General features: G+C 60.7%; 188 protein-coding genes, 17 tRNA genes and 3 pseudogenes (2 of these 208 only partly in view). 76 read left to right on the top strand and 132 right to left on the bottom strand.

What is annotated here, in order from left to right:
- The 5 genes from B2J77_RS06870 to B2J77_RS06850 form a co-directional block, all read left to right on the top strand.
- Positions 1-456, top strand: partial view of an HlyD family secretion protein gene (locus tag B2J77_RS06870; RefSeq protein WP_078478246.1) — the final stretch only. It extends 690 nt beyond the left edge of the window; only the last 456 of its 1,146 coding nucleotides appear in the window; its start codon lies beyond the left edge, outside the window; its stop codon occupies positions 454-456.
- Positions 446-1,960, top strand: coding sequence for an MDR family MFS transporter (locus B2J77_RS06865; protein WP_078478245.1), 1,515 nt, complete (start codon positions 446-448; stop codon positions 1,958-1,960). Before B2J77_RS06870 ends, B2J77_RS06865 begins: the two co-directional genes overlap by 11 nt.
- Positions 1,961-2,043: 83 nt before the next feature.
- Positions 2,044-2,808, top strand: coding sequence for a GntR family transcriptional regulator (locus B2J77_RS06860; protein ID WP_058637647.1), 765 nt, complete (start codon positions 2,044-2,046; stop codon positions 2,806-2,808).
- Between the two features lie 33 nt (positions 2,809-2,841).
- Positions 2,842-3,306: a redox-sensitive transcriptional activator SoxR gene (soxR, locus tag B2J77_RS06855; RefSeq protein WP_078478244.1), complete on the top strand. Its 465-nt coding sequence runs from the start codon at positions 2,842-2,844 to the stop codon at positions 3,304-3,306.
- A gap of 120 nt (positions 3,307-3,426) precedes the next feature.
- Positions 3,427-3,675 carry a CsbD family protein gene (locus B2J77_RS06850; RefSeq protein ID WP_023533700.1) on the top strand — a complete coding sequence of 83 codons (249 nt, stop codon included), beginning with the start codon at positions 3,427-3,429 and terminating at the stop codon, positions 3,673-3,675.
- 60 nt (positions 3,676-3,735) lie between these two features.
- Here B2J77_RS06850 and B2J77_RS06845 read toward each other — a convergent pair whose 3' ends face one another.
- From B2J77_RS06845 to B2J77_RS06835, 3 genes are all read right to left on the bottom strand, one after another.
- Entirely contained in the window at positions 3,736-4,008 is a 273-nt protein-coding gene (locus B2J77_RS06845; protein ID WP_023533665.1) for a PepSY domain-containing protein, read from the bottom strand.
- 106 nt (positions 4,009-4,114) lie between these two features.
- Positions 4,115-5,341 (bottom strand): MFS transporter, encoded by a 1,227-nt coding sequence (locus B2J77_RS06840; RefSeq protein ID WP_058604510.1) that lies wholly within the window; start codon positions 5,339-5,341, stop codon positions 4,115-4,117.
- 354 nt (positions 5,342-5,695) lie between these two features.
- Positions 5,696-6,985, bottom strand: a complete 1,290-nt coding sequence (locus tag B2J77_RS06835; protein ID WP_078478243.1) for a T6SS phospholipase effector Tle1-like catalytic domain-containing protein — start codon at positions 6,983-6,985, stop codon at positions 5,696-5,698.
- Positions 6,986-7,212: 227 nt separating this feature from the next.
- On the opposite strand from B2J77_RS06835, the gene B2J77_RS06830 reads away from it, so the two are divergent.
- The 9 genes from B2J77_RS06830 to B2J77_RS06790 all read left to right on the top strand — a co-directional run bounded on the left by B2J77_RS06830 (position 7,213) and on the right by B2J77_RS06790 (position 19,622).
- Positions 7,213-8,172: an AAA family ATPase gene (locus tag B2J77_RS06830; RefSeq protein WP_023533720.1), complete on the top strand. Its 960-nt coding sequence runs from the start codon at positions 7,213-7,215 to the stop codon at positions 8,170-8,172.
- Between the two features lie 4 nt (positions 8,173-8,176).
- A complete protein-coding gene (locus B2J77_RS06825) occupies positions 8,177-9,121 on the top strand; it encodes a DUF58 domain-containing protein (RefSeq protein ID WP_078479398.1) in 945 nt (314 codons plus the stop codon).
- Positions 9,118-9,612 (top strand): DUF4381 domain-containing protein, encoded by a 495-nt coding sequence (locus B2J77_RS06820; protein WP_058637649.1) that lies wholly within the window; start codon positions 9,118-9,120, stop codon positions 9,610-9,612. The genes B2J77_RS06825 and B2J77_RS06820 overlap by 4 nt, the downstream gene beginning before the upstream one ends.
- Positions 9,605-10,681, top strand: a complete 1,077-nt coding sequence (locus tag B2J77_RS06815) for a vWA domain-containing protein (protein WP_078478242.1) — start codon at positions 9,605-9,607, stop codon at positions 10,679-10,681. The genes B2J77_RS06820 and B2J77_RS06815 overlap by 8 nt, the downstream gene beginning before the upstream one ends.
- A complete protein-coding gene (locus tag B2J77_RS06810; protein ID WP_078478241.1) occupies positions 10,678-12,396 on the top strand; it encodes a tetratricopeptide repeat protein in 1,719 nt (572 codons plus the stop codon). The genes B2J77_RS06815 and B2J77_RS06810 overlap by 4 nt, the downstream gene beginning before the upstream one ends.
- Positions 12,393-14,021, top strand: a complete 1,629-nt coding sequence (locus B2J77_RS06805) for a BatD family protein (protein WP_078478240.1) — start codon at positions 12,393-12,395, stop codon at positions 14,019-14,021. Before B2J77_RS06810 ends, B2J77_RS06805 begins: the two co-directional genes overlap by 4 nt.
- A gap of 134 nt (positions 14,022-14,155) precedes the next feature.
- Entirely contained in the window at positions 14,156-15,391 is a 1,236-nt protein-coding gene (locus B2J77_RS06800; protein ID WP_078478239.1) for an exonuclease SbcCD subunit D C-terminal domain-containing protein, read from the top strand.
- Positions 15,388-19,032: an AAA family ATPase gene (locus B2J77_RS06795; RefSeq protein WP_078478238.1), complete on the top strand. Its 3,645-nt coding sequence runs from the start codon at positions 15,388-15,390 to the stop codon at positions 19,030-19,032. The genes B2J77_RS06800 and B2J77_RS06795 overlap by 4 nt, the downstream gene beginning before the upstream one ends.
- Positions 19,029-19,622: a glutathione S-transferase gene (locus tag B2J77_RS06790; protein ID WP_078478237.1), complete on the top strand. Its 594-nt coding sequence runs from the start codon at positions 19,029-19,031 to the stop codon at positions 19,620-19,622. Before B2J77_RS06795 ends, B2J77_RS06790 begins: the two co-directional genes overlap by 4 nt.
- A 25-nt stretch (positions 19,623-19,647) precedes the next feature.
- Here B2J77_RS06790 and B2J77_RS06785 read toward each other — a convergent pair whose 3' ends face one another.
- From B2J77_RS06785 to B2J77_RS06740, 10 genes are all read right to left on the bottom strand, one after another.
- Positions 19,648-20,778 carry a lactonase family protein gene (locus tag B2J77_RS06785; RefSeq protein ID WP_058637656.1) on the bottom strand — a complete coding sequence of 377 codons (1,131 nt, stop codon included), beginning with the start codon at positions 20,776-20,778 and terminating at the stop codon, positions 19,648-19,650.
- On the bottom strand, positions 20,744-21,031 hold the full coding sequence (locus tag B2J77_RS06780) for a DUF5629 family protein (RefSeq protein WP_058637657.1): 288 nt from the start codon (positions 21,029-21,031) through the stop codon (positions 20,744-20,746). Before B2J77_RS06780 ends, B2J77_RS06785 begins: the two co-directional genes overlap by 35 nt.
- Before the next feature lie 76 nt (positions 21,032-21,107).
- Positions 21,108-23,483, bottom strand: coding sequence for an efflux RND transporter permease subunit (locus B2J77_RS06775; protein WP_058605517.1), 2,376 nt, complete (start codon positions 23,481-23,483; stop codon positions 21,108-21,110).
- Positions 23,484-23,503: 20 nt separating this feature from the next.
- A complete protein-coding gene (locus tag B2J77_RS06770) occupies positions 23,504-24,529 on the bottom strand; it encodes a WD40/YVTN/BNR-like repeat-containing protein (protein ID WP_058637658.1) in 1,026 nt (341 codons plus the stop codon).
- Between the two features lie 276 nt (positions 24,530-24,805).
- Positions 24,806-27,463: an aminopeptidase N gene (pepN, locus tag B2J77_RS06765; protein ID WP_078478236.1), complete on the bottom strand. Its 2,658-nt coding sequence runs from the start codon at positions 27,461-27,463 to the stop codon at positions 24,806-24,808.
- Positions 27,464-27,476: 13 nt separating this feature from the next.
- On the bottom strand, positions 27,477-28,307 hold the full coding sequence (locus B2J77_RS06760) for a DUF2797 domain-containing protein (protein WP_058637660.1): 831 nt from the start codon (positions 28,305-28,307) through the stop codon (positions 27,477-27,479).
- Positions 28,304-28,564, bottom strand: coding sequence for a YeaC family protein (locus tag B2J77_RS06755; RefSeq protein WP_023533690.1), 261 nt, complete (start codon positions 28,562-28,564; stop codon positions 28,304-28,306). The genes B2J77_RS06760 and B2J77_RS06755 overlap by 4 nt, the downstream gene beginning before the upstream one ends.
- 13 nt (positions 28,565-28,577) lie before the next feature.
- Entirely contained in the window at positions 28,578-29,465 is an 888-nt protein-coding gene (locus B2J77_RS06750) for a rhomboid family intramembrane serine protease (protein WP_078478235.1), read from the bottom strand.
- Positions 29,462-30,433, bottom strand: coding sequence for a metallophosphoesterase (locus B2J77_RS06745; protein ID WP_058605522.1), 972 nt, complete (start codon positions 30,431-30,433; stop codon positions 29,462-29,464). Before B2J77_RS06745 ends, B2J77_RS06750 begins: the two co-directional genes overlap by 4 nt.
- Positions 30,433-31,323: an NAD(+) kinase gene (locus B2J77_RS06740; protein WP_023533692.1), complete on the bottom strand. Its 891-nt coding sequence runs from the start codon at positions 31,321-31,323 to the stop codon at positions 30,433-30,435. Before B2J77_RS06740 ends, B2J77_RS06745 begins: the two co-directional genes overlap by 1 nt.
- A 90-nt stretch (positions 31,324-31,413) precedes the next feature.
- On the opposite strand from B2J77_RS06740, the gene B2J77_RS06735 reads away from it, so the two are divergent.
- The gene (locus B2J77_RS06735) at positions 31,414-32,343 is read left to right on the top strand and encodes a DUF1853 family protein (RefSeq protein WP_153008544.1); all 930 of its coding nucleotides are present in this window, start codon (positions 31,414-31,416) and stop codon (positions 32,341-32,343) included.
- 129 nt (positions 32,344-32,472) lie between these two features.
- Positions 32,473-33,018 (top strand): cytochrome b, encoded by a 546-nt coding sequence (locus tag B2J77_RS06730; RefSeq protein WP_058605524.1) that lies wholly within the window; start codon positions 32,473-32,475, stop codon positions 33,016-33,018.
- On the opposite strand, the gene B2J77_RS06725 is transcribed toward B2J77_RS06730, so the two are convergent.
- The gene (locus B2J77_RS06725) at positions 33,009-33,899 is read right to left on the bottom strand and encodes a 1-aminocyclopropane-1-carboxylate deaminase/D-cysteine desulfhydrase (protein ID WP_078478234.1); all 891 of its coding nucleotides are present in this window, start codon (positions 33,897-33,899) and stop codon (positions 33,009-33,011) included. The two genes, B2J77_RS06730 and B2J77_RS06725, sit on opposite strands and share 10 nt — an antisense overlap.
- Positions 33,900-33,941: 42 nt before the next feature.
- A complete protein-coding gene (locus B2J77_RS06720) occupies positions 33,942-35,978 on the bottom strand; it encodes an NADPH-dependent 2,4-dienoyl-CoA reductase (protein WP_078478233.1) in 2,037 nt (678 codons plus the stop codon).
- 185 nt (positions 35,979-36,163) lie between these two features.
- On the opposite strand from B2J77_RS06720, the gene B2J77_RS06715 reads away from it, so the two are divergent.
- The 4 genes from B2J77_RS06715 to B2J77_RS06700 all read left to right on the top strand — a co-directional run bounded on the left by B2J77_RS06715 (position 36,164) and on the right by B2J77_RS06700 (position 40,120).
- Positions 36,164-37,282, top strand: a complete 1,119-nt coding sequence (locus B2J77_RS06715; RefSeq protein ID WP_058637666.1) for a nitrilase-related carbon-nitrogen hydrolase — start codon at positions 36,164-36,166, stop codon at positions 37,280-37,282.
- A gap of 4 nt (positions 37,283-37,286) precedes the next feature.
- Positions 37,287-38,327: an AraC family transcriptional regulator gene (locus B2J77_RS06710; protein WP_078478232.1), complete on the top strand. Its 1,041-nt coding sequence runs from the start codon at positions 37,287-37,289 to the stop codon at positions 38,325-38,327.
- A 435-nt stretch (positions 38,328-38,762) separates the two neighbouring features.
- Complete coding sequence (locus B2J77_RS06705; protein WP_058637668.1) at positions 38,763-39,464, top strand: 3-oxoacid CoA-transferase subunit A; 702 nt, start codon at positions 38,763-38,765, stop codon at positions 39,462-39,464.
- Entirely contained in the window at positions 39,461-40,120 is a 660-nt protein-coding gene (locus B2J77_RS06700) for a 3-oxoacid CoA-transferase subunit B (protein WP_078478231.1), read from the top strand. The genes B2J77_RS06705 and B2J77_RS06700 overlap by 4 nt, the downstream gene beginning before the upstream one ends.
- Before the next feature lie 49 nt (positions 40,121-40,169).
- On the opposite strand, the gene B2J77_RS06695 is transcribed toward B2J77_RS06700, so the two are convergent.
- The 21 genes from B2J77_RS06695 to leuC all read right to left on the bottom strand — a co-directional run bounded on the left by B2J77_RS06695 (position 40,170) and on the right by leuC (position 60,199).
- Entirely contained in the window at positions 40,170-41,048 is an 879-nt protein-coding gene (locus tag B2J77_RS06695) for a DUF2242 domain-containing protein (protein WP_078478230.1), read from the bottom strand.
- A 196-nt stretch (positions 41,049-41,244) separates the two neighbouring features.
- A tRNA-Asp gene (locus tag B2J77_RS06690) sits at positions 41,245-41,321 on the bottom strand.
- Positions 41,322-41,454: 133 nt separating this feature from the next.
- Positions 41,455-41,531: transfer RNA gene (locus tag B2J77_RS06685), tRNA-Asp, on the bottom strand.
- A 98-nt stretch (positions 41,532-41,629) separates the two neighbouring features.
- Positions 41,630-41,706 (bottom strand) — tRNA-Asp (locus tag B2J77_RS06680).
- A 66-nt stretch (positions 41,707-41,772) separates the two neighbouring features.
- Positions 41,773-41,848 (bottom strand) — tRNA-Val (locus tag B2J77_RS06675).
- Between the two features lie 220 nt (positions 41,849-42,068).
- Positions 42,069-42,842: an SDR family oxidoreductase gene (locus B2J77_RS06670; RefSeq protein ID WP_058605532.1), complete on the bottom strand. Its 774-nt coding sequence runs from the start codon at positions 42,840-42,842 to the stop codon at positions 42,069-42,071.
- Positions 42,839-44,050, bottom strand: coding sequence for an O-succinylhomoserine sulfhydrylase (locus B2J77_RS06665; RefSeq protein WP_027916499.1), 1,212 nt, complete (start codon positions 44,048-44,050; stop codon positions 42,839-42,841). Before B2J77_RS06665 ends, B2J77_RS06670 begins: the two co-directional genes overlap by 4 nt.
- Before the next feature lie 17 nt (positions 44,051-44,067).
- A complete protein-coding gene (gene purF / locus B2J77_RS06660) occupies positions 44,068-45,573 on the bottom strand; it encodes an amidophosphoribosyltransferase (protein ID WP_058605533.1) in 1,506 nt (501 codons plus the stop codon).
- 42 nt (positions 45,574-45,615) lie between these two features.
- Positions 45,616-46,173 (bottom strand): CvpA family protein, encoded by a 558-nt coding sequence (locus tag B2J77_RS06655; RefSeq protein WP_058605534.1) that lies wholly within the window; start codon positions 46,171-46,173, stop codon positions 45,616-45,618.
- Positions 46,174-46,332: 159 nt separating this feature from the next.
- Positions 46,333-46,989, bottom strand: coding sequence for an SPOR domain-containing protein (locus tag B2J77_RS06650; protein ID WP_058605535.1), 657 nt, complete (start codon positions 46,987-46,989; stop codon positions 46,333-46,335).
- Positions 46,973-48,280 (bottom strand): bifunctional tetrahydrofolate synthase/dihydrofolate synthase, encoded by a 1,308-nt coding sequence (folC, locus tag B2J77_RS06645; protein WP_078478229.1) that lies wholly within the window; start codon positions 48,278-48,280, stop codon positions 46,973-46,975. Before folC ends, B2J77_RS06650 begins: the two co-directional genes overlap by 17 nt.
- Positions 48,280-49,173, bottom strand: a complete 894-nt coding sequence (gene accD / locus B2J77_RS06640) for an acetyl-CoA carboxylase, carboxyltransferase subunit beta (protein WP_058605537.1) — start codon at positions 49,171-49,173, stop codon at positions 48,280-48,282. The genes folC and accD overlap by 1 nt, the downstream gene beginning before the upstream one ends.
- 218 nt (positions 49,174-49,391) lie before the next feature.
- Positions 49,392-50,012 carry a phosphoribosylanthranilate isomerase gene (locus B2J77_RS06635; RefSeq protein WP_058637674.1) on the bottom strand — a complete coding sequence of 207 codons (621 nt, stop codon included), beginning with the start codon at positions 50,010-50,012 and terminating at the stop codon, positions 49,392-49,394.
- Positions 50,013-50,070: 58 nt separating this feature from the next.
- A complete protein-coding gene (gene truA, locus B2J77_RS06630) occupies positions 50,071-50,925 on the bottom strand; it encodes a tRNA pseudouridine(38-40) synthase TruA (RefSeq protein ID WP_058605539.1) in 855 nt (284 codons plus the stop codon).
- A 111-nt stretch (positions 50,926-51,036) separates the two neighbouring features.
- Positions 51,037-53,652 carry a FimV/HubP family polar landmark protein gene (locus B2J77_RS06625; RefSeq protein WP_078478228.1) on the bottom strand — a complete coding sequence of 872 codons (2,616 nt, stop codon included), beginning with the start codon at positions 53,650-53,652 and terminating at the stop codon, positions 51,037-51,039.
- A gap of 71 nt (positions 53,653-53,723) precedes the next feature.
- Positions 53,724-54,728 (bottom strand): aspartate-semialdehyde dehydrogenase, encoded by a 1,005-nt coding sequence (locus B2J77_RS06620; RefSeq protein ID WP_078478227.1) that lies wholly within the window; start codon positions 54,726-54,728, stop codon positions 53,724-53,726.
- A gap of 180 nt (positions 54,729-54,908) precedes the next feature.
- Positions 54,909-56,021, bottom strand: a complete 1,113-nt coding sequence (asd, locus tag B2J77_RS06615) for an aspartate-semialdehyde dehydrogenase (RefSeq protein WP_058637677.1) — start codon at positions 56,019-56,021, stop codon at positions 54,909-54,911.
- Positions 56,022-56,083: 62 nt separating this feature from the next.
- Positions 56,084-57,166 (bottom strand): 3-isopropylmalate dehydrogenase, encoded by a 1,083-nt coding sequence (gene leuB / locus B2J77_RS06610; protein ID WP_023535973.1) that lies wholly within the window; start codon positions 57,164-57,166, stop codon positions 56,084-56,086.
- Between the two features lie 54 nt (positions 57,167-57,220).
- Positions 57,221-57,985, bottom strand: coding sequence for a class I SAM-dependent methyltransferase (locus B2J77_RS06605; protein WP_058637678.1), 765 nt, complete (start codon positions 57,983-57,985; stop codon positions 57,221-57,223).
- Between the two features lie 139 nt (positions 57,986-58,124).
- Entirely contained in the window at positions 58,125-58,769 is a 645-nt protein-coding gene (leuD, locus tag B2J77_RS06600; RefSeq protein WP_058605545.1) for a 3-isopropylmalate dehydratase small subunit, read from the bottom strand.
- On the bottom strand, positions 58,766-60,199 hold the full coding sequence (gene leuC, locus B2J77_RS06595; RefSeq protein ID WP_058637679.1) for a 3-isopropylmalate dehydratase large subunit: 1,434 nt from the start codon (positions 60,197-60,199) through the stop codon (positions 58,766-58,768). The genes leuD and leuC overlap by 4 nt, the downstream gene beginning before the upstream one ends.
- 130 nt (positions 60,200-60,329) lie before the next feature.
- Between leuC and B2J77_RS06590 the strand changes: the two genes are divergently transcribed.
- Complete coding sequence (locus B2J77_RS06590) at positions 60,330-61,208, top strand: LysR family transcriptional regulator (protein ID WP_078478226.1); 879 nt, start codon at positions 60,330-60,332, stop codon at positions 61,206-61,208.
- Between the two features lie 56 nt (positions 61,209-61,264).
- Positions 61,265-64,549, top strand: a complete 3,285-nt coding sequence (locus tag B2J77_RS06585) for a bifunctional diguanylate cyclase/phosphodiesterase (protein ID WP_078478225.1) — start codon at positions 61,265-61,267, stop codon at positions 64,547-64,549.
- A gap of 66 nt (positions 64,550-64,615) precedes the next feature.
- Here B2J77_RS06585 and B2J77_RS06580 read toward each other — a convergent pair whose 3' ends face one another.
- From B2J77_RS06580 to uvrB, 11 genes are all read right to left on the bottom strand, one after another.
- The gene (locus B2J77_RS06580; RefSeq protein WP_027916483.1) at positions 64,616-65,059 is read right to left on the bottom strand and encodes an Hsp20 family protein; all 444 of its coding nucleotides are present in this window, start codon (positions 65,057-65,059) and stop codon (positions 64,616-64,618) included.
- A 132-nt stretch (positions 65,060-65,191) separates the two neighbouring features.
- Positions 65,192-66,163, bottom strand: coding sequence for a tRNA dihydrouridine synthase (locus tag B2J77_RS06575; RefSeq protein WP_058637682.1), 972 nt, complete (start codon positions 66,161-66,163; stop codon positions 65,192-65,194).
- A gap of 50 nt (positions 66,164-66,213) precedes the next feature.
- Positions 66,214-66,648, bottom strand: a complete 435-nt coding sequence (locus tag B2J77_RS06570) for an acyl-CoA thioesterase (protein ID WP_078478224.1) — start codon at positions 66,646-66,648, stop codon at positions 66,214-66,216.
- Positions 66,649-66,807: 159 nt separating this feature from the next.
- Positions 66,808-66,883 (bottom strand) — tRNA-Glu (locus B2J77_RS06565).
- Between the two features lie 42 nt (positions 66,884-66,925).
- Positions 66,926-67,001, bottom strand: a tRNA-Ala gene (locus tag B2J77_RS06560).
- A gap of 51 nt (positions 67,002-67,052) precedes the next feature.
- A tRNA-Glu gene (locus tag B2J77_RS06555) sits at positions 67,053-67,128 on the bottom strand.
- Between the two features lie 42 nt (positions 67,129-67,170).
- Positions 67,171-67,246 (bottom strand) — tRNA-Ala (locus B2J77_RS06550).
- A gap of 51 nt (positions 67,247-67,297) precedes the next feature.
- Positions 67,298-67,373: transfer RNA gene (locus B2J77_RS06545), tRNA-Glu, on the bottom strand.
- 73 nt (positions 67,374-67,446) lie between these two features.
- A tRNA-Ala gene (locus B2J77_RS06540) sits at positions 67,447-67,522 on the bottom strand.
- 272 nt (positions 67,523-67,794) lie between these two features.
- Positions 67,795-69,276 (bottom strand): glutamate--tRNA ligase, encoded by a 1,482-nt coding sequence (gene gltX / locus B2J77_RS06535; RefSeq protein ID WP_058637684.1) that lies wholly within the window; start codon positions 69,274-69,276, stop codon positions 67,795-67,797.
- A gap of 175 nt (positions 69,277-69,451) precedes the next feature.
- On the bottom strand, positions 69,452-71,467 hold the full coding sequence (gene uvrB, locus B2J77_RS06530; RefSeq protein ID WP_078478223.1) for an excinuclease ABC subunit UvrB: 2,016 nt from the start codon (positions 71,465-71,467) through the stop codon (positions 69,452-69,454).
- A 282-nt stretch (positions 71,468-71,749) separates the two neighbouring features.
- On the opposite strand from uvrB, the gene B2J77_RS06525 reads away from it, so the two are divergent.
- The gene (locus B2J77_RS06525; RefSeq protein ID WP_078478222.1) at positions 71,750-72,946 is read left to right on the top strand and encodes an amino acid aminotransferase; all 1,197 of its coding nucleotides are present in this window, start codon (positions 71,750-71,752) and stop codon (positions 72,944-72,946) included.
- A 61-nt stretch (positions 72,947-73,007) separates the two neighbouring features.
- Positions 73,008-73,083, top strand: a tRNA-Asn gene (locus B2J77_RS06520).
- Positions 73,084-73,294: 211 nt separating this feature from the next.
- Here B2J77_RS06520 and B2J77_RS06515 read toward each other — a convergent pair.
- The 5 genes from B2J77_RS06515 to B2J77_RS21285 all read right to left on the bottom strand — a co-directional run bounded on the left by B2J77_RS06515 (position 73,295) and on the right by B2J77_RS21285 (position 78,913).
- Positions 73,295-76,228, bottom strand: coding sequence for a membrane-targeted effector domain-containing toxin (locus B2J77_RS06515; RefSeq protein WP_078478221.1), 2,934 nt, complete (start codon positions 76,226-76,228; stop codon positions 73,295-73,297).
- A gap of 122 nt (positions 76,229-76,350) precedes the next feature.
- Positions 76,351-76,917, bottom strand: coding sequence for a DUF1285 domain-containing protein (locus B2J77_RS06510; RefSeq protein WP_078478220.1), 567 nt, complete (start codon positions 76,915-76,917; stop codon positions 76,351-76,353).
- Positions 76,918-76,926: 9 nt separating this feature from the next.
- Positions 76,927-77,532, bottom strand: a complete 606-nt coding sequence (locus B2J77_RS06505) for a DUF4823 domain-containing protein (protein WP_058605556.1) — start codon at positions 77,530-77,532, stop codon at positions 76,927-76,929.
- A gap of 100 nt (positions 77,533-77,632) precedes the next feature.
- Positions 77,633-78,268, bottom strand: coding sequence for a TetR/AcrR family transcriptional regulator (locus B2J77_RS06500; RefSeq protein WP_058605557.1), 636 nt, complete (start codon positions 78,266-78,268; stop codon positions 77,633-77,635).
- Positions 78,269-78,412: 144 nt separating this feature from the next.
- A complete protein-coding gene (locus B2J77_RS21285; protein ID WP_153302492.1) occupies positions 78,413-78,913 on the bottom strand; it encodes a hypothetical protein in 501 nt (166 codons plus the stop codon).
- A gap of 213 nt (positions 78,914-79,126) precedes the next feature.
- Between B2J77_RS21285 and B2J77_RS06490 the strand changes: the two genes are divergently transcribed.
- Positions 79,127-80,490 (top strand): IS3 family transposase gene (locus tag B2J77_RS06490; RefSeq protein WP_153302491.1). Its coding sequence is split into 2 segments (ribosomal slippage): positions 79,127-79,592 and positions 79,592-80,490, totalling 1,365 coding nucleotides; the frame shifts between segments, so codons are not numbered across the junction.
- A 530-nt stretch (positions 80,491-81,020) separates the two neighbouring features.
- Here the strand turns inward: B2J77_RS06490 and B2J77_RS06480 are convergent.
- The 12 genes from B2J77_RS06480 to B2J77_RS06425 all read right to left on the bottom strand — a co-directional run bounded on the left by B2J77_RS06480 (position 81,021) and on the right by B2J77_RS06425 (position 90,916).
- Entirely contained in the window at positions 81,021-81,803 is a 783-nt protein-coding gene (locus B2J77_RS06480; protein WP_058637691.1) for a TatD family hydrolase, read from the bottom strand.
- A gap of 27 nt (positions 81,804-81,830) precedes the next feature.
- Complete coding sequence (locus tag B2J77_RS06475) at positions 81,831-82,817, bottom strand: DNA polymerase III subunit delta' (protein WP_078478219.1); 987 nt, start codon at positions 82,815-82,817, stop codon at positions 81,831-81,833.
- On the bottom strand, positions 82,810-83,442 hold the full coding sequence (gene tmk, locus B2J77_RS06470; RefSeq protein ID WP_078478218.1) for a dTMP kinase: 633 nt from the start codon (positions 83,440-83,442) through the stop codon (positions 82,810-82,812). Before tmk ends, B2J77_RS06475 begins: the two co-directional genes overlap by 8 nt.
- A gap of 9 nt (positions 83,443-83,451) precedes the next feature.
- A complete protein-coding gene (gene mltG / locus B2J77_RS06465; protein WP_078478217.1) occupies positions 83,452-84,645 on the bottom strand; it encodes an endolytic transglycosylase MltG in 1,194 nt (397 codons plus the stop codon).
- A gap of 4 nt (positions 84,646-84,649) precedes the next feature.
- Positions 84,650-85,465: an aminodeoxychorismate lyase gene (pabC, locus tag B2J77_RS06460; protein ID WP_078478216.1), complete on the bottom strand. Its 816-nt coding sequence runs from the start codon at positions 85,463-85,465 to the stop codon at positions 84,650-84,652.
- Positions 85,465-86,709 (bottom strand): beta-ketoacyl-ACP synthase II, encoded by a 1,245-nt coding sequence (fabF, locus tag B2J77_RS06455; protein ID WP_058637695.1) that lies wholly within the window; start codon positions 86,707-86,709, stop codon positions 85,465-85,467. Before fabF ends, pabC begins: the two co-directional genes overlap by 1 nt.
- Positions 86,710-86,896: 187 nt before the next feature.
- The gene (gene acpP, locus B2J77_RS06450) at positions 86,897-87,133 is read right to left on the bottom strand and encodes an acyl carrier protein (RefSeq protein WP_027914361.1); all 237 of its coding nucleotides are present in this window, start codon (positions 87,131-87,133) and stop codon (positions 86,897-86,899) included.
- 203 nt (positions 87,134-87,336) lie between these two features.
- A complete protein-coding gene (fabG, locus tag B2J77_RS06445; RefSeq protein WP_078478215.1) occupies positions 87,337-88,077 on the bottom strand; it encodes a 3-oxoacyl-ACP reductase FabG in 741 nt (246 codons plus the stop codon).
- A gap of 15 nt (positions 88,078-88,092) precedes the next feature.
- Complete coding sequence (gene fabD, locus B2J77_RS06440) at positions 88,093-89,031, bottom strand: ACP S-malonyltransferase (RefSeq protein WP_078478214.1); 939 nt, start codon at positions 89,029-89,031, stop codon at positions 88,093-88,095.
- Positions 89,032-89,178: 147 nt separating this feature from the next.
- Positions 89,179-90,189 (bottom strand): phosphate acyltransferase PlsX, encoded by a 1,011-nt coding sequence (gene plsX, locus B2J77_RS06435; RefSeq protein ID WP_078478213.1) that lies wholly within the window; start codon positions 90,187-90,189, stop codon positions 89,179-89,181.
- 3 nt (positions 90,190-90,192) lie between these two features.
- Positions 90,193-90,375, bottom strand: a complete 183-nt coding sequence (gene rpmF, locus B2J77_RS06430) for a 50S ribosomal protein L32 (protein ID WP_008096416.1) — start codon at positions 90,373-90,375, stop codon at positions 90,193-90,195.
- Positions 90,376-90,388: 13 nt separating this feature from the next.
- Positions 90,389-90,916 (bottom strand): YceD family protein, encoded by a 528-nt coding sequence (locus B2J77_RS06425; RefSeq protein WP_078478212.1) that lies wholly within the window; start codon positions 90,914-90,916, stop codon positions 90,389-90,391.
- A gap of 95 nt (positions 90,917-91,011) precedes the next feature.
- Here B2J77_RS06425 and B2J77_RS06420 point away from each other — a divergent pair, with 95 nt between their 5' ends.
- Positions 91,012-91,590 carry a Maf family protein gene (locus B2J77_RS06420; RefSeq protein WP_078478211.1) on the top strand — a complete coding sequence of 193 codons (579 nt, stop codon included), beginning with the start codon at positions 91,012-91,014 and terminating at the stop codon, positions 91,588-91,590.
- A 43-nt stretch (positions 91,591-91,633) separates the two neighbouring features.
- Here B2J77_RS06420 and B2J77_RS06415 read toward each other — a convergent pair whose 3' ends face one another.
- From B2J77_RS06415 to rluC, 3 genes are read right to left on the bottom strand one after another with little or no spacing between them, the layout of a single operon-like run.
- Complete coding sequence (locus tag B2J77_RS06415) at positions 91,634-92,623, bottom strand: S49 family peptidase (protein ID WP_058637701.1); 990 nt, start codon at positions 92,621-92,623, stop codon at positions 91,634-91,636.
- A 6-nt stretch (positions 92,624-92,629) separates the two neighbouring features.
- Complete coding sequence (locus tag B2J77_RS06410; protein ID WP_058637702.1) at positions 92,630-93,304, bottom strand: HAD family hydrolase; 675 nt, start codon at positions 93,302-93,304, stop codon at positions 92,630-92,632.
- Positions 93,294-94,250 (bottom strand): 23S rRNA pseudouridine(955/2504/2580) synthase RluC, encoded by a 957-nt coding sequence (gene rluC / locus B2J77_RS06405; RefSeq protein WP_058605749.1) that lies wholly within the window; start codon positions 94,248-94,250, stop codon positions 93,294-93,296. The genes B2J77_RS06410 and rluC overlap by 11 nt, the downstream gene beginning before the upstream one ends.
- A 794-nt stretch (positions 94,251-95,044) precedes the next feature.
- Here rluC and rne point away from each other — a divergent pair.
- On the top strand, positions 95,045-98,398 hold the full coding sequence (gene rne / locus B2J77_RS06395) for a ribonuclease E (RefSeq protein WP_058637703.1): 3,354 nt from the start codon (positions 95,045-95,047) through the stop codon (positions 98,396-98,398).
- 113 nt (positions 98,399-98,511) lie between these two features.
- Here rne and murB read toward each other — a convergent pair whose 3' ends face one another.
- The 8 genes from murB to B2J77_RS06355 all read right to left on the bottom strand — a co-directional run bounded on the left by murB (position 98,512) and on the right by B2J77_RS06355 (position 105,324).
- The gene (gene murB, locus B2J77_RS06390; RefSeq protein ID WP_078478210.1) at positions 98,512-99,531 is read right to left on the bottom strand and encodes a UDP-N-acetylmuramate dehydrogenase; all 1,020 of its coding nucleotides are present in this window, start codon (positions 99,529-99,531) and stop codon (positions 98,512-98,514) included.
- Positions 99,528-99,992, bottom strand: coding sequence for a low molecular weight protein-tyrosine-phosphatase (locus tag B2J77_RS06385; protein WP_078478209.1), 465 nt, complete (start codon positions 99,990-99,992; stop codon positions 99,528-99,530). Before B2J77_RS06385 ends, murB begins: the two co-directional genes overlap by 4 nt.
- Positions 99,992-100,753 carry a 3-deoxy-manno-octulosonate cytidylyltransferase gene (kdsB, locus tag B2J77_RS06380; protein WP_058637706.1) on the bottom strand — a complete coding sequence of 254 codons (762 nt, stop codon included), beginning with the start codon at positions 100,751-100,753 and terminating at the stop codon, positions 99,992-99,994. Before kdsB ends, B2J77_RS06385 begins: the two co-directional genes overlap by 1 nt.
- Positions 100,750-100,935: a Trm112 family protein gene (locus tag B2J77_RS06375; protein WP_003247142.1), complete on the bottom strand. Its 186-nt coding sequence runs from the start codon at positions 100,933-100,935 to the stop codon at positions 100,750-100,752. Before B2J77_RS06375 ends, kdsB begins: the two co-directional genes overlap by 4 nt.
- Before the next feature lie 43 nt (positions 100,936-100,978).
- Positions 100,979-101,980 carry a tetraacyldisaccharide 4'-kinase gene (lpxK, locus tag B2J77_RS06370; RefSeq protein WP_078478208.1) on the bottom strand — a complete coding sequence of 334 codons (1,002 nt, stop codon included), beginning with the start codon at positions 101,978-101,980 and terminating at the stop codon, positions 100,979-100,981.
- Entirely contained in the window at positions 101,980-102,414 is a 435-nt protein-coding gene (locus B2J77_RS06365) for an ExbD/TolR family protein (RefSeq protein WP_058605755.1), read from the bottom strand. Before B2J77_RS06365 ends, lpxK begins: the two co-directional genes overlap by 1 nt.
- Positions 102,411-103,046, bottom strand: a complete 636-nt coding sequence (locus B2J77_RS06360) for a MotA/TolQ/ExbB proton channel family protein (protein ID WP_058637708.1) — start codon at positions 103,044-103,046, stop codon at positions 102,411-102,413. Before B2J77_RS06360 ends, B2J77_RS06365 begins: the two co-directional genes overlap by 4 nt.
- Positions 103,047-103,107: 61 nt before the next feature.
- Complete coding sequence (locus B2J77_RS06355) at positions 103,108-105,324, bottom strand: DNA internalization-related competence protein ComEC/Rec2 (protein ID WP_078478207.1); 2,217 nt, start codon at positions 105,322-105,324, stop codon at positions 103,108-103,110.
- A gap of 142 nt (positions 105,325-105,466) precedes the next feature.
- Here B2J77_RS06355 and B2J77_RS06350 point away from each other — a divergent pair, with 142 nt between their 5' ends.
- Positions 105,467-106,099: a DUF2062 domain-containing protein gene (locus B2J77_RS06350; RefSeq protein ID WP_153302490.1), complete on the top strand. Its 633-nt coding sequence runs from the start codon at positions 105,467-105,469 to the stop codon at positions 106,097-106,099.
- Here the strand turns inward: B2J77_RS06350 and B2J77_RS06345 are convergent.
- The 3 genes from B2J77_RS06345 to B2J77_RS06335 all read right to left on the bottom strand — a co-directional run bounded on the left by B2J77_RS06345 (position 105,983) and on the right by B2J77_RS06335 (position 108,460).
- Complete coding sequence (locus tag B2J77_RS06345) at positions 105,983-106,762, bottom strand: ABC transporter permease (RefSeq protein ID WP_058637710.1); 780 nt, start codon at positions 106,760-106,762, stop codon at positions 105,983-105,985. The genes B2J77_RS06350 and B2J77_RS06345 overlap by 117 nt on opposite strands.
- On the bottom strand, positions 106,759-107,691 hold the full coding sequence (locus B2J77_RS06340; RefSeq protein ID WP_058605758.1) for an ABC transporter ATP-binding protein: 933 nt from the start codon (positions 107,689-107,691) through the stop codon (positions 106,759-106,761). Before B2J77_RS06340 ends, B2J77_RS06345 begins: the two co-directional genes overlap by 4 nt.
- A gap of 145 nt (positions 107,692-107,836) precedes the next feature.
- Entirely contained in the window at positions 107,837-108,460 is a 624-nt protein-coding gene (locus tag B2J77_RS06335) for a glutathione S-transferase (RefSeq protein ID WP_058637711.1), read from the bottom strand.
- Between the two features lie 282 nt (positions 108,461-108,742).
- Here B2J77_RS06335 and B2J77_RS06330 point away from each other — a divergent pair, with 282 nt between their 5' ends.
- Entirely contained in the window at positions 108,743-111,190 is a 2,448-nt protein-coding gene (locus B2J77_RS06330; RefSeq protein WP_058637712.1) for an acyl-CoA dehydrogenase, read from the top strand.
- A 78-nt stretch (positions 111,191-111,268) separates the two neighbouring features.
- Entirely contained in the window at positions 111,269-111,676 is a 408-nt protein-coding gene (locus B2J77_RS06325) for a PA2817 family protein (RefSeq protein ID WP_058637713.1), read from the top strand.
- A gap of 39 nt (positions 111,677-111,715) precedes the next feature.
- On the opposite strand, the gene B2J77_RS06320 is transcribed toward B2J77_RS06325, so the two are convergent.
- Positions 111,716-113,182 (bottom strand): hypothetical protein, encoded by a 1,467-nt coding sequence (locus B2J77_RS06320; protein ID WP_153302489.1) that lies wholly within the window; start codon positions 113,180-113,182, stop codon positions 111,716-111,718.
- Between the two features lie 469 nt (positions 113,183-113,651).
- Here B2J77_RS06320 and B2J77_RS06315 point away from each other — a divergent pair, with 469 nt between their 5' ends.
- From B2J77_RS06315 to B2J77_RS06305, 3 genes are all read left to right on the top strand, one after another.
- Positions 113,652-114,191: a fimbrial protein gene (locus B2J77_RS06315; protein ID WP_058637715.1), complete on the top strand. Its 540-nt coding sequence runs from the start codon at positions 113,652-113,654 to the stop codon at positions 114,189-114,191.
- 65 nt (positions 114,192-114,256) lie between these two features.
- Complete coding sequence (locus tag B2J77_RS06310; protein ID WP_058637716.1) at positions 114,257-114,982, top strand: molecular chaperone; 726 nt, start codon at positions 114,257-114,259, stop codon at positions 114,980-114,982.
- Positions 114,983-115,014: 32 nt separating this feature from the next.
- Positions 115,015-115,599, top strand: a complete 585-nt coding sequence (locus B2J77_RS06305; RefSeq protein WP_228385165.1) for a fimbrial protein — start codon at positions 115,015-115,017, stop codon at positions 115,597-115,599.
- A gap of 133 nt (positions 115,600-115,732) precedes the next feature.
- Here the strand turns inward: B2J77_RS06305 and B2J77_RS06300 are convergent, their stop codons facing one another.
- The 4 genes from B2J77_RS06300 to B2J77_RS06285 all read right to left on the bottom strand — a co-directional run bounded on the left by B2J77_RS06300 (position 115,733) and on the right by B2J77_RS06285 (position 126,939).
- Positions 115,733-119,581, bottom strand: coding sequence for an RHS repeat domain-containing protein (locus B2J77_RS06300; protein WP_194286097.1), 3,849 nt, complete (start codon positions 119,579-119,581; stop codon positions 115,733-115,735).
- Positions 119,582-119,650: 69 nt separating this feature from the next.
- The gene (locus B2J77_RS06295) at positions 119,651-122,539 is read right to left on the bottom strand and encodes a hypothetical protein (RefSeq protein WP_078478204.1); all 2,889 of its coding nucleotides are present in this window, start codon (positions 122,537-122,539) and stop codon (positions 119,651-119,653) included.
- 1 nt (position 122,540) lies between these two features.
- Positions 122,541-125,030, bottom strand: coding sequence for a hypothetical protein (locus tag B2J77_RS06290; protein WP_078478203.1), 2,490 nt, complete (start codon positions 125,028-125,030; stop codon positions 122,541-122,543).
- Between the two features lie 82 nt (positions 125,031-125,112).
- Entirely contained in the window at positions 125,113-126,939 is a 1,827-nt protein-coding gene (locus B2J77_RS06285) for a hypothetical protein (RefSeq protein WP_153302488.1), read from the bottom strand.
- Between the two features lie 314 nt (positions 126,940-127,253).
- On the opposite strand from B2J77_RS06285, the gene B2J77_RS06280 reads away from it, so the two are divergent.
- The 5 genes from B2J77_RS06280 to B2J77_RS21595 all read left to right on the top strand — a co-directional run bounded on the left by B2J77_RS06280 (position 127,254) and on the right by B2J77_RS21595 (position 137,910).
- On the top strand, positions 127,254-127,841 hold the full coding sequence (locus tag B2J77_RS06280; RefSeq protein WP_145255131.1) for a hypothetical protein: 588 nt from the start codon (positions 127,254-127,256) through the stop codon (positions 127,839-127,841).
- 2 nt (positions 127,842-127,843) lie between these two features.
- A complete protein-coding gene (locus tag B2J77_RS06275) occupies positions 127,844-132,943 on the top strand; it encodes an RHS repeat-associated core domain-containing protein (RefSeq protein WP_078478201.1) in 5,100 nt (1,699 codons plus the stop codon).
- 214 nt (positions 132,944-133,157) lie between these two features.
- The gene (locus B2J77_RS06270; RefSeq protein WP_078478200.1) at positions 133,158-135,674 is read left to right on the top strand and encodes a fimbria/pilus outer membrane usher protein; all 2,517 of its coding nucleotides are present in this window, start codon (positions 133,158-133,160) and stop codon (positions 135,672-135,674) included.
- Between the two features lie 45 nt (positions 135,675-135,719).
- On the top strand, positions 135,720-136,799 hold the full coding sequence (locus tag B2J77_RS06265) for a fimbrial protein (RefSeq protein ID WP_078478199.1): 1,080 nt from the start codon (positions 135,720-135,722) through the stop codon (positions 136,797-136,799).
- Positions 136,800-137,616: 817 nt separating this feature from the next.
- Positions 137,617-137,910, top strand: coding sequence for a type VI secretion system baseplate subunit TssG (locus B2J77_RS21595; RefSeq protein ID WP_058637725.1), 294 nt, complete (start codon positions 137,617-137,619; stop codon positions 137,908-137,910).
- On the opposite strand, the pseudogene B2J77_RS21590 reads toward B2J77_RS21595, so the two are convergent.
- From B2J77_RS21590 to B2J77_RS06235, 6 genes and pseudogenes are all read right to left on the bottom strand, one after another.
- Positions 137,837-138,265 (bottom strand): annotated as a pseudogene (locus tag B2J77_RS21590) (phage integrase central domain-containing protein); the annotation flags it as partial. The gene B2J77_RS21595 and the pseudogene B2J77_RS21590 sit on opposite strands and share 74 nt — an antisense overlap.
- 210 nt (positions 138,266-138,475) lie before the next feature.
- Positions 138,476-138,551, bottom strand: a tRNA-Gly gene (locus tag B2J77_RS06255).
- Positions 138,552-138,637: 86 nt separating this feature from the next.
- Positions 138,638-138,713: transfer RNA gene (locus tag B2J77_RS06250), tRNA-Gly, on the bottom strand.
- A 2-nt stretch (positions 138,714-138,715) separates the two neighbouring features.
- Positions 138,716-138,791, bottom strand: a tRNA-Glu gene (locus B2J77_RS06245).
- A 92-nt stretch (positions 138,792-138,883) separates the two neighbouring features.
- A tRNA-Gly gene (locus B2J77_RS06240) sits at positions 138,884-138,959 on the bottom strand.
- A gap of 4 nt (positions 138,960-138,963) precedes the next feature.
- Positions 138,964-139,039 (bottom strand) — tRNA-Glu (locus B2J77_RS06235).
- Between the two features lie 325 nt (positions 139,040-139,364).
- On the opposite strand from B2J77_RS06235, the gene B2J77_RS06230 reads away from it, so the two are divergent.
- Positions 139,365-140,132, top strand: a complete 768-nt coding sequence (locus B2J77_RS06230) for a hypothetical protein (RefSeq protein ID WP_023535381.1) — start codon at positions 139,365-139,367, stop codon at positions 140,130-140,132.
- Positions 140,133-140,187: 55 nt separating this feature from the next.
- On the opposite strand, the gene B2J77_RS06225 is transcribed toward B2J77_RS06230, so the two are convergent.
- Together B2J77_RS06225 and B2J77_RS06220 are read right to left on the bottom strand one after the other, a co-directional pair.
- Complete coding sequence (locus B2J77_RS06225) at positions 140,188-140,670, bottom strand: GAF domain-containing protein (protein ID WP_058605774.1); 483 nt, start codon at positions 140,668-140,670, stop codon at positions 140,188-140,190.
- Positions 140,667-141,557: an ATP-binding protein gene (locus B2J77_RS06220; RefSeq protein WP_078478198.1), complete on the bottom strand. Its 891-nt coding sequence runs from the start codon at positions 141,555-141,557 to the stop codon at positions 140,667-140,669. Before B2J77_RS06220 ends, B2J77_RS06225 begins: the two co-directional genes overlap by 4 nt.
- Before the next feature lie 195 nt (positions 141,558-141,752).
- Here B2J77_RS06220 and B2J77_RS06215 point away from each other — a divergent pair, with 195 nt between their 5' ends.
- Positions 141,753-144,107, top strand: coding sequence for a response regulator (locus B2J77_RS06215; RefSeq protein WP_078478197.1), 2,355 nt, complete (start codon positions 141,753-141,755; stop codon positions 144,105-144,107).
- On the opposite strand, the gene B2J77_RS06210 is transcribed toward B2J77_RS06215, so the two are convergent.
- Positions 144,097-144,585, bottom strand: coding sequence for a glutathione peroxidase (locus tag B2J77_RS06210; RefSeq protein WP_058605777.1), 489 nt, complete (start codon positions 144,583-144,585; stop codon positions 144,097-144,099). The genes B2J77_RS06215 and B2J77_RS06210 overlap by 11 nt on opposite strands.
- Before the next feature lie 13 nt (positions 144,586-144,598).
- Complete coding sequence (msrB, locus tag B2J77_RS06205; protein WP_078478196.1) at positions 144,599-144,994, bottom strand: peptide-methionine (R)-S-oxide reductase MsrB; 396 nt, start codon at positions 144,992-144,994, stop codon at positions 144,599-144,601.
- Positions 144,995-145,161: 167 nt separating this feature from the next.
- On the opposite strand from msrB, the gene B2J77_RS06200 reads away from it, so the two are divergent.
- Both B2J77_RS06200 and htpX read left to right on the top strand, forming a co-directional pair.
- Positions 145,162-146,373 (top strand): pyridoxal phosphate-dependent aminotransferase, encoded by a 1,212-nt coding sequence (locus B2J77_RS06200; RefSeq protein ID WP_078478195.1) that lies wholly within the window; start codon positions 145,162-145,164, stop codon positions 146,371-146,373.
- Between the two features lie 269 nt (positions 146,374-146,642).
- Positions 146,643-147,530, top strand: coding sequence for a protease HtpX (gene htpX, locus B2J77_RS06195; protein WP_023535364.1), 888 nt, complete (start codon positions 146,643-146,645; stop codon positions 147,528-147,530).
- A gap of 79 nt (positions 147,531-147,609) precedes the next feature.
- Here htpX and B2J77_RS06190 read toward each other — a convergent pair whose 3' ends face one another.
- Positions 147,610-148,260: a thiopurine S-methyltransferase gene (locus tag B2J77_RS06190; RefSeq protein ID WP_078478194.1), complete on the bottom strand. Its 651-nt coding sequence runs from the start codon at positions 148,258-148,260 to the stop codon at positions 147,610-147,612.
- 100 nt (positions 148,261-148,360) lie between these two features.
- Here B2J77_RS06190 and B2J77_RS06185 point away from each other — a divergent pair, with 100 nt between their 5' ends.
- Positions 148,361-149,128: a DODA-type extradiol aromatic ring-opening family dioxygenase gene (locus tag B2J77_RS06185; RefSeq protein ID WP_078478193.1), complete on the top strand. Its 768-nt coding sequence runs from the start codon at positions 148,361-148,363 to the stop codon at positions 149,126-149,128.
- 65 nt (positions 149,129-149,193) lie between these two features.
- Here B2J77_RS06185 and B2J77_RS06180 read toward each other — a convergent pair.
- Together B2J77_RS06180 and B2J77_RS06175 are read right to left on the bottom strand one after the other, a co-directional pair.
- Positions 149,194-150,899, bottom strand: a pseudogene (locus B2J77_RS06180) (DEAD/DEAH box helicase).
- A 396-nt stretch (positions 150,900-151,295) separates the two neighbouring features.
- Positions 151,296-152,051, bottom strand: coding sequence for a spermidine synthase (locus B2J77_RS06175; protein WP_078479397.1), 756 nt, complete (start codon positions 152,049-152,051; stop codon positions 151,296-151,298).
- Positions 152,052-152,163: 112 nt separating this feature from the next.
- Here B2J77_RS06175 and B2J77_RS06170 point away from each other — a divergent pair, with 112 nt between their 5' ends.
- Positions 152,164-153,510: a class II 3-deoxy-7-phosphoheptulonate synthase gene (locus B2J77_RS06170; RefSeq protein ID WP_058639832.1), complete on the top strand. Its 1,347-nt coding sequence runs from the start codon at positions 152,164-152,166 to the stop codon at positions 153,508-153,510.
- A gap of 39 nt (positions 153,511-153,549) precedes the next feature.
- Here B2J77_RS06170 and B2J77_RS06165 read toward each other — a convergent pair whose 3' ends face one another.
- On the bottom strand, positions 153,550-153,768 hold the full coding sequence (locus tag B2J77_RS06165; RefSeq protein ID WP_078478191.1) for a DUF1127 domain-containing protein: 219 nt from the start codon (positions 153,766-153,768) through the stop codon (positions 153,550-153,552).
- A gap of 97 nt (positions 153,769-153,865) precedes the next feature.
- On the opposite strand from B2J77_RS06165, the gene B2J77_RS06160 reads away from it, so the two are divergent.
- A complete protein-coding gene (locus B2J77_RS06160) occupies positions 153,866-154,717 on the top strand; it encodes a LysR substrate-binding domain-containing protein (protein ID WP_023535366.1) in 852 nt (283 codons plus the stop codon).
- 11 nt (positions 154,718-154,728) lie between these two features.
- On the opposite strand, the gene B2J77_RS06155 is transcribed toward B2J77_RS06160, so the two are convergent.
- Positions 154,729-155,478: a sulfite exporter TauE/SafE family protein gene (locus B2J77_RS06155; protein WP_058639826.1), complete on the bottom strand. Its 750-nt coding sequence runs from the start codon at positions 155,476-155,478 to the stop codon at positions 154,729-154,731.
- Between the two features lie 114 nt (positions 155,479-155,592).
- Between B2J77_RS06155 and B2J77_RS06150 the strand changes: the two genes are divergently transcribed.
- Positions 155,593-156,546: a LysR family transcriptional regulator gene (locus B2J77_RS06150; protein WP_058639827.1), complete on the top strand. Its 954-nt coding sequence runs from the start codon at positions 155,593-155,595 to the stop codon at positions 156,544-156,546.
- Between the two features lie 56 nt (positions 156,547-156,602).
- Positions 156,603-157,058: a MarR family winged helix-turn-helix transcriptional regulator gene (locus B2J77_RS06145; RefSeq protein WP_058639828.1), complete on the top strand. Its 456-nt coding sequence runs from the start codon at positions 156,603-156,605 to the stop codon at positions 157,056-157,058.
- 140 nt (positions 157,059-157,198) lie between these two features.
- Here the strand turns inward: B2J77_RS06145 and efp are convergent, their stop codons facing one another.
- Complete coding sequence (gene efp / locus B2J77_RS06140; RefSeq protein ID WP_058639829.1) at positions 157,199-157,768, bottom strand: elongation factor P; 570 nt, start codon at positions 157,766-157,768, stop codon at positions 157,199-157,201.
- 48 nt (positions 157,769-157,816) lie between these two features.
- On the bottom strand, positions 157,817-158,950 hold the full coding sequence (earP, locus tag B2J77_RS06135) for an elongation factor P maturation arginine rhamnosyltransferase EarP (RefSeq protein WP_078478190.1): 1,134 nt from the start codon (positions 158,948-158,950) through the stop codon (positions 157,817-157,819).
- A gap of 129 nt (positions 158,951-159,079) precedes the next feature.
- On the opposite strand from earP, the gene B2J77_RS06130 reads away from it, so the two are divergent.
- Together B2J77_RS06130 and B2J77_RS06125 are read left to right on the top strand one after the other, a co-directional pair.
- Positions 159,080-159,478: a hypothetical protein gene (locus tag B2J77_RS06130; RefSeq protein ID WP_078478189.1), complete on the top strand. Its 399-nt coding sequence runs from the start codon at positions 159,080-159,082 to the stop codon at positions 159,476-159,478.
- 2 nt (positions 159,479-159,480) lie between these two features.
- A complete protein-coding gene (locus B2J77_RS06125; protein WP_078478188.1) occupies positions 159,481-159,951 on the top strand; it encodes a GreA/GreB family elongation factor in 471 nt (156 codons plus the stop codon).
- Here B2J77_RS06125 and B2J77_RS06120 read toward each other — a convergent pair.
- A complete protein-coding gene (locus B2J77_RS06120; RefSeq protein WP_078478187.1) occupies positions 159,948-160,838 on the bottom strand; it encodes a LysR family transcriptional regulator in 891 nt (296 codons plus the stop codon). The two genes, B2J77_RS06125 and B2J77_RS06120, sit on opposite strands and share 4 nt — an antisense overlap.
- A 106-nt stretch (positions 160,839-160,944) precedes the next feature.
- Here B2J77_RS06120 and B2J77_RS06115 point away from each other — a divergent pair, with 106 nt between their 5' ends.
- Positions 160,945-162,135 (top strand): MFS transporter, encoded by a 1,191-nt coding sequence (locus B2J77_RS06115; protein WP_058605791.1) that lies wholly within the window; start codon positions 160,945-160,947, stop codon positions 162,133-162,135.
- A gap of 138 nt (positions 162,136-162,273) precedes the next feature.
- The gene (locus B2J77_RS06110) at positions 162,274-164,406 is read left to right on the top strand and encodes a TonB-dependent siderophore receptor (RefSeq protein WP_078478186.1); all 2,133 of its coding nucleotides are present in this window, start codon (positions 162,274-162,276) and stop codon (positions 164,404-164,406) included.
- A gap of 334 nt (positions 164,407-164,740) precedes the next feature.
- On the opposite strand, the gene B2J77_RS06105 is transcribed toward B2J77_RS06110, so the two are convergent.
- A tRNA-Ser gene (locus B2J77_RS06105) sits at positions 164,741-164,830 on the bottom strand.
- 198 nt (positions 164,831-165,028) lie between these two features.
- On the opposite strand from B2J77_RS06105, the gene B2J77_RS06100 reads away from it, so the two are divergent.
- The 3 genes from B2J77_RS06100 to B2J77_RS06090 all read left to right on the top strand — a co-directional run bounded on the left by B2J77_RS06100 (position 165,029) and on the right by B2J77_RS06090 (position 167,574).
- The gene (locus B2J77_RS06100; protein ID WP_058605793.1) at positions 165,029-165,718 is read left to right on the top strand and encodes a crotonase/enoyl-CoA hydratase family protein; all 690 of its coding nucleotides are present in this window, start codon (positions 165,029-165,031) and stop codon (positions 165,716-165,718) included.
- Between the two features lie 102 nt (positions 165,719-165,820).
- On the top strand, positions 165,821-166,534 hold the full coding sequence (locus B2J77_RS06095; protein ID WP_058605794.1) for a lysophospholipid acyltransferase family protein: 714 nt from the start codon (positions 165,821-165,823) through the stop codon (positions 166,532-166,534).
- Between the two features lie 68 nt (positions 166,535-166,602).
- Positions 166,603-167,574 (top strand): magnesium and cobalt transport protein CorA, encoded by a 972-nt coding sequence (locus B2J77_RS06090; protein WP_078478185.1) that lies wholly within the window; start codon positions 166,603-166,605, stop codon positions 167,572-167,574.
- Positions 167,575-167,608: 34 nt separating this feature from the next.
- On the opposite strand, the gene B2J77_RS06085 is transcribed toward B2J77_RS06090, so the two are convergent.
- Entirely contained in the window at positions 167,609-168,340 is a 732-nt protein-coding gene (locus tag B2J77_RS06085) for an amidotransferase (RefSeq protein ID WP_078478184.1), read from the bottom strand.
- Positions 168,341-168,864: 524 nt separating this feature from the next.
- On the opposite strand from B2J77_RS06085, the gene B2J77_RS06080 reads away from it, so the two are divergent.
- Positions 168,865-169,665 carry a cytochrome c gene (locus tag B2J77_RS06080; RefSeq protein WP_058639727.1) on the top strand — a complete coding sequence of 267 codons (801 nt, stop codon included), beginning with the start codon at positions 168,865-168,867 and terminating at the stop codon, positions 169,663-169,665.
- A 30-nt stretch (positions 169,666-169,695) separates the two neighbouring features.
- Here B2J77_RS06080 and B2J77_RS06075 read toward each other — a convergent pair whose 3' ends face one another.
- The 4 genes from B2J77_RS06075 to B2J77_RS06060 form a co-directional block, all read right to left on the bottom strand.
- Positions 169,696-170,028: a ribonuclease E inhibitor RraB gene (locus B2J77_RS06075; protein ID WP_023535326.1), complete on the bottom strand. Its 333-nt coding sequence runs from the start codon at positions 170,026-170,028 to the stop codon at positions 169,696-169,698.
- Between the two features lie 173 nt (positions 170,029-170,201).
- Positions 170,202-170,438, bottom strand: coding sequence for a hypothetical protein (locus B2J77_RS06070; protein ID WP_023535304.1), 237 nt, complete (start codon positions 170,436-170,438; stop codon positions 170,202-170,204).
- 138 nt (positions 170,439-170,576) lie between these two features.
- On the bottom strand, positions 170,577-172,634 hold the full coding sequence (locus tag B2J77_RS06065; RefSeq protein ID WP_078478183.1) for an LTA synthase family protein: 2,058 nt from the start codon (positions 172,632-172,634) through the stop codon (positions 170,577-170,579).
- Between the two features lie 153 nt (positions 172,635-172,787).
- Positions 172,788-172,979 (bottom strand): PLDc N-terminal domain-containing protein, encoded by a 192-nt coding sequence (locus B2J77_RS06060; protein ID WP_023535355.1) that lies wholly within the window; start codon positions 172,977-172,979, stop codon positions 172,788-172,790.
- Positions 172,980-173,109: 130 nt separating this feature from the next.
- Between B2J77_RS06060 and B2J77_RS06055 the strand changes: the two genes are divergently transcribed.
- Positions 173,110-174,048 carry a ZIP family metal transporter gene (locus B2J77_RS06055; protein WP_058639734.1) on the top strand — a complete coding sequence of 313 codons (939 nt, stop codon included), beginning with the start codon at positions 173,110-173,112 and terminating at the stop codon, positions 174,046-174,048.
- Between the two features lie 40 nt (positions 174,049-174,088).
- Here the strand turns inward: B2J77_RS06055 and B2J77_RS06050 are convergent, their stop codons facing one another.
- On the bottom strand, positions 174,089-174,619 hold the full coding sequence (locus tag B2J77_RS06050) for a hypothetical protein (protein ID WP_078478182.1): 531 nt from the start codon (positions 174,617-174,619) through the stop codon (positions 174,089-174,091).
- A 60-nt stretch (positions 174,620-174,679) separates the two neighbouring features.
- Entirely contained in the window at positions 174,680-175,213 is a 534-nt protein-coding gene (locus tag B2J77_RS06045) for an ankyrin repeat domain-containing protein (protein WP_058639725.1), read from the bottom strand.
- A gap of 271 nt (positions 175,214-175,484) precedes the next feature.
- Here B2J77_RS06045 and B2J77_RS06040 point away from each other — a divergent pair, with 271 nt between their 5' ends.
- Positions 175,485-175,757, top strand: a complete 273-nt coding sequence (locus B2J77_RS06040) for a DUF3509 domain-containing protein (RefSeq protein WP_058605801.1) — start codon at positions 175,485-175,487, stop codon at positions 175,755-175,757.
- Positions 175,758-175,933: 176 nt separating this feature from the next.
- On the opposite strand, the gene B2J77_RS06035 is transcribed toward B2J77_RS06040, so the two are convergent.
- From B2J77_RS06035 to aroC, 3 genes are all read right to left on the bottom strand, one after another.
- A complete protein-coding gene (locus tag B2J77_RS06035; protein WP_078478181.1) occupies positions 175,934-176,470 on the bottom strand; it encodes an oxidase in 537 nt (178 codons plus the stop codon).
- Complete coding sequence (locus tag B2J77_RS06030; RefSeq protein WP_078478180.1) at positions 176,467-177,621, bottom strand: MFS transporter; 1,155 nt, start codon at positions 177,619-177,621, stop codon at positions 176,467-176,469. Before B2J77_RS06030 ends, B2J77_RS06035 begins: the two co-directional genes overlap by 4 nt.
- A gap of 81 nt (positions 177,622-177,702) precedes the next feature.
- The gene (gene aroC, locus B2J77_RS06025; RefSeq protein ID WP_078478179.1) at positions 177,703-178,794 is read right to left on the bottom strand and encodes a chorismate synthase; all 1,092 of its coding nucleotides are present in this window, start codon (positions 178,792-178,794) and stop codon (positions 177,703-177,705) included.
- Positions 178,795-178,974: 180 nt separating this feature from the next.
- On the opposite strand from aroC, the gene B2J77_RS06020 reads away from it, so the two are divergent.
- On the top strand, positions 178,975-179,934 hold the full coding sequence (locus B2J77_RS06020) for an alpha/beta hydrolase (RefSeq protein ID WP_078478178.1): 960 nt from the start codon (positions 178,975-178,977) through the stop codon (positions 179,932-179,934).
- 63 nt (positions 179,935-179,997) lie between these two features.
- Positions 179,998-180,780, top strand: coding sequence for a hypothetical protein (locus B2J77_RS06015; protein ID WP_078478177.1), 783 nt, complete (start codon positions 179,998-180,000; stop codon positions 180,778-180,780).
- 90 nt (positions 180,781-180,870) lie between these two features.
- On the opposite strand, the gene prmB is transcribed toward B2J77_RS06015, so the two are convergent.
- Positions 180,871-181,779, bottom strand: coding sequence for a 50S ribosomal protein L3 N(5)-glutamine methyltransferase (prmB, locus tag B2J77_RS06010; RefSeq protein WP_058606109.1), 909 nt, complete (start codon positions 181,777-181,779; stop codon positions 180,871-180,873).
- Positions 181,780-181,960: 181 nt separating this feature from the next.
- On the opposite strand from prmB, the gene B2J77_RS06005 reads away from it, so the two are divergent.
- The 5 genes from B2J77_RS06005 to B2J77_RS05985 all read left to right on the top strand — a co-directional run bounded on the left by B2J77_RS06005 (position 181,961) and on the right by B2J77_RS05985 (position 184,789).
- Positions 181,961-182,551 carry a cysteine hydrolase family protein gene (locus B2J77_RS06005; RefSeq protein WP_058639718.1) on the top strand — a complete coding sequence of 197 codons (591 nt, stop codon included), beginning with the start codon at positions 181,961-181,963 and terminating at the stop codon, positions 182,549-182,551.
- 81 nt (positions 182,552-182,632) lie between these two features.
- On the top strand, positions 182,633-182,953 hold the full coding sequence (locus B2J77_RS06000) for a hypothetical protein (RefSeq protein WP_058606111.1): 321 nt from the start codon (positions 182,633-182,635) through the stop codon (positions 182,951-182,953).
- Positions 182,954-183,180: 227 nt separating this feature from the next.
- Complete coding sequence (locus B2J77_RS05995; RefSeq protein ID WP_058639717.1) at positions 183,181-183,741, top strand: Smr/MutS family protein; 561 nt, start codon at positions 183,181-183,183, stop codon at positions 183,739-183,741.
- A 69-nt stretch (positions 183,742-183,810) separates the two neighbouring features.
- A complete protein-coding gene (gene folE / locus B2J77_RS05990) occupies positions 183,811-184,356 on the top strand; it encodes a GTP cyclohydrolase I FolE (RefSeq protein ID WP_023535356.1) in 546 nt (181 codons plus the stop codon).
- 61 nt (positions 184,357-184,417) lie between these two features.
- Entirely contained in the window at positions 184,418-184,789 is a 372-nt protein-coding gene (locus tag B2J77_RS05985; RefSeq protein ID WP_058639716.1) for a glutaredoxin family protein, read from the top strand.
- 157 nt (positions 184,790-184,946) lie between these two features.
- Here B2J77_RS05985 and B2J77_RS05980 read toward each other — a convergent pair whose 3' ends face one another.
- Positions 184,947-185,549 (bottom strand): glutathione S-transferase family protein, encoded by a 603-nt coding sequence (locus B2J77_RS05980; protein ID WP_078478176.1) that lies wholly within the window; start codon positions 185,547-185,549, stop codon positions 184,947-184,949.
- A gap of 146 nt (positions 185,550-185,695) precedes the next feature.
- Here B2J77_RS05980 and B2J77_RS05975 point away from each other — a divergent pair, with 146 nt between their 5' ends.
- On the top strand, positions 185,696-186,886 hold the full coding sequence (locus B2J77_RS05975; protein ID WP_078478175.1) for a benzoate/H(+) symporter BenE family transporter: 1,191 nt from the start codon (positions 185,696-185,698) through the stop codon (positions 186,884-186,886).
- 54 nt (positions 186,887-186,940) lie between these two features.
- On the opposite strand, the gene B2J77_RS21835 is transcribed toward B2J77_RS05975, so the two are convergent.
- From B2J77_RS21835 to B2J77_RS05965, 3 genes and pseudogenes are all read right to left on the bottom strand, one after another.
- A complete protein-coding gene (locus B2J77_RS21835) occupies positions 186,941-187,804 on the bottom strand; it encodes a methyl-accepting chemotaxis protein (protein ID WP_372239216.1) in 864 nt (287 codons plus the stop codon).
- Positions 187,802-188,329: pseudogene (locus tag B2J77_RS21830) on the bottom strand (HAMP domain-containing protein); the annotation flags it as partial. The pseudogene B2J77_RS21830 and the gene B2J77_RS21835, both read right to left, overlap by 3 nt.
- A 1,104-nt stretch (positions 188,330-189,433) precedes the next feature.
- Positions 189,434-190,195 (bottom strand): SDR family oxidoreductase, encoded by a 762-nt coding sequence (locus tag B2J77_RS05965; RefSeq protein ID WP_058606116.1) that lies wholly within the window; start codon positions 190,193-190,195, stop codon positions 189,434-189,436.
- A gap of 176 nt (positions 190,196-190,371) precedes the next feature.
- Between B2J77_RS05965 and B2J77_RS05960 the strand changes: the two genes are divergently transcribed.
- The gene (locus tag B2J77_RS05960) at positions 190,372-191,373 is read left to right on the top strand and encodes an NADP-dependent oxidoreductase (protein ID WP_058606117.1); all 1,002 of its coding nucleotides are present in this window, start codon (positions 190,372-190,374) and stop codon (positions 191,371-191,373) included.
- Between the two features lie 69 nt (positions 191,374-191,442).
- Here B2J77_RS05960 and pyrF read toward each other — a convergent pair whose 3' ends face one another.
- A complete protein-coding gene (gene pyrF / locus B2J77_RS05955) occupies positions 191,443-192,144 on the bottom strand; it encodes an orotidine-5'-phosphate decarboxylase (protein WP_027914290.1) in 702 nt (233 codons plus the stop codon).
- 213 nt (positions 192,145-192,357) lie between these two features.
- Here pyrF and B2J77_RS05950 point away from each other — a divergent pair, with 213 nt between their 5' ends.
- Entirely contained in the window at positions 192,358-192,525 is a 168-nt protein-coding gene (locus tag B2J77_RS05950) for a DUF2897 family protein (protein WP_023535343.1), read from the top strand.
- 56 nt (positions 192,526-192,581) lie between these two features.
- Here B2J77_RS05950 and B2J77_RS05945 read toward each other — a convergent pair whose 3' ends face one another.
- The 12 genes from B2J77_RS05945 to B2J77_RS05885 form a co-directional block, all read right to left on the bottom strand.
- Complete coding sequence (locus B2J77_RS05945; RefSeq protein WP_078478173.1) at positions 192,582-192,917, bottom strand: ComEA family DNA-binding protein; 336 nt, start codon at positions 192,915-192,917, stop codon at positions 192,582-192,584.
- 1,224 nt (positions 192,918-194,141) lie between these two features.
- Positions 194,142-195,511, bottom strand: a protein-coding gene (locus tag B2J77_RS21280) for an IS3 family transposase (protein WP_416231881.1) whose coding sequence is annotated in 2 segments (ribosomal slippage) — positions 194,142-195,029 and positions 195,032-195,511 — 1,368 coding nt in all. Because the reading frame shifts where the segments join, the coding sequence is not laid out codon by codon here.
- Between the two features lie 247 nt (positions 195,512-195,758).
- Entirely contained in the window at positions 195,759-197,777 is a 2,019-nt protein-coding gene (locus B2J77_RS05930) for a polysaccharide biosynthesis protein (RefSeq protein ID WP_078478172.1), read from the bottom strand.
- A 102-nt stretch (positions 197,778-197,879) separates the two neighbouring features.
- Entirely contained in the window at positions 197,880-198,884 is a 1,005-nt protein-coding gene (locus B2J77_RS05925; RefSeq protein WP_078478171.1) for an MraY family glycosyltransferase, read from the bottom strand.
- Positions 198,881-199,852 carry a UDP-glucose 4-epimerase family protein gene (locus B2J77_RS05920; RefSeq protein ID WP_078478170.1) on the bottom strand — a complete coding sequence of 324 codons (972 nt, stop codon included), beginning with the start codon at positions 199,850-199,852 and terminating at the stop codon, positions 198,881-198,883. The genes B2J77_RS05925 and B2J77_RS05920 overlap by 4 nt, the downstream gene beginning before the upstream one ends.
- 75 nt (positions 199,853-199,927) lie before the next feature.
- A complete protein-coding gene (locus tag B2J77_RS05915) occupies positions 199,928-201,037 on the bottom strand; it encodes a glycosyltransferase family 4 protein (RefSeq protein WP_058638449.1) in 1,110 nt (369 codons plus the stop codon).
- Positions 201,034-202,176, bottom strand: a complete 1,143-nt coding sequence (locus B2J77_RS05910) for a glycosyltransferase family 4 protein (protein WP_058638450.1) — start codon at positions 202,174-202,176, stop codon at positions 201,034-201,036. Before B2J77_RS05910 ends, B2J77_RS05915 begins: the two co-directional genes overlap by 4 nt.
- Positions 202,173-203,069, bottom strand: a complete 897-nt coding sequence (locus tag B2J77_RS05905) for a GDP-mannose 4,6-dehydratase (RefSeq protein WP_078478169.1) — start codon at positions 203,067-203,069, stop codon at positions 202,173-202,175. Before B2J77_RS05905 ends, B2J77_RS05910 begins: the two co-directional genes overlap by 4 nt.
- Positions 203,069-204,100, bottom strand: coding sequence for a GDP-mannose 4,6-dehydratase (gene gmd, locus B2J77_RS05900; protein ID WP_058605499.1), 1,032 nt, complete (start codon positions 204,098-204,100; stop codon positions 203,069-203,071). The genes B2J77_RS05905 and gmd overlap by 1 nt, the downstream gene beginning before the upstream one ends.
- A gap of 391 nt (positions 204,101-204,491) precedes the next feature.
- Positions 204,492-205,907, bottom strand: a complete 1,416-nt coding sequence (locus B2J77_RS05895; RefSeq protein ID WP_078478168.1) for a TolC family outer membrane protein — start codon at positions 205,905-205,907, stop codon at positions 204,492-204,494.
- On the bottom strand, positions 205,904-207,229 hold the full coding sequence (locus B2J77_RS05890) for an HlyD family type I secretion periplasmic adaptor subunit (RefSeq protein WP_058638453.1): 1,326 nt from the start codon (positions 207,227-207,229) through the stop codon (positions 205,904-205,906). Before B2J77_RS05890 ends, B2J77_RS05895 begins: the two co-directional genes overlap by 4 nt.
- Before the next feature lie 12 nt (positions 207,230-207,241).
- On the bottom strand, positions 207,242-209,053 hold the full coding sequence (locus B2J77_RS05885; protein WP_078478167.1) for a type I secretion system permease/ATPase: 1,812 nt from the start codon (positions 209,051-209,053) through the stop codon (positions 207,242-207,244).
- Between the two features lie 521 nt (positions 209,054-209,574).
- Between B2J77_RS05885 and B2J77_RS05880 the strand changes: the two genes are divergently transcribed.
- The 8 genes from B2J77_RS05880 (at position 209,575) to B2J77_RS21275 (ending at position 226,621) form a co-directional block, all read left to right on the top strand.
- Positions 209,575-210,456, top strand: a complete 882-nt coding sequence (locus tag B2J77_RS05880; protein WP_058638455.1) for a hypothetical protein — start codon at positions 209,575-209,577, stop codon at positions 210,454-210,456.
- Positions 210,457-210,473: 17 nt separating this feature from the next.
- Entirely contained in the window at positions 210,474-211,919 is a 1,446-nt protein-coding gene (locus B2J77_RS05875) for a DUF4214 domain-containing protein (protein WP_078478166.1), read from the top strand.
- Positions 211,920-212,064: 145 nt separating this feature from the next.
- Positions 212,065-214,518: a glycosyltransferase family 2 protein gene (locus B2J77_RS05870; protein ID WP_078478165.1), complete on the top strand. Its 2,454-nt coding sequence runs from the start codon at positions 212,065-212,067 to the stop codon at positions 214,516-214,518.
- Complete coding sequence (locus B2J77_RS05865; protein WP_078478164.1) at positions 214,518-217,013, top strand: glycosyltransferase family 2 protein; 2,496 nt, start codon at positions 214,518-214,520, stop codon at positions 217,011-217,013. The genes B2J77_RS05870 and B2J77_RS05865 overlap by 1 nt, the downstream gene beginning before the upstream one ends.
- Entirely contained in the window at positions 217,003-219,558 is a 2,556-nt protein-coding gene (locus tag B2J77_RS05860) for a CDP-glycerol glycerophosphotransferase family protein (RefSeq protein WP_194286096.1), read from the top strand. Before B2J77_RS05865 ends, B2J77_RS05860 begins: the two co-directional genes overlap by 11 nt.
- Positions 219,559-219,569: 11 nt before the next feature.
- Positions 219,570-219,959 (top strand): glycerol-3-phosphate cytidylyltransferase, encoded by a 390-nt coding sequence (gene tagD, locus B2J77_RS05855; protein ID WP_078479396.1) that lies wholly within the window; start codon positions 219,570-219,572, stop codon positions 219,957-219,959.
- Positions 219,956-224,137: a CDP-glycerol glycerophosphotransferase family protein gene (locus B2J77_RS05850; protein WP_078478162.1), complete on the top strand. Its 4,182-nt coding sequence runs from the start codon at positions 219,956-219,958 to the stop codon at positions 224,135-224,137. The genes tagD and B2J77_RS05850 overlap by 4 nt, the downstream gene beginning before the upstream one ends.
- 1,446 nt (positions 224,138-225,583) lie before the next feature.
- Entirely contained in the window at positions 225,584-226,621 is a 1,038-nt protein-coding gene (locus tag B2J77_RS21275; RefSeq protein ID WP_153302487.1) for a hypothetical protein, read from the top strand.
- A gap of 148 nt (positions 226,622-226,769) precedes the next feature.
- On the opposite strand, the gene B2J77_RS21270 is transcribed toward B2J77_RS21275, so the two are convergent.
- A complete protein-coding gene (locus tag B2J77_RS21270; RefSeq protein ID WP_153302486.1) occupies positions 226,770-228,110 on the bottom strand; it encodes a hypothetical protein in 1,341 nt (446 codons plus the stop codon).
- A 293-nt stretch (positions 228,111-228,403) separates the two neighbouring features.
- Entirely contained in the window at positions 228,404-229,756 is a 1,353-nt protein-coding gene (locus B2J77_RS05840) for a glycosyltransferase family 2 protein (protein ID WP_194286095.1), read from the bottom strand.
- Positions 229,757-230,350: 594 nt separating this feature from the next.
- On the opposite strand from B2J77_RS05840, the gene rfbB reads away from it, so the two are divergent.
- Positions 230,351-230,686: the beginning of a dTDP-glucose 4,6-dehydratase gene (gene rfbB, locus B2J77_RS05835; protein ID WP_078478159.1), read on the top strand. The gene runs 765 nt beyond the window's last position; 336 of the gene's 1,101 nt are visible here — the first part of the coding sequence; its start codon is at positions 230,351-230,353; the stop codon falls past the right edge of the window.

Below are 230,686 nucleotides of genomic sequence, written 5' to 3'. Positions count from 1 at the left end.
GCCGAACGCCGGCTGGCCGAACAGGACGCTCAAGACACCGTACTGCGCGCCCCGGTGGCAGGCGTAGTGGGCCAACGCCGCGTGCGTGCAGGGCAATACGTGGCGCCAGGCCAGCCGTTGCTGGCGGTGGTGCCGGTGGCGCAAGCCTATGTCGTGGCCAACTACAAGGAAACCCAGTTGGCTCGGATGCGCCCAGGGCAGCCTGTGCAGGTTCAGGTGGACAGCTTCCCTGGCCATGCATTCAAAGGTCAGGTGGCGAGCTTCTCGCCGGCCTCGGGCAATGTCTTCGCGCTGCTGCCGTCGGACAATGCCACGGGCAACTTCACCAAGATCGTCCAGCGTTTTCCGGTGCGCATCCTGCTCGACTTGCCCGCAAACGGGCCGCAGATACTGCCCGGCATGTCGGTGGTAACCACCGTCGACACGCGTACGCCGGAGCCTGCCGATGCGCACTGAACAACCGGTATCCCTGCGCGTCTGGGTGGCCGTGCTGGGCGGGCTGTTCGGCTGTTTCATGGCCGGCATGAACGTGCACGTCACCAGCGCCGCACTGCCCGAGATACGCGGCTCGCTAGGCGCCAGCTTCGAGGAAGGCTCATGGATATCCACTGCCTACCTGGTGGCAGAGATCGTGATGATCCCCTTGACGGCCTGGCTGGTGGAGGTGTTCTCCCTGCGCCGGGTGATGTGGACGGGCTCGCTGGTCTTTCTGATCGCGTCGGTGGCCTGTTCGTGGGCGCCGAACCTTGAAACCATGATCGTGATCCGGGTAATTCAGGGCGCCGCCGGTGCCGTCCTGATTCCGCTGTCGTTCCAGCTGATCATCACCGAATTGCCGGCCAGCCGGATGGCCATGGGCATGGCCTTGTTCAGCCTGGCCAACAGCGTGGCGCAGGCCGCGGGCCCTTCGATCGGCGGCTGGTTGACCGATGCCTATTCCTGGCGCTGGATCTTCTACCTGCAGCTGTTTCCTGGTATCGCGTTGCTGTGCGCCATTGCCTGGTCCATCGAGGCCAGGCCGATGAAGTTGCAGCTGCTGCGCCACGGTGACTGGCTGGGCATCGCCGCCATGGTGATCGGCCTGGGCGGGCTGCAGATCGTGCTGGAAGAAGGCGGCCGGTTGGATTGGTTCGGGTCTTCGTTCATCACCGGCATGACCGTGGTGTCGGCATTGGCCCTGGTGCTGTTCGTGACAACCCAGCTGTTCGGCCCGCGCGCGTTCATCAACCTGCGGTTGCTGGGCCGTTACAACTTCGGCGTGGCCAGCCTGGCGATGTTCATATTCGGCGCCGCCACCTTCGGGCTGGTGTTTCTGGTGCCCAACTACCTGTCGCAACTGCAGGGCTTCAGTGCACGAGACGTGGGTGTGGCGTTGATCGCCTACGGGCTCATGCAGCTGCTGCTGGCGCCGTTGATGCCGCGCCTGATGAGGTGGACCAGCGCAAAGTTCATGGTGGCCAGCGGGTTCATGATCATGGCGCTGGGCTGCTGGATGGGCGCCAGCCTGACTGCTGACAGTGCCGACAATGTGATCATCCCTTCCACCGTGGTGCGGGGCATCGGCCAGCCTTTCATCATGGTCGCGTTGTCCGTGTTGGCAGTGGCCGGGCTGGACAAGCGCGAGGCCGGGTCCGCCTCGGCGGTGTTCTCGATGCTGCGTAACTTGGGTGGCGCCATCGGCACGGCCGGCCTGACCCAACTGGTGGCCACGCGCGAACGCCTGCACAGTGCGCGCATCCATGAGCACGTGACCGTGTTCGAGCCGCAGTTGCACGCGCGCCTGGACCCGACCGTGCAGACATGGCTCTGGCACTCACAGCAGTGGCTCGAAGGTTTGTCGGGCACCATCGGCCGCGAAGCCTACCTGATGGCCTACAGCGATGCGTTCTACCTGGCCTGCCTGGCGTTGCTCGGCTGTGCGGTGGCAGCGTTGCTACTGAGGTCGCACAAGGGGCAATGAGGCCATGGAGGGGAGCTTGGCTCGGGAGCGACCGACGGCTGGTACACTGGCGCCTTTGTACAACATCCAGACAGGTTCGACCCATGCACCAAGCCCGCTATGCCACCGTGGCCAAGGACTTGATCGAGGCAATCGCCAGCAGCCGCTACCCGGTCGGGGGCCTGTTGCCCACTGAAATGGAGCTGTGCGCGCTGTATGGTGTAAGCCGGCACACGGTTCGCGCGGCGGTCGAGCAGTTACAGAGCCTGGGCCTGGTGTCCCGGCGCAAGCGCGTTGGGACACGTGTCCAGGCGCGCCACCCCCAGATTGGCTACCGGCAATCGATCACGAACCTGGCAGAGCTCTCCCATCATCTTCAGGCACCCTTGCGTCAGATTCGCGATATCCGCCAATTCGTGGCCGCCCCTGAAGAGGCCGAGCGCCTGGGACTGGTGCCAGGGGAACAGTACTTCTGCATCGAGGCGCTGCACCGTACCTCTGCCGGGCACGCCTTGGCGCTGTGTGCAAGCGCCGTCTATGCCCAATCCGACTACGTGCAGGTGATCGAGCTGGCCCAGGCACATCCCGAGCAGTTGATTGCCCGCCTGATCGAGCAGCATTACGGGCGAGTCATCGCGGTGATCGACCAGCACATTCAGGCACAGTCGCTCACCCTGCAACAGGCACAGGTATTGAGTGCCGAGCCGGGTTCACCGGCGCTGTGCGTGGTGCGCCACTACCGCGAGGAAAACGGCGACCTGATGGCGGTCTGCGAAAACCTTTACCCCGCTGATCGCTACAGCCTGGTCAACCAGCTACGCCGCGACCGCATGCCCGCCAGCGCCGCTGCTTTCCCCCCAGCGTTCTGACGCACCACAGCCACTCATTGGAGATCGACCCGCATGGCAGCAGATTCGACACGGATGCTTACCGTAGGTGAGGTGGCTCGCCGCAGCGGTATCGCAGTATCGGCACTGCATTTCTATGAAAGCAAAGGTTTGATCGCCAGCACGCGCACAGCTGGCAACCAACGCCGCTATCCGTCGCTGGTGCTGCGCACCCTGGCGATCATCAAGGTGGCCCAGCGTACCGGTATTGCCCTGGATGACATCAAGCAGGCGCTGGGGCGCTACCCGCCCAACAGCAAGCTCACGGCGGCTCAGTGGGGCGAAATGTCCAGCGCGTGGCGAGAAGACCTGAACCAGCGCATCCGTCTGCTCCAGGCGTTGCGCGACAACCTGGACAACTGCATCGGCTGCGGCTGCCTGTCGCTGCAGCAATGCCCGCTACGTAACCCACAGGATGTATTGGGCGAGGAAGGCAGCGGGCCGAGGATCCTGGAACGGCATGTGCGTGAGGGCACGTAGCAGCGGCAGGTGCACGGGGCGGCAGTAGTTGGGACCGCTTTCGTTGGAACCAATGGGCGGCGCTAAAGCCCTAACCTTTTGCTATTTAACCAATCCCGTTAGCGAAAGGATGACCGAACCATGAAACGCGAACAGATCGAAGGTGTAGCAGAGAACATTGCCGGTAAAGCCCAGAGCGCTGTAGGTCGTCTGATCGACGATCCGGCCCTGGAAGCCGAAGGCGAAGGCCGTCAGGCTGCCGGCCAGGTGACCAAGACTTACGGTGATGCCGTGAACTGCGTCTCGTCGTTCGTCAAGGAAAAGCCGTTTGCAGCTGTAGCCATCGGTGCCGCGCTGGCCATGGTAGTCTCGCGCCTGCTGCGCCGCTGACCCAATGCATCAGGCCCACGCTGTTGCGTGGGCCTGATGGGCTTTGAATGCAGGCTGAACTCAGTTATCCAGTTCATCCTTGACGATACGGCCATCGTGCGGGTCGACCTTGAACTCGTACTGCTTGCCGTCAGCTTTCATCCCCTCGCCTTCCCAGTGACCGTCATCGGCTTCGATCTTGGTGATCTGGGTGTAACCGGCGCCTTTGAGGGCAGCTTCGGCCTGATCCTTGTTCACTTTCCAGTCGGCGCCGGGCTGATCGGCCCAGGCAACAGAAGCGCCCATCGCGCCAACCAGGGCCAGGCCAGTGAACAGTCGAGTCATCGCTTTCATTGCAGGTTTCCTTCTTGGAGGGTGTGAACATGCGACCCTTAGTCGGTGCGCCGCGTTCATTCCAATCCCCCCACACCGCCCAGACGCGGGTCGATCATTGCCAGGCTCAACCCGGCTGGCTGACCATCGCATTGCTGACACTGCGCCCGAGCACCAGCACCGTCACGAAACCGCAACCTACCAGTGCCGTGGCCGCACTCAGCAGCACGCCGGTGCCCAAGTGATCGACCACCTGACCACCGAAGAACGAGCCCACGGCGATGATGACCTGGAACATGGCCACGAACAGCGGCATGCCCCGTTCCACATCCTTGGGCGCGACCACGAACATCCAGATGTTCGCGCAGGCAGGAAACGCCCCGAAGGCAAAGCCCCATAACGCGATCAGCATGGCAGCGCCCGTCATGCCAGTGGCAAAGTGCGGGAACAGCGCCGTGCTGGTGGCTATCAGCAATGCCACCAGCAGCAGGGTATGCCGCACACTGCGGTTGGCCGCAAAGCCGGCGAAGATGTTGCCCATGAAGCCTGCCACACCGTAGAGCAGCAGCAATGAGCCAATGGTTGGGCCATCGAAGCCGGCGCTTTGCTTGAAGAAAGGGGCCACGTAGGTGTAGGCCGCGAAATGCGCCAGGCCGATCAGCAACACGGCAATCAGGCCCACGCGCGCTTGCGGGTTGATGAACAACGCCGGCAGGTCGCTGATGCGGATCGCCTTTTCCGGCATCAACCGGGGCAGCAGCATGACCTGCGCCAGCAGTACCGGCACCCCTACCACAGCGGTGACCAGGAACGTCATCCGCCAGCCCATCAACCCGCTGAGCCAGGTACCCACCGGCACGCCGATGACCGTGGCCAGGGTGACGCCGGCCATGATGATCGAATTGGCCTTGGCCACCCCGACGCCCTCGGGCGCCAGGCGGCTGCTCAAGGCGATGGCGGTCGCCCAGAAGCCACCGATACTCACCCCCAGCAGCACGCGCCCGAGCAGCAACAGGTGGAAGTTACCGGCAAAGGCGACGATGGCGTTGGCCAGGATCATGATCAGGGTCAGGCCAATCAGCAGGTAGCGCCGGTCCAGGTTGCCGACACCGACAGAAATGGTCGGCGCCGCCAGGGCCGCCATGATGCCGGGCAAGGTGACCATCAGCCCGGCAAGCCCTGCGCTGATGCCCAGATCGTTGGCGACGTCGTTCAGCACGCCTACTGGGAGAAACTCGCTGGTCACCAGGGCGAACGCGCCCACGGCCACGGAGAGAATGGCCAGCCATTGCTGGAGCAGGCTTTGCTGTTGGTGTTCGGGCAGACCACGAGGGGCCGGGCTGACGCTTGGCATTGTGCACACTTCCATGACAGGGCGCCTGAGACAGGCGCACGAGAGGCTAAATCAGGCCGCGAGTATAAGAGCAAGGGCTGCCAGGCGAGAGGCCGGCCGCTCGATAGTGGTTATCGCTGTGATCGATAGCGTGCAGGGCTCAGGATACCGAGGTGTGAGGGATTCTTTGTGGGAGCGGGCTTGCCGGGAGGCCGGACTGACCGCAATGGGCGCGAAGCGGCCCCAATATTTCAGCTTTGCAGCCGAGAATGTCGGGGAGCCACTTTGCGGCCCATCGCGGCTAAGCTGCACCCCCGGAAAACCCGATAGCCTACGGATTTGGTGCAAGGCAGCCCCACTCTGCACCCGAACACCCTAGACAGGATTAGGATGCACCACCCGCCCCGCTACGCCCGGCCGGTCGATGAACAGCACGTCCAGTGAACTGCTGCGCATGCCCTTGACGGCATTCCAGTGCGCCGAGGTATGGATGTAGCGCTCGCGCAATAGGGTTTGCTCCGGCTCGGTCAGTTCCAGCGATGGGCAGGCCCCCAACGCATAGGCATGCAACTTGTCGCTGATGCCACGCAGCTCCTCCGGTACAGCGTGCTGCCTGTGGCAGCCCAGCGGTGCAAAGGGCACGCCCGCGCGCGCTGCGTACTCGCGCATGATGCTCAAGTAGACCCGTGACAGCTGCCCGGCTACCTGTCGCCTTCGACCAATGGCGGCATAAACCTGTTTCTGCGGTTCACGGGGCTCCCCACCAGGCACAGGATGTTCCCAACTAACCACCCGCGCAGGCGGTTGGCCAAGGTCCTTGAACGCGGTGACCATCAATGCGGCGACGGCTGTGTAGACGCCGGTCTGTTGTGCAGGCACCCCAGCCGCTACCCGCTGGGACTGGGGCTTGCACAGCAGCACGTCTTCGTCGACCACATCCTGATAGCCACCACCGATATTCGAATGCACACCCGGTAGCACGATGTCGTGCCCACTGCCTATCAGGGGAAAGTTGTGGCGCTGCTCATCCCCGGCCACCAGTTGCACGACATGGTTGGCAATGCCTTCGGGCAACCCGAGCTGCAGCCCACCCTGACGGGTATCGGCGGGGTCGAAATCCCCTTGCAGGGGTGCAACGATGGCTGCCACCGTGTCGAACAAGCCGATGAAATGGATGACGATCGGGCAGTGTGGAAACAAACGCGCGGGCTCGTTGCGCAACACATTGGCCATATGCCTGGCCGCCGCTGCACCGCGGCTGAAACCGAACAGGTCCACACTTATCCGCTCGATGCGCGTTTGCCGATGGCCTTGCTGCCAGTCGCGCAACAGCGCGGCGATATCGGCCAGCGCTTGCTCCACACGCGCCTGGATGCCCGTACGCCCGCGACCGGTGGCCGATGCATAGATGTCATCGGCTTCCCCAGCCTGGGTGCCAATCCCCTGGACATAGTGCTTGAGCACGACGCGCTGCCCATCGTCTTCCGGTTGCTGCGCATAGAGGTCATGCAGCAGTGCGACGTTGCTCAAGGCATTGTCGTAGCTTGCCCCCTTGCCGTGCGACACCGTGGTGTTGTGCTGATTGTTGCCCGTGCCGTCGAAGAATAGGCCCAGACGTATTTCGATAGCGTCTGCCCTGTGGCTCCCGGTGATGTGCGTATTCATTGTAGTGCTACCTGCCTGGCTGAAAAGCACAAGCAAGCGCCACGGTACGATGCCGAACCATCAGGCAATGGCGATCATCGGGCAGGACATTTCCGGGTGCCAGGTAGCCGAGGATGGAGAAATTTCCAAGCCGCCATTGGTCGCCACCCCCTCGGATGGATTAAAGTATCAACCCTTGCCGGGCCGCTGCCATCAGCCGCCTGGTCCTCTATCAGGAACCGTCGCCGATGGAACACCGTGAGGCGCTGATCGCGCTGCGCACCTTTCTCTCTTCCCAGATCCTTGGCCAGGAAAAGCTGGTCGAGCGGCTGCTGATCGTGCTGTTGGCCGATGGCCACATGCTGGTGGAAGGTGCACCGGGCCTGGCCAAGACCAAGGCCATCAAGGAACTGGCCGAGGGCATCGAGGCGCAATTTCACCGTATCCAGTTCACCCCTGACCTGCTGCCCGCCGACATCACCGGCACCGAGATCTATCGGCCCGAGACGGGGAGCTTCGTGTTCCAGCAGGGGCCGATCTTTCACAACCTGGTGCTGGCGGACGAAATCAACCGGGCGCCGGCGAAGGTGCAATCGGCGCTGCTCGAAGCCATGGCCGAGCGTCAGGTCAGTGTGGGGCGCAGTACCTACGACCTGTCGCCGCTGTTCTTGGTCATGGCCACGCAGAACCCGATCGAGCAGGAAGGCACCTATCCCCTGCCCGAAGCGCAGCTCGACCGTTTCCTGATGCATGTCAAGATCGGCTTCCCCGACGCCGCCGTGGAGCGCCGCATCCTGGCCCAGGCCCGTGGCGAGGCGCTGGGGGGTGAGACCAAGCCCGAACGGCGGGTCAGCCAGCAGGCGATCTTCGCAGCACGCAAGGAAATCCTCGGTCTGTACATGGCGGACGCGGTGGAGGAGTACCTGGTGCAACTGGTCATGGCCACGCGTACGCCGGCCAAATTCGACAACGAACTGGCCGACTGGATTGCCTACGGCGCCAGCCCGCGCGGTTCGATTTCCCTGGACCGCTGCGCACGGGCCCACGCGTGGCTTGCTGGGCGCGATTTCGTCAGCCCCGAGGACATTCAGGCGGTACTGTTCGACGTGTTGCGCCACCGCATCATCCTGTCGTTCGAAGCCGAGGCGGCGGGGGTCGACCAGGACCGGGTCGTGCAGCGTATCCTCGACGTCGTGGCCGTTGCCTGACCCCATGTCCAGCGCCCCGCTGATCGAACCCGGCATTCGCATCACCCTTGCCGAACTCATCGACATGCGCCACCGCGTGCGCGAAATCCAACTGTTCTCCAACCCCGGCCAACGCAGCCCGCTGGTGGGCCTGCACCATTCCAAGTTGCGGGGCCGGGGTGTGGACTTCGATCAGGTGCGGGTGTACCAGGCCGGTGACGATGTGCGCAATATCGACTGGCGGGTCACTGCCCGTACCCAAGAGCCCCACACCAAGCTGTTCCACGAAGAACGCGAGCGGCCGATCTTCATTCTCGTTGAGCAGAGCCAGCGGCTGTTCTTCGGCTCCGGGCTGGTGTTCAAGTCGGTACTGGCGGCTCAGGCAGCTGCCCTGTTCGGCTGGGCCGCGCTGGGGCACAACGACCGGATCGGGGGGCTTGTGTTCGGTGACAACGATCCCCACGAGATCAAACCCAGGCGCAGCAAGCAAAGCCTGCTGCAACTGCTCAATCGCCTGGCCAAGGTCAACCAGTCGCTGCACACCGAAGGCGTGGCCCAGGCCGATAGCCTCGGCCTTGCGCTGCGCAGGGCGCGGGAAGTATTGAGGCCTGGCAGCCTGGCCATCGTGATTTGCGATGAGCGCTCGTTGACGCCCCAGTGCGAACAGCACCTGGCCATGCTCTCCCGTCACTGCGACCTGTTGCTGATGCCGGTATCGGACCCACTGGACCACGCCCTGCCGGCAGCCGGCTTGCTGAGGTTCGCGCAACGGGGTGCGCAGCTGGAACTGGACACGCTGGACGAAGGGCTGCGCCAGGCCTACCGGCAACAGGCCGAGGCGCGCATCGAGCGCTGGGAATTGATGGCGCAAAAGCTCAGGGTGCTGCTGATGCCCCTGACCACGCAAAGCGAGATGATCGAGCAATTGCGCGATTACCTGAGCGCACAACGCCTGGGCAACGCCTCATGAACCCGCTTGACCAGTTGCAGCCATTGATCGCGCCCCCGCCGATCAGCCCATGGCCGCCGGCGCCTGGCTGGTGGCTGTTGCTGGCGTTGGTGCCCGTGCTGGCCTGGGGCCTGTGGCGCGTGCGTCACTGGCGCCCCCGCAAACGGCCGGTGCCGCGCACCGAGCAGCCGCTGGACCCGGTGCGCGTGGCCGCCCTCGAGGAACTGGCGCGCCTGCCCCGCCCTTATGACAAAGCGCCTGCCGGCGCCTGGCTGCAGCAGATCAACGCCCTGCTCAAACGGCTGTGTCGCAGTCACTACCCCTTGGCCAACAGCCACACGCTCAATGGCCGGCAGTGGCTGGCCTTTCTTGACAACCGCTGCCCGGCGGCAGGCCTGACCCGCTGGATGGTGTTGGTCGAAGGGGCCTACAAGCCCGAATGCCGCCTGGACGACAAGGCCATCGCCGGGCTCAGCCAGGCGGTGGAAACCTGGATTCGCAAGCATGTTTGAACTGGCCTGGCCGTGGATATTCGCCTTGCTGCCCCTGCCTTGGCTGGCACGGCTCGTCCTGCCTGCCGCCGACAGTGGCGAGCCCGTGCTGAAAGTCGGCTTCCTGCACGAGCTCGAGAGCCTGGCGGGGCGCCGCGCCCGTCTGAACCTGCCAACCTGGCGCCAGCAGGCCCCGTTCGTCGTGATCTGGCTGCTGTTGCTGTGCGCCGCCGCTCGCCCCCAATGGCTGGGCGAGCCGATGCCGGTGGCAGCCAGTGGGCGCGATCTACTGGTGGCGGTGGACGTGTCTGGCTCGATGGACTTCCCGGACATGCAGTGGCAAGGCGAGGACATCAGCCGGCTCGACCTGGTGAAGGCCCTGCTGGGCGACTTTTTGCAGGACCGTGAAGGTGACCGAGTGGGGCTGATCCTGTTCGGCAGCCAGGCCTACCTGCAGGCTCCGCTGACCTTCGACCGGCGCACGGTGCGCACCTTCCTCGATGAAGCCCAGATCGGCATCGCCGGCAAGAACACCGCCATCGGCGACGCCATCGGCCTGGCCGTCAAGCGGCTGCGCCAGCGGCCCTCGCAGAGCCGGGTACTGGTGCTGATCACCGACGGGGCCAACAATGGCGGGTTGATCCACCCCCTCACCGCCGCCCGTCTGGCCGCTCAGGAGGGCGTGCGCATCTACACCATCGGCATTGGCGCCGACCCGCAAGCCACCGGCACCCCTGGCCTGCTGGGCCTGAACCCCAGCCTGGACTTGGATGAAGCGTCCTTGCGCGAAATCGCCGAGACCACCCAGGGCGCGTATTTCCGCGCCCATGATGGCGCCGAACTCGACGCCATCGGCGACACGCTGGACCGGCTGGAACCTGTGGCGCAGCAGCCGACCCAGGCGCGTACCGCCAAGGCCCTGTATGCCTGGCCGCTGGCCCTGGCGTTGCTGCTGAGCGTGCTGCTGGTGATCAGCGAACAGTGGCCGGACAACCCGCTGCAGCGCCAGCTGCGCAAGCCGCGCTTTCTGCAACCGCACCCACAATGGCGGCAGCGCCTCAAACGCCTGCGCCTGAGGAGGCCGCGATGATTGATCTGTGGCCCCAATGGCTGCGCCCGCTGTGGTTGTTGAGCGTGCCCGTGCTCGGCTGGTTGCTGTTCAAGCTATGGCACCGGCGCAGGCGCGCCGGGCGTTGGCAAGTGATCCTGCCCCCGGCCTTCCACAACGTGCTGCTCGGTGGCGGCAGCGGCGCCACCAGCAAGCTACCCTGGATAGCCCTGGGCCTGGCCTGGCTGCTGGTGGTGCTGGCCCTGCTGGGCCCGAGTTGGCAACGCGTGGAGGAAAACCACCAGCGGCCTGCCGACCCTCTGGTCATTCTGCTGGAACTGACCCCGCAGATGCTGGCCGAGGACAGTCCGCCCAATCGCCTTGAGCAGGCGCGCCGCAAGGTCCTCGACGTACTTGAGCACCGCCGTGACAGCCAGACCGCACTGGTGGTCTACGCGGGGTCGGCGCATACCCTGGTGCCGCTGTCCGATGACCTGGCCACCACCCGCAACCTGCTCGAAGCGCTCGACCCCTCGATCATGCCCAAGCCCGGCCAACGGGCAGACCTTGCCGTGCACAAGGGCTTGGCGCTGCTCGCCCAGAGCGGCCTTGGCCAGGGGCGATTGCTGCTGGTCGGGTCCTCGCTCAGCGCCGCCGAGCGCCAAGGCATCAGCCAGGCACTGGGTCGCCATGGTCCGAGCCTGCTGATGCTGGGCATCGGCAGCCGTGACGGAGCGCCAGTGCGCCAGGCCAACGGCGAATTTCTCAAGGATGACCAGGGCGCGATCCTGTTGCCAAGGCTGGACAGTGCAGCCCTTAGAGGCTTCATCAACGGCACCGGCGGGCGCTACCGGCATGCCCGCATCGATGACCTGGACCTGCGCGGCCTCGGGCTGTTCGACAACCCGCGCAGCACACGCAGCGAGGGCCAGACCTTGCAACTGGACAGCTGGGCCGACCAGGGGTACTGGCTGCTGATTCCATTGCTGTTGCTGGCAGCCTGTGCCGGTCGGCGGGGTTGGCTATTCTGCCTGCCCCTGTTGCTCGCCCTGCCCCAGCCCGGCCAGGCGTTCGAACTCGAGGATCTGTGGCTGCGCCTCGACCAGCAAGGCCAGCGCCTGCTCGAACAGGGTCGAGCCGCCGAAGCCGCCGGCCGCTTCCGTGACCCCCAATGGCGGGGCATGGCCTTGTACCAGGCGGGCGACTATGCCGGCGCCGCCGAGGCCTTTCTGCAGGTGGACACCGCCGCCGCCCACTACAATCGCGGCAATGCCCTGGCGTACAGTGGTGAACTGGAAGCAGCGCTGGACGCGTATGATCAAGCCCTGGAGCGTCAGCCGGACTTGCAGGCGGCGCTGGACAATCAGGCCCTGGTCGAGCAAATGCTGGCCCAGCGCCAGGGCAAAGCTGCCGAACAGCCCGCCAGCACCGAAGCCCAGGGTTCGCCAGGCCGTGAAACCGAGGGGAACAGCAGCGCACAAGGCAGCCCGGCAGAGCCTGCGCCCGGTTCCGACGAGCAGGCGGGGGACGGCGCCTCGGCGCAAGGCGACGGCAGTGACCAGGGTGCACCTGGCAACCCGCCAGGCGAGGATGACGATGTGGTCGAACCACCCCACACGCCTGTCACCACCGCGCTGGATGCCGAGCAACGCCAGGCGCTTGAACAATGGCTACGAGAAATCCCCGACAATCCCGCGCAGTTGCTCCGGCGCAAATTCTGGTACGAACAGCAATTGCAACAGGAAACCCCACGATGAGTCGCTGCGGCGTCTTTCTCCTCATGCTGCTCTGGAACCTGCTGGCTCATGCCGAGCCGTCGCTCAAGGCCAGTGTCGACCGTACCCGCCTGGAAGCCGGCGAGAGCCTGGAGCTGACCCTCGAAAGCCAGGATGTGACCGAGTTCGGCAAGCCTGACCTGCGAGCCCTGGAAGGCGACTTCGAGGTGCGCAGCACCCGGCAGCTGAATAGCTTGCACACCCTCGATGGCGAAACCCGCGCCAGCACCCGCTGGATCATCACGCTCCTGCCCCGGCGCAGCGGCAGCCTGCAGATTCCTGCTCTGCAACTGGGGCAGTCGTTCAGCCAGCCGGTGGACCTGCAAGTGCTGCAAGCCGATGCCAACCGCGAGGACAACGCCCAGGTATTCATCGAGGCAACCCTGGACAGCACCGATGTCTACGTGCAGGCCCAGGCTGTACTGACCCTGCGCATCTACCATTCGGTGGCGCTGTATGACGACAGCAGCCTCAGCCCGCTGCAACTGGACAACGCCAAGGTCGAGCCCTTGGGCGAATCGCGCACCTACGAAAAGGAAATCCAGGGTGTGCGCCATGGCGTGATCGAAACGCGCTATGCGGTCTATGCCCAGCAAAGCGGCACCCTGGACATTCCTTCACTGACCTTCACCGCCACGGCTGCGGCCAGCAGCCAGGCCGAGCAGAACGGCAACGGCGCTGGACGTGCCGGCCGCCAGATACAGGTCAGCTCACTGCCGCTGCGCCTGACGGTACGGCCCGTCCCGGCCCAGTGGCCAGCCGGACTGCCCTGGCTGCCCGCGCGCAGTCTGACCCTGGAGGAACGCTGGAGCCCCGATCCTGCAGCCCAGCAGACCCAGATCGGCGACTCGTTGACCCGCACCGTCACCCTGCGCGCCGAAGGCCTGTCCAGTGCTCAGTTGCCGCCAGTGCCGCCCACCGAGGCCAACGGCCTGCGCCGCTACCCCGACCAGCCGTTGTTGCGCAACGAGATCAGCGAACGGGGCATGACAGCCACCCGCGAGGAACGCGAGGCGCTCATCCCTACCCACAGCGGCCCGCTGGCCTTACCTGCGCTGGAAGTGACCTGGTGGAACACACGCGAAGATCACCTCGAGCACAGTGGCCTGCCTGCACGCTCGATCACCGTGCAGGACAACCCCGCCCTGGTGGCCGAGACTCCGGTGGTGGGCAATGGCAGCAGCATGCTGCTGTGGCCTTGGCAGGTGGCGACCCTTGTGCTTGCGTTGACCACGCTACTGGGCTTCACCCTGTGGTGGCGCGCCCGTTCGCAGCCAGCGGTGCTGCGTGCGGCACAGACAGGGCCCAGCCCTCGGACCCTGCTGGACGACCTCAAGCGTGCCTGCCTGGCCAACGACCCCCAGGCCACGCGCCAGGCCCTGGATGCCTGGGCGCGGCAACAACCGCAGACCCTGGCCGAAATGGCAGCGCGCTTCGTGCCCTTGTCCGACGCCCTGGATGGATTGAACGGTGCGCTGTACAGCGAAAGCGGCCAGCACTGGCAAGGCGAAGACCTGTGGCGGGCGATCGGCACCATTCCACCGGCCGAACAGGTGCTGCTGCCCACTGGCGAGAGCGGCAGCCTGCCACCGCTGTACCCCAAGTGAGCCGGTAGCGCCGCACATCGTCGACCGGCGTCGCGCCGCGTACTGACCGGCTTTACCAGCCCGCACAGCGCCGCGTCCATGGGGTACCATAACGCCCTTGCCCGCCCGTGCACCTTCATACCCACAGGTCATCCATGCGTCTGTTTCACACTTCCGATTGGCACCTGGGCCAAAGCCTCCATGGCCAGGAACGCGACTTCGAACACGCCTGCTTCCTCGACTGGCTGCTCGGCCAACTGCACCTGCGCCAGCCTGATGCGCTGTTGATCGCAGGCGACGTCTTCGACACCGTCAACCCGCCGGTCAAAGCCCAGGAGCGATTGTACGATTTCATCGTCAAGGCCCACGAACAGCAGCCGAAACTGGATATCGTGATGATCGCCGGTAACCACGACTCCGGCTCGCGCATCGAGCTGCCTGCGCCGTTGATGCGTCGCCTGCGCACCCACGCACTGGGCCGTGTGCACTGGCTGGACGATGGGCAACTGGATGTCGAGCGGCTGCTGATTCCGCTGACCAACGCGCGCGGCAAGGTGACCGCCTGGTGCCTGGCCTTGCCGTTCCTGCGGCCGGCGGAGGTGACCGGCCTGCAACTGGGCGACGACTACCTGCAAGGCATCACGCGGGTCCACCAGCAACTGATCGCCGCCGCCCAGGCCAGGCAGCGCAAGGACCAGGCGCTGATCGCCATCAGCCATGCGCACATGGCCGGCGGTGCGGTCTCCGAAGACTCCGAGCGCAGCCTGATCATCGGCAACGCCGAGGCATTGCCGGCCAAGCTCTTCGACAAGGCCATCAGCTACGTCGCCCTGGGCCACCTGCACAAGCCCCAGAAGGTCAACCGCGAAGACCGTATCCGCTACAGCGGGTCGCCCATTCCGTTGTCGTTCGCGGAGGTCAACTACCCCCACCAGGTGCTGGAAGTCACTTTCGACGGCGCGGCGCTGGCCAGTGTCGAGGCTCGCCCAGTTCCGCGTGCCGTGCCGCTGCAACGCATAGGGCCGGCCCCACTGAACGAGGTCTTGACGCAACTGGCCGACCTGCCCGCGGTGGACCTGCTCGATGACCCCAACCGCCAGCCTTGGCTGGAGGTACGTGTCGTGCTGAACGAGCCGCAGCCCGACCTGCGCCAGCAGATCGAAACCGCGCTGCACGCCAAAGCCGTGCGGTTGATTCGCATTGGTGCCGAGTACGCCGGCCGAACGGCCGACGACGAAGGCCCGGCGTTCGTCGAACTGGCCCAGATGACCCCGCAAGACCTGTTCAACCGTGCCTGGGCGCAAGCCTATGGCGACCCTGCCGATGAGCAGACGCTGGCCGATTTCGCCCTGCTGCTGCAGGACGTACAGCACGAAGAAGAGCAACCATGAAGATTCTTGCCATTCGCCTGAAGAACCTGGCATCGCTGGCGGGCCCGATCGATATCGACTTCACCCAGGAACCCCTGGCAGGCGCGGGTCTGTTCGCCATCACCGGCCCCACCGGGGCAGGTAAAAGCACCCTGCTCGACGCGCTGTGCCTGGCGCTGTTCGGTACGGTGCCACGTCTGAATGACATCGGCCGTGAGGCCAAGGTGCCGGACGGCGATGGCGAGATCCCCACTTCGGACCCGCGCAACCTGTTGCGTCGCGGTACCGGCAGTGGCTTTGCCGAGGTGGATTTCGTCGGCGTCGACGGGCGCCGCTACCGGGCGCGCTGGGAGGCGAACCGTGCTCGCGACAAGGCCAACGGCAAGCTCCAGCTCAGCCGCCAGAGCTTCTACGACCTGGACAGCGAGCAGGTGCTGGGCAGCGGCAAGAACGAATACAAGCAGCTGATCGAGACGCGCCTGGGCCTTAACTTCGAACAGTTCACCCGCGCCGTGATGCTGGCGCAAAGCGAGTTCGGGGCGTTCCTCAAGGCCGACGACCGCGAACGCAGCGAACTGCTGGAAAAACTGACCAATACCGCGATCTATTCGCGCCTGGGCCAACGGGCCTTTGTCCGAGCACGCGAGGCGGGCGAGGCGCATGCCGCCTTGAAAGAGCGAGCCAGCCACCTGCTGCCCATGGCCGCGGATGCCCGCGCCGACCTGGACCAACGTCTGGAACAGGCGCAACGCGAGCTCAAAACCGCCCAGGCTGGCGAGCGACAGCTGGAGCAGCAGCGCGGTGGGTTGATCGAACATGACCAGTTGCAAGCCCAGCAGGCGCAGGCCCGCACTGCCCTGGAGGCTGCCGAGCAGGACTGGCAAGCCTTGGCCGAGCCGCGCCTGGACCTGGCGCGCCTGGAGCGTCTTGCCCCGCAGCGCCATCAGTTTCACCGCCAGCAGGCACTGGCGGCGCAGCGCGCGCCGATCATCGCCAGGCTTGCCGAACACACCCGGCATCACGCCGAGCTGCAACAGCGGACAGCCGAGCAGCAGCAGGCGTTGGAAACAGCACATCTTGCATTGACCGCCGCCCAGGCCGCCCATAGCGAGGCAGGCCCGCTGCTGCGCCAAGCCTATACGGCCCAGGACAACCTGGCCCGCCTCGATCAGCAACTGGCCGTCCAGCGCAGCGACAGCCAGCAGGCCGAACATCAAGTGGCTGAGGGCCAACAGCAGTTGCAGCAACTGCAAGCCAGCCAAGAACGCAGTCAACAGCAACTGGCCCAGATCGACACGGCGTTGGCCGAGAGCCAGCACCTGGCCGGGCTGGCCGGTGCGTGGCATGCCTATCTGCCGCAGCTCAAGCAGGTGATGCTGATCGGCGGCCGGCTGGGCAAAGGCCGCGAGGAACTGCCCGGCCTGCAGGCTCAAGCCAGCCAGGCCACTGCCCACCTGCAGGCCGAGCGCGACGCCCATGACGCCCTATTCCGCGAAGCCAAGGCGCAGCCCGACGCCCTGGTAGAACAGATTGACCTGCTCGGCAGCATGCTGCAGGACAACCGCAAGCAGCATCGCGCCGTGGAGCAATTGACGCGTGTACACGCCCGCGTGCTCGAGTTGAGTCAGCAACAGGCCACCCTGCGTGATCGCCAGCAGCACGCCATGGTCGAGCGCCAGCGCCTGATTGGCGAAGGCACCGCCGCCAAGGCTGAACTGGAAAGCGCCGAGCAGGCGCTGAACCTGACGCGTCAACTGCTGGAGCGCCAGCGGCTGGCCCGCAACACCACGGTTCAAGCCCTGCGCGAGCAACTGCGCGACGGCGAGCCCTGCCCTGTGTGCGGCAGCGCCGAACACCCGTTCCATCAGCCCGAAGTGTTGCTGCAAAGCCTGGGCGAACATGACCAAGCCGAAGAAGAGGCTGCCCAGCGTCAGGTGGCAGCGCTCAACACGCGCCTGGTCGAGCTGCGCACCCAGCTAGGGGTGGTCAATGCTCAGCTCAAGGACTTTCAGCAACAACTGCCGGCGCTGGACGAGCAGTTGCAGCCTTTGGTTGCGCAGCTTCATGAACATGCCCTCTGGCCTGCTCTGGCGCCCCAGGACGACCATGCCCGTAGCAGTTGGCTCGACGGCCAATTACGGCGCCTGGATACAGAGATCGGCAACGACGAGAAGCGCCAGCGGGCCTTGCTCAGCCTGCAGAAAGAGGCCGCGCGTCTCAACCAGCAACTGCAAGCCGCCCAGGACGCGCACCAACAAGCGCAGCGGCACCTGGAGCAACAACACCTGGCCCTGGAAAACGACGAGCGCCTCCTGCAGCAAGGGCTCGCGGACTTGGCTGGGGTCCTGCCCGACGAAGCGCTCAAGGCGCTGCGAGACGATCCGGCCAACGCGTTTCTTGCCCTTGACCAACAGATCGCCCAGCGCCTGCAACAGCTCGACCAGCGCAAGGATGAGCTGGAAGAACAGCAAGCTCGCCAGGTCCAGCTGGACAAACTGCACGATCAACAGCAGGTGCGTGTGCAAAGCCTCGCCCAGCGTGACCAGCAGCTCAAAGCCCTGGAGGAGCAGCGCGAGCATGCCCAGGCCATGCTCGCGCAGTTACTGGGCGAGCACGGCAGTGCCGAGGCCTGGCAACAGCACATGGACGCCGCGCTGGAGCAAGCGCGCGCGGTCGAAGCGGACCTCGCCCAGCGCCTGCAAGGCCTGCACACCCAGGCTGTGCAGGTGGCCGGTGAACTGAAGGCCAGCACCGAGCAGTTGCAGGCGCTGGAGCAAGAAGCCGAGCAGCTGCAGGATCAGATCGCCCAGTGGCGCGCCACACACCCGGAGCTGGACGATGCAGGGCTTGATCGCCTGCTGGCCATGGACGACACCCAGGCCAGTGAACTGCGCCAGCGCCTGCAGGGCGCGGAAAAAGCCCTCGAGCAGAGCCGTGTGCTGCTTCAGGAGCGCGAGCAGCGCCTGCGCCAGCACGCGGCGCTGATGACGCTCGACACCTCGGTCCAGGATGTGGACCAGGCGCTGCTCGAACTGCGCGAGCGTCTGGTCGTTCACGAGCAGACCTGCGCCGAACTGCGGGCCCAACAGGCCGATGACCAGCGACGTCAGCACGCCTCGCAGGCCCTGGCCGAGCAGATCGAGCAGGCCCGTCAGCAGTGGCAGCGCTGGGCTCGGCTCAGCGGCCTGATCGGCTCGGCCTCGGGCGATGTGTTCCGCAAGATCGCCCAAGGCTACAACCTCGATCTGCTGTTGCACCATGCCAATGCCCAGCTGCGTCAACTGGCGCGGCGCTATCGGCTCAAGCGCGGCGGCAGTGCGCTGGGGTTACTGGTACTGGACACCGAAATGGGCGATGAACTGCGCTCGGTGCACTCGCTGTCAGGGGGTGAGACCTTCCTGGTTTCCCTGGCTTTGGCCTTGGGGCTCGCCTCGATGGCATCGAGCACGTTGCGCATCGAGTCGCTGTTCATCGACGAAGGTTTCGGCAGCCTCGACCCCGAGTCCTTGCAACTGGCCATGGACGCGTTGGACGGCTTGCAGGCCCAGGGTCGCAAGGTCGCGGTGATTTCCCACGTGCAGGAAATGCACGAGCGCATACCGGTGCAAATTCAGGTCCGGCGTCTGGGCAACGGCCTGAGTGACGTCGAGGTGTGCGGTTGATCCTCTATTCGTTTCGCCGCTGCCCCTGGGCCATGCGTGCCCGGCTCGCGTTGCGCTATGCCGGCTGTGAGGTGACCGTGCAGGAGGTGGCAATGAAACACAAGCCCGCCGCCCTGCTGGCGCTGTCACCCAAGGGCACCGTTCCGGTGCTGGACACCGGGAACCAGGTGCTCGATGAAAGCCTGGATATCATGCGCTGGGCACTGGCGCAGAACGACCCGCAAGACTGGCGCCTGTTGAGCTCGCCCGAAGCGGCGCAGCAAGCCGAAGCGCTGATTGCCGTCAACGACACCACCTTCAAGGCCCAAGTGAACCTGTACAAGTATGCCGAGCGCTATCCACAGCACTCACAGCACGACTACCGCGAAGCTGCGCAACACTGGTTGGAACGCCTGGAGCACCTGCTTCACGGCCGACCCTACCTGCTGGCCAATCACCCAAGTATCGCCGACGCCGCACTGTTGCCGCTGATCCGGCAGTTCGCCGCGGTCCAGCCCGACTGGTTTGCCACAGCCCCCTACCCGCGGGTGCGTGGCTGGCTGCAGGGCTGGTTGGACTCGGACTTATTCAGAGCCATTATGGCCAAGTGACAACAGCTGTCATCGCACGCGAAGGTCAGCGCATGAACTTCAGATCCGACGGCGCCGGCTGATCGAAAGTCTGTACCGTTTCCCCCAGCTTGCCCGTGAGCGGGTCGCGGCGCATGACTTTGATCTGGTTGCTCTTCTGATTGGCGACCAGCAGGAACCTGTCACTGGGGTCCAGCGCGAATTCACGGGGGTGGTCACCTTCGACCGACCGACGTTGCACCAACGCCAACCGTCCATCCTGCTTGCCGACGCTGAACACGACGATCTCGTTGGCCGTGCCGCGGTTGCTGACGTACAGAAAGCGACCGTCTGCCGACAGGTGCAAGCCCGCGCCCGCCTTGGCAGCCGCCTCCTGGCGCTCGGTCAGTGGCAGACGCTGGCGTTCGATCAGGTCGCCCTCCCGGACATCGAACATCACCACTTCGGCATGCATCTCCAAGGTCAGGTAGGCATGCTTACCGCTGGCGTCGAACAACAAGTGGCGTGGTCCACTGCCCGCAGGCAACGAAACCGAGGCAGGCTGTGACGGGGTCAGTGGCTTGTTCGTGCTCGCCCCGTCATAGCGGTAGACGAACACCTTGTCAGCACCCAGGTCGCTGGCATAGACATGCTGGCCGTCCGGGGACGGCACCACCGAATGGACATGGGCGCTGGCCTGCCGCTCGGGGTTGACCCCGCTGGCCTGGTGGCGCGCCTGCTGAATCACCGGCTGCAAGGCACCCTGCCTGTCAACCGGCAACACCGAAAGGCCGCCGCCTGGGTCGGGATCGACCGCGTAGTTGGCCACGAACAGGTAACGCTGGTCCTGGCTAAGGCTGGCGTGGGTAGGCTCGTCGCCCTGGCTAGACAGTTGATCGAGCAGGCGTACATTCCCATCACTGGCAATGTTGAATGCGCTGACGTGACCGTCTGCGGTTTCATTGACGGCAAACAGCAGGCGCTTGTCTTCGGAAAGCACCAGCCACGAGGGGCTGACGCTCTCTACCACCTGCAGCGGCTCGGGGCGGATTGTGCCGGCTTCGCTGTCGAAGGCGTAGCGGTAGATGCCTTGGCTGGCACCGTCTGTGTAGGTGCCAACCAGCAAGGTGGCAGCCTGGGCAGTGTAGGTCAGGGTCATGCAACTAGCGGTTAGCAGGGTCTTCCAGGTCCGGTTCATGGTCTTCTTCCGGGGCGCGAAATGCATCCAGACAGATGAGTCGGTGCTCACTTTCGGCAGTGCAGATGCGCCAGTCGTTCACTTCTTTACTGGCTGCATCGACCTGCGCGGCGGTGAATACCCAACGGCGCAGTTGGCGGCCGTCCATGCATTCGATGGCAAGGCCCTGCTCGTCGCAGGTGAAATCGAACGCGTGAAGGCCGTCTATCAAAAGCATGTCGCAGTGTTGCAAGGCGCTGGCGAGAGGGGACATGGGGGTACCTGTACGGGACATTGCGTGTGGAAAAACCCCGCATTATACCCCCATGGACGCACACCAACCGGTCGTTTCAATGGGCGAAAATCGAGCCCCCCGCCTTGCCTGCCATCTTCTCGGGCTTGATCAGGAACCGCGCCAGCGCCGGCAGCAGCCACAGCGCCCCGAACATGTTCCACAACAGCATGAAGGTCAGCATCAGGCCCATATCCGCCTGGAACTTGATGGCCGAGAAGATCCAGGTACACACCCCGATGGCCAGGCACAGGCCGGTGAACAGCACAGCCTTGCCGGTGGAGCGCAGGGTCTGGTAATAGGCCTCCTGCAACGGCAGCCCAGCGCGCAGGAAGCTCTCCAAGCGGCTGTAGATGTAGATGCCATAGTCCACGCCAATACCCACGCCCAGCGCAACCACCGGCAGCGTCGCCACTTTGACGCCGATGCCCATGTACGCCATCAACGCGTTGCCCAGCACCGAGGTCAATACCAAGGGCAGCACGATGCACAGGGTCGCGGCGAAGGAACGGAAAGTGATCAGGCACATGATCGCCACACACAGGTAGACCAGGATCAGGATGGTCAGCTCGGCCGACTTGATCACCTCGTTGGTGGCCGCTTCGATACCGGCATTGCCGGCAGCCAGCAGGAACTGCAAGCCTTCCCTGTCGTGGCTGTCGGCAAAGGCCTTGGCAGCCGCCGTCACCCGTTCGAGGGTCTCGGCCTTGTGGTCATTGAGAAACACCAGCACCGGCGCCAGCGAGCAATCGCCGTTGTACAGACCATCGGCCCGTGCGATGGAGTTGTTGAGGACATCGGGGTTGCGCGAGAGGGTTTCCCACTTGAGGCTACCCTCGTTCATGCCCTTGATCACCTGTTTGGACACGCTGACCAGGGAAATGGCCGACTGCACCCCAGGCGTGTTTTCCATGGTCCACATCAGCTCGTCGATCGGCGCCAGGGTCGAATGCACCGAACACTGCTCGGCGGCCGTCTTGACCATGATCACCAGCACATCGGAGCTGGTGGAATAGTTGCTGATGATGAAGTTGTTGTCCTGGTTGTAGCGCGAGTCGGGCCGCAGCTCCGGTGCCCCTTGGTCGAGGTCGCCGATCTTCAGGTTCTGGCTGTACCACAGGCCCCCGGCGAAGGCGACCAGGGCCAGGGCAATGGAAACAGGCGCCACCCTGGGGCTGGCAAAGCGCGACAACAGACGCCAGAACGGATGCTCGCGCGTAGCATCGCGCTTGCTGCGCTCGATGGCTTTCTTGCTGATACCCACATAGGAGATGGCCACCGGCAGCAGGATGAGGTTGGTGAAGACGATCACCGCGACGCCGATGGAGGCACCGATAGCCAGTTCGCGGATCACGCCGATGTCGATGATCAACAGGGTGATGAAGCCCACGGCATCGGCGAGGATGGCAATCATGCCCGGCAGGAACAGCTGCCGGAACGTGCGCCTGGCCGCCGTCAGGGCGTTGTCTGCATCGCTCGATTGCAGGGCGATGCCGTTGATCTTCTGCACACCGTGGGAAATACCGATGGCAAAGATCAGAAACGGCACCAGCATCGAATACGGATCCAGGCCGAAGCCGACCGCGTGCATCAGCCCCAGTTGCCACACCACCGCCACCAAAGTGGTAATCAGCACCGCGATGGTGCTGCGGATGCACCAGGTGAACCAGTACAACAACACCCAGGTGATTAACAGGGCGATGCCGAAGAACATCACCACCATGACCAGCCCGTCGATGAGGTCACCGACCTTCTTCGCGAACCCGACGATATGCACCTTCACATTGGGGTTCTGGGCCTGGAACTTGTCGCGGATCTTTTCTTCGAGCAAGTGGGAGAACTGCTGGTAGTCGAGCTTGACCACCCGCCCCGGGTCCTGCGGGTCGGGGTAACTTTCCAGCAGTGGCACGTCGATGATGCTGGATTTGAAGTTGTTGCCCACCAGCCGGCCTATTTGCCCGGACCTCAGCACGTTGTCGCGCAGGGTATCGAGGCTGGCCTGCGAGCCGTCATAGGTGTTGGGAATCACCTCGCCACCGGAAAACCCCTCCTCGGTGACTTCGCTCCAGCGCACGCTCGGGCTCCACAGCGACTTGAGCCCGGCCCGATCGACGCCAGGGATGTAGAACACCTCGTCGTGGATCTGGCGCAGAGTCTCCATGTAGTTTTTGTCGAAGATGTCGCCTTTGACCGCCTCGACCGAGATACGCACGGTGTTGCCCAGGTTGGCCAGATCGTTGCGGTGCTCCATCATCTGTTCGATGAAGGGGTGCTGCAACGGGATCATTTTCTCGAAGCTGGTGGAGGGGCGAATTTGTGTGGCTTGCCAGAACAGGAAGAGGCTGACCAGCACACAGAGGATGATGACCGCCGGCCGGTTGTTGAAGATCAGGCGTTCGAGCAGTGTGGCTTTGTCCTGATGATGCGGCTGCATGGGAAGGTGCTCCTGGCTGCTCATGGCTGTGCCTCACTGTCGGCGGCGTCGAGCCCCTTGGCATTGGCGATGTGGGCGCCGCCCTGCCCTACCAGCAGGAGCTCGCCGTTGGGTAGGGCGCTGACACCGGACAGGGCGATGCGGTCCGGGCGGTTGTGGACGCTGAAGGTCTGGCCGGCATCGGTGCTGCGCAGCACGCTGCCGCCGTTGCCGACCACCACGACGGTGCCATCGTCGAGCAGCGTGGCACCGGCCAGGCCGAACTCGAGCTCGCCTCGCGCAGCCTGCAAGGGGATGGATTGCCAGGTGTCGCCGAAGTCGGTGGAGCGCAGCAGGTTGCCGCGCAAGCCGAACGCCAGCAAGGTACGCGGCTGGGCAGTGCCGATCACGCCGAACAGCGACCCCTGGTAAGGCCCTTCGACTTTCTGCCAGTGCTGCCCATTGTCCTCGGAGCGGAACATGCCGCCCTGCTCCCCAACGATGAACAAGCCAGCGTCACGCACCTTGGCGATAGCATTGAGGTGCAACTGATCGGGGTTGTCGAGGCGCTCGGCCACGTCCTGCCAATGCTGGCCCCCGTCCGTGGTTTCGAGCAAGGCGCCGTAGGCGCCCACGGCCAGGCCGTGCTGGGCGTCGAGGAACACGATGTCGAGCAAGGGTGCTTCGCGTGACAGGTCTTCAAACTGTTTGCTCCAGGTCGCCCCGCCGTCGCCAGTGGCGAGGATCTGCGCATCGTGGCCGACGGCCCAACCGCGCTTGTCATCAAGGAAAAAAACGGCCGTCAGCAGCTGGCGGGTTGGCACACGGGCCTGGGTCCAGGTGCTGCCCTGGTCGTCAGAGAACAGGATATGGCCCCGGTCGCCGACCACGACCACACGCGTGCCTGCATGGGCAGCGTCGATCAACAGCCTTTGACTGGCCTTGGCCGATTCGGTGGAGTATTCATCGGCTGACGCAGCCTGCGCGCCTTGCCATCCACTCAGTGCAAGGGTGAGCGCTGCAGCGGCCGCTACCGGCCATCCAGCGCGCCTGCTCCATTTCCTCATGACTGCCCCCGATTGTATTTTTGTTGGGTGGGTCAATACCTTGCAGGACGCACAAATGCCCGCAATAGAGGCCTGCAAGGGCGTGCGGTGATCGTAACGGGAGGATTTGGCGGAGCACAACGGGCGGGGTGTTATGTTTTGTTATCGGCGCAGGACGAGCCGTTCGCGGGCAGAGGATTCAGCGCCTGCGGGCGAACACGACTCACCCGCAGGTGCTGCCTGTGCAGCGTAACAACGTCGGCAGTTGAAACCGTGGCCCTCAAGCGGGCCCCGGCGTCATGCCAGGCTTTTACTTACCACTTCATAGACGTCGCTGGAGAGCTCACCAGAAGCCAGAATCCGCTCCAGCTCACCCTTCATCAGGGCCTGGCGGGCGGCGTCGTATTTGCGCCAGCGGGTCAGCGGCGCCAACTGCCGGGAGGCGATCTGCGGGTTAAGGGCATTGAGCTCGATCACCAGATCCGCCAGGAAGCAATAACCGGAGCCATCGGCGGCATGGAAGTTGACCAGGTTCTGGCCGGCAAAGGCACCGACCACCGCGCGCACCTTGTTCGGGTTCTTCAGGGTGAACGCGGGGTGCTGCATCAACGCCTTCACCCGTGCCAGGCCCCCTGGCAAGGTACTGGCCGCCTGCACGCTGAACCATTGGTCCATGACCAGGGGGTTGTCCTTGAAGTGCTCTGCAAAGCTTTCCAGGGCCTTGGCGCGCTCGGCCTCGAAGGGTGAGTTCACCAGCACCGCCAGGGCCGTGAGGCGCTCGGTCATGTTGTCGCACTGCTCGAACTGCTCCAGGGTCGCTTGCAGCACCTGCGGTTCAGCGCTGAGCATCAGGTACGACAGGGCGATGTTCTGCAGGCTGCGGCGGGCAAAGTGCTCGGCAGAGGCAACGTACGCGGTGTCACGCGAGACCGCGCGGTTGGCCTGGTAACGCGTCCAGAGTGGCTCGAACAATTGCTCGGCAATTTGCCGGCGGGCGAACTCGCGGGCTGCGTGGATGGCGTCCACATCGGCCACCTGGCTGATCTCGGTCAGGTAGCCCTCCCCTGGCAGCGAGAGCATTTCGGCCACCATGGCAGCATCGAGCGAAGTGTCGCCCAGTACCGTAGCCAACGCCCTGACCAGACGCGGGTCCAGTTGCAGCGCCTGACCACGCTGGTGCTGGCCGATCAGCTCCTGCAGCACCTGCACGGCCAGTTGCTGACCGGCTTCCCAGCGGTTGAAGCCGTCGCTGTCGTGCTGCATCAGGAACATCAACTGGTCACGGTCGTACGGGAAGCTCAGCTTGACCGGGGCACTGAAACCGCGCAGCAGCGACGGCAACGGCCGTGCCTGGATGCCCTGGAAGACGAAAGTCTGCTCGGCCTCGGTCACCGACAGCACCCGGGTGCTGCCCACTGCCGAGGACTCGCCCGCCAATTGCAGCGGCAGGTCGTTGCCTTGGGCATCGAGCAGGCCCAGTTCGACCGGGATCACGAAGGGCAGCTTCTCGGCCTTGTCCGGAGTGGGTGGGCAGCTCTGGCGGAACGTCAGGCTATAGGTGAGCGCCGCTTCGTCGTAGGCGTCGGTCACTTCCAGGCGCGGCGTACCGGCCTGGCTGTACCAGCGCTTGAACTGCGTCAGGTCCACGCCGTTGGCGTCTTCCATGGCCTTGATGAAGTCGTCGGTGGTCACCGCCTGCCCATCGTGACGCTCGAAATACAGGTCGCTGCCCTGGCGGAAGCCTTCGGCCCCCAGCAACGTGCGCACCATGCGTACCACTTCCGAGCCTTTCTCGTACACGGTCAGGGTGTAGAAGTTGGAAATCTCGATGAAGCTGTCCGGGCGCACCGGGTGGGCCATGGGGCCCGCATCCTCGGCGAACTGATGGGTGCGCAGGTAGGCAACGTCCTCGATGCGCTTGACGGTGCGTGAATTCATGTCGGCACTGAATTCGGCATCGCGGAACACCGTGAAGCCTTCCTTGAGCGACAGCTGGAACCAGTCGCGGCAGGTAACGCGGTTGCCCGACCAGTTATGGAAGTACTCATGGGCCACCACGGCTTCGACCCGCTGGTGCGCGGCATCGGTGGCCGTCTCGGCGCGCGCCAGCACGCAGCTGGAGTTGAAGATGTTCAGGCCTTTGTTTTCCATGGCCCCCATGTTGAAGTCGTTGACCGCGACGATCATGAAGATGTCCAGGTCATATTCGCGGCCGTAGACCTCTTCGTCCCAACGCATGGACTTCTTCAGGCTGACCATAGCGTGGTCGCACTTGTCGATGTTCTCCGGCTCCACATAGATGCGCAGGGTCACATCACGGCCCGATTGGCGGGTGAAGGTGTCTTCCACGCACCACAGGTCGCCTGCGACCAGGGCGAACAGGTAGGCCGGCTTCATGAACGGGTCTTCCCAGGTCGCCCAGTGACGGCCGTCCTCGGCAGGGCCGCTGCCTACCGGGTTGCCGTTGGAGAGCAGCACCGGGTAGCGGTGCTGTTCAGCGATCACCGTGGTGGTGAAGATGCTCATCACATCGGGGCGGTCGAGGTAGTAGGTGATCTTGCGGAAACCCTCGGCCTCGCACTGGGTGCAGAACATCTTGCCGGACTTGTACAAGCCCTCGAGCGCCGTGTTGGTTTCGGGATGGATCCTGACGGTGGTGTCGAGGGTGAAGTGCTCTGCCCGTGGCTGAACGGTCAGGCTGCTTGCGTCGATCTGGTAGTCGCCTTCCTGCAAGGGTTCATCGTCCAGGGCGGCGCGCACCAGTTCGAGTTGCTGGCCGTCGAGCACCAGCGCAGGCAGGCCGCCCCCGTGCACCGGGTTGCGGCGCATGATCAGTTGCGCGTGGACCAGGGTGTGGTCTTCGAACAGCTCGAAGGTCAGGTGCGTCTCGTCGATCAGGTACTCAGGCGCCTTGTAGTCCTTGAGATGGATCACTTGCGGTTGTTCGGTACGCATCTGCAGGTCCCTTTTACTGGAGCACGGCCAACTGGTAGGCCGTGTACTTGCGAATATTGATCACACCGGTGTCGAAGATCAGGTACTGGCCCTTGATGCCCAGCAGCGTACCCTCCACGATCGGGTTCTTGTCCAGGTTGAAGCTGACCACTTTGGTCGGGTAAGCCTGGACCGGGTATGTCATGTGCACGACCTCGGCGTCGGTCAGAGGCTGAATCGCCTGCAGGCCGAAGCGCGCCTGCAGCTGGCCAAGCCCTTCGGCACATGCCTCCAGCACCTGATCGCGCAATGCCGGCAGGTCGAGCAGCTCGGCGTCACCCTTGAGCAGGGCGCGCCAATTGGTGCGGTCCGGCACCTGACTGCGCAGCAGGTCTTCGACCAGCCCGGACTGCTGCCGAGTGGCCACCCTGAGGATAGGCAAGGCCTGGCTGGCCCCCTGATCGAGCCAGCGGGTGGGCAGCTGGGTGGCGCGGGTGATACCGACCTTGATACCGGAGGAGTTGGCGAGGTAGACCACGTGGTCGGTCATGCAGAACTGCTCGCCCCAGGACGGATCGCGGCAGGTGCCTGCGTCGTAGTGGCAGCGCTCCGGAGCCATGATGCACATGTCGCACTGGGCCAGCTTGGTCATGCAGGGGTAGCAGTAACCCTGGCTGTAGCTGCTCTTGGTGCGCTTGCCGCAGTGGCTGCAATGGATGGCACCCAGGTATTGCAGGCGCAGCGGCTTGCCGATCAGGGGGTTGACCGGCACCAGGGTATCGCCTAGGCGAAAGCTGTATTGCACCACGGGGTCGGCCAGGCTGACGGCCATCTTGCTCAACGAGCCACGAGCGAGTTCGATCAATGTACCGAGTCCGACTTGAACAGGATGTTGGGGACGGGGGCGGATTTGGACGCGCATTCCTGCGGGCCCATGTAACCGGTGCGCTGGTCCTCGGGCAGGTTTTTCATCTCCCAGGCAATGACCGCTTGCAGGGACAGCTCTTTCTGCTCGGCAGTCAGCTTGCGGCCGTCCGACCATTTGCCGATTTCCACGGCCAGCTTCAGGCTCTCGTAGATTTCCGGGGTGATGTTTTCGATCATTTGCGCGAAAGTGGACATGTTGTCTCCTGATTCAAGCCGACAGTTTACGCCGGGAGAGCGCCCCACCCAAGAGCCCGGTCAGGCATCCGATGAGCAACCCTCCGACGTGCGCGGCGTTGGCGATCTGGCCCAGGCCCAGCGTGCCGACGACGCCGGTCAGGCACACCACCAGCCAGAGGAGCATCATCACCAGCACGCCCTTGGGCAGGTTGAAGTGCGGGTTCGGTGCCCGCCATTGGTACAGCCAGATGTGCCCGAGCAGGCCATAGAGCACGCCTGAAAGCCCACCGAACAGGCCAGGCCCTGTGGTGTAGTGCTGGGCCAGGTTCGATACCAGGCTGAACAGCGCGGTAAGCCCCAGCAGCGTCCATGGGCCCTGGCGCAATTCGATGCGCTTGCCCAGCTCCCAGAACCACAGGCTGTTCATGGCCAGGTGCAGCGCACCGAAATGCAGCAGCATCGGCGAGACCAGCCGCCACCATTGCCCGTGCGCCAGACCCTCGGCCAGCGGCGTGAAGTACAGGTAATCGCCCTGCACGTGAAAATCGAGAAACGTGAACCAGCCGATGGTGGTGAAGTTGTCGCCCAGGCCCGTAAGCCCGGCGACCACGAACGTCAGCAACAGCGTCAGGGCGGTGACCTTGCAGGCCTTGGCCTGGGCCAGCAGCGACGGCTGTGACATGTCCTGCCCCTGCTGGTCGGGTAGCGCGGCGTCAGGCTCGGCCTGCAGGTCGGCGTTGCCATCGGGGTAGCGCTGGTAGAGGTGCAACACCTCGTCAGCCAGGGCCTCAGGCGCCCAGAGTACCTGGTCCTCGCCCTTCTCGCTGACCCGGTGCGGCACCTGCAAGCGTTGCAGCATCTGCACGAAACCGCTGAGGTCGACCGTCAGCGGCAGGCGCATCACTTGGATAATGTTCATTGGCTAGCCTGTGGTCGGTCGACATCCACCCAGACGAACTTGCGGGGGTCGATACGGGTTTCATCGTCCAGCCTGTAGGCGACCAGCTTGCCGTACAGCACGGCGCTGTAGTCCAGGCAGGCCAGGTTGCTGCGAATCGGTGCGGGCCGGCCGCTGCGCCAGTAATGGCCAACAAACAGCATGGGCTCGTCCTCGGCATAGCGCAGCAACGCGCTTTTCTGGCTGTGGCTGAGCGGTGTGTTGGCCACCTCCGCCGGCAGCGCATCGGGCTGGAAAACGATATCGCCATAGGTCTGCGGATCATCTTCCCAGAACTTGGTGCGGAAGAACGCGCGGGTCAGGCCATCGCCACCGGTCAGGGTGAGGCCATCGGGCAGGCGCATGTCGGTGCCGCGCAGCAGGCGGTTGCAAACGTTGGCGGCAAAGCTGCCGCTCACCGCCGAGGCTTGGACGAAGTGGCGATCGACGCGCCCGTCGGGGTACTGGCGCCGCAGCGGCTCGATCAGGCTTGCATCCCAGCAGGCGTGGACCAGGCGGAAACGACCGGCATCGATGAACAGTGGCAGCGTCTGGAACCAGTCGAGAAACGCCTGCCAGTCCGCAGGGTGATTGGCGAACTGGGTGAGGGTTTCGTCGATGAGCCTGGCGTGGCGAGGGGTATGTTCGCGCACGAAGGCCTTGCCGCTGCCCGGCAGTGCCGGCGTCACCCAGCCCAGTGCACTGTATTCGTGGTTGCCCATGATGCAGTGCGCCTGCCCGGCGGCGACCATGTCGTGAACGATGTGCAGGGCTTGGCGGATACGCGGGCCGCGGTCCACGATATCGCCCAAGAACAGCGCCTGCCGCCGAGGGTGGCGCCAGACGCCGGCAATGCGCTGGTAACCGAGGGCATCGAGCAAGCGCTCAAGGGTCAAGGCACAGCCGTGAACGTCACCGATGATGTCGAAACTGCGCGCCGGATCCAGCATCAGTCGTCCCTGCCCCCCAGGCGGCTGCCCCAGCCAAGCTTGGTGCGGCAGACTTCGTAGTAGTTGTGGTCCAGCGGGTGGATCAGGCGCAGCTTCTGGGGCTTCTTGCTCACCGTGATGGTGTCACCGGGTGCGCAGGTGAAGTGGTTCTGACCGTCGCACGACACCTGCGGGTAGATCTGCAGGTCCTTGGCCACCACGATCTTCAGTTCGCTGTTGCCATCGACGACGATCGGCCGCCCAGACAAGGTGTGCGGGTACATGGGCACGATGACGATTGCATCAAGCTTGGGGTGCATGATCGGGCCGCCGGCGGACAAAGCGTAGGCCGTGGAGCCGGTCGGGGTGGCGACGATCAGGCCGTCGGCCTTCTGGCTGCAGACGAACTGGCCGTCGATGTAGATCTCGAATTCGATCATGCGGGTGGACTTGCCTGGGTGCAGGACCACGTCGTTGAGCGCATCACCCTGGCCGATCGCCTCCTGGTGACGGCGCACTTCGGCTTGCAGTAGGAAACGGTTCTCGACCAGGTAGTGACCATCGAGCACTTCGGAGACTTTCTCTTCCAACTCATCCGGACGAATGTCGGTAAGAAAGCCCAGGTTGCCCCGGTTGATGCCCAGTACCGGGATATTATGCCGCGCCAGGGCACGCGCAGCGCCCAGCAGGCTGCCGTCGCCGCCGACCACGATGACCAGGTCACAGACCTCGCCCAGCAGCTTGCGGGTGGAGGTCTGCAGCCCATGGCCCGGCAGGACTTCACCGATGGTGTCTTCGAGGATCACGTGCAAGTGGCGCTCGAGGAGGAATTTTTTCAGTCGGCGGATGGTGTCCAGCACCTGCGAGCTGCCGAGACGACCGATGATACCGATATTGCGAAATTGCTCCATGGGGCTCCTGCAAGGCTCTGCGACGGGTGACGATGCAGCGATTATGGGCGAACCACGAAGCAGCGGCAAACCGGCTATGCTCGCAGGATGATGCCATTTCCTTCGCTCGTGCACCTGCCCCGGCTATTACAGCGCCCTGCGGTGCGTGACCTTGCCTGGACCCTGCTCTCGCCGCCGCTGCTCGAGCGCGCAGGCTGCCCCCAGCGCCACCCGCTGGCAGGCAGCCTCTGGATCGAACGGCCGCAGGCATTGCAGGCCTGGTTGTACGGGCTGGACATTGATGACACGCCCTTGCAGCACTGGCTCAAGGGCCTTGGCAGTCGCCGCCTTGGGCTGTATTACGAGCGCCTGTGGCAATTTGCGTTGCAACAGGCGCCCGGCGTGGAACTGTTGGCGGCCAACTTGGCTATCCGTGAAGACGGCCGGACCCTGGGCGAGCTGGATGTGGTGCTGCGTGATCGCGACGGGGTGCATCACCTGGAGCTGGCCATCAAGCTGTACCTGGGCCCCGAGCGCTTTGGTACCGACCCGGGCGGCTGGCTAGGGCCTGGCTGCCACGATCGCCTGCAAGCCAAGCTGGAACACATCCGCCGCCACCAGTTGCCCATGTCGGCCAGCACCCAGGGCCGTACCGCCCTTGAGCGGCTCGACCTGCCCCCGGTGCAGGCCAGCATGTGGATGGGGGGCTACCTGTTCTACCCGGCGCTGGCCCCGAGCGAGGCGCCACTGGGTGTACACCCCCTGCACCTGCGTGGCCGCTGGTTGCATCGCAAGGACTGGATCAGCGCACCCGGCGCGCATTGGCAACCGCTGGTGCGCAGTGCCTGGCTCGCCCCCGCACGGTGTGCGGCCTGCGAGGTCTGGAGCGCAGCTCAGTTCGCCGCCTGGCTGCACTTGCTGGCACCCGATGCGCCTGCGCAATTGCTGGTCAATGTGCAGCGGCAGCAGGACGGCAGCTGGCAAGAGATAGAGCGGGTGTTTCTGGTTGCTGATCAGTGGCCGGGCGACTTGGCCCTGTGACCTCAGATCCCGCTCATGGGCGGCAACATATTTTTCACCGACCTAGAGCAATGATACAGCCTGGGTAAACCGTAAACTGGACCTGAGCGCCACCAAGAGCGCCACCCCACCGACCGATGAGGAACAAGCATGGTTTCGAGCACCCCGGCGCGCCATTACGCGCGCGTGTCCATTGTCCTGCACTGGCTGATGCTGGTACTGCTGGCCGCTGTCTATGCCTGTATCGAGTTTCGCGGAATCTTCCCGCGCGACAGTGCAGAGCGCAACCTGATGAAAGACCTGCATTTCATGTTGGGCCTGAGCGTATTCGTGCTGGTGTGGCTGCGCCTGGCCATGCGCGTGCTTCATCGCGCGCCGCCCATATCCCCTAAACCTCCGGCCTGGCAAACCGGGCTGGCCCATCTGGTTCACCTGCTGCTCTACCTGCTGATGATCGGCATGCCGCTGGCCGGCTGGTTGATCCTCAGCGCCGCCGACAAACCGGTGCCGTTCTATGGCCTGGAGTTGCCGCACCTGATCGGCCCTGATCTGGACCTGGCCAAGTTCATCAAGGGCTGGCATGAGCGTATCGGCACCTGGGGCTACTGGCTGATCGGACTGCATGCACTGGCCGGCCTTTATCATCACTATGTCAAACGCGACAATACGTTGTTGCGCATGCTGCCTTACAAGTAACCCCGGCGGCCCTGCAAACCGCCGGTATGGACGAACACCAGGCGAGTGCCGGGCGCGAACAGCCCGGCTTCGACCTGAGCCTTGAGCGCAAGCAATGCCTTGCCGGTGTAGAGCGCCTCGAAAGGAACGCCGGCCTGCTGCTCGCAGTCGGCGATGAAGGCCAGCAGTTGATCGTCGAACTTGCCGAAGCCGCCCAGGCTGGCGCTGTGCAGGCGGTAGCCCTGCGTGCCGGCAAGTGCCGCCACGGTCTCGGCCACGCCATAGTGCTCGGGTACGGCCAGCGCCCCATGCACGGCATGGGCCCCTGATTCGGCCAGCACCAGGCCCGCCAGCGTGGTGCCCGTGCCAGCGGCCAACCACCAGGCGTCATAGTCCGACCAGCCCAGCGTCGCAAGCTGCGCGTGCAATTGAGTCACGATCGACGCGCACCCCTGCGCACCGGCCTGCCCGCCTCCGCCTTCGGGGATGCAGTGCCAGCCGGGATAGTGCGTGTGCCAAGGCGTCCAGAAACCCGCCTCGTTACGACCACGGTAGCCCTCGTAGCCCAGCCAGTGCAGTTGCATGCCCATGGCCTGCAAATCCTGCACGGTGGGTGTTTGGCGTGGATGACCCCGCAGCAGGCCGGCCGTGGCCAGGCCCAAGCGCTTGCCGGCAGCGGCCAGAGCATGCAGGTGGTTGGAATGGTTGCCGCCCAGGCTCACCAGGCCGGGGGCCTTGGCATCGAGCGCCTGTTCCAGATGGTGGCGCAGCTTGAACCACTTGTTGCCGCTGACCAGGGGGTCGATCAGGTCAAGGCGCAGGATGGCAGCCTCGACCTGGGCCTTCGCCAGCCAGGGCAATGTCAGGCGTTGCAGAGGGGCCAAGGGGAGTTCGACAGGCATGGGCGCCAGTCTATCAGCAGAGCATCTGGCGCGGGCGGTGAATCAAAGCTGCGCCGCCAACCTCGACCCCTGGTCGATCGCCCGCTTGGCGTCGAGCTCTGCCGCCACGTCAGCACCGCCGATCAGGTGTACCGACTGCCGCGCAACCACCAGCCCGTCCTGCAATTCGCGCAGCGGGTCCTGGCCTGCGCAGATCACCACGTTGTCCACCGCCAGCACCTGCGGCTCGCCGCCGCCAATGCGCACGTGCAGGCCCGCGTCATCAATGGCCAGGTACTCGACCCCATTGAGCATCTTCACCTGCTTGTTCTTCAAGCCGGTACGGTGGATCCAGCCAGTGGTCTTGCCCAGGCCGTCCCCCACCTTGGAGGTCTTGCGCTGCATCAGGTACACCTGCCGGGCAGGTGGGTGGGGCTGGGGTGTGATACCGGCCACACCGCCGCGGGCTTCGAGGTGGGTGTCGATACCCCACTCCTTCCAGAACGCTTCGCGGTCCAGGCTGGTGGACACGCCCTGATGCACCAGGTATTCGGATACATCGAAACCGATGCCCCCTGCGCCGATCACAGCCACTGTCTTGCCCACAGGCTTACGCTCGAGCAGCACATCCAGGTAGCTGAGCACCTTGGGGTGCGCGATCCCCGGGATCGCCGGTGCACGGGGCAGGATGCCGGTCGCGAGGATGATGTCGTCATAGCCGCCGGCCACAAGCGCTGGCACGTCGACGCGCGTGTTCAAGCGCACGTCGACGCCAGTGCTGCGCAGCTTGTTGCGAAAATACCGCAGGGTCTCGTTGAATTCCTCCTTGCCTGGCACGCGCTTGGCAACATTGAACTGACCGCCAATTTCGCTGGCCGATTCGAACAAGGTCACCACATGGCCACGCTCGGCAGCCACCGTTGCAGCGGCAAGGCCTGCTGGGCCGGCGCCCACGACGGCAATGCGCTTGGCCATGCGCACGGGCAGGTAGTTGAGTTCGGTTTCATGGCAGGCCCTTGGGTTTACCATGCAACTGGTCAGCTTGCCGCCAAACGTATGGTCCAGACACGCCTGGTTGCAGCCGATACAGGTATTGATTTCATCAGCACGCCCGGCGGCAGCCTTGTTGACGAAGGCAGGATCGGCCAGGAACGGACGGGCCATGGACACCATGTCCGCATCCCCTTCGGCCAGCACCGCCTCGGCCACTTCTGGCGTATTGATACGGTTGGTGGTGATCAAAGGAATACCCACTACCCCGCGCAACTTGGCGGTGACCTTGCTGAAGGCTGCACGCGGCACCTTGGTGGCGATGGTGGGAATGCGCGCCTCGTGCCAGCCAATACCGGTATTGATCAACGTTGCCCCCGCCTGCTCGATGGCCTTGGCCAGGGTCTGGATCTCGTCCCAAGTGCTGCCGCCTTCGACCAGGTCGAGCATCGAAAGGCGGAAGATGATCATGAAGTTAGGGCCCACCGCGCGGCGCACCCGGCTGACGATTTCCACGGCCAGGCGCATGCGATTGTCGTAGCTGCCGCCCCAACGGTCGGTGCGATGGTTGGTGTGGGCGGCGAGGAACTGGTTGATGAAATAGCCTTCCGAGCCCATGACCTCGACACCGTCGTAACCAGCTTTCTGCGCAAGCAGCGCGCAGTGGGCGAAGTCGGCAATCTGCTTTTCGATCCCCGCCTCGTCCAATTCCCGCGGCTTGAACGGGTTGATCGGCGCTTGAATGGCGCTTGGCGCCACCTGGCGCGGGCTGTAGGCATAGCGCCCGGCGTGAAGGATCTGCAGGCAAATCTTGCCCCCTGCGGCGTGCACCGCCTCGGTGACGATACGGTGCTGCTCGGCTTCGGCTTCGGTGCTGAGTTTGGCGGCGCCTGCGTAAACACCGCCTTCATCGTTGGGTGCAATGCCACCGGTGACCATCAGCCCTACGCCGCCCTGCGCCCGTTCGGCAAAATAGGCAGCCATGCGCTCGAACCCGCCTGGGCGTTCCTCAAGCCCCGTGTGCATGGAGCCCATCAGGGTACGGTTGCGCAACGTGGTGAAGCCCAGGTCCAGCGGGGCCAGCAGGTGCGGGTAGCGAGTGTCGGTCATGGTTCGGCTTCTCTGGTGATCACGGTAAACGGGCATTGCGCCCTGAGGCGGCCCTGTCGTTATATGAAGCAGACAGTAAACAGCCGTTTGAACCGGCTCAATGACCAGAACTGACAAGTTATTGATCATCCCGAACAGCGCGTCTACCCTAAGGCTCCTTCATGCCCATTGCCTTGTAGCGTTTCATGAAAAAATTTCTGACAAGTGCCCTGCTGCTGGGGGTGATCGCCGCCCTGTGTGGTTACGCCTTCTGGACCCAACAGCGCCCACAGGGGCACTACCTGTCCGATCTGCGCATCGAGCTGGCAGTCAACCACGGGCAACCCGGCGAGCATGGCAACCTGCTGGGCGTCGAGCCGCTGCTGTACCCAGGGGACTACCAGGACCTGCAACGCCTGCACCGCAAACTTGCCGCCTACCTCGAGCAGGCGCGCACGCTAGGCCTGATCACGCCTCGCACCGTGGTGGTATTGCCTGAGCACATCGGTACCTGGCTGTGGGCACGTGGCGAGAAAAACGCGTTCTACCAGGTGACCCAGCAGCGTGAAGCACTGCAATGGTTCGAACTGAGTAACCCGCTCCGCTATGGCTGGGCCATGCTTGCGGCCGAGGGCGATGACCGACGGGCCGATGCCCATCTGCGCATGAAGGCCGATCAGATGGCAGCCGATTACCAGCAGGTGTTCGGCGGCTTGGCCAAGGAATTCGGCGTCACCCTGGTAGCTGGCTCGATCGTGCTTCCGCAGCCCTATGTCAGCGAGGGTGCATTGCACCCCGGGCGCGGGCCGCTGTTCAACAGCAGCGTGGTATTCGCCGGTGACGGTAACATCCTGGGCCAACCCCAGCGCCAGCACTATCCGGACAGCGAGAACAGGCGGTTCATCCACCCTGGTGTGGACCAGCCTCTGCAGGTGCTGCACACGCCTGCGGGGCGGCTTGGGGTATTGGTGGGGAGCGACAGCTGGTATCCGGAAAATCACCAGCAGCTGCTGGCCCAATCGGTCGAACTGGTGGCCATCCCTGCCTTTCTGAGCGGCAGGCACAGCTGGTTGACACCCTGGCGCGGCAATCGCCACCAGCCTGTCAGCACGCACTTGCCCGTCAAGCGTGGCGAGGTCAGCGAGCAAGAGGCCTGGCACCGGCTGACCGCGCCTGTCGGTCATCAGGTGAGCAGTGTGAGCGTCTTCATGCGCGGCCAGTTCTGGGAGCAAGGCGCCGATGGGCAAGGATTTGCCTGGCAAGCCGGCGACCTGTTGACCGGGCCACCCAGCCCAGGTGCCCGCTTGCTGAATATATGGCTCTAGCACCATGAGCCGCCCGCAGGTAAGGCTGGGCGACCTGTCGGTAGGCTTCGTGCAACCCTTGGCGGACGCGATTCGACGGCTGGGCCACGACCCTGCACCCTTGCTCGAACGCTATGGCCTGGACACGGCGCGGCTGGCCCAGGCCAATGCGCGCCTGTCGATACCGCGCTACATGCACCTGGGCCACGCCGCCATCGCATTGTGCGCCGAACCTGCACTGGGTTTGCAGATTGGCCAGTTGAGCCGGCTGGCCCATACCGGGCTGGCCGGGGTCACGGCAGCGCAAGCGCCAACCCTGGGCGAGGCGGCGCGCACCTTGCTGCGCTTCGAGCCGCTGTACGCCTCCAACTATCGAGGCCAGTCCACTTACTGCGAAGATGGCGAAGGCGCCTGGCTGCGTTTTTACTCCATCAGCCCGTACAACGCCTATAACCGCTTTGTGGTCGACTCGCTGCTCGCCGGCTGGCTGGCCCAGCTGGGCGACCTGGTCGGTACGCCAGTGGTGGCCGAGCGCGTGGACATCGAGTTTGCAGCCCCAAGCTACGCCCCCCTCTATCAGCCCCTGTGCAGCGCGCCGGTCCGCTTTGCCGCCGAGTGCAACCAGTTGCGCCTGAGCCGCGCCACGCTGCAACTGCCAAACCCCAGGCATTGCCCCAGCACCTGGCATCAACTGCTGACCGTAAGCGAGGCACACATGCAGCAGCTGACGCGCGTGCGTAGCCTGGGCGAACGCATCACCCACCTGCTCGGGCCGCTGCTCAATGGGGGACGTGAGCCGGAGCTCGACGAAATTGCCCTGCAGCTTCAACTGCCGCCCTGGACGCTGCGGCGCAGGCTGGCAGAAGAAGGCACGCGTTTTCGTGACCTGTTGAACGGCACGCGGCGTGACCTGGCCGAGACCTACATCCGCGATACCCAGTTGAGCTTCGGCGAAATCGCCTACCTGCTGGGGTTCGCTTCGGCAGAGGCCTTCCAGCGCGCGTTTAAGCGCTGGACTGGCCTTACGCCTGGCACGTACCGCCGCACGCAGCGACGCGGGGACTAGAGTTCGGTTGCGTCTTCTGCCGGTTCGGGCGTGTCCATCTCGTGGGCCTGAAATTCCAGTAGCTCTTCCTGGTAATCGTCCATCTTCCTGCGTCCTTATCCGAATACGGGTTGCTGAGTTCGTCGGCACCTTAGCGGTGACATGACATGGGGGTGACGTGACGATGCTTTTCGCGCCGTGCGCACTCTTGTATCAGGAACATGGACCTGTGGACGGGCGCGTTCGTTTAATCCAATACGTCCCTAACACGGACCGACGCGGCGCGCGCTTGCAACAATGGTTCGGTAATCGCCCAGAAACTGCCTTGACCACTGCGCCCATGGCCCGGCTTGCGGCAAGCTAGCTCACGTTCATCCCCCATCAAGCGCCAGCCAGTGCTGGGCGCATCGTGCACTGCACGATGGCATTTTTAAAAGCATCGACGGGAGCTACGCCTTGATCGACAAGACCCATGCAACCATTGCCAGCGCCGTGGCGGGCATCACCGATGGCTCGACCCTGCTAGTCGGCGGCTTCGGTACCGCTGGCATGCCCTCTGAGCTCATAGACGGGTTGATCGCCACGGGTGCACGCGACCTGACCATCATCAGCAACAATGCTGGCAACGGCGACACCGGCCTCGCTGCATTGCTCAAGGCCGCACGCGTGCGCAAGATCATCTGTTCGTTCCCGCGCCAATCCGACTCGTATGTTTTCGACGCCTTGTACCGGGCTGGCAAGATCGAGCTGGAGGTCGTACCGCAAGGTAACCTGGCCGAGCGCATTCGCGCGGCAGGCTCTGGCATCGGCGCCTTCTTTTCACCCACCGGCTATGGCACCTTGCTCGCCGAAGGCAAGGAAACGCGGGAGATCGACGGTCGCCAGTACGTACTGGAGATGCCGTTGCATGCCGATTTCGCCTTGATCAAGGCGCACAAGGGTGATCGCTGGGGCAACCTGATCTACCGCAAGGCCGCCCGCAATTTCGGACCGATCATGGCCATGGCTGCCAAGACTGCAATCGTCCAGGTCGACCAGATCGTCGCGCTGGGTGAGCTGGACCCGGAGCATATCGTCACACCGGGCATCTTCGTGCAACGCGTGGTGGCGGTCCCGGACGCCGCCCATCCAATCACCCATTCTGAGGCCCGTCCATGACCATCACCCAACGACGCTCGCGTGAGGCAATGGCCCAGCGCGTTGCAGCCGACATCGAGGAAGGTGCCTACGTCAACCTGGGTATCGGCGCACCCACCCTGGTCGCCAACTACCTGGGCGACAAGGAAGTGTTCCTGCACAGTGAAAATGGTGTACTGGGCATGGGCCCAAGCCCTGCGCCAGGCGAGGAGGACGATGACTTGATCAACGCTGGCAAGCAGCATGTGACGCTGCTGACCGGTGGCGCCTATTTCCACCATGCCGATTCATTTTCGATGATGCGCGGTGGGCACTTGGACATCGCCGTGCTCGGCGCTTTCCAGGTTTCCGTAAACGGCGACCTGGCTAACTGGCACACCGGCGCCGAGGGGTCGATCCCGGCAGTGGGCGGCGCGATGGACCTGGCCACCGGCGCCCGACAGGTGTTCGTGATGATGGACCACCTGACCAAAACCGGCGAAAGCAAACTGGTGAGCAAATGCACCTACCCGCTGACAGGCATTGGTTGCGTGAGCCGCATCTACACGGACCTCGCGGTAATGGACGTGACACCAGCGGGGCTCGAAGTGGTCGAGATTTGCGCGCAAATCACGTTCCAAGCGCTGCAAGAACTCAGCGGCGTGCCGGTGATCGACCGGTCTGTCAAACCTGGCTAGGGCCTGGCCGCCTCGACGCCCGAATCGTGGCGGCACCGGCCCTGCAGACTCATGGCGTCGAGGGCTGGCCTTGAGGGGCCGTTTGATCCTGCGAAGCTGGCGTGACCGGCTCAGCCTGCTGCACCTCGATGGGTGCTGCATCGGCGGGAGGCGCGACGGGCTGCGAGCTCAGTTGATCCCCACTGGCAGGTGCCTGGACAGTCTGCTGGTCGGGCGCGAACGCGGCGGGTGAGGCACCGTCCTTGGGGGCCGTGTCTGGCGCAGCCGGTGCAGCCTCGACCGGTACCGGCGCCGGGCTGGCCGCAGCCTGCTCCGGCAAGCCCAGTTCCACCGCAGGCTTTTCGGTCTTCGGCGCGGGTTGTTCGGCCTTGGGCTGGCTCAACGATTGCGCCTTGGGCTTGGGCTTGGGCAGGTAACTTTCCACCAACGCGAAGTAGCGGTCGTAAAACTGCGCGGCCGTGACTGTCTCACTGGCGACTTTCACCATCGAGTCATCGCTCGAGCCAATCGGCATCGACACCGAACCCAGCACCCCTACGCCCAAGCTTGCCGATGTATTGGACTTTTTCAGGGCATAGCGGTCCTGCAGGGCATTGGCGAACATGGTCGAGTGCTGTTCGTCGCTCGCATCCGGGGCACACGTGACGTTGAAGCTGATCTGCAGGTGGTTATCGCTGTTCTGCTGGAAGCTCTTGTTGCCGACCACCTGGTTGGGGCCGCTGCTGGTGATGATATAGCCTTGGCTGAGCAACGCACGGCGGGCCGCTTCGCAGGAGTTGGCATCACCTACGGGAAAGCTGCGCGAGAACGTGCCTGAGTCATCGAAGTTCTCATGCTCGTACACCGCAGGTTTCTTGGACGCACAACCGCTCAGTACGGCCAACAGGGCGGCCAGCACGAGCGCACCAGAAACGGAAGATCTTGTCATCGAGGGTTCCGGGTATTTCAAGAAGGTGCCTATTGTGCAACACAGCAGCCAGGTACAGGAACCACTGGTTGGTGAAGTACCCGCAAGGTTTCATGCAGGCGGCAAGGTAAATACGGCAAACGCCAAAAACGCAAAAAGCGACCCGAAGGTCGCTTTCACGTAGCGCCAAGGTGTTCAAAGGCCCTTGGAGCGAAGATGGCGCAGCGGACGGGACTCGAACCCGCGACCCCCGGCGTGACAGGCCGGTATTCTAACCGACTGAACTACCGCTGCGTATCATTCAGGCTTACGCCCGATTGAAACTTGGGTCTACCCACCAGATAAGCTGGGGGAAGGCATGAAAAACGGTGCAATGACCATTCGTTCATGGGTGCCTCAAGGTGTTCTAGGGACCTTGGAGCGAAGATGGCGCAGCGGACGGGACTCGAACCCGCGACCCCCGGCGTGACAGGCCGGTATTCTAACCGACTGAACTACCGCTGCGTATCGTTCAGGCTTGCGCCCGATTGAAACTGGGTCAGCCCAAGGTGCTGGACCTTGTGGCTTCAGACCGGCGACAAGCACCCATCTGTTAATCAAAATGGCGCAGCGGACGGGACTCGAACCCGCGACCCCCGGCGTGACAGGCCGGTATTCTAACCGACTGAACTACCGCTGCGCAGTGCATTCCTCTCTGGCTGTTAGCTTCTTGCGAAGCCTTGAGCGTCAGGAACATCTCAGGAAGTGGTGGGTGATGACGGGATCGAACCGCCGACCCTCTGCTTGTAAGGCAGATGCTCTCCCGGCTGAGCTAATCACCCTCGCGATGTAACGTGTTGCGTTTGCTTCGCTGAGGCCGCGAAATTTACGCAGGTGACGACGCTAAGTCAATAGCCCTGTTGAGTTTTTTTCCAACTCGCAGGTGCGGCTAACGCTAACCCAGTGCAAAGCCGAGCACACCTTGATTTGTGCCCAGCCAAGCCCGGGCACGAAAAAGGGACCTTGCGGTCCCCTCCTCTTCTGGTCTGTCCAAAAGGGCCTTCAGGTGTAAATCATCTTGCGGGTCATGCCGCCGTCGACCACGAACTCCTGACCGGTCACGAACGCTGCTTGCCGGGACAGCAGCCAGGCGACCATCGCTGCAACGTCCTCGACGGTGCCCACGCGACCGGTGGGGTGCTGGGCGTGGTCAGCATTGCTCAACGGCTCGGCACGGCGCTGAGAGGGATCCCGGGCATCGATCCACCCCGGGCTCACGGCGTTGACACGAATCTCCGGGCCCAGGCTGATGGCCAGCGCATGGGTGAGTGCCACAAGGCCCCCTTTGCTGGCGGCATAAGCTTCAGTGTCAGGCTCGGACTGCCGCGCCCGCGTGGACGTCAGGTTGACGATGGCGCCATTGTGCGCGCGCAGGTAAGGCGCACAGTGCTTGGCCAGCAGCATCGGGCCATTGAGATTGACGGCCAGCACGCGGTTCCATTGAGCCAGGCTCAGGCTTTCAAGCGTCTGGCTGTGGGGGTTGGCAATCGCAGCATTGCACACCAGCGCGTCAAGCCTGCCGAATTGCCCGAGCACCTCGGACACCCCGGCACTGACCTGGGACTCATCTGCCACATCCATGGTGATGAACCAGGCGTTATCCCCCAGGGCCTTGGCCGCTTTCGCCCCCCGCTGGCGGTCGAGGTCACTGAGCACCACCTGCCAACCTTCGCAGATCAGCCAGGCGGCGATGCCAAGGCCGATACCGCGCGCAGCACCGGTGACCAAAGCGACCCGGCCGTTGTGGCCGGGCGTGTTGAGACCAATTTCGATCACAATGCCGCCAGTCCACGCGCCAGGTCGGCCTGCAGATCCGCCACGTCCTCCAAGCCCACGGCCACACGAATCAGGCTGTCGCGGATGCCGGCAGCCGCACGTTCCTGGGGCGTCAGGCGGCCGTGGGAGGTGGTGGCCGGATGAGCGATGGTGGTCTTGCTGTCACCCAGGTTGGTGGTGATCGAAACGACCCGGGTAGCATCGATGAAGCGCCAGGCCCCTTCCTTGCCGCCCTTGACTTCGAAGCTCACCACAGCGCCGAAGCCACTCATCTGGCGCTTGGCCAATTCGTGCTGCGGATGGCTCGGCAGGCCGGCGTAATGCACTTTTTCGATGCCGTCCTGCTGTTCCAGCCATTGCGCCAGTGCCTGAGCACTCTCGCAATGGGCCCGCATACGCAGGCGCAGCGTCTCCAGGCCTTTGGTGAATACCCACGCGTTGAATGGGCTGAGCGTCGGGCCTGCCGTACGCAGGAAACCGACCACTTCCTTCATCTGTTCGGCACGGCCTGCCACTGCACCGCCCATGCAGCGGCCCTGGCCATCGATGAACTTGGTGGCGGAGTGGAAGACGATGTCGGCACCGAGTTTGAGCGGTTGCTGCAAGGCCGGCGTGCTGAAGCAGTTGTCCACCACCAGCATGGCCCCACGGGCATGGGCGATTTCGCTGAGCGCAGCGATATCGACCAGTTCGGCCAGTGGGTTGGACGGCGACTCGACGATCAGCAGCTTGGTATTGGCCTGTATGGCCTGCTCCCAGCCGGCAAGATCGACCAACGGCACGTAGTCCACCTGCAAGCCAAAGCGCTTGAAATACTTCTCGAACAGGCTGATGGTCGACCCGAACACGCTCTGAGAGACCAGTACGTGATCGCCTGCACTGCACAGCGACATGACCACGGCCAGAATCGACGCCATGCCGGTGGAGGTGGCCACGGCCTGCTCGGCACCTTCCATCGCCGCCAGGCGCTCTTCGAATGCCCGTACGGTCGGATTGGTATAGCGCGAATAGACATTGCCCGGGGTTTCACCGGCAAAACGCGCAGCCGCATCGGCAGCCGTACGGAACACGTAGCTGGAGGTCAGGAACAGCGCTTCGCTGTGCTCGGCCTCCGGTGAACGGCACTGACCGGCGCGCACTGCCAGGGTGTCGAAGCCGACACCCTCCAGGTCGCTGTCCAGTCGCCCGGCATCCCATTGATCGGTCATGCCATCGCTCCCTGAAATCAGTTGTTGTAGAGGTCGATGATTGCGCTGACCGCCTGCGTCTTGACCTTGGCCAGGTCATTGCGGGCCTGCTCGATGCGGTCAAGGTAGGCTTCGTCGATATCGCCAGTGACGTACTCACCGTTGAATACCGCGCAATCGAAGTGCTCGATCTTGATCTTGCCGCCACCGACCGAATCGATCAGGTCAGGCAGGTCCTGGTAGACCAGCCAGTCGGCGCCAATCAACTCGGCCACCTGCTCGGTGGTACGGTTGTGGGCGATCAGTTCGTGAGCGCTCGGCATGTCGATGCCGTAGACGTTGGGGTAGCGCACTGCAGGGGCTGCGGAGCAGAAATAGACATTCTTGGCGCCGGCCTCGCGCGCCATCTGGATGATCTGCTTGCAGGTGGTGCCGCGCACGATGGAGTCGTCAACCAGCATGACGTTCTTGCCGCGGAACTCAAGCTCGATGGCATTGAGCTTCTGGCGGACCGACTTCTTGCGGGCAGCCTGGCCCGGCATGATGAAGGTGCGGCCGATGTAGCGGTTCTTGACGAAGCCTTCGCGGAATTTCACGCCCAGGTGGTTGGCCAACTCAAGCGCGGCAGTGCGGCTGGTGTCCGGAATAGGGATGACCACGTCGATGCCGTGGTCCGGGCGTTCGCGCTGGATCTTGTCGGCGAGCTTCTCGCCCATGCGCAGACGCGCCTTGTACACCGAGACACCGTCCATGATCGAGTCCGGGCGAGCCAGGTAGACGTGTTCGAAAATGCAGGGTTGCAGTTTCGGGGCCTCGGCACACTGCTTGGTGTACAGCTGACCTTCTTCGGTGATGTAGACCGCCTCGCCTGGCGCCAGGTCGCGAATCAGGGTGAAGCCGAGCACGTCGAGCGCAACGCTTTCCGAAGCAATCATGTACTCCACGCCTTCGTCGGTGTGGCGCTGACCGAAGACGACCGGGCGGATACCGTTGGGATCGCGGAAACCGACGATGCCGTAGCCGGTGATCATGGCAACGACAGCGTAACCGCCGACGCAACGGCTGTGTACATGGGAGACCGCGGCGAACACGTCCTCTTCGGTAGGCTGCAACTTGCCGCGCACGGCCAGCTCATGGGCGAATACGTTGAGCAGCACTTCGGAATCGGAGTTGGTGTTGACGTGACGCAGGTCCGACTCGTAGATCTCCTTGGCCAACTGCTCGACGTTGGTGAGGTTGCCGTTGTGGGCCAGGGTGATGCCGTATGGCGAGTTGACGTAGAACGGCTGGGCCTCGGCGGAGGTCGAGCTGCCCGCCGTCGGGTAGCGCACATGGCCGATGCCGATGCTGCCCACCAGGCGTTGCATGTGGCGCTGCTGGAACACATCGCGCACCAGGCCATTATCCTTGCGCAGGAACAACCGGCCGTCATGGCTGGTCACGATACCGGCAGCGTCCTGGCCGCGGTGCTGGAGGACCGTAAGCGCGTCATACAGCGCCTGATTGACGTTCGACTTACCGACGATACCGACGATGCCACACATGCGACGCAACCCCTACTTTGATGAAACTTGAGTGAATAGCGCTCAAGGCCGGGTCGGCCCGAGCAGCTGCTCCTTGAACGGAAGATCAGACGGCGTACTGATCGCTCCGCCGGACATCCATTGGCTGGTGAAGCCCACAACCAGGTTTTTGGACCAGTCGGCTACCAGTAGAAACCGAGGTATCAGGCGAGACTCCTGCCACCACGTGTCTTGTTGAACCGGCCCCAGGCTCAGCAGCCCGAGTGCCACGACCACCAGCAGGCCGCCCCTGGCGGCGCCGAAGACCATGCCCAGAAAACGATCGGTGCCCGACAGGCCGGTGACACGAATCAGTTCGCCGATGAGAAAGTTGAGCATCGCCCCCACCAGCAAGGTGGCGACGAACAGGATACCGCAGCCTGCGATCACGCGCATGGAGGGCGTCTGGATATAGCTTTCCAGGTACACCGAAAGCGAGCCACCGAACATCCACGCCACCGCACCGGCAATGATCCAGATGAGCAAGGACAGGGCTTCCTTGACGAAGCCGCGTTTGAGACTGATCAGTGTGGAGACGGCGATGATCGCAATGATCGCCCAATCAACCAGGGTAAATGCCACGGTGCTGCCTGCAGATCGTTGAGGCGGCGGATTTTACCAGAGCGACGAGTGCTTGGGTAAGCGGAATGTCAGTGGATGATCCAGCCAGCACAGCAAGCCTGCTGGGCACCGCCCGCAGGCTCGCTGCCTGGCACGGGACGGCGATGCCGCCCCTCGCCTTCAGCTGCGTTCCGGCTGGAAGCGCACGACAAAGCCCTTGAGGCTGTTCTGGCGGTTGATGGCATCGCGGGTGCGCTCGGCGTCGGCACGCTCGATAAGCGGGCCGACATACACCCGGTTCATGCCACCGGCCGCACGGATATAGGCGTTGTAGCCTTGGCTACGCAAGGTCTGCTGGAGCTTCTCGGCGCCTGCCCGGTTGGACAGGCTCGCCAACTGGATCGACCAACTGACCGGCAGGCCGTTGGCGTCGAGTTTGGACGACGCGGCAGCTTTGGTCGACGTCGCAGTTGGCGCAGAAGCGGCCGGCGCCTTGGGCTCGGCCTTGGCCACGGCCGCCGGCGCAGGCTGGGCCTGCTGTGTCTGCGGCGACGGCGTGATGGGTTGGCTGGGCGCACGCGCAGGCGCGGACGACTCGTCTACCACCACCGGCGACGGGTCCGCTTGCTCCGGCAAGGCCTGGGGTTCTGGCACGGCAACAGGGTCGACCTTTACTTCAGGCAGCGACGGTGCAGCAGGCGCTTTTGGGGCATCGACATGCACCTCACGCATTTCATCCTGCCGCGAAAACAGCATCGGCAGGAAAATCACCGCCAGCGCCACCAGCACCAGCGCACCGATCATGCGCTGCTTCATTCCTTTATCCAGCACTGCCATCTATCCCACCCTCCTGGGGATGCCGCTGCAACCATTCCAGCGCCTGAGCGACACAGAAAAACGAACCGAACAGCAGGATCTGATCATCTGCCGTGGCGTTCGCGCACTGCCCCTCCAGGGCAGCGTCGACGCTGGCATAAGACTTCACCGTGGCGCCGAGGTTCGTCAGGGCCTCTGCCAATTGCGCGGCGGGCCGGGTACGCGGGGTGGCAAGCGGCGCAACGGCCCACTCATCGACCAAGGGATGCAAGGACGCAATCACACCCTCGAGGTCCTTGTCGCAAAGCAAGCCGAACACGGCCAGACGCCGACCGATCAGTGGTCGGGATGCCAGACGCCGGGCCAGGTACTGCGCTGCATGTGGGTTATGCCCCACATCCAGCAGCAGCTCCACCGCGACGCCACGCCAGTGGATCACGCGCCGGTCGAGACGACCCGTGATGCGCGTCTGGACCAATGCCTGGCTCAGCTGCGCAGGGCTCCAGGGCAGGCCGCTCAGCAGGTAGGCTTGCAGGGCCAAGGCTGCGTTTTCCATGGGCAGGTCCAGCAGGGGCAGGTCCATCAAGGCGACTTTTTCACCTTCGCCGGACGTCCCGTACCAGCTCCAGCCATGCTCGGCCACCTGAAGGTCGAAGTCGCGACCCCGCAACCGCAGCGGGGCCGCCAGTTCGCTGGCCTTGTCCAGGAGCGGCTGGGGCGGATCGAGGTCGCCACAGAGCGCAGGCTTGCCGGCACGGAAGATACCGGCCTTCTCGAAGGCCACCTGCTCGCGGGTATCGCCCAGGTAATCGATGTGGTCGACCCCGATGCTGGTCACCAGCGCGATGTCGGCGTCCACGACATTCACCGTGTCCAACCGCCCGCCCAGCCCGACTTCCAGCACCACTGCGTCGAGCTGCGAACGCTCGAACAGCCAGAACGCCGCCAGGGTACCCATCTCGAAATAGGTCAGGGAGATTGCGCCGCGCGCCGCCTCGACCGCTGCGAACGCCTCGCACAACTGCGCATCGCTGGCTTCGACGCCGTCGATGATCACCCGCTCGTTGTAGCGCAGCAGGTGCGGCGAGCTGTACACGCCAACCTTCAACCCCTGGGCACGCAGCAGCGAAGCGAGGAACGCGCAGGTCGACCCCTTGCCGTTGGTGCCCGTTACCGTCACCACACGTGGGGCAAGCTTGCCCAACGCCAGGCGCGCCAGCACCGCCTGCGACCGCTCCAGCCCCATGTCGATGGCCGAGGGGTGCAACTGCTCAAGATAGGCGAGCCACTCGCCAAGGGTCCGTTGGGTCATCACGCGACCGCAGCCGCCTCGAGGGCTTCGACCGGTGTCTGCTGGCCGGTCATCTGGGCCAGCAGGCGCGCCAGCCGTGGACGCAGGTCGCCACGAGAGATGATCAGGTCGATGGCACCGTGCTCCAGCAGGAATTCGCTGCGCTGGAAGCCTTCAGGCAGCTTCTCGCGTACGGTCTGCTCGATGACGCGCGGGCCGGCAAAGCCGATCAGGGCCTTGGGTTCGCCAACGATGACATCGCCCAGCATCGCCAGGCTGGCGGACACGCCACCGTAGACCGGGTCGGTCAGTACCGAGATGAACGGGATGCCTTCTTCACGCAGACGCGCCAGCACGGCAGAGGTCTTGGCCATCTGCATCAGCGAGATCAGCGCTTCCTGCATGCGGGCACCGCCGGAAGCCGAGAAACACACCATTGGGCAGCGATGCTCCAGGGCATAGTTGGCTGCGCGCACGAAGCGCTCGCCGACGATGGCACCCATGGAACCGCCCATGAAGGAGAATTCGAATGCACTGACCACGATCGGCATGCCCATCAGGGTGCCGCTCATGGAGATCAGGGCGTCCTTTTCACCGGTCTGTTTCTGCGCGCCGGTCAGGCGGTCCTTGTACTTCTTGCTGTCGCGGAACTTCAACCGGTCGACCGGCTCAAGATCAGCGCCCAGCTCGGCACGGCCCTCGGCATCCAGGAAGATATCGATGCGAGCACGTGCGCCGATGCGCATGTGGTGGTTGCACTTGGGGCATACGTCCAGGGTCTTTTCCAGCTCCGGACGGTACAGCACGGCCTCACAGGACGGGCATTTGTGCCACAGGCCTTCAGGTACCGAGCTCTTCTTCACCTCGGAACGCATGATGGAAGGGATCAGTTTGTCGACTAACCAGTTGCTCATGCTTTCTTTCTCCAGTATCGGCGGGAGGGGACCAGCGTAGCCGGCCTGCCCTGCCCTTTTGAGCTCAAATGCTTAAAACGTGGGTGAAACGGCGATCCGGGTTCAGTACCCCTGCCGCGCCACCCTGAACAATTCGGTTGACCGCCCCACGCGGGGCCAGCCGGCCCACGGGCTGAGATAGCTATGGACGATGGCACGCTGCCTGCCGTCACATCTGCTCAAGCCTGTTTCACCGCGCGTAGGAATGCTTCTATTCTGGCCGCATCCTTGATGCCCTTGGCTTGCTCGACCCCGCCGCTGACATCGACCGCGTACGGGCGCACCTGGGCGATCGCCTGCCCGACGTTGTCCGCCGACAGGCCACCGGCCAGGATGATCGGCTTGCCCAGGTCGGCAGGCACCAGTGACCAGTCGAACGCTTCGCCCGTGCCCCCAGGCACACCCGGCACGAAGGTGTCCAGCAAGATACCGGATGCGCCAGCATATTGCCGGCACGCAAGTTTCAGGTCGTCATCCGGACGTACGCGCAGTGCCTTGATCCACGGCCGGTGATGGCCTGCGCAATCGTGCGGGGTTTCATCACCATGGAACTGCAAAAGATCCAGGGGCACCGCTTCGAGTATTTCGCTCAGCTCGCAACGCGTGGCATTGACGAACAACCCGACCGTGGTCACGAAGGGCGGCAGCTCGGCAATGATGGCACGCGCCTGCTGTACGCTCACGGCACGCGGGCTCTTGGCATAGAAGACCAGCCCGATGGCATCGGCGCCGGCCTCGGCAGCTGCCAGAGCGTCTTCGATGCGGGTGATCCCGCAGATTTTACTGCGAACGATGCTCATGGACAGCCACCTGTTTGCGCGGTCAAAGGCGGAATCTTAGCAAATGGCGCTTCGTGCGTCAGTCCGCCAATGCATCGTAGCCCGTCAGAAAGTGTGGGCCAATGTAACGCTCAGGCAGCGCAAACGCCTCCGGGTACTCCACCTGGACCAGGTAAAGCCCGTAGGGGTGGGCCGTGACGCCACCTTCGCGGCGGTCCCGTCCCTCCAGCACCTGGCGCGCCCACTCAACCGGCCGTTCCCCCGCGCCGATAGCCATCAGCACGCCAGCAATGTTGCGCACCATGTGATGCAGGAAGGCGGTAGCCCGGACATCCAGCACGATCATCTGCCCGTGACGCGTCACCCGCAGGTGGTAAATGTGCTTGATCGGCGACTTGGCCTGACACTGGCTAGCGCGGAATGCGCTGAAATCATGGGTGCCAAGCAAACTTGAGGCAGCCTGGGCCATGCGCTCGACGTCGAGCGGGCGGTGATTCCAGGTCACCTCTTCGGCCAGGTGAGCAGGCCGAATCGGGTCGTTGTAGATCACGTAGCGATAGCGCCTGGCACAAGCCTTGAACCGCGCATGAAAATCGGCAGGCATGGGCCTGGACCACACGACGCTGATGTCATGGGGCAAGTTGAAATTGGTGCCCATGGTCCAGGCACGTTCATCACGCACCGCTCGGGTGTCGAAATGCACGACCTGCCCACAGCCATGCACGCCGGCATCGGTACGCCCAGCACAGACGACTGAAATGGGTTCGTTGGCCACTTTGGAAAGTGCCTGTTCCAACGCTTGCTGAACGCTGGGCACGCCGCTGGCCTGACGTTGCCAGCCGCGGTAGCGGGCGCCCTTGTATTCCACACCCAGGGCGATGCGCGTGCAGCCTTCGGCAGCGGATTCGGCCGAGGCGGTGTCGATGATGTCCAAGAATCTGCAACCTGTTGGTGAACCAAATGCCGGGGATTATAACGACAATGGCAGCCGTTCAGGGCTGCCATCAGGTTCACGCGTTACAACCCAAGGGCTTCACGCGAGGGCCTAGACCAGACGCGAAAGCATGTCCTCTGCTTCTTCGCGCTGACGCTCATCGCCATCCTTGACCACTTCATCGAGGATGTCGCGGGCGCCCTGGTGATCACCCATATCGATGTAGGCGCGGGCCAGATCGAGCTTGGTGGCCACTTCGTCGGCTCCGGAAAAGAAATCGAAATCCAGGTCGTCGATCGGTTCGAGCTCAGGTTGCGCAGCGGCGTCCTCGGCAGTGAAGTGAGGCTCCAGGGAGGGCGACTCCAGGCTTTGTGAAAGCTTGTCCAGCTCGGCGTTGACGTCATCGAGCTCGGAGGCGAACTGCTGCGCGCCTGGCGAGTCGTCCTGCAGGGACAGGTCGAAGTCCGCCGGCAGGTCGAAATCGGTGGCCGGATCGAAAGCCGGTACCGGATCGACCGTACTTGGCGCAGCGTCATCCCGACCACCCGCCCCCTCGGGCTCCCCGATGTCCAGGTCGAAATCGGACAGGTCCTGGGCTGGTTGAGCTTCAGCACTGGCCTGCGCCAGCAAGGTTTCGAAGTCTGCATCGGCCGGGTCTTGCATCTGCCCTCCTGCAGAGAGCGCCTCATCGGCCGGGTCGGCAGCCGATGTCGCGGGTTCGGGAGAAGGGTCGTCCAGGCTCAAGTCGAAGTTGTCCTCCAGCGCCTGATCATCCAGCGCCGCAGTGTCGAGCGTCGGAATATCGTTGAAGGCGTCCGGCCCGGCGGCGGCCTGTGTGTCCGACTCTGCTGGCTCTGCATGCGGTGAACCCGGCTGATCATCGAGCAGCCCTTGCACATACTGCTCGTCTAGCTTGGCTGCCAAGGCAGCCGCACCCACGCCGGCCGCGGCGAGGGCCAACATCGCCGGGTAACGCTCGCGAAGGCTGGCCACTTCTGCCGTGTTCCCGGCCGTCGCCGGCAACTGGCGCTCCTGCTCGGCGAATGCGCTTTGATCACCTTGGCGGGCATAGACCTCCATCAACTTCAAGCGCAGGTCATCGCGTCTGGGCGCGCTGGCAACTGCAGGCTCCAGCAGCTCGGTGGCGCGGTTCAGGCGGCCTTCGGCAATGCACGTGTCCGCCTGTGCCAACAATGGCCCATAAGGGTCTGCCGCAGGCTCACGCACAGGCTGTGCAGCCGGTTTTTCAGAGGCCGCTGCGGCTGCCGCTGAGGCGGCGACTGCCGCTGGCGACAGCGTAACGGTCGGGGACACGACTTCTACGCCATCAAGGCTGTCGTCCTCTGGATCGAAACCCTCGATCTGCTCCTCCTCCAAAGCGCGCGCCATGCGCAAATGCTTTTCGGCTTCCTGTTGGGCCCTGCGCTTACGCGCCAGCAGCCAGAGCAGCAGCGCCAGGACCAAGACGGTAGAACCGGCGATCAGCCATAGCAACCAGCGGCTTCCCAGCACGTCGTCCAGGGTGCTATCCGACGAGGTTTGTGCGGCGGGTTGAGCGTCTGGCGCAACCGAGGGCGCTGGCGCGATCACGGGTTGATCGGGAACGGTCGGCTGGCTCGCCGTCGGCACCGGATCGGTCACAGGCACAGCCGCCTGGGACGGCGCCGGGGCCTGCTGACCGGGTTCGCCAGGGACAGTCGCTGTTGGCGCAGGGGTAGCCGCGCCTTGCGCTTCCAGCCGGGCCAACTGATCGTTCTTGAGCTCGATCAGGCGCTGCAGCTTGTCCAACTGGCTCTGCAGGTCGGACATGCGGCTTTTGAGTTCTTCGTTTTCGCGGCGACTGGTGTCCAGGCTTTCCTGCGCCACTGCCAACTTGTCGTTCAGCGCCTTGGCCTGCCCAGCACCAGGCTGGTTGCCGGGGCTGACCAGACGCAGGTTGTCGCCTTGGGCGATGGCAGCGGGCGCGGCGTCTGCGGCACCACGCCGGGTGGCGTCGAGCTGGCGGGCACGCGGCCCCAGGCGACGCCCCTCGCGCCAAGCCGCGTACTGCTCAGCGACCTCGCGATTGGCTTCGCCTTGGGCGATGCTCTGGATCTGTTGCTGATCGGGCAGGCGCAATACCTGGCCAACCTTGAGCTGGTTAATGTTGTTGCCGATGAACGCATCCGGGTTCAGCGCCTGGATCGCGATCATCGTTTGCTGGATCGATCCACCCTGGGCATTACGCGCTGCGATCTGCCACAGGGTATCGCGGCGCTGGGTCGTGTAGCTGCCAGGGCCGGTGGTCGCAGCGGCGACATTGCCTGTTGCGGCTTCTGGGCCCTGGGCCTTGGCCTGATCCAGCAGGACATTGTAGTCACGCAACAGGCGGCCTTGAGGCCACATCACCTGCACCAGGAACTTGACCACTGGCCCCGGCATGGGCTGACTGGAGGTCACGCGAAGCACGCTTCGGCCATTGGGGTTGATCACGGGCGTGAAGCGCAAGTCCTGCAAGGCGCTCGAGAAGTTCACGCCTGCCTTGGCGAATTCCTCAGGCGGGGCCAGGCTCGGTGCCAACTGCGCCGCGGTCAGGTCTCGCACATCGAGCAGTTCGATCTCGGCCTCCAGGGGCTGGTTCTGCGCCGACTTGAGGGTCAGCTCTCCCAGGCCCAGAGCATTGGCCATGCCCGAGGACAGCGCCGAGGCTGCTGCCATGGCCAGAACCAGTTTGCGGATTCGAAGCATGAACTCTTCCCTTGTATGGATCGTCCCGAAACGTGCAGGCAGAGCAGGACAAAAGTGCCTGCCAGTATCTTTTACAGACCGTGTTTAATCAACAATTGCGCCACCTGCACAGCGTTTAGCGCCGCGCCCTTGCGCACATTGTCGGTGGTCAGCCAAAGGTTGAGCTGCTGCGCTTGATCAACACCATGGCGTACACGTCCAACATAGACCACGTCCTGCCCGACTGCGTCGCCCACCGGCGTTGGATAATCGTCCAGGTCTACCCGTTCGATGCCAGGCGCCACCTCCAACGCCTGGTTGACGGCCGCCAGATCCACGGCGTGGCGGCACTGCACGGCCACATTGAAGCTATCGCCGAAAAAGACCGGGACTTGAATGCAGCTTGTTGAAATACTCAGTTCAGGCTGGCCCAACAGCTCGCGCAGCTCCTGCACCATGCGCCGCTCCACGGTGGTATGGCCCTGTTCGTCGACCTTGCCGACCTGGGCCAACACGTTGAAGGCGACCTGGCGGTCGAAGAAGTGCGGTTCCAACGGGCGGGCATTGAGCAACTCGGCCGTTTGCCGCGCAAGCTCGTTGACCGCCTCACGGCCTTGAGCCGACACTGCCAAAGACGCCACCACCTGAACATGCTCGATGTCCAGCAAATGCTTGATCGGGGCCAGGGCGGCGGCGGCGGCCACGGCGCCTGAACAGGGGCTGGTGATCAGCGCGGGCAGCTTCAGCCCAGCCACTTGATCGGCGTTGGCTTCTGGAACGACAGCCAGTGCGTTGTCCAGGGCACCGGACAGGTCGATGACGGTGCAGCCCGCTTGCACAGCCTGGGCGGCGAAGCTGCGACTGACCGCGGCACTGGCTGCAAAGAACGCCAGCTTGACCTGCGCAAAATCGAACCCCTCGACCTCACGTACCTTGAGCTTCCTGCCGGCGAACATCACGCTACTGCCCGCCGACTCGATGCTGGCGAGCAGGTGCAGGGTGGCGACCGGGAAATCCAGCTCTTCGAGAATCTGGACCAACGTCTCACCGACGCTGCCGGTGGCACCGACGACGGCGATATCGAATGAAGGTTTCATATTGCAGGCTGCCTCTGGCGAAACGGGAGCGGCACTTTACCTGCATTACACAACCGAGGCCAACGCCGACCCGTGGCAGGGAGTCGCCCGCTGTGCGCAGGCTTCCCCTGCCACCTGCACTGCGCGCCGCAAAAAAAACCCGCGCTGGAAGTAGCGCGGGTTCGGGTACAGATGGCTGTATCAACGTTCCAGCAGGATCCGCAACATGCGACGCAGCGGCTCGGCAGCGCCCCACAGCAGTTGGTCACCCACCGTGAACGCCCCCAGGTACTGGGAACCCATGTTCAGCTTGCGCAAACGTCCAACCGGGATATTCAGCGTGCCGGTCACCTTGGTAGGGGTCAGTTCCTGCATGCTGATTTCACGCTGGTTGGGCACCAGCTTCACCCAAGGATTGTGCTGGCTGATCATGCCTTCGATGTCGGCGATCGGCACATCCTTGTTCAGCTTGATGGTCAGCGCCTGGCTGTGGCAACGCATGGCACCGATGCGCACGCAGATGCCATCGACCGGAATCGGGTTCTTGAAGCGACCCAGAATCTTGTTGGTTTCGGCCTGCGCCTTCCATTCTTCGCGGCTTTGGCCGTTGGGCAATTCCTTGTCGATCCAGGGGATCAGGCTGCCGGCCAGGGGGACGCCGAAGTTTTCAGCCGGATAGGCCTCGCTGCGCATGGCCTCGGCCACTTTGCGGTCGATGTCGAGGATGGCACTGGCCGGGTTGGCCAGGTCATCGGCGACCGCCGCATGGGTGGCGCCCATCTGCTTGATCAGCTCGCGCATGTTCTGCGCCCCTGCACCGGACGCTGCCTGGTAGGTCATGGCACTCATCCAGTCCACCAGACCGGCTTCGAACAATCCGCCAAGGCCCATCAGCATCAGGCTGACCGTGCAATTGCCGCCGATGAAGTTGCGGGTACCGGCGTCGAGCTGGTGATCGATGACCTTGCGGTTGACCGGGTCGAGCACGATGACTGCATCATCCTGCATGCGCAAAGACGAGGCCGCATCGATCCAGTAGCCCTGCCAGCCTGCTTCGCGCAGCTTGGGGAACACTTCATTGGTGTAGTCGCCGCCCTGGCAAGTCAGGATCACGTCGAGGGTCTTGAGCTCTTCGATGGAATACGCGTCCTTGAGCGGCGCGGTATCCTTGCCCACGTTCGGGCCTTGGCCACCAATATTGGAGGTGGTGAAGAACACGGGCTCGATAAGGTCGAAATCCTGCTCCTCCAGCATTCGCTGCATGAGCACGGAACCAACCATGCCGCGCCAACCGATCAGACCTACACGTTTCATCGCAACTACACCTTTGCTAAAAGTGGGCCGCCATCGGGATTGGGGATGGCGGGCCAGAGAGATTACAGATTCCGCAGCGCTGCGACTACTGCGTCGCCCATTTCCTGCGTACCTACTTTGCGGCAGCCTTCGGAGAAGATGTCGCCAGTGCGCAAGCCCTGGTCAAGCACCAGGCTGACCGCCTGCTCGATGGCCTCGGCGGCAGCCGACTGGTCGAAGCTGTAGCGCAGCATCATCGACACGGACAGGATGGTGGCCAACGGGTTGGCGATCCCTGCACCGGCAATGTCTGGCGCCGAGCCGTGGCAAGGCTCGTACATGCCCTTGTTGTTGGCATCGAGCGACGCCGAAGGCAGCATGCCGATGGAACCGGTCAGCATGGAAGCTTCATCCGACAGAATGTCGCCGAACATGTTGTCGGTCACCATGACGTCGAACTGCTTCGGCGCGCGCACCAGCTGCATCGCCGCGTTGTCGACATACATATGGCTCAGTTCCACATCCGGGTAATCCTGTGCCACGCTCTCGACCACTTCACGCCACAGCTGGCTGGAAGCCAGAACGTTGGCCTTGTCCACCGAGCACAGCTTCTTGCCACGCACCCGCGCCATGTCGAAACCCACGCGGGCGATGCGCCGCACTTCGCTTTCGCTGTAGGGCAAGGTGTCGTAGGCCTGGCGCTCGCCACCTTCAAGTTCGCGCTGACCACGTGGGGCACCGAAGTAGATGCCGCCGGTCAGCTCGCGCACGATGAGGATGTCCAGGCCAGAGACGATTTCCGGCTTGAGCGAGGACGCATCGGCCAGCTGCGGGTAGAGAATGGCCGGGCGCAAGTTGGCAAACAGCCCCAGCTGCGAGCGGATCTTCAGCAGGCCGCGTTCAGGGCGAATGTCACGCTCGATCTTGTCCCACTTGGGACCGCCCACGGCGCCGAGCAGCACGGCATCGGCCTGGCGTGCACGCTCCAGGGTTTCATCGGCCAGCGGCACCCCGTGCTTGTCGATGGCTGCGCCACCGATCACGTCATGGGTCAGGCTCAGGTCGAGCTGGAACTTGTCATTGGCCAGCTCCAGCACCTTGACGGCTTCGGCCATGATTTCAGGACCAATGCCATCACCCGGAAGAATCAAAATCTGCTTGCTCATGCTTTCCTCTATGCATTCACGCAGCGCGGCGAATGGGGCCGCGCCGAAAAAGGCTTAACGTTCTGCCCACAGCACCAGCACATCCGTGCTGAACGAGCCATCGGCCTCGATCTGGTAATACTGCCGTACTTCTTCGCCCATGGCTTGCTGCAGTTCGCGGATGGCCAGGCGCATCAGCTCAGGGGTGCGCATGCGCTCGACCCAACTGCCGAACTCCAGGCGCAGTGACTGCCGGGCATGACTGCGAACACGCAGGCCGGCCTCGCTGACCTGGCGCTGCCACTGGGCAGCAGAGTAATTGCGAACGTGACTGGTGTCGCGCAACACCTCTACTGCTTGCAGATACGTGTCCAGCAACGGGCTACCCGGCGACATGACGTCAATGAATGCAGCCACACCGCCTGGCTTGAGCACGCGGCGCACTTCGCGCAGCGCCAGGCCCAGGTCGCTCCAGTGATGGGCTGAGTAGCGGCTGAACACATAATCGAACGAAGCATCGGCAAACGGCAGGGATTCTGCCGCGCCACGCTCGGTCATGATATTGGTCAGCGCACGATCGGCGGCAGCGTTGGCGACGACGTCCAGCATGGACTGGGAAAGGTCGTACGCGACCACCTGCGCCACCAACGGCGCAATCTGGAAGCTGACGTGACCTGCCCCGCAGCCCAGGTCCAGCACGCGTGCGTCGACCTGCCCCTGCAACTGGGCCTGCAACAGCGCGAACTCGCTGCCTTGAGCATGCACGGCGCTGCTAAGGTAGGCCCCAGCCTGATCGCCGAACTGGCGCTGAACCACATCGGTATGCTGCGTGCGCGTCATTGGAATGTCCTGGTGGTGGAGTAGTCGCCGATATGGGCTCGGCCATTGCGCCAGTGGCACTGGCTTGAGCCACGGTGCGTGGGTGACGCCGCTTGCACCGACCTGCTGGCAAGCAGGCCGGCGAGCGCGCAGGCTTTAGTCAGGCGTCGCGAAACAGCCAGGGTTGCGCAGCACGGTGCTTGTCCTCGAACGCCTTGATCGCATCGCTGTCCTGCAGGGTCAGGCCAATGTCGTCCAGGCCATTGAGCAGGCAATGCTTGCGGAATGCGTCGATCTCGAAGTGCAGCACCTTGCCATCTGGGCGTGTGACCGCCTGGGCCTGCAGGTCGATGGTCAGCTGGTAACCTGGCGCAGCTTCCACCTGCTTGAACAGCTCATCGACGTCTTCATCGCTGAGGATGATCGGCAACAAGCCATTCTTGAAGCTGTTGTTGAAAAAGATGTCGGCAAAGCTGGGCGCGATGATGCTCCGAAAGCCGTACTCGTCAAGTGCCCAAGGGGCATGCTCACGGCTGGACCCGCAACCGAAGTTCTCCCGCGCCAACAACACGCTGGCGCCTTGGTAGCGCTGGTGATTGAGCACGAATTCCTCGTTTACCGGGCGCTTGCTGTTGTCCTGATAGGGTTGACCTACGTCCAGGTAGCGCCATTCGTCGAACAGGTTGGGGCCAAAGCCTGTGCGCTTGATCGACTTCAAGAACTGCTTGGGGATGATCTGGTCGGTATCGACGTTGGCACGGTCCAACGGCGCAACCAGGCCAATGTGCTGAGTGAAAGCTTTCATGCTGCGCTCCCTTGGATCAACTCGCGGACATCGATGAAGTGGCCGGTGACGGCGGCTGCGGCGGCCATGGCCGGGCTCACCAGGTGCGTGCGGCCACCTGCGCCCTGACGCCCTTCGAAGTTACGGTTGGAGGTGGATGCGCAGTGCTCGCCGCTTTCCAGCCGATCGGGGTTCATGGCCAGGCACATCGAGCAACCTGGCTCGCGCCATTCGAAGCCGGCTTCGACGAATATCTTGTCCAGGCCTTCGCGCTCGGCCTGAGCCTTCACCAGGCCCGAGCCGGGGACGACGATGGCTTGCTTGACGCTGCTCGCCACCTTGCGGCCCTTGGCGATCTCCGCTGCCGCGCGCAGGTCTTCGATGCGCGAATTGGTGCACGAGCCTATGAACACGCGATCCAGGTGGATATCAGTGATCGCCTGGTTGGCCTGCAAGCCCATGTACTTCAGGGCGCGCTCAATGGAGCCACGCTTGACCAGGTCCGCTTCGGCAGCCGGATCCGGCACACGCTGGTCGACGGCAAGCACCATTTCTGGCGAGGTACCCCAGCTGACCTGCGGCTTGATCTGCGTGGCATCGAGTTCGACCACGGTATCGAAAACCGCATCCTCATCGGAGACCAGGTCTTTCCAGGCCTGGACAGCACGGGTCCACTGCTCGCCCTTGGGCGAGTACGGGCGGCCTTCGACATAAGCGATGGTGGTGGCGTCAGTGGCCACCAACCCGACACGGGCACCGGCTTCGATGGACATGTTGCAGATGGTCATGCGGCCTTCCATCGACAACGCGCGAATGGCACTGCCGGCGAACTCCATCGCGTGACCGTTGCCACCGGCAGTGCCGATCTTGCCGATTACCGCCAGGACGATGTCCTTGGCCGTGACACCCGGCGACAGTTGCCCCTCGACCCGCACCAGCATGTTCTTCATCTTCTTGGCCACCAGGCACTGGGTAGCCAGCACGTGCTCGACCTCGGAGGTGCCGATGCCGTGGGCCAGCGCACCGAAGGCGCCGTGGGTTGAGGTATGCGAGTCGCCGCAGACCACGGTCATGCCTGGCAAGGTAGCGCCCTGTTCGGGGCTGATGACATGAACGATGCCCTGGCGCTCGTCGTTCATCTTGAATTCGACGATGCCGTATTCGTCGCAGTTCTCGTCGAGGGTCTGCACCTGCAGGCGCGACACCTGGTCGACGATGGCCTCGATCCCGCCCTTGCGCTCGGGGGTGGTCGGCACGTTATGGTCGGGCGTGGCGATGTTGGCATCGATACGCCATGGCTTGCGCTTGGCCAGGCGCAGCCCTTCGAAAGCCTGCGGGGAGGTCACTTCATGGATGATGTGACGGTCGATGTAGATCAAGGACGAGCCGTCGTCACGGCGCTTGACCTCGTGGGCTTCCCAGAGTTTGTCGTAGAGCGTTTTGCCAGCCATCGGACTGTTCCTCATCAGCGTCTTTCTATGCCAAAGACCACTTGGCTTGTATGGGCGATGCTAGGGGGTTAGATTGAATAACTCAAATTCATATTTTTTATCCTTTGGATAACCAAAAGGAATTCAGTAAATGGACTTGGCCAATCTCAGCGCATTTATCGCCATTGCGGAAACTGGCAGCTTTTCCAGTGCGGCAGAACGCCTGTACCTGACCCAGCCCGCTGTCAGCAAGCGCATTGCTGGCCTGGAGCAGCAGTTGAGCACACGGTTATTCGACCGCCTGGGCCGCGAGATAACCTTGACCGAAGCCGGGCGGGCACTGTTGCCCAGGGCCTACCAGATTCTCAACGTACTGGAGGATACCCGACGGGCGCTGACCAATCTGTCAGGGGAAGTGGGGGGGCGCCTGACCCTGGCAACAAGCCATCACATCGGCCTGCACCGCCTCCCCCCACTGCTGCGGGCTTTCACCCGCCAATACCCGGCAGTGGCGCTGGATATTCAGTTCTTGGATTCGGAACAGGCCTACGATGAGATTCTGCATGGTCGAGCCGAACTCGCCGTCATCACCCTGGCACCTGAACCTCATCCCCTGATCAACGCTGTACCGGTATGGCAGGACGCGCTGGATTTCGTAGCCGCCCCGGAGCACCCATTGGCCAACAACGACGCCGTTACCCTTGCTGATGTGGCGTGCCACCCCGCCGTGTTTCCAGGGGGCAATACGTTCACCCACCACATTGTCCAGCGTCTGTTCGAAAGCCAAGGCCTGACACCGAACATCGCCATGAGCACCAACTACCTGGAAACCATCAAGATGATGGTATCGATCGGCCTAGCGTGGAGCGTGCTGCCGCGCACGATGCTTGACGAACAGGTGGCGCCCATCGCCTTGCCCGGCATTGGGTTGTCCCGCCAGCTAGGCTACATTCTGCACACCGAGCGCACCCTGTCCAACGCTGCCAAGGCGTTCATGGCCCTGCTCGTTGGCCATGCGGCAAGCGCCTGAATAGCCGTCAGCCCGGCCCCTTCAAGGATGTGTCCCATGCCAAAGGTCTGGTAATCATGCCCAAATCAGCAAATCGCTTGATGCGCCTGCCGCGAATCCATGCGGCAGAGCCCGAGGCGGCGGAGCAGGCTTGGCAGAGTGCGCCGCAGCTGTTGGCTGCCCTGAACGGTGCACGCCTGGGTGCGTGGCTTTGGGATATCGAAAGCGGCCGGGTCAGTTGGTCCCGGGGCACCCAGGCCCTGTTCGGTTTCGACCCGCTGCGCGCCCTGCCCGGAGACATCGACTACCTGGACCTGCTGGCCGAGGAGGACCGCGCGCGAACACGCAAGGCGTTTCAGGCGGTGTTCGATGGCGAACCGGTAGGGCGAGCCATGCGCCACCGCATTCGCTGGCCAGACGGCAGCCTGCATTGGCTGGAGATCAATGGCAGCCTGACTTGCGACCCGCACGGCAGACCGCAGATGATTGGGGTAGTACGCGAGATCACGCGCCAGCGCGAGCGGGAAACCGCGCTAATGAATTCCGAAAAGCGCCTCGCTACCCTCTTCCACCTGAGCCCGAATGCCATTTTGTTGACCCGTCGTGATGACGGCATGATCTTCGAAGTCAATCAGCACTTCGAAGATACGTTCGCCTGGCCCGCCAGCCAAGTCATCGGCCGCACCAGCGTGGCATTGGGGTTGTGGGCCGACGCCGCGCAACGCCAGCACATGCTCGATTCTTCCCGCCTGAGCGGCGGCCCGTTGACCATGGAGGTGCAATTCCGCGGCAGCGACGGCAAGGTCCATGATGGCATCCTTTGCACCCAGGGCATCGAGCTCGAAGGCACCACCTATCAGCTCAGTACCTTCGTCGACACCACCGAGCGCAAGCGCGCGGACCTTGCCCTCAAGGACAGCCAGGAGCGTCTGGACCTGGCGCTGGACTCGGCGCAGCTGGGCACGTGGGACTGGCACATTCCCAGCGGCATGCTCTACGGTTCGGCCCGGGCTGCACAACTACACGGGTTGCCGCCAGTAGCCTTTCACGAATCCTTCGATGCGTTTTTCGAAGGCGTTCCGGAACAGGAGCGCCTCTCCATGCGCAAGGCCTACAGCAGCCTGCGCGAAGGGCCGGCCGGCAATTATCAGTTCACGTACCGGGTACAGTTGGAGAACGGCGTCTCGCGGTATATCGAAAGCCGTGCGCGCTTGTATCGCGACGAGCACAGCAACCCTCTGCGCATGGCGGGCACCCTGCTCGACATCACCGACCAGGTTGAACGCGAGCTTCGCCTCAGTGCCTCGGAAGAAAAGTTTGCCAGCCTGTTTCAAGTCAGCCCCGACCCGATCTGCGTGACGCGTCAGGACACGGGACAGTTCATCGAGATCAACCCCGCCTTTACCCACACCTTCGGCTGGACGACCGAGCAGTTGATCGGCCGCACGGCCCAGGAGATAGGCCTGTGGGCCGAATCTGCCCTGCGAGCCCACCGCATCGAGCGGGTCATCCGCGAGCAGGCCTTGACCAACGTGGCGTTGGTCGTCCACCACCGCAGTGGCGAAGCCTTGACCTGCCTGATCTCCAGCCGCCTCATCACGGTGGACAACCAACCCTGCAGCGTCACCACGCTGCGCGATATCACTCAACAGCAGCGGGCAGAGGCAGCGCTCAAATCCAGCGAAGAGAAATTCGCCAAGGCGTTTCACTCAAGCCCGGACGCCATCACCATCACCGAATGCCTAACCGGGCGCTACCTGGAAATCAACGACGGTTTCTGCCGGCTGACTGGATACTCGGTGGGCGACGTCGTCGGGCGCACCGTATTCGACATCGGAATCTGGACCGATGCGCAACAGCGAACCGCCTTGCTGGCTGAACTGCGCGAGCATGGCCGGGTACATCATCGGGAAATGCTGGGGCGCAACAAGCGCGGCGATCTCCTGACGGTAGAGGTGTCCGTAGAGCAGATCATGCTCAACGATGTAGAGTGCCTGCTGATGACCGCCCGGGACGTCAGCCAACTGAAACAAGCCCAGGCACAGATCCGTCACCTTGCCTACCATGACCCGCTGACCAATCTTCCAAACCGTGCCCTGCTGATGGAGCGGCTGGGTCAGCAGATCGCCCTGCTCAAGCGGCGCGACTTGCGTGGTGCCCTGCTTTTCCTCGACCTGGATCATTTCAAGCACATCAACGACTCGCTGGGCCACCCGGTCGGTGATGCCGTGCTCAAGATCATCACGGCCAGGCTTGAGGCCAGCGTACGTGTGGAGGACACCGTGGCACGGCTGGGTGGTGACGAGTTCGTGGTACTGCTCAGCGGCCTGGAAGGCAATCGTGATGAGGTCGAGCATACGGTTCGCCAGCTGGCTGACACCGTACGCGCCCTGTTGGCCCAGCCCATGTCACTCGACGGCCAGCGCCTGCAGGTGACCCCCAGCATTGGCGTGGCTTTGATCCCGGACCACGGCACAACCCCAGCCGATCTGCTCAAACGCGCCGACATCGCGCTTTACCGCGCCAAGGACTCCGGGCGCAATACGACTCAACTGTTTCACGCCACCATGCAGAAGGCGGCCAGCGAACGCCTGCGCATGGAGAGTGATCTACGCCTGGCGCTGGCCCGTGGCGAAATGGCCCTGCATTACCAACCACAGGTCGACGCGCGCGACAAACGGATCGTCGGCGCCGAGGTGCTGCTACGCTGGCACCACCCTCAACTCGGCCAGCAGTCGCCGGGCCAGTTCATCCAGGTCCTGGAGGAAAGCGGGTTGATTCTGGAGGTGGGCAACTGGGTACTCGATGAGGCGTGCGTTGCCTGCGCCCACCTGCTGGCCGACGGCTTGATCGATGTCGACGATTTCAGCCTGTGCGTCAACATCAGCCCGCGGCAATTTCGCCAGAAAGATTTTGTTGGCCGCGTCTTGCGCTGCCTCGACGACAGTCAACTGCCCAGGAAACTGCTCAAGCTCGAGATCACCGAAGGTATCGTCATCCAGAACCTGGAAGACACCATCGCCAAGATGCGAGAGTTGCAAAGCCACGGGGTAACGTTTGCCATGGACGACTTCGGCACAGGGTATTCCTCGCTGACCTACCTCAAACGCCTTCCAGTCGATGCCCTGAAGATCGACCAGACGTTCGTCCGTGACGTGACGATAGACCCCAACGATGCTGAAATCGTCCGCGCCATCGTGGCCATGGCGCTTAGCCTTGGGCTTGCGGTAATCGCCGAGGGTGTAGAGCTGGCCGAACAGCTGGCGTTTCTGGAAAAACTGGGGTGTCACCTGTACCAGGGCTACCTGCACAGCCGGCCTTTGCCGCTGCAGGCGTTTCGGCAACTGTTGCAAGCGCCCTGAAGTGGCGGCGCGCCAGCACAACGCAAGAAGGGCACCCTAGGGTGCCCTTCCTGTTGATGCGCTGGATCAATTCAGCGCGGGTTGCTCGCCGTTGATCGGGATGCGTTTGGCCTTGGCTTCTTCAGGCACGATACGCAGCAGATCGATGCTGAGCAGACCGTTGGCCAAGCCAGCAGCCTTGACCTCGATGTGGTCAGCCAGGCGGAAGGAGAGCTTGAAGGCGCGCTGGGCAATGCCCTGGTGCAGGTATGTCACTTCTGCCGAGCCATTGTCACGCTTGCCACCGGTAACGGTGAGCACGCCTTTTTCGACCTGAAGGTCGAGATCCTCTTCCTGGAAACCAGCCGCGGCAACCACAATGCGGTACTGGTCATCACCGTGCTTTTCCACGTTGTAGGGCGGGTAGCTGCTACCGGCCTCATTGCGGGCCGCGGATTCGAACAGGTCATTGAAGCGGTCGAAACCAACGGAGTGGCGGAACAGTGGTGCAAGAGAGAAAGCGGTAGTCATGGTCATAACTCCTGAGATATCAGCAAGTAAGTCATTACGCGACCCGAATTCGGCATCGCGTACTCAAGAGATATGGCCCATCAATGTGCTTTCAAGGGCAGTGCCAAAAAAAATTTCGGCGGTGCCAGGCGGTCACGCTACCTGTGCTTCATCTGCCGTCGGCGTCAGGCCAAGCAAGCGCCCGATGCGCGTGCAGTCCTCTTCGCGGCGCAACTCGGCAAACAGAAGTACGGCCTCGGGGTAGCTGCGCGTTAGCATGGCGACCCACTGCTTCATGCGTCCAGGGGCGTAACGGGGTGACAGTTTGGCCTGGGCCTGCCGCCAGAATGCCTGAAGTAGCGGCAGCAGTTGATCCCAACCCATGGCCTGGTAGGGCGTCCCGGCATTGGCGGCGGCGATCTGCATACCCAGGTCCGGGCGAGACACCAGGCCACGCCCCAGCATAATGTGCTCGGCGCCGCTGACTTCCCGGCAACGACGCCAGTCCTCGACTGTCCAGATCTCGCCATTGGCAAACACCGGCACCTTGACCACGTCCTGAACGCGCGCCACCCATTCCCAGTGCGCGGGTGGCTTGTAGCCTTCAACCTTGGTCCGCGCATGCACCACCAAATGGGCCGCCCCGCCCTCGGCCAGGGCCACGCCACAGTCCAGCGCCCCGTCCGGGCTGTCAAAACCCAGGCGCATCTTGGCGGTGACGGGGATCGAGGCAGGCACCGCGCGCCGGACCTCGCGGACAATGGCGTGAAGCAGCTCAGGCTCCTTGAGCAGCACCGCCCCGCCCCGGGACTTGTTCACCGTCTTGGCAGGGCAGCCAAAGTTGAGGTCGATTACCGGGGCGCCCAGCTCGCAGGCCAATGCAGCGTTATCGGCAAGGCACGCCGGGTCAGACCCCAGCAGTTGCACACGCATGGGCACCCCTGCCGCCGTATGCGCGCCGTTGCTCAGCTCGGGGGCCAGTTTATGGAACGAAGAAGCTGGCAGCAGACGATCACAGACGCGGATGAATTCGCTGACGCACCAATCGACGCCGCCTACGCGGGTCAGCACGTCTCGCAGAATGTTGTCGACCAGCCCCTCCATCGGGGCCAGGGCAATTTGCATGGAATGTTCTCGGCGCAAAAGGCGGCAGTCTAGCAAAATTTGCGCGTACTTCAGGCCAGGATCAGCGCTGGCGCGTAACCTTCCAGAAATTCGGCAGGCATGCGCTTGGGTTTGCCGGTAGAGAGCTCGATACAGGCAAAGGTGGTCCGGGCGCGAAGCAATACCACCCCATCGTGCGCACGGCGCAGCTGAAAGCGTCGGGTCATGCGCAGACGCTGGTCCCAGTCGACGATCCAGGTGGCTAATTCCAATTCGTCACCTTCGTAAGCGGCGGCGAGGTAATCGATTTCGTGACGGACCACCGCCATGGCGCGATCAAGCCGGCGATACGCCGCCAGGTCCAATCCCAGGCGTTGGGAATGCCGCCAGGCGCACCGCTCCAGCCAGGTGACGTAGACGGCATTGTTGGCATGCCCCAGGCCATCGATGTCTTCACTGCCGACATGCACGTCGATGATGAAAGGTGTGGGCAGGTCCCAGCTCATGTTGATGTCCCAAGGGCAAAAGGGGGATTTAGCAGTGAGCGAACGAAAAATGTCTACCCCAGAACGGAGGGCGGCGTTGGGATTTTTTCGGTAGAAAAAACAAAAGGCCCATTCAATATGCGAATGAGCCTTTAAAGTCCCGCAAAACGCGGGTAAACGTGGCGTCCCCTAGGGGACTCGAACCCCTGTTACCGCCGTGAAAGGGCGGTGTCCTAGGCCACTAGACGAAGGGGACGTAACCTTCGCAAAAGTCTGCAATGCAAACCCTGGCAGTAATTGGTGGAGCTAAGCGGGATCGAACCGCTGACCTCCTGCATGCCATGCAGGCGCTCTCCCAGCTGAGCTATAGCCCCGGATTTTTAGCCTCGCGGCCCAGCACTGTCGAAACACTGCTTGTGTAAAACTGGCGTCCCCTAGGGGACTCGAACCCCTGTTACCGCCGTGAAAGGGCGGTGTCCTAGGCCACTAGACGAAGGGGACATAACCTTCGCAAAAGTCTGCAATGCAAACCCTGGCAGTAATTGGTGGAGCTAAGCGGGATCGAACCGCTGACCTCCTGCATGCCATGCAGGCGCTCTCCCAGCTGAGCTATAGCCCCAGATTTTTAGCCTCGCGGCCCAGCACTGTCGAAACACTGCTTGTATAAAACTGGCGTCCCCTAGGGGACTCGAACCCCTGTTACCGCCGTGAAAGGGCGGTGTCCTAGGCCACTAGACGAAGGGGACGAACCTTCTTACCTTCAAGAACGTGCTGCTGGTGCCCGTTCTACGTGCCAGCCATTGGCTGACAACAGGAATTTGGTGGAGCTAAGCGGGATCGAACCGCTGACCTCCTGCATGCCATGCAGGCGCTCTCCCAGCTGAGCTATAGCCCCACAGAGTCACGCTGAACCGACACGCTGGCTGGGTGCCTAGCATTTCGTTTATGTTCATCGCTGTGGACGGGGCGCATATTAAGTTCCAGGTGCAGGCCTGTCAAACTAAATCTTCAAAAAAACCAAAATTTTTTTCACAGATAACAATCACTTACCGCCCTGCCCCGCAATGTCGGCCGATCAGCAGGGTCAGAACAGTCTTCAGCCTTGGATCATTGCGCGCGAGACCGGCAGACCGTCATGGAAACGACAGCCTGCCCGCCTGCCTCATCTCAAGCGATGGTAGCCAGCTGCTTTTCCCATTCCTTGTTTTCTTTCTTGGAAACACCGCCCAGCAAATCCAATGCCTGACGCAGACGATAGCGGGTCAAGTCAGGGCCGAGGATTTCCATGGCATCGAGCACCGACACCGAGCTTGCCTGCCCAGTAATGGCGGCGAACATCAAGGGCATGGCGTCACGCAGCTTCAGTTCCAATGCATCGACCACGCACTGGATGCAACCGGTGATGCGCTCTTTCTCCCATTGACGCAGACTCTCTAGCTTCCACAGGATCAATTGCAACACCTGGCGCACCTGATCGGCCGACAACTTCTTGCTTTCGAACAGCTTGGCGTCAAGCTTCAGTGCGCCTTCGAAGAAGAACCCGCCCAGGGGCACCACCTGACTGAACGTTTCAACCCGGCCCTGCACATGCGGCGCGATCTTCATCATGTAGTCGCTGTTGAACGCCCACTTCTGCAGGCGCTGGGCAAAGGCCTCCACCGGGAGCTCACGCAGCCATTGGCCGTTGAGCCAGGAGAGCTTCTCGATGTCGAAGATCGGCCCGCCCAACGAAACGCGAGACAGGTCGAAATGCTCGACCATCTCGGCCAGCGAGAACTTCTCGCGCTCATCGGGCATGGACCAACCCATCCGGCCCAGGTAGTTGAGCATGGCCTCGGGCATGAAGCCCATGCGCTCGTAGAAGGTCACCGACGTCGGGTTCTTGCGCTTGGAAAGCTTGGACTTGTCCGGGTTACGCAGCAGGGGCATGTAGCACAGCTTGGGTTGCTCCCAACCGAAGTACTCGTACAACTTGATCAACTTGGGCGCCGACGGCAGCCACTCTTCACCGCGCAGTACGTGGGTGATGCCCATCAGGTGATCATCGACCACATTGGCGAGGAAGTACGTGGGCAGGCCATCGTTTTTCATCAACACTTGCATGTCCATGCGATCCCACGGGATCTCCACGTCGCCGCGCAGCATGTCCGGCACCACGCACACACCCTCGGTGGGCACTTTCATACGGATCACATGGGGCTCGCCTGCGTCCAGCCGGCGCTGCACTTCATCGGCGCTCAGCAGCAGTGCACGCCCGTCGTAACGAGGCGTCTCGCCGCGGGCCTGCTGTTCGGCGCGCATCTGCTCCAGCTCCTCGGCGGTGCAGAAGCAGTAGAACGCATGACCGGCGTCGACCAGCTGCTTGGCATACTGGGCGTAGATTTCACCGCGCTCGCTCTGCCGATACGGGCCATGCGGGCCACCCACGTCCGGGCCCTCGTTCCACTCGATACCCAGCCAACGCAAAGCATCGAAGATCTGCTGCTCTGACTCGCGCGTGGAGCGCAACTGATCGGTGTCTTCGATGCGCAGGATGAACTCGCCGCCGTGCTGCTTGGCGAAGCAGTAGTTGAACAGGGCGATGTAAGCGGTGCCGACATGGGGGTCGCCGGTAGGCGATGGCGCGATACGCGTGCGTACGGTGGTCATGGGAGTCTCGAACGGAAGATGAAACAAAGCCTCGATGTTAGCAGGTGGCGGGCACCGGGCTCCAGCGATGCCGTTAACCTGGGCCTGCCCTCATGATGCCGCGCCCTCGATATGGCCTACCGTGAGGCGGCTTGCATGGAGGGCGATGTCGCCTGCTCATGCAGGCCACCAGGCATCAACTTGCGATCAGGCGATCTCGCAGCTGGGTGATCTCATCACGCAATTGGGCAGCGGCTTCGAACTCCAGGTCACGGGCATACTGCATCATCTTGTCTTCGAGCTGCTTGATACGCTTGGTGATCTCGCCTGGGGTGCGCAACTCGGCTTCGTAGCGCGCGCTCTCCTCTGCCGCCTTGGCCATCCCCTTGCGTTTTTTGCTGCGAGCGCCCGGGACGGTTGCACCCTCAAGGATATCGGTGATGTCCTTGACCACACTCTTGGGCACGATACCGTGCGCTTGGTTGAAGGCAATCTGTTTTTCTCGACGCCGCTCGGTCTCGTCAATGGCCCGCTGCATCGAACCGGTGATGGCGTCGGCATACAGAATCGCCCGGCCATTGAGGTTGCGCGCAGCACGGCCAATGGTCTGGATCAGTGAACGTTCGGAGCGCAGGAAGCCTTCCTTGTCCGCATCCAGAATGGCAACCAGCGAAACCTCGGGCATGTCCAGGCCTTCGCGCAACAGGTTGATGCCGACCAGTACATCGAACGTGCCCAGCCGCAAGTCGCGGATGATCTCGACACGTTCCACGGTGTCGATGTCTGAGTGCAGGTAACGGACCCTTACGTCATGGTCTGCCAGGTAATCGGTCAAGTCCTCGGACATGCGCTTGGTCAATGTGGTGGCCAGCACACGCTCGCCCAGGGCCACACGCTTGCGGATCTCCGACAACAGGTCGTCTACCTGGGTCAGCGCAGGGCGTATTTCGATCTGCGGGTCGACCAGACCTGTCGGACGCACTACCTGCTCGACGACGCGCCCAGCATGGGCCTCTTCGTAAGGGCCGGGCGTTGCGGATACGAAGATGGTCTGCGGACTGACGCTCTCCCATTCGTCGAAGCGCATGGGGCGGTTGTCCAGCGCCGACGGCAGACGAAACCCGTACTCCACCAGCGTTTCCTTGCGCGAACGGTCCCCTTTGTACATGGCACCCACCTGGGGAACGCTGACGTGCGACTCATCGATGACCAGCAGCGCGTCGGCGGGCAGGTAGTCATACAGCGTAGGTGGCGGTGCACCTGCAGGACGACCGGACAAATAGCGAGAGTAGTTTTCGATGCCGTTGCAGTAACCCAGCTCCATGATCATTTCCAGGTCAAAGCGGGTACGCTGCTCAAGACGCTGGGCCTCCACGAGCTTGTTGGCCTTGTGGAGGTACTCAAGCCGGTCGGCTAATTCTTCCTTGATGCCTTCCACCGCCTGAAGCAGCGTTTCTCGCGGCGTCACGTAGTGGCTCTTGGGGTAGAACGTGAACCTTGGCAACTTGCGCAGGATTTCGCCCGTCAGCGGATCGAATGCGGCGATGTTTTCCACCTCGTCGTCGAACAGCTCGACGCGGATGGCTTCGAGGTCCGATTCGGCCGGGTAGATATCGATGACATCCCCACGCACACGGAAGGTGGCACGGGCGAAGTCCATTTCATTGCGGGTGTACTGCAAGTCGGCCAGCCGGCGTAGCAGCGCGCGCTGGTCGAGCTTGTCGCCCCGGTCGATGTGCAGCACCATCTTGAGGTAGGTTTCAGGGCTGCCCAGTCCGTAGATGCAGGACACGGTGGTGACGATGATTGCGTCACGCCGTTCGAGCAGCGCCTTGGTGGCGGAAAGGCGCATCTGCTCGATATGGTCGTTGATCGAGGCATCCTTCTCGATGAAGGTATCCGATGAGGGCACATAGGCTTCGGGCTGGTAGTAGTCGTAGTAGGAGACGAAGTACTCCACCGCATTGTTGGGGAAGAAGGCCTTGAATTCGCCGTACAACTGTGCCGCCAGCGTCTTGTTCGGTGCCAGGACCAACGTGGGGCGCTGCACCTGCTGGATCACGTTGGCGATACTGAAGGTCTTGCCAGAGCCGGTCACGCCCAGCAAAGTCTGGTGCGCCAACCCCGCCTCGATGCCCTCGACCATTTGCCGAATGGCCTCTGGCTGATCGCCTGCTGGCTGGAACCGGGTGACGAGCTGGAACTCTGACATGTCGAACCTCGCGGCGCTGCACTGTAAATTTAGCCAGTAGTCTATACCCAAATGGGCACGCTGGGGGACGCTTTGAAAGCCCAACGGTGACCCCGTGTTACGGTGGACAGGGCAAAGGCTGCAAGGGTCGAAAATTTTTTGCGCAAATAGTCGTAAAAGCGGCGTCGCAGTGTCGCAGTGACCGTGCCGGATCACTATACTGACTCCCCGTTTGTGCCCCGCTTCAGTGCATTCGGCTGGAGCGGATACTCCCCTTACACTCCTATCCGAGCCAAGGTAACAATGAGCCTGTTTTCCGCTGTCGAGCTGGCACCCCGCGACCCTATCCTGGGCCTCAACGAAGCATTCAATGCCGACCCACGCACCGACAAGGTGAACCTTGGGGTGGGCGTCTACTGCAATGAGGAAGGCCGCATTCCGCTGCTGCGGGCCGTGATCGAAGCCGAGACCCAGCGTGCCGCCCAGCACGCCTCGCGTGGCTACCTGCCGATCGACGGCATCGCGACCTATGACCAAGCGGTGCAGAAACTGTTGTTCGGTGCCCAGTCCCCATTGCTGGCCGATGGCCGGGTGGTTACCGTCCAGGCAGTGGGCGGTACGGGCGCACTGAAGATCGGCGCCGACTTCCTCAAGCGCGTATCCCCCGAGGCCGTGGTCGCCATCAGCGATCCTAGCTGGGAAAACCACCGCGCGCTGTTCGAGTCAGCGGGCTTCCCGGTTCATACCTATCGTTACTATGACGCCCCGACCAACGGCGTGAATCGGGCTGGCATGCTCGAGGACCTCGAAGCGTTGCCCGCTGGCTCCATCGTGGTGCTCCACGCCTGCTGCCACAACCCGACCGGGGTGGACCTGGACCTGGACGATTGGAAAAATGTCCTGCAGGTGGTCAAGGCCAAAGGTCATGTGCCCTTCTTGGACATGGCCTACCAGGGCTTTGGAGACGGCATCGCCGAGGACGCCTTTGCCGTACGCCTGTTTGCCGAGTCGGGCCTTGAGTTCTTCGTCTCCAGCTCGTTCTCCAAATCGTTCTCCTTGTACGGTGAGCGCGTGGGCGCACTGTCGATCGTGACGGCGTCCAAAGACGAAAGCACCCGCGTCCTGTCCCAGGTCAAGCGGGTCATCCGTACCACCTACTCCAACCCGCCTACCCATGGCGCCACCATCGTGGCGACGGTGCTCAACAGCGCCGAGCTGCGGCAGATGTGGGAAACCGAGCTGGCAGAAATGCGCGAGCGCATTCATGATATGCGCAAGCAGATGGTCGAGTTGCTGGCCCGTTATGGTGCCAAGCGCGACTTCAGCTTCGTGGGTCGCCAGGTCGGCATGTTCTCCTACTCAGGCCTGACCGTGGAGCAAGTGGGCCGGCTGAAGAACGAGTTCGGCATCTACGCACTGGACACTGGCCGCATAGCCGTGGCTGCGCTGAACCAGAGCAATATCCATGTGGTGACCAAAGCCATCGTTGAAGTGCTGTAACTGATTGATTTCGCAGGGGTGACTTGACTTACCCCTGCTGTTGAGTAAGATACGTGCACATTCCGCGATAGCTCAGTCGGTAGAGCAAATGACTGTTAATCATTGGGTCCCTGGTTCGAGTCCAGGTCGCGGAGCCAGATAATCAAGATCCTTCACAGGGTTTTGAGAAGAATCCAGAAACGCCGCTTTGAGGGATGCTGTCGAAACAGACATACCCAAAGCGGCTTTTTTGTGCCCGCTGTGGGTATGCCTGGGCTGGTGCTTATAGCTTGATCCGCGTGGCGTGGATACCGTTCAGGCGCTCAACTGGGTCCAAGGCCATAGACCTTTCTCCGGCGCATCGACTCATCACGTCAGCACATACTGCAACCCGTGATGCTCCAGCAGGGTACGCATTTCTCGCAGGCTGACGAGCCGTCGCTCACTGATCCACGGCCACTCCGGTCGCCGGACATGAAACCGCTCACCTTCCTGAGCGATGGGCGTATACACCAGCCCGCCGGTGCGGCTGCGATGCACCAACTGCAACTGCCCATCGGTGCTCTCGAACGTGAATGCGCCGGTATGCCTGAGCATGACCGACAGTTCCTCGCTGGCCGGCTTCGCCGCTTTAATCGGTACCTGCAGGCGAAGATCGCTCTTGACCCGGCGTACATCCATGGCCTCATCAATGGCCGCCAGTCCAGGATCGGCACCAATGCCGCCGGGCAGACCCACCTCAATATCCTCGACGCGCAAGCTGATTGCCCCCTGAAGTTCGCTTACGCCGTGCACACCTTCGAAATCGCTGGCGTGGCTATTCCCCACCAGCGCAACCCACCGGCTCGGGCCTCGCCCCCCCTGGTCCGCCTCGATGATTTCATGCGCGTAAAAGTTCATCATTTGCTGGCGGATCACCGCCGATGGCGGGTCGGCCCAAGCCTGGCGATAACTGGCCATGCAGTCGATGGACTGGATACGGATACCGGCCTTCTGCGCCGCAATCAGCACGTTGCGAAACGAATAACGGCTCGCCAGATCGACCCCGTGACCTTCATCCAGATTATTCACATAGGTGCTCAACCGGGCGGGCATCTTGCCCGAGCGGTTGAATACATCAAGGTCAGCCTGATGGAAGTCGGTCATGAAATGCTCAACGTAGAGCACCTTGATTTTTTCGCGCCTGAGCATAGGCATGTTGTCTATCAGAAACTGCTTGCTGCCCAGCCCCGAATGACTTTCACCGATGACCAGCCCTTCGCTGTTCTGGTAGAGGCTGCGGATGATCAGCTTGGCGCTGGCATCACGAGGCAGAGTCGGTATTGCAGGCCGCGCGGGTGGTATGACATTTTCAAGATAGCCGACGGCGTCGGTTGCAAGCGCGTCGCGGCTGGCACGGAATGCCCGGTAGCTTGCTTCTACCTGAGGGTCTAAGCTGCTCATGATTCCACTCAGCGCGCGCTCCTCCCCCGGGGCATTGGCGGCGGCCTCAAGCAGAGGACGCGTTTCGCTCGGAATCTCGTAGGGCGTTGCAGGCAGAGACTGCACGGCAGGCGCATCGCTTCGCCACCCCCATGCCCCGAGCAATTTGCGGGGCAGCCCGCCACCCTGTAAACCCGAGCGCTGTAGAGGTTGCCACTGGCCGTCTGCTGTCATGCGGATGGGCAGGTTGCGATAGAACGAGTATGGATTCTCCGGGTCGATGACCACCCAGCTGCCCATCTGCTGCACAAAACGGACCTCGAAGGGTCGCTCGTCAATCAGCGCATAGAACTTGCCACTCTGTAGATAGATACCCTCCTGCCCGCCACTCCCAGGCTCAGCGCTGAGGATGATGTTGGTTTCAAAAGGCGCCAGCAGGTCGTGCTGGTCAACCGGTCGGAACGGTTCAGGTACCCAGGTTTCAATCTCGGCGGGTGTCGCGCAGGCCACCTCCTCTTCCGGCGTGGCCAGGGTTTCGCCCTCAGGCACCTGTGGATCAATCAGCATTTGCTCGTCACCTACGCCTACGGCACCGGCCAGCATGGCGGTGTTGAACAGGGTGTCGATGGCGGCGAAGATTGCGCCGGTCACACCGGCCTGTCGCTCGCTCGTAGTATGACCGTTGACAGCCTGGTCGATGTTCAGCCCCATATCCGCAAGACCTGCGCCGACCACCGCCAGTGCAATCGGCCAGTCGACCGCTGTCATGGGCCCTGCTACCTGGCCGAAGGCCTTGAGGTAGCCGATCCACAGTTGCTTACGCAGGTCAGCGTTGCTGCGCAGGGCGAACTGTGCGTCGTCGATCATGCGCTGGTGCGCGGCATCGCGCAGGTGGCTGAATGCATCGCCCGACAGAGTCGAATCGAGCTGATTGAGGCACTTGTGATCATCACCACCCCAATTGAAGAACAGTAGATCGATCAGGTGATTGAGGCCGAGGCGATCGTCTTTTTGCGCACGGCTGGATAATGGGAAGTGCGCCATGAAGCGCGTCCGGTTTTCGGCTTCGTTGGTATTGTTCAATACCCACCAGTAAAGGTCCTGACGCGTTGGGAAAAAGTGCAGGGCCTGCGTTTCACCTGGGGTGTACAGCAGTTGCGAACCATCCTCCAGCACAATGCGCAGAAAGTCGCTGGCAACATGCCCGCCGATGTCGAAGGTACACACGCGATAACCGGCGGCTGGCGGTACAACTGCCTGAAGTTGCTCCAACGTGGGTGATGCGATATCAAGACCCGTCAGCGCCGTGGCGACGCGGCGAACGAGGTGGGCCAACGCGGTACTGCTGTCGACCGAGCACATCTCGATCACCTTGGCGAGGAAGTTGACCTTCGCCAGTACGCGAAAATGCTCAGCATGTTCTTGCCAGAACGCCTGGAGCCTATGGTGGAACTGGGTACTGAAGTCGATTTGCCAGAAATCCTCGAGCACAGCCTGGGGCTCCAAACGGATCTCATTGTGCTCGTCATAGAAACCAGGGCCAGGGCCATTACTGTAAAAGCCGGTCAGATAACTGAGCAGGTCGCTGTTGTCCTGGTCATGAACGTCGAAACGGTGCATGACCAACTGAGGCAGTGTGAAGGATTGGACTGGCGGGTCCAGGTGCTGCCAGCCGCTGAAGGTGCGAGGGCTGCTCTGGGCGGTATCGAAACGGTTGAGGTAGACGTGGTCAGGGTCTAGGTGCGACAAGTTGTGTTTTCTCAACAGCGCCACGGCGGTGTCCCGGGCCGACTGGCGCATATCAGGGCAGGCTGCCACAAGTGGAGCGGCGATGGCGCGTAGCTGGGATTCGGCGTGCGGGGACAGAATCTGCAGGCCCATGGTTAAGTTCCTCAAGGTGTATGAAGCCGTGAGGTTGAGCCGTTACAATTTTTTGGAGCGCTAGTTATCAACCACCTTCCACACGGTCTTCATCCTCCGTGAAACGTGCGGTGAGGCGTAAGTCAGGGGTGATCCACCTGCCCTATGGGGTAGAACTCACCTCGGCTCCACACGCCCAGCCATTGCTGATCTGCGATTTGCCGGGTAACGGCCAACTCGACCAGTTGATAGAAGACATTACGGTGAATCAATGCCTCAAGGTTGCTGCGCATCAGCACATAAGGTGAAGGCGCTTGGGTGACGGGGTCAGTCACTACCCGCAGCGGATGGTCAGGCCCTGCTTCAACCTGATCATCCACATTATTGGTGAAACGCAACACCTGCTGCTCCCCCTCCCCCGTCACATCCAGGGCCACGGCCACGAACGGTGCGTCATCAACTGTGATGCCGACCTTCTCGACCGGCGTCACCAAAAAGTAATCATCCCCGTCGCGGCGGATGATCGAAGAAAAGAGCTTTACCATCGGTTTGCGGCCGATAGGCGTGCCCAAGTAGTACCAGGTCCCGTCCCGTGCGATACGCATGTCGATGTTGCCGCAGAAATCGGGGTTCCAGCGGTGCACAGGCGGCAAGCCCTTGGACATTGGAAGCTGCGTCAGCAGGTCATTGGCCTTGCCCGTCTCATTCATCGCGGTGCCTCATCGACTCATGCCAAGAAGGCTACGAGCGTACTCGCGCATGGGCGCCGCAAGCAAATCCCTGGGCGTCTGGTCATGGAACGTCAACAAACCGCCACGGCTTTTGATACGGACCGTGTCTATCAGGTAGCGGGTACTGGTTTCGATGAGCATCATCTGAACCACGCCGCTATCCCAACCCAGTCGGTCCACGGCCTGTTCGTCATACCACTCGTCCCCATTGCCGATGCGATCATCGGTGCGAGCGAAACGGGTATAGAGCACGTAGTCAGCCCCAAATGAGCGTGCCTGCGCGATCGCCTCTTCCAGACCCAGCGGTGCCTCGGCACGGCGTACCATCGGGAAATACTCGACGAAGCTTTTGAAGGCCTCTTCGGCCACCGCATTGTGCTGCGGAACAGGGCCTTTGCCGGGCGGCACGAATGCGCCTTGCCCAATGAAGATGAAGGAATCGGGTTGCAGTCGAATCGACAGCGTACGACGGGTATCGCTGTGATCCAGCAGGCCGGCATCGCTCATGTGATAGCGAACACCTTCCCCCATATCACTCACTTTCATGCACCCGCCCAACGCCGCAAGCGTCAGCACCAAGACCAGGCTCCGCATCATTCCTCCAGTGGCCGGCGTCAAAAAAGCCGGCGAATGGCTGACGAATGCAGCTTTTGCGCCAGCTTTGATTTGGTCGCCAGCGTGGGCCGGTGCTGACTCAATTGGCGGGGTCGGGGTCGCGCTTGCGTTTATTGCCCATGCGTACGCCGATGTCCATCAGGAACTGGAAGAAGCCTTCCTGATCTTCCAGCACATTGCTCCAGAACGGGGAGTGATAGAGCGCTACAGCCCCATGGACCAGTGCCCAGGCGGCGCAATAGTGGAAATAAGGGGGTACATCTTCAAGCTTGCCCTCACTGATGCGGCCTTTGATCAGTTGCGTAAGGCGATCGAAGTTGGAGGCGCGAATACTATGCAGTTGCTCGACCAGTTCGGGCACCTGGTTACCCTTGACGACCTTCTCCTCCAAACGATCGAAGAGCCTGTAGCGTTGCGGGTCGCGCATGCGAAATTCGAAGTAGGCGCGCGACAGGGCTTCCTTGTCGCGGTCCACATCGGCCGAGTGCAGCAGCTCGTTGAGATCGCGCTCATAGTCCAGCATCAGGCGCAGGTAGATTTCTGCCTTGGACTTGAAATGCTTGTAGATCGTGCCTTTGCCGATACCCACGGCGTCGGCGATCATTTCGACGGTGACGCTGTCCTCGCCTTGCTCGAGGAACAGCTTGAGGGCGGTGTCTAGGATTTCCTGTTCGCGACGGCGAAACTCACGGACCTTACGAGGTTCTTTCTGCATGGGAAGGACTGGCTGACGATCGAAGCGGATTATTATGCCTAACTTGCGCGAAATTGCACGGATCATCCGTGGTCATCTCGGTTTGTACTGGTGTGCGGGGGGGCTCAATCGTTGGCAGCTTGGCCTGGGGTATTCCAAATCTGTTTAAAAAACGATCAGTTTTGGCTGGCATTGTGCGTAGCCTGGGCGATACTCAAAGGGTCGTCGCGGCGCATCCCCCCGAGTGACGCGGCGATAAAGGTACTCAGGGACCGCGTACCTTTGTTCTACTCCTAATGGTCTTAACCCGGATTCCTCCCCCAGAAGCCGGGTTTTTTTTGGGTAAGGTGTTTGAGGCAGGTCCCGCCATCTCCCCGCTACCCCTCTGCTCTTGCTTTGGCTCTTGCTCTTGCTCTTGCTCTTGCTCTTGCTCTTGCTCTTGCTCTTGCTCTTGCTCTTGCTCTTGCTCTTGCTCTTGCTCTTGCTCTTGCTCTTGCTCTTGCTCTTGCTCTTGCTCTTGCTCTTGATCTTGATCTTGCTCTTGCTCTTGCTCTTGCTCTTGCTCTTGCTCTTGCTCTTGCTCTTGATCTTGATCTTGATCTTGCTTTTGATCTTCGCGACTTCAGAAGGCCGAACGCAGGTCTTGCGGAGGGAGGTGACAGGCATGGATGCCTGTCAAGCGCTGGGCCCCAGGATGGGGCCTACAGCGCGGTCCTCCCGGGAGCAAGACCGGAGTGAGGGAACCCCGAAGCGTAGCGTAGGGGCCGTATGAATGGAGCACAGCGTTTTTTGGTTACTTTTTGTCGCGTTTGACAAAAAGTGACTCGCCGTTGAACTGACCCCCGAATGTTGGACACCTATCTCACCGGAGGGTGTTCCATGACGAAATACAACCTGGCGCTCAAACAGGCACTCATCGAAGAGTGCCTTTCTGCTCCTAGCATTCATGAAGTGGCGCTAAAGCATGACCTCAGTCCATCGATGCTACGTCGGTGGGTAAAGGGCTATGAAAAACACGGCGCAGCCGGTTTAAGTGCCAAGTACAGCCGCTACGATGCCCAGTTCAAATTGAAGGTTTTGCAGTGCATTGAGCAAGAAGGATTGTCTGCCCAGCAAGCCTGCATCCAGTTTGATATTCGTGGTCCAAGTAGCATCAGGCAGTGGAAAAGGTTGTATGATCAAGGCGGAGTTGAAGCACTTCATCCGCATCATACCCGAGAGTTGAGCATGCCCCGTAAGCCATCGAAAAAAACCAGCGCAAGTCCTCCTACCGCTTCGGATAGCGACCTGACACCCGAGCAAATGCTCGAAGAGCTGGAATATCTGCGTGCGGAGAATGCTTACCTAAAAAAGCTCGATGCCTTGATCCAAGCGGACCCTCGCACTGCGCAGGCGAGAAAACGAAGGCTGTCCAGGGATTGAGGCACGGGCATCGACTCGCTCTGCTGTTACGTGCCGCCGGGCTTGCACGTAGTACCTTTTATTACCAAAGCAAGGTGTTGTTGACTGACAAGCATGCGGCTTTGAAAGAGAGTATCAACAACGTCTATCACGAGCATAAGGGACGGTATGGCTATCGCCGGATCACTGAGACCCTCAAGCACAACGGTCGGATGATTAATCACAAGAAGGTGCAGCGACTGATGCAGCTTATGGGTCTCCAGTCGCTGGTCAGGGCGAAGAAATATCGCTCGTACCGAGGCTCAGAGGGACTGGTTGCGCCTGATCTGCTCAGGCGAGAATTCAAGGCAGGAGCCCCTAATCAGAAATGGGCAACCGACGTGACAGAGTTCAAAGTGAAGGGGCAGAAGCTGTTTCTTTCGCCGTTGATGGACCTGTATAACGGCGAAATCCTCGCTTATCAGATTAACCGGCGCCCGGAGTTCAAGATGGTCTCGGCAATGCTTGAGCAAGCCTTTGAGCGGCTGAATCCAGGTGATAAACCGATATTGCACTCCGATCAAGGATGGCAGTACAGGCAGCCCACTTACCGGCATATGCTGGCCGAGAAGAACATTGAGCAGAGTATGTCGCGTAAGGGCAACTGCCTAGACAACGCCGCAATGGAAAGCTTTTTCGGCACACTCAAGAGCGAATATTTTTACCTGGAGTCGTTTGAAAATGTCGAGCAGTTGGCTTCAGGACTTGATGATTACATCGCTTACTACAACCAAAAACGCATCAGCCTCAGACTTGATGGCCTGAGTCCGATACAATTTCGGACCCACGCGCTGGCCCCATAGCGCTCACTGTCCAACTTTTGGGGGTCAGTTCACGTAAGGGCGAAAAGGTGATTAAGCGTCGCCATCGCAAATGGACTATGCTCTCTTTTAATACCCACGCCAACGCAATCAAACTTGAAACTTGAAACTTGAAACTTGAAAGCGCGGGCGCATACAGCAAGTTGATATTCATTGGCGAGGGTGGCGCACGGTCACCTTTCCGCCCTTACGGCGGCTTACTTTTTGTCTTGTCAAAAAGTAAGCAAAAACCGCCTGCTCCTATCATCCGGCCCCTACGCTACGCTTCGGGGTTCCCTCGCTCCGGGCTTGCTCCCGGGAGGACCGCGCTGCAGGCCCCATCCTGGGGCCCAGCGCTTGACAGGCATCCATGCCTGTCACCTCCCTCCGCAAGCCCTGCGCTCGGCCTCCTGAAGTCGCGATCTGCGGCGCCTGAGCTACCGTGCGCTTAGAAGCAAAAGCCAAAGCAACTGCAACTGCAACTGCAACTGCAACTGCAACTGCAACTGCAACGTTAACTTAGGGTACGCGCCCTAGCGAACCCTTGCCAACGGAAATAACCGCTTGAAATTTGTGGTGGTCTGCTCAGCCAACTGTTCATAACTGACACACCGCAGTGAGGCCACATATTCAGCCACTTCCCGCACATATTGGGGCAGGTTGGGTTTACCCCGATAAGGAATAGGCGCCAGATAGGGCGAGTCGGTTTCCACCAAGAGCCGATCCGCCGGCACTTGCCGCGCCACGTCCCGCAACGCCTCGGCATTACGGAATGTGACGATCCCCGAAAGCGAAATGTAATACCCAAGATCCAAAGCCGCCTTGGCCATTTCCCAGTCTTCGGTAAAGCAGTGCAGAACGCCCGCCTGGGACAAGTTCGCCTCACGCAATAGTGCCAAGGTATCGGCACGGGCCGCTCGGGTATGCACGATCACCGGTTTTCCCGTCTGCCGCGAAGCTTCCAGGTGCAAGCGAAATGAGGCCTGCTGCAACTCGGCAGCTTCCGGCTCGTAATGGTAATCCAGGCCGGTTTCACCGATCGCCACCACATGGGGATGAGCCAATTCGGTCAACAGCCAGTCCAAAGCAGGCGCTGCACCCGGCGCCAGGTCCAGCGGGTGAACGCCTACCGAGCAATCCACATCGCTGTATTGCTCGGTCAAGGCCTTGACTGCGCCTGCATTTTCGGCACTGACACCGATGCACAGGAAGTGCCCGACACCACGAGCACGCGCCGCCTGCAAGGCAGCATCGAGCGAACCCCCATGGGCGCTGAGGTCAAGGCGGTCAAGATGGCAATGGGAATCTACAAGCATGGGTACACACACGGATAAGAATTAAAGTCAACGCCCAGTTGGCAATTGTAGCCAATGGGCCAGCAACGATTCGATCAGCAAAGCACGATTCAGGTTTGCCTTGCCCAGCACTTTCTGACGCTGCTCAAGGATCCAGGCCTGGACCTCGAGGACTTTGGCCGGACGGCTCTTTTGCGCAAGGTATTGCACCACCTTGCGCATGTCGGCCATGCCGAGCTCATCGTCGTCCTCGGTCAACTGGTAGCGCAGGATCAACTGGGCCCAGTCGAAAAACCAATCGAACACTATCAACAACGGCACGGCTGTCCATGCGTCGGCCAACTGGCTGGGCGATTGCTGCTGCTTGAGCAGCTTCTTTACGCCTTCGGTCACCAGGGCGCGCTGTTCATGCACGCCTTGCTGATGAAGACTCAGGGCCAACAGCGGCGAACCGGCAGACAAGGTCAACAGATCGTCGCGCCGGGCCTGATCGGTCTCCGGCAAGGCGCTGGCCAACCAGGCATGGCTCTGGGCCTTGGTCGGCAGTGGACAGGTAACCTGCTGGCACCGGCTCTTGATGGTAGGCAGCAAGCGGCTGGGTTGATGGGTCACCAGCAGCAGCACCGTGTCGCCGGAAGGCTCCTCAAGGCTTTTGAGAAGTGCATTGGACGCGTTGACGTTCATGGATTCGACAGGCTCGATCATGACCACCTTGCGCCCACCCAACTGCGCGGTCTGAGCGACGAAGGCAACCAGTTCGCGGACCTGGTCCACCTTGATCGGCTTGTCCAGCTCTTCAGGTTCAAGCATGAAGTTGTCGGGGTGACTACCGGCCTTGAGCAGGTGGCAGGACTTGCACTGGCCGCAAGCCAGGGTGCCATTAGGGCGCTGGCACAGCAGCCGCGCCATCAGGCGCTCGGCCAGATCACGCTTGCCTATCCCCTTCGGGCCGTGCAGCAGATAGGCATGGGCATGCTGGGCGCGGCCAGCCAGTTGCTCCCACAGTGTCTGCTGCCAAGGGTAGGCGTCAGTCACGGCAGCGCTCCACGATACCTGGCAGCAGCCTGTCCAACGCTTGCTGGACGTCCGCCAGCGGCTGCGATGCATCCAGCAGCGTGTAGCGTTGTGGCGCCGCGGCTGCGCGATCCAGGTAGGCGCGGCGGACCGCTTCGAAAAACGCCTGCCCTTCCTGCTCGAACCGGTCCAGCCGCCCTCGCGCTGCAGCGCGGGCCAGGCCTACTTCGACGGGCAGATCGAATACCAGGGTCAGGTCAGGACGAAGGTCGTCCTGCACGAACTGCTCAAGCGTCGCGATACGCTCGACAGGCAAGCTGCGCCCGCCCCCTTGATAGGCGTAAGTAGCGTCTGTGAACCGGTCACACAGCACCACCGCCCCACCCGCCAACGCCGGGCGGATCACTTGTGCAAGGTGTTGAGCGCGTGCAGCGAACACCAACAAAAGCTCAGTATCGGCGTGCATGACTTCATCGCTCGGCGACAACAACAGCTCACGAATCTTTTCAGCCAAGGGCGTGCCGCCTGGCTCGCGGGTCAGCACCACGTCCAGCCCTTGCTCGCGCAGCCGGGCAGCCAGGTATTCCCGGTTAGTACTTTTGCCCGCGCCTTCGGGGCCTTCCAATGTAATAAACAAGCCGCTCACAAACAGTCCTTATTGGGGGGCGTCGAGCGCCGACGGTTCGGTTGCCCGATCGCTCTCGACCTTGCCCTGTTCAGGCGCAGCGGCTGGAGCAGATGGATCATCCGATGCTCCCGCCTCAGGCACTTGAGATGAACCGGACGGCGCTGCATCGTTCGAGGGTGTCGGCTGAGCGGTGCCAGGGCTTGAACGGTAATCGGCCCGACGCTTGAGCTGAAACTCGCGCACAGCAGAATTGTGGTCGTCCAGGTCATCGGAAAAAACGTGACTACCATCACCGCGCGCAACGAAGTAAAGGCTGGTGCCATCTGCCGGGTTCAATGCCGCATGGATGGCCTCACGCCCGACCATCGCAATAGGCGTTGGCGGCAGCCCCGTCATGGTGTAGGTGTTGTAAGGCGTTGGCTGGCGCAAATCAGCGCGTGTAATGCGGCCGTTGTAGCGCTCGCCCATGCCATAGATGACCGTCGGATCGGTCTGCAGCATCATGCCCAGGCGCAGGCGGCGGACGAATACGCCAGCGATTTGCCCGCGCTCCTGTGGAATACCGGTTTCCTTTTCCACCAGCGAGGCCATGATCAGTGCCTGGTAGGGGTCGCGGTACGGCAGGTCGCGGGCGCGCTCGGCCCACTCACGCGCCAGCACCTCTTCCAGGCGCATGTAGGCTTGCTGCAAAAGCTCCACATCACTCATGCCGCGCACGAAGCGATAGGTGTCCGGAAAGAAACGGCCCTCCGGGAAAACGCCAGCGTGACCCAGCTTTTCCATGACTTGGGCATCGGAAAGGCCATCGAGGGTCTGCTTGATCTTTTCGTGCTTGGCCACGGCCGCGCGCACTTGGCGAAACGTCCAGCCTTCGACCAGGGTCAGGTTGTATTGCACCACGTCGGCCCGCTGCCAGGCGTCGAAAAGCTGTTTCACGGTCATGCCGGGCGTCAGGCGATACTCGCCCGTATGCAGTGGCACGCCGGCCATGTTGAAGCGCCAGTACAACCTGAGCCATAGCGCGTCGCCCAACAGCCCCTCTTGTTGCATGCGGTAGAACATGCGATTGGGCGTAGCGCCATTGGGCACATCCAGCAGGCGTTCCTGTGCCACATGCACAGGTTGGTCCAGCACCGAATGGACCTTCCATGCCGACCAGCCAAGGGCCAGGCCCATGACGATCAGGCACATTTCCAGCAGCAGCAGGAATTTACGTCTCACGAATTCAGGTTTCCAGTAACGTACGGGCAACGGCCTGCAACGTACGGGTGAGCGGGCCAGGCCGCCAGTTTAGCGCGCCTGCGGCGCGGACGGGCCAGATGCCGTAGACACTATTGCAAACGAATGCTTCATCCGCTTGTGCGAGCTCATCGAACGCCAGGTCACGCACTTGCACCGGGATGTTCATCATCTCCGCCCGCGCCAGCAGTGCGGCGCGCATCACGCCTGCCACCCCGCAACGATCAAGCCTGGCAGTAAGAAGCGTGCCTTGCTTAACCAGAAACAGGTTGCTGTAGACACCTTCGATCAGCCTGCCCTGCCCGTCACGCATCAGGCCTTCGGCATGTTCGCCGTCCTGCCATTCGGAACGTGCCAGCACCTGCTCGAGGCGGTTGAGGTGTTTGAGCCCTGCCAGCAAGGGTTGTTCCCCAAGCCGGGTCTGGCACATGAACAGGCGCACGCCCACGTCGGCGTGTTCGGCTGGGTAGCTGGGCAACGGGCTGGCTTGCAGGATGCGCCGCGCCGCGACACCGGCCGCGGGTGCATATCCGCGCTGGCTGTCGCCGCGGGTCAGGATCAGCTTGGCCACGCCCTCACCCAGCTGAGCCGCATAGCGCCTTACCTCATCGGCCACCAGGGCCACGTCAGTGGCGATGGACAGGCGCTGACAGCCCAGTGCCAGACGCGCCATGTGCTCATCCAGCAGCAAGGGCCGCCCATGGCGTACAGCGAACGTCTCGAACAGACCATCCCCGTAGGCCAACCCGCGGTTGTGCAGGTTGATCGCAGCCGCAGGCGTGCCATCGACCCAGCTTTGCATCACTCGGCGAACCGGCGGAACACCAGGGAGCCGTTGGTGCCACCAAAGCCGAACGAATTGGACAGCACGACATCGATTGGCATGCTGCGGGCCTGGTGCGGCACGAAGTCCAGGTCACAGCCTTCGTCTGGCTCATCCAGGTTTATGGTCGGCGGCGCCATCTGGCTGTTGATCGCCAATACGCTAAAGATCGCCTCCACCGCACCGGCAGCCCCCAGCAGGTGCCCGGTCATCGACTTGGTGGAGCTGACGGCCAGCTTATAGGCATGCTCGCCGAACACGCGCTTGATGGCTGCCACTTCGGCCAGGTCTCCAGCCGGTGTCGAGGTGCCGTGGGCGTTGATGTAGCTGACTTCCTGAGGCTGCACGCCGGCATCGCGCAGGGCATTGACCATGCAACGGGCTGCACCTTCACCCGATTCGGGCGGCGACGTCATGTGATAGGCATCGCCGCTCATGCCAAACCCTACGAGCTCGGCGTAGATCGTTGCACCCCGCGCCTTGGCGTGCTCGAGCTCTTCGAGCACCAATGCACCGGCCCCGTCGGACAGGACGAAGCCGTCACGACCTTTGTCCCAGGGACGACTGGCCCGCGCAGGCTCATCGTTGCGGGTAGAAAGCGCGCGCGATGCGCCAAACCCGCCCATGCCCAGCCCACAGGCGGCCATTTCAGCGCCGCCGGCGATCATGACATCGGCCTCACCGTGCGCAATATTGCGCGCAGCCATGCCGATGCAATGGGTACCGGTGGTACAGGCGGTGGCGATGGCGTAGTTCGGCCCTTGCAGACCCAGGTGGATCGACAGGAAGCCGGAGATCATGTTGATGATCGAGCCAGGGACGAAGAACGGCGAGATACGCCGAGGGCCTGCGTCGTGCAATGTACGGCTGGTCTGCTCGATATTGGTCAGGCCACCGATGCCCGAGCCCATGGCCACCCCGATGCGCTCACGGTTGGCGTCAGTCACTTCCAGGCCAGCGTTGCGCACTGCCTGAAAACCGGCTGCCAAGCCGTACTGAATGAACAGGTCCAGCTTGCGAGCCTCTTTGGCCGACAAGTATTGCTCAACCTCGAAGCCCTTCACCGAGCCACCAAAACGGGTGGAGTAGGCAGAAAGATCCGTATGCTCGATCGGACCGATGCCACTGCGGCCAGCCAGAATGCCCTGCCACGTGCTCGGTACATCCGTACCCAGTGGCGACAGCATACCCATACCGGTGACCACGACGCGTCTACGCGACACAGTACTCTCCTTTTCTAATGACAGAGTTTCTTGCCATTGCATCCAGTTGGACGGAATGAAATGGCAACAAGCTCTTGATGCGGGGATTGGCAGCCGACACGGCGACAGCCGAAGCTTGCAAAGAAAAAACCGCACGCCAGTCAAGGCAGTGCGGTTTTTCCCGACAAGAAGCGTCGACTACAGCGTCTTAGGCCTGGTGGCTGTTGACGTAGTCGATGGCAGCTTGAACGGTAGTGATCTTCTCGGCTTCTTCGTCAGGAATCTCGGTCTCGAATTCCTCTTCCAGAGCCATCACCAGCTCAACGGTGTCAAGCGAATCGGCACCCAGGTCATCGACGAAGGACTTCTCGTTGGTCACTTCTTCTTCCTTGACGCCCAGTTGCTCGGCGACGATTTTCTTGACGCGTTCTTCGATGGTGCTCATACCTAGTTTTCACTCCTAATGGATATATGTCAGGCAGCTGGCCGGTGGCTAATTTTATAGAAGAACGTTCGCTTTTCAAGCTCAACGCGCCTTCAGCCTAGTCCCACGACCAGCCGCCTGGAATCTGATTGCAGCTTTATAACGGATTTTAGGCTCGCAGTATGACTCTTTTTTTACGGAATCCGTCACATTGACCGGCGATATTACATGTACATCCCGCCGTTGACGGGCACGGTTGCGCCCGTCACGTACGCTGCACCGTCAGAGGCCAGGAACGAAACCACCTTGGCGATTTCATCTGCCTGACCCAGGCGGCCCAGCGGAATCTGGGTCTGCAGGGCTTCGCGCTGCGCTTCTGGCAGCTCGCGGGTCATGTCGGTATCGATGAAGCCCGGCGTGACCGAGTTGACGGTGATACCGCGCGAGCCCACTTCACGCGCCAGGGCGCGACTGAAGCCTTCGAGACCGGCCTTGGCCGCCGCATAGTTGGCCTGGCCAGCGTTACCCATGGCGCCGACCACCGAGCCGATGCTGATGATACGACCCCAGCGCGCCTTGGTCATGCCGCGCAACACGCCCTTGGACAGACGGTAGAGGCTGTTGAGGTTGGTATCGATGACATCGAACCACTCGTCGTCCTTCATGCGCAGCATCAGGTTGTCACGCGTGATACCCGCATTGTTCACCAGAATGGTCGGTGCACCGAACTGCTCGCCGATGGCCGACAGTACCGAATCAACCGATTCGGCGCTGGTCACGTTCAGCTCCATGCCGGTACCGACAATGCCATGCTCCTTCAGGGTCGCGGCGATACGCTCGGCACCGGAGGCCGAGGTCGCAGTACCGATGACGGTGGCGCCTTGGCGACCCAGTTCCAGGGCGATGGCCTGGCCAATGCCACGGCTGGCGCCAGTGACCAGTGCAACTTTACCTTGCAGGCTCATGCAAGCTTCTCCAAGTCAGGCCAGTGCCGCACGCGTGGCGGCAACGGCGTCAGGGGTGTTGAGGTTGTAGGTGGTTACGCCATCGGCGCAGCGCTTGTTGAGGCCAGCCAGGACCTTGCCCGGACCGCACTCGACCAGGTTGACCGCACCGGTGGCAGCCAGCGCCTGGACGCACTCGACCCAGCGCACGGGCTGGTACAGCTGAGCCAGCAGATCACGCTTGAGCGCATCCAGATCGGGTGCGATGGCGGCTGTCACGTTCTGCACAACCGGAATCTGTGGCGCCTGCCAATCGATGGCATTGATCGCGGCGGCAAATCGTTCGGCCGCAGGCTTCATCAGCGCGCAGTGCGACGGTACGCTGACTGCCAGCGGCAAGGCGCGCTTGGCGCCCTTTGCCTTGCACAGCTCCATGGCCCGGTCCACTGCGGCTTTGTTACCGGCAATCACCACTTGGCCCGGCGAATTGAAATTGACCGCGCTGACGACCTCGTCTTCAGCCGCTTCGGTGCAGATCTGCACCACGACGGCGTCGTCCAGCCCCAGGATTGCGGCCATGGCACCGTGCCCGGCAGGCACGGCTTCCTGCATCAGTTGGCCGCGGCGCTCGACCAGGCGAACGGCGTCCTTGAGGCTGATGCTGCCCGCTGCGACCAAGGCACTGTACTCGCCCAGGCTATGACCCGAGACGAATGCAGGCTTGGCGCCGCCCTCCTCGAGCCACAGGCGCCACAGCGCAATGGAGGCTGTCAGAATGGCTGGCTGGGTCTTATCAGTCTGATCGAGTTGCTCTTGCGGACCTTCCTGAACCAGTTTCCAGAGGTCGTAACCCAGCGCCTCGGAAGCTTCCTTGAAGGTCTCGATGATCACCGGCTTCTCGGCGCCGAGTTCTGCGAGCATGCCCAGCGACTGGGAACCTTGACCTGGAAAGACGAATGCGAGAGATGCAGACATTGAACAAGCCCTTATGATCTTGTCGTCGGATAGAGGCGCCTGGCGCATGCCAGGCGCGGAATCTGAACATTTGGATGAAGACCGAAACCCTGCGGTCACATTTAAGCATTTCGTCGGCAAGACCGCTAAGCGCGGGCTCGCATCACATTACTTGAGTAAATCCTCCAGGCGACCATGAAGGCGCCCGGGCAAATTCTCCTGAATTTCGATCAGGGCGCGCTGGATCGCACTCTGAAACCCCTCAACGCCTGCCGCGCCGTGGCTTTTGACGACGATGCCCTGCAACCCCAGAAAGCTGGCACCGTTGTGACGCGCCGGGGCCAGATCGGCCTGCACGCGTTTAAGCAGCGGCATGGCCACAGCGCCCGCCAGGCGCGACAACAGGCCGCGCCTGAAGGTCTGCTCGATACGCTGCGCAACCATGGTGGCCAACCCTTCGCTGGACTTGAGCAGGATATTGCCAACGAAGCCGTCGCAGACCACCACGTCCGCGGCCCCTCTGTACAAGCCGTCACCTTCGATGAAGCCGACGTAATTGAGGCCGCGAGCCCCTTGCAACAGGTTCGCCGCCAGCCTGACTTGCTGGTTACCCTTTATGTCTTCGGTACCTACGTTCAGCAGTGCCACTCGGGGGCGCTGCACGCCCAGCGCCTGCGCCGCCACCGACCCCATGACCGCAAACTGGTAAAGCTGCTCGGCCGTGCAGTCGACATTGGCGCCAAGGTCAAGCAACTGGCAGTAGCCGGTGCGTGTCGGGATGGCAGCCACCATGGCTGGACGATCAATGCCTGGCAGGGTCTTGAGCACGGCGCGAGACAGCGCCATCAGGGCCCCGGTATTACCGGCGCTGACACAGGCCTGGGCCTTGCCGTCACGCACCAATTCCAAGGCAACACGCATGGATGAATCGGGTTTGCCGCGCAATGCCTGTGAAGGCCGCTCGTCCATACCGATCACTTCTGCGGCACCGAGAATCTGCAGGCGCGCGCGATCGGCAGCTGAAAAGCCGCTGACAAGATCTTCCAGGAGGGAGGATTGACCGACGAGGGTCAGGTGAAGCGAGGGGGTAGCCGACAGGCAGGCGATACTAGCCTGGACAATGCTGCGGGGACCGAAGTCCCCGCCCATTGCGTCGATCGCGATGATCTGAGCGGACAAGGATTACTCGTCAGCGCCCTTATCGATCACTTTGCGACCACGGTATACGCCTTCTGGCGAAACGTGGTGGCGCAGGTGCACTTCGCCGGTGGACTTCTCTACCGACAGCGCGTTTTCCGACAGGGCATCGTGCGAACGACGCATGTCACGGGCAGAGCGGGATTTTTTGTTCTGCTGAACAGCCATAATTGATTAACTCCTAAACGTTTGGGTCACGCTTTAACTGCGCCAAAACACTGAACGGGTTGGACCGCGATACCTCGTCCTTGCTCGAGTCGGGCTCGTCTGCGCCCGCCGGCTGCTGGCATTCTTCCGGATGATGAGCAGGCACGATGGGCAAGGCGAGCAACAGCTCTTCCTCGATCAGCGCCTGCAGATCCAAAGGATCTTCGCCCAGTTCCAGCACGTCATAGCCTTTCGGCAACGACTGGGTATTCGCACCCTCCTTCACCACGGCGTAGGTACACTCGCTGTGGATCGGCAGGGTGACCAGCTCAAGACAACGCTGGCAAACCATCTTGACCTCGACATCCAGCTCGCTGTGGATAACCACAGTGTGCTGTTCGTCTCGTTCAAAATCGAACTTCGCCTGCACCATACCGACATCGTCGGAAAGCGGGTCGCAGAGTCTTTCCAAATCAGCGAGTGGTAGCGAACCGCTAAGGGTTACGCCACGATCAGCCAATTTGCGCGGGTCAACGTGAGGTGGAATCGGGTCATTCAACATAGGCGCAGCATTCTAGGGATGCCCCCCGTCCCTGTCAAAGGAATTTGGTGGCATCGTGCGTGATAGGATGGGTTCAACCGAATCAGGAGCTTACTATGCTTGCACTGTTACTGGCTTCCAGTTCCCTTTATCGTCGCGAGCTGCTCGCGCGCTTGCAGCTTCCGTTTACCTGGGCAAGCCCTGACATAGACGAAACGCGCCAGCCAGCAGAGTCTGCAATCGACCTGGTCCGGCGCCTGGCCATGCAAAAAGCCCAAGCCCTTGCAGGCAGCCACCCTAACCACTTGATCATCGGCTCGGACCAGGTCGCAGTGCTAGGCGAGCACATTCTGGGCAAACCCCACACGGTCGAGCGAGCCTGCGAACAATTGCTCGCCTGCAGCGGCCAACAGGTGACGTTTCTTACCGCAGTGGCGCTGCTCAACAGCGCCACCGGGCAGTGCCAGGTGGACTGCGTGCCGTTTACCGTGAAGCTGCGGGTGCTGGACCGTGAACGCATCGAACGCTACGTGGCAGCGGAAATGCCCCTCGACTGCGCCGGAAGCTTCAAGGCCGAAGGGCTTGGCGTGAGCCTGTTCGAAAGCACCGAGGGGCGCGATGCGACCAGCCTGGTGGGGCTCCCACTGATACGGCTCGTCGACATGCTGGCCTTGGAAGGGGTGAGCGTCCCGTAGCCAGACCAGGGGGCGTGCACCGCCCCCACAAAGGCGACTGGCCTTAGCGCAGTTGCGGGCCCTGGAAACCCATCCACATGGCCAAGCGCTCTGCCACGCTGGCACCCATGCGCTTGGAGAAACGGTCAAAGGGCGATTCCTGCACGGTGAAATCAACCAGATCCTTTTCGCCCACCACCTCACGCGCCACATAGCTGGCGCTGCCCAGGCCATCGATCAGACCAAGCGCCTTGGCCTGCTCGCCGGACCAGACCAGGCCGCTGAACAGCTCCGGGTGATCCTTGTCCTTGAGTCGCTCGCCTCGCCCTTGCTTGACCATGGCGATGAACTGGTTGTGGGTGGTGTCCAGCACACCCTGCCAGAATTGAGTTTCTTCAGGCTTCTGCGGCGAGAACGGATCGAGAAATGCCTTGTGCTCACCGGACGTATAGAGCCGGCGCTCCACGCCGAGCTTGTCCATGGCACCTACGAAACCGTAGCCCGCAGCCGTCACGCCGATCGACCCGACCAGACTGGCCTTGTCGGCATAGATCTCATCGGCCGCACTGGCGATGTAATAGGCTCCTGACGCACCCAGGTCGGTGATGACGGCGTACAGCTTCACGCCGGGGTGCTCGGCACGCAGGCGGCGAATCTCGTCATACACATAGCCCGCCTGAACAGGGCTGCCGCCCGGGCTGTTGATGCGCAGGACCACGGCTTTGGTCTTGCCATCCTTGAAGGCATCGCGCAGGCCTTTGACGATGTTGTCGGCACTGGCAGCCTCCTGGTCGGCGATGACCCCGCGCACTTCCACAAGGGCCGTATGACTGGCACCGCGCGAGGCAGCCTTGTCCATGTCGGTCCAGGGCAGGAACAGCGCCAGGATGCCAAAGAGGTAGATGAACGTCAGCAGCTTGAAAAAGATACCCCAGCGTCGCGACCGGCGCTGCTCCTGGATGCCCGCCAGCAAGGTCCTTTCCAGCAGCTTCCAACTTTTGCGCTCCTCGCGCTCCTCGGGCTCGGCCTCGGGGGCCTTCCATTCGCCTGCCATGCTCACCTACCTCGAAAATGAACCTGTGGAACCGGACAGCCACTGACGCAGCTGGCCAAAGTGATCGATGCAAACCTGTGGCCCGAACTCGGCCAGCGCCTGGAGTGACATCGCGCCATAACCCACGGCCACGCAGTGCATCCCCGCGTTGCTGGCCATCTGCAGATCGAACGCAGAATCTCCGACCATCAGCGCACGACCCGGTTCGACACCGCAGTGGTCAAGTATTTGTTCGAGCATCAAGGGGTGCGGCTTGCCGCGCGTCTCATCCGCCGCACGCGTGATATCGAAAAACCGCTCAAGGCCATTGGCCTTGAGCACTCTGTCGAGGCCGCGGCGCGCCTTGCCGGTAGCCACCGCCATTCGATAGCCCTCGGCGCGAAAGGCGGCCAGCGATTCGGCGACGCCGTCGAACAGCGGCGAAGGCTGCTGATCGAGTGCCGTGTAGACATCGGCATAATGCTGACGAAACCGCTCCACCTGCTCATGCGTCAGGTGCGGATAAAGGGTGTGGATCGCCTCAGCCAGCGACAGCCCGATGATCCCCTTGATGGCCTGTTCCTGAATGGGCGCTTGGCCGGCACGCTTGGCAGCGACCTGCATGGCCTCGACGATGCGCCCGACGGAGTCGGCCAGGGTACCGTCCCAGTCGAAGATCAGCAGCGTGTAGTCACGGCGCACTCAAACGCTCCACGGTCTTGGCCCACATTTCATCCACGGGCGCCTCCAGCTTGAGCTCCCCACCGTCCGGAAGCGGCACCGTCAGTGCGTAGGCGTGCAGGAAAAGCCGCTTGCCGCCCAGGTCGCGGATTTCGCGACTGAAATCCTCGTCGCCATACTTGCTGTCCCCCGCGATCATGTGCCCGGCATGCAGGGCATGCACACGAATCTGGTGAGTACGGCCCGTGATCGGGCGCGCCTCCACGAGGGTGGCGAAGTCGCCGAAGCGGCGCAGCACACGGAACAGGGTCAGCGCTTCCTTACCTTCGTCATTGACTTCGACCATACGCTCGCCTGAGCGCAGGTTGCTCTTGAGCAGCGGTGCATTAACTTGCTTCTTCGCGGTTGGCCAGTGACCGCGCACCAGGGCCATATAGCGCTTGTCCACGCCATCCCCGCGCAGCGCAGCATGCAGGTGGCGCAGCATGCTGCGCTTCTTGGCAATCATCAGCAGGCCCGAGGTGTCCCGGTCCAGGCGATGCACCAGCTCCAGCTCCTTGGCATCGGGGCGCAACTGACGCAGCGCCTCGATCACGCCGAAGCTCAGCCCGCTACCGCCATGCACGGCGATCCCGGCAGGCTTGTTCATCACGATCAACGCCTTGTCTTCGTGAACGATGGCAGCTTCGAGCCGCTGTAGCAGCCCCTGGGCCACCGGGGCCGGCTCGTCGCGCTCAGGCAGTCGCACGGGCGGCACCCGCACGATGTCGCCCGCCTGGATCTTGTACTCGGGCTTGACCCGACCCTTGTTCACCCGCACCTCGCCCTTGCGCAGGATGCGATAGACCAAGGTCTTGGGCACACCCTTGAGGGCTGTGATGAGAAAGTTGTCGATACGCTGGCCGGCAAGTTCCGGCGCGACTTCAATCAGCTGAACGCCGGAAGTCGGAGAGGTATTGGTTGTCATGGCGCAATCATACAATTTTTATGGAATTGAAGCACTTAATCATTGCTGCTATAGTCGCGAACGCCGCCATAAGCGGCAGGCCAGTGGAATCAGGCTGTGCGCCAGTCACTGACCTTCGCAATTCTCCAGGACGCGAGGCCGTCCTACGGGGGTTCGCCAGTTTACCGAATTGCCTGGAATCGCCACCAGCGCCGTGTAGAGAAGACCGAAAATAAACGACAAGTGCGGTGTCCAACCTGCTTACACGCTTCTTTTCGCAGTACCTCTGCCCGCCCGTCGCTTCCACGCAACCCATGGCGAATGCCTCGGAAATACCTGCCTTGGACATGAATGGCGCCAGCGCAGAATCGCGCTGGCGAAAAATGCAACCCGTTGCGGATTCAGCGCGCGGCAGCACCCGAATTATCAGGGATACGTGCAGGGTGGAGATGCACAGCCCTCGGACCGTGTAGCACCGCGTCCGGCCACCAGCCCCATCGTACGGCTGGCGAGCGGATAAGGTCCTGAACAGATGCCCCTGGGCGTCCACGGCTGAAGGTTGATTCCTCCTCCTGACTGAGTGCACCAGGCCCGCTTGGTTGATTCGGATAACAATTCGAAGCCTCCGGGGCCTTGTTGGCACCGCAGCAAAACAGGACGCGTCGTCGCGACAACGGCAGGCTGGGCAACCGGCTGGTGCCGAACGTTGCTCGACACGGGGGTGGTTAATCACCCTTTGCGCACCTTGGCACCGACCATGAGACGTCGTGTGTGCCGAACGCCGTTTCCGGCAGCCCGGAAACCGACGGTACAACATGAAAAGAATGCTGATTAACGCCACTCAACCCGAAGAGTTGCGCGTAGCCCTGGTGGACGGCCAACGCCTCTACGACCTGGATATCGAATCCGGTGCACGAGAGCAGAAAAAGGCCAACATCTACAAAGGCAAGATCACTCGCATCGAACCCAGCCTCGAAGCCGCCTTCGTCGACTTCGGCTCCGAACGTCACGGCTTCCTGCCGTTGAAAGAAATCTCCCGCGAATACTTCAAGAAGGCCCCTGAAGGCCGCGTCAACATCAAGGAAGTGCTCAGCGAAGGCCAGGAAGTCATCGTCCAGGTCGAGAAGGAAGAGCGCGGCAACAAAGGCGCGGCCCTCACCACCTTCATCAGCCTGGCCGGCCGCTACCTGGTGCTGATGCCCAACAACCCGCGCGCCGGTGGCATTTCCCGTCGCATCGAAGGTGAAGAGCGCAACGAGTTGCGCGAAGCGCTCAATGGCCTGACCGTACCAGGCGACATGGGCCTGATCGTTCGCACCGCGGGCCTTGGCCGCAGCAGCGAAGAGATGCAGTGGGACCTGGACTACCTGCTGCAGCTGTGGACCGCCATCAAGGAAGCTTCGCTGGACCGCGCCGCGCCGTTCCTGATCTACCAGGAAAGCAACGTCATCATCCGCGCCATCCGCGACTACCTGCGCCAGGACATCGGCGAAGTGCTGATCGACAGCATTGATGCCCAGGAAGAAGCCCTGACCTTCATTCGCCAGGTCATGCCGCAATACGCCAGCAAGGTCAAGCTATACGAAGACAGCGTCCCGCTGTTCAACCGCTTCCAGATCGAAAGCCAGATCGAGACCGCTTTCCAGCGCGTGGTCGAGCTGCCATCGGGCGGTTCGATCGTGATCGATCCGACCGAAGCGCTGGTGTCCATCGACATCAACTCGGCGCGCGCCACCAAGGGCAGCGACATCGAGGAAACCGCCCTGCAGACCAACCTGGAAGCGGCTGAGGAAATCGCCCGTCAGCTGCGTCTGCGCGACATCGGCGGCCTGATCGTCATCGACTTCATCGACATGACCCCTGCCAAGAACCAGCGCGCCGTGGAAGAGCGTGTGCGTGAATGCCTTGAGGCCGACCGCGCTCGCGTGCAGGTTGGCCGCATCTCGCGCTTCGGCCTGCTGGAAATGTCCCGTCAACGCCTGCGTCCGTCGCTGGGCGAAAGCAGCGGCATCGTCTGCCCGCGCTGCTCGGGCACCGGCATCATCCGTGACGTGGAATCGCTGTCGCTGGCTATCCTGCGCCTGATCGAAGAAGAGGCGCTGAAGGATCGCACTGCCGAAGTCCGCGCCCAGGTGCCGATCCCGGTGGCCGCCTTCCTGCTCAACGAGAAGCGCAACTCCATCACCAAGATCGAGCTGCGCACCCGTGCGCGCATCATCATCCTGCCAAACGATCACCTGGAAACCCCACACTTCGAAGTCCAGCGCCTGCGCGACGACAATCCCGAGGTGTTGAACAACCAGTCCAGCTACGAAATCGCTGCCAGCGAGACCGAAGAAGCGCCACAGCCAACCGCCACCCGCACCCTGGTTCGCCAGGAAGCCGCCGTGAAAACCGCACCGGCCCGTGCGAATGCACCCGTGCCAGCCAGCGAGGAGCCACAGCCTGCGCCAGCCGCCGCCCCTGCCCCAAGCGCCCCGGAGGCAAGCCTGTTCAAGGGCCTGGTGAAGTCGCTGGTGAGCCTGTTCGCTGGCAAGGAAGAACCTGCTGCCGCCCCTGTCGCCCCTGCTGCGGAAAAGCCGACTACCGAACGCAGCCCGCGTAACGAGGAACGCCGTAACGGACGGCAGCAGAGCCGTAACCGCAACGGTCGCCGCGATGAAGAGCGCAAGCCGCGTGAAGAACGTGCCGAACGTACCCCGCGCGAGGATCGCCAGCCACGCGAGGAGCGTGCTGCGCGTGAAGAACGTGCCCCACGAGAAGAACGTGCCCCGCGCGAAGAGCGTGCACCACGCCAGTCTCGCGAGGACCGTCGCGGCAACCGTGGCGAAGAGCGCGTGCGTGAACTGCGCGAGCCGCTGGACGCCACGCCGCCAGTAGAACGCGAGGAGCGTCAGCCCCGTGAAGAACGTGTAGCTCGCGAAGAACGTACCCCACGTGAAGAGCGTGCGCCTCGCGAAGAACGGGCTCCACGTGAAGACCGCGCACCTCGCGAAGAGCGTGCTCCGCGTGAAGACCGCGCACCTCGCGAGGAACGTGCTCCGCGTGAAGACCGCGCACCTCGCGAAGAACGTGCTCCGCGTGAAGAACGCGCGCCTCGCGAAGAACGTGCACCACGTGAAGACCGAGCGCCTCGCGAAGAGCGTGCCGCCCGGGAAGAACGCGCCCCGCGCCAACCTCGTGAAGAACGTCAGCCACGCGCGGCCGAGGAAGCTGCCGAACACGCTGCCGAAATGGCCGAAGAGCAACTGCCGAACGAAGAGCAGCTACAGGACGAGCAGGACGGCAACGATGGCGAGCGTCCGCGCCGCCGGTCGCGTGGCCAGCGTCGCCGCAGCAACCGTCGCGAGCGCCAGCGCAACGCCAACGGTGAGCTGATCGACGGCGAAGAAGAAGGCAGCGAAGAGCAGCCTCAACAGCGCCAGGCCACCGAGCTGGGCGCAGAGCTGGCCGCAGGTATTGCGGTGACCGCTGCGGTTGCAACCAGCAACATCAGCACCGACGCCGAAGCCCAGGCCAATCAGCAGGCCGAGCGCGCTACCGCCGAAGTCGCCGCTGTTGCCCCAACCGACAGCAGCGAAATCGCTCAACCGGCCAAGCAAGCTGAAACTGTAGTTCCAGCAGAAGCGGTCGCCGTGGCCCCAGTGGTCGAGCAACCGATCAGCGAGCCAGCGCCATTTGTCGAGGCCTCGGCCGTGCCAGTGGTCGAAGTCGCCCCGCAGCCGGTAATCGAACAGGCGCCCGTTGCTGAGCCAGCCGCGACCACCGAAACCTCAGTCGTTGAAGCCCCGGCAGACGTTCAGGCACCCGAAGCGCTGATCACCGAAGTGCCTGCAGAAGCCCCGGCCATCGAAGCCGGCGAAATCGAGCAGGCACCCTCTGTGATCGAGGTCGCCCCGGTTGCCGAACAGCCTGCCCCGGCGGTAGAGGCCCAGCCAGAGGTTTTGGCCGCGCCTGAAACGGTTGCGCCTGAGCCTGAGCCAGCCCCAGCTGCCGCGGCAGAGCCTGCCACCGTCATGCTGTCCAACGGCCGCGCACCAAACGATCCACGTGAAGTGCGTCGCCGCAAGCGTGAAGCCGAAGCTGCCGCCAAAGCCGCTCAGGCTGGCGCTGCTACCGACGAGCCAACACCAGAGACCGCCGACGAGCCAAAAACCTACCAGGGTTGATAGCCAAGGCTGAATGAAAAAGCCCCGCCAGTGCGAACTGGCGGGGCTTTTTCTTGGTCGGGCGTTTACCGTGGTCGGCGGACACGGCGCCTAGGAAGTTGCCGTAGGCAGTATCAATAAAGATTGGGCTCCATCTCCAGCTCAACCCCGAACCGCTCAAGGATGTCGACCTGGATCCGCCGCGCCAGGGCATGCATTTGCGCCCCGCTCGCCTGGCCATAGTTGACCAGCACCAGCGATTGCAGGCGATGCACCCCGGCATCGCCTTCTCGATAGCCCTTCCAGCCCGCCTGTTCGATCAGCCAGCCTGCTGCCAGCTTCACCTGGCCATCGGCCTGCGGGTAAGCAATGACACCTGGATGTTGCGTACGGATACGCTCAAACACCTGCGCCGCAACCACAGGGTTCTTGAAAAAGCTCCCGGCATTACCCAGCTCGGCCGGATCAGGCAATTTTTCACGACGAATGCTGCAGATGGCATCGCTGATGGCCTGCGCAGTGAGCGCGGTAGTGCCCTGCTCGGCCAGGCGCTGACGCACCGGGCCGTAGTCCAAGCGCGCCTGCAAGGTGCGACTCAAGGCGAAGCGCACACGCAGGATCAGCCAGCGACCAGGGTTACGCTTGAACACGCTGTCACGGTAGCCGAACGCGCAGTCGGCCAAGGCGAAGTCACAGACGTCACCCGTCTTGCGGTCCAACGCGGTCAGGCCGGCGAAGACATCCTTGATCTCTACGCCATAAGCGCCCACGTTCTGCATGGGGGCAGCACCCACTGTGCCGGGAATCAGGCTGAGGTTCTCCAGCCCGCAAAAGCCCTGCGCGAGCGTCCACTGCACGAACGGGTGCCAGGCCTCACCCGCCTCGGCCTCGACCAAAACGCGCTCACCATCGTCACTGACCACGTGGCGGCCCTGGCTTGAGACGTGCAGCACCAGGGCATCGACATCGCGGGTTAGCAGCAGGTTGCTTCCCCCGCCGATCACCAGCACGGGTATACCCTGCTGCTGCGCAGCGTCCAGCGCCTGACGCACCTGCAGGTCGTCTTTGGCTTGGCTGAAGTAGCGCGCTTTCACGTCGATGCCAAACGTGTTGTACGGCTTGAGCGAGACCTGCTCTTGCCATTGCCCCGTCATAACCGCCCCTTGATTTCCACGACCAGCGCTTGGCAGGCGGCTTCGATCAGGTCGAGCACCTGCTCGAAACCATCGGCACCGCCATAGTACGGGTCTGGAACTTCATCGAGCGCAGAACCGTAGCGGCGCAAAAACAGGTCGAGCTCGCCTATCGCCGCATGCGGGCGCAGAGCACGCAAATCGCGCAGGTTGCTCTGATCCATTGCCAGTACCAGGTCGAACTCGGCAAAGTGCCCCACCTTGACCTGCTGGGCGCGCTGCTCCGACAGGTCGTAGCCACGTGCCAGTGCGGCCTTGAGGGTGCGCCCGTCGGGCGCCTTGCCAACGTGCCAGTCGCCCGTGCCGGCCGAGGCCACCTGCACCTGATCGGCAAGCCCGGCGGCCTGCAGTTGATGACGCAGCACGCCTTCGGCAGTCGGCGAGCGGCAGATGTTGCCCAGGCACACGAACAGAACGCGCATCAGGCCTCCAGCAAGCGCCGTACGCGCTCCAGGTCTTCAGGGGTGTCCACGCCCACGGCGGGTGCCTCGATGGCATCCTCCACATGGATCCGCACGCCGTGCCACAACGCACGCAGCTGCTCCAGCGCTTCGGTCTGCTCCAGCCAGCATGGGCCCCAACCGACGAAATCATGGAGGAAACCAACCCGGTAGGCGTACATGCCAATATGGCGGCGGTAAGGCACACCGGGCGGCAGCTCCTGACCTTTGGCAAACGCATCGCGCGCCCACGGCAGCGGCGCACGGCTAAAGCTCAGGGCCAGGCCGTTCTTGTCGCTCACTACCTTGACTGCGTTGGGGTTGAACACCGCTTGCGGCTCATGGATGGGCTCGGCCAAAGTCGCGATACCGGCGTGCGGATTAGCCGCCAGGTTGGCGGCCACTTGGTCGATGATCACCGGCGGGATCAGCGGCTCGTCACCTTGCACATTGACCACGATGGCCTCGCTGGGCAGGCCAAGCTGCACGGCCACTTCGGCCAGACGGTCGGTGCCGGACTCATGGTCCACGCGGGTCATCAGCACCTCAGCGCCAAATGCCTGGCAAGCCTCAAAGATACTGGCATCGTCGGTTGCAATGACAACGCGACTGGCGGCACTCCTGCGCGCCTGTTCCCATACGTGTTGCACCATTGGTTTACCGGCGATGGGCAGCAGGGGCTTGCCTGGCAGGCGTGTGGAGCGCAGACGGGCTGGAATGACGACGGTGAAGTCCAGGTTCATTTGTCCAGGCGCTCATCATCGGTCAGGGTACGTGCCTCGCTTTCCAGCATCACCGGGATACCGTCGCGAATGGGATAGGCAAGGCCGGCGCCCTTGCTGATCAGCTCGGTCTTGTCGGCGCTGAGCTTGAGCGGGCCCTTGGTGATCGGGCAGGCCAGGATATCGAGCAGTTTGGTGTCCATTGAAGGCTTCCTCTAGGCCAGAAGGCCGAAATTGAAAACGGGATCAGGGCTTGGGTAGCAAACGTTGCAACTGCAGGTCGAACCAAGTGCCAAATGCCGGCGTGGGTTGTGCTTCTACAGCCAGGTACCACCAGTTCTCGGCGGCAAAAGAGCGGCACTTCACCGCATCCTTCTCGGTCATGATGAGCGGCAGTGACGGTGTGAAGGCAAGGTTTCGGGCATTGAATTGCGCGTGGTCTGCAAAGGGATGCGGCAGCGGCTGCCAGCCTAGGCCCTGCAAGGTATTGAAAAAACGCTGAGGGTTACCAATGCCGGCCACCGCATGCAGGCGCTGGCCTGCGGGAAAATGGTCGAGTGCACGGCGCTCGCCCGTGCGCAGGTTGACCAACGCGCTGGGTTGCAGGCGAAAACCAAAGCCCTCGGCACTGTCTAGTGCTGCACCATTGAACAATACTGCGTCGGCCGCATTCAGACGCTCGACAGGCTCGCGCAAGGGGCCGGCCGGTAGGCATCGGCGATTGCCCAGGCCGCGGGCTGCGTCGATCAATACCAATTCCAGGTCTCGCGCCAGGCGGTAGTGCTGCATGCCGTCGTCACACAGAATCAAGTCCAGGGGTTCGCTGACCAGCAGGGCCTGCACCGCACGTGCGCGGTCCGGATCGATCATCAGCGGCACACCGGTACGTTGCACGATCAACAGCGGCTCGTCGCCTGCCTGTTCGGCCGCCTGATCGGCCGTCACCCGCCAAGGGAACTGCGGCGGCTTGGCGCCATAGCCACGGCTGACCACTCCCACCCTCAACCCCCGCTGGCGGCAGTGCTCGATCAGCCAGAGAATCATAGGAGTCTTGCCGGTACCGCCGACAGTGATGTTTCCCACCACGATGACGGGCACCGGAGCGCGATAGCTAGCGCGCTCGTCGTTGAGAAAACGCCTGCGCTTGCGTTTGACCACCCAGCGGTACAGCGCTTCCAGCGGACGCAGCAATGCCAGTGCCGGATGGCCGGTGTACCAGGCAGCAAGCAGGCGATCGGCTAGTGTCATCAAGGTGTGCTCTGGGCCGCCTCGACGGTGGTCATGCGCAATTGGCTGAAGCCGAGCTTGCCGGCAGCATCCATTGCGGTGACCACAGCCTGGTGCGGGGTCTTGCCATCGGCACTGATGGCCAGGGGCAGCTTGTTGTCGCCACCTGATTCACGCTCGATGGCCTCGCTGAGGGTGGCCAGATCGCTCTTGGGCAGCAGATGGTTGTTGACCGAGTACACCCCATCGGCACTGATGGTGATTTCTACCAGCTTGCCCTCATCGCCCGGTGCCCGCTCGGCGCTGGCCGCTTCGGGCAACTCGACGCGTAGCTGGGTTTCGCGGGTGAACGTGGTGGTGACCACGAAGAACAGCAACAGCACGAACACCACGTCGATCAACGACGCCAGGTTGATGTCGATATTCTCGCGCTGGCGATTGCGCCGAAACTTCACGCCTTGCCTCCAGCCACTTCCACCTCACGGTCACCCTGAATCACTTCCACCAGCTTGATTGCCTCCTGCTCCATACCGACCACCAGCTCGTCGATACGGCGCAGCAGAAAGCGGTGGAAGAACACCGCCGGGATACCCACCATCAGCCCGGCCGCCGTGGTTACCAGCGCCTTAGAAATGCCACCCGCCAGCACCGCGGCGTTGGCGGTCATCTGCGACCCCATGAACGCGCTGAAGATGTCGATCATGCCCAGCACGGTGCCCAGCAGGCCCAGCAGCGGCGCCATGGCGGCGATGGTGCCCAGCGTGCCGATGTAGCGCTCGAGCTCGTGGATAACGCGTGAGGCGGCTTCCTCGATGCACTCTTTCATGATTTCGCGACCATGACGCGAGTTGGCCAGCCCCGCCGCGAGGATTTCGCCCAAGGGCGAGTCGGCACGCAGAGCCTTGAGCTTGTCACTGGTCAGTTGCTTGTCCTTGATCCACATCCACACCTGGCCCAGCAGGTGGGGCGGGCTGACGCGACTGGCGCGCAGGGTCCACAGGCGCTCGACAACGATAGCCATGGCGGCGATGGAACTCAGAATGATCGGCAGCATCATCCAACCGCCGGACTTGACCAATTCCCACACAGTAGAAGCCCTCTGGAAAAGGTCGCCACTTTACCATAGGCGCGGCAGGCGCTCATCAGCATTAACCATCCCTGACGTCACGCCAGAAGCGGCGCTGGCTGCGCATACCCTCGACCCCGGCTTGCGCACCGAGCACCAGACGCAACGCCCCCTCCACTGCCGTGTCGTGCAGGGTCATGCCATGCCTGCGATAGCGTTCGACCACCTGTGCATGGGGATGCCCGAAGCTGTTGTTGCGCCCGCGGGAAATCAGTACCCCACGCGGGGCCGCAGCGCGGATGAAAGCTTCGGTCGACGAACTGCGGCTACCGTGGTGCGGCGACTGCAGCCAGTCGATGCGTGGTGAATCCATGGCAGCCAGCCACGCACGTTCGGCTCCCGCCTCCATGTCACCGGCCAGCAGCAACCGCTCCCCCGACGCCTCGACCAGCAACACGCAGGAGCGGTCATTGCTGGTGCGCGCATCCGCCCAGCGCCACAGGGAAAAGCGAACCCCGTCCCACTCCCAGGACTCGCCACTGACGCAAGGCTGTAACTGAACCTCTTCCAGCGGCTCACCGCCAATCGCCCGTCTGACCGGCAGCCCGCGCTGGATCGCACCTGCACCGCCGGCGTGATCGGCATGGGCGTGACTGACCAGCAGCACATCCAGGCTGTCGACCCCCAACTTGCGCAAGGTGGGCAACACGACCCGCTCACCCAGATCGTTTTCGCCCCTGGCCGGCCCGGCGTCATACAGCAGACTGTGCTGCCGGGTGCGCAGCAACACCGCCAAGCCTTGGCCCACGTCCAGCTGCCAGACCTCGACCTGGCCGTGCGAGACCGGCTCCCGAGGCACCCAGAGCGCCAAAAGCATCACCGCGCCCAACCCACGCAGCGGCACACCCCGTGGCAGCAACAGCAGCAGTGCGCCCAGGCATACCAGCAGCCAGGCCCACAACGGCGGTGCCGGAGGCACCCATGCCGGGCGCTGCTGGGCGACCAGTGCTAGCGCGCGAAACAAGACATCCAGCAGGCCGCCTGCCAGCCACAGCAATGCCTCACCTGCGTCGCCCAGCGGCAGCAACAAAGTGCCCAACAGCGCCAGCGGCAATACCGCCAGGCTCACCCACGGCACCGCCACCAGGTTGGCCAACGGGGCACTCAGGCTCACCGGCAAGCCCACGGCCAGCAGCACCGGGAGCAACCCGACGGCGATGACCCACTGCGCTCGCGTCCATGCCTGCCAGGGTCGCCAGGCCCCTAGCCGAGCACTGAAGCTGTAGATGAGCGTGGCCACGGCGCCGAATGACAGCCAGAAGCCTGGAAGCAGCGCCGCCAACGGCTCGAACAGCAAAACGGCAACCAAGGCAAGTAACAAGGGGTGGAACGCGTCAAGGTGACGAAAGCGCAGGCGCCACAGCAGCACCACGGCCAGCATCAGACAGGCGCGCTGTACTGGCACCCCTGCCCCGGCCAGCCAGCCGTAGGCCAGCGCTGCACTCATGGCCAGCACACAGGCCCAAGGCAGCCACGGCAGCCGGGGCGGCCATAGCCCCCAGCGGGCTAACCACGCGACCACGGCATAGAGCAGACCCGCCACCAGGCCAATGTGCTGGCCTGAAATCACCAGCAGGTGCACGGTGCCGGTGGCCTGAAGCGCCTGCCAGTCTTCGCGCGCCAGGCCGGTTCCATCACCAAGCACCAACGCCACCAACGCGGCTTGCCGACCATGGGCTTCGACCGCCAGCAGACGCTCGCGCAGGCCATCGCGCCACCCGACTGCTGCGGGCGTCAGTAACTGCCCGGCTTTCACCGCTCCGCTGGCGCCGATCCGACGTGCCAGCAGCTGCGCCTCCCGATCGGGCCCGTGGGGGTTTAGAAGGCCGGTCGGCCGCTGCAGGGTGACGGCCAGGCGCCACTGCTCGCCGGCACGCAGCGGTGGTCCGTCAAACCAGCTCAATTGCAGGCGTTGCGGCAAATCGGCACGCCGGGAATGCGCGCCTTCAAGCTCGAAACGCACGCCTTGCGCAGTGCGCGCCGGCAGTCCGGCCACCCGCCCTTCCAGCCACAAGGTGCGACCATCGAGCCCTGGCGCCAGACGATCGTCCACGGCCTGCTTGGCAGACCAACAGGCCCAGCAGAAGCCCAGCAGGAACAAACCCAATAACCAACCCCGGGTGAACAGACTGACGACGGCGCCCGCTGCAAGCATTAGCAGCCACCCGACCGATGGCAATTGAGGTACCAGGCAAAGACTGAGCAGACCAAGCGCGAGCGCCAACATCCCTGTGCGCATGAGGTAGAGCTCCAGAAGCTGAATCAACCTCTGAGGCATAGCCCACTTGCCGGCACTGCTTGCTCAACAATTGTCACAAACTCTGAACGAGGCTGAATGGGAATCAGGGCATACTGCCCCGGTCAACGCCCCGGGAGCCCCCATGCCGCGCCGACTATTCAAACGCCTCATGCCGGACCCGAGCAGTATTCGGGAACACAAGTCCTTACGCTTTTTCGGCAAGTTGCTGCATGACCCTAACCTGTGGCACCTGAACCGTCATTCGGTAGCGCGAGCCATGGGCGTCGGCCTGTTCGCCGCATTGATCCCGATGCCCGCACAGATGCTGCTTGCCGCTGCATTGGCCATCCCGCTGCGAGGCAATCTGCCGATCGCCGTCAGCCTGGTGTGGCTGACCAACCCGCTGACCATGCCGCCGGTGTTCTTCGTTACCTACATGGTCGGTGCCTGGCTAATGCAGGTACCACCACGCGCACTGCCCGACACGTTGACCTTCCAGTGGATCACTGACCAACTGTCGACGGTCTGGCAACCCTTCCTGCTCGGTTCAATCGTGTGCGCCGTACTGCTGGGTATGCTCGGCTATTTCAGTACGCTGATGTACTGGCGCTGGTGGGTAGGCCGGCAGTGGCGTCGTCGCCAATGCCGGTGCAAGGTTTCAGGCACGCATCCCCCGGCCGCTGACCAGCAGCCGCACGCACAACAGGTAGAGCACGGCAGTGGCCACCAACATGAACGTGATCGCCGTGCCGATGCTGATGTCCGACACCCCTAAAATGCCGTAGCGGAAGGAATTGACCATGTGCAGCACAGGGTTGGCCAGCGATACGGTCTGCCAGAACGGTGGCAGCAGGGTGATCGAGTAGAACACGCCGCCCAGGTAGGTCAGCGGAGTCAGTACGAACGTCGGGATGATCGAAATGTCGTCGAAATTGCGAGCGAACACCGCGTTGACGAACCCCAGCAAGGAGAAGATGGTCGCCGTCAACAGTACCACTGCCACAGTCACACCCAGGTGATGCACTTGCAGGTCGGTGAAGAACATCGACAGGATGGTGACGATCACCCCTACCGCCAAGCCACGCAGCACGCCGCCTAGGACATAACCTACCAGGATGGTGTGCGGCGATACCGGCGAGACCATCAGCTCTTCGATCGAGCGCTGGAACTTGCTACCGAAGAAGCTCGATACCACATTGCCATAGGAGTTGGTGATCACCGACATCATGATCAGCCCCGGCACGATGTACTGCATGTAGGTGAACCCGCCCATGTCGCCAATCTGCCGGCCAATCAGGTTGCCGAAAATGACGAAATACAGAACCATGGTGATTGCCGGTGGCAACAGGGTCTGCGGCCAGATGCGCAGGAAGCGCCGCACTTCGCGATAGACGATGGTGTTCAGGGCGACCCAGTTGGTACGCAGCTCCACGCTCATACGGCCACCTTCGAAAGGTTTTTTTCCACCAGGGCCACGAACAGCTCCTCGAGTCGGTTGGTCTTGTTGCGCAGGCTTTGCACGTCGATGTTCTGCAGGGCCAACTGGCCGAACAGGGCGGTGATGCCGATGTCTTTCTCTACCTGTACTTCCAGGGTGTGCGGGGTCAGCAGCCGGCACGGGTAACCCTGCAACACCGGCGCCGTGGCCAGGCCCTGCTTGATGTCGAGGACAAAGGTTTCGACATGCAGCTTGCCCAGCAGTTGGCGCATGCTGGTGTTCTCGACGATGGTGCCGTGGTCGATGATGCCGATATTACGGCACAGCTGCTCAGCCTCTTCCAGGTAATGGGTGGTGAGGATGATGGTGATGCCTTTCTGGTTCAGCTCGGTGAGGAAGCTCCACATCGAACGGCGCAGCTCGATGTCCACGCCGGCGGTCGGCTCGTCGAGAATCAGCAAACGCGGCTCGTGGATCAGCGCACGGGCAATCATCAGCCGGCGCTTCATGCCGCCGGACAGCGAACGCGATGGCACGTCGCGCTTATCCCACAGGCCCAGTTGGGTCAAGTACTGCTCGGCACGCGCCTTGGCGATCTTTGGCGGGATGCCATAGTAGCCAGCCTGGGTCACGACGATGTCGAAGCACTTCTCGAACTGGTTGAAATTGAACTCCTGTGGCACCACGCCCAAGCAACGCTTCAGCGCCGAGGGCTCGCGGTCGAGGTCGTGGCCGAACACATTGACCGTGCCGCTGGTTTTATTCACCAAGGTGGAGAGGATGCCGATGGTGGTGGATTTGCCGGCGCCGTTGGGGCCGAGCAAGGCGAAGAAGTCCCCTTCGGCGACATCAAGGTCGATGCCTTTGAGGGCCTGAAAGCCGTTGCCGTAGGTTTTGGTCAGCTGTCGAATGGACAGGGCAGAACTCATAGCGGGTCACTTACCGAAAAATAAGGTGCAGGACACGCCAGATAAGGTCACTGGCGCAGTGAGTGCGGCCAATGGTGCAAGGCGCGGCCGCACAAGTACAGTCATGTGTATTGATAGTGACTATCGAAACAGCCGTAGTGTTCGATCAGGTCAGCGCAGTCATTACTGCAGCCTGGTAGGCCGGGCGGGCCTTGAGGCGTTCGTACCAGGCTTCCAGGTGGTGCATGGCCGGGCGCTTGATGGGCATTTCGAACCAGGCATAGACGAAGCTACCCAGTGGGATGTCGCCCATGCCGATCTGGTCACCGGAAAGATAGGGCTGTGTGGCCAAGGTTTCGTCGGCAATGGCCAGCAACTGGGCGCACTGCTTGTGCGCAGCGTTGATCGCCACCCAGTCGCGCTGGTCTTCGGGGGTGCGCAGCAGGCCCCAGAACAGCGGGCGGAAGGGTGCGGCGAAGGATGAAGTGGCCCAGTCCATCCATTTGTCGGCCAAAGCGCGTTGGCGCGGGTCTTCCAGGTACCAACCTTGCTCGGTGCCATATTCGGCGCACAGGTAGCGGACGATGGTGTTGGACTCCCACAGGGTCAGGTCACCGTCTTCAAGCATGGGTACCAGGCCATTGGGATTGCGGGCGCGGTAGTGCGGCTCGTTGACCACGCCGAAGGCGCCGCCGGCGTCGATCGATTCGAAGTCCAGGCCCAGTTCCTGGGCGATCCACAGCGCTTTGCGCACATTGCTCGAGTTCTTGCGGCCCCAGATCTTCAGCATGGCAACGTCCTTATGAATGCGGATGTTGCACAGTCTACTCCAGAGGTTTGTTGCCTGTACCAGCCCTTTCGCAGGCAAGCCCACTCCTACAAGAATCGCGCCTTATCTGGGGACGGTGCCCCCTGTAGAAGCGGGTTTGCCCGCGAAAGGGCCAGTACAGGCAATCACCGGACTGAAACTCCCACCGCCACACCCTGTCACTGTTCTGACCCTGCCTTTCCCGGCGTTGCGTCTAAGCTGTCCGGAACGGCTCAAGCCCCCTGGTTCCAAGGAGGACCGATTATGTTGCTGTTGTGGTTGGTAGTGCTGGTGATAGGCGCGGCGTACCTCACGCACAGGCGCCTGGCACCCTTGCAGATTCTCGGCATCATGGCCGCCTATGTGCTGCTGATGGGCATTTTCAGCAGCGCTCCTGGCTGGCTGCTAGCACTGATCTGGCTCGTGCTGGCACTCAAAGGCGCCTTGTTGGCGCTGCCCGACTGGCGCCGCAAGGTGTTCACCGGCCCGGTTTTCAACTGGTTCCAGCGCACCCTGCCGCCCATGTCGCAAACCGAGCGTGAAGCCATCGACGCCGGTACCGTATGGTGGGACGGCGAACTGTTCAGCGGCCGCCCCGACTGGCGCACCTTGCTGGCCTACCCGGCACCCAAGCTGACCGACGAAGAGCAGGCCTTCATTGACGGCCCTACCGAACAACTGTGCGCCATGGTCAGCGACTGGCAGATCGGCCAGGACATGGACCTACCACCCGCGGCCTGGGCGCATATCAAACAGAATGGCTTCTTTGCCCTGATCATCCCCAAGCAGTACGGTGGCAAGGGTTTTTCCGCTTACGCACACTCCCAGGTGGCGATGAAGCTGGCCACCCGCAGCGGCGATCTGGCTTCCACGGTGATGGTTCCCAACTCGCTCGGCCCGGCCGAATTGCTGTTGCACTACGGCACCGATGAGCAACGCGACCACTACCTGCCACGCCTGGCCCGTGGCGACGACATTCCTTGCTTCGCACTCACCGGCCCTCTGGCCGGCTCAGACGCCGGCGCCATGCCCGACACCGGCGTGGTGTGCAAGGGCCAGTGGCATGGCGAGGAAGTCATCGGCCTGCGCCTGAACTGGGAAAAGCGCTATATCACCCTAGGCCCGGTTGCCACGCTGCTGGGCCTTGCATTCAAGGCCTACGACCCGGACCACCTGTTGGGCGAGGAGGAAGAACTGGGCATCAGCCTGGCGCTGATCCCTACCGACACCCCCGGCGTGGACATCGGCAAACGCCACCTGCCGCTGGGCGCCGCCTTCATGAATGGCCCCAATAGTGGCAAGGACGTGTTCGTGCCACTGAGCTTCCTTATCGGTGGCCAGGCCATGCTCGGCAAAGGCTGGATGATGTTGATGAACTGCCTGTCGGTAGGCCGTTCCATCTCCCTGCCCGCCGTGGGCACCGGCGCCGCCAAGTACACCAGCCTGGTCACCGGCCAGTACGCCAACATCCGCGAGCAATTCAACGTGCCGCTGGCCGCATTCGAAGGTATCCAGGAATCGCTGGCACGCATCGGCGGCAACGCCTGGCTGATGGACAGCGCGCGCCTGCTGACGGCCAAAGCGGTAGACCTGGGCGAGAAGCCCTCGGTGCTGTCGGCGATCCTCAAGTACCACCTGACCGAGCGCGGCCGCGAATGCATCCAGCACGCCATGGATGTGCACGGCGGTAAGGGCATCATCATGGGCCCGAACAACTACCTGGGGCGTAACTGGCAAGGGGCACCCATCTTCATCACGGTCGAGGGCGCCAACATCCTCTCACGCAACCTGATGATCTTCGGTCAGGGCGCCATTCGCTGCCACCCGTTCGTACTCAAGGAAATGGCTCTGGCCCACCGTGAGGACCGCGACCAGGCGCTAGGAGAGTTCGATGACCTGTTGATGAAGCACATCATGTTCGCCGCCGGCAATGCGGCTAGCACACTGGTGTTCAATCTGGGACTGGGCCGCCTGGAAAGCGTACCAGGCGATACCCTCAGCCAAGGCTACTTCCGCGCCCTGAACCGCCAGGCCTCAGCCTTTGCATTGCTGGCGGACCTGTCGATGATGCTGCTGGGCGGCACCCTCAAGCGCCGCGAGCGCCTGAGTGCCCGGCTAGGCGATGTGCTGAGTTATCTGTACTTGTCCAGTGCGGCGCTCAAGCGTTATCACGACTTGGGCTCGCCCGAGCAGATGCAGCCATTGCTACGCTGGGCCATGGAAGAAAGCATGGGGCAGGCGGAAAAGGCCCTGGATAGGTTACTCGACAACTTCCCCAACCGCTTTGTCGGCTGTGCACTAAGGGTCCTGGTGTTCCCCTTCGGCCGTCGTCATACCGGGCCGAGCGATGAACTGGATGCCGAGGTCGCGGCGCTGATTGGGCGTAGCAAGGGTGACCCAGCGCTGGAAGAGCTGCTCGCGGGCTGCTTCCGGCCACAGGCGGACGGTGACCCAGTGGCAGCACTGCAACGGGCTTGCGACTTGCTTGATGAGGCAGTGCCACTGCACAAGGCGCTGCACCTGGGGATCAAGGACGGCAAGGTACGGCCGGCACCTGGGCAGTCGGTGATTGGTGCGGCCATCGAAAGCGGTGTGCTGCAGCCTGACGAAGGGCAACGGCTGCACGCAGCGGAACAGGCACGCCGGGCAGTGATCGATGTGGATGCCTTCGACAAGGAGCAATTGCTGCCAGTACCTGGCAAGGTGCGTTGATTGATGGGGGCGCTCTGCCTCCCCATCCCCAACCGGCGTATACTCCGCCTTCGTTTCAATCACCCCGAGGACCGCCCCATGGCCAATTCCCACCTGGATTACAACCTGCAACTGCTTAACCACCTGCGTACTATCCTGGTGGCCTTGGGCGAAGCCGAGCAGGTACCCGAGGAAAGCCACGCCCTGTTCCTCGAACGCTTCGATGAACTACTGACCCTGCTGCCGCAAAACCCGCTGAAAAGTCAATACCTGGGGCAAGACCTGATCTGCCAGGTGATCCAGCGTTACCCGCAGATCGCTCATCTTGTACCCAGAGATCTATTGTGGTTCTTTGGCGGCGACTGCTTGCATTTCATGCCCGATGACGAACTGGACCTGTATCAACGTCTTGAAGAGCGCCGTTACGAAGCCGAGCAGAACGATGAACCGTTCGATTGGAACCAGGAAAAACAGGTGCTGAGCCTGCAGCCCGGCCCTCCCCACTGACTCCATCCGTTTGGGGCGATGCGCCTCGGGCAGCCCTGGTCACGCTTGCTGTAGCCGCAACGCGTCGTACACAGACAGCAATGGCAACGGAATGATTGTCACCGCGAAGCGCCACTCAACAACATTGCGCGTATCCAGAGCCATCACCACCGTGACACCGCTCGGCGCTGTCGACGCAGGCGTAAACACACCTTGCGCCGATACCACACCGTTGCCTGCAAGGATGTGCCACTCAACATCCTCGGCCGGCACTGCGGTTTCTTCCATGTCGAGGTTGAAATACCAGCAGTTGAGTTGCAACGCATTGCCTGCAAGGGTAAATCGGATGAAATGCGTCGGATACACGAATGTCGTGACGAAAGATACCGACTCTCTCATCCCATCTCCCGCCGCCGTCAGCACATCTGTACGTGCTGGCACCCGGGGAAAACTAGCCCTGGTAGCGGCTGGGATCAAGGTTTCTCCCGGTGCACTGAAGACGACACCGGGTGGCTTGAGGGCAGGTACGTAGAAGTGATCATTACCCTCTTTGACAAGGGTACCGCCTGCATCACCCGTCACACTCCAATTGACACCAGGCATTTGTAGACTGACGAAACCAAGCCGCTCCTTTGCATCCCCTGCATGGAAAACTTGTGAGTACGGTGAAATTTTGTACGTCGCGGCTGGGGTAGCCGACTCAGCGGGCTTCAACGACTTCTTGTAGACCCTCCTGTAGCCGAATAACGACCCCCCGGCATCCATTACACCAACCAATTCAGTCGAACCCGGTGGGGTCACCAAATCGCTAATGAATGCGCTGTCCACAGGTGCTCTACCTGCCCCCACCTCTGGAAAATTTTCTTTTGGAAAATAGCCAAACAAGGCTGCATCTGCTGCGGGCGCGATGGGTTGCTGCACCCCGCTTACCAAACTTTCATAGGCAATGGGCCGCTCCAGAAAACCGAAATGCCGGACGCGCCGGTTTTCGTCTGGAATCATATAGATATAAAGATTTTGCAGCTTCGCACTTTCAGGGCGCGGCATGATCGCAATGTCAATTTTCTTTCTCTGGTCATAATATTCAATATACTCGGGAGGCGCCGCAGTCTCGACAGTTGAGTCATTCGTGTCGTAGGAGCCATAGTCGGCCCCACCCGTCCATTCGAAACTCAGCATACTTTGACCTTGCGCCTGGTACCGCAGGTAGCACTCTCGCATTGGTAACGTGACCGAGAATCTCACCCAGGGGCCGTTGATCTCCGTCAAGCGCAGGATCTGTTCCGCGCCCAAGTTGGAGAGTCTCTTCGTAAATATGAGGAATTCTTGGGATGAATGAAGAATCAACTTGTTACTGACGTCACCGTATGACAGAATTTCGATTTTGGAAAACTTCCTCAGCAACGCCTCTGCCCCCTCGCGCCCCATTAAAGCAGGCGGCCTAGTCTTAACAAACGACTCAATCAGAAAATCATTATTAGCGTCTGTTAGCCACAGTGTATTAATCCACAATACATTCGTGAACATTGTGCACACCGCCTCCGGCGCCATAGACGAAGAGCCGACCCCAGTCGCTTTATCATTTTTTATTTTTTTCACCTCAGAGCCCCCTGCCTGGTATGAGCGCCAATTACCCCACCCCACAAGAATCGAATCAACTGGCATTTTTACCAGTGCCAGACAAAGTTTAGTCTCACAGTGCGACTGTGCTGCCCGGCGTGCATGGCCTTAACGGTTTGGCAACTGCTATTTCTATCAGTTGACGCAACCGCACGGCCCTTTCACGCTCTATGAAACAGACCATGGAAACAGCATCACCTTCCATCGAACAACTGCCGTAGAACCGGGAGAGAAGATCAGCGCAAGCCAATTGGACTTCAGATTTTTCCTACATACGAACCACAAGCAAACTTGCACGCTGTGCACCGTCGCATTTAGCGATGCTTGTGCAGCCTTACCCAATATTCACCTGACACACGCTAACCTGGAGCTCCTAATGAAAAAAACTCTCCTGGCTTTAACACTTGGCCTGGCCAGCAACGCCGCATTAGCCAACACTGGCTCGATCAACTTCTACGGCCAGGTGCATGCCGGGACGTGCCCGATCGAAATCATCGACCCGTCGACAGGCCTGCCGGTAGCCCGCGTCAACATGGGCAACGTCAGTGTTTCGCAGTTCACCGCCGTTGGCGATGAAGCGGCATCTCGCGCCTTCGGCATGCGTATCACCCCAGGCGCTGGTTGCGTCGTTGCCCCTGGTAGCAATGCCACTGTCACCTTCACTGCCGCCTATGGCGGCGCCGGCACAGGTGGTACGTTGTATGCGTTGGAACCAGGCGGAGCCAACAACCTGGCCTTGATCATCAAGGACAATGCCGGCACCCCCGTGGATAACGGCCTGGCCTCCAAGGATTACCCACTGGATGACACGAACCCTACCACCATGATCTTCTCTGCGGCCTACAAATCCATAGGTACCGCCGTGACGGCCGGTACGGCTAACACCGATGTGCAATTTCTGGTCGATATTCCATGAGAACGCGCCTCAGGCGAGCTGATACCGCCTGAGGCTTCCTCATATTATTCAGAAGGTATCGTCAGATGAAGATTCACCCGCGCCGCCTCGCATTGGGTATTTACTTGGCAGCCGCCCTGCAGACTGCTCAGGCAGCGCTGACCGTCAACACCACGCGAGTCGTGTTCGACAGCGACAAACGCAGCACCTCGGTGGTGATAGCCAACCCTAGCCCTCGCCCCTACGCGGTGCAAAGCTGGGTCAACACCGCCACGGACGATACCGACACACCCGTCCCGCTGGCGACCTCTCCCGGTTTGTTCCGTCTGGACCCGAGCAAGGAGCAGATGGTGCAGATCAACCACCTGCCCAACGCGCTGCCTAATGACAGGGAAACACTGTTCTACCTCAATATTCAGGAAATCCCCGAGGTCAGCCCTGATGATGTGAACGTCCTCAATATCGCACTGCGTACGCGCCTCAAGCTCTTCTATCGCCCCAGCCAATTGACTGACCGGCCCGCCGACCGCATCGGCGAGCTAAAATGGTCCGTACGTCAAGGCCCTGGACGTGTCCAGTTGGTGGTCGATAACCCGACACCCTTCCATTACACATTCGGCCGCCTGGAAGTCAGCGCTGCAGGTGCGACAGAGGCTATACAGGCCATGGCCATGGCGCCACCGTTTGGCCAGCAGGTCTATGACCTTGCCCGGATCAAATCGCTCAGTGGCTTGCAGTTGACCTTTACCACCATCAATGACTACGGGGTCGCTACTCCGGTGATGCAGAAGGCGCTGTCCAGCAGCCCCTGAGCACTCCCACCCGACACCTGCAAGCGAGCCCTATGGGCTCGCTTGCCATTGTGACTCAAGAAATCAAGGAGATTTCCATGAAGCCTCTAGTCATTGCCTTTGCGCTCGCCATGGCCAGTCAACAGGCGTTTGCGAACAGCGGCTCGATCAACTTCTTCGGCCAGGTGAGCAGCGGGACCTGTGCGATTGAAATCATCGACCCTTCGACAGGTCTACCTGCTTCCAGAATCTACATGGGCACAGTGCACACAGCCCAATTCAAGCAAGCAGATGACGAGGCCGCCAACCGCGCCTTCGGCTTGCGCCTTACACCGGGCGGTGGCTGTATACTGCTGCCAGGGGCCAATGCCCGCGTGACCTTTACCGGGAACTACGGCGGCGCTGGCGCCAGCGGTACACTGTATGCTCTGGAACCAGGTGGTGCTACGGGTTTGGCCTTGATCATCAAGGACAACACAGGCACACCAGTAGACAACGGAATAGCCTCCAAACAGTACCCCCTGTATGACACCAAACCCACCGACATGCTGTTTTCTGCTGCCTACAAAGCGATCGATAGGCAGGTAACCGCCGGCTTTGCCAACAGTGATGTGCAGTTCAGGGTGGACATACCGTAAGCGTTACTGGGGCCATTTTGCACCCCTGCGCGGCGGTTTGACGCGAAGGGGTGCAAAATGGCCCCAATTTGCTTGAGTATCCGCTTAACCGAGGGGCACTAGCTCCTCGGCCCGATCTTCACTTCATCTGCCTTCATACCGCCTGGCCTGACAACCTGTCCAAAGGATCGTAACTGTAACCACTGCCGTCATAGCTGCTCAGGCGGCCCAGGGCGTCGTACGTCAGCGTCTTGCCCTTGTCATCGAGGCTCATATTGCCGTCCTTGTCGTATTGCAATGTGAAGTCTGCATAGTCGGAATGGGTATTCCGCACGCCACTCAATTGCGCAGGGTCTTCATTGTCGAATAGATAGGTAGCCTCGTTACTGCCCTTGCTGCCGTCCTCTTCCTCGAATTCGGTCAGCACCCAGGTGATGTTGTCGAGCGCATCAAATTCGAAATACTGCTGACGAATAGTCTTCCCAGCCGGGTCGGTCGGGCTATGGGAAACCAGCCCATCGCAACTGTATTCCTCCAGCCGACCACGCAGGTCGTACTTGAATGTTTCCTCACGCAAGACAGTGCCATTATCACTCAAGCGTTTTGACGTGATCTGGTCGAGCACGCTGTATTCCTGCGCCAGCTCCTGTACTGCCTGCACCAAAAGCCCGGCCTCTGCAACCAGCGCCTGCACACGTTCATTGGCGAACGTAAAGTCTTTGATCGGCGCTTCAGGCACGCTACTGAGGAACACAAACCGACGCAGGCATTCGCGCCCTTGGTGATCGTACTCCAGCTCGGTGGCTAGTCCTTGAGTGCCATCCAGGGTGAGTATGCATTGTGAATTGCTCAGCCCGTCATAGAAGAACCAACTGCTTGTGCTCCCCAGTGCAGTACGCTCCAACAGGCCGCTGGGGTAATAATCGTAGGTCTGCGTCTGGCCGAGAACATCCTTATAGAACAACTGGCGCCCCAACAGGCTGGTGCCGTACTCCATGGTCCAGGTTTCGTCGCCGATAACGCGGGTTTCCTGCTTGATTTCGCCGGTACTGAAATAGACGCGGCTCAATTCCTCTTCCTCCTCCTTGCAGTGGGTAAGCCGGGCGTTGAGCGGGTCGAATGTATAGTCGGCCTGCTTACCCGGAATGCGCCGTAGTTGAGGCTCCTCACCCAGTTGAGGAAGGTATTGATACTCGATGACATTGCCTGCGGCTGTCCGCACCTTGCTCGGTTTGATCTGGCCAGGCTCATAGTGCATGTGCCGCGCCCGTCCGCCGGTAACAGAGGTGATCATACGGTTCAGACCGTCGAAAACCTGCTCCCCCAGCACGACACCGTTGACACTGATACTGATCGGCAAGTCTTCACTGCTGTGCACGGCATAGTCGCGATGCACCACCGACCTGTCCGCCAGTGTCTGGTCGACCAGGCGGCCGAAAGCGTCATAGCCGGAGCGGGTAACGGCTTTACGCGCATCGATCTCCCGTACATTGCGCCCCAAGCCGTCATAGAAGTACTCATGCGTGGCGTACATTTTATCCGCCAGGTCAAAGCGCTGCACTTGGGCAGGCTGCTCGAACAGGTTCAACCAGGTGATGGTCTTGCCCAGGCTCAGCTTGCCATCTGCAGACTCGCTCCACTCGGTTTGGGTGGGCAGATTGCCCTCGGGGTCGGTCCCGTCAGGGTTGGAGCCGATCGGGTCATGCTCCTGGAACCGCTTGACCCCGTCCGGCCCTGTCTCGCAACACTGTACGCCCCAATCGTCGTAGGCATACTGGGTCGCCAACGACATTTGCTGTTCGCCTATCCAGTCGTATTCGGTTGCCTCGGTCAATTGGCCAAGTTCATCGTAGGTAAACGAGCTGCGCGGGCGAAAGACTTGACGCAGGCGGACATCTTCTGCGTCGACGTCAGCATCGTGCCGCTCTTCGCGCACCACTCGCCCCAGGCCATCAATGTATGAGTTGATGGCAACTCCCTTGACGTCTATTCGGGTTTGCACGGCCTGACCACCCGGTGCGCTCACAAGCCCGTACGTGTAAGTGCGAGATGCCGTATACGCACCGTCATTGGGTGACACCGTCTCACGAACCACACGGCGTAACGCATCGTAGGCGTACTCGATTTCAACATCGTTGTCATCGCGATTGAGCAACGGCTCGCCAATGAGCATCGAATGCTTCAGCGTGATCACCTTGCGAACATGGCGCGGCTCGCCAGTTTCTTGGTCGATACTCCCATGATCAAAGCCGGTCACCTGCTGCTCGGTCACCAGCACAGGGTGCCCATTGAGGTCGTCCAAGCTGTACGTAAAACCGGTCGTGGTACTTTTACCCCCCATGACCAGGGTTTCCAGCGATGAACGCCCATGGCGCAGCAAGTCGGCAGGGTCATCGACCGGGCTCACGGTGGTCACTTTCAACGCTGCCTGCTCTACCTCGCCAACGACCTCACACAGGCTTTCCTGCGTAAGGACCAGCCAATCGGACGCCGATCGTTTGATCGAGGCACCCGGATAAGCTACCCGAGCGAGCGCCTTGTACTGGAAGCTTTTTCGCAGTACCGGCGCAGGCTCGTCGCCATCCGCTGCGGGATGTTCCGTCACGCTTTTTTGGTTGCGTACGAAGCCGTCCGGGTCGTCTTCGGCAGGGTAATACGCGATCACGGTGCGCTGCCCGGAGGGCAGGATCTGCTCGACCAAATTGCCATGCAGGTCATATACGGTCCTGGTGGCAGGCTCTTGGCGAAACCTGGAAGCATCCCCTAGCAGTGACCACGCCCGGGTTTGCTCCAGCGGTAACTGGAAGTTACGCGGCTGATTGTCGAACTCAGTCGTTACATTGCCGTGATACGTCGTGCTGTTGACAAGTTGGTTCTTGCCTTGCACCACGACCTCACCCACCTGCAAGTGAAAACGGTTGTACGTGCGATGAGTGGTGCGCAATACCTGGTCCTTGCCATCCGCACCTTTACCCCATTGAGACGCCGTGCTGCCATACAGGTAGGTGGAGCGGCCACGATAGAGGTTGTCCTCACCATCGTCACGCCAGCTGATACCGCTGCCGTTACCGACGAAGTTGTTCGGCGCCTCAATGCTATCTTGCAGGACGGTGTAGGTGTAGCTGGTTTTCATCGACGGCTGGCCGCCGCCAGGGTTGATCGTATGCGAGGTCACACGCGGTAACGCCGCACGGGTTCCACCGCCTGGCAGCAGATGGCCTGTATCACCGCCCTCACCGTAGCGGATATCTTCCACACTACCGTAGGGTGTCGAAACCTTGGCCAGGCAGGTCAGACCAAAAGACGTGGTGTATTCGAACCGCCAGTTGCCACCCACTTCGGCCGGCAAGTCGACCTGACGCAACTGCTCATTGACCAGGCTGAGCTTGTATTCGGCGACCGGCTTGCCGCCATTGGCCCCAGGGTGCAGCTTGAGTGTTACCGTGCTGCCATAGCTGATTTCCAGCAACGCCTGACCCGTGCCGTCGACAATGCGCTCCAGCCTTTGGTTGGCGGTGTAGCTCAACAGAATACGATGGCCCGAAGCGGCGCGAACCTCAGACGGCAGTGCAACAAGATTATCCCCGGTACCGTACTCGCTCAGCACTTCTTCCATATAGGACTTGTGCACCACACGGTATTGTTTCTTGCCCCCTTCACTGTCATCGAAAAAACGAAAGCTTTCGAGTTTTCTTTCCTTGATGCCCGGCTCTGCACCAGACCCGGTCACCTTGAAACTTTCTCCGGTGTGAAGCCGCAACATGCGCGTAGCCGGCACGTATTGAGTAAGGTCGACATACCACCCCCGGCCGAAGCCGACATTGTTGTCGCTGAATGGATTGAACACCAGGCGAATGGGCAGCTCTGGACCGACCTGATAATTACCAACAAGGGCTGGCAAGTTGATACTTACCGCATACTGGCCAGTACGTGGGTCGACATTATTTTGCACAAAGCTGGACGCATTCAGTGCATTGGAGTGAAGTACAGTTTCAATAGCCATCTTGTTTATCATCCGAAAAAGAATGGTGGGCTCACCTCGGCACACCCGTGCACCCAGGTGAGCCGTTGCTCAACGAATTGAAAGTTTCAGAACATCGCGGTGGGTGATGCCCTGCCTCTCTTCGTCAGCCGTGACAGCAAAAGAAAATGTCAGGGGATGTTCGTTACCTTCCACATCCAGCAGCGTGAACTCCAAGTTTTTTTCAAGCGCCTGGCGATAACCCGACTCCTCGCTTTTACTCGAGAGAACAAACCCCGTATCCCGCTGCAGGACGATCATCAGTTGCCCGGCACCGGGCTTGGTGCCTTGCACCTTCGTCGGCAGTGCATACGTTCGATGCTTGGCCATGCGGTAAAGAAGTCCGTCGAACAGCAAATCGTCCTTCACTCGGCCATCAACCGACTGGAAGGAGAACCCAGTGAAGCTGACGAAATCATCGTCCAGAACTGGCCCCGGCGACGTCCCGGGCTCCCAAGACCACCGTACAGCCGATTTTGGGTCGGTATCCTTGATGAATAGGCGAGCGAACTTGATTACTCGGCCCTCTCTGAGGACGTGCTCCAGCAACCAGTTGTCGGTACTGGTATCGACATAAGCGAATTCATCGCCCTCGGACGGTGACGCATCGCCCGCCACACGCGTGCGCTTGAAGGAATACAGTTCCTGCGTGAAGGACGGGGTGACCAGCCCGCGCAACTCGAGCTTACCTTTCTCGCCGGTGGCTGCAGACGTGACCGTCTTGCCCGTCAAGGTGTTCTGTATCGACGCAATCACCTTGATCACCCCCGCCTTACGGGAGTGCAGGTAGAATCGGCGGGTTCTGGCCGCCAACGGCGCGCTCCCCCCAGCGGGCGCTGTTGCTTGCCGGTCGATGTTGTTCGCCTCTCTGTTTACCGCCCAGTCCTCCTCTTCTTCATCCGCCTTGCCAACGGCCAAGGCTTCTTCATCCGGCGCCAGGAAAGGTAGCTCGTTGTTGCTGTCCACATTCAAGAACTTCAACGTTGCCAAATCGGCGTCGGAGATCTCGACCGGTTGATCGTTGTGATCGTTACTCGCAGCAACGGTCACCTCAACTTCTATCTGCTGCCAGCCATTGGCAAAGCACTGCGGCGCGCTGATGGCTTTAAGTTCAAAGGTGCTAAGGCTCTCCCATGACATAAGGCCAGCGGTTGCCTGCCGACTTTCGCTGAACTCGACGATGGCGTAGCCGGTGCGCTCAACGCCATCGAACGCAGTCACCACCGCAATGGGTGATCGGGGATTTTCCGGAGGCGTGTAAACGTTGCCAACAAACACGCCTTCGCCATTCACAGTCCACGTTATATCGCGGCCAAGGTCTAGCTCAGGCTCGTCAGGCATTACCGTGAAGGGTATGGATTGAACCGAAAGCCCCTGCACCACGTGGAACGGCACCACGTTCAGGCCCGCATGCCACCTGATCACCACCACCGAAGCTTCAGCACTGTCCCCGTTCTGCCGGTTGGTGCAACGGATTCGCTGTACCTTGAACAAATCGCGGTCGCTGCCAGGCGGGTCGGGCGTGAAAATGGCCCGGCCGCCCCCCTTGTCTTCAAGTTTCCCTATCGGGTTGGCAAGCGTCTGAACTCGCTGCTCCCCCTCCGACAGCAGTACTGCCTCCACTAGGCTCCATTGCAGGCTACCGGCATCGACACTAGAGGCGCGCAGCTCGATCGGATCTTCACCTTGCACCCAGGTGGCAACGCGCGGTACGACCTGCACCGCTCGGGCGGTTTCCATGACCAAGGCATGACTGCGCATTGCGTCACCGCCTTCAGCCGAAGTGGCAGTCACCAGCACCATCTGCTGGTCCTCGACGAAACTACCTGCAGGACGCGGACTATAGATGGCACCATTGAATGTGCCGACCGCCGCTGGGCGTTTCAGGTTGGTGGCCGACCACTGCACCGGGCCAGGCGCGCCATCAACAGTGAAAGCAATGGTGCGCCCGGATACCACGCTCGCCAAAGCAGGCTCTACCGTTGCGGCGTTCTGCGTTTTTGTCCACTGTCCGGGCACCACAAGGTCGATGCCTGGTTGCGGTGTACCAGTAACGAACTCGTAACCGTTGGGCAGGCTGAAGGTACTGAGCACATCCTTCACCCCACCAGCCCCGAGCTCTGCGATATCCGGAACAAGGATCAGGGTACCCGGCAAATTGGTAGCACTCTCTGCGATCGGATATGGGATTTCGTTACCCGGGGTTGGCTGCCCCCCTGCGCGCAGGTCGATCCCCAGTTTCATGAAGACCAGCGCTGCCCCGTCCCCGTACCGGGGGCTACCTTCACTTTTTCCCCAAGGTGCGAGCATGGTGCGCACCATGAACTGCTCCGGGCTCAGCGGATGGTAGTCGTCCATGACGAAACGGCCCAGGGAATAGGTGAGCTGGTAAGCCCGCATATAGCTGATCGATTCCTGCAAGCGCCGGCCAATCATGACCCCGGCATACTCGGTTGGCCCCAAATTGGTGGAAAACTCGACCGCACGGGCAAGGTTTAACTCCAGCGAGGCGAACCGGCTCGTCTTTGGCCGGCTACACTTCAGGGCCAGCGGTGCTTCGACCCGATAGCCCATGCCTTCGGTGATGGTGAAGCTTTCCACGACGCGCTTAGGCCTGCCAGGAAGATGCAGAATTCGCATGTACTCCCCGGCAATGATGTTCATCCGCAGCGTCAAGTCCGAGCTGAACCCTGTTGCGTTCTGGAAGCCGACCTGAGGCGCGCCCAGCACCATCCCTTGCACCGAAACGCTGATGCGCTCGCCCTCGTCAAGGTAGGCCTCCAGATGGATAGGGTCCATCGCACCAAAGTTAGCAAGCGCATCGAGATACTGCTCACGTAGCACAAGGTCAAGGAGGCTGCGGTCCAAGGCAAGCATGCCACCCCAGCCTAGGCGTGCCGATGTTTCCTGTTTTTCATGCGAAGTAGCCTTAGTATTCATCTCAAACCTCCTTGATGGTTGGGCTGAGAATCTCGGCGTAATTGCGCACCGGTACGAATGGCAGTGGCAAAATCACATAGTCGTGGGTATCGGGGGAGTCGTTGACGTAGAAGGCCGATATGATGACGTACTGGTCGTCAGAACCGGGTGCGGGCTTATAGGTTTGGGTGTTGCTGTCAATGGTCCCACTACCGCGCAGCACGTTCCACTCGATTGGCTCAGGTACCTTGACCTTTTCCATGTCTAGATTGAGCCTATAGAAAGGCAGCGCCACGGAGCCATCGGCATTGACTGCTGGCTCTATCCAGTAGTTGGGGCTCTTGGCCCCAACGACCAGCATGTCGATGGTCGCGGGCGTGCCACCTGCAGCCGGCTCAACGGTGACCTCGTCAAGGCGCAGCACTCTGTAATGGTTCGGCTGGTTTGATTCACGCTTAGGCAATGTGGTTGGCGCGGTGTACTTTTGACCCCCTGGGTTAAGCGGGTCGGTATCCTTATCGACTTTACCCAGTTCTGGCTGATTCCACTTCAGCTCGGCATTATCGGGAGTGCCCGCCGACAATGCATAATTTTTGCCCAGGCTTACCACCGCCACCCAAGGGTTCACCGAGACATGGCTAGGTACGATGCTGACCAGCGCGCGGCTGACCTGCTCCCCACTGGTGGCCTTCACAATCACTCGGCGCTGGCCTTCTGTAACCAAGGCGTCATCGGATGGCGCCGTATATCGCCCCACCGACGGTGTAGCGAACTTCCCAGTTTCTCCAGTTTCGCCAGGGAGATTTTCCACTGTCCAGGTGATACCGCTTGTAGACGAGGCGCTGAAATCAATAAACCCACCGCTTGCCACGATCGGTTCCAGAGGCGTGATGGACATCGCGGTGCGCTTGGGCGCCAAGTTACCGAGCAGGGTCAAGTCGTTCGGCACCGCCACATCGCGCGGATCAACGACATTATCGCCTCGGAATAGCAATTGGTTAAGACGCAACGCATCAATTTCGAACGTCATGTTCTTAAGGCTCTCAAGTTTTTCCTTGGCAGCCTTAATCAATGCAGCCTCCAGTGGCGCTTTTAGATTTTCGGATCTTGCTCTGGCATCTTTGCCAGCATCCCCAGAACGGAAGCCGTCTTGAATAGAAATCTCTACACTCGATTCAAAGTTGCTCACCGAAAACTTAAGCGTGGTTTTATTGGCCTCCCGCGAAACATCAAACTTACAATCTGCACGAATCTCTACCTTCGCAGAGACCTGCAGAGGAATGGTGTCGCCGGAGGAATTGCCGGTCTGAAGCCAATACACCAAAGTACCCACTGGCATAGCGGAGGACCAGTTTATCTTCAGCATCCTTTTATCGAAAACAACTTCGCTGCCCTCGTCAAACAGGTTGATGGTGGCGCCGACCATGTTCAACCTCCAGCGCCACGGCTGCAATGTCCCACCATGGTTGGTATCAGAGTAATCGATCTCGGCATAGGCTCCACCGCTCATGGCGTTGGCCACCAATTTGTAGCGGTTTTCATCCACTCGGTAGCGGTCGTCTTTCAACGCCACCAGGTCAAACTTTCCTTTCATCCAGTCAAACTGGTCAAAGCCCAGCTTCACGACGTGCTGCGCAACCAGCTTGTGCGACAACACTAAATTACTGGTATACGGGTCAGTCGAATCAGGCAGCATGTACAACAAATCTTTATCCTCTGGAGGATAAGCACCTGAATCATTTCCGCGCATGGCAACGAACACCACCACTGCACCGTCCCCCTGATTCGCACTACCCAACACTTTCGCACCGGGCTCTGCATGAGTCCCTAACATAAAGACGCCGGGATTGAGCAGTGAAGTATCGTCAACGGCCAGTTCGCTGAGCGGGAACTGCAGTATTTCTTTCTTTTCCTTCGCCCAGGTTTCAAACAGCTCTTTGAAATACAAGCCCAAGCGAACGCGCTCAGGCCCAGTGCCGCCACCACTGAACAGATGGTCATAACCTTTATTGATATCAAGTAAAACTTTACCGCTTTCATCAACGGCACCGGCTACGGCGTCTAACGTAATGTTCATATCCAGCACAGCGTGCGTAGCGGCGTTGTAGAGGATCAGGGCTTGCACGCTCCTGACCGGCTTGCCATCCAGAAATGTTTCGATCACTTCAAGATGCTTCCCCCCGACCAGACGCATTTGCAACTTAGCTTTCGGGTCCTTCAAGTTTGCATTTTCGAACGACAGCCTCGCCTTGTCGAGACGCAGCCCGAGCAAGACATGCTCGATACCATTGCCGGAGTCGACATTGCCATCGGGTAAAGGGGGAAAGAACAACTCCGGAATATGCGCCCGATCAATGTACTCCTGCGAGAGCAGCGCGTTTGTAGCGCTCCTGGAAAACACTAACAGCGCATCCCAACCCCATGTTTTAGGGCCCGCATCCATTGCTTTATAAAATGCTTCAAGTGATTGATTTTCTACCGCTTGAGCCACTCCAGCACTTTCAATTTTCATCGCTTTAGTCTCCATGCCCATGCATTGATTGGTGCGACGCCAACCCGACCGTCAGACGGATTTGGGCCGACGCCGGCTTCGTCTACTTTGACTTTTTAGGAATGATTAACAGCGGCAGAAGTTTATGCCAACTGTCGCCCTTGTCGAAGCTGACATTTCCGCTGATGGTGTATTGTTTGCCTTCGTCCAAGCCGTTATAAACCGCAACACTCAACCATTGCTGTATCCGCTTGTTAGCAAATTCGACAGGTGTCACCGGCACTCGATCCCGTAATATGACGCCGTCTTGAATGGCCAGTGTGAACAGTTGGTCTGGCGCAGCGAACGGCCAAAGTAACGCGCCGGACACTTCGAGCATTGCACCGTTCGCAACAAGCTTGGACCGCCAAAGTTCGCCGTTGGTCTGGGCTTGCAGGCACTTGATATTGTTATCGAACGTCAGCGGCTGAACACGCAAGTCCACAGGTTGGGACGCCGCCGAGCGCCCCCCCTCGTCATCGACGATGTGGTAGAACACTTTAAAACGCCTGCTGTTATCCGCGCCGGGCTGGTGCATGTTCGCAGCCACCACGCTGGGGTCAATCTTGAAGCGTCGGCCGCCTTCCTCCACCGGCGTGGTGGTAATCTGCTTGCCGTTATGCTCATAACCGTCCCAGTGAACCTCAAGGTGTTCGCCGGGGCGCAAAGGCACATCAGGCACCGTGACGTAAGCCCCTAAAATCGCGCTGTCCGCCAATAGCACTTGCTTGCCACTGCCATCTTCGCTAGCGCGCTCGATGCTTGGCGCAGCAAGGTTGCGTGCCGTTTCGAACTCGACATCCAGGCGTTGCGACGTCAGCGCATGGCCCGCACGCGCAATTTGGTAGAACACTTGGTGATCACCCGGCACAAGCAACGCCGCGTCAACTCGGAACACGGTTTCATCGCTTTCCAGGCTGCTGGCATCCATACGCGCGAACTGCACCTCAGGCTCGGTCTTGAGAGGTGTTTTCCAGTGCAGAAGCAAGTAGTCCCCCGCTTGCACATCGGGGTTTACCGGCACACGCACAGTTACCCCGTCGGGAAACTTGCCAGGGTCAAGCGGCGCCCCCGTAAAACCATCGAGCTTAGCCTCTGGCAACAGGTCAACGGGGCTCGAAGCCCTGGCTACTGCCATTTCCTGCACAGGGGAAACAACTTCTTCGCCGTTACCGACCAGCGTGACGGTGTACTGAAACGCTACCCTGCCCTCCTGCACGCGAATGAAATGCGACTTGGCCACCTGCCATTGCAAAGGTTCGCCCACATTGGCTTCGGTCACCTCAAACAACTCGCTCGCCGGAGGCGTTACCTCGTCGCCTGCCGCATTGAACTTGCGCACCACCAGTTCGATGCGGTCGCCGGCCTGCATGGCCCGGTAACTTGGCGCCAGCAAACGCACACCTTCTGTTTCAAGGTCTGCTGCGACAATCACACGGTCATGCGACTCTCGCGCCTGCGCAACCGCCAGGGCTTCGGTAACATCGCCACGGTCGCGCAAACCCAAGTAACAAAAGACGCGGTGTGAATCCGGGGTGCTCTCTGCCCGGTCATCAACCTTGTATGATAAAAATGCCCACCCACCATCAAAGGGTTCAACAAAACGATTAGAAATCTCGGCCACCATCGTTTTTGTAGTGTCGTAGTCCACAGGCACTTCACATTGCGCACCCAGGTCATCAAAAGGCGTGCCGTCTGCGGCGAGACCTCGCCAGACGGGGAAGATATACTGACCGAACTTTAAGTCCGCATCCTTGATCAGAAACTTCAACGGCTGGCCATTTAATTCATTGAGGTCAATTTCACCCAACGCATTTTGCGCGGGGATTTCAGGTGCGGGGTTACGCGGGGACTGTTGTCCCCTATTTTTCACTGGGCGTTGAGGCACCATGGATAGGCTCCAGGCGGGTTGAGATGCCCCTAGTTTTCAGACTACTGCCCATCGCTGGCTACTGGCAGAAATAACAGGTAGCACGCCCGCTCAAGGCACGCTTGCACCTGATAAATCTACCAGGTGACAACCCTTCAAAAACTTGCATGCCCCCTCGATGCCCACCCAGGCACCTTTAGCGCACCTGTTAATTCTAATAGGTGTCACACCCCAACAAGTTCAATAAGCTCCGAACACACCGCCTTATTCACCCAACGACGTAAATACGTTTCTTCTAACTGTTCAAGTCACCTGAACGAACAGGGAGCCTAAATATGAGACCATTAAACTGCTGGCGCCTAGCCATCCCATCGACCATGAAACAGTTGATGTTGGCCGCACCCGTGCTTGTGTATGGCACAGCCGCCTTGGGTGCTGGCACCGCAGATTCACCCCAGGCCGACCCAACGCCTATGCTCGCCCTGTACCAGACAGTGGATAACAACACCGAGCCTGCTTGCGGGCTGGAACTGACGGCAATACCTGGCGGCTTACCCCAGAAACTGCTCCCCAAAAAAGAGTGCGCGGAAGTAGACGGTAGCGTCATAGCGCCGCATGCCATCCGCATTCGGAACGTACCGATCAAATCGACGCTTCTGCTCACTAATAACGAGCGTTGTGAAAAGGTCAACAGCGCCTGGGTTGAACTCGATACAAGCCGAGCCAACGCTTCGCTGGAAAAAATAGGCATCGACAAATTATGGACCTACGCTGGTAGCCCCGAGAAACCGGGCTACCTGACCAACAACGGCATCGATAGCAATGCGCCAAGCCGTGGCTTCAGGGTGACCGGCAAAGGTGACCCAATTAAGCAAGGAGAGCTCGCCTGTATCGTAGTCACCTTTGCCGAGAGGGGTAACTGAACATGGCCAGTTCTGCGGGTGCTCACAGCAACGCCACCAACTTCCAGAGCTTTGTACAAAACCAGGTCGACCAGCGCACGGGCCAATACAACTTGGCGATCGACTTGCAAATGCCGGCCGGCAATGACCTGACCGGCCCCAACCTGCCCTTGCGCCTGTCGTATAGCCCGTTCAACACACAAGACTCGGGTTTTGGCACCGGCTGGCAGTTAGCATTGACCCAATACGACCCCGCGACCCAGATGCTTACCTTGCACACGGGGGAAAGCTACAAGGTCACTGGCAGTGGTCCGCAACCGGCTATGCGTGAAAAGAAAATTCATAGCTTTCACTTTTACGACGACGGCGAAAATGGCTCGTACCGGGTGGAGCACAAGTCTGGCCTTGTGGAAATACTGACCCTGCACGATGTGCTCAACCCTATTGCGCTGCCCAGCAAAGTCAGGGCGCCCTCCGGCCACGGGATAACCCTCAGCTACGTCCCAGAAAACCGCCGGCTGGAAAAAATCGTTGATGACTATGGCGCACAGCTGCTGGCGTTGAAGTACACCGATGGCAGGGTAACCATTGATGCTCACCCTGGGGCCGGTGCTGAAGGCCTTCCGTTCATGCGCTACATGCTGGAACTTAAAAACCGAGTACTGGTTGAGGTCAAGCTGCCTCCTGAAGTGGGCGGCAACTGGCGCTTCGGCTACACCACCGCCCGTGGTCTAACCTGCCTTGCCAAAGTATCCGCACCCTCGGGCACCGTGGAGGAAATCCGCTACGGGGAGAATGACGACCCTGGCCATCTGCTGCCCGGGACAAACCCTCAAAGGGCTTGGCCACGGGTGACCAGCCATGAAGTCAAGCCCCGCGCCGATCAGCCACCGATGAGGACGACCTACACCTACGAGCACTTCGACGAGGAAAACAGCATCGAAGTGGCACACAGCTTTGTCGGCAGCAACAGCGGTATCAGCTGGCGTGACGACGGCGAAGACAACCTGTACCGCGCACAATCCTCCTACCGCTACAGCGTCACCGCCCATTACTGGAAAGCAGGCAAGGTCGCACGCAAGCAGACACAGACGTTCAACCGCTACCACCTGATGACCAAGCAAACGCTCGAACAGGATGGCCATATCGAAGAAACCGAAACTGTTTTCCATGAACGCCCCGGCATCGGCTTCGACGATCAGCCGCGCTACTTCCAATTGCCCAAGACCATCACCAAACGCTGGAAGCTGCGTGATGACGCCAGCAAGTTGCACCTGGAAACCGCGATCACCCACTTCGACGATTACGGCAACGTCACCGAGGAGCAAGCCCCCACCGGTGTACGCACCACCTACGAGTACTATGACAAGGAAGGCGAAAAAGACGGAGACACCTGGGCCTGTCCGCCTGACCCGCAGGGCTTTGTGCGCAATTTGAAATGCAAAACGGTTTACCCCGTGCCCAATATGCCCAACGACGCCCCCGTGCAACGTACGCGGCTAACCTACAAAGCCTTCCCGGCGCTAGCCAGCCTTGGCCAGGCGAGCCAGTGGCTTGCGCCTTGTGAAGAACAAGTGCTGCAAGTGTTCAATCCCAGCCAGCCCGATGAGCGCGAACAGCTGCTGCTGAAGGTGGAACGGGGCTACCTGAACCTGCCTGACAATGCCTTCCTGCACGGCCGCCCCGACTACCAGGTAACCACCCGCTATGGTGACGACAGTACCGACACGGTGCGCCGGGCCATTGAAAGCCGCAGTTCACGTATCGAATGGGGGTACCGCAAGGTCGTCGACGACGTCTATGGCCTGGAGTACTGGACCGATGAAACCGTGCTCGGCTTCGATCTGGTGCAAAAGACCACCAGCATGGCTGTATCTAGCCTACATGGTCAGAACGTTTACGAAGAAGATGACACCGGCAACAGCATTCGCCGCCGCTACGACGCCCTGGCCCGCGTGGTGGAGGAAACCCTAGCGCCGGGCCAGGGCATGGAGGAGTCCAAGCAGCGCTATGAGTACGGGCTAGTGAACCATCCCGAAGAAGGCGCTGCCGGGCTGGCCACGCAGTCGGTCACCAGCAGTACCGGCGTGATCACCGTGCTCACCTTCGATGGCTGCAGCCGCATGGTGACCGAAGAACGCGAAGCGGAAGTTGCACAAGACCCAGACACCGCAGCGGGCGATGAGAAACCACGCAAGCGTGAGCGGGTAGCACAGCGCAACTACGATGAATTGGGCCAGTTGAAAGACGAAACCTCCTTCGACTACTTCGACGACAAGACCCTGACGCTGCAAACCACCTTCGAATACGATGCATGGGGCAAGCTGTGCAAGACCACCTTGCCCCACGGCGTTACCCAGCACAGCGAATTCTCCCCGTTCGGCGAAGCTGGCGACATCGTCACCCAATGGGTCGAAACACCGGGCAACCCTGGTGTGCGTCAGCAGCAGCAGGTTACCGAAAGCAATGGCTTCGACAAACCGGCAGCTCACTACCGCTTGGACGACGCAGGCAATATCGTTGGCCGCCGGGATTTCAGCTACGACGGCCTTGGCCGCTGCACCCTTGAAGAACACACCTTCAAACGGAACGACAAGCCGGTCAGCCGGATCAGAAAATACACCTACGACAGCGAAGGCCGGGTGACCCGTAGCGAACGGCCCGACCAGTCGGCCGTACTCAGCCGCTTCGCGCTACACAGTGCCGCCCCGTTGGCCGAACAGCTGCTGGTCGAGCGGCGTAAAGACCTTGAACCCACCCTTGCCTGGCAACGGGATTACGATGGCCTGGAGCGCTTGAAGTCCCTGACGGCCGGCAAACAAAAGGAAACCTATAACTACAAGCGCAACACCTCGCTGGTAGAAACCCGCACAACAGCGCAGCGCACCTTTACCTACCACTACCGCCCTGCGCGCTCTGCCCAACCCAGCCAGATCGACGTCAACACTGCTAAGAGCGCTACGTTCGATTACGATCCCAGAACCTCGTCTATCAGCTCGGCCAGCGACGCCCAAGGCACGCATAGCTATACCTACACCGATCAAGGCTACCTGCTGAGAACCCAATGGGTGGGCGAGGGCGCCATCGGCCACCATTGCGACTACCGCAGTTCGTTTCAGGGAATGCAGTTAGGTTATCGGGAAAGTGACGGCGTTCAGGTGGACCACACCTACAACGACCTGGGCCAGCTTGAAAAGACCTGCCAGGGCGACCTGGTTGCCCAGTTCGAGTATGACGCTCTCGGACGGCTGTGGAAAACCACCACCCAAGACCTGAGCAACACCCAGGTATTGGTGTGCCTGCAGACTTACGATGAACTGGGTAGGGAAATAAATCGCGAGCAAACCCTCACACGGCACGATGGCACCACCCTCAGCCAAAGCATCGCCCTGACATGGCAGGAAGATGACCAGCTACGTAGCCGCACCCTTACCCGTGACGGCAAGCAACTCTTACTGGAAACCTTTGACTACGATACGCTCGACCGCTTGGAGCAGCACAACTGCCAAGGCACTGCCTTGCCACAAAACGGGGCTGGGCGGTTTATCAAGAATCAGTTTTTCGTCTACGACGAACTGAACAACCTGACCGAGTGCTATACCGATTTTGCCGATGGCACATCGGACGAGGCTTTCTACACCTACGACGGTTTCATCCTGAAACAGGCAGAGCACTCGCTGCAGCCAGATTACCCAGCCAGCCAGGCCTTCGAGCACGATGCCGAGGGCAACTTGCTGAACGATGAGCAGGGCAACAAGCTGGTATACGACGACCGCGGTCGCTTGCAGGAAGTACAACGTTCCAGCGATGGGCTACCCCTCTACCGCTACCGCTATGACGGCCACAACGACCTGATAGGTGTGCGCCATGAGCAAGCCGCGGAAGTGACGCGCCGTTACCAGGGCTACCGGTTAACCAGTACACGCGACGCCGACTTGCTCACCGAGTACCTGTATGCAGGCGAGCGCCCCCTGGGGCTACAACGCCCTGCCAGCACAGCAGACAACCGTTTGTTCATGACCGACGCGGCGAACAGCGTGATTGGTGAATGCAGCAAAGACGAACTGCACGCTAATACTTACAGCGCCTATGGCGACTCACCGGACAACGCCCCCTTGGTGGGCCTGCTTGGCTTCAACGGCGAAGTCCGCGAGCGCGCCCTGGGCTGGTCGCTGCTGGGGCGCGGCTACCGCGCCTATAACCCAGGGCTGATGCGCTTCCACAGCCCGGACTCGGCGTCACCAGAAAATGCCGGCATCAACCCGTATGTGTACTGCGGCGGCAACCCAGTCAACTGGTACGACCCAAGCGGCCATTACGGCATGCGTAACAGCACAGAGTACCCGTACGTGCCCCCCGTTGCACAACCCAAGCCCAAGGCCGACTGGCGATCCTGGCTTGGTGTAGCGCTGGGTGCTGTTTTCGCTGTGGTCAGTTTCATGCTGTTGCCGCCGGTGGGCTTAACCATGGCGTTCTCGCTCGGCGCAGCCAGCCTGGCAATTGACGTGGCTGGCACAGTTGTTTCTGTGGTAGGGCTGGTGACAATGAACGAAACGGTTAATGACTGGGCATTCGGGCTTGGGATTACCAGTGCACTGAGTACGTTGGGGATCATAGGTTACAGCAGGTTGGCGGCGAAGGGAGCGGGCAAGGCCGCCAGTATTGGCACCCAAACTGACAGCGCCGCTTCGCTGAGCGGACCGCGGGTGATCGCCAGAGAAGGTGATGTTTTCTTCGGGCGTAGATTCGGCACTGCTCCTGGACGACTCTGGCGCAAAGTGACAACGCCATTCAACAATAATATTTCAACCCAAACAGTGGCAACAGGTATAGGCGTTGACGCAGGCACTCAGTTCAGCCCTACGATGCTCTCTGACGCGGCCACCTCCATGTCGCCTCCACAATCGATTCGCAGTACCGCGCCTACAGCGTCTAGTGCATCTACTGCGTCTACTGCGTCTACTGCGTCTAGCCGTTCAATTGGTGCCACCCAGTTAGAGACTCGGTTTACCCCCCCTCCGCCTAACAAGGTCAGTCCCGGCTCTATTTTGGGCTTTGAGCGAGATCCAGTGACTGGAAAATGGGTAGCTACCAACAGATCGAGCTACAGACCTCCACGGTAAAACCCTGGGCGGTCAGCGCGTAGGCTGACCGCTCTTTTTGATAGTAATCGGCAAGCCTTGCTGGATTTTCCTCCACAACTATCGGTTTTTTCCTACATGAAACATTAATCCAAGACCGTAACGTGCCGCCCCTGATGTTTCTAACGATGAAGCCATAACCTTCAATCCTCACATTGAAAAGGCCCTCGAGCTAATAAATCCACGGTGCCTGAGTATGCAAACAAACGCACAGTACAGGCATTTGCCGACTCGCCTTGCTGCAAGCTTGCTTCTACCCATGGCAGGTTGCGGCCTGCTGCTTTTTCTCACTGATACTGCTTTTTCAGAAGAACGTCCTCTGCAGTTCAATCCCAACTTCATGCGCCAAACCCCAGGCCAGTCCAGCGACGCCAGCGTGGCCGCCCTGCGCACGCTGGCCAATCAAGCGTCGCTGGCGCCAGGCCGCTACCAGGTTGAAGTCATGGTCAACCTGGCCCCGGCAGGCAAGCACGAAATCGACTTCCGTGCACGCAGCGACGGCAAGGGCCTGGAGCCGTGCCTGAGCGCCAACCTGCTGCGCGAGCTGGGCCTGCGCGAACAGGGCCTGGCCGAGCCCTTGCCCAGTGACGAGCGCTGCGTGGACCTACCCGCGCTGGTACCCGATACCACCTACGACCTGGACCCCGGCCAACTGCAGTTGGCACTGTCCATTCCACAGATCGCCCTGCGCCGAGATGTGGCCGGCAGCGTCGCACCAGAGCGCTGGGACAGCGGCATCAATGCTGCATTCGTCAGCTATCAGGCCTCCGCACAGCATTTCAGCGGCCGCGCCGGCACGTCCAACAGCAGCCAGGACCTGAACCTCAACGGTGGCATCAACCTGGGCGGCTGGCGCCTGCGCAGCAGTCAAAGCTGGCGCGACGACGGCGAAGGGCAGGACTGGGTGCACTTCAACACCTACGCCCAGCATGACCTACCCGGCCAATGGGGCACACTGACCCTGGGTGAAACCTTCAGCAGTGGCGACGTATTTCGCAGCCTGCCCATCAAAGGGGTACAACTGGCCACCGACATGGGTATGCTGCCCGACGTGATGCAAAGCTACGCACCCGTGATCCGTGGCGTGGCCCAGACCCGCGCCAAACTGGAGGTGCTGCAGAACGGCTACCCGATCTACACCACTTACGTTGCCCCTGGCCCATACGAAATCAATGACCTGGGCATTGGTGGCAGCAGCGGTGACCTTGAAATCGTCCTCACCGAGGCCGACGGCCAGGTGCGCCGCTTCATCCAGCCTTACTCCACGCTCAGCAACCTGCTGCGTGAAGGGGTGTGGCGCTACAACCTCGTGGCCGGGCGTTATGATGGCGCCGACGGCATCGACAACCCGGCCTTGTGGCAAGCCACCCTGGCCCGCGGCGGCAAGTGGGGCACTACACTGTATGGCGGGCTGCTGGGCAGCGAGTACTACGATGCTGCCAACCTTGGCATCGCTCGCGACTTCGGCCCTCTTGGCGCAGTATCGCTGGATGTGACCCAGGCCCGTACCGACCTGGGCGAACAAGGCGGCCAGGTGCAAGGGCAGAGTTACTCCGTACGCTACGGTAAAGCCTTTCAGACCGGCACTAGCCTGCGCTTCGCCGGCTACCGCTACTCCACTGAGGGTTATCGCGAATTCGACGAAGCCGTGCAGCAGCGCAACGCCTCCAGCCGCTACCAGGGCAACCGTCGCAGCCGCGTGGAGGGCTCGATCTACCAAACGTTCAACAACCGCAACTCACTGAGCCTGACCCTGTCCCAGGACGATTACTGGCACATCAACCGCCAGCGTCGCCAATACCAGTTCCAGTTCAATACCCAATACCGTCGCGTCAGCATCAATCTGTATGCCTCGCAGTCGCTGAGCGATACCAGCGGCAGTGACCGCATCGTTGGCCTGGGGGTCACCATTCCGCTGGGCTGGGGCACCTCAACCACTGCAAGTTTCGATGTACAGGAAAGCAACGGCCACTTCAGCGAACGCGCCACCTTGAACGGCGGCTCGCAGGACAACCGCCTAAGCTACCTGGCATCGCTGGCCAACGACCAACAACAGAACAAGACGGCCTCGGTCTCGGTGGGCTACCAGACACAGAAAGTGAACCTGGGTGCCGGCTATACCGAAGCGGATGATTTCCGTAGCCTCTCGGTCAACGCCAGTGGTGCGGTGCTGGCACACGCGGGCGGCGTCGTGCTGGGGCAATACCTGGGGGAGACCACTGCCTTGGTGCACGTGCCGGACGTGCCCGGTGTTGGCGTCGATAACGTGCCTGGTGGCAGCACCGACAGCAATGGTTACATTCTGGCCCCGCACATGCGCCCCTATCGGGTCAACCAAGTAACCCTGCAAACCGATCAGCTCGGCCCTGATGTGGAAATCGAAAACGGTGCCACCCAGGTCGTACCCCGCCGAGGCGCTGTCGCCCTGGCAACCTTCAAAGCGCGCCAGGTTACCCGCCTGATCCTCACCCTACAGCATAACGACGGCCGCCCACTGCCCTTCGGCGCCCAGGTTAATGACCAGCAAGGCCAGCACCTGGCAGTAGTGGGCCAGGCCGGTCAGGCGCTGGTTGCAACCGGTGCCGAGGCCCAAACCCTGGAAGTGAGCTGGGGCGACCGTGCCGAGCAGCGCTGCCTGCTGAAGATCGACCCGTCAACCATGCCGCAAGAGCAAGGCTACCACTTGCAAACCTTGCGCTGCCCTATCCCATGATTCAGTCCGTGCGACGAAGCCGCATGCTTGCAACAGGAACCGACCATGCCCTCTTTATCACGTTATTTCATCGGCATCGCTGCGGCGGCGACGATAATGGCAATGTCGAACCAGGCCCATGCGCTGGGCTGCGAATGGCCAACGGTCACAGGCCCCATGCAGTTCACCCATACGCTGACTGGTGTAAAGTGGGTGGCACGCGAGGCACCCGTGGGTAGCAAGATCTACTCGACCACCACTACCGGCGTAGTGGGCCCCGGCTTTGGATTGGCATGCGACAACAACGGCACGCTAACCCTCACGGCCAATATGGGTACGCCATTACCTATCGCTCCCGGCACCTTCCCCCCTGTCGACGGTAAAGATGTGACGGGCAAAGTGCTGCAAACCAGCATTCCGGGCGTAGGCTTGTACCTGGAACTGGGCGGTTTCCTCAATGGTTCGGCCACCAACGCGTTCCTTGCCGACGACGGGGGCGTCGGCGCCATTCCTTATGTGGGTGTAAACCAGCAGAACATGCAGCCCTCCTCAATGCTGATGAGGAACCTCACCATCAAATACATGGCCCTGATCAAGACCGGCCCCATTCCAGCTGGCGTCAGCTCGTTCAATCAAGAGGTTGTCAGGGGTGTAGTCAGCGATGTCGGAGATGCCGTAAGGCTTACCCTGGTCGGGCAAGTCCAGCAGGCCCAGTGCACAGTAAAGGCCGACGCAGTCAGTGCAAACCCGGTACAACTTGGCACTCACGACATCGCCGACTTCACAGGCCCGGGCAGCACCACCGCCCCGGTGGACTTCTTTATCGCGCTCAGCGACTGCGAGGATGATCCGGCCGGCAGCGTCGCCCGCGCCTTCATGCGCCTGGACGGCGTAGACGGCTCCGTCTCGATAGACCGCAGCATTGGATTGTTCAGCCTGACCACAGACTCGACCGCCAGCGGCCTCGGCATCCAGGTACTGCGCAGCGACAACACCCCAGTGCAACTGGAAGAGTTCGTGGATATGGTGGCCCTTGCCCCTGGCACGGTGCGCCTTGATCTTCGCGCACGGTATTACCAGACTGAACCGACGGTTACCCCTGGCGAGGCCAAAGGTGCACTGACCTTCACCATCGAGTACCGCTAAAGGGCAGGCCATGGTGTGAATTGCCATGGCCGTGCCATTTTCCAGAAAAAAACGCACGTTGGGCAGGATGAACTTGACGCTCTCACACAGCAATTCGATAAACGTTTCGTAGATCGAACCCAATGCTGGACTTATCATCGTCGCCTTCTGGCGATCCACGCGCAGTTGCTCTATTGAGTGAACGACATAGTTCAATGACTGCACAAACTGTTCTCCGAGTTTGGTCAGGGTCGCTAGCCGCTGAGCCCGCCGTAACCGAACATTTAACTCGAAATTCTGCATTTCCCCACCGCATCGCTCGGAATTAGCGGCAGCAACCAGCACGACTGAACACCCCACGCGCCAGACTTATTTCGAACAGGAAAATGCTGTGGGCTGCGCGACAGAGCGATAACCAACTTTCTAAAAACATTTGCTTACACTTCGCGCCTCGACTGGAAGTCCTTCTTCATTGCATGGTTTTCTTTTGGAGACAACTGCCGAATAGCGCCTGTTTGATCAACGCCTACTAACCGGTAATTATCCCTACAAATCTACCCCTCATATAGAAACCATCCCGTTCTCTGAGGATTTGACATGGGCGATGAATTAGACAAAAAGTCCGTGCTGCTTGTGGACTGCATGTTGCCAAAGGCCCATCAGTACTCGGACTTCCAGCTTCTGGAGTTGATTTACCAGGTACACGGCGATGATCTTGAGCAACGCTCCCCTTCCCCCCCCAAACCCGAAGACGCTTGCGACTCGAAGTTTCTCCGAAACTGTCACTCCCCATCGCCGATGTACTCAGTGCTGAGCGCACTGCTTCGATCTTCAGGACATGACGATCCGTGAGTCCGAGAAACGCGCCGTGCAGATACCACAGGCTCAGCGAAATGGCTTGAGTTCGCGCAACTGTACGCTCAACGACAACTTCCTGGTGGGCGGCAGCACCGTGTCACGCAACAGCAAGTTCACCATCGTGATCGCGGGGCTGGACCAACAGCAGTTTCGCGAGTTCGTGCCCAGCGGTGACAACTACCACAGACTGGCCCGACTGGTGGCGTTTCTGCTTCGCGATGTTGGGGCCTATGACCTGGAGTTGCGCATGCGCGCTCCAGCCCTGGCGCCTTGACCAAGACGAAGCAAAGCAGCTGTTTGAACCAAGTCCTGACCTTTTCGGCCACGGTGTAGGCTCGACGCCGCTCGATTCTGGCCAATACATCAAGCGAATCGTGCCGCTTGATGGAATAGATCGAAGACTTACCCAACGCCGGCAGCACGTCGTTGTCGAAAACACGCTCGATCTGCTCCAGCGTGCTCTGCCGGCCCTTCTTGAGCACACGACCGCGGAAGTGCCACGACTTGCTCCCCCCCCCGCTCACGCCAAGTGAGAGGCCATCGCTATCGCCGAGGGTGTAGTCCTTGCCAGTGGCCTTGGCCTGGCGGACGGTTGCATCTGAGAGTGCCGTGCAAAAGCTCCTGAACATGAAATTCAGGGCTAGATGCACGTGACGCTCGACGCTCCGCTCCAGCAACAAACCGCCACGGTGGGAGTCCGGAGTTCATGGACTAATTTCTGGACTAAAAAAGTCCGAATGCCCATGAATCGGAGTGGCTTTGGCTAGAACGAAAAAAGACGCCGAAGCGTCTGATTTCAACGACTTACAGACCTCCATGGAACTCTGTAAATCTATAATTGGAGCGGGAAACGAGACTCGAACTCGCGACCCCGACCTTGGCAAGGTCGTGCTCTACCAACTGAGCTATTCCCGCAATTTGAAGCTTTACCGCTAATCGGCGTGAAGCGCCTTTACAGCCTTCACCACCACTGCACCGTGCGAACGCCACAGTATTCAAACTGGAGCGGGAAACGAGACTCGAACTCGCGACCCCGACCTTGGCAAGGTCGTGCTCTACCAACTGAGCTATTCCCGCAATGGCGTCCCCTAGGGGACTCGAACCCCTGTTACCGCCGTGAAAGGGCGGTGTCCTAGGCCACTAGACGAAGGGGACACACAACACTTTTCAGTGCACCAGCACCTGAACCTCACGATTCAGACTGGATTTTTATTTCCCGCCCCGCCGTTGGGCGTTGCCGGAGAACTTGGAGCGGGAAACGAGACTCGAACTCGCGACCCCGACCTTGGCAAGGTCGTGCTCTACCAACTGAGCTATTCCCGCAATATGGCGTCCCCTAGGGGACTCGAACCCCTGTTACCGCCGTGAAAGGGCGGTGTCCTAGGCCACTAGACGAAGGGGACACGCTGCTGGCATTACTGCCTGCTTTCACTTCCTGCTGCGTTCTGCTGTGTGCTTTACGCTGCAAGTGGCGCGCATTCTATGGAGGGATGGATAAGCCGTCAACCCTTTTGTAGAAATTTATTTAAATCAATGACTTCCCGCCCTGCCGTCCCAACTCGCCCCTGCGTTATACGAAGCCCGAGCTGAATTTCTGACGTCAGCGCCGCATAAATGTGCCAGCATTCAGCCACTGGGCAAACGGCCGATAATGAACACAGGCTGTCAGGGATTATGCAACCTCGCCCTACACTCAATGATGCAAATTCATTTCATGAGGCATTCACGGTGACACCACTTCTGATCACCCTGCTCGTCGTGGCGGGTATCGCACTGCTGATTCTGATTGGCTACCTCAATAACGTGGTCGAGAACGGCAAGCTCGAGCGCGCTCGATTGAAGATCGAACTGGCCGATCGCCTGCGTCGCTGTGGCGAAATCAGTGAAACCTTCCCCGGCCAGTACATGACGCCTGGGCTTAAATTGCTGCTGACCCGGCTGGAACTCAACGTGAACCAGCGCCAGCTTGCCCTGGACAAGCACAATGCCGACATCAAGGCGCGCATCGCTGAAGTAGAAGCGCTGATCGCCAAGGGCGAGCAGATACCGGTCAACAACCCACCCAACCCGATTCTGACCGAAGCCAAGGCCAAGGACGTGCGGTTTCTGCTCGAAGCCTTGCACAACCAGATCACCCGCGCCGCGCAGGAAGGCTTTTTACCTGCTCTGGAAGCCAAGCACTGGCTCAAGGAAATTCGCCACATCCTGGTATTACTGCATATCGAGTTCTTCAACAACCTCGGCCAGCAGGCCTTGCAGAACGAACAGCCCGGCCAGGCCCGCCTGGCCTTCGAACGGGGCGTGCAATACCTGCGCAAGCAGCCCGAACCGAAGGTCTATGAAGAGCAGCTGACGTACCTTGAAAAATTGCTGGCGCGGGTGAACGCCCAAGTGCTGGATCAGCTGGCGCCGACCGAAGACGAAGAAAACGAGCTGACCGAAGGCTTGAAGACCGACGACGAGGAAACCTGGAAGAAGAAGGCGATGTACGACTGAACATCTTGCCTGTACCGGCGGCTCAGGCATGCCGCCGGTACAGGCTCAGCGGCGATCAGCAGTCAGTCAGTTGCAGGAAAATCGCCGCCAGCTGCTCAAGCCCCGCCTGATCGGCTTCACTGAAACGCCCAACCGTAGGGCTGTCCAGATCCAGCACGCCCACCAGCCTGCCCTCCTTGATCAGTGGAATCACCAGCTCGCTGTTGGACGCGCTGTCGCAGGCAATGTGCCCGGCAAAGGCATGCACGTCCTCTACGCGCTGGGTTTGCCGCGTGGCTGCCGCCGTGCCACACACGCCTTTGCCGAAAGGAATGCGCACGCAAGCCACCTGGCCCTGGAACGGGCCGAGCACCAGCTGTTCATCGCGATTGATGTAGAACCCCGCCCAGTTCAGGTCCTCGATCTGGTGATAGACGAAGGCCGAGAACTGCGCGGCGTTGGCGGTGAAGTCACGTTCGTCGGCGAACAGCGCTTGCACTTGCGCCGCCAGCAGGGCGTAGCCGTCCAGGCCAGCACCACTGGCATTAAGATCGATCATCGGGTTTGCTCCAGCAATTGCAGCCCGACCCAATAGCGGGCGAACTGATAGGCACATCGGCCATTACGATTACCGCGGCCAGTAGCCCAGCGCACGGCGAGTATGTCCAGGGCTTCGTCACGCTGCCAGCGCAGCCCGGCCGGGCGCGCGAGCTGGCCGATCCAGTGCTCGACCACATCGAGGAAGTGCTCCTGGCTGAAGGGATAGAAAGACAGCCACAACCCGAAGCGGTCGGACAAGGCGATCTTGTCTTCCACGGCTTCGTTGGGATGCAACTCGCCATCGACCATCTGCCAGTTTTCGTTGTCGCTCTGTTTCTCCGGCACCAGGTGGCGGCGGTTGGACGTGGCGTACAACAGGACGTTGTCCGGGGCCTGCTCCAGCGAGCCATCGAGTACGCTCTTGAGCACTCGGTAGTCGCCCTCGCCTGCCTCGAACGACAGGTCGTCGCAGAACAGGATGAACCGCTGCGGCAATTTCTGCAGTTGCTCGACCACCCGCGGCAGGTCGGCCAAATGGTCGCGCTCGATTTCGATCAAGCGCAGCCCCGCCTTGGCGTGCTCGGCCAGCAGCGCGCGCACCAGCGAAGACTTGCCCGTGCCGCGCGAGCCCCACAGCAACGCGTGATTGGCCGGCAGGCCATTGATGAACTGATGGGTATTGCGGCCAAGCTGGTCACGCTGCTGGTCGACCCCGATCAGGTCGCTCAGGCGGATATCCAGGCTGACCTCCAGCGGCATCAGGTAGCCATTGCGGCCGTCGCGCTGCCAACGGGCAGCCAGGGTCGCGGACCAGTCGATCTCTGGACGCGGTGCCGGCAGCAGCGGTTCGAGACGGGCCAGCACCGTTTCGGCGCGGTCCAGAAAAGCAATCAAGCGGGCGTCCATCAAGACTCCTACACATTCGAATTCGGGTTGGCGGGTGGCCCGTTATCCTTGCACCGTCACATCCAGTCGCAACGGCACGTAGCACCGTGCCATGACGTACAAGGCTATTGAACAATGAAACGGCCAGCCCAGGCTGGTCAGCCTGATCAGGGCTGAATATGTGACAGACCCGCCAGCAGCCGCGATCGATCGGCTATGCTTGCGCAGCGCAAGGAATGTGGAACCGGCTCGGGACTCATGGATATCAAGTTCACCAATCGCCTGTCATACAAGCAAGCCCGGTTGACAGTCCTGGTTGGCTTCATCCTGGGAACATTGCTCAGTCTTGTCCAGATCGGCATCGATTATGCCAGCGAAGACGCCTCGATCAACCGTGAAGTGCGTGCGCTGCTGCAAATCAGCCATAACCCGGCCTCGCGCATTGCCTACAACATCGACTCGGAACTGGCACTGGAGTTGACCCGGGGGCTTCTGGAGTCGCCTGCCATCGTGCGTGCACGGTTGATCGACAACAACGAGACGGTGCTGGCCGACGTGGAGCGACCGCGACTCGAGGACCGCTACAGGCCGATCAGCGACTTTCTCTTCGGCGATCATCGCCAACTGCGCGACCCCCTGTTTCTCACCCACATGCCCGACGAGTACCTGGGCACGCTGTACCTGGACGTGGACACCTACCCCTTCGGCCGGCGTTTTCTCGACCGCGCCGGCCTCACCCTGCTCAACGGCTTTGCCCGCAGCCTGGTGCTGACAGGTCTGTTGCTGGCACTGTTCTACATGATGCTGACCAAGCCGTTGGTCACGGTGATCGGTGCGCTGAGCGGCGGCGATGCGCGCAAGCCCATGCAGGGACGACTGCAATGCCCGCCCGGTCATGAGCACGATGAAATCGGTGTGCTGGTGAAGGTGGCCAACCAACAGTTCGTCAGCATGTCCACCGAGATCGAGCAACGCCGTACGGCCGAGAATCGGCTCACCCAGTACCTCAACGAGCTGGAGAATATCGTTGCGGCCCGCACCGACGAACTCAAAGCGAGTAACGACAACCTCAGCCTGACCAACCAGGAGCTTGAACAGGCTCGGCGGCGGGCGCTGGACATGGCCCATGCACGGGCGGCGTTCCTGGCCAACATGAGCCACGAAATTCGCACGCCTCTGAACGGGATGCTCGGCATGATCGCCCTGGCGCTGGACAACCCACTGCCGGGCGAGCAGCGCCAGCAGCTGGCCATTGCCCATGATTCCGGCAAAGTCCTGGTCGAATTGCTCAACGATATCCTCGATCTGTCGAAATTCGATGCAGGCCAGCTTGAGCTCGAACACATCCCCTTCGACATGGCGACCTTGGTCGAGGACACCGCCAGCCTGCTGTCGCAGAACGTGGCCCAAGGGGTCGAACTGACCTGCCTGATTGCCCATGACTTCCCGGCAAGCGTGTTGGGCGACCCCACGCGGGTGCGCCAGATCGTCGGCAACCTGTTGTCCAATGCCTTGAAATTCACGCGCTTCGGGCGGGTGGACGTAAGGCTTGAGCCAATGATCGGCGGCGTGCGCCTGGAAGTCCGGGATACCGGCATCGGCATCCCTGAAGATGCGCAAGCGCGTATCTTCCAGCCCTTCACCCAGGCCGGCGCAGGCATCACGCGCCAGTACGGCGGTACCGGCCTGGGCCTGGCCCTGACCCGTAACCTGTGCAAGGCCATGCACGGTCATCTGCATATCCGGTCCCAGCCCGGTTTTGGCAGCCGCTTCACCGCAGAGCTGCCCCTCAACGCCTACGCCAAGGCTGATGCGCCCGAGCCTTTGCACGCCAGCGTGGCTGCACTGACCGCAGCGGGCAGTGGCCTGCATGAGCTGATGCTTGGCCTGCTACCGGCCTTGGGCCTGGCGTATGCACGTCACGACGGCATTGAGACCGTGGCTGGCACAACCGACCTGCTGATCCTTGACGATGTGCAAGCGCTGGCCGAAGTGCGCAGGGTTTCGCAGATACCCATTCTGCTGGTCACTGCCTACGGCAATTTCCTGCCCAGCGAACAGGCGTTGGCCATGGCTCCTCTGCATCAGCTCGCACGCCCGCTGACCCGGGGGGCGCTGTACCAAACGCTGCATCGGGTATTGCAAGGGCACGATGCCGAGCATCCATTGGCAACCCCGCCCACCGCTACAGCCAAAGGCCGGGCACGCATCCTTCTGGTGGAGGACAACCCCGTCAATCAACTGGTGGCCAAGGGCATGCTGGCAAAGCTGGGGTGTCAGGTCGAATTGGCCACGCAAGGTGTCGAAGCCCTGGCGCGGCTCGAGGAGCAGGCCTTCGACCTGGTGCTGATGGACTGCAACATGCCGGTGATGGATGGCTACGAGGCCACCCGTCGAATCCGTGAGCGCGGCCGTTGGCCAGGGCTGCCGGTTGTCGCACTCACCGCCAATGCAATGCCCGAGGAGCGCGAGCGATGCCGGACGGCCGGCATGGACGATTACCTGGCCAAGCCGTTCCGGCGCGAGGATCTGCTGGCCGTGGTCGATCGCTGGGTGCCGGTCAGCGGCTGAGCAGGCGCTCGATGTCCGCCTCCAATGCCTGCGGCTTGGTGGTCGGCGCATAACGCACCACCTGGCCGCTGACTGGGTCGAGCAGGAACTTGGTGAAATTCCACTTGATCTTCTGGCTACCCAGAATGCCGGGCGCCCGCTGTTTGAGCTCGGCGAACAAGGGATGGGTACCTGGGCCGTTGACCTCCACCTTGCGAAACAGCGCAAAGCTCACGCCGAAATTGCGCTGGCAGAACTGCGCGATATCACGCGCCTCACCCGGCTCCTGCTTGCCGAACTGGTTGCAGGGAAAGCCCAGCACCATCAGCCCCCGATCACGGTACCTCTGCCACAGCTGTTCCAACCCGGCGTATTGCGGCGTGAAACCGCACTGGCTGGCGGTGTTGACCACCAGCACGGCCTTGCCTGGGAAGTCGCCCAGCTTCTTGTGCTCGCCTGTAATGGTGACACAGGGAATATCCAGCAGCGATGCGGCCATGTTCGAGCTCCGGTCAGTCACGGGGGCGCAAGTCGATGCACACCGAGTTGATGCAGTAGCGCAGCCCGGTCGGTGGCGGCCCGTCGGGAAACACGTGGCCCAGGTGAGCATCGCAGCAGGCACAGATCACCTCCGTACGGATCATGCCGTGGGACGTGTCGCGGATCTCGATCATCGCGCTGTCCTCGATGGGGGCGTAGAAGCTTGGCCAACCACAGCCCGAATCGAACTTGGTCTGGGCATCGAACAGCGCCAGCCCGCAGCAGATGCAGTGATAGATACCGTCGCGGCGCTCGCTGTTGTACTTGCCGCTGAACGGGCGTTCAGTGCCTTTGAGACGGCACACCTGGTACTGCTCGGGGTCGAGCATCGACCGCCACTGTTCCAGGGTTTTCTCGATCTTTTGCATGGGGCTACCTCGGCAGGCTCAATTTCACCCTGCGCCGTCTTTTCCGGGGCGCGGGTGGCACGTATATTAGTTGGCTTCGTGTGCAAGGCGTTCAGTCTCGCACCCGCTTTGTGCCCTTACAAACCTTTCGGCCGGGCATAGCGCGTTTTCTCAATCGGGATTCCATCATGCAGTTCAGCAAATCGAACAAGCTCGCCAATGTGTGCTACGACATTCGCGGCCCTGTGCTCAAGCACGCCAAGCGCCTGGAAGAGGAAGGCCACCGCATCCTCAAGCTGAACATCGGCAACCCGGCGCCGTTCGGTTTCGAGGCGCCCGATGAAATTCTGCAGGACGTGATCCGCAACCTGCCTACCGCGCAGGGCTACAGCGATTCCAAAGGCCTGTTCAGCGCACGCAAGGCGGTGATGCAGTACTGCCAGCAAAAGGGCATCGAAGGCGTCGGCATCGAAGACATCTACCTGGGCAACGGCGTGTCCGAGTTGATCGTCATGTCGATGCAGGCCCTGCTGAACAACGGTGACGAGGTGCTCATCCCCGCCCCCGACTACCCCCTGTGGACGGCAGCCGTAAGCCTGGCCGGTGGTAAACCGGTGCACTACCTGTGCGACGAGCAAGCCGACTGGTTCCCGGACCTGGAGGACATCAAGGCCAAGATCACCCCCAACACCAAGGCACTGGTCATCATCAACCCCAACAACCCAACGGGCGCGGTCTACTCCAAGGAGCTGTTGCGGGGCATGCTGGAACTGGCTCGCCAGCACAACCTGGTGGTGTTCTCAGACGAAATCTACGACAAGATTCTTTATGACGAGGCGGTGCATATCAGCACGGCCTCCCTGGCACCGGACCTGCTGTGCCTGACCTTCAACGGCCTGTCCAAGTCCTACCGCGTGGCAGGCTTTCGCTCCGGCTGGCTGATCATTTCCGGGCCCAAGCACCATGCCCTGAGCTACATCGAAGGCATCGACATGCTGGCCAACATGCGCTTGTGCGCCAACGTACCGGCCCAGCACGCCATTCAGACAGCACTGGGTGGCTACCAGAGCATCAACGACCTGGTGCTGCCGCCAGGGCGCTTGCTGGAGCAGCGCAACCGCACCTATGAACTGCTTAACGACATCCCTGGCGTGAGCTGCGTCAAGCCCATGGGCGCGCTGTATGCGTTCCCGAGGATCGACCCGAAGGTCTGCCCGATCCTCAACGACGAGAAATTTGCCTTGGACCTGCTGCTGTCCGAGAAGCTGCTCATCGTCCAGGGCACTGCGTTCAATTGGCCTTGGCCGGACCATTTCCGTGTGGTGACACTGCCCCGCGTAGATGACCTGGAAGCAGCCATCGGACGAATCGGCAATTTCCTCAGGACCTATTCGCAGTAAGCACACGCGTCGCGGGCGCTCACAGTTGGCTGAAATCGTGGTTGAAGCTGTGAGCGCTGGCGAGCCCGCCATAGGAAAAAGAGCAGCCTTGCGCGCGCCGTAGCATGTTTCTTACATCCTGCAATGCTCTATCCCACAGCCGGCTTCCCCTCCTCTGCCATACTGCGGCTTACACAGTTTGAAATAGTCCGTCGATTGAATCCCGGCGGCAGGCCCCTTATATACCCCGCAGTAAGCGACAATTCATCCGTCAGGAGAACGTAACAACCATGATGCGCATTCTGTTGTTTGTGGCCACCAACCTTGCGGTGGTGCTGGTTGCAAGCATTACCCTGAGCCTGTTCGGTTTCAACGGGTTCATGGCGGCCAACGGGGTCGACCTCGACCTTGGCAGCCTGCTCGTGTTCTGTGCGGTGTTCGGTTTCGCCGGCTCGCTGGTTTCGCTGTTCATCTCCAAGTGGATGGCGAAGATGAGCACCGGCACCCAGATCATCAGCCAGCCGCGTACCCGTCATGAGCAGTGGCTGCTGCAAACGGTCGAGGAGTTGTCCCGCGAGGCTGGCATCAAGATGCCGGAAGTGGGTATTTTCCCGGCCTATGAAGCCAACGCCTTCGCCACCGGCTGGAACCGTAACGATGCGCTGGTAGCGGTCTCTCAGGGCCTGCTGGAGCGTTTCTCGCCCGATGAAGTGCGCGCGGTGCTGGCGCACGAGATCGGCCACGTTGCCAACGGCGACATGGTCACCCTGGCGCTGGTCCAGGGCGTGGTGAACACCTTCGTGATGTTCTTCGCCCGGATCATCGGCAACTTTGTCGACAAGGTCATCTTCAAGAACGAGGAAGGCCAGGGTATCGCCTACTACGTCGCGACCATCGTGGCCGAACTGATTCTGGGCATTCTGGCCAGCATCATCGTCATGTGGTTCTCGCGCCGCCGCGAGTATCGCGCAGACGAAGCCGGCGCTCGCCTGGCTGGCACATCGGCCATGATCGGCGCCCTGCAGCGCCTGCGTGTGGAGCAGGGCCTGCCGGTCCACATGCCCGATACGCTCAAGGCCTTTGGCATCAATGGCGGCCTCAAGCAGGGCCTGGCCGGCCTGCTGATGAGCCACCCGCCGCTGGAAGACCGCATCGACGCCCTGCGCCGCCGCGGTTGATCCGCCCCACCCTGCAAAAGGCGACCTCGGTCGCCTTTTTTGTGAGTGCTCGATAACGCGGCAAGGCTGGGTGACGGTTTCAACGGCTGACCCGATAGACCCTCTCCCACAAGCTCGAGGCTCCCGCCTGCACGAACTTCGGGCTCTGCTCGATCACCTGCACCGCCTCGAGCTCATCCACTTGCCAGCCGGCGAACCCTTGCCGCAACGCGTCGTCGCTCACCGAAAACGGCGGCCCGGCCACCAGCGCCTGGTCATAGTCCAAGGTCACCACCAACCCCTGGCTGCCGGCAGGCAACAGAACCGCTAGCGCTCGGACATACTGCTCCCGCATTGCCGAGGGCAAGGCGATCAAGGCCGCTCGGTCGTAGAGCGCAGTACAGTCACCCACGTCGCTGCGCGACAACGCAAAAAAGTCGCCGCACCACAGCTCTATCGGCCCATGGCGCCAGACTTCGAATGCACCTGTGTGTGAAACCTGTGCCTCAAGCCCCTGTTCACGGAAGAAATCTTCCACTGCCCGACGAGACAACTCGACCCCCATCACGCGGTGCCCCTGCCCGGCCAGCCACCGTACGTCCAAACTCTTGCCACACAAGGGCACTAGGACCTTGCTGTTGGCTGCCAGATGCAAGCCAGGCCAATAGGCCTGCAGGTAGGGGTTAACCTGGGCTTGATGAAAGCCAATCTGATTGTCGGCCCACCGCTGCTGCCAGAATGCAGGTTCCATGTTTGCTCCCGATTATTCGATGGTTCATAGCCATAACTTGATTTGGATTCGATCAAGGCTTGGCCGAAGATGCGTGCATCTTAACCCTCAGGACCCTGCCATGCTGCCCAGCTTGTTCATCTCCCACGGCTCACCCATGTTGGCATTGCAACCCGGCGCTAGCGGGCCTGCACTGGCGCGCTTGGCCCAACAGCTGCCTACGCCACGTGCGATTGTCGTGGTATCGGCCCACTGGGAAAGCCGCGATCTGGCGGTAACGAGCGGCGCAAGGCCGGACACCTGGCATGACTTTGCTGGCTTTCCTGCAGCGCTGTACGCCGTGCAGTACCCAGCACCGGGCGATCCGGACCTGGCGCGACGTATCTGTGAGCGTTTGCAGGCGGCCGGGCTACCCGCTCACCCAGACGCCGAGCGGCCATTCGATCATGGCGCCTGGGTACCGTTATCGCTGATGTATCCGCAGGCACAGATCCCGCTGGTGCAGGTGTCCTTGCCCAGCCATTTGGGCCCCACGGTGCAGGTACGCATTGGCCAGGCCCTGGCCGGGCTGCGCGAAGAGGGTGTCCTGCTGATTGGCTCTGGCAGCATCACGCATAATCTTGGAGAACTGGACTGGCAGGCTGGGCCAGACAAGATGGCACCGTGGGCGCTGGCCTTCAGGAACTGGGTGGTTGAGAAATTGCAGATCGACGACTCCCAGGCCCTGCTCGACTACAGGGCGCAGGCGCCGTTTGCAGTGCGCAACCATCCAAGCGATGAGCATCTGCTGCCGCTGTTCTTCGCCCTAGGCGCGGGCGGGGCTTTTGGTGTGGTGCACCAAGGCTTTGCCTTGGGTGCGCTGGGGATGGATATCTACCGATTCGATTAGGCAGCGCCTGATTGCTTGCAAAAAAAATCCCCGACCTAGGCCGGGGATTTTTCACTGCTTGGGAATTAATCTTCGCGGTAGCGACGCAGCTTGAGCTGCTTGCCAGCGACGCGAGTGTCCTTGAGCTTGGTCAGCAGCTTCTCGAGGCCATCCTCCGGCAGCTCGACCAGGCTGAAGCTATCACGCACCTGGATGCGACCAATGGCATCACGCGCCAGGCCACCTTCGTTGAGGATGGCGCCCAGCAGGTTCTTGGCGGCGATACCGTCACGTGCGCCCAGGGCGGTACGGCAGCGTACGCGGCCTTCTGCCAGCGGCAGTGGCGCACGACGCTCGCGCTCGCCACGGTCCGGGCGCTCGCCACGCTCGGTGCGCTCGCCACGCGGTGCGAAGCTTGGCACCAGCGGCTGTTCGCGTTCTACCGCTGCCAGGTCCAGGGCTTGGCCATTGGTGGCCTTGCGCAGCAGGGCAGAAGCCAGCGCGCGAGCGCTGCAGCCCAGGTCGGCGGTCAGGCGGTCGAACAGCTCACCGTGGGTGGCTTCGGCTTCGGCAACCAGCGGCGCCAGGCTGTTGGTCAGCTTCTTGATACGGGCATCGAGCACCGCCTGGCCGTTGGGCAGGCGCGCTTCGGCAACTTTCTGACCAGTCACGCGCTCGATCACCTGCAGCATGCGGCGCTCACGGGGCGTCACCAGCAGCAGTGCGCGACCTTCGCGACCCGCACGGCCGGTACGGCCAATACGGTGAACGTAGGACTCTGGGTCGTACGGCATGTCGACGTTGAACACGTGGGTGATGCGCGGCACGTCCAGGCCACGGGCAGCGACGTCGGTAGCGACGACGATGTCCAGGCGGCCATCCTTGAGCGAGTCGATCACACGCTCACGCTGGTTCTGGGCGATGTCGCCGTTCAGCGCAGCAGCCTTGTAACCCTTGGCTTCCAATGCGGCAGCCAGGTCCAGGGTAGCCTGCTTGGTGCGCACGAAGGCGATCAGCGCGTCGAACTCTTCGACTTCCAGCAGACGCAGCACGGCCGGGATCTTCTGGTCGGCATGTACCATCAGGTGAGCCTGATCGATCGCGGTGACGGTCTGGGTCTTGCTCTGGATCTTGACGTGCTTGGGCTCACGCAGGTGACGTTCGGCGATCGAGCGGATCGACGACGGCAGGGTCGCGGAGAACAGTACGGTCTGACGCGTAGCCTGGATGGCATCGAAGATCACTTCGAGGTCGTCCATGAAGCCCAGCTTGAGCATCTCGTCGGCTTCGTCCAGTACCAGGTACTGCACGGTCGACAGGACCTTCTCGTCACGACGCAAGTGGTCGCACAGACGGCCTGGGGTGGCGACGACGATTTGCGCGCCGTTGCGGATGGCGCGCAACTGCGGGCCCATCGGGGCACCACCGTAGACGGCCACGACGTTCACGCCCGGCATCTGCTTGGCGTAGGTTTCGAAAGCGGTTGCAACTTGCAGCGCCAACTCACGGGTTGGTGCCAGGATCAGGGCTTGCGGCTCGCGCTTGCTCACATCGATCTTGTTGAGGATCGGCAGAGCGAAGGCAGCGGTCTTGCCGGTGCCTGTCTGCGCCTGGCCGATCATGTCGTGACCGGCGAGGATGATCGGGATCGATTGCTGCTGAATGGCCGACGGCTCTTCATAGCCGGTGGCCACGACAGCGGCAACAATGTTCGGATTGAGATCGAGAGCGGCGAAGCCGGCGATTTCCTGGGTCATGGGTCTGCCTCTAGAGTGCATCCGCAAAGACCCATGCTCCAAAGCTGCACAAGCCATGAAAGACCGACAGGTCACCCAGGCAGCTTTGGCGGCGGGGATTTGCGAAAACGATTGAAAAAGATACTTGGGAAGGTCCGCCTAGCGGACGTGCAGCCGAAGCTGGACTCGGAGGATTTGCACCGCCTGATTTTTGAGGCCCGCTAAAAGACCGGCGCGTACTATACCTGAAATCGAACGGGACGGGAGGAATTTTTTCAGACCGCGGGGTGTGGGAGGGATGTCGGCTAGGGGTGGCTGAAACGATACATCTTTTGCACCTCAATGGGCGTTGTTTGGATTGTCGCCAAGCTACTGAAATGCTACGGGTTTGCTTCTCGGAGCCTCTGCATGACTGCGCAGCGGCCCCTGCAAGCTCATCCCACACGCCCGGCTCAACTGGCCGGGCGAATTTCCTTGATCAACCCTTCAAGGCTATACCCCAGGCGTGGTGCCAGCGCCTCGGCCCGTGCCCGCAGCCCCGCCATGTCCAGGGTCTGCTCCAGATCGGCTGGCACCAGCACGATCACGTTGCCCTCCTTGACCGGCAACTCCCAGTAATGGCGGTGGTACAACCCGCGCAGCAATGCCGCCCCAAGGGGCTTGCCCTCGTCGGTCGCCCACTGATTGATCACCAGCCAGCCGCCGGGGTTGAGGCGTTGCTGGCAGCCCTCAAGAAAATTCCAAGCCAGATGCCCGACGCCCGGCCCATGGTCGGTATAAAGGTCGACGAACAACAAGTCGGTCGTTTCCGCAGTCGGCAGCAATTGGACAGCATCACCAATGCGCACATATAGCCGTGGGTCATCATCCAGGCCAAGGTACTCCATGGCCAGACGTGGCACATCCGGGCGCAGCTCGATGGCCTCGATGTCTTCGAGGGGCAGAAACTTCATGCACGCCTGGGTCAGGGTTCCGGCGCCCAGCCCCAGGAACAGCGCACTTTCCGGCTGCTCATGGCAGAGCGCCCCTACCAGCATGGCGCGGGTGTAGTCGTACTCCAGCCAGCTGGGGTCCGCCGTGAACACGCAGCTCTGCTCGATGGCGTCGCCGAATTCGAGGAAACGGTAATCATCCACCTCGTACACGCTGATGACGCCAAAGGCGTCCTCCACGCGTGCCAGCAACCGTTCCTGCCGTTGCGCCACCATGTGCAAATCACCCCGCAAAAGCTGCATTGTCCGTCAACGCCCGTGCTGCAACAAGCACGGTGCCAGCTGTTACCATGGCTGCCAGCCTGCAACCTACATGACCGAGCCTGAAATGACCCAAACGTGGAGCCCTGACAGCTGGCGTGCCCTGCCGATCCAGCAACAACCCGTCTACCCTGACACTGCGCACCTGCACAAGGTCGAGCAAACCCTGGCCAGTTACCCGCCGTTGGTGTTCGCTGGCGAAGCCCGCGAGTTGCGACGCCAGTTCGCCGAGGTGACCGAAGGCCGGGCGTTTCTCCTGCAAGGTGGCGACTGTGCCGAGAGCTTCGCGGAATTTTCCGCGGCCAAGATTCGCGACACCTTCAAGGTGCTGCTGCAAATGGCCATCGTCATGACCTTTGCCGCCGGTTGCCCCGTGGTCAAGGTAGGGCGCATGGCCGGGCAATTCGCCAAGCCTCGCTCGGCCGGTGATGAGACCCTGGGGGGCGTTACCCTGCCCGCCTACCGCGGCGACATCGTCAATGGTATCGGCTTCGATGCCAAGAGCCGCATCCCCGACCCAGAGCGCTTGCTGCAGGCCTACCACCAGTCCACGGCCAGCCTGAACCTGTTGCGCGCCTTTGCCCAAGGCGGCTTTGCCGACCTGCACCAGGTGCACAAGTGGAACCTGGACTTCATCGCCAATTCGGCGCTGGCCGACAAATACCACCAGTTGGCCAACCGCATCGACGAAACCCTGGCGTTCATGCGCGCCTGTGGCCTGGACAGCGCACCCCAGCTGCGTGAGACCAGCTTCTTCACGGCCCACGAAGCCCTGCTGCTGAACTACGAACAGGCCTTCGTGCGCCAGGACAGCCTGACCGGCGACTACTACGACTGCTCCGCGCACATGCTCTGGATCGGCGATCGCACCCGCCAGCTCGATGGCGCACACGTGGAGTTCTTGCGTGGGGTGCACAACCCGATAGGGGTCAAGGTGGGCCCGAGCATGGACCCAGAGGCGCTCATCCGCCTGATCGACATCCTCAACCCCGGCAACGACCCAGGGCGCCTGAACCTGATCGTGCGCATGGGCGCGGGCAAGGTCGGGGACCATTTGCCGGGGCTGATCCGCACGGTCGAGCGCGAGGGTCGCAAGGTGCTATGGAGTTCGGACCCGATGCACGGCAATACCATCAAGGCCAGCAGCGGCTACAAGACCCGCGACTTCGCCCAGATCCTGGACGAGGTGAAGCAGTTCTTCCAGGTGCACCAGGCCGAAGGCAGCCATGCGGGCGGTATTCATATCGAGATGACCGGGCAGAACGTCACCGAATGCATCGGTGGGGCTCGCCCGATCACCGAGGATGCCCTGTCGGATCGCTACCATACCCACTGCGACCCGCGAATGAACGCCGACCAGTCGCTGGAATTGGCGTTCCTGATCGCTGAAACATTGAAACAGGTGCGGCGCTAAACGACAGCCCCGAAACGCCAGGCAAGGACACCGCTGGGCTCACTTGCACAGCGGGTCGTCCCAGAAGTGCCGCTCGATTTCCTGATGAGTATCGGCCCTGCTCAAACCCAGGTCGTGAAGCATGGCATCGCTCAGGCTGGCAAGCTGCTGACGCTGGCGGTGCAGCTCCAACCACCGGGCCACTCGCCCCCAGGTCGCCCGCCACAGCGGCCTGAACGAAATGGCCGAAGCCTCTGCGCTGCTGATCTTACCTTTCATCGTGAAGCCCTCCGTTATCGATGGCTTCAGTCTCACGCGCCGATTAAGATCAATCCAACGAATGTTTCTGATGCCATGCATTTCGGAGATTGATGCAATGTCCCAGTACCAGAGCCTTGACGCCGATGTGTTACGCACCTTCGTTGCCATTGCCGAGCAAGGTGGCTTCACCCGAGCTGGTGAAGTGGTCAACCGCACCCAATCGGCCGTCAGCATGCAGATGAAGCGCCTGGAAGAAGATATCCTTCAGCGGCCCTTGTTCGAGCGCGAGGGGCGGCAGGTGCGCCTGACCGCCGAAGGTCAGGTGTTGCTGGGGTATGCCCGGCGCATCCTCAAGCTGCACGGCGAAGTCTTCAACACGCTGCGCATGCCGCACATGGTGGGCCTGGTGCGTATCGGTACGCCGGACGACTACGCCATGCGTTTTCTGCCGAGCATCTTGTCCAGCTTCGCCAAAGCCTACCCCTTGGTTCAGGTGGAGGTGCACTGCGATACCTCACGCCAACTGATGCTGCGCAAGGACCTGGACCTGACCATCGTCACCCGCGAGCCCGGCAACGAGATCGGCCAATTGCTACGCCAGGAGCGTCTGGTATGGGCCGCGGCCGAGGGCTTCTGCCCGCACGAGCAGCGCCCCATGCCACTGGCATTGTTCAACACCGAATGCTTCTGCCGCGCCTGGACCTGTAACGCACTGGAAACCCAGGGCATCGACTACCGAGTGGCCTACACAAGCCCCAGCCTCTCAGCGATTTTTGCCGTGGTCACCGCAGGCTTGGCGGTGACCGCCCAGCTGCAGAGCCTGATTGGCGGCAATCTGCGGGTACTCGGCGAAGCCGAAGGCTTGCCTGAATTGCCGCTGGCCAACGTCATGCTGGTACGTGGCGGTCAGTCACCCTCCCCCATCACCGACTGCATGGCGCAGTACATCATCGAAGGGTTCAAGTGACACGCCTGGGGCTACAGTTCAAAACCCAGCATGACCGCGCAGGCCACCAGGAAAACGCAGAACATCGCCCGCAGCGCCTTTTCCGGTAAGGCGTGGGCCAACTTCACGCCCCAGCTGATGCTCAACAGCCCGCCTACCGCAAGCGGGATACCCACGCCCCAGTCCACACTGTGGTGCACGGCGTAGGTCACCAAGGTAACCAACGTACTCGGCGCGGCCAGGGCCAGCGACAACCCTTGCGCCACCACCTGGGTGGCACCGAACACGCTGGTCAATATGGGCGTGGCGACGACCGCGCCACCGACGCCGAACAACCCGCCCATGGTCCCGGCGAAGCTGCCGAGAACGCCAAGCCAAGGCCAGGGATGACGCAACTCGGTACTGGCAGGGCTGACTTTCATGAACATCCTGGCCACGTTCCAGATCGCCAGCGCCAATAGAAAGCCCACGAAGCCCAGGCGCATGGCATGCGCGTCCAACCCCACCGCCCAGATCGACCCCAACCACGCGAACACAAAGCTGCACAAGGACAGCGGCAAGGCATGCCGCAGCTCGATGCGATTGCGCTGGTGATAGCGCCATAACGCCAATAGCACGTTGGGCACGACCATGACCAACGCCGTGCCCTGCGCCAATTGCTGGTCAAGCCCGAACAAAACGCCAAGGGCCGGGATGGCAATCAGGCCGCCACCGATGCCGAAAAGCCCACCCACGGTTCCCAGGGCGACACCCAATACGCCGTACAGTACCCACTCGATCATCAGCCTTCTACTTTTATCGTGCACAGGGATCGTCATGCTAGCGGCTGCACGCTGGCAGCGAAACGCACAGCCACGCACAATGGCTGTGCGTTTCCTGCATAAGCGAATTTGCCCATGAACCCCGATGCATTGATCGATCAACTGAGCTTGTTTCTGGATGTACTGGAAACCGGGAGCTTTTCCGGCGCGGCCCGGCGTCACCCGCTGACGCCTTCAGCAGTTGCCCGGCGTATCGACAACCTGGAGCGAGCCCTCGGCAGCCGCCTGTTCAGCCGCAGCACCCACGCCGTGCGGCCAACGCCTGCGGGCAATGCGTTTGCCGAACGCGCCAGGCATGTCATCGATGAGTTGCGCCTGGCCCGGGCTGAAGCGGTGTCGCTGAGCAATGCCCCGGAAGGCTTGATACGCATGGATGCACCGGCGGCCTTCGGGCGTCGTCATCTGGCACCGGCGATCGCCGATTTTCTGGTGGCCTACCCTGGCCTTGACGTGCAGTTGCGCTTGATCGACAGCTTCGTCGACATGCACGGTAGCCATTTGGGGGAAGTCGACCTGGTGTTACGGGCAGGTCCGCTGGCCGATACACGCCTGGTGGCGACACCCCTTGCCGACATGGTGCGCATCGCCTGCGCCAGCCCCGCCTACCTGGCGGCACGGGGCTTGCCCAAGTGCCCCAGCCAATTGCCCGGGCATGACGGCCTGGACTGGGACGGCCTGGCACCCCCGTTCGCCTGGAGATTCGAGGTGGACGGCCAGACACGTCTGTACCGGCCCTCGCGCATGCGCATGGTTGCCAACAATGCCGAAACACTTCTGTTCGGCGCCCTGGCCGGGCTGGGAATCGCCCATTTACCGACGTGGCTGACCAGTGAATACCTGCTGCGCGGGGAATTGATCGCGCTTTTTTGCGACGCTGGCTTGCCCCAACCGGAGACGAGCGGCATTTATGCACTTCGCCTTGAACATGAAACGAACTCTCGCAGCCGATTGCTGCTCGAATTCCTCAAGAGCCGCTTTAGCCCAGTCCCGCCGTGGGATCTGGCACTGCGCAGTGAATTACGCTGGTAGTAAGCGTACCCACCATCAGCGTGCTAGTTTCTTATTCAACGAATTCAAGGACCTGCATGAACGCCGATAACAAAGCCTCTGGCGCCGAACTGCTACTGGAGAACCAGGTCTGCTTCGCGCTGCATTCCACCTCGTTACTGATGACGAAGGTGTACAAGCCCTTGCTTCAGGCCCTCAACCTGACTTACCCGCAATACCTGGCGATGCTGGTGTTGTGGGAGCACGATGGTTTGACCGTGGGCGAAATCAGCCAGCACCTGCTCACTGACCCAGGTTCACTGACACCGTTGCTCAAGCGCCTGGAAAGCGAAGGCCTGCTCAAGCGCACCCGCAGCCGTGAAGATGAGCGGGTTGTGCTGGTGCAGCTGACAGACAAAGGGCGCAAGTTGCAGAAGCAGGCTGAAGAAGTGCCTCAGCTGATTCTCAAGGCCAGTGGGCGTACCCATGAGGGGCTGCAAAAGCTGCAGGCAGATTTACTGGCACTGCGCGAGAGCTTGCAGAGGACGTTGTGAGGGGGGACCTTGGGTTGGAGCGGCGCTGCGCAGAGGCGGTGCTGTAAAACCCAGTTTTGCGTGGGATTAACAGTTGGGGCCGCTTTGCGGCCCCAAATAAGCACCAGACAGTAGCGGTGCTTCAGGCTACCCAGGAAGCATTACTTCTTGGAGCGACCTTTGAAGCTGTTGTCGCGGGTGTCGATGTCGATCCACTCGTCGATCTGAATGAAGTCCGCCACCGAGATCTCGGTACCGTTCTTCAGCTTGGCAGGCTTCATCACCTTACCCGAGGTGTCACCGCGCGCGGCGTTCTCAGTGTAGACGACCTGACGGCTGATGGTGGTCGGCAGTTCTACCGAGACTAGGCGGTCTTCGAAGAAGACGGCTTCACAGACATCTTCCATGCCTTCTTCGATGTACGGCAGAACGGCTTCGATGTCCTCGGCGTTCAGCTCGTACATGGTGTAGTCGGTGGTGTCCATGAAGTTGTATGAATCACCGCTGATGAACGACAGCGTGGCTTCCTTGCGGTCCAGGATCACGTCGTCCAGCTTGTCGTCCGCACCGTATACGGTTTCGGTCTTGTAGCCGGTCAGCAGGTTCTTGAGCTTGGTCTTCATGATCGCGCTGTTACGGCCCGACTTGGTGAACTCAGCTTTCTGAACCAGCCACGGGTCGTTGTCGATCCGCAGGACGGTACCGGGTTTCAGTTCTTTACCAGTTTTCATTACGCAGTATCCGAATCTGGATGGATTTATAAAAATCGAGGCCGCATATCATAGCGAATTTCCACAAAAGTGTACTAGCGCCTTGGCAAGGTCCGGCCCAGCGGCCTGCTGAGCAGCCCAACAGCGGGCATGCTGCTGCAATTGCGCCCAATATGCGCGGGCCGCGCGCCAGGCCTGCCCCATGTCCTGGTCCATGTTCCAGGCGCGCCACAGCCCGAGCAGGGCAGCTTGCACCTCGTCCGACAAGCCACGTCGATAAAGCGCCAGGAACGCCTCGAGTTTTTCCCAGTGAGCGTTTTCTTCCTGCACGTAGATGTGCCAAAGCATGGGCTTGGCGGCCCACTGGGCGCGAACGAAGGAATCTTCGCCCCGTACGGCGTTGAAATCGCAGCTCCACAACAGCCGGTCGAAGTCGTCCTGACTGACGAAAGGCAACACCTGCACCGTCAATGACCCGCGCACATGCACATCGCCCGCCTCCAGCTGCGTTACCCCCAGCCACTGCGCAAGCCCGGCGATGCTCCGTCCTTGCGGTACCAGCACATGGCACGCCTGCGGGTCGGTGGCCAGCGCCTGCAACCAGCTGGCAAGCTGCGGATTCTCGTAGGCAAATAGCATGATCAACAGCGCATCTTGCCCAGGCGCCACCCCTAAGGCCTCTAGAAACGTTGCTCGCGCTCGGTTGGACGACTCGAAGGCGTCACGCCTTGGCAGCAGGTCATGCTCGCGAAGCAGTCCACCGGTCTTTTCGGTGAAGCCTGGAAAGAAAAACACCTTGCGCAGCCCGTTTGGCTGCGGTGATGGCAGCCCATGACAACCTTCCACCCAAGGCTCGGCGCTCAGGTATTCAAGGTTCAGCCACACAGGCGGATGGTTACGCGCTCGCATGGCCTGGACAAAAGCGTCGGGCAGTTGGCAGGCGAATGCGCCGATCACCACATCACCCGGCTCCACCGGCACCCAGGTAGGCGACCACTGACGCACCTCTACACCCCGCAGCCATTGCTGCGCCGCCGTGGCATCTGCGCCAGGGCACATGGGCACGAAGGCATTGAGGTCATCAACCCACAAGCGTACGGCCACCTCGTGCTCGGCCACCAGTTGCCGGGCCAGGCGCCAGGTCACACCGATATCGCCGTAGTTGTCCACGACGCTGCAAAAGATGTCCCAAGTGGCTGTCATGCTGGGCTCCCTAACCCGTGCCAAAGCTGCGGATTCTGCGCATAAATTGTCACCAAAGACAGCCGTGGGCGAAAAAAGGCCGGCTTGCATGCAACAATGCGCCAGTGCCCACCTTGCCAGGAAGCAACCATGCCCCGTCGCCGCGAATTGACGATCACACTCAAACCCTTGCCGCTGATACTGAGCATTGCGCTGGGGCTATGGCTGGGCGCCCTGGCCATTGCTGCCAGCCTGTGGCTTGCAGACCAGCTTATGCCCACCCCGGCCGAAGCACCGGCGTCAGCCACCACGCAAGACGCCCCCCACGCCACTACGCCCCCGACCGTCACCCAGCCACCGGACGCCCAGGGCGAAATGTTCGAGCGTTACAAGGACATGCTGCGCAAGCAGCAACTGGAACAGGCTGCCGAAGCCGCCCAAGGCAATCCGCGCAACCTCAACAGCCCCAAGTGCCAGTTCTGGTTGCAGCAGAATCGCACGGCCCCCACAGACAAAAGCCAGGCCAACGTGCTGGAGTTCTGTTACTGATCATGAACAAGCCCCACCTGATAGCGCAGATCATCACGGCCCTTGAACACGACCTGGATGTGGTAACCCGGGCAGCGCAGAGCGCCTATGAAGCTGCGACTGCCGAAGAAAACATCGCCGAGAACAAGTACGACACGCTGGGCCTGGAAGCCTCCTACCTGGCCACCGGCCAGGCCCGGCGCAGCGCCGAGATCCGCCAGGCACTGCACGCCCACCGGCAACTGAAGCTGCGCGACTACGACCCTCAGCAAGGGGTGCAGGTGAGCCAGGTGGTCACCTTGGAAGATGAACAGGGCCAATGCCGCAGACTGATCATCGGGCCAGAGGCGGCCGGGCTGAAAATCGGCACGGGCGATGGAGTTGTCATGGTGATCACGCCGCGCTCACCTTTGGGGCAACAGCTGATGGGCAAGCACATTGACGACGAGGTCTGTCTCAACGCCACACGCTGGACACTCGTCGAGGTGATCTAGCGCCTGCCATCAATCGCCCCCAAGCGCTGCTCCATGAGCTCTAGAAAGGCCCGGGCGGCGGGTGTCGGATGGGCGGACCAGATCGCGTACAGGTGCCGCACAGGCGCATCGAGCAGTTGCACCACGGCCACGCCGTCAAAGCCCTGGGCCACCCGCTCCGGCACCAGGCCGATCGCCATGCCGCGCTGCACGAACTTCTCCACCAGCTGCACATGACCGATCTCGAACTGCACCCGACGGTGCAGCCCTGCCGCCTGGAAAGCCTCGTCGGTCTGCCGACGTGCACCCGTGCCTTCCGGGAAATCCACCAGCACCTCCCGGACCAGGTCGGCGAGTGTCAGTTGCCCGTGTCCGGCCAGGCGGTGGGTGGGTGGAAGCACGGCGACGAGTGCTTCCCGAGCCAGCAGGCGATGCTGCACACCCTGCACGCCCTCGCCTTCCCACAAGCCGATGAAACCCACATCCAGGCGGCGTTCGAGCACATCGGCGACCAGCAGTTCGCTCTTTGCCGTGAGCCAACGCACGTCCACATCCGGATAGTGCCCGTGAAAATCGGCAAGCAGATCGACCAGGTCCAGGGCCGTCAGCGAGCTGATTTCGCCAATGGTCAGTCGACCGCGAACCTGGCCACAGGCGGCGGCCACATCGTCGGCGATGCGTCGCGCTGCCTCCACGGCTGGCCGGGCGCTGAGCACGAACGCCTCGCCTGCCGGGGTCAGGCACACCCGGCGCGAGGTGCGCTCGAACAGGCTCACGCCCAGCTGGCCTTCCAGCCTGGCCACCTGATGACTGAGGGCCGACTGCACCACATGGCAGCGCTCGGCGGCACGGGTAAAACTGCCGGTCTCGGCCACGGCCAAGGCGTATTCGAGCTGTTTGAGGTTCATGGATCTATCTGCTTTCACGATCAATGGCGTGAGCACTATACATTGGTGTCATGCGTCTCGGATGGCGATAATCTTTTCCACTTCACTGCCTGTCACGAGAACCCCAATGCACACCCCAACCCTCAGCCGTGCCCTGATTCTGCTGATGGCCACGGCCACTGGCCTGGCCGTGGCCAGCAACTACTACGCTCAACCCCTGCTGCACAGCATCGCCCAGCAGTTCGGCCTGAGCACTGCCAGCGCCGGCAGCATCGTGATTGCCGCGCAGCTCAGCTACGGGGCCGGCCTGTTGCTGCTGGCACCGCTGGGCGATCTGTTCGAACAACGCCGGCTGATCACCGTGATGACCGTGATCGCCACGCTTGGCCTGGTGATCAGTGCCTGTGCCCCCAGCCTGCCCTGGTTGATACTGGGCACCACGTTGACCGGGTTGTTTTCCGTGGTGGCGCAGATCCTGGTGCCCATGGCCGCCTCGCTGAGCGAGCCCAATCAACGGGGGCGTGCCATCGGCACCTTGATGAGCGGCCTGTTGCTGGGCATCTTGCTGGCGCGTACGGCCGCAGGCTTCATGGCCGAACTGGGCGGGTGGCGCAGCATCTACGTGCTGGCTGCGGTGCTGATGGGTATCACGGCCCTGGCCCTGCACCGTAGCCTGCCGGAGCATCACAGCCATGCAGGCCTGCGGTATCCGGCCCTGATTGGCTCCGTGTTCCGCCTGTTCATCGAAGAGCCGGTGCTGCGCCTGCGCTCGCTGCTGGGCCTGCTGGCGTTCAGCCTGTTCGCGCTGTTCTGGACGCCCCTGGCATTTCTGCTGGCCAACGAGCCTTATCACTACTCCGACGCGGTGATCGGCCTGTTCGGCCTGGCGGGTGCGGCCGGGGCGCTTTCGGCCAACTGGGCCGGGCGGCTGGCTGATCATGGCAAGGGCTCGCTGGGGACCACGGTGGGGCTGGTGGTCTTGCTGCTGTCCTGGGTACCGCTGGGCTTTGCCGAGCAGTCCTTGCTGGCCTTGCTGCTGGGCGTGCTGATGCTCGACCTGGCCGTGCAGCTGGTGCATGTGAGCAACCAGAACGCGGTTATCGCCCTACGCCCCGAAGCGCGGACCCGTCTGAACGCGGGCTATATCACATGCTATTTCATCGGTGGCGCCCTGGGGTCGCTGCTGGGCACGCAACTGTTCCAGCGCCAGGGCTGGCCAGGCATCGTGCTGGCAGGCCTGGTGATTGGTGCGTTGGCGTTGATCGTTTGGTGGGTAGCCGCGCGTAAAGCCAAACCCGAAGCCTTGGTGCGCCAGTAGCCGTGCCTACGGGGGCTGCTTGGCGCGCAGCCCCGCCCTAAGACGCCCCCAAGGCTTTTGTCTGCGCCCATTACCTGAAGCGACTGATACTATGCGGGCTTTTTCACAGCCTGTGCCGCGCCTTCAGGAGCCCCACGCATGCCCCCGCCTCATCCTCGCTTGCCCCTTGGCCTTTTAAGCCTGGGCTTGGCCCTGCAATGCCCTGCGGCGTTCGCAGCCCAAGGGGTGCAACTGGACCCGCTTGAGGTATCCGATACCTACGGCAACGATGGCTACCAGGCACGTGAAGCTGCCGTGGGCAGTTTTCAGGCTGCACCCCTGCTTGACACCCCGGCATCGATCAGCGTCTTCAGCCAGCCTTTGCTGGAAGATCGGCAGGTACGCCTGCTCAGCGAAGTGCTGCAAGGTGACGCTTCGGTGGGGGAAAGCTACGCACCGGTCGGGTACTACGAGAACTTCAACGTGCGCGGCTTCGAGCTCAACGCCGCCAGCAGCTACCGCCTCAACGGCCACACCCTTGTCGGCGAGCAGAACGTGGCCCTGGAGAACAAGCAGCAGGTGGAACTGCTCAAGGGTCTGTCGGGGCTGCAAAGCGGCGTGTCGGCGCCCGGCGGTCTGGTCAACTATGTAACCAAGCGGGCCGAACCCGTGCGCCGGGTCACGGTGTCCACCAACGAGCAGGGCGAACGTTACCTGGCCACCGACGTCGGCGGCTGGTTCGGCGACCAGCAGCAGTTTGGCCTGCGGGTGAACCTGGCGCATGAGGACATCCGTTCCTATGTCGCGCATGCCGACGGCCAGCGTGATTTCGCGGCGCTGGCGTTTGACTGGCAGATCAGCCCGGACGCCACCTTGCAATTGGATGCCGATTACCAGCACCGCCAGCAACGCTCGGTACCGGGTTATCAGCTGCTGGGCGGCACGCGCCTGCCTCACGACGTGGACCCCAAGGACCGCCTGGCCTACCAGCAGTGGGCCAAGCCTGTGCAAACCGATTCGCTGAACCTGGGCGGGCGCCTGGAGTACCGCTTCAGCGAGGCCTGGACAGGCACCGTCAGCGCCTCACGCAGCCAGGCGGTGATCGACGACTACAGTGCCTTTGCCTGGGGGTCGGGCGAAGGCGCCTTTTTCAGCAGTGCCGGCGACTACGACATCTATGATTTTCGCAGCCCCGACGACACCCGGCGTATCGACGAAGCGCAGGCCACGCTCGATGGGCGCTTCGATGCGCTGGGCCTAGGCCACGCGTTGACCCTGGGCACCAGCGCCCAGCGCCGTACACTGGACCTGCGCCCGTACTACAACGTGTGGCTCGGCACCGGCACCCTGGGCGAAGTCGCGCCAGCCCTTCCCCCCTCAGATCAACCCGTCGGCGCCAGCGAAAGGCGCCTGGACAGCCGCCAGTACGGGCTCTTCATCACTGACCGGGTGACGTTCAATGAACACTGGCAAGCCATACTGGGCGCCCGGGAAGTGCGTCTGGATGAACGCACCTGGGACGAAACCGGCACTGCCGGGCGGCACACTCGCCAGTATCAACTGCTGCCCAACGCAGCGCTGGTCTACAAACCTGCGCCAGACACCACCCTTTATGCCAGTTATGCCAAAGGGCTTTCGGCGGGCGGCACTGCACCTTGGTTTGCCCAAAACGCTGCGCAGATCCTTGCCCCTACCCTCTCGCGCCAGCTGGAAGTGGGCCTCAAGCATGACTGGGAGGCACTGAGCGTGAGCGCTGCGTTGTTCCAGATTCGTCAGGCGTACCAGTACGCGCGCCCTGACGGCGACGGCGTCTTCACCTATGTGCAGCAAGGCCAGCAGAAAAACACGGGGCTGGAAATCGGGGCCAGCGGTCGGGTGACATCCAACTTACAATTGCAGGCCAGCGCGGCCGCCATTCGTGCGCGGGTGGTGGGCAGCGGCACCGCTGAGCGTGAGGGGCATCAGGCCATCAACGTGCCAAGGTTCCGGGTAGCCCTGCAGGCGCAGTACAGCCTGCCGGTGCCAGGGCTGGCGCTCTTGGGCGGGGTCCGCTACAGCGCCCGCAAGTACGCCGACCATACAGGCAACGTGGCGGTGGGCGGGTATACCGTGTTCGACCTGGGCGGGCGCTACCAGACGCGCGTCGGGGGGTATGACACGGCGCTGCGGCTGACAGTGGACAACGTCTTCGACAAACGTTACTGGCGGGATGTGGGGGATTATCTGGGGGATAACTACCTGTTCCAGGGGGCGCCGCGTACGGCACGGTTATCGGCTTCGGTGAGTTTTTGAGTTGTAGTGGGGTGAGTGGGATTACTAGCTTCGCAGCAGGCATTGCCGGGGGCCGCGGCGCGGCCCATCGCGGCACAAGGCCGCTCCTACAGGGATACCGCGTGCCCCCTGAGTTCACGCTGTACCTGCGTATTAACGACCCTGCACCACACCCGAAGGCTATTGAATCCAGCGTAGGAGCGGCCTTGTGCCGCGATGGGCCGCAGCGCGGCCCCGGCAATGCCTGCTGCGAAGCTGCTCCCCGTGCCTCACACACCCCCAATAACCGCAGCAACTACCACCCCAAAAACAAAAAGCCCCCATGCTTTTCAGCACAGGGGCTCTTCGTAGAATGTGGCGGTGAAGAAGGGATTTGAACCCTTGATACGATTTCTCGTATACACACTTTCCAGGCGTGCTCCTTCGACCACTCGGACACTTCACCGTTTATCTTCAAGCCGTACGGCCTGTCGAGGTGCGCTAATTTAGTGAAAGACGTTTCCTTTGGCAAGCATTTTTTTCAGTTTTTTCATGCATTTGCATCCGGCCGTCGTCAGCGGCTGACTGGCCGGTCAGCCTTGCTGCTTTACCTGGCCTGCGCCGCTGGGTAACGTCAGCGCCACGCCAACAAAAGGACTCTGCCATGAGCGAGCTGATCACCTACCATGCCGAAGACGGCATCGCCACCCTGACCCTGAACAATGGCAAGGTCAATGCCATCTCGCCGGAGGTCATCGATGCGTTCAATGCAGCGCTTGATCGCGCCCTCGAGGCCCGGGCGGTGGTGATCATTACTGGGCAGCCAGGCATTCTGTCGGGCGGCTACGACCTGAAAGTCATGACCCGCGGTCCCAAAGAAGCCATCGAGTTGGTCACCGCAGGCTCCACCCTGGCGCGCCGTCTGTTGTCGCACCCGTTTCCAGTGGTGGTGGCCTGCCCGGGCAACGCCGTGGCCAAAGGGGCGTTCCTGCTGCTGTCGGCCGACTACCGCATTGGCGTCGAGGGCCCGTACAAGGTGTGCCTGAACGAAGTGCAGATCGGCATGACCATGCACCACGCGGGCATCGAACTGGCCCGTGACCGCCTGCGCCGCTCGGCCTTCCACCGCTCGGTGATCAACGCCGAAGTGTTCGACCCCCACGGGGCGGTGGATGCAGGCTTTCTGGACAAGGTCGTGCCCGCCGAGCAACTGATGGATACCGCCTTGGCTGCAGCACAAGCGCTCAAGCAGCTGAACATGCTGGCCCACAAGAACACCAAGCTCAAGGTCCGCAAGGGCCTGCTCGAAGCCCTGGACAAGGCTATCGAGCAAGACCAGCAACACATGGGGTGACCCCATCACCTGCACAGATCGCCCACTCAACCTACACCAAGGTTTGCCCCGGCCAGTGCACAGTCGTACACTGCCGGGCGACTGTCTGGTGTGAGTCGTACCATGCTTTACGTTCTTCGCATGTTCCTGCTGGCGCTGCATTTTCTCGCCGTTGGCGCCGTGGGGCTGATCATCGGCCTGTGCCGCCCGTTCAACCCCGATAACAGCCGCGTGTTCGCCCGGCTCTACAGCGTGCCGGCCACCTGGCTGATGCGCCTGAAGGTCCAGGCCCAGGTGGGGCCTTTGTGGGATCAGCCGCCTGGCTGCGTCATCATCGCCAACCACCAATCCAACTTCGACCTGTTCGTCCTGGGCCAGGTGGTTCCGCAACGCACCGTGGCCATCGGCAAGAAAAGCCTGGGCTGGATTCCGCTGTTCGGGCAGTTGTTCTGGCTGGGCGGCAACGTGCTGGTCGACCGCAAGAACGCCTACCAGGCCCGCAAGGCGTTGCAAAAGACCACCCGCGTCCTGCAGAACGACACCTCCATCTGGATATTCCCTGAAGGCACACGCAACGCCGGTGAACAGCTACTGGCGTTCAAGAAAGGCGCATTCCACATGGCCATCGAGGCCGGGGTACCCATCGTACCTGTGTGCGTGAGCCGCTATGCACACCGGCTGGACCTCAACAGCTGGCGCCGCCGGACGGTGATCGTGCGCTCCTTGCCCCCCATTGCTACCACCGGCATGACGCAACAAGACCTGCCTGCGCTGATCGAGCAGTGCCGCACGCAAATGCAGCAGTGCATCGACCGGATGGAAAACGAACTGCCCTGACCCGTTGCTCTCGCGCCCGCTACAGCCCAAGCTGTAAGGCGTGTTCAACCACAAGAAAGCGGGCAGTCATGGGGCGAGTCGTGGCAGCGGCGGTATACAGCGCCGGTAGGAAGGTCACCAACATCAGTATCGATGAAGGCAGCGAGTGGGCGCGCAAACCGGGCCACTTCGTGTGGATCGGGCTGGAGGAGCCCGACGCCGAAGCACTGGCCAACCTGCAGCGCCAGTTCAACCTGCACGAACTGGCCATCGAAGACGCCCTGGAGAAGCACAGCCGGCCGAAGCTGGAAACCTTCGGCGACGCCTTGTTCATCGTCACCTATTCACCCGTGCGCCAGCAGGGTCGGCTGGAGTTCATCGAAACCCACATCTTCGCCGGCACTGGCTACGTGATTACCTGTCGCAATGGCCATTCCAAATCCTATGCCCTGGTGCGCGAGCGCTGCGAAGCACGGCCGTTGCTGCTCGAACACGGGGAGGACTTCGTGTTGTATGCGCTGTTGGACTTCGTTAACGAAAACTACCAGCCTGTAAGCGAGGCGATTCACGGGGAGATCGAAGCGCTGGAGCAGAGCGTGCTGGGCGGTTCGCTGCTTGAAGCCGACATCCGTCGCCTGCACAGCCTGCGGCGCGATCTGCTGCGCCTGCGCCGCTATGTGGCGCCTATGGTGGAAGTGAGCGAAGAACTGCAGCGCCTGAGCTTTCCCTTCATCGACAAGAACATGCGCCCGTACTTTCGTGACGTCCAGATCCACGTGACCCGGCAGATGGAAGACCTGGCCGGGATTCGCGACATTGCCAGCCAGACCATCGAGATCGGCATGCTGCTCGAAGCGTCTCGCCAGAGCATCGTGCAGCGCAAGTTCGCCGCCTGGGCGGCTATTCTGGCCTTCCCCACTGCCATTGCCGGCATCTACGGGATGAACTTCCAGAACATGCCCGAGCTGAGCTGGCACTACGGCTATTACGTAGTCCTGGGGGTGATCGCGGCCGGGTGCACAGGCCTGTTCGCCAGCTTCAAGAAATCCGGCTGGTTGTAACCAAGATAGGGGTCACCGGGCGACCCCTGCCCTGTCAGGCCGCGTTGTGCTTGTTAGCCGGTTGCTGGATGAAACGCAACATCCATTCGCCTACCACGTCACCCTGATGTTCGGTGGCGAGGCTGGCGACGGCCTGCTGGTAGACCTCATCGCCTAGATGCGCCTGGCGTGCGTCGAGCAAGGCCCGGGAGTAGTCGTGTACGAACTCCGGGTGGCCTTGGAAACACAGCACCTGATCGCCGATGCAATACGCGGCGTTGGGGCAGAAATCACTGGACGCAATGACCGTGGCGCCTTTGGGCAATTCGGTCACCTGGTCCTGGTGACTGATCAGCAAGGTCAGCTCCGATACTTGAGGTTGCATCCATGGTGCACGCGCTGCCAGTGAATAACGGTGTACGCCAACGCCCCAGCCCTTCTCCGCTCGCTCCGCTTTGCCGCCCAAGGTCAACGCCAGCAGCTGGTGACCGAAACACACACCCAGCAGCTTCTCACCCCGGTCATACAGCTTGAGCAGATAAGCCTTGAGCGTCTGGATCCAGGGATCGGAACCGAACGAATCGGCCTTGCTGCCCGTCACAAGGTAAGCATCGAACTTAAGGTCATCGGCGGGATATTCACCGTTCATGACGTTGTAGACACTGAACTGTGCTGTGATCGGCTGACGGGCGAAGAGCTGCTCGAACATCCTGCCGTAGCCTTCGTACTGCGCCGTCAATTCCGGTCGCAGAACATCGGTTTCAAGGATGCAGATGCGTAACGACATAGGGATAGTCCTGAACGACATGGATGGAAAACAGCTGTAGAGCGTGACGCGAAAGGCACGTACAAGCAAGAGGGTCGCGCAGACGAACGGTGCGCTTTGGGCTGAGACGGCACAAAAACACCCAACCTGTCTAGGTGAAGCCTATCAGCGCGATGGCTTAATGCTTTAAAACGAAATGTTATAGGCCGCTGGCAGTTAGAACAAAGGGTTCTCAATATTGAATGATGTACGCCCTACTGTTGCAGTATGTCCACATTCATGAGGCAAGCCGTGCCGGCGCCAGTAGGGGCCATTGCGATCGACCCGACATGTGACAAGGAAGCCAACGGGTATTTAGGAATAACAACAAGAAGGCGGTCCGCCATGTTTAGACAATCGAAACTTCGCCAAGCTGGACTCATTCTTTTCGCAACCACGCTGTTGCTGATAGTGCCAAACCTGACACGTCTGTTCGGCTAAGGCGGGTGGTGGCGGTAGCAGGCGGGATAGCGGTAACCTGCTGGCCCTGATGGCCGGAGTATCCCATGCGCCCATGCATTGCCTTGGCAGCCTTGCTGTCGTGCCTGCCGCTGTCGGCGGCCCAACTGCACCTTGAACTTGGCACTGGCCAAAAGCAGTGGAGCAGCGAACAGTTGCTCGCACATCCCCAAGCCAAGACGGTGGACATTAGTGAGGACGTTTCCTATAAGCGCCCCATGCGCTATCGCGCAGTGCCCCTCGCGGCGCTGCTCAACGGTGTGCAGCCTGAGGACCACCTGCAGGCCATTGCAGCCGATGGCTTTGCGGCAGAAATGCCCGCTGGCCCTCTGCTTCAACCCGGCCCGGCGCAGGCCTGGCTAGCCGTCGAAGACCCAGCCGCCCCTTGGCCGCCCCTAGGTAAGGGAAAACCGAGTGCAGGGCCGTTTTATTTGGTGTGGACGGCGCCGCAAGCGAGCGGCATTCGCCCCGAACAATGGCCCTTTCAGATCTCCACGATACGTAAGCTAGCCTCTGTCGAGCAGCGCTTCCCGGCGTTGCTGCCGGACCCCGACCTGCCGGGCGACAGCCCCGTGCGACAAGGCTTTGCATTGTTCCAGCAGAACTGCCTGGCCTGCCACCGTCTGAACGGTGCAGGGGATGCGCAGGTAGGGCCTGATTTGAATGTGCCGCACAACCCGACCGAGTATTTCCAGCCGGGTTACCTGCGCATGCTGATTCGGGACCCACAACGCTTGCGGCAATGGCCCCAGGCGAAAATGCCGGGCTTTGCCCCAAGCGTGCTGAATGATCAGGAGCTCGATGCGCTGTTGGCCTACCTGCGGCACATGGCCACGCGCAAATCCTGAGAAAATCGGGCCGCAGGGCGGCCCAATGGCCTAGGCCGTGAGGCGCTCGTGCTTGACCCCCCACCCCTCCACTTCGCCTCCATAAGGCGTGACAACCTGTTCGAAGGCCTCCTCGAAGTCGCCAATGCCACCGTGGGTGGCGAACATGATTTTACTGAGTTCCAGGTGCCAGGCACCGTCGTCGAGTTCGGTTACCTGAGCGTTAAGCGACTCGCCACGAAACTCCCCGGCTGCGCGGCGCGCAGCGGCTTCATCCGGAAAAACGGCATAGAACTCGATGGGGTGGATCTGGGTGAAATCGAAGCCACCTGCCTTCATCTGGCGCAGGACGTTGCTGCTGATATCGTCGTGTTGGCTGCTCATGAATCGTCCTCCTGAATAACGCAGTGGATAGACTTTCCGTGCAAGGGCACCTGCCCTAAATCGTCGGGCAGTTCGAGCTGATACAAGACGCGGGTGGGAACGGTGCCGCCTGCGCAGCCGGCGGGCACCTTCATGCAGCGTAGTGCCCAGGCGGACGCTACGCAAACCGTGAATCAGGGCGCCTCTTCAATGCTGGTGATGGTGACGCCGCTGTGTTCTTTCAGCCAGCGCGCCGTGGGGGACACCGCGCGATCCTGAAAATCGTTGAGGTCCAGCTCATCCATGACCGGGAACAACCGCGTGCGGATGGCACGGGCAGCGTCTTCCTCGCTGGGGCGATGTTCGGCCTGCAGCACAATCGAGGTCGGTGCGCCTTTCTGGTCGGCAAAGATGACTTCCCACTCTTTCATCGAACGAGCCCTCTCAATCAAACGACACCTTATGCGATGCCTGAATAAATGACCTTGGCCCTTGGGGAATGTTCAGAAAGTTGAACACCCGTCGACCTGAGCCGCTAGGTAGCGGCTCGGGTCGGGGTGTAAATAGGGTTACTTCGGCGTGCCGTGCACCACCCCTGCCGTGTTGTCCAGCAAGCTCTTGGTGGCCGTCTGGATGTAGGCTTCGAGCTGCTTGAGCAGCTGCGGCTGGTCAGGGCTTTCGATGAGCTCGGCCTTGAACTCGCGACCCAGCTGATAGCGGTACAGGCGCGGGGTCATGTCCTTGGGCTCGATCAGGATACGGTCGCCCTGTACCAACCCCACGATCTGCTCGCTACCCGAAGGCTTGATCATGCCGATGCCTGGGTCGCCCTCAGGCAGGTTGAGCAAGTCGCGCCCCCAGCACTGATGGCGCGTCTGGCCGCCCAGGCGACCCATGATAGTCGGCACGATATCGACCTGGGTGCCCACGGTGTGGTTGACCGCACCGAATTTCTCCTGGATGCCTGGGGCGATCAGCAGCAGCGGTACGTTGAACCGCCCCAGGTCCAGTTCGGTGACCTGTTGATGGTTGCCGAAACCATGGTCCCCCACGATCACGAACAAGGTGTCCTTGAAATAGGGCTCCTTGCGCGCCTTCTCGAAGAACTGGCCCAAGGCCCAGTCCGAGTAGCGCATGGCCGTCAGGTGTTCATCCAGGCGGCCTTGCCCGGTGACCTTCTCCACCGGCAGGTCCTTGGGCAGGGCGTACGGCGTGTGGTTGGACAGGGTCTGGAGCAAGGCATAGATCGGCTTGCTGCCATCGTGCTTGGCCAGCTCCTGGTTGCCGCGGTCGAACATGTCCTGGTCGGACACGCCCCAGGTCGGGTCGGAGAACACCGGGTCGACGAAGTCCTGCCGGCCGATGAAGGTGGTCATGCCCTGGTTGCCGAAGAACCCGGACTGGTTGTCCCAGGCGAAGTCGCCGTTGTAGACGTACACGTCATCGTAGTCGCGGGCGCTGAGCAAGGCCGGCAGCCCGGACAGCTTGTGACCGCCCTCCGGCGTCTGCATCAGGTACTCGAAGCCGGGCAGGTTGGGGAAGCACGCCATGGTGGCGAACATGCCCTGATGGGTATGAGTGCCGTTGGAGAAGAAGCGGTCGAACAGCAGCCCTTCCTTAGCCAGCTTGTCGAAGTAAGGGGTGATGTTGTTGGGGCTGCCCAGCGCGCCGACCGAATGGCCCGCGAAGCTCTCCATCAGGATCACCACCACGTTCTTGATGGGCAGGGTGCCCTCGGCCGGCGGCAGGAAGTCGCGGCGCACGGCCGCTTCGTCGGCATCGACCAGGGTGTCATGGGTGGTCAGCAGTTGCTGGCGCACAGTCTGGGTCGCCAGGTTCTGCTCCAGCACCGGTCTCCAGATGTTGGCGCGGTCCTCGCCGAAGCGGCTCTTGGCGGCGTCGATCAGGGTCAGGGTGCCGTTGAGGCCCAACTGGTTGACGAAGTTCGAATCGGTGGTGAACGCGTCACCCCAGCGCATGGGCGGGCCTTGACGCAGGGTGCCACGGGCGGCGATCACGGCCACCAACAGGATCACCATGAACACCGCCAGACGGTAATACCATGCGGCCACCGGCTGGGTGCCGATACCCCTGGTCAGCCGGTCGACACCCTTGAACAGCAGGCTGAGCAGCCAGGTCCCGAGCACCCAGGCCAGCAGGTAGCGCACCACTGGGAAGCCGTACCAGAGCATGCTCATGACGGTCTTGGGGTCTTCCTTGATGTACTGGAACACCAAGCCGTTCAAGCGCTGGTGGAACTCGCGATAGAAGTCCAGTTCCATCAGGCCCAGGAACATCACCACGCTGGCGGTGAGCGTCAGCCAGAAACGGAATACGCCCCGCCGGGCCATGGCCCAAGGGCTGAGCAGCGCCAGCAGCAGCGGAATGCTGATGTACACCACCACCCGAAGGTCGAAGCGCAGGCCGTTGACGAACCCTTCGGCGACCGTGGCCGCTGGCGTGTCGCCAACCATGTCGCTGTTGTAGACCAGCAGTGCCAGGCGCACGAGGCTGAGCATCAGCATGATGACCAGCGCGCTGAGCAGCGTATAGGCCAGGTGGGATTTGAGGGTCGGCGAGAACGGCGCTCGCGCGCGCCATTGCTTCAAGGCGTCCGGGTTGGCCATGAACAGGAAGGTCCTAGAAATGCGGTTTGCGAAGAAGGCGCTGGCGCAAGACCAGCGCAGCATTGTGCGGGTGCGGATTCTGTTTAATTCATTGTGAAAATTTTGTCACGGCCTGGATTGCCTCTGGCGCCATGGGGGCACAGAGTGCTGGTTTCAGAGCCGGCCTGTGCCGCGCGGCCCGGCAATGGCCCAAATCACCAGCCCCACGACCGGCAGCAGGGCAATCAGAAGAATCCACAACACCTTGACCCCCACTTCGCGGTCACTCTTGTAGACGTTGATGATGGCCCAGATATCCAGGGCAAGAATGATCAGACCTACGAGGCTGTTGAACATCGATCCCATACCGCGTACTCCAGTTGATGAGTGTATTGCTGCATAGCATAGCCCTCTATCGGTTCAATAGAAGGGAATCCTTGGCGCCGCCTGCAGGTCACTGCCTATGATGCATCGACATTCCGATCAGAGGTTCTGCATGCCACCTGCCCACAGCCACAGCGCCACCCCGCCCTCGCCGTTCAGCGTGTGGCGACAACAGATAGCCAACAATCCCTGGGTCGGTGCAGGCCTTGCGCTGAGCCTGATGGCCGTCGTGATTCTGCTGGGTGCGAGCCTGTGGAATGCGGTCAACGGCGATCATTCCGAAAACCTGCACCTGGCCGCGCTCGGGGGCCTGTCCGGCTTTGGCGCCACCGCGTTGGGCGCTGTGCTGGCCGTGGTGTTGCGTGATGTCAGTAGCCGTAACCAGGACGTGATGCTGGGGTTCGCTGCCGGCATGATGCTGGCAGCCAGTTCTTTTTCGCTGATTTTGCCGGGTCTGGACGCGGCGCGGGAGATCACCGGCAGTGGGCCGGGTGCGGCCTTCATCGTGGTCGTCGGCATGGGGCTGGGCGTGCTGCTGATGCTGGGCCTGGACCGTTTCACGCCGCACGAGCATGAACGCGTCGGCGTGGTGGGGCCGGAAACCGAACGGTTCAGCCGGGTCTGGCTGTTCGTGCTGGCCATTACCCTGCACAACTTGCCCGAGGGCATGGCCATCGGGGTGAGCTTCACCAACGGCGACATGAACATCGGCCTGCCGCTGACCACCGCCATCGCCATTCAGGACATCCCGGAGGGCCTGGCCGTGGCGCTGGCGCTGCGGGCGACCGGGCTGTCCAACCTGAAGGCCGCACTGGTGGCCATTGGTTCAGGAGTAATGGAGCCATTGGGCGCGGTCATCGGGCTGGGCATTTCCACCGGCTTTGCCGTGGCCTACCCTATCAGCATGGGACTGGCGGCGGGGGCGATGATCTTCGTGGTGAGCCACGAGGTCATTCCCGAAACCCACCGTCACGGCCACCAGACCTCCGCCACGCTCGGCTTGATGGGCGGTTTCGCGGTGATGATGTTCCTGGACACCGCATTAGGTTGACAGCGCCGTTGCCCGCCTGCCAGGGCCGCGTACGACGCGCTCAGACGTGCAGGGCGACCTTCAGGGCCTCCAGGGCGGGCTCGGCCTTGATGCCAAGTTCAGCGGCCAGCGCCTGGACCCGCTCTAGGTCATGCTGGCCAACCATGACCATCTGCAGCTCATCATCGAGCAATTGGCTGAAATCGAGCAGCACGTAGCCACCGGCTTCCTTGTTGAGCGCCCCCATCTGCACCTGGATACGGTTGAGCGCCACGAGCGGCTCGGTGCGTGCCAGCTGCTTGGGCTTGAGGGTGAACGGCACGCTCTTGTCGAACGAGTCGCTGATCTGCTGGAACAGCTCCTGATAGGTGTCAGCCTGGAATACCACGGTGTCAGGCAGGCTGCCGAGTACTACCCACTCGCCCAGTGGGATGGGAAAGCTGTCGTCGTAGTTGATGTCGGGGTTGGCGGCCAGGAAAGCGGCGGGGTCGGCGTAGGCCTGGGCAGCCTCGTCGGCAATGCGCTCGATGTCTTCTTCGCGCAGGCAGCCTGCGCTGATAAGGCGGATGAATTCGAGCAACTGAGTTTTCATGAAGGGGGGCCTGTGGCGATGGCAAAGTCGCCAAGGATAGCCGCAAACGCCCCCTGCCGGTTAGCCTGCCAGCGCTTGCAGGCGTGCGGTGGCGTCCACGGCGCCCATGGTCTGGGCTGCCATCAGTGCGTTTGCACCGCGCACATCCTGCAAGGCAGGGTTGGCACCCTGGGCCAGCAGGTACTCAAGGATCTCTACACGGTTGAACATGGCGGCCAACATCAGGGCCGTGCGTCCATCCTGGGCAGCGGCATCGACCGGTACACCGTTTTCCAGCAACAGGCGGATCATGGCCATGTCCCCTTTGAAAGCGGCACCGGCGATGGGGAGCTGGCCGTTGTCGTTGGCAATGAGCGGATCGGCCCCGTGGTTGAGCAACACCTGAACGGCGTCATGGTGGCCGTGGTAGCTGGCCAGCATCAGCAGGGTGTCGCCCTTGTGATTACGCAGGTTCACCGGCAGACCGCTTTGCAGCAGGCGCTCCAGCATCTGGGCATCGCCTTGACGGGCCTTGTCGAACACTTGTGCGGCAAAAGCAGCCGCTTCATCGGTAGACATTTGAGCAGGCTGAGCGGACGCAGTCTGGGTGGACATAAGGAACCTCCTGGTAGAAATCGTTGCCCAAGTGTTTGTCAGGCCCTTCCTGCGCGTCAAAGGTTCCGTTTCTATCGAGCCCATAGCGTTGATTGGCTTGCCGTGCAAAATGCACTGTGCAAAATGCATGACCTTGCAGCTTGCACGGAAGGCATTCTCTAAATGTAGTCCAACCCCCTGATTTAACTGGATTTTTCCTACACTCAGTTTCTGGCACGGTCGCTGCAATCTATCTAGACATCGATTGCCACACACCTTGTCAGGAGTAGTCATGAACCTTATCCAGGAAAAATTCGTCTCGGTGTTCCCTGCTTACCAAGTCGCGACTCAATCACGTCCTGACGGCGGCATCTTGCTGACTCTGCGTGCGGCCGACGGCAAGGTTACCCGCCGTGTACTGACCTACACCCAACTGCACAGCGCCGAGCAATTGTCCTGGGCCATCAGCGCCATTCGCCGCGACTTGGCCGAACAAGCCAGCGAGTTGCCAGTGATCTCGATGTTGCAGAGCCAGCAGCGTTTTGCATTGCCGACTTATCGCTGATTCTTGCACTGCCCCCGAAAGCGACCAAATTCAAGGTGGGAGCGGCCTCGTGCCGCGATAGGCCGCAACGCGGCCCCAACGATATGAGCTGTGAAGCTGAAATCTTGGGGCCGCTGCGCGGGCCATCGCGGCACGAGACCGCCCCTACAGGGGCATTACATGCCTCGGGCGCAAGGTCACAACTCGTCTATCCCCAGAAACGCCCGCGCACTCGCGTCGCCGGTAAATGTCAGCTGACTGCCCGCTTCAGTTGCAAACAGCCTGAACGCCAGGCAAAACGGCGCCTCCCCCAGCTCAAGCCAGCGCCGCGTCCCCGCAGGCACGCGTAACTGGTCGCCCTTCTCGCACATCACCGAATACACCTCAGCTGCCAGGCGCAGGCCAACCTGCACGCGTCCGCTCACCACGACGATCACTTCGTCGGTATCGAGCACATGCTCATCGCGCAGGTCCGGGCCTTGATCCTCGACCCCGTCACGGTTGATCACCCCATGGGCCCGGCAACCGTGGGTGGTCATCATGTGATCGAGATGGGCCTGGCAGGCATCCATCATCTCATCGTGCAAGGTGCCCGGACGCACCCGCAGCCCGTGCTCGGCCTGCATGAGCGACACCCCATGCTCGGCCAGTGCTGCCGTGATGTCTTCGGCATGGGTCAGCACCTTGTTGGGCAACTGCGGGGTGGAAGGGTCGAATACGCAGAGGATGCTCATCGTAAGGTCCTGTTGGGTTGCGAATGAAAGGCCATGATAACGGCTGCCGCCAGTGCTGCGACGCTGGCCATACCAAAGGTGAGCCCGGGGCCGAGCATGTTCCAGCTATAGCCGGCGTACAACGCGCCCAGGGCACCACCGGTACCCGACAGCGCAGCGTACAGGGCCTGGCCCTGCCCCTGCTGCCTGGCGCCGAAACTGCTCTGCACGAAGGCGATGCTGGCCGCGTGAAAGCAGCCGAAAGTGGCCGCATGCAGCAACTGCGCGCCCACCAGTACGCCCGGCTGCGCTGCCAGATTGCCCAGCAACAGCCAGCGCACGGCGGCCAGCACGAAGCTTGCGAGCAGCACCCGGCGGACGCTGAACCGTGCGAACAGGCGACTCATGAGCATGAACATCACCACTTCCGCCACCACCCCGAGCGCCCACAGCAGGCCAATGGCCGTTCGGCTGTAACCCAGGTGCTCCAGGTGCAGGGTGAGGAAGGTGTAGTACGGCCCATGGCTCAATTGCATCAGCGCCACACAGACGTAGAACGCCAGGACTCCAGGGGCGCGCAGCTGCTTGAGAAAACCCCCGGCCCCGTGTCGCTCACCGTGCTCGACGGGCTGGGCATTGGGTACCCAGAGGCTGGCGGCCACGATACCGGCCATGATCAGGACCAGGGCCACGGGATAGATGTCCAGGCTCAGCCATTCGAGCAGGCGCCCAAGCCCCACCACGGTGAGGATGAACCCAATCGACCCCCACAGCCGTACCTGGCTGTAGCGCGACGTCTGGCCATGCAGGTGCGCCAGCGTAATCACCTCGAACTGCGGCAGCACCGCGTGCCAGAAGAACGCATGCAAGGCCATGACAATCGCCAGCCAGGCGTAGCTCTTGCCGAAGAAGATCAGGCTGAAGGTGGCCAGCGTGCACAATGCCCCAAGCCGCACGATCAGTAGGCGCTGCCCGGTCCGGTCCCCCAGCCAGCCCCACAGATTGGGCGCTATGCAGCGCATCAGCATGGGAATGGCCACCAGTTCGCCGATGCGCGCGGGCGCAAAGCCCAGGTGGTCGAAGTACAGCGCCAGGAACGGCGCCGTGGACCCCAGCAAGGCGAAATAGAACAGGTAGAAACTGGACAATCGCCAGTAGGGTATCGGCTGCATGGGGTTGCCTTGGGAAGCAGGGCCTGTCGGCGGTGACTCAGCTGCGCGAGCTACCGCCGCGAGAAAACAGGCCCAGATGGGTCAGAGCTGGCCCAGCACCGGCGTGTTCACCTTCACCTCGGCGTTCTGGGCACGGTGGCGCAACAGGTGATCCATCAGCGCGATGGCCATCATCGCCTCGGCGATTGGGGTGGCGCGAATGCCTACGCAGGGGTCATGCCGGCCTTTGGTGATGACGTCCACCGGGTTGCCGTCCACGTCCACCGAGCGGCCCGGCACGGTGATGCTCGAGGTAGGCTTCAATGCCAGGTGGGCAACGATCGGCTGGCCCGAAGAGATACCACCCAGAATGCCGCCTGCGTTGTTACTGAGAAAACCCTGCGGGGTCATCTCGTCGCGGTGCTCGGTGCCGCGCTGCGCAACGCTGGCAAAGCCTGCACCGATTTCCACGCCTTTCACGGCATTGATGCTCATCAGCGCATGGGCCAGCTCGGCGTCCAGACGATCGAAAATCGGCTCGCCAAGGCCCGGCATGACGCCTTCGGCCACCACGGTGATCTTGGCGCCTACCGAATCCTGATCCCGGCGCAGCTGATCCATGTACGCCTCAAGCTCCGGCACCTTGCTCGGGTCGGGGCTGAAGAAAGCGTTCTGCTCCACCGAGTCCCAGGTCTTGAAAGGGATCTGGATCGGGCCCAGCTGGCTCATGTAGCCGCGCACGGTGATGCCCTGGGTGGCCAGGTACTTCTTGGCGATGGCGCCGGCAGCCACGCGCATGGCGGTTTCGCGGGCCGAACTACGCCCGCCGCCACGGTAGTCGCGGGTGCCGTATTTGTGGTGATAGGTGTAGTCGGCGTGGGCCGGGCGGAACAGGTCCTTGATGGCCGAGTAGTCCTTGGACTTTTGGTCGGTGTTGCGGATCAGCAGGCCAATGGAGCAACCGGTGGTGCGCCCTTCGAACACGCCTGAGAGGATTTCCACCTCATCGGGTTCCTGGCGCTGGGTGGTATGGCGGCTGGTGCCGGGCTTGCGCCGGTCCAGGTCGCGCTGCAGGTCGGCAAGGGAGATCTCAAGGCCTGGCGGGCACCCATCGACAATGGCGACCAACGCCGGGCCATGGCTTTCGCCAGCGGTGGTGACAGTGAACAGCTTGCCGTAGGTATTGCCGGACATGGACGCTCCGCGAGATCTGCCTGAAGTGAAGGAAAGCGGCAGTATACAGGTGGATTGCCCGCGTGTGCGGGCCGGTTGGCGAGCGCGTCGTTCCGGGCGATGCGGGGCCTTGGGCCTGGCTTAGAACCTTCCTCGGCCACTGTAGGTCAAAGTGCTATCTCCCCTGTGTAGTTGCGCACGATGCCGCGTTTCATTGCCCTGCTTTGCCTGCTGTTGACCACCCTTTGCCATGCCGCCACCCCGACCGTTCTGCACCGCCCGATCGACCTGGACACCGGTCAGGGCGTATTACACGGCAGCCTGTTGCTACCCCAACAGGACACCCCGCCGCCGGTGGTGCTGATCATCGCAGGCTCCGGGCCCACTGACCGCGACGGCAACAACCCGGCTGGCGGGCGCGTGGACAACTTGAAGCGCCTGGCCTTGCTGCTGGCCAATGCGAATATCGCCAGCGTGCGCTACGACAAGCGCGGCGTGGCCGCCAGCCAACCGGCTACGCCCGATGAACGCGACTTGAGCGTGGAGCGTTATGTCGCCGACGTGGTGGCCTGGGGCCATAAGCTCAAGGCCGACCCCCGCTTCGGCTCGTTGATCCTGATCGGCCACAGCGAAGGTGCGCTGATCGCCAGCCTGGCCGCCGAGCAGGCTGGGGCCAGTGCGGTGGTCAGCCTGGCTGGCAGCGGCAGGCCCATGGCCGAAGTGGTGCGCGAGCAGCTTGCCGAGCGCCTTCCGCCTGCGCAGCTGGCCCGTGGCAGTGCCCTGCTTGACCGCCTGGAAGCCGGCCAGACCAGCCTGGACGTACCCGCACCGCTGCGCCAGGTGTTTCGCCCCAGCGTGCAGCCCTACCTGATCACCTTGTTCCGGCAGGACCCGGCAGCCGCGTTTGCGCGGCTGCCCATGCCGGCGCTGATCGTGCAGGGGCGCAACGACGTGCAGGTGGACGTGGCCGATGCGCAGAAGCTCAAGGACGCCAAACCCGATGCTCACCTGGTGCTGATCGAGGGCATGAACCACATGCTGCGCATCAGCCCCAAAGACATGAGCGAACAGCGCGAGAGCTACCAGAACCCGCAGTTGCCATTGGCACGGGAGCTGGGCGAGCAGATCGTCACGTTCATTCGCCAGTTGCCACCGGGCTGATCGACGGGCTCAGGTCTGGGCAGCGGCGGCCGATACAGCGTGCATAGCCAAGGACATGCACTGATGACTACACCACCTGCTGCCACAGAGCCGGCTGAAGAGCCCCAACACACCCCCGCCCTGCCCTGGGCGGACCTGGCCGTCGAGCATCACCAGTTGCTGCGCCTGGCGCCGCTGCCTGGCGACCGCGTAACCGGCGCCCGACCCCTGCGTTTCGTACAGTTCGGCTATGCCGAGCGCCATGACCCGGCCCACAGCCTGCTGCGCATGCAGATTGCGTTGCCCGGCCAGAAAGTGCACAAGGGCCATAACCAGGTGGACATACGCGTAGATCATCAGGCGCGGTGCGTGCGCCTTGGGGATGAGCATGGCCTGCAACTGGAGCCGGTCAATCGCGGCCTGGGCCGCTTCCTGCTGGCCCAGGCCGCCCAGTGGCTGCAGCGCAAGTGGCCGAATTACCGGGTAGAGGCCTTTGCGCTGCCGAGCAAGGATGCGCTGGAGGAGGACTCGCGCCTGCGCCGGGACCAGTGCCTGCGCGGGGCAGGCCTTGAGGTGCAGTACGAAGACGGGCAGGTGCTCAAGGGCCGAACGGCCGAGACCCGGGTAGACCAGCTGGAGGTAGGCTGGAACAGCGAGCGCGTGCAGCGCCTGGGCCTTCTCGATGCCGCGCAGTTATTGCAGCAGGCAGACCAGCAGTTGCAGGAAGGCGAGGCCCGCTTGCGCGAGCGTGATGAGCGTGTGGCCAAGTACCAGCGCGAAGACAGCGGCTTGCGGTTCACCATCACCTGCCTGGTGGCCTTTGCACTGTTTCAAGCCGGGCTACTGATCTGGATCGCCACGCGTTGAAACCCTGGGCCTGGCGTTTCATGGGCCTCAGGTGTTTTAAAAACGGGTTGGGCGAAACGGGCGCCTGACACCCGTTGCGCCCACGCGCCCTCAGACGCGGCCTTTGAACAACGCCTGATGCTGACGGCACTGCTCGGCGGTGAGCATGAATACCCCATGCCCGCCGCGCTCGAATTCGAGCCAGGCGAAATCGACTTCCGGGTACAGCGCCTCGACATGAACCTGGCTGTTGCCCACCTCCACGATCAGCAAGCCCTTTTCGGTCAGGTGGTCGGCCGCATCGGCCAGCATGCGCCGTACCAAGTCCAGACCATCAGCACCGCAAGCCAAGCCCAGCTCCGGTTCGTGGTGGTATTCGGCCGGCATGTCGTCGAAGTCTTCGGCGTCCACGTACGGCGGGTTGGACAGGATCAGGTCGAAGCGCTGGCCCGGCAGCCCTTCGAAACCGTCGCCCTGCACGGTGTACACCCGGCCATCGAGGCCATGGCGCTCGATGTTCTGGTTGGCCACTTCGAGCGCTTCGAACGACAGGTCGGCCAGCACCACCTCGGCCTGCGGGAAGACGTCGGCGGCGACGATCCCGATGCAGCCGGAGCCGGTGCACAGGTCCAGAATGCGGCCTGGCTCAGCGCCCAGCCACGGCTCAAGGCGCTTTTCCAGCAGTTCGCCAATGGGAGAGCGCGGCACCAGCACGCGCTCATCGACGATGAACGACATGCCACAGAACCAGGCCTCGCCCAGCAGGTAGGCGGTGGGTACCCGTTCTTCGATGCGGCGCTTGAGCAAGTGCTGCAGCTGTACGCGCTCGGCATCCTCGAGCATGCAGTCCAGGTAGCTGTCGGCCACCTCGAACGGCAGGTGGACCGCCCCCAGCACCAGCAACCGGGCTTCATCCCAGGCGTTGTCGGCACCATGGCCGAAGAACAGGTCGTGCTCATGGAAGCGGCTGACCGCCCAACGGATATAGTCGCGCAGCGTGCGCAGACGGGATGTGATCACGGGAAACTCCTAATTCAGACTGGTCGAAAGTCTAACAGCCCAGGCCCCGGATTTGTTCCCTGCAATCGCCTGTACGGTAGCCACAAGCCAGCAACCACGCCACTTGCGTTGTCAACCATTCCCATTGTCGCCAAGGCAGGGGAGAATAGGCGCACAAAAGCCCTATACCAAGGAGCCCTTGATGTCCGTTCCAACCACGATGTTCCGCCTCACTGGCCGCGATTACCCGCCGGCCAAGCTGAGCCAAGCCAGCCTGATCATCATTGATGCGCAGAAGGAGTACCTCACCGGGCCCCTGGCGCTGTCGGGCATGGATGAGGCCGTGGCCAACATCGCCAGGTTGCTCGATGCCGCGCGCAAGAGCGGCCGTCCGATCATCCATGTTCGCCATCTGGGCACCGTTGGCGGGCGCTTCGACCCCCAGGGCCCTGCGGGTCAGTTCATTCCGGGGCTCGAACCGCTGGAAGGCGAGACCGTGATCGAAAAACGCATGCCCAATGCCTTCAAGAACACCAAACTGCACGAGACGTTGCAGGCACTCGGCCATCTCGACCTGATCGTCTGCGGCTTCATGAGCCACTCCAGCGTCAGCACCACCGTGCGCCGTGCCAAGGATTATGGTTACCGGTGCACCCTGGTGGAAGATGCGTCGGCCACCCGTGACCTGGCTTTTAACGACCAAGTGATTCCAGCGGCGCAGATTCACCGGTGTGAAATGGCCGTGATGGCCGACAACTTCGCGTGCGTGGCGCCGACGGCCAGCCTGATCTGACCCGATCACGTGGGTGGCGGCAGGCAGGAACCGGAGGTGTGATTGTGGGTCGAAGGGCTCACACCCCTACAGGAGAGCAGGATGAAGCTCAAAGGCAGTATCGACGCCAAGCGCCTGCGCCCGCGCCAACCGCGCAGCTGGGGCGCACGCCTGGGTGCTGCGCTGTCCGCGCTGCTGGCCACCCTCGGTGTGTTGCTGGCCATGGCTGGCGTGGCCGGGCTGTTGGGCAACTACCCTGCCCTGGCCGAACTCAACGCCAACAAGCCGCTTGCCGCCACCTTGACGGTGGTGGGGCTGTTGATGCTGTGGCTTGGCGTACGCTTCTGGCGCCTGAGCCGCATCCGCCTGCGCCGGGCTCGGGAGCTGAACATGTCGCCTCACTTGATGAAAAAGCATGAGTGAGGTTCCTGCAAACGCTGCCCCCTGTAGGAGCGGCCTTGTGCCGCGATGGGGCGCGCAGCGGCCCCAGGATTTCAGCTTGGCAACCTATATCGCCGGGGCCGCTGCGCGCCCCATCGCGGCACAAGGGCCGCTCCTACAGTAGTCCACCGTCCCCCTTCCCCACCTAACCACCATGGCTGCACACCGCCGCGCACTCGCGTAAACTACGCCGCCCACGTGGAGGCATCATGCAAGACGACGATTTTTCCCTGTTCAAGGCCGAAGTGCGCGGCGTCAAGCCGATCACGCACGACCGTGCCGAGGTCGGCAAGCCCAAGACCGATCGCCAGAAGCTGGCCGGCCTGCGCCAGTCGGCGACCGTGTCCAGCGACAAGGCGTTGGTCATCGATGGCATGTCCGACCAGTTCGTCATCGACGTGGGCGCCGAAGACGAATTGATGTGGCGCCGGGACGGCGTTCAGGAAACCCAGCTGCGCAAGCTCAAGCTTGGGCAGATACCGTTCGAAGGCAGCCTTGACCTGCACGGCATGACCGTGGAAAAGGCGCGCGAGACACTTTGGGATTTCATCGCCGAAGCGACCCGCCTGGAAGTACGCTGCGTGCGGGTCACCCACGGCAAAGCGGCACGCCTGGATGGCAAGCGCCCCATGATCAAGAGCCACGTCAACACCTGGCTGCGCCAGCACCCGCAAGTGCTCGGCTTTGCCTCCTGCAGTGCCCGCCACGGGGGCACCGGCGCCGTCTATGTGATGCTCAAGCGAACCATGCTCGAAGGCCGCGACGAGTAACGCCGCGCTTGCAGCGCCGCCCTTGCCGCCGTAACCTTCGTTTTTGCGATTTTTCCCACAGGTAGATCCATGTCCCTGGAACAGAACTACACCGAGATCCTCAGCCAGATTGGCGAGGACGTCTCCCGTGAGGGCCTGCTCGACACGCCCAAGCGGGCTGCAAAGGCGATGAAGTATCTTTGCCGCGGTTATGAGCAAACACTGGAAGAAGTGACCAACAACGCGTTGTTCAGTTCCGACAACAGCGAAATGGTGCTGGTCCGGGACATCGAGCTGTATTCGATGTGCGAGCATCACATGCTGCCCTTCATCGGCAAGGCCCACGTGGCCTACCTGCCCAAGGGCAAGGTGCTGGGCCTGTCGAAAGTGGCGCGTATCGTCGACATGTACGCCCGTCGCCTGCAGATCCAGGAAAACCTCAGCCGCCAGATCGCCGATGCCGTACAGCAGGTCACCGGTGCCGCCGGCGTTGCCGTGGTCATCGAGGCCAAGCACATGTGCATGATGATGCGCGGTGTGGAGAAACAGAATTCGAGCATGATCACGTCGGTGATGCTGGGTGAGTTCCGCGCCAACGCGGCCACCCGCAGCGAGTTCCTCAGCCTGATCAAGTAACCGGCTGCGTCACCCAGGCCGACCCCTGCCGGTCGGCCTTTTTCATTTCAGGAGTTTGTAGATGATCGTCAAAGCCCTGCGGGTTGGCCTCGGCCAGCTTATCGTATTCGGCGACTGGGTCAGCCGCCCGGCCAAGCGCAAGCGCGACCCAGCAGCCCAGGCCGGCGTGGACGAGGCGGCCAAGGGCTTGGCGCTCTACCAGTTCCATGCCTGCCCATTCTGCGTCAAGACCCGCCGCACCTTGCACCGCCTGAACGTGCCGGTGGCGTTGCGCGACGCCAAGAACGACCCTGTGCACCGCCAGGCCCTGGAGCAAGGCGGTGGCCGGATCAAAGTGCCATGCCTGCGCATCGAGGAAGCGGGCAAGGTGACCTGGATGTATGAGTCCAAGGCCATCATTGCTTACCTGGATGAGCGGTTTGGTAAGCATTGAGTCACTGAGCGAGATCGTGTAGGAGCGGCCTCGTGCCGCGATGGGCTGCGCAGCAGCCCCAGGATTTCAGCTCCGCAACTCATATTGCCGGGGGCCGCTACGCGCCCCATCGCGGCCGGTCCGGCGCCCCGGCAAGGCCGCTCCCGGACCTCGTGGCTCACCCCACCATCGGCACATGCCGCGGATGGCTGCTCACCCGCTCCAGCCAGGCGCGCACGGCCGGGTAATCCGTCAGGTCGAAACCGCCTTGCTGCGCCACATGGGTGTAGGCATACAACGCCACATCGGCAATGGAATACTGGTCACCCACCAGATACGGGGTCACCAGCAACTGCCGCTCCATCACACGCAGCGCCTTGTAGCCGCCCTTGTGCAACTTGCGGTACTCCTCGACGCGATCATCCGGTAGCCCCAGATAGAACTGAATGAAGCGGGCCACGGCGATATACGGCTCATGGCTGTATTGTTCGAAGAACTGCCACTGCAGCACCTGGGTGCGCAGGCGCGGCTCGGCTGGCAGGAACTCGCTGCCGTCGGCCAGGTAGTTAAGGATGGCATTGGATTCCCACAGGTAATTGCCGTCCTCGAGCTGCAACACCGGCACCTTGCCGTTGGGGTTCATGGCCAGGAACTCGGGCGTCTCGGTCTCGCCCTTGAGGATGTCCACCGGGTGCCACTCATAAGGCCGCTCCAACAGGCTGAGCATCAACTTGACCTTGTAGCAGTTACCCGATTGATAATCGCCGTAAACCTTGTACATCACCCCTACCCCTGCAATGCCGTCATACCAGAGCGCCTGATAGTTAACGACTGTACGGTTAAAAGCAATGATCGCTGTATCGCTGCTGTCACCTCGCCTGGCGTTAGTCTGATAACCACGGCGTATACCCTTACAAGGATTTTTTCATGACCGATGCCACCTCCGCTCGCCTTCGCCCCCTGGCAGATACCTCGCCCTCGGCGGTGGTCGCAGGCTTCATCGCCATGCTCACCGGCTACACCTCCTCGCTGGTGCTGATGTTTCAGGCCGGGCAAGCGGCTGGCCTGACCACTGCGCAGATATCCTCGTGGATCTGGGCGCTGTCGATCGGCATGGCGGTCTGCAGCATCGGCCTGTCCCTGCGCTACCGCACGCCCGTGACGGTGGCCTGGTCCACGCCCGGCGCGGCGCTGCTGATCACGAGCCTTGGCGGGGTGAGCTACGGGGAGGCCATCGGCGCCTACATCACCTGTGCAGCGCTGGTGCTGGTCTGTGGGCTGACCGGCAGCTTCGAGCGCCTGATCAAGCGTATTCCTGCCTCGCTGGCATCGGCGCTGCTGGCCGGCATTCTGTTCAAGATCGGCAGCGAGATCTTCGTCGCCGCCCAGCACCGTACCTTGCTGGTGCTGGGCATGTTCTTCAGCTATCTGCTGGTCAAGCGCCTGTCACCGCGCTACTGCGTACTGGCCGCGCTGCTGGTGGGCACGGCCCTGTCCGGCGCCCTGGGGCTGCTGGACTTCAGTGGCTTCGCGCTGGAAATGGCAACGCCGGTGTGGACCACGCCGCACTTTTCGCTGGCAGCCACCATCAGCATCGGCATTCCGCTGTTTGTGGTGGCAATGACCTCGCAGAACATGCCGGGCATTGCCGTGCTGCGGGCTGACGGCTACCAGGTACCGGCCTCTCCATTGATTTCAGCCACCGGCCTGGCTTCGTTGCTGCTGGCCCCGTTTGGCTCGCACGGGGTGAACCTGGCTGCCATCAGCGCGGCCATCTGCACCGGGCCGCATGCCCACGAAGACCCAAGCAAGCGCTACACCGCGGCCGTATGGTGCGGCGTGTTCTACGGAGTTGCCGGCGTGTTCGGGGCGACGCTGGCGGCGTTGTTCGCGGCCTTGCCCAAGGAACTGGTGCTGTCGATCGCGGCCCTGGCCCTGTTTGGTTCGATCATGAATGGCCTGACGGTAGCCATGAGTGAAGCACGCGAGCGTGAAGCGGCCGTCATCACTTTCATGGTCACGGCCTCGGGGCTGACGCTGTTCTCAATCGGTTCGGCCTTCTGGGGCATTGTGGCCGGTGTACTGGCCCTGCTGATCCTCAACCCACGCAAAGCGTAAGACAACCGCCGATGGCAGGCGCCGCGCTGGCGGCGCCCTGCCAGGCTGGCCCGATCACAGCCTGAAATGGCCGACCATGCCCTTGAGGTCGGTGCCCAACTGCGCCAGCTCGACGCTGGACCGGGCGCTGTCCTGCATGGCCAGTGCGGCCTGGTCGGCACTGCCACGAATCTGGGTGACGCTGCGGCTGATTTCTTCAGCGACCGAGCTTTGCTGTTCGGCGGCGGCAGCGATTTGCTGGTTCATCTGCTGAATCAACGATACTGCGGCGGCAATACTGCCCAGTGCGCTTTCGGTGTGCAGGGCATCGGCCACGGCCAGGCGCACCAGCTCGGTGCTGCCGCGAATCTGCGCGACGGACTGCTGCGCATTGCCGCGCAGGCTGGCCACCAGGGTTTCGATCTGCTCGGTGGACTGGCGCGTGCGCCTGGCCAGTGCACGCACCTCATCGGCCACTACCGCAAAGCCGCGCCCCTGCTCGCCGGCACGGGCCGCTTCGATGGCCGCGTTGAGGGCAAGCAGGTTGGTTTGCTCGGCCACGCTCTTGATGACTTCGAGCACATCGCCAATGGTATGGATCTCAGAGCTGAGGCTTTCAATGCTCGCGCTGGCGGTTTCGGCCGCGGCGGCCAACTGCTCGATGCGCTGCATGCTCTGGCGCACCACATGCTGGCCCGAATCGACCTTTTCGTCCGCAGCCTGCGCCGCTTGCGCGGCTTCCTCGGCATTGCGCGCCACATCGTGCACGGTGGCCGTCATCTGTTGCATCGCCGTGGCCACTTGCTCAGTCTCTTCCTTCTGGCTGCCGACTTCGCGGTTGGTCTGCTCGGTCACGGCCGACAGCGCCTGGGCGTTGCCGGCCAATTGCTCGATGCCTTGTTGCAAACCGCTGACGATGCCCGACAGGCCTGCGGCCATCTGCTGCATGGCCTGCGTCAGTTGTCCTACTTCATCGCGGCGAGGCGCGACGGGTTCGAAGGCCAGTTCGCCGTCGGCAATGCGCTGTGCACGGGCAATCACGTGCTTGAGCGGGCCAACCACGGCGCGGGTGATCAGCCAGGCGGCCAGCACGCCCACCAGCAAGGCCAGCGCGGTGGCGATGGCGATGGCCACCGTGTTGCGCTGCAGGTCACCTTGCAGCACGTGCTCTTCACTGAGGTAGGCCTGATCGACGCGGCTGGTGACGTGCTCGGCCGAGGCCTGCAACTGCGCCTTGAGCCCTTGTTCGCTGGCCAGTTGGTCGGTGTATTCATTGAGTTTTTCGGAGAAGCTGCCAATGTGCCCCGCTACCTCGTTGAGTACGCTCTGATAGCCACTGTCGGTGACCGCCGCCTGCAACTGGCCCACCAGGCTGGCAGCCTCGACCGTTTGCGCGGTGCGCGCCTGGCTGACATCGTCTTCGCCCTTGCGGCTTTTCTCAAGGCGTACCCGGGCTTCATCCATGGCCTGGAGCATCAACCGCGAGACCTGCGCCACCTGCGCGGCCTGTTCCAGGAACTCACCGCCCTGCTGGCCTTGCGATTGCTTGAGGGTATACACCCCGTCATCCGCCAGGCCGGACTGCAGCACGTCGAGGTTGTTGGCAACGCTTGAGACCGACCAGCTGGCGGTGTCGAGCGCCAGTTCCTTGGCCTGTACTGCGCCGACGAATGCTTCGAATGCCTGGCCATAGGCGGCCAGCTCGGGTTCGGCTGCGGCCAGGGCCGGCAGTGCACGGGCGCGTTCGAGCAACCCTTGCAACCCGGCGCGCAAGGCTTCAGCTTGTTTGATGTCGGAGCGCAGTGCGAATGCCTGTTCGTGCTGGCGCAAGCGCAACAGGTCGGTGTTGAATTGTGCCAGCTCGCGCAGGCTGTCAAAGCGCTGCCCCACACTGTGCAACGCCGCGATGCCGATGGCAGCCACCGCCAGGGTCAGCAGCAACACCAGGGTGAAACCCAGCGCGAGTTTGCGGGCCATGCCCAGGTTGGCCAACACACCGTGCTTGCTCGCGCCCATGCCGATTCCCCTTGTGGGTGTCAGGTTATCCCGATAGCCAAGGGTGGCAACGTTGCCAACCCCTGAACAAGGGCCTGACGTCAGAATAGTGTCAAATAGCTATGAGGGTGTCGGTAATGGATTTGTAGGAGTCGTCTTACGTGTGAAAGGGAGGGATGAGTGGCGGGATGTTGTCTGGCAACGACGGTGGTGGGTGGAGGGGGATGACGGTGGCAGGCTGGAGGTGCGCGAGGGGGTCAAGATTTGCGGCTTGGGGCGGAGAACTTGGGGCCGCTGCGCGGCCCATCGCGGCCGGTCCGGCGCCCCGGCAAGGCCGCTCCCACCCGGGGGGACGCGGGGGCTGGTAGATTGGGTAATTGCATGAGTGCGTCCAGCGCGGCGCCAGGCCGCACACGGGGCTCGGTGGCCTGTAAATTTCGCTTTTGTGGGAGCGGTCCTTGTGCCGCGATGGGCCGCGCAGCGGCCCCAGGATGTCAGCGTGATAATGCCTGTTCAGAACGAGTGCTCAGACCCTGACAGCCTTTGGGCTTCATCCACCACAGCCACACCCATTCAAATCGCCGTAGCCCCTCCATCCACCGTCAGGCAATGCCCAGTGGTAAACGCCGCACCATCGCTGCACAGGTACAACACCGCGCTGGCGATTTCGGCCACGGTGCCGATGCGTCCTACCGGGTGCATGGCGGCCGCGAATTCGGCTTTGCGGGGGTCGGCTTCATAGGCCCGGCGGAACATGTCCGTATCGATCACGGCCGGGCACACGGCATTGACCCTGATGCCTTTGCGGGCATATTCGATGGCGGCCGACTTGGTCAACCCGATCACGGCATGCTTGGACGCGCTGTAGATGCTCATCTTAGGCGCCGCGCCCAACCCCGCCACCGAGGCGGTATTGACGATAGCGCCGCCGCCCTGGGCCAGCAGCAGCGGCAGCTGATATTTCATGCACAGCCACACCCCCTTGACGTTAACGCCCATGATGGCGTCAAACTGCGCCTCGCTGCCGTCGGCCAGCTTGCCCTGCTCGATCTCGATACCCGCATTGTTGAAGGCATAGTCCAGGCGGCCATAGGCGGCGATCAGGTGCTCGTGCAGTTGGCGGACCTGGTCGTCACAGGTCACATCGCAAGCGATGAACAACGCCTCGCCGCCAGCGGCCCGAATCTGCCCGACCGTGGCCTCGCCACCCACTGCATCGAGGTCGGCGACCACCACCTTCAGGCCCTCGCAGGCAAAGGCCAGCGCCGTTGCCCGGCCGATGCCTGCCCCGCCCCCGGTGACCAGTGCTACCTGGCCCGAAAAACTCATGCTCATGCCGCGCTCCTGTCAGGGCCTGTGAGGCACACGAGCATAGCCAGCCGCTGGTAAGGCCGGCAGCATCATCACATGGACATTTATAGGACCATGCTTGTCAGTGATGTTGAGGACCTGCTTTCATCAACAAGGTAGATTTATCCTCTTGTGCCTATTCTATTCTTCAAGGACCCGTCATGACCCAGACCAATCGCCGCTTCCTGCTCGTCAAACGCCCGGTTGGGGCGGTAACGCGTGAAGACTTCAAGTTCGAGACCGTGCCTGCCGAACAACCCGGTGAAGGGCAGGTGCTGGTGCGCAACCTGTACCTTTCCCTTGACCCGGCCATGCGCGGCTGGATGAACGAGGGCAAGTCCTACATCCCGCCGGTTGCCTTGGGGCAGGTGATGCGCGCCCTGGGCGTGGGCGAAGTGGTTGCGTCCAACCACCCGGACTTCAAGCCTGGCGACCATGTGAACGGCGCATTGGGTGTGCAGGACTACTTCACCGGCGAGCCCCAGAACCTGCAGAAAATCGACCCGAGCCTTGCCCCCCTGCCCCGCTACCTGTCGGCCCTGGGCATGACCGGCATGACGGCGTACTTTGCCTTGCTGGAAGTGGGCCAGCCCAAAGCCGGCGACACCGTGGTGATCTCCGGCGCCGCGGGGGCGGTGGGCAGCATTGCCGGGCAGATTGCCAAGATCAAGGGCTGCCGCGTCGTGGGTATCGCTGGCGGTGCCGAGAAATGCCAGTACCTGAAAGATGAACTGGGCTTTGACGGCGTCATCGACTACAAGGCCGAGGACGTACAGGCGGGCCTTAAGCGCGAATGCCCGAAAGGTGTGGACGTGTACTTTGACAACGTTGGGGGCGAGATCCTGGATGCGGTGCTGACGCGCATCAACTTCAAGGCGCGCATCGTGATCTGTGGCGCGATCAGCCAGTACAACAACAAGGAAGCGGTCAAAGGCCCGGCCAACTACCTGGCGCTGCTGGTCAACCGTGCGCGCATGGAAGGCTTCGTGGTGATGGACCACGCCAAGGATTACGGCAAAGCGGCCAAAGAAATGGCCGGCTGGCTGGCCAATGGGCAGGTCAAGAGCAAGGAAGACGTGGTGGACGGCCTGGAAACCTTCCCAGACACCCTGTTGAAACTGTTCAACGGGCAAAACTTTGGCAAGCTGGTGTTGAAGGTGTAATGACGCACTAGACGCACGCCTATCAGGTTCCGATTCAATACCGGAGCCTGACAGGCGTGCGGTTCAGGCTCAGCCGCGAATCTCGGCCACCACCGCTGCCAAGGCCTGGGCTGGGTCGGCGGCCTGGCTGATGGGGCGGCCGATTACTAGGTAGTCCGAGCCGGCGTCCAGGGCCTGGCGCGGCGTGAGGATGCGACGCTGATCATCCTGAGCACTGCCTGCTGGGCGAATGCCTGGGGTAACCAACTGCAGGCCTGGGTGCGCAGCCTTCAACGCCGGGGCTTCCAGCGCCGAGCACACCAGCCCGTCCATGCCGGCCTTCTCGGCCAGCGCCGCCAGGCGCAGCACCTGCTCTTGCGGGTCTACATCCAGGCCGATACCGGCCAGGTCTTCACGCTCCATGCTGGTCAGCACGGTCACACCGATCAACAGGGGTTGCGGGCCGCTCCGTTTGGCCAGTTCTTCACGGCAAGCCGCCATCATGCGCAAGCCGCCGGAGCAGTGCACGTTCACCATCCACACGCCCATCTCGGCAGCGGCCTTGACGGCCATGGCCGTGGTGTTGGGGATGTCGTGGAATTTCAGGTCCAGGAACACTTCGAAGCCTTTGTCGCACAGGGTTTCGACAATGCCCGACGCGCTGCTGGTGAACAGCTCCTTGCCCACTTTGACGCGGCACAGCGCAGGGTCCAGCTGGTCAGCCAGCTTCAGGGCGGCTTCGCGGGTGGGGAAGTCCAGGGCGACGATCAGGGGCGTCTGGCAAGCGGGCATGGCAGGGTCTCTTGGCAAGTCGGAAACGGCGCGCATTGTAAACGATGTGACGCAGGCTGGGGGCTGCTGGCTGAGGAATTGGTCGGACGGTGAGCCAGGATGTGGGCGTTGGGTGCTGGGCCGGGATGAGGCGCTGTACCATTGAACCAACGAAGCGGCGCCTGGCTCAAAACAGGTAAGCAAGCCGCTTACACTCGCAACAGGAGAAGGAAAATGCCTTGGTATGCCTGGCTGATACTCATCGTTGCCATTGGCTCGATCGTCGGCGGTTTGATGATGCTGCGCGACACGGCCAAGAAGCTGCCGTTGACTGACGAGCAGTTGCGCAAGGTCCATGAACGCAATGCCGAGGCTGATGCCCGGGATGCTCAAGACCGCTGAGTGCGGTCAACGCCCTTTCAATGAGCGGGCCTGTCGATAGGCCCGCCCCTCTGTGCTTATTGCACTTTCAGCTTGTCGCGATTGCGTTCCAGCAGCGCATTGCCGATGCCTTTTATCTCGAGCAATTCATCGACTGATCCGAAGGGGCCGTGGGCTTCGCGGTAGGCGACGATTGCCTCGGCCTTGGTTTTGCCGATGCCGTTGAGTTCTTTCTGGAGGGTCAGGGCATCTGCGCTGTTGAGGTCAACCAGCGGGGTGGCTTGCTGGCTTGCCTGGGCGACCATCGCCATGGGTTCGACCATTGTCGTGGTATTGGAGGGTGCTGCGTTTACGGTGAACGAAAGGCTGGCGACGAGTGGGAGCAGCAGCGCGGTGAGCAGGTTTTTACGCATGATGAAGACTCCTAGGATTGGTCATTTCTGGCAGCCTATTCCTTGGGCTGCGGGGTTAACCCTAACGCTGGAGGTGGGGGGTGGGACAGGGTTTGGGGTGGGGTAATGGTTACTGGATTGGTCGGGGATGGGCTTAGGGTGGGGGGAGGCTGCAGAGGTGGGGTCGGTTGGTTTGGTGAGGTGTAGCAGGGTTCATTGGGGGAGAGGTGATTAGTGGGAAATGGGGCTGACGTGCTGGGGGGCTGAGTCTGACAAGAGGGTCGGGGTAGTCGCTTGAGGGTTAGGGTGTGTGATGTGGTGCTGAATGCGGGGGTGCTGGATACCCTACCGGGGTAAGAGTCACAGGGATGGTGGGCGCGCTTTAGGTCTTGGGGCCGCTTTGCGGCCCATCGCGGCGCGAGGCCGCTCCCACCCGGGGAGGTGGGAGCCTTCAAATGCGGTGCTAGGCAGGCGGTAACATGGCGTGAAGCACAGGCCTAATCGCACCTGTGGGAGCCGCAGAGCTGGTGGCGCGCTTTAGATCTTGGGGCCGCTTTGCGGCCCATCGCGGCACGAGGCCGCTCCCACCCGGGGAGGTGGGAGCCTTCAAATGCGGTGCTAGGCAGGCGGTAACATGGCGTGAAGCACAGGCCTACTCGCACCTGTGGGAGCCGCAGAGCTGGTGGCGCGCTTTAGATCTTGGGGCCGCTTTGCGGCCCATCGCGGCGCGAGGCCGCTCCCACCCGGGGAGGTGGGAGCCTTCAAATGCGGTGCTAGGCAGGCGGTAACATGGCGTGAAGCACAGGCCTAATCGCACCTGTGGGAGCCGCAGAGCTGGTGGCGCGCTTTAGATCTTGGGGCCGCTTTGCGGCCCATCGCGGCACGAGGCCGCTCCCACCCGGGGAGGTGGGAGCCTTCAAATGCGGTGCTAGGCAGGCGGTAACATGGCGTGAAGCACAGGCCTAATCGCACCTGTGGGAGCCGCAGAGCTGGTGGCGCGCCTTAGATCTTGGGGCCGCTTTGCGGCCCATCGCGGCGCGAGGCCGCTCCCACCCGGGGAGGTGGGAGCCTTCAAATGCGGTGCTAGGCAGGCGGTAACATGGCGTGAAGCACAGGCCTAATCGCACCTGTGGGAGCCGCAGAGCTGGTGGCGCGCTTTAGATCTTAGGGCCGCTTTGCGGCCCATCGCGGCACGAGGCCGCTCCCACAGGATTCTGAGCTGCGCCCCAAATGTTGGACAGTTGGTTAGCCTATCTCAGCCTGAGTCCTGTAAGCCACAGGGCTCAGGCCGTTGAGCTTCATTTTGATTCGATCATGGTTGTAATAATGGATGTATTCATCCAACCCCGCCTTAAGCTCAGCCACGCTTGCGAAGCGCTCACGGTGGAAGTACTCCGATTTGAGCGTCCCAAAAAAGCTTTCCATCGCCGCGTTGTCCAGGCAGTTGCCCTTGCGTGACATGCTCTGTTCAAGCCCTGCTTCTTTCAACCGCTTGCAGTAGTCAGGGTATCGATAATGCCAGCCTTGATCTGAGTGCAAGAGCGGCCGGCTGTTAGCTGGTAGCCTATTGATTGCTGTCTCCAACATTTCGCCTACCAAGGTAAATCGGGGTCGGGAGTCGGTACGATAGGCAACGATCTCGCCGTTATAAAGATCCATGATCGGAGAAAGGTATAGCTTCTCACCTGCCACTTTGAACTCGGTAACATCCGTTACCCACTTTTGATTTGGCTGGTCTGCGCGGAAGTCGCGCTTAAGGATGTTGGGGGCGGCTTCGCCCATTAGCCCCCGATAAGATTTGTACCTCTTGGGGCGCACTGTACATTTCAGGTCCAGTTCGGCCATCAGACGGCGTACCTTCTTACTGTTAACCGATTGCCCTTCGCTACGCAGCGTAGAGGTGACTCGCCGATACCCGTAGCGGCCGCGGTGCCGGTGGCTGATGTCTTGTATCAACGTTTTGAGCGAGGCACACCGATCCCCAGCCTCGAGCACGCCGAGCTGGTAATAATAAGTGCTGCGCGACAAATGAGCTGCTTTGAGCAGCCAGGCAAGCGGGTAAAGCTTACGTAGCGCCGCGACTAGCCGGGTTTTTTCCTGGCTATCTTCTTCTTCGCCTTCTCCTCGTCTAGCTCCTCGAGCTTTTTTAGATAGGCGTTCTCCGCTTCGAGCTGGGCTAGCCTTGTCAGCAACTGCTCACGAGTGAGTTGCTCAGTAGGCGTGGATGAAACGTCTTCAGACTTGCTGGGTGCTTTAGGCATCGCGGTAATCACTGGCTTCTTACGGGGCGGTCGGGGTTGATGTCCGCCACTGTAATACTGTTCCTCCCAACTGCGAACCAGTGTGGAATTGCCGAGGTTGTAAAGCGCTGACGTGGCACGCAACGAAAGGTCTTCGCGCCATTTATGATGAAGAACAGCGAGCTTGAACTCGGCGCTGTAATGGCGGCCTGTTTTCTCCAGACTGGCCTGACCGTGCGTACGGTAGGCCGCGACCCAGCGACGAAGGAGCGTCGGATCCATTTGGAACTGTGCGGCAACATGGCGAAAGCCATACCCGCGATCAAGAAAGGCCTGAATGGCTGACAGCTTGAACTGCTTTGAATACCTGCGCATAAAAACCCCAAAAGTGGACGGATGTCCAACATTTGGGGCGCAGCTCAGGAGGTGGGAGCTTTCAAATGCGGTGCTAGGCAGGCGATAACACGGCGTGAAGCACAGGCCTAATCGCACCTGTGGGAGCGGCCTCGCGCCGCGATGGGCCGCAAAGCGGCCCCAGGGTATCAGTCCGCACATCAATAGCGATGGCTGCAAAGGCACGACCACCCCCTCGAGCGCCAAACCCAATAGGCAGGCCAAGCACTTACCGCTCCACCGGCCCCTGGCGACGCTGCAAGTAAACCCAGTCCACGATATCGCCCTGGGGCGAATAGCCGTTCACCATCTCGCGCAGCAACTGCCGCACGCGGGTGAAGTCGTCTTCGGCCACCGCCGCCAACAACAGCGTCAGCCCTTCGCGCAACCGCTCCCACGCCAGATAGTCCTCATTGGCCGCCATGATCATCGGGTGCGCGGTGGGCGATACGTCGTCGCCGATCAGCAGCTCCTCGTACAACTTCTCACCCGGCCGCAACCCCGTAAATTCGATGGCGATGTCGCCCTGGGGGTTGGAGGAGCTGCGCACGCTCAAGCCCGAGAGGTGAATCATCTTCTCCGCCAGCTCGACGATGCGCACCGGCTCGCCCATGTCCAGCACGAACACATCCCCACCCTGCCCCATGGCCCCGGCCTGCACCACCAGTTGCGCCGCCTCCGGGATGGTCATGAAGTAACGCGTGATCTTCGGGTGGGTAACGGTCAGCGGGCCACCCGTCTTGATCTGCTGGTGGAACAACGGGATCACCGAACCGGACGAGCCCAGCACATTGCCGAAACGCACCATGGTGAAGCGGGTCTTGTTCACCCGCGCGATCTTGTTGCAATCGCCATACAGCACCGGCGCCGCTTCCCGGCTAAGCGCCTGCAGGATCAACTCGGACAAACGCTTGGTGCTGCCCATTACATTGGTCGGGCGCACGGCCTTGTCGGTGGAGATAAGCACGAAGTTGGCCACCCCGGTCTGCAACGCCGCCTGGGCCGTGCACAAAGTGCCGTAGACGTTGTTGAGAATGCCTTCGGCGATGTTGTGCTCGACCATGGGCACATGCTTGTAGGCGGCGGCATGGTAGACGGTATCCACACGCCAGGTGCTCATCACATCGACTAGATGCTGCTGGTTGCGCACCGAGCCCAGGATCGGCAGCAGCTGCACCGACAGCGACTCCCGGGCCACGCGCTGCTCCAGCTCGCTGAGAATGCTGTACAGGTTGAACTCGGCATGGTCCAGCAGCAGCAAGGTCTTGGGCCCAAGGCCGATGATCTGCCGGCACAGCTCGGCGCCAATGGAGCCACCGGCACCGGTCACCAGCACCACCTGCTTGTGAATGCAGCGCTCCAGCAAGCCTTCCTGCGCGGGCACCGGGTCGCGGCCCAGCAAGTCGGCAATGTCCACGTCCTGGATATCGTCCACCTTCACCCGGCCAGTGGCCAGGTCGGCAAAGGCCGGCACGCTTCGCACGTGCAGCGGGTACGGTTCGAGCAGGGCGAGAATTTCCCGGCGCCGCGCGCGGGTGGCCGAGGGCAGTGCCAGCAACACCTCCTGGGCGCCGGTTTCCTTGAGCATCTGCTGCAAGTGCTTGGGCTTGTACACCTGCAACCCGGAAATGACCCGGTTGGCCAGGTCGCCGTCATCGTCGAGGAAGGCCACCGGGCGCATCACACGGCCCATGCGCAGCGCCGCCAGCAACTGGTTGCCGGCGGTACCTGCGCCATAGATAGCTACCTTGATTTGCCCGTCGTCGCGGTTGGCGAAAGGGATCTGATGGGCGCCGGTGAACCAGTCGCCCAGAAAATACTGGCGCATGATCAGGCGCAAGCCACCGATGATCACCATGCTCAACCACCAGTAGTTGAAGATGGTCGAGCGCGGTACCACGGCCTCGTGGTTGCTGTACCAGTACACCACCACTGCCAGGATGAGCGAAGACAGGGTCACCGCCTTGATGATCGCCACCAGCGCATCGTTGCCGAAGTAGCGCATCACCGCCCGGTACATGCCAAAGCGGATGAACAAGGGAATAGCCACGCACGGCGCGGCCATGAACAGCCAGGTGTGCTCGACGATGGGGTTGTACATTTCCTCCACGCCCAGCCGCACGATGAACGACAACCACAAGGCGAACCAGATAAGGACAATGTCCGTGCAGACCTGGATGAGGCGTTTCTGCCGGCGTGACAGGGTGACCAGAAACTGCCGTAGCCTGTCGTTCTTTGCGTTGCTCATCCGGTTTTCCTCATGGCTACGCCAAATTGTGAAAATGACCAGAGCGACTGCCGAACATACAGCCCTGTACAACCCTGATTGCGCCTGCCTTGCTGGAGCATGCTATTCCTTCTCCCCTGCCCGGTAGGCAATTGCCAACAGTATCAGAGGGGCATAGGCCACCAAGGTTCCGGTTGCCCCATCCAGTTTGAGCACCACCACGACCAACGCGACGGGCAGCAGCCAGCCCAGGTTGATGGCCGCCACCGCCAGGCTTACCGGCCGGTGGCGACCGTGGCGCCGCGAGGCGTACTGGTAGGCATGGCTGCGGTGTGCTTCGTAGACCCTTTCACCGCGTAGCAAACGGCGCGCCAAGGTGAAGGTAGCGTCCACCACGAACACACCCAGAAGTATTAACCACCCCCAGAAGAGTAGCGGATCTATCCAACCTGCCACGATTGCCAGCAAACCCAGCACGATGCCGAGAAAACCGCTGCCGGCATCACCCATGAAGATACGCGCCGGCGGGAAGTTCCAGATCAGGAAACCGGTGACGGTGGCGGCCAGCAGCAGCGGCAGCCACGCAGCACCCGGCGCACCCGCCAGCCAGAACAGCACGGTGCCACCCAGGCACACACAAATGGCTTCGATGCTGGCAATGCCATCGATGCCGTCCATGAAATTGTAGAGGTTCAGCAGCCAGACCAGGTACAGCAGCCCCAGCGGCGCAGCTAGCCACAGGGCATGCAACGGCCAGCCGAACACGCTGATTGGCGGCAGGCCGCCCAGCCAGGCCAGCCCCCAGGCGGCTGCAGCAAAGTGGCCCAGCAGGCGCCAGCGCGCGGCGATGTGCCCGTGGTCGTCCATGAACCCAATCACGGCCACCAGGCCCCCTGCCCCGAGGATACCCACCAGCACCGACGGCGCCACATACCCTGCCCAGCCCAGCACCAGCACGCCGGCCATGAAGGCCACGACGAAGGCCACCCCGCCGCCACGGGGTGTGGGCAAGGTGTGTGAGCTGCGGGCATTGGGAATGTCCAGCAGGCTGCGCGACAACGCGTAGCGGCGCAGTGCGGCCGTCATCAGCCAGGTGGCGATGCCTGCCACGATGAGGATGGCGGTCATGGGCGGGGGTTCTCCTTGAAGGCGCGGGCGGTGGCGGCCAGGCCTTGCTCCAGGGTGTAGGGCGGTCGCCAGCCCAGCAGCTGGTGGTTCTTGGTGATGTCCACTTGGAGGGAGCCCAGCAGGCGCTGGGCCAAGTCACGGCGCCCCAGCAGCGCGGCACCCGTTTGCAACAGCGCGGCTGGCACCGGCACCAGGCGGGCGGGACGGCCTAACGCATGGCCAAGGGCCCGCAGCAACTCGCTTAAGGATACATCCTCGCCATCGCTGGCCAGGAACGTCTGGCCCGCGGCCGCAGGGTCATCCACGCAGGTGATGATCAAGTCGACCAGGTTACCCAACGAGACCAGGCTGCGACGGTTGTGTACCGCCCCCAGCGGCAGGGGCACGCCGCGCTCCAGCCAGCGCATCATGCTGAGGAAGTTGGCCTTGACGCCTGGGCCGTAGACCAGCACTGGGCGGATGACGACGACCTCCATGCCCGTTTCGGCGGCTACCGCCTGCAACCCCTGCTCGGCCTCGTGCTTGGAAACGCCATAGGCGTCCTGGGGCGCGGGGGTATCGTCGGCATGCAGGGGCTGGCCCGGCTGGCTGGTTTCGCCATTGACCTTGACCGAGCTGATGAAAATGAAACGGCGCACGCCCGCAGCCGCCGCCTGGCGGGCCAGGTTGAGCGTACCCTGCACGTTCACACGGCGAAATTCGGCCAGGCTGTCGGTGGCGGCTTCCTTCATCACGTGCACGCGCGCTGCCGCGTGCACCACGACGTCTACATCGATAAGTGCCGCTTGCCAGTCAGTATCGGCGCCAAGGTCCGCAACGGTGACCGCGTCAATGCCCGCCAAAGGCAATGGGCTGCCGCGGCGCAAGGCGGCGCGCGGCGTAAGGCCTTCGACCGTCGCCAAGCGCTGGCACAGGGCGCTGCCGACAAAGCCCGAGGCTCCAGTGATCAATAGCGTGCGTCGTTCCATGAAATCCGTTCTCGGTTCACGCCGGCAGGGCCGGCATGCGGCGATCTTCGCCCTCGTTGTGCCTGACTGACCGGGCTACAAGAGGCCGCGATAAAGCTCGGCGTAGGCATTGGCCATGGCCGATGCGGTAAAGACATGCTCGAAGCGCTGCTGGGCGGCGGCACCCATGGCCTGGGCCTGGGCCGGGTCGTCCCACAGCCGCTGCATGGCCTGGGCCAGTGCCGGTGCGTCGCGCGGCGGTACCACCAGCCCGGTCTGGTCGGCCAGGTTGATGAAGGTGGTGCCGGAGCCCATTTCGCAGGAGATCAGCGGCTTGCCGTACATGGCCGCTTCCAGCAGCGAGATGCCGAAGGACTCCGAGCGCAGGTGCGACGGGAAGGTAAAGGCATAGCACAGTTCCAGCAGCGCCACCTTGTCTTCGTCTGGCAAGCCACCCAGGAACTGCACCTGGCTCAGTCCCGCGTCGCTGGCCTGCTGGCGCAGCTGCTGCTCCAGAAAACCCCCACCCATGATGACCACGGGCAAGCCGCTGATGCGTGCGGCCTCCAGCAGGTAGTCCAGCCCCTTGTAATAACGCAGCGCCCCGACGAACAGGAAGAACCGTTCGCCTAACCGTTGCCGCCAGTACGCCAGCTTTTCGGCACTGGCCTTTGGGTACGTGGACCGGTCCAGACCATACGGGATGATCGACACCTTGTCCTTGAACTGGGTCAATACCGGGCTGTGCGCCGCATAGTTGGGCGAGGACGCCACAACCCGGTCGACGCTGGAGAAAAAGCGGTTCATCAGCGGCTGGTACAGCTTGAGCAGCCACTTCTGCTTGACGATGTCGGAGTGGTAGCTGACTACGGTCGGCTTGTTCAGCCGGGTAGCGAAGTGCACCAGGTCCATGTACGGCCAGGGAAAGTGGAAATGCACGATATCGGCCTTGCGGGCCAGTTCGGCAAAGTCCTTGAACGCCGACAGCGAAAAGCCGGTGGAGGCGACATGCAGGTCGAGCTTGGCGCGGTGCGTGAGGTGGTTGGCCACCGGCTCGTTGCGGGCAGCGCCGCGTGAGCTCAGGTACAGCACCTCGGGCTCGATACCGTGGGCCTGGGTGCCTTCGGCGATCTGGAAAATCACCTGCTCGATACCGCCCATGGAATCGGGGTAATAGGTTTTGAAAAAATGCAGGACCTTGATCATCGTTGCTTGACCGCTTGATACACCTTAAGGGTGCCTTGGGCACACCGCTCCCACGAGAAACCACCGGCATGCTGCAAGCCCTGGGCGATGGCCGTGGCGCGCCAGGCTTCGTCTTCCAGGCCGCGTTGCAGCAGTGCGGTCAGGCCATCGACGTCGTCGGGCGCGCACATGAGCGCTGCATTGCCAGCGACTTCCGGCAGCGAAGAGCTGTTGGAGCACACCACCGGCACGCCGGAGCTCATGGCTTCGAGCACGGGCAGGCCAAAGCCTTCGTAGTGCGACGGGAAGGTGAACAGGCGGGCGCCGGCGAACAGCAACGGCAAGTCTTCGCTGGGGGCGAAGCCCAGGTAGCGGGCCCAGCCCTGCTGCTGCGCCTGGGCGATGCGGGCGTGGATGGCCTCGCTGCGCCAGCCTTGGTAGCCGGTGAGGATCAGCGGCCAGCGTTGGCGCAGGGCAAGCGGTAGGCGACCATAAGCGTCGAGCAGGTTCTCGATGTTCTTGCGCGGCTCGATGGTGCCCACGAACAGGCTGTAGCCGCCAGGTTCCAGACCATGACGCGCCAGCGTTTGTGTGAGCGCCTGCGGGCTGCGGGGGTGAAACTGCGGCGAGCTGGCCAGGGGAACCGCATGAATGCGGTCCAACGGCCAGTTGAAGTAATCCGCCAGCTCCTGGCGAATGTAATGGGACACCGTGATCAGCGCATCGGCCCGCTCAAGCGTCAGCATGAGCTCCTTTTGCAAGTACCGGGCGATCTGCGGGGTGTGGCAATGAGCCCAGGTGAACGGCGACAAGTCGTGGAACGTGGCGACGCTCCGGCCTGCGAAGGGCGGCAGGTAAAAGTTGGTGCTGTGGTAGATGAAGTCATCATGCCCACGCAGTGCACGCTTACGCAGAAACGGCATCAGGCGCCGGTAGGCTTCGACAGCCAAGGCGTTTTTCTGGACGAAGCGCTTGAGCCCATGCACGGCATCGGACTGGTCTGCAGGCTTGAGGAGCTCCGGCACGAAGCTGCGCCCGGCAAACAGCCGCAGGTCGTCGATGTCATCGCACTGCTGCAGCCGCGAGGCCAGCTCGTAGGTGTAACGCCCGATACCGGTCAGTGGAAAGCGGACCGATTCGACGGAAAGAATGACCTTCATTGAGCGGCGAGCATCCAACCCAGCGTTTCATCCAGGTCAGGCGTGTGCCAACCGGGCACCAGCGCCCGCAGGCGGGCGTTGTCGCCGCACAAGGTCTTGACCTCGTTGGCGCGCACGAACGCATGGTTTACCTGCACCTCAAGCGTGTGCCCGGTGATGGCCGAGCACTTGGCAATAACTTCGCGCAGCGAATGGGTAATGCCGGAACTCACGTTCACGGTCTGGCCCACTGCCCGCGCCTCGATCAGGCCGCGGTAGGCGCGCACCACGGCGCGCACGTCGCTGAAGTCACGCCACACATCCAGGTTGCCCAGCTCGATGGCAGGGGCCTTGCGCTGGAAGTGCGAAACGATCTTGGGCAGCAGGAAGTTCTCGGCCTGCCCAACACCTGTGTAGTTGAACGGACGCGTAATGACGATCGGCAGCCGGTCGCACCACAGCCTTGCCATGTACTCCATCGCCAGCTTGCTGACGGCGTAGTCGTTGGCCGGTGCGGGCGGGGTGTGCTCGTCCAGCATCCCTTCGGAAACATTGCCGTAGACATTGGCACTGCTGGCAATGAGCACGCACTCGGGCGCCTTGCCGCAGGCCGCAATGGCTTCGAGCAGGTTGCGCGTGCCGATCAGGTTGACCTGATAGAAGGCATCGGCAGCGCCGTGCCCGACAAACGCAATGGCAGCCAGATGCACGATCACATCCGGCTGCAGTTCGGCCAGCAACGCACGCAGGCCCGGCCCATCGGCCAGATCGACCTGGTGGTAGTCGGGCGCCGCCGAGGGCTGGCTCCCGGTACCGATCACTTCATAACCATTGGCCCGCAATTCGGCCGCCATGTAGCGACCTGTGAAACCATGGATCCCGGTGACGAGTGCGCGTTTGCTGGCCATTTGCATCAGAACGAGAACCCTTTTTCGTTACGACGCAGGTCGGCTTCGACCATCATGCGGCACAGCTCTTCGAGGCTGGTTTTTGGCTCCCAACCCAGTACCTGCTTGGCCTTGGCCGGGTTGCCGATGAGCAGCTCGACTTCGGCTGGGCGGTAGAATTTGGGGTTGATGACGACCAGGACCTTGCCGGTTGCAGCGCAGGTGCCTTGCTCGGCTTCTTCCTTGCCGCTCCAGTTGATCTCGATACCAGCGGCCTTGAAGGCCATGGTGACGAAGTCACGCACGGTTTCGGTGCGGTTGGTGGCCAACACGAAGGTGTCCGGCTCGTCAGCCTGCAGCATGCGCCACATGCCTTCGACGTACTCCTTGGCAAAGCCCCAGTCGCGCTTGGCGTCGAGGTTGCCCAGCTCCAGCTTGTCCAGCAGGCCCAGCTTGATCTTGGCGACCGAGTCGGTGATCTTGCGGGTCACGAACTCACGGCCACGCAGGGGCGACTCGTGGTTGAACAGGATGCCGCTGGTGGCGAAGATGTTGTACGACTCGCGGTAGTTGATGGTCATCCAGTGGGCGTACAGCTTGGCCACACCGTAGGGGCTACGCGGGTAGAACGGGGTGGTTTCGACCTGCGGGATTTCCTGCACCTTGCCGAACATTTCGGAGGTGGAGGCCTGGTAGAAGCGGACCTTCGGGTTGACGATGCGGATGGCTTCGAGCAGGTTGACAGCGCCCAGGCCGGTGATTTCGGCTGTGGTCAAAGGCTGCTCGAAGGACACACCCACGAAGCTCTGGGCGGCGAGGTTGTACACCTCGGTGGCTTCGGTGGTTTGCAGCAGGCGGATGCTGGCCGACAGGTCAGTGAGGTCGTACTCGACCAGGTGCAGGTTAGGGTTGGTGTGGATACCCAACTCCTCGATGCGCCAGAAGTTAACCGAGCTGGTACGACGGTAGGTGCCGTAGACCGTATAGCCCTTCTCCAGCAGCAGTTCCGCCAGGTAGGCGCCGTCTTGACCAGTGATCCCAGTAACGATTGCTTTCATGCGACTTAACCAACTCCGATAGTGCCGTGCGGGCATGTGTGATTATTGGGGCTTGACGCGGCAGCTCCGAGCCGCGCGTACTCGCTTGCATGCGGCAGTATACATAGGTCGGGGGGAGTACTCGACTCACAAAGTACTGGCGCGCGGCCAGCTGCCGGTCAGGCCTTATTGAGGGGGTTAGGAACCGGCGCGGGAGAATAAGTTCCAGGGGGGAGAATGGCCAGTGATTGGCCTGTAGGAATGGTCTGATTTTGGCTGAGTTCTGAAGGCTGGCCATAGCCCGTGTGGGAGGCTGGCTCAAGCCCGTGTGGGAGCGCGTAAGGCTCTTAGGAATAGTATCAGGCGTCTGCCAAGCGACGCCTTTCAACCGCCCTACACCCCACACGTCCAATCAGCGACGCGCATCCAGCCGCGCTACGTCACCGCCCGGCAAGGTCGGCTCAGGCACGGGGCTCAGCCACACATTCACGTTGTCCACGCTGTCCTGGTTGAGCTGACCTGCCCAACGATTGAGCAGGAACAGATTGGTGATGAAGTCGTACTGGGTCTTGAGCAAATCACGACGCGCCTTGAACTCGTTCTGCACGCTGGTCAGTACATCGACCGCATTGACCACCCCGTAACTGAACGCTTTCTGCGCAGCCACGCTGGACTGCTGGGCCGAGGACAGGGCGTTGCGGTTGGCGCGGATCTTCTCAACCGCAGCCTGGGCAGTGAGGAAGGCGGTGGTGGTTTCCTTCACCACCTGGCGGCGAATGCCTTCGAGCTGTTCTTCGGCCGCCAACTGCTCGTCATACAACCCACGTACCCGGGCCGAGGTAGAGCCACCGCTGTAGATCGGGATCTTCACCCCAAGGCTTGCCACATAGCTGTCGCTGCGCGGCGCCTGGGTGTTGTCGTAACCCTGGTCACTCTGCTGAGCGCTCAGGCTCAGGGACAGCTGCGGGTAGTGCTCGCCCTTGCCTTCACGCACGGCCGCCATAGCCGCCTCGGCACCGCTGCGCGAGGCCTTGAGCTGCGGGTTGGTTTCCACGGCCTGGGTCAACCACTCCTGCAAAGGCCGGGTAGGCGCCTGCAGCGCCACATCGTTACGAACCCGGCTCAGCGGCTCGGTGATCGGCCGACCTACGATCTCGGCCAGCGCCTCACGGCTGACCTGCACCTGGTTGCGGGCTTCCACTTCCTGGGCGGCCAGGAAGTCGACGCGCGCCTGCATGTCCAGCTTGTCAGTGATCTTGGCCATCTGCCGGTCGAACATGCTGGTGACGCGGTCCAGGTTTTTTTGCGTGGCGCGGCGTTCGGCCTGCACCAGCGCCAGTTCGTCGTCGGCAGCCAGGGCCACGAAGTAGCGCTTGGCCAGGTCTACCGTGGCCTCGGCCAGGGTGTCCTCGGCTTGCTGGCCCTTCTGGTCCTTGACGCTCTTGGACTTCTGGTACCGCTCCCAGGCCGGCTTGTTGTACAGGTACTGGGTCAGGCTCAACGAATAGCTTTCGTTGTTATAGATGTCACGGTCGATCTCGTTCTTGCGCAGCACGCGGCTGGTGTTGGCGTTGGCCGACACCTGCGGCAGCAAGCCACCCAAGGCTTCACGCTGCTGGGCTTCGGCCGAGCGGGCGCGGGCATACGCGGCGAGCACCCGAGGGTCTTCCAGCCTGGCCTCACGGTACAGGCCGGCCAAGTCCAGTGTGTAGGTTGACGCCGACACCGCCTTGGGCACCTCAGCCGGCGCGCCCTTCCCTTCCACGGCCACCGCCTGGCAGGCGACCATGCACATCAGCATTCCAGGTAGCAAACGCAGCACAATCATTCCTCGATCAGCGATTCGGCGAACATGTTGCGGGCCGGTTTGAGCAGGTACTGCAGCATGGTGCGGTCGCCGGCGTTGATTAGTACTTCGGCTGGCATGCCAGGGTGCAGTTTGCGGTTACCCAGCTTCTTCATGCCATCTTCAGTCACCTGCACACGTACCAGGTAGTAGGTATCGCCGCTGCGCTCGTCGGTCAGGCTGTCCGCCGAAATGCGCACCAGCTTGCCCTCGATGACCGGCGTGGTGGCCTGGTTGAAGGCGGTGAAACGGATGTCTGCGGTTTTACCCAATTCCAGGCGGTCGATGTCCCGGGTGGCCACCTTGGCCTCCACCACCAGCTCCGACTGGGCTGGCACGATATCCAGGATTGGCGTGGCCGCACTGATCACACCGCCAATGGTGTGCACTTTCATGTCCAGTACCATGCCGCTTTCGGGTGCGCGGATCACCACACGCGACAGGCGGTCACGCAGGGCTGCTTCTTTTTCCTGAAGGTCGAAGACCTGGGCCTGAACGTCCGAAAGCTCGTTTGCCACGTCAGAGTCGAATTTCTTTTTCAGCTGCACGATCTGCAACTCGGTCTCACCGATCTGCAAATTGGTCTTGGTGATGTTGGAGCGGTGGTCCGCCACTTCGGTCTTGAGCATGTCCAGCTTGCGCTCCTGCTCGAGCAGGCGCTGGTTGTCCACAAAGCCCTCGGCCAGCAACTCCTTGAGCTGCTTGATTTCACCGGTGTATGACTTCTCAAGCCCGCTCTTGGTCCCGATCATGTCGTTCAAGCCGGCGATCTGCTGCTTCATCTGCTGGATGCGCTCACGGTTGACCGAAATCTCACCCTGCAACGAGTTGCGTCGCGCGTTGAACACCTGCAACTCACCCGCCATGGCCTCCTGAGCACGGACAGAGTCGGTGCCGTCCATCTTGACCGGGGGGATTTCGTTCAGGCCGTCGCGCTCTGCCCGCAAGCGTGCCTCTTTATAGCGCGCCACGATCAGCTGGTTACGGGTGGACTCGTATTCGGCGCTGAGCTGGGACTCGTCCAGCACGATCAGCGGGTCGCCCTTCTTGACCAGGTCGCCGTCACGGGCCAGCAGTTCCTTGACGATGCCGCCCTCAAGGTGCTGCACGGTCTTGCGGTAGTTCTGCACGGTGACCACACCGGAACCGTGCACGGCGTTGCTAAGCGGAGCGAAGGCCGCCCAGCTGCCAAAAATGCCGAATGTAACGAAGACAATAGTCAGGCCAATGCGGCGAATGCCGCGGTCGGACGTGGGCATGTCGTCGAAATTGTGATCGAACTCGGTAATCGCTTTACTGCTCATCTACAAATCCTTTCAAACGCCGGGGCTGGTGGTGGCGGCAGGCGAAGCTGCCGGGGCCGCAGGCGGCGCTGCGTTAGGTGCAGCCGGTGGGGCGGCTGGGGGCTGGGCAGCAGCGGGCTGAGCGACCCGCTGCTGCGCCTTGGCCTGCTGGGCGGCCAGCTCGGCAATGACGCGATCACGTTCGCCGTACAGCGAGATGGTGCCCCCTGCCATGACCAGGATACGGTCCAGGCGGGTAAGGATGTTGGGGCGGTGGGACACGATGAACACCGTGGCACCGGTTTCCTTGAGTTTCTGCAAGGCGACGCCCAGGGCACGCTCACCAACATCGTCGAGATTAGAGTTGGGCTCATCCAGCACGATCAGGCGCGGGTTGCCATAAATGGCACGGGCCAAGCCAATGCGCTGACGCTGGCCACCGGACAGGTTGACGCCATCGCTGCCAATGACCGTGTCGTAACCGTCGGGCAGCATGAGGATCATCTCGTGCACGCCGGCCATCTGGGCAGCTTCCACCACCTTCTCCGGGTCGACTTTGTCGAAGCGGGCAATGTTTTCGCTGATGCTCCCTTCGAACAACTCGATGTCTTGCGGCAGGTAGCCGACGTAAGGGCCCAAGGCCTGCTTATCCCAGCTGGCGATGTCGGCGCCGTCGAGGCGAACTACACCGTGCTGAGGGGGCCAGATGCCCATCAGGGCACGCACCAGTGTGGATTTACCGGCCGCACTTGGGCCGACGATACCGACGATGGAGCCGGCGGGCGCTACGAAGCTGATGCTGCGGATGACCGGAGCCTTGGCGCCGGGCGGGGCCACGATGAGGTTTTCGACCTGGATGTGACCTTCCGGAGCAGGAAGCGGCATGCGCTCAGGTTCGTTTTTCAGATCATCCATGACTTTGCTGAGGCGGTCGTATTGCACCTTTGCGGCGACGAAGCCTTTCCAGCTGCTGATCATCTGGTCGATGGGCGACAGCGCGCGGCCCAGCAATAGGGAGCCTGCCATCAGCAAACCGGGGTTGACTTGGTGGGTCACAACCAAATAGCCCCCAATTGCTAACATGATCGACTGCGACCAAATGCGGAACGTTTTGGAGGTAGAGCTGACCACCCCGCCCTTGTCACTGGCATTGGACTGCAAAAGCATGATGTTGCGCTGACGACGTGCCCAGCGATTCATCAGGGTATCGAGCATGCCCATCGATTCGATGACTTCGGCATTGCGCAGGGTTTTGGTGGTCACGACGTTCGAAGCGACGTTCTCCTTGTTAGCCTCTGCAAGTGCGCTGCCGGTGACGCGATGGTTGACGAATGCCAACACCGCAAGCACCGCCCCACAGAACAGCGTCATCCAGCCAAACCAAGGATGAAACAAGAACATCACGATGGTGTAGATCGGAAACCACGGCGCATCGAAAAACGCGAAGAGGCCAGGCCCGGTGAAGAATTGCCGCAGCGAGGTGAGATCGCTTAGGGACTGGGCTGTGGCATCGCCTCCGCCGCTTGAAAGTGCGCGCTTGAAGCTGGCGCGGTACACATCTCGGCTTAGCATGATATCCAGGCGGTTGCTGATACGCACCATGATGCGGGAACGGACCCATTCCAAAGCACCCATCGTCACGATCAGCACGGTCATGATCAACGTCAACATAAGAAGCGTTGAAGTGCTACTCGACGGCACCACGCGGCCGGAGACCTGAATCATGAAGAAGGTAGGCACCAGCATGAGTGCGTTGACGAAGAAGCTGAAAAACCCTACCGAAAGGAAGCTGCTTTTGCAGGCTCTGAGGGCGGCTTGCAGATTGTTGTCGGATTGATAACTCATGGTGTCCGTACTGAAGAGTGGCGAAAGCGGCGGGCAGTGTAACACCCGCCAAAGAGGGCAGCGTGTCAGATTACTCCTGGACCGCTTTGTTCAGCGATGAACAGTGGGTTTTCATGAAATGTTTGATCTGGAGTGGAAACAGACACTTGCTTTGGCGGTCTCACTGACCAACGGCAGGCACTGCCATGCTGACAAAAACCAGACGCCATAAAACCATCAGATTGAGCTTGAACCAAGCCTTAAAATCACAAGATCATGATTTTAAAAGAATTTATCAGCCTGCAGATCATCCTACGCTGATGCTCGGTTATCAAAAAAAAACGTAGAAAGATCGCTGCCCTTAGACCTAAGTTCCCTACCGATATGAATTTTTTTTTAGATTTCTTGGTTGACATCTTCCCCCTCCGGCGGCATCTTCGCCACTCGCAAGGAGCCTTCAATGGCCGTTCAGTGTATGCACGGGTTTGAGCACGTTAGCTACCAGTGTTATTGCTTAAAAGGAGCTTAACAACGCCATGTCTATGCCTTCGCAGACCCTTGACGGCCTGAAAATCAGCTCACGGGTCACCCTGCTCGAACCAGGGATGTATATCTTCAGGTACGCCTCACAGCCTCCGGCAGACAAACCTGTCTGCATTGCGTTGCAACAAGCGCCGCTGGGTAAAGGCTCCATCGACTTCTTCCCCGCCGAGGGTGTCAGCAAAAACATGCTAACAAAGCTCGGTGACACTATTGTTGCGCGTGTCAAAGGCGGTGTAACAACAGTGCTGATCACTGAGTACCACATGTTCGACGAAGTGATCGAACCCGTGGACCTGCGAATCGACAGAATCGACACCTCCCCTGCCATCATGCGCACCTTCGCCGTTGTGGCCAGCACAGACCCGTCCCAGGCTATCGCCGCCAGTACGCAGCCACTGCCCATCACCCTGACTGCTCACCTGAGCCAAAGCGGCGAAGTCGTGTCCAGCGAAGGTTGGGTTGGCGAGCCTGGTACTGAAGAGTTCATCGACTCATTTTCCATCGACTGGGCTGAAAAGCCAGTGGGTGTCGACCTTCTTTATACCTGCATGGTGGCCGGCTCCGGCCCATGCCGCAACGTCTCGACAGGCACCACAGTCGGTGCCCGTGGCCAGGGGCTGCCGCTGATTTGTGTTGGTTTCAGCCTGGTAGGCCCCCTGCGCAAGCATTACGAATTAACCGGCCTTGTTGTTTTCAAAAATACGGAACCACAACGCCTGGTCGCGAATCAGATGATGCACGGCCCCACCGGCAACGAGCCGTTGGTGGCCTTGCACCTCGCCCTAACACCCGTAACGAAGATGAACGCTGCCCGCCTTAAGTCTCCGTGGGAAAACTCTGCGTCACAGCAGAATACTATTGCAGCGGGCCACATGGCCTGAAGTAACAGGAATACATCATGCAATACGATAGCCCTCAGTCGAGCAGCGCTCTGCAAGACACCCTGAACGCCGATAGCGCCAACCTGTCCGAGAACACCATCGCTGCCATCAGCAGCCTGTTGAACCTGAACAACGTCCAAGACGTCAACATCGCTGGCATCGAAGGCAACGCCGTTCAGCTGCCAACTTCCGGCCAAGCTGACATCGTTATTGGCGAAGTCGAAGGCGAGCAAGGCGACCAAGTTGTTGTCGACCTGGCTGCTGCCGAAGCCGCTGGCGTAAGCGCTTACGTGCTGCAGAGCGACGCTAACCTGGTTGTTGACCTGCAAGGTCAAGCTGCCGCGGCTGGCGACGTACAAACTCTGGCAGCTGCCGTAGCCCCTGCTGTTGATACCTCGGGTATCCAACTGGTAGTTGCTACCGGTAACGGCGACGACGTAATCACCGTTAAAGGCGACCAGAACACCCTGATCGACGGCGGTGACGGCAACGACACCATCGTGACCGGCAACGGCAACAACGTTGTAATCGCTGGCAACGGCAACAACAACGTCACCACCGGTTCGGGCGATGACACCATCATCCTGAGCGGCAGCGACCACGCTGACATCGTCAACGCCGGTGCTGGCTACGACGTGGTCCAGCTGGACGGTACTCGTGATGACTACGAACTGACCGTTGGCAACAACTTCAACGTCAACCTGACCGGCAACCAAACTGCCGCGATCAAAGACGCTGAGTTCCTGAAGTTCGTTGACGCTGACGGCGCAGAGCAATCCATCGCCCTGGCGCACAACGATGCCGAAGCCCTTGCCCTGCGCATGTACGAAGGCATCCTGGGTCGCGACGCTGACGTGAACGGCGCCAAGTCGTTCGTTGAAGCTGTCAACAACGGCACTTCGCTGACCGACATTGCCAACGCCTTCCTGAACTCGCAAGAGTTCGCTGGCGCCAACAATGCCGCTGACATCAACGACCTGTACAACACCCTGCTGGGTCGCGATGCAGACCAGGGCGGCGCTGACGCTTGGGCAGCTCTGCTGGCCAACGGTGGCACTCTGGCTGACGTCGCTGGCGCGATCGCTGTTTCGGAAGAAGCACAAGACCGTGACCAGTCGAACGGCGACTTCGTACGTGACCTGTACACCGCTGCCCTGGGCCGCGACGCCGACGAAGCTGGCCTGGACGCCTGGGTATCCCAGCTGTTCAACGGCACCAGCCGCGCCGATGTTGCCAAAGGCATCGTAGGTTCGGAAGAAGCTGCTAACAAAGCTAACGGTGACTTCATCGACTCGCTGTACCAGTCCGCACTGGGCCGCGACGCCGACGACGCTGGTAAAGCTGCCTGGGCTGCTCAGCTGGAAGCTGGTGCTTCGCAAGCAGACGTTGCCCTGGGCATCGTTGGTTCGCCAGAAGCTGCTGCACACATCGACAACGTCGTTGTACTGCACGGCCAGGTGTAACTAGCCCTGTCGTAGCGAAACGTACACCCGGCCGCAAGGCCGGGCGTATGCCAAAGGGGGCGGCTTTCGAGTCGCCCTTCTTTTTATTTTTTGTAGCCAAGCCAAGCTTATGTCCAGACAACTCGACCATGGGCGAGAAACGCTCATGGACATTTTTCATCGGCATCGCCAGGCAGAAGAGCACGCCAGCGCAGCTTCAGCGTTGGAACAGGCCCTCAAGGTCCCCGAGTATCGTCCAGAGGCACTTATCTGGAAGGGTATCGAGGCACTGCCAAAGCATCCAAAGCTTGCCTTCATTTTTTTTAGTAATGCGGTCAAAGCCCTGCCAAAGCGAACAGATCTGCATGCGCTGCTAGGGCGGTGTCTGCTGGATCTGGCACAGCCACAACTGGCTACCCGCTACTTGGCCGCCGCCTGGCAAAAGCATCCTCATGACGCAGGGCTACGGCAAGTACTGTGGCTTTCGCGCAGCCAATCCGATACCCCCAAACAGCTAGAGCGCCTGATTCTTGCTCAACTGCCTGAAATCACTTCGCCCCAAGAGCTCAACTTAGTACTCAGATTGCTGGCTGCAAAAACTCAGCACGCAGGTGCGGTGGGTGTCGTTCGGCTTGATCGAGATGCCCAAGAGATACAAGGTTGGGCAATCGACTTGAAGAACCTTGCCGAGCCATGCACCGTTCAGTTCGAGTTCAACGGGCATGTAGTAAACGCATCGGCTGGCCGTCCCGATCCACTGCTAAAAGCCGCTGGTATTTCGTCCAGCCATGGGGGCATTCGCGCCAAACTGCCCAAAGCTTGCGCTGCAGTTGCCGTGGGTTTTAGTACGGGCGGCTTATTGCAAGGTAGCCCCCTACACACCCTCCCGGTTTGGGTACCACCTTGCCCACTTGCGGGCCAAACCAAAAGCGGTCCGGTCGATGTGCTCATTCCGGTCTATAACGGCCTGGATGAGACGCTGGCGTGCATAAACAGCGCCATCGAATCTCGCAGGCATAACCGCACGCCTCATCGTCTTGTAGTCATCGAGGACGCCACGCCACTCCCCGCCTTGCGCAAAGCGCTCAAAGTGCTGGCAGGCAAGAGCAAGATCACCCTTGTACAGAACCCTTCCAACCTGGGCTTCATTCGTAGCATGAATAGAGCCATGGCTATGAGTTTGGGCAAAGACGTGATTTGGCTGAACGCTGATACCCGCGTTCACGGAGACTGGATCGACCGCCTGCGTCAGGTAGCTTACAGCGATCCTCAGGTAGCGTCGGTTACCCCGTTCACGAACAACGGTGAATTGATGAGCTTTCCTAAGAGCCGCGTCAGTCAACCCATGCCCTCACCTGACCAGCACGCCGAACTGGATAACCTGGCCAAGCTCAACCCGTCGGACCCAGTAGAAATTGAAACAGGTTGTGGTTTCTGCCTTTACATCAAGCGCGATGCCATCGACCAAGTAGGTTATCTAGACGAGGTAGAGCTGTCGCGAGGTTACGGGGAGGAAACCGACTGGTGTTTGCGCGCTCGCAGCTTGGGCTGGAAGCATATGGGGGCGCCAAATGTTTTCGTCGCTCACCAAGGGGGGGTGTCTTTTGGGGAAGAAAAAAACCTGCGCGTTGCCTACAACAACGCCATCCTTCGGAAACGCTACCCTGATGCTGAGTCACGTTACGAAACCTTCTGCCGTCGCGACCCAATCAAACCGGCTCGACAAACATTGCAGCGTGCGCGCCTGACCCATTGGCTGGATCAGCACCGTGGGGAACCGAGTTACCCTCGATCAGAGCTGCACATCCATGATGGCAGCCGTCCTGAAACCCCCTTCAGCCTGACCTGGCACCATGAAGGGCTGCGCAACTGGGTGACACTCCATGCAGAGGTTCTGCCATTGGAGATCAGCCTGGACTATGCCCCTGAAGAGTTGCCTCATCTTATAGAAGATTTGCGCGCCCTACCCTTGCGGGGCCTTGTTTTCGAACGACTGGCCAATGCCCCTTTGTTCATATGGGACCTGCCGAGCCAGCTATCACTGTCCTATCGGATTGTTTGCCGGGACGATGCCTTGCTTTCCAAGGAGGCATGCAACGATCGTATGGAGTTTGCCGCATCAGCCGAGCGTATTGAATTGCCCAGCGCCGAGTCTGTTGATCGACATACCGCCGTGTTGCATGGAGCAAACCTTGCTCTGATCGAAGCCCCTCTGCTCCCTGCTACCCATGAGGTGACAAGCACGGGTACGTGGCTGATCGGTGACGACCTGAGCGACAGCCAAGTAGCGCGCCAATGGCTTGAAATAGCCCAGCGAGCGACTCGAGAAAAACTGCCCGTACAGTTTCTTATCGAAGCGAAACAGCCTTGGAGCAAGCAGTTGCTTGCTACAGGTGCGGTGTACGCGCTGCCGGATCTGACAATGCTGTCGATGGCAGAGAACGTGGCAATGTCCGGTTGTGGCGCCATTTTGAGCCTGCATGCGTGCCCTGTTTCAGGTTGGCGCGCAGTGGAGCTTGCGAGTGACCTGGACCTTCCATTGCATGCGCCTTACGCAGTGCGGGAAAACGCCACAGGCGAATTTCCCTTTCATTCTTTTTCTATTACCGAGCCGGCCTGATGTCACCACACGTCTTGGATAAAACCCCAACGGACACCGCCTCGCTTTCAGCGGTCCGATATAAGGGCCTGATCACCGGGCTTTATGGCGACGTTCTGCAGGGCTGGGCTCTAGACACCCTTAACCCCGGACAGAAACTGATCGTCGAGGTCTTTATCGACGGCGCTAGTGTGGCGGTGGCTCGCGCAGATTTGTACGAAACCAAAGCCAGCGAGGGGGACCAGTTCAACGGGTTCGCCGTGCAGTTGCGTCAAGCCTGGCTAAACCAGGCCCGGCACATCAGCGTCACGATTGCCAACGAATCCTTTTCACTCGACGGCGACATCACCTTACCTGCGCTGTTTGGTAGAGAGCCTGAACTGATCGCATCGCAGGTGTGGCACACCGGCGGCTTGCGCCTTAGTGGGTGGGCATGGGACCCCCAGTCCCCTCATCGTCGCGTGACGATCCGCGTACGTGAGGGGGATCAGCAGGTGGCTCAAGTGGTGTGCGACCAACACAGCCAAGCCCTGGCGTATCGCGATAGCAGTGACCACGGTTTTGTTCTGGACTTGCCCTGGGCCTTGGCCGACGGCAAACCTCACGTTCTGAGCATCGAAAGCGAATCCGGCGCCCCGTTGGCCGGCAGCCCTATCACCTTGTGCTGCGCCCCTGAAGGTATCGAAGGCCTGGTAAACCAACTGTCCGCGCACCACGACAGCGCATTGATCGAGGTCATTGAGGCAGTGGCGCGGGAACAGAGCCTGCGCTTACCCAAAAGCGCCGGCTGGCACCTCTACCCTGCCTGGGCTAATGCTTTCCAGTGTCCAAAACCTTCCGAGAGTCAGCGAGCAAATGATGTAGGAGTGCTGCTGATTAGTAATGGTGACGCAGCGCTTGAGGCACTTACCCTCGGCAGCCTCGCATTATCTGGCAACAGCCCTGGACGCCTCGTCAAAGCCCACCCAAGTGATATTGCTCCCGTACTGCTTGAGTTACTGAACGCGGACTGCACTTCTATTGTTCCGGTCTGGGCAGGCGACCGCCTGCGAGCCGATGCCTTGATTCAGTTCAGCGCACTGCTGGCCGAGGGTAGCGCTTGGGGTTATGCGGACTGCGATCAGGATCTGGCCAATGGCGAGCCGGGCCACCCCTGGTTCAAGCCGGTATGGGACCTGGATGCCTTCATCGGCGCAGATACATTCACACCCGGTTCGGTCTTCCACAAGGACACAGTCAGCCGCGCCGTTGCACGCCTCCAGCAGAGTGGGCACGGCACGTTCGATTGGCACATGCTGATGTCGGCTGTCGTACTGATTACCGAAGAAATGCAAGCGCGCGTGGCGCATCTGCCGCAGGTGCTTTATCACCGCCACGCATTGAGCGTTTCGAGCCCGGAGCACGCGCCAGCTTGCCCACAACGACTGCTGGCAATCAACTGGTTATGCGAGGCCCTTGCACCCGGAGCGCAAGTAACGCCGCTGGCTGATCACCCAGGCCTCTTGCGCGTCATCTGGCCACTTCCGATGCCACTCCCAAAGGTCAGCTTGATCATTCCGACGAAGGATCAGGTCGCCCTACTCCGTACATGCATCGAAGGGTTGCTGAACCAAACGGATTACCCGGATCTTGAAATCATCGTCATGGACAACCTGTCCGTGATGCCGGAAACCCTCGAATATCTCGCCGAGTTGCCGAGCCGGGGGGTTAAGGTCATCCCGCACCCCTATCCGTTCAATTATTCGGAGATCAACAACGCCGCTGTGCACCACGCTACAGGTCAGATCATCGGTTTGGTCAACAACGACATCGAGATTCTCGACGGTAACTGGCTAAAGGAAATGGTCAGCCAGTTGATGCGGCCTGGGGTCGGAGCTGTTGGTGCCAAACTCCTGTGGCCTAATCGCATGGTTCAGCACGGCGGGGTAGTCGTGGGTATAAATGGCTTGGCTGCGCATGCCGGGAATCAGCTGGCCGAGCACGACGCAGGTTACCTGGCTAGCAACTTACTGACTCGACAGCAGACTGCCGTGACAGCTGCGTGCCTGTTGGTCCATGCACCGTTGTTCGAGGTATTGGGGGGGTTGGACGAGGTTCGCTACCCGGTTGCCTTCAACGATGTGGACTTCTGTATGCGCATACGTGCGCTGGGCTTCAAAATCGTCTGGTGTGCTCAAGCGCAACTGATTCATGCCGAGTCGGCAAGCCGAGGCAAGGATATTGCTCCCGAAAAACGTGCGCGGGCGCAGCGTGAGCAGAAGAACTTCACAGATCGTTGGTTCTCCCAAGGTGAGCAAGATCCTTTCTACCATCCTGCCTTGAGCCATGATTACCTCAGTGGTCCATATGGCGGTTTGGCATTGCCACCTCGCGCGACGACTCAGGTTAGATACGGCGGTGGCAAGGTTTGCTGCCTGACCGACTTGGATGGCGCAAAGCGCACGTTTGACTGGCGGGCTGCTGATGCCAACCCCAAAGCTCTTTCCGGTCATCAGGAGGCAGCCGATGTCGTTTGAGCTTCCGCCGCCGCCTCCAGAGGCGGGCTCTGATTTGGTCATTGCTACCCTGTGGCGGTCCGGCACGTTTGACGCGACGTATTACCTGAGTCAGTACCCGGACGTCGCGGCTGCAGGCATTGACCCTCTGGTGCATTTCGTGCGCCACGGCGCGCGCGAAAAACGCAACCCCAATGCGTATTTCAATACACATTACTACCTGTCGATGAACCCAGACGTCGCGCAGTGTGACATGAACCCGCTCTATCACTTCTGCACCGACGGCTGGAAAGAGTTACGCAAGCCATGCAAAGAGTTCGATGTGTGGTGGTATTGGTCGAGCTACCTGGACCCAGCGAGCGACGCCATCAACCCACTGGCGCACTTCCTGCACGAAGGAATTGCAGCGAACGCCTTGCCACGTCCGCAAGGCCCTTTCGCGCAGACTACGCAGTCGGCTTGGCTACCTGAACGGCCCATCAAGCGCATCTGCCTGTTCGCGGGATACGACCCTGATGGGCTGGTTGACGATTATGTAGTCCAGTACCTTCGAGCACTTAGGGCCCATGCAGATGTTTACTACCTTGCCGACTGTGTAATGCAAGATGGCGAGCTGCTCAAGCTGAAGGGCATCGTCAAGGACGCTTGGGCGGGCCGGCATCAACGCTATGACTTTGGTTCCTATTCCCTGTTGGCAAATTCGCTGGTGGGCTGGGACACCATCGACCAATACGATGAGTTGCTGTTGGCCAACGACAGTTGCTACCTGGTCAAGGACTTCGATGATGTCTTCGAGCAGATGGATAAACGCCGCTGCGACTGGTGGGGGCTTCAAGCGACAAAGGGAATAGCCAAAACCAAGGCGGAGCCGAGCAATCAGTTCAAGCAGCCCATCGCGATGGACACCGTGCGCGCTTCGATGCTGGACCGTTTTGAAGAGGACGATACCTACGACTTCCTGATAGGGTCATATTTTGTGGCTTATCGCAAGCCCGTGTTGTCTGACCCCGATTTTCGTAAGCTGTTGAGCACGGTTGTTCAGCAGCCAAACAAGCAGAACGTGATTTTCAAATACGAAATCGGTTTGACCCGCTACCTGATTACGCGCGGGTTCGTTCTCGATACCTTCATCAGTAGCCTCTACCCATTCCATCCGATTTACAGCAACCAGCACTTCAAACTGCTGGAGGCAGGGTTCCCGCTATTCAAGCGCTACCTGCTAACGGCCAATCATTACCAGGTAGCCAAGCTGTATAGATGGAAGGAAAAGATCCTGGCGTGCGCACCTGAGGCCGATGTGCAGACCATGGAGCGCAACCTGACGCGCATTACCGATCAGGAGGTGCTGGAGCGTAATCTGTACATTGGCACATCGAGACTGCCAGACAATGAACAGGTGCCCACTACCCTGCTGACTCATGCTGAATTCATCGAAGCCGACCACCGCGTGCCCAAGTACGACCACTGGTGGGCCTTCCCGGTGTGTGCTTTCTCTGGCGTGTTCTCCGGAAACGAGCGTGCAGTTTTTGAAGAGGTCAAAGATGATGAGGGTATTTTCAAAATCATCCTGACCCGCGGCAAACCGGTAACCGTGGAGGGCAGAAACGTCCTTGTTGTACCGCTGGAAAGCCCCGAAGGTCAGTATCATCTCTTGCGCGCTAAAATCCTGTTCATCAAACACACACCTACGCGCAATCTTGTCTATCCGCTTTCAAGCGATCTGCATGACTTGATCAACCTCTGGCACGGTATCCCGCTTAAACGCATTGGCTACGCGTCACTTGACCAGCAGAACAGGCGTGACGCCATCGCAGAAGAGCACGCCCGTTGCAGGGCGGTGATCAGTTCATCAAGCATCGATACGATGGCAATGGCAGCAGCCTTCTACCCGTTGAGCTACAACGACGTATGGCAAACAGGGCTTCCTCGGAACGATTTTATTCTCCGTGACTTCGGAAAATTGCCCAAGGATTTGCAGGCGGAAAGCCTGAAGTTAGAGAATGCGATTGCAGGACGCGGGCTGATTTTGTTCATGCCGACGTTCCGTAATGGAGCGGCTAATGCGTGCTACCAGTTCACAAAAAACGAGCTGGAGCAGCTGGAGGAATGGCTGCTAGAGAACGACCTGGTGCTTGGAGTGAGAGAGCACATGGCGGACCGTTCGGGGTCTTACGCCGAGCAGTTAGGACGTCTGGGCGCGCTGGACTTGAGCGATGAACATTACCCTAACGTCGAGGTCCTATACAGATCCGCACGCTTGCTTATCACGGATTACTCAAGTTGCTTCATAGACTTCATGCTGACGGGCAAGCCGATGGTGAGCTTTGCTTATGACTATGAGTACTACGCAGGCGTGGAGCGTGGGTTATTTTATGAGCTTGAGCATGTGTTTCCTGGGTCCGTATGCTCTGACTTCGAAGCGCTTCACAATGCATTGAAGCAAAACTCTGATGTACACCCGGAGATGGCTGTTGGTTATGATTGGAAGAAGAAAATCTTCTTTGACTGGTGTGATGACCATAATTCAGCAAGACTGATTGATCGGGTTAAAAGCTTAATAAATTAAGGATGAATAAATTGAAAACGGTTATCACATACGGTACGTTCGATATATTACACCGCGGCCACATCAACCTATTGAAACGCGCTCGTGCGCTGGGTGATAGATTAGTCGTAGGCCTATCTTCGGACGAGTTTAATGCTGGCAAACACAAGTCATCCTTGCTCAACTATGAAAATCGCAAGATAGTATTGGAATCGATTCGCTACGTGGACTTTGTGTTTCCTGAGGATAACTGGGAACAAAAGGTTTCCGACATTAGCAAATATAATGCTCAGATTTTTGTTATGGGTAACGATTGGGAAGGGAAATTCGACATGCTCAAAGAGTATTGCGAAGTTGTCTACCTTGACCGTACACCGGCAATTTCTACAACCGAAATCAAAACTAGCCTGTCCCACGTATGAATGACACTAACACTGAAGATCAGCGTATTTTGCGCGAGATAAGAATAATCAACGCCTCCGGCTTGTTCGATGATGATTTTTACAATGAATCATATCCGGATGTTAAAGCAAGCGGAATGCACCCCATCCAACATTACGTGCTGTATGGAGCACAAGAGGGCCGGCTTCCTAGAAGAGACTTCGATCCAGTCGCGTATGGTCAGCAATATCCTGAAGCGACGGAGAAGAACGCTTTCATCCATTACATTAATCGTGGCTCTCAAGCAGAAGTGCTGGCAAAAGATTTGACTCAGATTATTGAGCCTGCTGATGGAGTGAAAAGCTCGGGAGCACTACTTGAGAAGATATCATCTTCCGGCTTATTTGATCGAAAATTCTATCTAAAGACATATCCTGACGTTGCTGCAAGCAAGGTGGATCCAGCACTACATTTTCTACAACACGGTGCGCTAGAGCTCAGAAATCCATCTGCCAAGTTTGATATATGCTGGTACTGGTTAATTCATCAGCAAAACGAACACATTGAGACCAATCCACTCATCCATTATCTGGAAGACGGTCTTGCCAAATCCCTTTCTGTCAAACCAAGCAGTAAGTTTGAATTAGCCCAACTCGATCAAGCCTGCAAGACATTTTTAGCCCAGGCACCTGACTTAAACAAAGCGCTTAAGGTGGCAGCCTATTTAGAGAAGATTGGTCGCTCTGTAAATGCTGAGCTGATCTACGGCTACATATGTGCAACTTCAGAAGATCCTAAACATTTCGAAGCGCTCGCGAGGATCTATATCAACCAGAAAAAGTGGTGGCAAGCAGCCGACACGCTCAAGGCAGCGTGCGAGCTAACGCCAGAAAAAAAACATCTGATAGTACAGCATGGTGAAGTATGCGAGAAACTACGACGCCATGAAGACGCAGCTGATAGTTATAAAAAAGCCCTAGTTATTGAGCCAGATAATTCGATTTGGCTCTATAGGCTTGGCTATCTTTATGAGCTATTGGGTGAAAGTACACTCGCAGAGAACCATTACAAGAAAGCTATCAAATCAAGTAAGGATCCTGCGGTCACTCGCTTCGGCATTGGAGTACTGCACCAAGGAAGAGGATTGTGGAAGGAAGCTGTCGCACGTTATAGCCTAAAAATTGAAGAAGATCCCAGCGATGCTGAGCTTTGGTATAGGCTTGGCATGGCCTATGATCGATGCTTCGACTGGGAATCAGCCAGCTCGTGCTATAGGCTCGCGGTTGGGTTAGATTCAACTCAGGCATATTGGTCTTACCGTCTTGGTTTTGTATTGGAGCGAGCAGGCAGCTTCTCAGAGGCTGCAGAGGCTTATGGAACTGCTGCCAATAGGAGCAATAAGCTCGAACCCTACTGGTTCTATCGCCAAGGCTACACTCTTAGACTTTCTGGAAAACACAGAGAGGCATGCCTCGCCTTCCTCAAATCCACTAAAGAAAGCCTTGACTACGTTGAGTCCGGATCAACAGAAAATTCCTCAATTGAGTCGGATGATTCAGATTCTCAGCTAAGCGTAGCCACCCGATCGACGGATCGTCTGAATGCGCTAATTACCATCTCAGAACAGGCACCATTTAATCTCCAGCTCTATGTGCAGCTAGCACAAGAATTGCACAAAAATGGGCTTTGGAAAGCTGCAGCGGAAGCTTTCTCGCAAGTGGTCGCGCGTAGTAACTCCCACAATTCGAGATGGTATTACCTGCTTGGTCACTCCTATATGTGCGCAGGCCTTTTCGATGAAGCCAGCGAAGCTTTCGAGCAAACACGTATCATCAAGCGGGCTTACGGTTTCGACTATTCTAGATACGAAAAAAACCAAAGCCTAAAAAATGCGATTGAATACAATGAACTAGTTGAAACGCTCAAAGTTGAAGAGAACGTAGTATTCTACGAAAGCTTCCATGGCGCTTCTGCAAGTTGCAACCCATATGCAATATATGAGGCGCTTTCGTCGAGGAAAGAATACGATCATCTTATCCATGTATGGGCTCTATCAGATCCAAGCTTGGCATCCCGAGAGCTAAAAAAATCTAAAAAGGTTATATTGGTTGAGCGAAATAGCTATCTTTATCGCCGCTATATCGCGACTGCTAAGTACCTCATAAACAACAACACATTCATGCCTTGGTTCATACGCCGAAACGAGCAGGTTTACTTGAACACGTGGCATGGCACACCAATGAAAGGACTTGGCAAAGATAATAAAAACTCTTTCATGGCTCATAAGAACGTCTCCAGAAACTTCCTGCACGCAACACACCTCGTAAGCCCGAACCCCCATACTTCTGAGGTTATGATACGATCGCATGATATCGCGGGCACGTTCAATGGGATAATTGCAGAAACTGGGTATCCTAGGAATGACAGAGTCCTCATGCAGGAGCCTGCGGTTCAAGCTGCACTAATCGAAAAACTTAGAATCGATACAGCAAAACCAACCGTCCTTTATGCGCCAACTTGGAGGGGTACGACTTCGGAGGCAACTGTCGACTTAGATCAACTTATCAATGACCTTCAGGCACTCAAGACACTTCCGTATAATGTGTTGTTCCGAGGACATCATATGTCTGAGGCATTGATAGCTGACTTAGGGTTCAGCTCTGTCCCACCAGATGTTGAAACCTCAGCACTTTTGTCAGTAGTCGATATACTTATTACTGACTACTCAAGTATATGCTTCGACTTCATGCCTACGGGCAAACCGATAATCTACTACGCGTATGATTATGAAGATTACTGCTCTTCAAGAGGAATGTATCTAAATCTTGATACTATTCCTGGTACAATGGTCACTACTCGCGACGCTTTGATCGAGAAAATTGCGGAATTGACCAGTACTCCATTTTCTCCTGTAATCGTCAGCGAAGAAAATCTCAAATACCTCGATACCTCGAATGGGAGCGCCACTGAAAGAACGATCAAACTAATTTTCGAAAACGACCGCACTCATTCTATAGACCTATTCAATAGCACAAAAAAATCTATTTTAATTTACGCAGGCGCTTTGCCACCAAACGGTATAACCCAATCCTGCCTGAGCTTAATAAATGCTATTGATAGTGAGCGCTACAGCATTACACTCGTTATCGATCCTGATACAATTGAAATAGATCCGTATAGATTAAACAAACTCTCCTCAATAGCTGACAAGGTCCAAATAATCAGCAGAGTAGGCGTAGTCAATTACTCCCCTGAAGAAAAGCTTGTAATTGATACATTCAACGCGCACGACAGTTTACACTCGGAGGAGATGTGGACAATTTACCGTAAACTCATGCGGAAAGAATTTAACAGAGTCTTCGGCTGTGCTAAATTCGATTTAGTAATCCAATTTGAAGGGTACGGCAAGTTCTGGACGGGACTACTGGGCTACGGCCCAACTGATTCCCAGCGGGTAGTTTATCTCCATAACAACATGATGGAGGAGTACCTGACCAAGTATGAATTCCTAGAGGGAATTTTTAAACTATATCCTACTTACGATAAACTCATATCAGTATCGGAAAGTGTAAACCAGCAAAACTTACTTAACTTAGCACCTAAAACGCACATCAGCCAAGATAAGTTCGTCTATTGCGATAATTTCATCAACGTCGAGGAGATCATCTCAAAGTCAGCTTATCCTGTTGACTCTGATATTTTTAGCTGGATCGGGGGATCGATAGCGTTCGGGACAGTTGGCAGGCTATCGCCTGAGAAAGGGCATCATAAGTTGATAACTGCCTTTGCTAAAGTCATCGAAGACACCCAAGCAGATATTAAGTTAGTAATCATTGGAGATGGCTCGCAGTGGTCCATCCTAAACCAACACATCGTCGATTTGAATCTTGAGGGTCGAGTCCTTCTGGCTGGTATTCGACAAAATCCATACCCCCTCATAAAGTCACTCGATTTATTCGTTTTCTCTTCTGATCACGAGGGTCAGGGGCTGGCAATTATCGAGGCGCTGGTACTGGGCAAACCGGTCATTTCTACTGATATACCTGGACCTCATAGCATCCTCGTACCAGGCTACGGTCTATTGGTTGAGAATAGCGTTTTAGGTCTTGCTGATGCGATGAAAATGCACTTGAAGAAACCTTTGAAATTTAAAGAGTTTTGTGGCGTAGAGTACAATAAAAATGTAGCTGCCATGTTCAAATCATCGGTGGGAATTTGAAACTCCACATATATAGGCGCTAGCCAATTCCAAGATTAGACCTGCGGGCCCAATTTTGAGCCGTAAGTAAACAGCTCAAGATTGGGCCATCGCAAAATCTTCCTAAGATGGCAGTACCTCTGATCAAATCTTAGCTGTCGTAAGACAGACTTCTCGCGAACTGTGCAACAAATTAGCAATACTATTAACGTCTTGAGTAGCATGCTATATCCGGAATAGTTGGATTGGCGCATTCAACCGATCGACGCGAATCGGCTTTTGAATATCAAGCACGAACATACACAGCCCAGTAGAACTTTAACTCAGCAGACCACATTAAGTTATATTTTCGACACAATATATATAGTGGAACTTAAGCTCATCACGCCATAAACTTCACCTAAAAGCATAGTGTTATCTAAAAACCCATGCCGCTCAAAAGTTATTAACTACAGTATTTATGGTTTAAATATGATCCTTTACATTTCAATCGATAACTCTGTCCACTACGGACCCTCCAATACCCTATTAGTACTTAAAACCACCTACCCAGCATAACCTCTATTTCGACGTGTTTTTTGGGCTGGCCTGGCTTTTCACAAGACTGGATTACTGGATGGTAAGAATGATCGGTTCATCGGTGGAGTACGATGATATTTTAAAGCGTTGGGACTACTAGACGCCTGAGCCAAAGACAGACACCGTTGCGTTTCCACTACAAGATTCTAATGCGGTTGCGGGGCTCTTGGATAACAGACCAAAAGCACTAAACCGGATGCCGCCAGTTTCATGGCCAGCTTTACCAGAACAGCAAAGTCATTTATGGATTTCTGGGCTAAACCAGCTTTGGGTAAAGGTGTATTTTTTGACTTTTCTCAGTTCGCATCATCACGTGCGGACCCCATAAAGAGATTGCTTGCGCAGTATCGGGGATTAGCAAAGCTTTTTTTTATGGGGGGTTCATGGAGCGGTTAGACTACCCCTGCACAGCGAATTTAACATGACGTCGTTGTTTAGCTTAGATCATATGGATGAATGCGCGACGTCAGTAATAATGACAAAGCCAATTGAAACTGACAGCTGCGTTTCTATGTATATTTATACACAGCCTTAATGAATCACCTGAGCCAGCAAGTTCAGATAACGCTTGTGTAAGTTGGGGTAGCCTTTGTTTACCTATGCGAGACTGGGAAAGCAAATTGAACTCAGCGGATTGAACGCGCAGTAAGCATGTCCGCATATGCCCTCTAAGAACAGCCCAAACGGCAGTTCTGCTTGATCGGATATTTCCTGAGGTCAGATCTGGTAGCTCGAAGGAATGACAACTGAGCTTACTTTTCACCAACTGAAACGAACTTTATCTATTGGATACTTTCGAAATTTTACCACTTAACGCCTTGGTTACATTCGACACAGGTCAACCATAGTGGGATGTACTTAAACCCTATAACTCTCAGTGGACCGCCCATGAATAGACAGATTGCGTTCATCTGCACAATTTCAGCCCTAGCCACATCTCCTATCCAATCGCACGCAGAAGCACAAGCGTCGCAAAGCGCTCAAATTAATAGCATTTTAGAAACCTTTGAGAAATCCGTAAAACCGGATCTTAATGGGAAAATAACTCTTGAAAAAAAAATAAACTTCCAGTCTAACTCATATAATTCTACAAATCGCGCCATAGGCGCTCGTTACACTTACCCACAAGCCTTCCAGATTGACGAAAAAAAAGATTTGCTCTACATACTCAGGTACTCAAATGGGCATCCTGCTCGCGGTGTCATTGAGAAATATAAGTGGAGTTCAGGATTATTAGTTTCAACTTATTTGATTAAAGAACCCCAAATGTCTATCTCTGAAGGCATTGTGGTAGATCATTCAGATCAAGGTGACTTACTATATATAAGATCTGAAAACAAGCTTGTTCGCTATCAACTGATTGAAGGAGATAACGCGCTTGGCTCAACAAAAAAACTAAAGGTACTATTTGACAATGTCGCGCAAAGCTTTTACCGCAAAGACGGTCAGTGGTATTTGGAAAAATATCGCACTACCCCGGACGCTGTGGGACAAAGTCGCGGAGAATATTATATTCTCGACAGAAACTTCAAACATATCGGAGATCTCAGTCTTCCTGCGCGCTACGCAGGATATAGAGAGTCTGACCAACTTAACCTACCCAAACACCAAGGGTTTGCCGTGCTTGGTGACGGTTATGTAATGTCCATGGGAGGCTACTGGTCGGAGAAAACTGAAACAACCCCCTATCACTATTATGGAGTCAACGTGTTCAACAGCGACGGCAGCATTAGAAGCTCAAGTTATGTTGCCCCTAAAGTTCTGTTTTCCGAACTGTCGCGCTTAGGAATTAAGGCATATAAAAACGAGAACGAAGGCATCCAGGCAATGAATGACGGTAGCTTGATTGCATTACAAGTAGTCCAAACAAAAGAGAACCCAGACGGACAGTTGCTTTTTATTAGATTTACTTTACCGCCAAGCTAAAAGGCAAATACAACAGAATGTGAATGGTATGTAAATTTTTCAACCATTCACATTCAGCTCAAGACATACTAGCAACCCCAAATCCTGGGCAATCTTTCGGATAAGTACGCCTAATTCGGGATCAGTCAAGGCAGCATATGTTTCGCGCTCATATGTGGAAAACCTCCCAGTCTTTGGCCGACCTGCGGGTATATGCAACCGTTCCATCTTTTTCAGCAGTAACGTAGATGCCTCTCCATTGAGGCTCTATACGCTTCTTATCTTCCACAGGAAACGATATCAACGAATGGGTTGATACACTAACTCCATGTATGTCACCAAGCTTGACTTTCTTACCGGAGAGGATTTGGCACAAATAAAACTTACCATTGATACAAAGACCAAAAACGCAAAGCCCTGCATATCTGATAACCCTGACAGGGACTAAATTAGATGTTGATGATATCTCGTCACTGGATTTATGCACTAGTGCTCCATCAACGGCACTATACGCAAGGTAAGTACCGTGATGTGTACGCACGGCAAATCTATCTAGCGCAATTTTTGACTCTAGTTCTTGTTTATATAAGCCAAGCATTGAGAAACGAACCGGACAGATGTCACTAGACTGTAATAAGCTGATGTTATTCACTGCAATTTCGTATCTTCGTGCAGTACTCGCTGCATTTACTACATTGACTCGTAATGCATTGAGTACGTCCACTTTAAGTCCTGCCACATTGCAAGGATTCTGTAACACTTTATTCAAAAGATAGGGATGTCTATGTGACAGTTTATGTAGAAGTGCTTCTATCCTAATAGGATGCTTCCGTCTGGCTTTGTCCACGAGTTGGCGCAATCTAGAAAGATCTCCAGCGCGAGATAACTCGATCATTTTTTCCATATTGCTCGTGCCTGACAAAGCTCCGGTGACCAGATGACCTACAGATCTTACATATATGTATTCAACAGCCAATGCTTTGGATCTTATCATCTCTGCATGATAGCTATCATTAGCATGCTTAGGATCAAAAAATAAAAATACTCTCCCAGATATATCGTTGCTTTCGATACCCATTCTTTCTAAGCTGGGTTCGAAATACTCCTGAAACCCTGGATTGCGACCATCACATTCGCCTTTGTCGATAGTCCATTGAGGACAAAATGCGATCACTAGTTTTGCCCGTAACGCGGATGAGTATTTAATTGCCGCATAGCCACCCATCGAACCGCCGTAGGTAATAATCTCACTGGCTTCGTTCAATAAATAATTAACAGCATCAATCGCTTTGCTGACACTCTCTTTGGGAAACCAATTAGGGCTTTTTGCCATGAAGCCAATGCAGCTTAGATTTAGCTTTTCGGCGGGTGTATCACCAAAAAATCGCATGCCATCGGCTAAATTTATCAGATTCCCAAATGTCACCAACATGAAGTCCGATTGGCCAGCTTTACAAATAACTCTTACAAAATCATCTTCATACACTACTCGAGGCGAATCATTACTCATTACTCAAGCCTTGCCATTGCAGTTTTATAGAGAATATCATACGTCCTATAACCTATTGTTACTAGACCCCTCAAGTACCGCAGATTTTTCATCGAGGATTTTAAGCTTATTCGTTAGATAAGCCGTGCTTCTTATGATTAAAAATTCTCAGCTAATACGTAGGATTTTGCTTTCATGTTTTTTGTCACATCTCATAAGAATCAAACTCTCCTGGCGCCATGCTCAACGCATTCACATACAGCTTATGGATAATACTAGTCGATGATAGGCCCGCACACAGCGGGCCTGCTTATTCAACTTAGCTGGGGATAGATTTCATGTATGTACATACGCTCCCAATTGGAAGCTTTATCCTTTTCCACAGATACGTCAAGGCTGGGGGTAATGGAAATATATTTACCACTGGAGCTTAAGAATGAGTATTCACCTTTAGGCTCGATATTAAAGTAGAAGTGAGGCATATTTTCCAAAACTTTCAGCTTAGAGCCTACGACTCCAACATTCATCAATTGGTGTTCGCTTTTGATAAATAACCTAGCAGTTGATTCGTATTGATCAATCTCTACAGGAAGCAGATTTTTCTTGGCCAATAAATTCACTGCTGTCGCGGCCTTTATGACGTTGTCTGAAGAGTCATATACTAAATAGGATCTATGTGCTGATCCAATTATGGTACCGCCCCAATTACTGATTCTTGCGCCTGAATCGTAAATTGGATTATTCAGCAACAGTTTTTCTTCAGTCACTGCCCCCAAACGCCAATTCAACTTAACTACAACACCAAGATCCATTGCTTTTTGAAGCTTATCTGGCGCCATAACATAGAAATCTTTATAAACCTCGAGCATTCCTGCCTCACCCTTAGACTCATACTCTCGCTTTATTATATCGAGCCTAACTTTATAGGTGTTTGGCATGTGCTTAGCTACGTTCTTGAACACCCTGAGCTTGAACTTCTCCTTGAACAACTCATAACTTTGCCCTTCAAAGTGCAGCAAATCGATATAATAGGTAGGAACATTGGATATTAATGACGAATCGACAGGCATAGGCCAGTGAACTGACATAAATTTTACTTCAGGATGTTTTCTGATGAAGGACTTTCCAATTATAGTTCCCCATAGACCATTAGTTGCACACTTCAACAACTCATCGCTGTAAAGCTCCTTCAAAAGCTCTTTTTGTTTTACTGATTTCTTGAAATAAACCGTCTTTGTTTCTTCCCCAGGCGATCGCACATCTTCATATACCGCTTCGAGTGTTCTCAAAAGCACTGAGAAGACAGCATCAGGATAGACCGACAAAACTTCTCTTACATTTTTTTTTGCGTAAATAAATTCATCAACGTCAACATGCAATATCCATTCTGAATGCATAATCTCTCTAGCGAACAGTGCATTCACGCCCTGGCGAATCTCAACGGCATCTGGACGTCCAACTCTGTGGGACATTGGCGGGGCTTTATATACAGTCTCCCAATAAGAATCATCGCAAACAAATGCTATAACTTTACCTGCGAAACGTTTGACATCATACGTAGCAAGTTCTGGATCATCGAAGAACACGTAAACCCTGTCTGCACCTAACCCCACGTAATGCTCTAAAAATTCATTAACCTGATATTCTGGTGCACGTATAGTCGACACCACAGACCAGCTTCCATTCCTCACTAGGCTCACCATGCAATTTTGTATACTCGAACCCGACTATACCTTCGCTCGATAGCCATGCAAAGGCCAGTCTGATCGCCATTTTTTGTTTCCCCATGCGGAAATCGCCGCTAGTTTCGACCCCGCGGCCAGAGGCGCTCCTAGCCGAACGCCTTATACGATCAGTTTTCGTGGTACACCAGCAGATGGGTGGGTGTTAGAGGCATTGATCCCCACGTTGACGCGAACGCAGGAGGCTCGCTGAGGTCGAAAGTGCTAGCCTTTGAGTGGTCGCCATCCGACTAGACTGCGGATCCCATGACGCGGTTTTCCAAATGAGACAAGGTTCCACAGCGCTGCGGCCTCCGGAAGGGGCATTGCGTGCTAGGAATGATAGGAAAGATGTCCCCAGGAGTCGCCCAACGCCGGGAATCAATCCCACGATGTTGTACAAGCCTGTGGTCAGTGCTAGCCATGTTGTATTCTTAAGCCCACTGATGACACAAGCCTTTCGTAATTTGCGGCTTCAGCCCCAGTTACGCACCCTACCGTCCTCGACGTTAATCGCTTAAAACAGCTTAGGTTCAACTCATGATTCTAGTAACAGGCGGAGCCGGCTTCATCGGCTCAAATTTCGTTCTGCAATGGTGCGCCCATCACGAGGAACCGATCCTTAATCTGGACGCTCTCACTTACGCAGGCAACCTGGCCAACCTCCACTCCCTCCAAGGCACCACCCATCACCACTTCGTCCAAGGCGACATCTGCGACGCGTCGCTCTTGGCCAAGCTGTTCGATGAGCACCGCCCCCGCGCCGTGATCCATTTTGCAGCCGAATCTCATGTAGACCGCTCTATCACCGGGCCTGAGGCATTTGTCCAGACCAACGTCATGGGCACCTTTAGATTGCTGGAAGCCGCACGTACG

Source organism: Pseudomonas parafulva (assembly GCF_002021815.1).
Taxonomy (GTDB): domain Bacteria; phylum Pseudomonadota; class Gammaproteobacteria; order Pseudomonadales; family Pseudomonadaceae; genus Aquipseudomonas; species Aquipseudomonas parafulva_B.
This window is presented reverse-complemented; position numbering and strand designations above follow the sequence as displayed.

Coding starts and splice junctions, on each gene's coding strand:
- B2J77_RS06865 (WP_078478245.1), top strand. CDS start 446: ATGCGCACTGAACAACCGGTATCCCTGCGCGTCTGGGTGGCCGTGCTG.
- B2J77_RS06860 (WP_058637647.1), top strand. CDS start 2,044: ATGCACCAAGCCCGCTATGCCACCGTGGCCAAGGACTTGATCGAGGCA.
- soxR (WP_078478244.1), top strand. CDS start 2,842: ATGGCAGCAGATTCGACACGGATGCTTACCGTAGGTGAGGTGGCTCGC.
- B2J77_RS06850 (WP_023533700.1), top strand. CDS start 3,427: ATGAAACGCGAACAGATCGAAGGTGTAGCAGAGAACATTGCCGGTAAA.
- B2J77_RS06845 (WP_023533665.1), bottom strand. CDS start 4,008: ATGAAAGCGATGACTCGACTGTTCACTGGCCTGGCCCTGGTTGGCGCG.
- B2J77_RS06840 (WP_058604510.1), bottom strand. CDS start 5,341: ATGCCAAGCGTCAGCCCGGCCCCTCGTGGTCTGCCCGAACACCAACAG.
- B2J77_RS06835 (WP_078478243.1), bottom strand. CDS start 6,985: ATGAATACGCACATCACCGGGAGCCACAGGGCAGACGCTATCGAAATA.
- B2J77_RS06830 (WP_023533720.1), top strand. CDS start 7,213: ATGGAACACCGTGAGGCGCTGATCGCGCTGCGCACCTTTCTCTCTTCC.
- B2J77_RS06825 (WP_078479398.1), top strand. CDS start 8,177: ATGTCCAGCGCCCCGCTGATCGAACCCGGCATTCGCATCACCCTTGCC.
- B2J77_RS06820 (WP_058637649.1), top strand. CDS start 9,118: ATGAACCCGCTTGACCAGTTGCAGCCATTGATCGCGCCCCCGCCGATC.
- B2J77_RS06815 (WP_078478242.1), top strand. CDS start 9,605: ATGTTTGAACTGGCCTGGCCGTGGATATTCGCCTTGCTGCCCCTGCCT.
- B2J77_RS06810 (WP_078478241.1), top strand. CDS start 10,678: ATGATTGATCTGTGGCCCCAATGGCTGCGCCCGCTGTGGTTGTTGAGC.
- B2J77_RS06805 (WP_078478240.1), top strand. CDS start 12,393: ATGAGTCGCTGCGGCGTCTTTCTCCTCATGCTGCTCTGGAACCTGCTG.
- B2J77_RS06800 (WP_078478239.1), top strand. CDS start 14,156: ATGCGTCTGTTTCACACTTCCGATTGGCACCTGGGCCAAAGCCTCCAT.
- B2J77_RS06795 (WP_078478238.1), top strand. CDS start 15,388: ATGAAGATTCTTGCCATTCGCCTGAAGAACCTGGCATCGCTGGCGGGC.
- B2J77_RS06785 (WP_058637656.1), bottom strand. CDS start 20,778: ATGAACCGGACCTGGAAGACCCTGCTAACCGCTAGTTGCATGACCCTG.
- B2J77_RS06780 (WP_058637657.1), bottom strand. CDS start 21,031: ATGTCCCCTCTCGCCAGCGCCTTGCAACACTGCGACATGCTTTTGATA.
- B2J77_RS06775 (WP_058605517.1), bottom strand. CDS start 23,483: ATGCAGCCGCATCATCAGGACAAAGCCACACTGCTCGAACGCCTGATC.
- B2J77_RS06770 (WP_058637658.1), bottom strand. CDS start 24,529: ATGAGGAAATGGAGCAGGCGCGCTGGATGGCCGGTAGCGGCCGCTGCA.
- pepN (WP_078478236.1), bottom strand. CDS start 27,463: ATGCGTACCGAACAACCGCAAGTGATCCATCTCAAGGACTACAAGGCG.
- B2J77_RS06755 (WP_023533690.1), bottom strand. CDS start 28,564: ATGTCCACTTTCGCGCAAATGATCGAAAACATCACCCCGGAAATCTAC.
- B2J77_RS06750 (WP_078478235.1), bottom strand. CDS start 29,465: ATGAACATTATCCAAGTGATGCGCCTGCCGCTGACGGTCGACCTCAGC.
- B2J77_RS06745 (WP_058605522.1), bottom strand. CDS start 30,433: ATGCTGGATCCGGCGCGCAGTTTCGACATCATCGGTGACGTTCACGGC.
- B2J77_RS06740 (WP_023533692.1), bottom strand. CDS start 31,323: ATGGAGCAATTTCGCAATATCGGTATCATCGGTCGTCTCGGCAGCTCG.
- B2J77_RS06735 (WP_153008544.1), top strand. CDS start 31,414: ATGCCATTTCCTTCGCTCGTGCACCTGCCCCGGCTATTACAGCGCCCT.
- B2J77_RS06730 (WP_058605524.1), top strand. CDS start 32,473: ATGGTTTCGAGCACCCCGGCGCGCCATTACGCGCGCGTGTCCATTGTC.
- B2J77_RS06725 (WP_078478234.1), bottom strand. CDS start 33,899: ATGCCTGTCGAACTCCCCTTGGCCCCTCTGCAACGCCTGACATTGCCC.
- B2J77_RS06720 (WP_078478233.1), bottom strand. CDS start 35,978: ATGACCGACACTCGCTACCCGCACCTGCTGGCCCCGCTGGACCTGGGC.
- B2J77_RS06715 (WP_058637666.1), top strand. CDS start 36,164: ATGAAAAAATTTCTGACAAGTGCCCTGCTGCTGGGGGTGATCGCCGCC.
- B2J77_RS06710 (WP_078478232.1), top strand. CDS start 37,287: ATGAGCCGCCCGCAGGTAAGGCTGGGCGACCTGTCGGTAGGCTTCGTG.
- B2J77_RS06700 (WP_078478231.1), top strand. CDS start 39,461: ATGACCATCACCCAACGACGCTCGCGTGAGGCAATGGCCCAGCGCGTT.
- B2J77_RS06695 (WP_078478230.1), bottom strand. CDS start 41,048: ATGACAAGATCTTCCGTTTCTGGTGCGCTCGTGCTGGCCGCCCTGTTG.
- B2J77_RS06665 (WP_027916499.1), bottom strand. CDS start 44,050: ATGACCGATCAATGGGATGCCGGGCGACTGGACAGCGACCTGGAGGGT.
- purF (WP_058605533.1), bottom strand. CDS start 45,573: ATGTGTGGCATCGTCGGTATCGTCGGTAAGTCGAACGTCAATCAGGCG.
- B2J77_RS06650 (WP_058605535.1), bottom strand. CDS start 46,989: ATGGCAGTGCTGGATAAAGGAATGAAGCAGCGCATGATCGGTGCGCTG.
- folC (WP_078478229.1), bottom strand. CDS start 48,280: ATGACCCAACGGACCCTTGGCGAGTGGCTCGCCTATCTTGAGCAGTTG.
- accD (WP_058605537.1), bottom strand. CDS start 49,173: ATGAGCAACTGGTTAGTCGACAAACTGATCCCTTCCATCATGCGTTCC.
- B2J77_RS06635 (WP_058637674.1), bottom strand. CDS start 50,012: ATGAGCATCGTTCGCAGTAAAATCTGCGGGATCACCCGCATCGAAGAC.
- B2J77_RS06625 (WP_078478228.1), bottom strand. CDS start 53,652: ATGCTTCGAATCCGCAAACTGGTTCTGGCCATGGCAGCAGCCTCGGCG.
- B2J77_RS06620 (WP_078478227.1), bottom strand. CDS start 54,728: ATGAAACCTTCATTCGATATCGCCGTCGTCGGTGCCACCGGCAGCGTC.
- asd (WP_058637677.1), bottom strand. CDS start 56,021: ATGAAACGTGTAGGTCTGATCGGTTGGCGCGGCATGGTTGGTTCCGTG.
- leuB (WP_023535973.1), bottom strand. CDS start 57,166: ATGAGCAAGCAGATTTTGATTCTTCCGGGTGATGGCATTGGTCCTGAA.
- B2J77_RS06605 (WP_058637678.1), bottom strand. CDS start 57,985: ATGACGCGCACGCAGCATACCGATGTGGTTCAGCGCCAGTTCGGCGAT.
- leuD (WP_058605545.1), bottom strand. CDS start 58,769: ATGAAAGCTTTCACTCAGCACATTGGCCTGGTTGCGCCGTTGGACCGT.
- leuC (WP_058637679.1), bottom strand. CDS start 60,199: ATGGCTGGCAAAACGCTCTACGACAAACTCTGGGAAGCCCACGAGGTC.
- B2J77_RS06590 (WP_078478226.1), top strand. CDS start 60,330: ATGGACTTGGCCAATCTCAGCGCATTTATCGCCATTGCGGAAACTGGC.
- B2J77_RS06585 (WP_078478225.1), top strand. CDS start 61,265: ATGCCCAAATCAGCAAATCGCTTGATGCGCCTGCCGCGAATCCATGCG.
- B2J77_RS06580 (WP_027916483.1), bottom strand. CDS start 65,059: ATGACTACCGCTTTCTCTCTTGCACCACTGTTCCGCCACTCCGTTGGT.
- B2J77_RS06575 (WP_058637682.1), bottom strand. CDS start 66,163: ATGCAAATTGCCCTGGCCCCGATGGAGGGGCTGGTCGACAACATTCTG.
- B2J77_RS06570 (WP_078478224.1), bottom strand. CDS start 66,648: ATGAGCTGGGACCTGCCCACACCTTTCATCATCGACGTGCATGTCGGC.
- gltX (WP_058637684.1), bottom strand. CDS start 69,276: ATGACCACCGTACGCACGCGTATCGCGCCATCGCCTACCGGCGACCCC.
- uvrB (WP_078478223.1), bottom strand. CDS start 71,467: ATGTCAGAGTTCCAGCTCGTCACCCGGTTCCAGCCAGCAGGCGATCAG.
- B2J77_RS06525 (WP_078478222.1), top strand. CDS start 71,750: ATGAGCCTGTTTTCCGCTGTCGAGCTGGCACCCCGCGACCCTATCCTG.
- B2J77_RS06515 (WP_078478221.1), bottom strand. CDS start 76,228: ATGGGCCTGCAGATTCTGTCCCCGCACGCCGAATCCCAGCTACGCGCC.
- B2J77_RS06510 (WP_078478220.1), bottom strand. CDS start 76,917: ATGAATGAGACGGGCAAGGCCAATGACCTGCTGACGCAGCTTCCAATG.
- B2J77_RS06505 (WP_058605556.1), bottom strand. CDS start 77,532: ATGCGGAGCCTGGTCTTGGTGCTGACGCTTGCGGCGTTGGGCGGGTGC.
- B2J77_RS06500 (WP_058605557.1), bottom strand. CDS start 78,268: ATGCAGAAAGAACCTCGTAAGGTCCGTGAGTTTCGCCGTCGCGAACAG.
- B2J77_RS21285 (WP_153302492.1), bottom strand. CDS start 78,913: ATGCCTGTCACCTCCCTCCGCAAGACCTGCGTTCGGCCTTCTGAAGTC.
- B2J77_RS06480 (WP_058637691.1), bottom strand. CDS start 81,803: ATGCTTGTAGATTCCCATTGCCATCTTGACCGCCTTGACCTCAGCGCC.
- pabC (WP_078478216.1), bottom strand. CDS start 85,465: ATGCAAAGCTGGGTCGATGGCACGCCTGCGGCTGCGATCAACCTGCAC.
- acpP (WP_027914361.1), bottom strand. CDS start 87,133: ATGAGCACCATCGAAGAACGCGTCAAGAAAATCGTCGCCGAGCAACTG.
- fabG (WP_078478215.1), bottom strand. CDS start 88,077: ATGAGCCTGCAAGGTAAAGTTGCACTGGTCACTGGCGCCAGCCGTGGC.
- fabD (WP_078478214.1), bottom strand. CDS start 89,031: ATGTCTGCATCTCTCGCATTCGTCTTTCCAGGTCAAGGTTCCCAGTCG.
- rpmF (WP_008096416.1), bottom strand. CDS start 90,375: ATGGCTGTTCAGCAGAACAAAAAATCCCGCTCTGCCCGTGACATGCGT.
- B2J77_RS06425 (WP_078478212.1), bottom strand. CDS start 90,916: ATGTTGAATGACCCGATTCCACCTCACGTTGACCCGCGCAAATTGGCT.
- B2J77_RS06420 (WP_078478211.1), top strand. CDS start 91,012: ATGCTTGCACTGTTACTGGCTTCCAGTTCCCTTTATCGTCGCGAGCTG.
- B2J77_RS06415 (WP_058637701.1), bottom strand. CDS start 92,623: ATGGCAGGCGAATGGAAGGCCCCCGAGGCCGAGCCCGAGGAGCGCGAG.
- rluC (WP_058605749.1), bottom strand. CDS start 94,250: ATGACAACCAATACCTCTCCGACTTCCGGCGTTCAGCTGATTGAAGTC.
- rne (WP_058637703.1), top strand. CDS start 95,045: ATGAAAAGAATGCTGATTAACGCCACTCAACCCGAAGAGTTGCGCGTA.
- murB (WP_078478210.1), bottom strand. CDS start 99,531: ATGACGGGGCAATGGCAAGAGCAGGTCTCGCTCAAGCCGTACAACACG.
- B2J77_RS06385 (WP_078478209.1), bottom strand. CDS start 99,992: ATGCGCGTTCTGTTCGTGTGCCTGGGCAACATCTGCCGCTCGCCGACT.
- kdsB (WP_058637706.1), bottom strand. CDS start 100,753: ATGAACCTGGACTTCACCGTCGTCATTCCAGCCCGTCTGCGCTCCACA.
- B2J77_RS06375 (WP_003247142.1), bottom strand. CDS start 100,935: ATGGACACCAAACTGCTCGATATCCTGGCCTGCCCGATCACCAAGGGC.
- lpxK (WP_078478208.1), bottom strand. CDS start 101,980: ATGACACTAGCCGATCGCCTGCTTGCTGCCTGGTACACCGGCCATCCG.
- B2J77_RS06355 (WP_078478207.1), bottom strand. CDS start 105,324: ATGCGCACAGGGATGTTGGCGCTCGCGCTTGGTCTGCTCAGTCTTTGC.
- B2J77_RS06350 (WP_153302490.1), top strand. CDS start 105,467: ATGCCGCGCCGACTATTCAAACGCCTCATGCCGGACCCGAGCAGTATT.
- B2J77_RS06345 (WP_058637710.1), bottom strand. CDS start 106,762: ATGAGCGTGGAGCTGCGTACCAACTGGGTCGCCCTGAACACCATCGTC.
- B2J77_RS06340 (WP_058605758.1), bottom strand. CDS start 107,691: ATGAGTTCTGCCCTGTCCATTCGACAGCTGACCAAAACCTACGGCAAC.
- B2J77_RS06335 (WP_058637711.1), bottom strand. CDS start 108,460: ATGCTGAAGATCTGGGGCCGCAAGAACTCGAGCAATGTGCGCAAAGCG.
- B2J77_RS06330 (WP_058637712.1), top strand. CDS start 108,743: ATGTTGCTGTTGTGGTTGGTAGTGCTGGTGATAGGCGCGGCGTACCTC.
- B2J77_RS06325 (WP_058637713.1), top strand. CDS start 111,269: ATGGCCAATTCCCACCTGGATTACAACCTGCAACTGCTTAACCACCTG.
- B2J77_RS06320 (WP_153302489.1), bottom strand. CDS start 113,182: ATGTTCACGAATGTATTGTGGATTAATACACTGTGGCTAACAGACGCT.
- B2J77_RS06315 (WP_058637715.1), top strand. CDS start 113,652: ATGAAAAAAACTCTCCTGGCTTTAACACTTGGCCTGGCCAGCAACGCC.
- B2J77_RS06310 (WP_058637716.1), top strand. CDS start 114,257: ATGAAGATTCACCCGCGCCGCCTCGCATTGGGTATTTACTTGGCAGCC.
- B2J77_RS06305 (WP_228385165.1), top strand. CDS start 115,015: ATGGGCTCGCTTGCCATTGTGACTCAAGAAATCAAGGAGATTTCCATG.
- B2J77_RS06300 (WP_194286097.1), bottom strand. CDS start 119,581: ATGGCTATTGAAACTGTACTTCACTCCAATGCACTGAATGCGTCCAGC.
- B2J77_RS06295 (WP_078478204.1), bottom strand. CDS start 122,539: ATGAATACTAAGGCTACTTCGCATGAAAAACAGGAAACATCGGCACGC.
- B2J77_RS06290 (WP_078478203.1), bottom strand. CDS start 125,030: ATGAAAATTGAAAGTGCTGGAGTGGCTCAAGCGGTAGAAAATCAATCA.
- B2J77_RS06285 (WP_153302488.1), bottom strand. CDS start 126,939: ATGGTGCCTCAACGCCCAGTGAAAAATAGGGGACAACAGTCCCCGCGT.
- B2J77_RS06280 (WP_145255131.1), top strand. CDS start 127,254: ATGAGACCATTAAACTGCTGGCGCCTAGCCATCCCATCGACCATGAAA.
- B2J77_RS06275 (WP_078478201.1), top strand. CDS start 127,844: ATGGCCAGTTCTGCGGGTGCTCACAGCAACGCCACCAACTTCCAGAGC.
- B2J77_RS06270 (WP_078478200.1), top strand. CDS start 133,158: ATGCAAACAAACGCACAGTACAGGCATTTGCCGACTCGCCTTGCTGCA.
- B2J77_RS06265 (WP_078478199.1), top strand. CDS start 135,720: ATGCCCTCTTTATCACGTTATTTCATCGGCATCGCTGCGGCGGCGACG.
- B2J77_RS21595 (WP_058637725.1), top strand. CDS start 137,617: ATGACGATCCGTGAGTCCGAGAAACGCGCCGTGCAGATACCACAGGCT.
- B2J77_RS06225 (WP_058605774.1), bottom strand. CDS start 140,670: ATGATCGATCTTAATGCCAGTGGTGCTGGCCTGGACGGCTACGCCCTG.
- B2J77_RS06220 (WP_078478198.1), bottom strand. CDS start 141,557: ATGGACGCCCGCTTGATTGCTTTTCTGGACCGCGCCGAAACGGTGCTG.
- B2J77_RS06215 (WP_078478197.1), top strand. CDS start 141,753: ATGCTTGCGCAGCGCAAGGAATGTGGAACCGGCTCGGGACTCATGGAT.
- B2J77_RS06210 (WP_058605777.1), bottom strand. CDS start 144,585: ATGGCCGCATCGCTGCTGGATATTCCCTGTGTCACCATTACAGGCGAG.
- msrB (WP_078478196.1), bottom strand. CDS start 144,994: ATGCAAAAGATCGAGAAAACCCTGGAACAGTGGCGGTCGATGCTCGAC.
- B2J77_RS06200 (WP_078478195.1), top strand. CDS start 145,162: ATGCAGTTCAGCAAATCGAACAAGCTCGCCAATGTGTGCTACGACATT.
- htpX (WP_023535364.1), top strand. CDS start 146,643: ATGATGCGCATTCTGTTGTTTGTGGCCACCAACCTTGCGGTGGTGCTG.
- B2J77_RS06190 (WP_078478194.1), bottom strand. CDS start 148,260: ATGGAACCTGCATTCTGGCAGCAGCGGTGGGCCGACAATCAGATTGGC.
- B2J77_RS06185 (WP_078478193.1), top strand. CDS start 148,361: ATGCTGCCCAGCTTGTTCATCTCCCACGGCTCACCCATGTTGGCATTG.
- B2J77_RS06175 (WP_078479397.1), bottom strand. CDS start 152,051: ATGGTGGCGCAACGGCAGGAACGGTTGCTGGCACGCGTGGAGGACGCC.
- B2J77_RS06170 (WP_058639832.1), top strand. CDS start 152,164: ATGACCCAAACGTGGAGCCCTGACAGCTGGCGTGCCCTGCCGATCCAG.
- B2J77_RS06165 (WP_078478191.1), bottom strand. CDS start 153,768: ATGAAAGGTAAGATCAGCAGCGCAGAGGCTTCGGCCATTTCGTTCAGG.
- B2J77_RS06160 (WP_023535366.1), top strand. CDS start 153,866: ATGTCCCAGTACCAGAGCCTTGACGCCGATGTGTTACGCACCTTCGTT.
- B2J77_RS06155 (WP_058639826.1), bottom strand. CDS start 155,478: ATGATCGAGTGGGTACTGTACGGCGTATTGGGTGTCGCCCTGGGAACC.
- B2J77_RS06150 (WP_058639827.1), top strand. CDS start 155,593: ATGAACCCCGATGCATTGATCGATCAACTGAGCTTGTTTCTGGATGTA.
- B2J77_RS06145 (WP_058639828.1), top strand. CDS start 156,603: ATGAACGCCGATAACAAAGCCTCTGGCGCCGAACTGCTACTGGAGAAC.
- efp (WP_058639829.1), bottom strand. CDS start 157,768: ATGAAAACTGGTAAAGAACTGAAACCCGGTACCGTCCTGCGGATCGAC.
- earP (WP_078478190.1), bottom strand. CDS start 158,950: ATGACAGCCACTTGGGACATCTTTTGCAGCGTCGTGGACAACTACGGC.
- B2J77_RS06130 (WP_078478189.1), top strand. CDS start 159,080: ATGCCCCGTCGCCGCGAATTGACGATCACACTCAAACCCTTGCCGCTG.
- B2J77_RS06125 (WP_078478188.1), top strand. CDS start 159,481: ATGAACAAGCCCCACCTGATAGCGCAGATCATCACGGCCCTTGAACAC.
- B2J77_RS06120 (WP_078478187.1), bottom strand. CDS start 160,838: ATGAACCTCAAACAGCTCGAATACGCCTTGGCCGTGGCCGAGACCGGC.
- B2J77_RS06115 (WP_058605791.1), top strand. CDS start 160,945: ATGCACACCCCAACCCTCAGCCGTGCCCTGATTCTGCTGATGGCCACG.
- B2J77_RS06110 (WP_078478186.1), top strand. CDS start 162,274: ATGCCCCCGCCTCATCCTCGCTTGCCCCTTGGCCTTTTAAGCCTGGGC.
- B2J77_RS06100 (WP_058605793.1), top strand. CDS start 165,029: ATGAGCGAGCTGATCACCTACCATGCCGAAGACGGCATCGCCACCCTG.
- B2J77_RS06095 (WP_058605794.1), top strand. CDS start 165,821: ATGCTTTACGTTCTTCGCATGTTCCTGCTGGCGCTGCATTTTCTCGCC.
- B2J77_RS06090 (WP_078478185.1), top strand. CDS start 166,603: ATGGGGCGAGTCGTGGCAGCGGCGGTATACAGCGCCGGTAGGAAGGTC.
- B2J77_RS06085 (WP_078478184.1), bottom strand. CDS start 168,340: ATGTCGTTACGCATCTGCATCCTTGAAACCGATGTTCTGCGACCGGAA.
- B2J77_RS06080 (WP_058639727.1), top strand. CDS start 168,865: ATGCGCCCATGCATTGCCTTGGCAGCCTTGCTGTCGTGCCTGCCGCTG.
- B2J77_RS06075 (WP_023535326.1), bottom strand. CDS start 170,028: ATGAGCAGCCAACACGACGATATCAGCAGCAACGTCCTGCGCCAGATG.
- B2J77_RS06070 (WP_023535304.1), bottom strand. CDS start 170,438: ATGAAAGAGTGGGAAGTCATCTTTGCCGACCAGAAAGGCGCACCGACC.
- B2J77_RS06065 (WP_078478183.1), bottom strand. CDS start 172,634: ATGGCCAACCCGGACGCCTTGAAGCAATGGCGCGCGCGAGCGCCGTTC.
- B2J77_RS06060 (WP_023535355.1), bottom strand. CDS start 172,979: ATGGGATCGATGTTCAACAGCCTCGTAGGTCTGATCATTCTTGCCCTG.
- B2J77_RS06055 (WP_058639734.1), top strand. CDS start 173,110: ATGCCACCTGCCCACAGCCACAGCGCCACCCCGCCCTCGCCGTTCAGC.
- B2J77_RS06050 (WP_078478182.1), bottom strand. CDS start 174,619: ATGAAAACTCAGTTGCTCGAATTCATCCGCCTTATCAGCGCAGGCTGC.
- B2J77_RS06045 (WP_058639725.1), bottom strand. CDS start 175,213: ATGTCCACCCAGACTGCGTCCGCTCAGCCTGCTCAAATGTCTACCGAT.
- B2J77_RS06040 (WP_058605801.1), top strand. CDS start 175,485: ATGAACCTTATCCAGGAAAAATTCGTCTCGGTGTTCCCTGCTTACCAA.
- B2J77_RS06035 (WP_078478181.1), bottom strand. CDS start 176,470: ATGAGCATCCTCTGCGTATTCGACCCTTCCACCCCGCAGTTGCCCAAC.
- B2J77_RS06030 (WP_078478180.1), bottom strand. CDS start 177,621: ATGCAGCCGATACCCTACTGGCGATTGTCCAGTTTCTACCTGTTCTAT.
- aroC (WP_078478179.1), bottom strand. CDS start 178,794: ATGTCCGGCAATACCTACGGCAAGCTGTTCACTGTCACCACCGCTGGC.
- B2J77_RS06020 (WP_078478178.1), top strand. CDS start 178,975: ATGCCGCGTTTCATTGCCCTGCTTTGCCTGCTGTTGACCACCCTTTGC.
- B2J77_RS06015 (WP_078478177.1), top strand. CDS start 179,998: ATGACTACACCACCTGCTGCCACAGAGCCGGCTGAAGAGCCCCAACAC.
- B2J77_RS06005 (WP_058639718.1), top strand. CDS start 181,961: ATGTCCGTTCCAACCACGATGTTCCGCCTCACTGGCCGCGATTACCCG.
- B2J77_RS06000 (WP_058606111.1), top strand. CDS start 182,633: ATGAAGCTCAAAGGCAGTATCGACGCCAAGCGCCTGCGCCCGCGCCAA.
- B2J77_RS05995 (WP_058639717.1), top strand. CDS start 183,181: ATGCAAGACGACGATTTTTCCCTGTTCAAGGCCGAAGTGCGCGGCGTC.
- folE (WP_023535356.1), top strand. CDS start 183,811: ATGTCCCTGGAACAGAACTACACCGAGATCCTCAGCCAGATTGGCGAG.
- B2J77_RS05985 (WP_058639716.1), top strand. CDS start 184,418: ATGATCGTCAAAGCCCTGCGGGTTGGCCTCGGCCAGCTTATCGTATTC.
- B2J77_RS05980 (WP_078478176.1), bottom strand. CDS start 185,549: ATGTACAAGGTTTACGGCGATTATCAATCGGGTAACTGCTACAAGGTC.
- B2J77_RS05975 (WP_078478175.1), top strand. CDS start 185,696: ATGACCGATGCCACCTCCGCTCGCCTTCGCCCCCTGGCAGATACCTCG.
- B2J77_RS21835 (WP_372239216.1), bottom strand. CDS start 187,804: ATGGCCGCAGGCCTGTCGGGCATCGTCAGCGGTTTGCAACAAGGCATC.
- B2J77_RS05965 (WP_058606116.1), bottom strand. CDS start 190,195: ATGAGCATGAGTTTTTCGGGCCAGGTAGCACTGGTCACCGGGGGCGGG.
- B2J77_RS05960 (WP_058606117.1), top strand. CDS start 190,372: ATGACCCAGACCAATCGCCGCTTCCTGCTCGTCAAACGCCCGGTTGGG.
- pyrF (WP_027914290.1), bottom strand. CDS start 192,144: ATGCCCGCTTGCCAGACGCCCCTGATCGTCGCCCTGGACTTCCCCACC.
- B2J77_RS05950 (WP_023535343.1), top strand. CDS start 192,358: ATGCCTTGGTATGCCTGGCTGATACTCATCGTTGCCATTGGCTCGATC.
- B2J77_RS05945 (WP_078478173.1), bottom strand. CDS start 192,917: ATGCGTAAAAACCTGCTCACCGCGCTGCTGCTCCCACTCGTCGCCAGC.
- B2J77_RS05930 (WP_078478172.1), bottom strand. CDS start 197,777: ATGAGCAACGCAAAGAACGACAGGCTACGGCAGTTTCTGGTCACCCTG.
- B2J77_RS05925 (WP_078478171.1), bottom strand. CDS start 198,884: ATGACCGCCATCCTCATCGTGGCAGGCATCGCCACCTGGCTGATGACG.
- B2J77_RS05920 (WP_078478170.1), bottom strand. CDS start 199,852: ATGGAACGACGCACGCTATTGATCACTGGAGCCTCGGGCTTTGTCGGC.
- B2J77_RS05915 (WP_058638449.1), bottom strand. CDS start 201,037: ATGATCAAGGTCCTGCATTTTTTCAAAACCTATTACCCCGATTCCATG.
- B2J77_RS05910 (WP_058638450.1), bottom strand. CDS start 202,176: ATGAAGGTCATTCTTTCCGTCGAATCGGTCCGCTTTCCACTGACCGGT.
- B2J77_RS05905 (WP_078478169.1), bottom strand. CDS start 203,069: ATGCAAATGGCCAGCAAACGCGCACTCGTCACCGGGATCCATGGTTTC.
- gmd (WP_058605499.1), bottom strand. CDS start 204,100: ATGAAAGCAATCGTTACTGGGATCACTGGTCAAGACGGCGCCTACCTG.
- B2J77_RS05895 (WP_078478168.1), bottom strand. CDS start 205,907: ATGATTGTGCTGCGTTTGCTACCTGGAATGCTGATGTGCATGGTCGCC.
- B2J77_RS05890 (WP_058638453.1), bottom strand. CDS start 207,229: ATGAGCAGTAAAGCGATTACCGAGTTCGATCACAATTTCGACGACATG.
- B2J77_RS05885 (WP_078478167.1), bottom strand. CDS start 209,053: ATGAGTTATCAATCCGACAACAATCTGCAAGCCGCCCTCAGAGCCTGC.
- B2J77_RS05880 (WP_058638455.1), top strand. CDS start 209,575: ATGCCTTCGCAGACCCTTGACGGCCTGAAAATCAGCTCACGGGTCACC.
- B2J77_RS05875 (WP_078478166.1), top strand. CDS start 210,474: ATGCAATACGATAGCCCTCAGTCGAGCAGCGCTCTGCAAGACACCCTG.
- B2J77_RS05870 (WP_078478165.1), top strand. CDS start 212,065: ATGGACATTTTTCATCGGCATCGCCAGGCAGAAGAGCACGCCAGCGCA.
- B2J77_RS05865 (WP_078478164.1), top strand. CDS start 214,518: ATGTCACCACACGTCTTGGATAAAACCCCAACGGACACCGCCTCGCTT.
- B2J77_RS05860 (WP_194286096.1), top strand. CDS start 217,003: ATGTCGTTTGAGCTTCCGCCGCCGCCTCCAGAGGCGGGCTCTGATTTG.
- B2J77_RS05850 (WP_078478162.1), top strand. CDS start 219,956: ATGAATGACACTAACACTGAAGATCAGCGTATTTTGCGCGAGATAAGA.
- B2J77_RS21275 (WP_153302487.1), top strand. CDS start 225,584: ATGAATAGACAGATTGCGTTCATCTGCACAATTTCAGCCCTAGCCACA.
- B2J77_RS21270 (WP_153302486.1), bottom strand. CDS start 228,110: ATGAGTAATGATTCGCCTCGAGTAGTGTATGAAGATGATTTTGTAAGA.